The organism is Streptomyces sp. Root1310 (assembly GCF_001426425.1).
GTDB lineage: Bacteria > Actinomycetota > Actinomycetes > Streptomycetales > Streptomycetaceae > Streptomyces.
Map to the genome: position 1 here is coordinate 1 of NZ_LMEQ01000007.1, position 225,710 is coordinate 225,710.

A 225,710-nucleotide genomic window follows, 5' to 3' on the forward strand; every position below is an offset into this window, starting at 1 on the left:
ATCGGCTCGCACTTCGCCAACTACCGCGAGGCCTGGGAGGCCAACCGGCTGATCGCGAAGGGCAAGATCCACCCGACGCTGTCGAAGGTGTACTCCCTCGAGGACACCGGGCAGGCCGCCTACGACGTGCACCGCAACCTCCACCAGGGCAAGGTCGGCGTCCTCGCGCTGGCCCCCCAGGAGGGGCTGGGCGTGCGCGACGAGGACAAGCGCGCCCAGCACATCGACGCCATCAACCGCTTCCGCGCAACGGCGGCCGCCCCTCGGCCGCGAAGGGGGGCACCGCAGTCATGACGCAGCAGACGCCCGTGATCGGGGTCATCGGTCTGGGGACGATCGGATCCGCGCTGCTCACGCTGTTGCGGGACGCGTCTCGCGAGGTGATCGGCGTGGACCACGACCCGTCCGTCCTGGCGCGGTTGAGCGGTCGGCTCGAAGCCGCCGACGCCGAAAGCGTGACCCTCACCGGGGATCTCGGCCGGTTGAGCCGCGCCGACCTGGTCGTCGAGGCGGTCGGCGAGGACGAGGCGGTCAAGACCGAGGTCCTGCGCCGCCTCCGTACCGTCTGCCGCGAGGAGACGGTGGTGGTCAGCACTACGGCCTCCGTGCCGCTGATCCGGCTCGCCGCCCTCTCCGGGCGCCCCGGGAACACCATGGGCCTGCGTTTCCTCACCCCGCCCCGCCCCGGCGGACCGGTGGAGGCGGTCCGCACGACGTTGACCTCACAGCACACCGCGACCGTCGTGGACAGGCTGGTGGGCGAGCTCGGTCTGACGCCGGTCAAGGTGGACACCCGCTGCGCCGCCGACGCCACCGCCCTGGTCCACGCCTACCTCAACCGAGCGGCTGCCCTGTACGAGCGTGGCGGCGCGAGCAGGGACGGCATCGACACCGCCATGCGCCTGGGCTGCGGCCTCCCCTTCGGACCGCTGGAACTGCTGGACCGCATCGGCATCGACTCGGCCCTGGCCACGCTCACCGACCTGCACCGGCGCACCGGCGACGCGTCCTTCCTGCCCGCCGGAATGCTGGGCAAGCTGGTCGGGCAGGGGCACCTGGGACGCAAGAGCGGCCGCGGTTTCTACGCGTACGACGACTCCGGACGGCCCGTGGACGCGGAGGAGTCCGTCGCCGTACCGGGCACGGCGGCCGGTGTGGACCGGGTCGCCGTCGTGGGGTCGGGGACGATGGCCCGGGGCATCGCGGAGATCACCTCGGTCGCGGGCATCCCGACGGTCCTGGTGGCGCGGAGCCAGGAGAAGGCGGCCCGGTCCCTGGCGAAGATCGGCGAGTCGTTGTCCCGCGGTGTCCTGCGGGGCCGGGTCACTCCCGCGACGAGGGCCGCGGCGCTGGATCTGCTCGACGGCAGCGACGACATCCGCGCGGTGAGCGACTGCGACCTGGTGATCGAGGCTGTGGTGGAGGACCTCGACGTCAAGCGGGCGCTCTTCGCCCGGCTCGGCGCGGCGTGCAAGCCCGGCGCGCTGCTCGCGACCACGACCTCCAGCCTGTCGGTCACCGCGTGCTCCGAGCCGGCCGGGCATGCCTCGGGGGTGGTCGGGATGCACTTCTTCAACCCGGCGCCGGTGATGCGGCTGGTCGAACTCGTACGCACCGACGACACCACCGACGAGGCGCTGGCCACCGCGCAGGCGGTCTGCGAGCGGCTGGGCAAGACGACGGTGCACTGCCGGGACCGGGTCGGATTCATCGTGAACTACCTCCTGTTCCCCTACCTGGGGCGGGCGCTGACACTGCTGGACCGGGACGGGGCCAGCGTCGAGGGCATCGACACCGCCGTCGAGCAGGGCTTCGGTCACCCGATGGGTCCGTTCGCCCTGCTCGACGCCATCGGCCTGGACGTCTCACTCGCCATCCAGCGTGAGCTGCACGCCGAGTTCGGCGAGCCGGACTTCGCGCCGTCGCCGCTCCTGGAACTGCTCGTGAGCGGCGGCTGGCTCGGCCGCAAGAACCGCAGGGGGCTGCGGACGGCGGGGTGAGCGCGGCGCGCGTCCTTGCGGTCCTCGCCTTTCACTGATTACAGTCATGACTGAAATTTGCAGTCATCAGCATGGGCTGTAGGAGGCGAGCATCATGATGTCGTCCGACGGCGGCGACCAGGCCGATCAGGCCGATCAGGACACCGACGCCGCGCGGGTCCGGAAATGGGTCGAGCAGGTCGGCACCTGGTTCATGCAGCAGTCCGGCTGGCCTCCGATCATGGGACGGACGCTGGCCTGGCTGATGGTCAGCGACCCGCCGGAGCAGAATCCCGCCCAGATCGCCGCCGCCGTACAGGCGAGCCGGGCCTCGCTCACCAGCACACTGCGGCTGCTGACCGAGGCCCGGATGATCCAGGCCGTCACCCGCAGCGGGGACCGTTCCACGTACTATCGCGTCGCGCCTGACGCCTGGTCCGCCATGCTCCGCCGACGGCTGGAGAGCATCGCCTCCTTCTCCGACATCACGGACGAGGGGCTGGGCCTGTTCCCGCAGGGCGCGCACCGGGCGGAACGCCTGCGCGAAGCGCACCGGGTCTTCGAGTGGCTCAACGTCGAGGCGGAACCGCTGCTCAAGCGCTGGGACGACGTACGCGACACCTTCACCCCCGATGACACGGCGACCGGCGCCGGTCCTGCGCCGGCGACGCCGCCCGCAGACCACCCCCCACGGAAAGAAGGACACCGTGACTAACGAGGACTCCCGCCGCTGGTGGGCCCTGGCGGCGATCGGCTTAAGTCTCCTGACCGTCAGTGTGGATGCCACGATCCTCAACGTCGCACTGCCGACGGTCAGTACGGAACTCGGCGCGTCGACCAGTGACCTGCAGTGGTTCGTCGACGCGTTCACCCTGGCCATGGCCGCCCTGCTGCTTCCGGCAGGTCTGCTCGGAGACCGGCTGGGCCGCAAGACCATGCTGATGGCCTCGCTGTTCCTCTTCGGCCTTGCCTCGCTGTGGTGCGCCTACTCCGGGTCCGCGGGCATGCTCATCGCGGCCCGGACGGTGCTCGGCATCAGCGCGGCGTTCCTCGTGCCGCTGTGCACCTCCGTGCTCCTCGACATCTTCGAGGGCGAGCACGAACGGGCGAAGGCCATCGGTGTCATCGCCGTAACCCAGTCACTGGGCCTCCCGCTCGGTCCGATCATCGGCGGCGCCCTGCTCAACCACTTCTGGTGGGGTTCGGTCTTCCTCATCAACGTGCCGCTCGTCGCCGTGGGCCTGCTCGCCGTGGCCCGCCTGGTGCCGTCCTCACGGGGTTCACAGCACGGCGCCATCGACCTCCTCGGCGTACTGCTCTCCAGTGTCGGCCTGGTCGCCCTCGTCTACGGTGCGATCGAGGCCGGCGAGAGGGGCTGGAGCGACCCTCAGTCCCTGCTGCCGCTGATCGGTGGCCTGGCACTGCTGGTCGTCTTCGTCCTGTGGGAGGTCCGGGTCGCGGTCTCCCGGGATCCCCTGCTGGACCTGTCCCTGTTCCGCAGCGCCGGATTCGTGTGGGGCTCGATCCTCGGCACCGTCGTCAGCTTCGCGATGTTCGGGCTCATCTTCGCCCTGCCCCAGTACTTCCAGGCGGTCGACGGGACGGACGCGCTGGGCACGGGCCTGCGGCTGCTGCCGCTGATCGGTGGGGTACTGGTCAGCGCCGCCGTCATCCGCAGCTCCCCCGAGGCCGCCCCCCGCGCGGTGCCCACGGCCGGTTTCGTCCTCGTCGCGATCGGCCTGTTCATGGGCACCAGGACCTCGCTCTCCACCGACTACGGGTTCGTGGCCCTCTGGCTCGTGATCACGGGGCTGGGTCTCGGTCTCGCCATGACCCGGACGATGGCGGCGGCGGTCAACTCCCTGTCCAAGGAACGCTCCGGCGTCGGCTCCGCGGTCGTCTCGGCACTGCGTCAGGTGGGCGGCGCGGTGGGTGTGGCGGTGCTCGGCACGATCGCCAACGCGAGCTACCGGTCGCATCTGACGCTCCCCGGCCTGCCCGATGACGCGAAGGAGGCCGCCCGGCGCAGCGTCGGAGCCGGGGTGGCGGTGGGCGAGCAGTTGGGAAGCCCCGCCGTCGTGCGCTCCGTGCAGGACGCCTTCGTCCACGCGATGCAGTCCCTTCTCGCGGTGTGCGGCGGTATCGCCGTGGTCGCCGCGGTGCTGGCCCTGCTGTTCATGCCGAAGCGGGCGGCCGGTACAGAGCCGCACAGCGAGGGCGACGAGCAGGGGTCCTCGGCGCTCCGGAAAGCCGCCTGAGGCGCTGTCCGGCGGCCTCCTGAGCCTCTGCCGACCGGCGGGGCGGGAGGCAGCCGACGGCCGGAGGGGCTGGAGCGCCCGTGTGGCCCGGCCCCTCCCCTCGTCCCTCCTCCCAGGCGTGCGCCCGGGTTCCGGTCACATCGGCGGGTTGCCGTGCTTGCGCAGCGGAAGGTCGGCGTGCTTGTGCCGGAGCATGGCGAACGAGTCGATCAGGACCCGGCGGGTGTCGGCAGGGTCGATCACCTCGTCCACCAGCCCACGCTCGGCGGCGTAGTAGGGGTGCATCAGTTCCGACCGGTACTCCTTGATCAGACCGGCGCGCACGGCCTCCGGGTCCTCCGCCTGCGCGATCTCCTTGCGGAAGATCACGTCGGCCGCGCCTTCGGCGCCCATCACGGCGATCTCGTTGGTGGGCCAGGCGAAGGTCAGGTCGGCGCCGATGGACTGGGAGTCCATGACGATGTACGCGCCCCCGTAGGCCTTGCGCAGCACCACGGAGACGCGGGGGACGGTGGCGTTGCAGTAGGCGTACAGCAGTTGGGCGCCGTGCCGGATGATGCCGCCGTGCTCCTGGCCCGTGCCCGGCAGGAAGCCGGGCACGTCCAGCAGCGTCAGCAGGGGGATGCTGAAGGCGTCGCAGAGCTGAACGAAGCGTGCGGCCTTCTCGGACGCGGTGATGTCCAGGGCGCCGGCCAGGTGCTGCGGCTGGTTGGCGACGATGCCCGTCACATGGCCGTCCAGCCGGGCGAGGGCGCAGACGATGTTCGGTGCCCAGCGCTCGTGGACCTCCAGGAATTCCCCGTCGTCGACGAGTTCCCGGACGACCTCCCGCATGTCGTACGCGCGCGTGCCGTCGGCCGGCACCAGGTCCGCCAGCGCGTCGGTGCGGCGGTCGGGCCGATCGTCGCCCGCCGCGTACGGCGGGGTCTCCCGGTTGTTCTGCGGGAGCAGCGAGAGCAGATAGCGGACGTCGTCGAGGCAGGTCTCCTCGTCGTCGTGGGCGAAGTGGCACACGCCCGAGGTCTCGGCGTGCACGTCCGCGCCGCCCAGCCCGTTGTGCGTGACCTTCTCGCCGGTGACGGCCTGGACCACGTCGGGTCCGGTGATGAACATCTGCGAGGTCCCGCGGACCATGAAGACGAAGTCCGTCAGCGCCGGGGAGTAGGCGGCGCCGCCCGCGCAGGGCCCGAGCATCACGCTGATCTGCGGGATGACGCCGGAGGCCGCGGTGTTGCGCCGGAAGATGCCGCCGTATCCGGCGAGCGCGGTGACGCCTTCCTGGATCCTGGCTCCGGCGCCGTCGTTGAGGCTGACCAGCGGGGCTCCGACCGCTCTGGCCCGGTCCATCACCTTGTGGATCTTCTCGGCGTGCGCCTCGCCGAGCGCACCGCCGAAGATGCGGAAGTCGTGGGCATAGACGAAGACGGTGCGGCCGTGGACCGTGCCCCAGCCGGTGAGCACGCCGTCGGTGTACGGCTTGTTCACCTCCAGCCCGAAGCCGGTGGCCCGGTGCCGGCGCAGGGGTTCCAGCTCGACGAACGTTCCCTCGTCCAGCAGCAGTTCGATGCGCTGACGGGCCGTCAGTTTTCCTTTGGCGTGCTGCGCGGCAGTCGCCCGTTCGCCCGGACCGCTCCGGACGGTCTCCCGCAGTGCGTGCAGGGCGGCGACCCGGCCGCGCGCGTGCCGTGCGTCCCCCAGGCCAGGGCCCGCGCTCTCCTCGGGCATCCCGGGCCCCTACTCGGACGAGCCGTCGATCAGGCCGGTGATCTCCCGCATCACCGCCTGGGCATGGGAGTTGAGGAAGAAGTGCCCGCCGGGGAAGACCCTGAGCCGGAAGGGGCCCGTGGTGTGCTCCCGCCATGCCTCGGCCTCGTCGAGGGTGACGTGCGGGTCGCGGTCGCCGGTGAGGGCGGTGACGGGGCAGCTCAACGCGGGTCCCGGCCGGTAGCGGTAGCTCTCCGCGGCCCGGTAGTCGCTGCGTACGGCGGGCAGGATCATCCTGACGATCTCCTCGTCCTCGAAGACCCGGGACTCGGTGCCCTCCAGCCGTTTGATCTCGCTGATCAGGCGTTCGTCGGAGGCGAGGTGGACCTGTTCGTCGCGGTGCCGCGAGGGCGCGCGCCGACCGGACGCGAACAGCCCCAGCGCGGTGTGTCCGCTGCGCTCCAGCCGGAGGGCGACCTCGAAGGCCAGCGTGGCGCCCATGCTGTGGCCGAACAGGGTGAAGGGCCGGTCGAGCCAGGGTCGCAATTCCTCGCTGACGAGGTCGGCGAGGGTGTCCATGTCGTCGATGCAGGGTTCGACGCGCCGGTCCTGGCGGCCGGGGTACTGGATGGCGAGTACGTCCACGGCGGGCGACAGGGCCTGGGCGACCGGGAAGTAGAACGTGGCCGAACCACCTGCGTGCGGAAAGCAGATCACCTGCGTCGCAGCTTCCGGCTCCGGGTGGAAGCGCCGGACCCAGGCGCTGGTCGGGGTGGACGGTGCCGCCATGTCGTTCGGTGTCCTTTCGTCGCGGGCAGACGCGCGTTCTGCGGGTACCCGTCACCGAATCCTCGGGCTCCCGGATCACTCTCGAGTGAAGCCACGAAACCCCCCACTCACCAGAGGGGACCCACCCCTAAAAGCCGCCTCTCAGCCCCTAATACCGCGACGCCGCCACCGCGGCCGCGCGCGCCTCCCGACCCGGCGACGCCGTCCGAAACCGGAAGCGGGTGGGCGTCCCGCATCCTGTGGCGCGCGTGGTGCGTCTACTCCCGCGCGAGCCACAGGCGGCCCAGGCTCCTGGCCGCGCGCAGGGCGACGACACACGCGCCGAGATAGGCGGCGACGACTGCCGCGAAGGCCAGATGCCAGGTGAAACCGGCCCCCGCCGAGTAGTCCCCCGTCCCCATCCACGCGAAGCAGCCCAGGATGGTCTCGAACACCACCAGGACGGCGATCGACAGACCCCACGGCATGGCCGGGATGCCGATCAGGAAGGCCAGGAAACCCAGGTTGGGACTCCCGCGGTGGACGGCCGCGATCAGCACCACGGCCAACGCCGCGATGAGATAGCCCTTCGTGAAGGCGTTCCACTGCAGCCAGTCCACGAGCGATGCGGCGTCCCGCGTCTGCAGTTCCAGGAAGTCGTGCCCGGACTTCTGGTAGGCGAAGGCGATCAGATTGCCGATGACGAGCACACCGGTCAGCCAGCCGCACAGCACCAGCGCGAGCAGAAGCGAGAGCCCCACGGCCGCGGTGATCTGCGTCGCGGACATCTCGACCAGCCGGACATGGGCGTCATGAGCCACCCCGCCCAACCGGCGGACCAGCGTCACGGTCGACCTGATGGTGCCCAGCCAGGCGGTGACCAGGACGTACAGCAGGTACACGGTGACGGCGACGCCCGGCCCGAAGACGCCGTGGACGGCGAACGCCCACAGGTCCTCGGGTTGGGGAATGCCCTGCAAGAACGCGTCCACGAGCTCGACTCCTCGCCCCCCGCCCCCATCGGACAGGGCGCACTGCACCGATGCTGACACGATGGGACCGCGAGCGAGGCAACCTGGCTCAACTGCCCTTCCGTTGGATGACTTTCTCTAGGATGCGGCAATGCACACCACCACGAGAGAGGCGCTTCGCGTCTCGGGGGTTCTCGTTGCGCTCGCCGTTGTGACCAGCGGCTGCAGCCAGGACACGCACACCGGCACCGGGGACGGGTCCCCGGCGGAGCACGCCTCCCCGTCCGCGTCCAGACGCGGACTGGGCGACATTCTCGTCGGCGGGAAAGCCGCCACCGGCTCGCAGCCCACGAACCTCCCGAAGGCCCCCTACCAGCGCACCTATACCGACGGTCGCCTCTATGCGCCCGTCACGGGCTACCGGTCGATGGCTTACGGCCGCGCGGGCCTCGAGGCCCTGTACGACGACTCGCTGAGCGCCGGGGCGCAGGGTGACGTCGCGACGACCATCGAACCCGCCGTCCAGAAAGCCGCGTTCGACGCGCTGGGTGACCGGCAGGGCGCCGCGGTGGCTCTCGACGCGGAGTCCGGGAGGCTTCTCGCCCTGGTGAGTACGCCTTCCTACGACCCGGGGCAGTTCAGCGGCCGCGGAGTGAAGGACGCCCAGGCGTGGAGGTCAGCCACCGCCGACAGCCGATCGCCGATGCTCAACCGGGCGCTGAAACAGGCCGATGCGCCGGGCGCGACCTTCAGCGTCGTCGTCGCGGCCGCCGCCCTGGACGAAGGCCTCTACGCGACGGTGGACGACGCCACCGTCAGCCCGCTCACCTATGTGCTGCCCCTCTCGACGACGCGCGTGACCGGCGCGTCGTCGCAGTGCGAGAACGCCGCCATCGGACTGGCGTTGCACCGCTCCTGCGCCAACGTGTTCACCAAGCTGGCCGCCGAGCTCGGTCAGGACCGACTCCGCGCCGCGGCACGGAAGTTCGGCTTCGACGACGACACGCTCAAGGTGCCCTTGACGGTCGCCGAGAGCAGCTACCCCGGTGACGGCACGACGGCACCCGAAGCGGCCCTCACGGGGATGGGAGCCGGGGACGTCCGGGCAACTCCGCTACAGATGGCGCGAGTCGCGGCCGCGGTCGCCAACGGCGGGCGGCTGGTGTCCCCCCGGCTGGTGGAGGGGGTGACGAAGGCCGACGGCACGACGCAGCTGCCCGAGGCCGCCGACGCTGGTTCTGCCGGGCAGGCGATGTCCCGGGGCACGGCTGAGGCGTTGCGGGCGGCACTCGGTTCCGGCGGACAGGCGGGGTGGGTCCCCAGCGGTGACGGCGACCTGGCCGCCTCGTGGTTCATCGGCTCCGCGCCGTCGGGCGACGGACGGCGCGTTGCCGTGGCGGTCCGGGTCGAGGGCCTGCCGTCGACGGCCGGCGCCGAGGAGTCCGCCGGCGGACGGGCAGCGGCCGAGGCGGCGGAGAAGATTCTCGCGAGCGTCTCCTGACCGGGGCCACCTGCGCCACGGCGCCGCACCTCCGGCACCGAGCGGACGCCCGGCCCGCACCGGGCCGATGCCGAACGAGACGGTCCTGCTCACGCACCCTCGGTGTCCAGCCGCTCCGCGGACCGGATCAGGTACTCGGGCAGTTTTGAACTGGCCGCCAGCACCTCGATGCCGATGAGGCGGCCCTGGTCGTCGAAGTCGAGGTTGATCATGCCGTCGACGTCCACCGGATCGCAGGGGTACATGTGCGCGGACTTCACGCGGGCCTGCGGTTCGGTGAGGTATATGTACGCTGCGTTCACGGTCTTGTCGTAGGTGACTCTGACGTCTGTCACGGTGAGCGGTCTCCCCTTGCTGTCGTTGACGGTGGCGCTGTCCTTGTCCGTGCCTCCGGCCACAGCGACCTCAGGTTGCCCTGGCAGGACGCGGGACAAGGACGGCCTCGACGATGTCGGGGATGTGGGCAGTGCCGCAACGGAGTTTGCGCAGGAGCCGTCGCAGTTCGGAGCCCGGAGCCTGCCTCGGCGGAGTCGTCCGACGCGGCAGCCGGGTGATGAGCGTGGGTGACGCCGTATCAGGAGCGGCTGCCACGCGGGCAACCGTCGGTGCATGCGTGTCCGGACGTCGCCCTGACGCGGTTGGCAGGTCCGACCCTGCCGAGTGCGACACCCAGAGCATCGGCGGCCACCGCCGTCCGGCGCAACCGCTGCCGCCGCGTTGGCCACGATGGAACCATCCCAGCCCACCTGACGTGCAGGTATGCGAGTGCCTGGGATACGGGATCGCATACGGGCGAGGCGCGACGGGCGACAGGCGACAGGCGACGGTGTCGACCACTTACGGCCGCCGTCTCTGCCGCCGACCGCCGACCACCGGCCACCGGCCGCGGACCGGGCGAGTCTCCCCGGAGGGCGGTGAGAGCGGCCGCGAGCCGTGCGGGGCGGGTCTGGCACATCGCGGCCGCCTCCTCGTCCCTGGCCCGGTCCGCCTGCCGGCCCTACCGCCCTCGGGCCTGTTCAAGGTTCGACCGGTGGGGGCCGAGGAGCCAGTCCGCGTGCGGTCCCAGACGCGCGTCGACCGGTTCCGCTCCCCGCCGGAGCGCGTCGACGTAGGCACGATCGGCGGCGAGACGCGCCGCCACCTCGGGGCCTTCGGCAACGGCTCCGTGGCCGGGGACCACTACATCGACGTGACCGACCGCCTCATCCAGCCGGTCGAGTGCGGCCTCGTAGGCTCCCACCTGATCGTCTTGGCGGAAGTCGAAGAGCGGGATCAGGACGTCGGAGAGCATGTCGCCGGCGAGCAGGACGCCACGGTCCGCGAGGAGGACCGCGGCGTGGCCGACAGCGTGCGCCCGGTGCTCGATGATCTCGCCCGGCATCCGTCCGCCGTCCGCGGGCAGCGGGGTGACCAGCGCGACCAGGTCGAGGGGGATGCCGGACGCGCTCTCCGCCGCCATCGCCCGCGCCCGCTCTCGGGCCTGACCGGCAAGGTGGGCGGCGGAGGGGGTGGCGTAGCGCGGAACGTCGCCGAACCGGGGATGCCAGAGCAGGTGGTCCCAGTGGGGATGAGTGCAGAACCCGGCGACCACCGGAATGCCGAGCCGGTCCACGTCATCGGCGAGCAGGTTCAACTCGGAGCCGTCGATGCCGGGATCGATGAGGATCAGCCCGTCCTCTCCGCGCACCACGATGGAATTGGTCCACACCCACTCGCTCTGACGGACCCAGACTCCGTCGGCCACCTGATTCAGCTCGCCCATCTTCACTCCCATCGGTTGGTCACCGTGCTGAGACTGCGATCCTCTGCCGAATTCATCGATCTCAGCGTCTTCTGGGCGCGATGTCGTGGTGGAGGTCGGAAAAGGCTGTCGCCGACGTTCGGGTCATCCGCTGATCAGCCGTCCGCAGGGTGCGTCGCCCGGATCCTGACTACGGGGAGGACGAGCGCCCCGCGCCCCCGGCGCCCCCCCCCCCCCCCCCCCCCCCCCCCCCCCCCCCCCCCCCGGGGCCGTACGCCCACTTGGCCGATGGTAGGAGTGCTCCGGCGTTCACCTCGTCGGCCTCCCTGCACCGCCGGCTTCAGAGAGCGGCTAGGGCCGCCCTCCGTACGGCGGCGATGCCGGGTTCGTCGCGCCGCTGGGCGAGCCAGGCCAGGGCGGCACTGCAGGGGGTGAGATCGGTGACGTCGATGTAGCGGATGCCGGGGCGGGGGAACAAGTCGCGTGCGGCCGCCGGGAGGAAGCACATCGCCTCGCCGCCGGCCACGGCGTGCAGCAGGGACTCCATGTCGGTCACCACCGGTCCGTACCGCACGGGGCTGCCGTCGGGCCGCGGGTCCACCGCCCAGAAGTCCCACCACACCCGCGGCACCTTCTCGGGCATGGCGACGACGGGCCGGCCGGCGAACTGCGCCAGGGTGGCGCTGGGCAGAGCGGCCAGCGGATCGTCGGCGGGAAGGCAGGCCACGCGGGGCTCGGCGGCGAGTTGACGCACCTCGATGCCGTCCGGAACGGGCGGTCGCAGGAACATCACGTCGACCTCCTGCCGGACGAGAGCGGCGAAGTGGTCCGCGAAGTTGAGGCTGACGACCTGCACGGTCATCCCAGGGTGCCGGTCCAGCAGGGTGCGCAGGACGGCGCGGGTGTGCGGCATCGCGGCCTCGGCCCCGATGGTCCCCACGACGAGCCGGCCCGAGATCTGGCGTGCCTGGGCGTCGGCGATCCTGCGCACCCGGGCGATGGCGTCGACGGCCGCTCGCGCCTCGGGGACCAGGGCCCGCCCGGCGACGGTGAGAGCGACCGCACGGCTGTTGCGCTCGAACAGCCGTAACCCCAGGCGTTGTTCCAGGTCCCGGATCTGCTGGCTGAGCGCGGACTGCGTGATGAACAGACGGGTGGCGGCGCGCCCGAAATGGAGTTCCTCGCTGAGTACCACGAACAGGCGCAGCTGATGGACGCTCGGTTCCGCAGGCCTCTCGGATCCCGTGGCGGCTATGGCAGTTGCCCTCTTTCCTCGTTCATGAGGATTACCTTATCGACGCGATGGGATTCCGCATGCCTGCATCCCATGACAACGCGGGTGCTGCCGTGTGAGTGTTCTGAGCGCTGCCCCGGTCGCAGGACTGACCCTCCTGGCTCGGTGCCGGGCGCTGCCGCACCCGCTCGTAGCAGGGAATCAGACGGGGGACCGACCTTGAACGCGACCAGTACACCGCCGCAGTACCACCGCCGATCCGCAGGCTCGATCCCCACCCGGAGGGACGCGCGGCGGACACCGCGCGCGGGCACGGTCTGAGGACTGCTCCGCCCCGCACCACGAGTTCCGCACCCATGACCGCCCCCGTACGTGCCGGACGCCCGGCCGGACCGGACCGCCCTCCCCCGGGCCGATGCGGCACGCCCCCGGCCGCCTGCGGTACACGCCGACGGCATGCGCCGCATACCTCCCCAACGGCCTTTCACGAGAGCCGAGTTCACCCCTCGAACCCGACTCCGCCGAGAGCGCCCACGGCCGGGAACCGGTACGGCTGCCATCGCCTCTTAGGAACCGGAACGGGCGGAGCCTTCGACCGTCCCGCAACGTCGATCAAGCGGCTACCGCGTTCCGTTCGCATCCGAGCCCCGCGCCCGGCCGGGCCGAACCCCCACAGCTCGCGCACACCGTCCGGACGGGGACGGTGCGCCAGGATTCCGAGGAGGAGAAGGAGACCATGAGCGGCGTACTGGTTCACCTGCCGTCGGACGGGAGTACGAAGATCCCGCCCGCGTCGGAGCCGGTGAGTCTTCGGCTCGGGCCGGGGGACGTCGCCCGCTTCGGGCGCGGCTCCGCGTCCGTCCCCGTCGATCTGCGGATGGCGAATCCAGCCGTGTCCCGGCTCGCCGGAGAGATCCGGGTGACGGAGGACCACTGGCAGTTGAGCAACCTCAGTACGAACCAGACCTATCTGGTGGAGAACCCTGAAGGGGCTGGGGAGTATTTCAGGGTCCCGCCCCGCAGGGCCGGAGCACCCGTGCCCTTCGAGTTCGCACGTGTCCTGCTGCCCGCCCGGGGTGCCGCCGTGAGTTTCCAGGTGTTCGCCCCCGATCACGTGTACCTCGGCGCGAGCGGCACGGCGGGCCTGACGGGCCTGACGGGCCTGACGGGCACCGGAACGCTCGCCGGCTTCTCCCTGGACGAGACCTCCACGTACTTCCTCGTCCTGGTCGCGCTCTGCGAGCCGCGGCTGCGCGACGAGTCCACTGTGGCGGTGGCGACCACCCCCCAGATCGTGGAGCGGCTGCGGGACCAGCCGGGCTGCGAGCGGCTGACCAACCGGGCGGTCAGCTCCCACATCGACTATCTGGCGGACGAGAAGCTGCGGATCACCGCCCCGGCGATGCCCGGACCGGCTCAAGGCGGGCGGCACAACGGCAAGCGCGAGGCGGTGGCAGGGCTCGCCCTGCGCTTCGGGCTCGTGCGCGAGGAGCACTTGGCGCTCCTGCCGTCGAGGAGATCGTCGCTCCACCGGACGGGGGTGGCCGGAGGGTGAGCAGCGGATCCGTGGAGGTGGTTCCACACGGCTACCGGGTCGGTGAGTGGGAGGTCACCGGACTGATCGGGGCGGGTGGATGGGGGACGGTGTACGCGGCCAGGCGCGTCGGCGATCCGGACGGCGGCGGTGACGGCGGGCACGGCGGCGACGGCGTCGACGCCGGGTCGGCCGCGCACGGGGAGACGGCCCCGTCGGAGGTCGCCCTCAAGTTCCTGCCCACGGCCGGGCTCGCGCCGCGACAGGCACGCGGGCTGGTGGAGACCGCCCGGCGCGAGACCGAGCTCAGTCGGCGCACCCGGCATCCCCGGCTGATCAGGCTCTTCGACTCCCTCACGCTCGACGAGTCCGCCGGTTCGGCCTTCGACGGGGCCGTGGTGCTCGTCATGGAGCGGGCCGAGCGAAGCCTGCGCGAACGCCTGGAGGCTTCGTCCCCCTCCGCCCCCTCCGGTCGGGGCGGCCCCTCGTCGCCCGCTGCGCGGACCTCCACCCCGTCGGGCGAGACACCGCTGTCGGAGCGAGAGGGAGCCCGGCTGCTCACCGAGATCTGTGAGGGGCTGGCGCACCTGCACGAACTGGGCTGGGTGCACGGGGACCTCAAGCCCGACAACGTCCTGATCATGGCGGACGGGTCGGCGCGGCTGGCGGACTTCGGTCTCTCGGTGGAGCTGACCGGCACCCACGCCTACATCCCGCCCCTGGGCACCCCCGACTACCTGCCGCCGGAACGCTGGCAGGCGTCGCTGGGCGAACGGGGCGTACAAGTGCGGCAGAGCACCGACATCTGGGCACTCGGCGTGATGATCCACCAGGTCTTCACCGGAGGCGCCTCGCCGTTCCCCGGGGCCACGCCCGCGGCCCGCGGAGCCGCCGCCCAGGAGTACGCCGACGGACGCGCACCGCTGCGCATGGACCTGCGCGTGCCGCCCTTCTGGCGCGATCTGGCCGCCGACTGCCTCAGTCCGGCACACACCGACCGTGCCGCGCACACCGTCGCGAGTCTGCTGGACCGCATCCGGGCCGAGCGGCAGCGGTCAGCGGCGCCTCCCGGGGCCCGCAACAGACACACGATCCTGGCCACCGCCGCGCTGCTCGTGGCGGCCGGCGGCGTGGGCACCGTCGGGTGGCTCCAGTACGACGACGACCAGCGGTCACCGGGCAGCGGCTCCGGGGCCGGGCGAGGCGCTGCGACGGCGAGCATCGTGCCGAACGCGCGCGTCAAGGTGTACAACGCCGAGCGGTCGTGCCACCGGCCCGGCGAGCGGGACAACCTGTGCAGCCTCGGCCTCGCGATCGACCCCCTGCTGCCGTACGACATCGACAACGTCGTGCTGACGAGGGTGTGGGACGGTGACGTCCTGACCGCCGACTGCCGGCTCCCCCAGGGGATGCCGGTCGCCGACGAGGCGGGAACGCGCTCGGTGCAGTGGTACAGGGTGCGCCTCACGGCGGAGAAGGGCCGGACCACGGCCTGGCTGCCGGCGGTGCGGACGAAGGATCGTCCGGCACTGGCGGAGTGCCCCGCCCGGCCCTCTGCGGGCTGACCCCGTTCAGCACAGCCGGATGTCGCGCCCCTCGTTGTCCTTCGCCTCGTCGTTGCCCCAGCGCTGGAGGTAGTACGCGGAGATGTACGCGCGGCCCGAGCCGCCCGGCACCACCTGGTCGAGGTCGGTGAGCAGCCACCAGTGGTTGTAGGAGTTCCCCACGCGCACCTCGTCGCCCGCCTTCTTGCACAGCACGTAGTTGGTGCCCTTGAGCAGCTTGCCCTGCACCGCACATCGGGGGCTGGTGTCACCGACGCAGTCGACCGCCGCGTAGCCGGGGGCGTCGGCGAAGGTGTCCACCCAGAACCGCTCCGGAGCGGGGTTGCCGCCGCAGGCGTTGGTGCTGGTGACTCGGGGGAAAGGCCCGGCGGGGGAAAGCCGGTACTCGGTGCCCTGGAGCACCGGGTGCACCATCTCGTCCGTCTCGCCGTTGTTGTCGCCGTTGGTGTCGTACTGCTGCTCGTAGTGCAGGTGCGCCGAGGTGGTCCCGACCAGTCCGAGCCTGCCGAGCTGCGCGCCGGAGGAAACCTGCTGGCCAAGACGTACATCGATGCGGTCCATGTGGAGATACACGGAGAACCAGCCGCCTCCGTGATTGATCTCCAGGCCTCCGGGTTCGAAGAACTCGGTGACCGTTCCGGCGGCCGAGGCGACGACCGAAGCGCCGAGGGTCTGCCCCCCGACGCGGTACATGTCGAGCTTCTTGTCGTCGGGAGCGTGTCCCTCGTACGTCTGCAACTGCCAGGTCTCGCCGCAGGCGAAGGGCAGCCGGAAGTCGGGCCGGGCGGCCGCGGTCGTCTGCGTCGCCGACGTCGCCTGCGTCGGTGTGGCGGCCGCCGGTGTCGCCCCGGAAGCCGCCCACCACCCGAACACGGCGAGGACGGCGGCGACGACGAGGACGAACGGCTTGGGCAGCGGCGACCCGAAGGCGCGCGTGCCGCGGGCGCGTCTGGTGGGGGGTGTGCGCATGGAATCCCCTTCTTGCCGCCCGGCTCGGTGCCGAGCGGTCGTTTCGTACTGTGCTCGTGATCCGGGGCGGGCCGGGGCGGACGAGGGATGCCACCCCCGGACGGAGGACGTCAGCACTGGCCCCCGGGCGGAGGACGCCGGCACTGGCCCCCGGACGGGGGACGCTGGCACTGGTGGGTGACGGGTGACGCCTCCGGTCGTGACGCCCTTGAGGCGGATGCCGCTGCCGGAGCCGACCCGCCCGCGCAGACACTCCGTGCCGATGGCGCGAGGTGGCCGCGGCCGAGACCGGCCCCACCGGGGCGTGCGTCCCGGTGGGGCCGACGGGTGCCGTGTCAGCAGCGCCGCAGGCCATACCTGCTCGGGTCGGCGTCGAACCAGCTGGGAGTGAACACCCAGTCGGCCGGCACATAGCCCTCCCGCCCGTCACTGCTCCAGTCGGGCACCGTGCGGTACCAGGTCGTGTTGCCACCGCCGTGCAGTCCGCCCGGCGACCAGCAGGTGAAGTAGCTGAACGTCGACTGGAGCAGGCCGGTGATGGGACTCTCGTGGAACGGCTCCGCGCGGGTCGGTGCCTGACCGCTGTTCCCGCACCACAGCCGGTTGTCGTGAGCGCGCACGCCGCACTCGGCGGCCGCTGCTGCCGCTGGTGCGGACGTCGCGGCCTGGGCCGAGGGAGCGGCCAGAATCCCGACCAGCGCGGCGGCGACCGTGACGGATGCCGCGGTCGCCTTGATGTGTTTCACGATCATGGTTTCTCCTTCGTCGTCCACGGGCGCCTTCCGGGGCAGGGCTGTGGCTGGGCAGGTTCCGGCCACGTGCGCGCCACGAGATCGCCGTCACCGGCTCCCCGCCACGGCGGCTGGACCGGTGCCCGGAACGTATCCGTGGCAACGCGGGGAGCGGCATCCGGAAGATTCCGGAGTGACACGGCTGCGGTGACAGGCCATCAGCCCCTCCCCCACGCAGCGGCGGACCCGTCGCCGTACCTCTGCGACGCGGGGAGCGCCGAGCCGCCCGAAGATCCTGGGGACGCCTGCCGGGCACGCCCTGACTCACACCGACGGAGTGGCCAACCCCACTTGGGCATCAGCCGGTTGCATCCGATCTGGAACCGCCCGTCCTCATCGGTGTCATGGCCGTGCGTCTCTCCGTACTCGCGCACCGAATGGGTCGTGTTGCCGATGATGGCCCGAGGTCAGTGGAGGTCCACCTGGAAGGGGTGGCGGTGGTCGTCGGGGCAGGTGAAGACGCGGAGGTCTCCCCACCGGCCGACGACAACTCCTGTCTCGTCGTCGCTGGCCACGGTGAACAGGAGGGTCATGGCCGCACCGCAGTCATCACAGGCGATGGCCGTGGGGTGCGTCAGGTGCCAGGTGGGCCAGCCGCCGAGTTTCCAGCCGGCGAGGCGCGTGATGACGTCACCGCCGTCGCCGGTGTCACGGACCAGTTCCTCCAGCCGCGGACGGAGCTCCGCGGGCAGTTCCTCACGGAAGGGGAAGTCGGTCACGTGCTCGGCGGAGATGGCGCACGTCCGGGGCAGGTAGCCGTCCACGTCGTACCGCGAGGGCGAGGGCGGGATCGTCAGCCGGCTGGTCACGTCAGCGGCTCGACGCCATCGAACCTCGATCACAGGGCTGACGTCCGCCTGCTGGGCTGGAGGATCCCAGTGTTCGTTGGGACACCAGAGAATCTGCAGGACGTCGATGCCGTCGGGCCACCAGGGTCCCGGCGCGTCGCGCCGGAAGACCTGCGCGACCGGCACCATGGCCGTGGCAGGCGCGCCGTCAGGGCTGTCCTCGTCGGGCAAGGAGCACTCGGGCCACGGTTCGCCGGCCGGCCACAGCAGTGGTCCGCCGATCGAACTCTGCCGGCAATCCGGCTCAGCCCGCTCGGGGTGGAGCACGACCGCTTCGCGCGCGTAGGGGGCGAGTTCGGGGAGCACGGCGAGTATCGCTTCGGTCGATGGTCTGGGGGCGCGCGTCATCGTGTCTTCCGGTCAGCTGGTCGTGGATCGCTCGCAGCGTATAGGCCACCTGTGACAGCGCGGGGGTTCCCCCTCACGGATCATGAGGGGGCCACAGCCGAATCGGCCCAGCCGTGGCATCGCCGTGAAAGGCGTACGTCCAAGACCGTGAACTGGCTGGCCGCCCGGGGCCGAGACGGCGATCGTACGGCCGGTTGAAGCGGCAAGGCCTCGTAGAGGCTGCGTTCGGGAGGCGGTCTTCCTCCACGTGAGGCTTCGTCAGGGTGAAGGGCTCGCCGAGCTCATGGAGGTGATCGAGCGGTTCACCCCGCTCGCCCGGTCGTTGGCGCCGTCGGCGGCCGTTGCCCAGGTGGGCAGGCTCTGCGGCTGGTCGGCGTCGGCCCGGTCGGTCTGGCGCAGCGGCTGCGGCTTCAGGCGGCCGCTCTGTACGGACCGGGTGGACGTCGAAGCCTTGCTGATCCGGCCCGACGGCTGTGTCGCCTGGGCCTTGCCTACCGGGCAGGACCTCGACGCCACCACGCTGGTGCGTGCGCTGGGCACATGGTTCGGCCAACCGGCCTGAGCACCGTATTAACAGTCGCCTCAGGTTCGCTCGGTACGAAGTAGGCATCCAGATAAGCGATGTAACCCGTATGCAGGAGGCTAGTGATGGCAGTCAACGCAGCGCCGTCCGGGGAAGCGCCGACCGGTCGGTTGGCAGGCCGGTGGGTGCCGTGGTTGGTGATTGGCTTGTGGCTGGTGCTGGCGGCGGGCATGGTGCCGCTGAGCGGAAAGTTGAGCTCGGTCACCACCGACAGCGCCGTAGACACCCTGCCGGCCAGTGCCGAGTCCACCAAGGTGGCGGCGCTGGACGACAGTCTTCCCGGCGGTGACAACAACACGTTCGTCTTCGTGTACCACCGCGTCGGCGGCATGACCGACGCGGACCGCGCGACGGTCAAGCGCCACTACAACACCCTTGCCAAGCAGTACACGCCTAAGGCGAAGGCGGCGGCCGACGAGGACGACGAGGGCTCACCGACGAGCCCCTCCACCGACCGCAAGGCGATGATGTTCACCCTCGATGTGAGCACGACCTACGGCGCACCGGAGGACCTCGTCGGCCCGTTGCGTGACGCCGCGAAGGACCGCCCCTCCGGCCTGGAACTCGACGTGACCGGCCCGGGCGCGATCGACGGCGACATGGATGCCGTCTTCGACGGCATCGACGTGCAGGTCCTCCTCACCACCATCGTCGTCGTCACGCTCCTGCTCATCCTCACCTACCGCAGCCCGGTGTTGTGGATCATCCCGCTGGTGGCCGTTGGCGCGGCCGCACTGACCTCGATGGCGACCGTCTACCTGCTCGTCAAGGGCTTCGGCATCGTGGTCAACGACCAGAACTCGGCGCTGCTGACGATCCTGGTATTCGGCGTCGGCACGGACTACGCGCTGTTGCTCATCGCTCGATATCGGGAGGCACTGCACCACCATGAGAACGTCCGGGTCGCGATGGTCCACGCGCTACGCGGCGCGGCGCCGGCCATCGTCGCGTCCGCGGCCACCGTGGTCGCCGGCCTGCTCTGCCTGCTCGTCGCGGACCTGAACAGCACCAGCGGGTTGGGCCCGATCGGTGCGGCCGGCATCCTGTGCGCGCTGGTGGCCATGCTGACGCTGTTCCCTGCGGTGCTCGTGGTCCTCGGCAGGCGGATCTTCTGGCCGGCCATCCCGAGGCTCAGCATGGCCGTGGAGGAGAGGCCGGGGCTGTGGGGACGGCTCGGCACCGCCATCAGCCGCCGCCGGTGGGTGGCGACGCTCGGCTCGTTCGGAGTCCTCGGCGTGCTCGCCCTCGGGCTGGCGGGCAACACCGGCGCCCTGCGGGAGCAGGACCAGTTCCTGTCCGCGCCGGAGTCGGTCACCGGCTTCACCGTTCTCCGCGAGCACTTCCCGGAGCTCGGCGGCCAGCCGATGACGATCTTCACGCGGCCGGCGCACCAGGATCGGGTGCTCGACATCGTCAAGCGCACTCGCGGTGTGGCCCAGGCCATCCCGGAGCAGACCAGCGGTGGCTGGGCCAACATCTCCGTGTTCCCGAAGGACGCGCCGGACACCGCCGCGGAGTACGACACGATTCTGCGGGTGCGCACCGCCGTGCACGCGGTGAGCGGGGCGGAGGCGATCGTCGGCGGGCCCAGTGCGGAGAACCTCGACACCGAGGTGACCACCAAGCGCGACGAGAAGCTGGTGATCCCGCTGGTGCTCGCCGTCGTCCTGATCGTCCTCGGGCTGCTGCTGCGCGCGATCCTGGCCCCGCTGGTCCTGATGGCCACCGTGATCGTCTCATTCGCCGCAGCCTTCGGCGGCAGCGTGTTCGTCTTCGACACGATCCTCGGGTTCAAGGGGGTCGACTATTCGGTGCCGCTGCTGGCATTCCTGTTCCTGGTGGCACTCGGCGTCGACTACAACATCTTCCTGACCAGCCGGGCCCGGGAGGAGACCGTGCGTCTCGGCACCAGAGAGGGCATGCTCAAAGCCCTCTCGGCCACCGGCGGCGTCATCACCTCGGCAGGCCTGGTCCTGGCTGCCACGTTCGCGGTCCTCGCCACACTTCCGCTGGTGATGCTGATCGAGGTCGGGTTCCTGGTCGCCTTCGGCGTGCTGCTCGACGCCCTGCTGGTGCGGTCGGTCCTGGTGCCCGCCCTCACCTTGCTGATCGGCCGGCGGATGTGGTGGCCTAGCCGGCTGTCCCGTCCAGCGGCGGAGCTGCCGGACGGTCAACAGCCGCTCGCCGACGACGAGGAGCCCGCGCTGCAACGGTGAGCGCGGCGGCACGGACGAGATCCGGGACGGGGCCCCAGGCCCGTCCCGGATCTTTTTCATGGGCCCGACGGTCGCCGCCCTTTGGTCCTGCGCCACGCGCCGGGCTGGGGTCGGCGCATCGCGGTGTCCTGCCCCGTGGTGGGCCGCATTGTCCTACGCCGTGCGGCCGGGGCTGAGGTCGGCGCTCCATGTCCTGCCCGGTGGTGGGCCGCGCGGGCCATTGCCCGACGGTCGCCACCCTTTGCTCCTGCGCCGTGCGGCCGGGGCTGAGGTCGGCGCATCGCGGTGTCCTGCCCCGACGGTGAGCCGCGNCCATTGCCCGACGGTCGCCACCCTTTGCTCCTGCGCCGTGCGGCCGGGGCTGAGGTCGGCGCATCGCGGTGTCCTGCCCCGACGGTGAGCCGCGCGGGTCCATGCCCGACGGTCACCGCCCTTTGGTCCTGCGGCGTGCGGCCGGGGCTGAGGTCGGCGCACCGCGCACCATGTCCTGCCCCGACGGTGAGCCGCGCGGACCATTGCCCGACGGTCGCCACCCTTTGCTCCTGCGCCGTGCGGCCGGGGCTGAGGTCGGCGCATCGCGGTGTCCTGCCCCGACGGTGAGCCGCGCGGGNCGGGCCATTGCCCGACGGTCGCCACCCTTTGCTCCTGCGCCGTGCGGCCGGGGCTGAGGTCGGCGCATCGCGGTGTCCTGCCCCGACGGTGAGCCGCGCGGGTCCATGCCCGAGGGCCGCCGCCCCTTGTCCTGCGCCGCGCCGCCGGGGCGGGTCAGCGCACCGCGGTGTCCTCCCCGGCGGTGAGCCGCGCGATAGGGGCGGGCGGGGCGGCGGCCGGAAGGTCGACCCGAAGCAGCGCGCCACCGCGGGCGGAGCGGGCGACGGCGGCTCGGCCGCCGTGGGCGTCGACGACCCGCTGCACGATCGACAGCCCCAGACCGGATCCCGGCAACGCCCGGGCGCTGTCGGCACGGTAGAACCGGTCGAACACCCGCGGTACGTCGGCGGCGTCGATGCCCGGCCCGGCGTCGTCGACCTCGAGCACCGCCGACGCGCCCTCGGCACGGAGCCGGACCTGGACCGGCTGGTCCGCGGGGGACCACTTGCCGGCGTTGTCGATGAGGTTGAGCACCGCCCGCTCGAGCGCAGCGGGGCGCCCGCTCACCCACACAGAGGTCACGTCGAGCGCGACCTCGATGTCGGGCACGCGGGAACCCGCCCGGGTCGCGGCGGCCACCACCACGTCGGCGAAGTCGAGCACCTCGGTGCTCTCGTCGCTGACGTCACCGCGCGCCAGGTCGGTCAGCTCGGCGACAAGGGTGCTCAACTCGGCCACCTGGGCGCCGAGATCATTGAGCAGCCGGGTCCGGCTCTCCGCCGGCAGTGCGCTGTCCAGGGTGCCACGCCGATCGAGCCGGATCAGCAGCTCGACGTTGAGGCGCAGGCTGGTGAGCGGGGTCTTGAGCTCGTGAGCGGCGTCCTCGGCGAGCAGCCGCTGGGCCCGCCGGGAGTCCCGGAGCGCGGCGAGCATGTCGTTGATCGACTGGATCAGCCGCCGGATCTCCCCGCCGCCCTCGTCCGGGATGTCGGCATCGAGATCCCGGGTGCGCGCGACACGTACCGCGGCGGCGGTCAGCCGGTCGATCGGTGCCAGGCCGGTCCGGGCCACGGTCCGCCCGACAAGGGCGCCACCGACCACGCAGAACAGCCCGATCAGCAGCATGCCCAACCCGAACCGGTTGATCGGGCTGTCGTCGACGACGCGGGCCACCTGGACCGCGCCGTCGCCCGCCCGCAGCGTGTAGATGACGTAGCCGTCCTCGTCGCTGTCGTTCGACTCCATCAGGTCGGCCGACGCGCCCTGCGCCACGCGCCCGGCGTCCTCGCTGACCGGGGGCAGCGCGGGTTGGCCGGCCGGCGTCCGGATCGAGCCGTCGGGCAGGATGACCCGCACCAGCCGACCGGATCCGGGATACGGCGGTAGCTGGACCTGCGCCAGACCGGCGCGCTCCGCGTTCGTCGCCAGGACACGGGAGTCGGCGCGCAGCTGACTCTCGGCGGTGTCCTTCAGCTCCCAGTCCAGCAGCTGGCTGGCCACCTGGAAGGCCACGAACACGCTGACCGCGATGGCCGTCGCCGCGATCACCGTCAGCCTGGCCCGCAGGGACCACCGGCGCCACCATCGGGTCAGCCGGCGCGGTTCCCGGCCGGCGTACCTGCTCACGGAGGAGTCTCCCGCAACGTGTAGCCCAGGCCGCGCAGCGTGTAGATCAATCGCGGCTCACCCTCGGCCTCCATCTTGCGGCGCAGGTAGCTCACGTATACCTGGAGGTTGTTGGCGGTGGAGCTCATGCCGAAGCCCCAGATCGCCTCGAACAGCGCGTCGCGGGTCACGACGCGGGTCGCGTTGCTCACGAGGACCTGCAGGAGGGAGAACTCGGTCCGGGTCAGGCGCAGCGGCCGCGTGCCCCGCCACGCCTCGAACCTGTCGGGATCGAGCCGGACATCGGCGAACGACAGGATCTGCGACTCCTCGTCGGTCGACGTGCGCCGGCGCAGCAGGGCCCGCACCCGGGCCAGCAACTCCTCGGTGGCGAACGGCTTGGGCAGGTAGTCGTCGGCGCCCGCGTCCAGCCCCGCGACCCGGTCGGAGACCTGGTCACGGGCGGTCAGCATCAGCACCGGCAGATCCCGGCCCGCGGCCCGCAACCGCCGGCAGGTCTCCAGCCCGCCGAGGCGGGGCATCATCACGTCGAGGAGCAGCAGATCCGGCGCGTCGCCACCGACCCCGTCGAGCACGGCGAAACCGTTGGCGACGGTGCTGGTGTCGTAACCCTCGACCTGGAGCACCCGCTCCAGCGACTCACGGATGGCCGCCTCGTCATCCGCGATCATGATCCGCACGCCGGCCCGCCCCCTCCAGTCGATCATTTTGCCGCTCATTGTCCCCGATCAACCTGAGGCCAACATTAGAGCGTCGCCGCTTGTGGTGCCCGCGGGCCGTGCTCTTACGGATGCCCAAGATCGTGTCCTGCGTGGTGAGGCGGACGAGGCGCTTGTAGCAGCAGACGGCGGCGGCAAGTCCGAGAAATGCCAGGTAGTTGCGGGGCCGGCGCTCGTAGCGGGGACTGAGTCTGCGGTAACCGGACAGCCATGACATCGCGCACTCGATCACCCACCTCCGACGCCCTCATCGCTCGCTGGATTCGATGCCTTTCCGGGCGATGCGAACTCCGATGCGTTTCCATCGGAGCCATCTGCGCAGGTCGGCGCGGTCGTAGGCTTTGTCTGCGTGCAGGCGCTGGGGCTTGAAGTTGTATGGAGAACGCCTTGTGGGACCGGCTGTCCGCGGCCGGAGAGGGCAGGAGCCTGCGATGGCACCGAGCCTGCTTGGCTTTCTCGCCAGGCGTGGTGTCGGCGTGCAGGCAGTGCATTACCTCTGTACCTCTGTCGACACCAACAGCCTCGGCGCCGATCCCCGGCCCGGTCGTCATCGCCTGTCACGACCAGCGCGTCAATTCCGTACGCTCAGCCTCGCTGAGTACCAGTTCTGACTTGTGGCGGCCCGGCCGCGACTCGTCCGCCAGTCCCACCATCCGCCGGTCCGCGAACAGTGAGCGTACTTGCGTACCGTCTCCGTGGATACCCTGAAGTTCGCCGGCACACGCGTGTTTGATGCGCCTTCCGCGCGGGCCGCAACGATCCGGGCCCGCTCCGCCACACGAGCTGGGACGTGCCACACAAGGCCGCCGTACCTCATGCGTGATGAACTGTGGCCCGGCTTCGAGACGTTGATCTCGTCTCGAACGAGAGAGTGGGAGGGACCGTGGACCTTGGTGGGGGGACGTGGCAGCGACTGACCGCCGTGGTGCTCGTCATGGCGGTGGCGGCCGGGTGTACGGGGCAGGGCGAAGGCGCGGGCGGCGGAAACGAAGAAGACCTGCTGCGGAACCACGACTGGACGCAGATGCCGGGCACCACTGCGCGGAACGACATCCTGCGGGTCAGCGCAACGGATCGGCACATCGTGGAGCAGGACTCCTCCGGCGGCCAGCCCAACCCCCCGCTGAACCTGGCCGGCCCGCATCTCAGGTCCGAAGGCGACTTCACCGTCACCGCGCGCATGTCCGGTGTGGGTGACGGTGACGGCGGCTCATGGCTGCGGCTGTACGGACGGGTACCGGTCATCTACGACGAGTGGCGGCAGGAGCGGCCCTCACTCCGCGTCGGCGTGACCGCCGACGGACAAGTGAAGGTACAGATATGGGACGGCGAGGGCGATGAGCCGGCCACCTCCAAGGACTTCGACTGCGGCTGCTCCGGGACGGTGACGCTCGCCGTGTCGAGCATCGGTGACACATTTCGCATAAAAGCCGACGGGCGGCGGCTGGGAACCGTGCAGGACCCGGGGGTGTTCGCCGAGGGCACTGTCTGGTTCGGTCTGGAGGCGGACGCGGGCGAAGACGAGCGCCGCGAGGGATGGCGCCTGACGCAGCTGATCGCGCGGGCAGAGAGCGGTGACTCGCTCCGCGTGATCAAGGCTCCGCAGCTACGCCAGGAGCAGTCCGACGACTCGCTGCGTGCGCGGGCCGCAGACGTGGGGCGGCCGTTCGACGTCGGCGCCGCCCTGGCCGAGAACCCGCTGCTCACCGACTCACGCTACCGGGCGCTCGCGGGGAGCCAGTTCTCCATGCTCACTCCGGAGAACGCGTTCAAGCCACAGTTCCTCCACCCACGTCGGGGCGTCTACGACTTCCGCGACGCGGACCTACTCGTACGCTTCGCCCGCGCGAACGACATGAAGGTGCACGCGCACACCCTCGTCTGGCACGAGGCTCTGCCCAACTGGATGCGGGAGAACGACGACCCCGAGGAGGTGCGCCGGACCATGCTCCGGCACATCGCCATGGTCGCCGGGCACTTCAAGGGAAAAGTCGCGGAATGGGATGTGGTCAACGAGCCCATGTCCGACGACGAGAAGAGCTACACCAACGGGGATCTCGGTCTGCGCTCCGAGCAGAGCCCGTGGTTCGAGGCCATGGGCGAGGAGTACATCGACGAGGCGTTCAGGGCCGCCCACCGGGCCGATCCGAAGGCACGGCTGTTCCTCAACGAGTACGGGGTCGAGGAGGAAGGCGAGCGGTGGGACGCCCTTTACGATCTGGTCAAGCGGCTCAAGGAACGCGGCGTACCGATCGACGGCGTGGGTTTCCAGAACCATGAGTACGCACCCGGCGACCGCATCGACCCGGAAACCTTCCGCAGCCATGTGCGGGATCTGGCGGAGCTCGGGGTTCAGGCGCGGGTGTCGGAGATGGACGTCCCCATAGGTGAGGACGAGGAGGACGGGCGGCAGACCCAGGCTGATGAGATGGCGGGCAAGCTGCGGGTCTGCCTGGAGGAGCCGAACTGCACATCGTTCTCCACATGGGGATTCACCGACCGGTACGGTTCCGCCGCCGACACCAAGATCTATCCTCCGCGCACGGCCGATTCCCTGCCGTGGGACGCGGCCCTGCGGCCGAAGCCGGCGTACGAGCGCCTGCTCGAGGCCTTTGACGAGGCGTGAGAAATCAAGGTGCGATCTCTCGGTTTGGTGTCGATGGTAGTGAGAGCCAAAGAGCGTCTTGTTCCGCCAGGGGCGCTTGACAAGGCAGCGAAGTAGGTCACGGTCGCTCGAGAGGGTGGCACGTGGGATTCAATGCAGGTATGGAGAACGCCTTGTGGGACCGGCTGTCCGCGGAGGTCCGCCGGAAGGTGGACAGCCTCGTTTCGGCCGGTCGAAACGTGCACGCCATGGCCCTGATGCGTGAGCATGCCGGCCTACCAACGCCGCATCTGCATGTTGTGTCGATGCAGTGGGCCAGCGATTCAGCGTAATTGCGGCATAGGCCGACGAGCTCGTGACAGTGCTTTACACCGTGGTCACGCGTGGCGCCAGTTCGGGGTCGATTCGCGAGTGAGCCTACGGCTCATGAGGTCGATCATGGCGAGGTGGACCATGGCTTCGGAGCGGTGAGGGAGGGCCTCGTAGTCGCGGGCCAGGCGGCGGCGGTGCATGAGCCAGCCGAAGGTCCGCTCGACAGTCGACCAGGCGGCCCTGGTCGGCCCAGACCTTCCGGACCCGGGGGTGGCCGAGCCTCGTCCACAGCAGCGGCCGCTTCGCGCCGTCGCGGTCCTGGATGCTCGCCGCGACGACGTGAACGGCCAGGAACATGCCCAGGGTGTCGGTGACGATGAACCTCTTGCGGCCCTTGACCTTCTTGCCCGCGTCGAAGCCCCTGGTGGCGGCGGGGACGGTATCCGCGGTGCGGACGGACTGGGAGTCGATCAGGCCCGCGCTCGGCTCCGCGCCGCGGCCGTCGGCTTCACGGACCTTGCTGCGCAGGGCGTCATGGATGCGCTCGACGGCGCCGTCGTCGTGCCACCAAGTGAAGTATTAGTACACCGTCGGCCACGGCGCGAAGTCCTTCGGCAGCTGCCGCCAGGAACACCCGGTCCGCACCACGTAGAAGATCGCGTCGAGGATCCGCCGCCGCGGGTGCTTCTCCCGTCGACCACCTTTCGGACCCACCCGCGCTGGTGGGAGCAACAGCTCCACCAGTGCCCACTGGTCATCCGTCAGGTCCGACGGATACCCACCCCCGACACTGCTCGCCGCGAGCTCAACGAGCGCCTCAGCAACGAGAAACGGCAGATCTCAAACACGGTCTGAGCACCGCATTAACGCTCGTCTCAGGTTCGCTTAGTAGGAAGTAGGCATCCAGATAAGCGAGGTAGCCCGTCGTGTCTTGCAGACGGATGCCGCATGGATACCCGCACCACACAAACACCTGAGGAGAAACTGACATGAGGTCCAACGCAAACCCTCTGAAGCACCTCACGACGGGACGCCGCGGCTTTCTGGCCGGCTCGGCAGCACTTGGCATTGGTGCCGGCTTGTCCACGCATGCCATTGCCTCCCGCGCGACAGCGAACGAGACTACGGATTTTTCACTGCGAGACCAGGACCTGCCCTTCATCGGCACGGAGGAGACCTTTTCCACCCATGAGTTGATGGTGCTGAACGACAGGCTGTTCCTCGAGGATACCGGCCTTGCCGAGCTCGGCCCGCGCCGCATCGGCGCAATGGATGAGGCGGGGCTCGACGTTCAAATCCTCTCCGCACATACGCCAGGTGTGCAGAATGTCAAAGGTCAGAAGGGCATCGATTTTGCGTATCGTCTCAACAAGCTGCTCGTCGATGGACCGATGGCCACCCATCCGGGGCGGTTCAAGGCATTTGCAACCTTGCCTCTGCAGAATCCGGAGGCCTCGGCAGACGAACTGGAACGCACAGTTCGGGAAGATGGCTTCCTGGGATGCTTGACCAATGGAATCATCGGGAAGAAATTTCTCGACCATCCCGACTTTGAGCCCCTGCTGGCGCGCGCCGAAGCCCTTGATGTACCGATATACATCCATCCGGGCCTGCCGCCTGACGAGGTTTTCGAAATCTACTACAGCAATATGCGGCCGGAATATCAGAAGGAGTTCCAGGACCAGGTTCTCAGCATCTCTGCATATGGATGGCACCAGGAAGTCGTTACTCAGTGCCTCCGAATGATCACCTCAGGAGTATTCGACAGGCATCCCAAGCTCCAGATTATCATCGGCCACATGGGAGAGGGCCTTCCGTTCTTCTATGAACGCGTCGTGGAGAAGATGAGCGAAGTGACCAAGAAGAGCCTGGACAAGCCATTCGAGCAGTATTTCCATGACAATTTCTGGTTCACCACCAGCGCATTCCCCCAGACTGAACTGCTCGATCTCCTACTGAAGTACATAAGCGTGGATCGAGTGATGTTTGCAACCGACTACCCGTTTGCAAATATGAAAACCCAAACCGACTGGTTCCGGGGAGTCGCTTTGCCACGCGAAGCCAAGGAAAAAATTGCGTTCCGAAATGCGGAAAAACTGTTCGGAATTAAAGTCTGACACGTCCCCACGGGCAGAATGATGCGCGTGAGGTGACGCGCCATCGTCGGCACAAGTGGAGAATGCTTTGGATCGAAGTGTCGCACTAGTTCGCTGTAGGCAAGCAAGACGAGCGTAGTAGCAACTCTCTTGAGATCCTCAGCGCGCTGACCCGCCTTGTGATTAACGGCGCGGTTCGCAAGGGTCTGCTGCGGGGCCCAGTAGCAGACCCTTGGCAGCGTGACGCGCCAACGACTGGGATGGGCCAACGCCGGACATTGGCTATCAGCTCGGTCCCCGCTTCCGGCTGAAACCCCCAATCGACACCGCCGTCGCCCCGGGCGACACCGGAGACATGCCGGCCCAGCTTCCTCTCGAGGGCTGCAGTCCAGGGCACGAGTTGGAAGCCGAGCCCGTCGTCGATCATGGCGAACCTGCCTGTGCTCGCCGAAGCCCGGACGTTTCAAGACCGCCGGGGCATGGTCGGCATGCAGCCGCCTCAACTCGGGCACCGCCCGACTCTACCCAGCCGGTGTGCTGAGGCCACCTGAGTTTCCATCAGCGGCAGACGGTCGCAGACGGCCCCAGGGGCCGGAGCACATGACGATCCAGGGCTGGAGCAATCAGTGGTCGCCTTGGCTGATGCGCGTTCCCGTGCCGCTGACGTGGACGCGCCGGTCACCCGCGCGCAGCGTCACCGTGAGCTCGCCGGGGCGGCCCAGGTCCTCACCCTGGTGGAGGGTGAGGACTACGTCCTCGGGGACCAGGCCGAGCTCGCGGGCGTACGCACCGAACGCGGCGGCCGCGGCGCCGGTCGCCGGATCCTCGACGACGCCGCCGACGGGGAACGGGTCACGGACGTGGAAAACGGTGGCCGACTCCCGCCAGACCAACTGGACCGTGGTCAGTTCCAGGCGGTGCATCAGGGCTTCGAGGCGCGCGAAGTCGTAGGCGAGATCTGCAAGGCGTGCGCGCGTCGCCGCCGCGAGAACGAGATGACGAGCGCCGGCGAACGCGATACGGGGTGGGAAGGCCGGGTCGAGATCGGCGGCCGGCCAGCCGAGCGCGGCGAGCGCTTCCCCGAGGTCGGCGTCGGCGATCTCCTCGATGTGCGGCTCGACGCTGCTGAGCGTGACCCTGACCGTGCCCTCCTCCTCGGCCACCTCCACCGGCACGGTGCCGACGGGGGTCGCGAACAGCAGCTCCCCAGGGCCGATCCGGTCGGCGAGCGCGACGGCGGTGGCTACGGTGGCGTGCCCGCAGAACGGCACCTCGGCCTTGGGGCTGAAGTAGCGGATGCTGTACGCCCGTCCCTCCCGACCGGCGAGGCCTTCGGGGGGCGCCGTCAGGAATGCGGATTCCGAGTATCCGAGGTCGGCGGCGATGGCCAGCATGTCGCTGTCATCCAGGGCAGCGGCGTCCAGAACGACGCCGGCGGGGTTTCCGCCGTCGGGGGTGCTGGAGAAGGCGGTGTATCGCAGTACCTCGGGTTTCGGCGCATTCGTCGTCATGTTCGTGGCAACAGGCGGCGGGCCTGCGGCTATTCCGCAACGCGGAGGGAAGCGAAGTCGGGCCCCTGTGCGGCGGTCCCCCGCCGGGGCGGCAGGGGCACCACCCCATAGCTCCCGCCCTCTAGTCCGCGGCCCCCAGCTCACGGCCCCGGCCCCGGCCCCGGCCCCGGCCCCCAGCTCACGGCTCACGGCTCACGGCTCACGGCTCACGTGCTTCTCCGGCTCCGCGGGAGATGCGTGAGCCGAGCCGAGCCGAGTCGTCCGGCCCTACTCACTCCTCCAGCCGTCAGCGCAGTCCGGGCGCCCGGGGTCGGCCACACCGGGGCTGTTCGGCGGCCGCCAGGGCACCCGTCGGCGGGGAGACGGGCACGCGGGGGCCGCCCATGGCGGCTGCGCCGTTCGGTGCGCGTGGCCTGCCGCGCACCGTGCGCGGCCTGCCGCGCAACGGCCCGCGCTATACGACGCCCTGGGCCGTCATGGCTTCCGCCACCCGCAGGAAGCCCGCGATGTTGGCGCCCAGGACGTAGTCGTCGGGGGTGCCTCCGTACAACTCGGCGGTGGTGCGGCACTGGTCGTGGACACCACGCATGACAGCCGCCAGACGGGTCTCGGTCTGCTCGAAGGTCCACACGTCGCGGGAGGCGTTCTGCTGCATCTCCAGCGCGGAGGTGGCCACGCCGCCCGCGTTGGCGGCCTTGCCGGGACCGAACAGGACGCCCGCCTCACGGAAGATCTCGATCGCCTCCGGGGTGCACGGCATGTTGGCGCCCTCGGCGACGGCCAGGACGCCGTTCTTCACCAGCACCCCCGCTTCCTGTCCGCCCAGTTCGTTCTGGGTGGCACACGGCAGCGCGATGTCGCAGGGCACCTCGAAGACCGATCCCCGGTCGGAGAACCGGGCAGTGGGCTTGGCCTCCGCGTAGGCCGACAGGCGCGCCCGCCGTACCTCCTTGACCGCCTTGAGCAGCTCCAGGTCGATGCCGTCCGCGTCGACCAGATAGCCGGAGGAGTCCGAACAGGCCACCACGGATCCGCCGAGCGCGTGCACCTTTTCGATCGCGTAGACCGCCACGTTCCCCGACCCGGAGACCACGGCCTTGCGGCCGTCGAGACTCTGACCGCGCGTGGCCAGCATCTCCTGCGCGAAGTACACCGCGCCGTAGCCGGTGGCCTCGGTCCGAGCCTGCGAGCCGCCCCAGGTGACGCCCTTGCCGGTCAGGACTCCCGCCTCGAAGCGGTTGGTGATCCGCTTGTACTGGCCGAAGAGGTAGCCGATCTCGCGCCCGCCCACCCCGATGTCCCCGGCGGGGACGTCGGTGTGCTCGCCCAGGTGCCGGTACAGCTCGGTCATGAACGCCTGGCAGAAGCGCATGACCTCGTGGTCGCTGCGACCCTTGGGATCGAAGTCCGAGCCGCCCTTGCCGCCGCCGATCGCCAGTCCGGTCAGCGCGTTCTTGAAAATCTGCTCGAAGCCCAGGAATTTCACGATGCCGAGGTTGACGCTCGGGTGGAAGCGCAGACCGCCCTTGTAGGGGCCGAGCGCACTGCTGAACTCCACCCGGATGCCGCGGTTGACCTGTACCCGCCCCGCGTCGTCCACCCACGGCACCCGGAAGATCAGCTGCCGCTCGGGCTCGCACAGCCGCTCGGGGATCAACGCGTCGACGTACTCGGGATGCGCCTGCAAGGCCGGCGCCAGCGTGTGCAGCACCTCTCCCACCGCCTGGTGAAACTCGGTCTCACCCGCGTTGCGCCGGCAGACCTGTGCGTAGACGGCCTCGATGTGAGCACTGGGGTTCATGCGCGCCTGCTCTCCTGTGATCCGCCAGGCACTCACCTTCGTCCTGCGTGCCTGGCCGCTGTCCTGTCAACGAATACGGACGGCAGGAGTCTCTGTGTCAGCGAAGAAGGTCACCGATATGTGTTCCGGCGGCCGCGTTTCTCGCCGCGGGCTGAAGTCCGCAGGCCGTGAAGGACCTGCGGGACAGCGACAGGCCCGCCCCGCGCATCGTCCTGAGCGCCCTCGCCCTGTCGGACGGCACACCGCACTCCGTCTCTCTCTTGGAAGTGCAGCCGCCGTGACCGCCCCGGCGCCGATGCCGGCCGGCGAGGCGGGCGCGTCACGGGCAGAGGACCAACGGCTGCTGCCGCGGTCCGCGAACGCATGACCCCCCGGGATGTTGTTGCCAGGCAACCCTGACATGGTCACAACTCACACCACTCGCCCAGTTCTCCAGGTGCCCCGGACCGGAGGAAGCTGCGTACGAGGACCCACGCGCGATCGACGGTCAGGACGAAGCCGCCACTGAACGCGACCAGTTCGTCCATGACCGGGATGTAGACCACGGCATCCGCCATCGCGGTGCCGTCACCGACGAGCAGAGACGACCTCTCCGGATGGTCGAACAGATGGATGACTGCTCGATCGCCGTGAAAGCCCACACTCAGCCAGGGGAACTCACCACCCGGCAACCGGACTTCGAGGTATCCCTGGCCCTGAAGACGCAGTGCGACGAAGTGGTCTTCCAGTAGCCCGATGTCCGAATCCTTCTCCACGGCGGAGTAGCGCCCCGACTCCGGCGCCGTCGCCGCCCATGTCACCCTCATCGCCGCACGTCCGACGCGACCTCGCTACCTGGCCCATTCATGAGGCCGAAGTATGGCGTGCCGGTCGGAATCTCGGGTGGCGGTTGCGCCGCGACTGCCACCCGGGCAGCCGACTGGCGGGAGGAAGCGGCCGCACATCCAGTTCCGGCCGCGATCTATGCCAGTGGCTGGTTTGTGGTGCATGGTGAGGAGCGGGTTCCGCCTCCCCCGGGGCAAGGATCCCCTTGCCGGGCCGTGCCGTCCCGCTGCGGATGACAGGGCCCGCCGCGCCTCCCGGCTCCCCACGGGAGGCATGCGGCTGCCCTGGCCCGGATGCGGAGGGCCTCCGGTCGGCTACTACCGGGAGCCGCGACCGGCACGAAGGCCGGCGCGAAGGCCGGCGGCCTCCCGCCACCACGCCGTCAGCGGTACCGACTCGGTCTCCGGCGGCGTGCCGGCCGAAAGGCATAGACCGGGCGGGTCTCAGGTGATGGGCCAGTTACGCAGGGCGGCGTCGGCCATCTCCTGAAGTTCGTCGCGGCAGACACCGCTCGCGGCTTGCACGGCGAGACCGTAGCCGAAGGTGGTGAGGTAGCGGGCCAGTAGCCCCGGATCGGTCTGCGGAGGCAGGTCTCCCTCGTCGACGGCGCGCTGGAACCGCTCCCGGATGCAGGAGTAGCCGTTGGCGCGCCAGGCGACAAGGAGGTCACGGACCTCCTGCCCGGAGTCGCTGGTGGTCAGGGCGCTCTGGACGCCCAGGCATCCGTGCGGCTGGGCCGGGCGGGTGGTGGTTCGGACGGTGCCGGCCAGGAGGGCGGTGGCGACGCCGAGAGCGGTCGGCTCCTCCAAGGCTCGGGCCAGGTATGCGCTCGGGCCTTCGGTGTAACGCTCCAGGGCCTTGCGGAACAGCTTCTCCTTGTTGCCGAAGGCCGCGTACATGCTGGTGGTGGAGATGCCCATCGCGTTGGTCAGGGCGGCCGTGCTGGCCCCCTCGTAGCCGTGCTTCCAGAAGACCAGCATGGCGCGCTCGAGAGCTTCGTCGGCGTCGAATCCTCGCGGCCGGCCGACAGGGCCGCTCTGTTTCGTCTCCACGTCCGCAGCCTACCTTTCTGCAGCGATCGATGCAGAAGTGCTACCGTTCGACTTCCGCAGCGATCGCTACAGAACTCGGAGGGGCCACTCACGTGGGATTACTTGAGGGAAAGGCCGCTCTCGCCACCGGGGGCAGCGCCGGAATCGGCCAGGGCGGTGCCGTGTTCGCGCATGCCTCCGTCGCCTCGCTCGCGCCACTGGAGCAGATCACCGAGGAGCGCTTCGACGCCCCCTTCGGTCTGTCGGGGCTCACCCCCGCCCCGGAGCGATTCAAGGGGCAATCGCCTTACTCCCTCCCCCGCGGCCCCGATCCGGAGCTGCCCACTGAAGGGTCGTCTTCCTGTGTCCGACACCGACCTGCGCGCGTTCTACCTGCGCTATATCGAGGCGCTCAACGCCCACAAGTTCGACGGTATGGACGAGTTCATCGACGACCGGACCACCCTCAACGGTGAGCCTGCCACCCGGGACGACCTCCTCGCCGTCCAGAAGCATGACGTGGACGCGGTCCCGGATCTCCACTGGGAACTCAGGGAACTGCTCTTCGACGGTGACCGTCTGGCGGCGCGCCTGGTCAACACGGGTACGCCGGTGAAGACATGGCTCGGCGTGGCTCCCACCGGCGCCTCGTTCGAGATCGTCGAGTACGCCATCTACCGGGTTCGCGACGGGCGGTTCGTGCACATGACCGCCCTGCACGACGCCGGGGAACTGCTCCGGCAGCTGACCGGCTGACCTACGGGTTCGTCGTCGGCAGGTCAAGGAGCAGTCCGAGCATCACCAACTACCCACTCGAACCACATGACTCGTGAGGATACGCATGCCCATCACACTGATCACCGGGGCCAACAAGGGCATCGGCTACGAGACAGCCAGACAGCTTCTGGCCTTGGGACACGTTGTCTACGTCGGCGCGCGTGATGTCGAGCGGGGCGAGAAGGCAGCGGCGGCGCTCGGCGCACGCTTCGTGCAGCTCGACGTGACCGACGACGCGTCGGTCAGCAGCGCGCTGGCGACGATCGGCTCGGCCGAGGGCCGGCTCGACGTACTGGTGAACAACGCGGGCATCTTGGGACACGGGGCAACGGACGGCCCCACGGCACTCCGGGCCTTCGACACCAACGCGGTGGGAATCGTGCGCGTCACGGAGGCCGCGCTTCCCCTGCTGCGCAAGTCCTCGAACCCCACCGTGGTCACGGTTTCCAGCAGTGCCGGATCCTTCTGGGCGGTGACCAATCCGGACCGGCCGGAGTTCAACCTGCCGTTGGCGCTCTACTCCGCGTCCAAGGCCGCGGCCACCATGCTCACGGTCCAGTACGCCAAGTCCCAACCAGGCATCAAGTTCAACGCGGTCGAGCCCGGCACTACCGCGACCGACCTGACCGCGGCATTCGGCATCGGAAGGACGCCGGAGGAGAGCGCCAGGGTCGTCGTGCGTCTCGCCACACTCGACGCGGACGGTCCGACCGGAACGTTCCAGGACGAACACGGGGAAGTTCCCTGGTAGCCGCGCGGGAGCGGTCGAGGCGGCCCGAGATCACTCGTCGCCGGTACGGCGTCGGCTCTACGTACACGAAGCGCTGACACATTCCCCCGCACCACATCGCGGCGGCGGCCCCAGGGCCGTCGCCGCCGTGCTGCCGTCGCCACCCGTGCTGCCGTCACCGCCCGGTGCTGCTCCCCCGCCGCGCCCGTCGATCGGGTACGTACTGAGCGTTCGCTAAAAAATCGAGTGCGATGCTGGTCGGTCAACTTGCCTCGTGGCTATAGTTTTTATGGGTTCGAACCTGGAGTGTCCCAGCAGATCGGACGCCGGATGTCAGGTATTCCTGATCGACCGCTAAGCAGTCGGAAGGGCAACGGTCCGGGCGGCCTCCCAGCCATCCCGCCCCACCGGCCCCACCGGCCCAACCCGCCCAACCCGCCCAACCCGCCCAACCCGCCCAACCCGCAACGGCAGCATCCCGAATCTTCACCTGGTTCAGCACCGACGAGAGGACATCCGTATGGACATGCTCGAGGCCCGCGCCCGGTTCCAGGAACTCCGGAAGAAGGACGGCTCGGTCACCGCCGTTGAACTCGACGAGATCTGGGCGGCGTTGCCCACGACTCGCCCCGAGGACATTCTCGGTGCGTGGAAGGGCGGCGAGTTCCGCACCGGTCACCCCCTCGAAGGGATGCTGGCGGAGGCCGACTGGTACGGGAAGACGTTCGCCTCCGTGGACGACGCCAAGCCGCTGATGTGCCGGAACGCGGCGGGCGAGCTGTACTCCAACCGCGAACTCGGCCAGGGCGAGGCCAGCCTGTGGACCGTCGAGTTCCGCGGCGAGCCGACGGCCACCATGGTCTACGACGGTCGGCCGGTCTTCGACCACTTCAAATGGGTCGACGACACCACACTGATGGGGATCATGAACGGCAAGGGGGTCCCCGCCGAGGGCCCCTTCTATTACTTCTTCCTCGAGCGCGCCCCCGAGCCCCCGCACGAGAGCCCGCGTGCCGGAGAGGGGGCGTGAGGCACGTCCGCGCCGCGGTCACCGAGGCACCGGGCGCCCCGTTCACCCTCCGGGACGCCGACCTCGAGGACCCGCGGCCCCGCGAGGTGCTGGTGAGGATGACCGCGGTCGGCATCTGTCACACCGACCTGGGAATGCGGGACACCTGGCCCCGGCAGCTCACCCCGATGGTCTTCGGTCATGAGGGCGTCGGCCGCGTCGAGGCGGTGGGCGCGGAGGTGACCGGCCTCGCGCCGGGGGACCAGGTCTGCCTCACGTTCGCCAGTTGCGGCGCCTGCGAGCAGTGCGCGGCGGGCCACCCCGCCTACTGCCACGCCGCGCGGGCCCTGAACCTCTCCGGGGGACGCGACGACGGCACCACTCCGCTCTCGCTCGACGGCGCGCCGCTCCACGCCGGCTTCTTCGGTCAGTCCAGCTTCGCCACGCACGCCGTCGTCCACGAACGCGGCGTGGTCAAGGTGCCGTCCGACGTGCCGGCTGCGGTCGTCGCGCCGCTGGGCTGCAGCGGACAGACCGGCGCGGGCACCGTACTGAACCGGCTGCGCCCCGAACCGGGTTCCTCACTGGTCGTCCTGGGCGCGGGCGGGGTCGGCCTCAGCGCGCTGATGGCCGCGGTGGCCGTGGGATGCGACCCGATCGTGGCCGTCGACCCGGTCGCCTCCCGCCGCGCCCTGGCCACCGAACTCGGCGCCAAGGCGGCCCTGGCCCCCGGGGACGGTCTGGTGCCGGCGCTGCGCGACCTCACCGGCGGAGGCGCGCACTACGTCGTCGAGTCCACGGGCCGTCCGGAGATGGCCCGCCGGGCCGTCGGAGCGCTGCGCCCGCGCGGAGAACTCGCCCTGCTCGGCATCGGCGGTCAGGTGACGTTCGATGTGATGGGTCTGCTCGCCAAGGGCGTCCGCGTCCACGGGGTGATCGAGGGAGACTCCGACCCCGGCCGGTTCGTCCCCGAGCTGATCGGCCTGCACAGGCGTGGCCTCTTCCCGCTCGACCGGCTGGTCACCACGTTCCCGTTCGAGGACATCGGAGCGGCCGTGGCCGCCATGGGGGACGGCAGCGTCATCAAACCGGTGCTCACCTTCATCTGATCGTCGGCTCCGGCTCCGGCACCGGGAACCGCGGCGGCGGACGACGTGTCCCCGGCGAGATGCCGACAGCAGACAGCCGCCATCCGCTTGCCGCGTCGACGGCGGACCGCGGACCGCCGAGCACCGAGCACCGAGCACCGAGCACCGAGCACCGAGCACCGAGCACCGAGCACCGAGCACCGAGCGGAGCCTTCGCGTCACGGGACGGGAAACACTTGGAAAGTGAACCGGTAGTCACGTCCTGTGCGGTTCACGCCGAGGGAGCCCGGCCTCCTGACGGCGTGTGATTGACTCATGCGCATGGCCTCCGCCTCCCCACCTGCCCGTTCGGCCTCGACCGCCGATCCGACCGCGGCCGCCAGGCCGCGCAACCGCAAGCAGCTCATCGTCGAGGCGGCCGGGCGGGCCTTCAGCGAGCGCGGCTACCACACGGCGTCGATGGAGGAAGTCGCCGCCGGAGTGGGGATCTCCGCGGCCGCTCTGTATCGGCACTTCCCGAACAAGTACGCGCTGTTCGCCGAGTGCGCCGATGTCATGGTGGACGGACTGGTCGCCGCGCTCGACGAGGTGCCGTCCGGGGCGACCTTGAGGGATGTGCTCACCGCCGTCACCCGTATCACCGTCGCTCATCGCGCGTCGGGCGGCGTGTATCGATGGGAGGCCCGGTACCTCAACCGCGAGGACCGCCGGCGTCTCGGGGCGAAGTTCGGCCGCCTCGTCGAGCGGGTCGACGAGGCGGTACAGCGCGAGCACCCATTGCCTGACGAGCGTCTGCGGGCCATGGCGGCCCTCGGCGCGATCGGGTCCATCACGATGCATCACACCTCCATCGCCGGGCGCCGGGCCGAGGAGCTGCTGCTGGCGTCCGCGCTGGGCGTGGCCGCGACTGATCCCGCGGCGCGCCGTCCGGGCGCGCACCCCGTCGAACTGCCCGCCCGGCCCGTGCCGCGCACCCGGCGCGCGGAGATCCTCGCGGCCTCGGTCCCGCTGTTCGCCCGGGACGGATTCGCCAGCGTCACGAACGGACAGATCGCGGAGGCGGTCGGGCTGACCCCGTCCGCGCTCTACCGTCATTACCCCGGCAAGATCGACATTCTGGCGGCGGCATGCCTCCAGGCAGCGGGACTGCTGGCCCAGGGTGTGGAACAGAGTCTGCACGAGGTGGGCGGCCCGCACGAGGCCATCGTCGCGCTGGCGGCAACGTATGCGGCCTACAGTTTTGAATACACCGAGCTCAACAGCGTTGCCGAGGCCGAGCTAGCCGGACTCCCGGACGGCCTGCGGCGCCCTGTGGTCCTCGCGCAGCGGGAGCACATCGCCGTCTGGGAGCAGCAGTTGCGGCTGGCCCGTCCGGAGTTGGACCCGCGCCAGGCCCGGGTGCTGGTGCACGCGGGGTTCGGCGTGGTGGTCGAGGCGGGACGCAGACTGCGGTGGCAGGACAGCCCTGACCATCGTGAGGCCGTGACCGCTCTGGTTCTGGGCGCCCTGGGTCTCTGAACGGCCGTGGGAACCCGGCGGCTACGAGGTACCGCCTCGCGAAATGCACTTCGTGAAGCACGTCGTGAAGCGCCTCGCGAAGCACCTCGTGTGGGAGTCACCCTGATGCCCGCCCTTCGGCCCTTCTGCCGCGGGGCGGGCAGGTGAGATCGGATCGACGGCTCAGCCCGCCCTGTTTCCGGTGGGGATCGTGATGGGGGTGGTGGTTCCGGACGAGCCCTTGTTGAGGAACAGCATGCCCAGGGCGCGTACGAACTGGTCGAACATGTAGAAGGTGCCGGGCATGACGGGCGACAGCCCCTCACGGAAGAGGATGAACGCCGGCCACGCGGTGCGGACCAGGGCCGCCGACGCGTAGTCGCGCTTCAGTCCCAGCCAGTCGCCGACCTCGTCGCTGAGGACGTAGCGCACGAACTCGTTCAGGAACCCGCGCGTGACGCCGAGATCGATCTGTGCGGTCAGGCCGAGCAGGTCCTCGGCCAGTGCGATGCCCTCGGTCGACGGGGTGAGGATCGGTGTGAGCACCTGCGCCGACTGCTTTTCGGCGGCCGCCCAGGTCTGGGGGATGTGCTCGTCCGGCACTCCGAGGAGGTGGACGGCGACCTGCCACGAGTGCAGGAACGCCTCCTGGTCCGCGGCCGGGAACGGGATCTTCCAGTCGAGCAGCTTCCGGTACACGTAGGTGCCCAGACTGTGGAAGGTGACCAGGATGTCGGCGGCGCTGATCGGGACGGTCTCGTCGGCGACCGCCCGCCAGTGCGGCGACTGCGGCAGCAGGTGGCGGACCGCGGCGTGCACCACGCGCGTCTTGTTGGCGGTGACGACGAACTGTCCCGTCGGCTCGAAGGCTCCCAGCTGGGACAGGTCGTAGCCGAACGTGAACGTCTTGGCCGCGCGGTCCTGCATGTCGGCGCCGCCCGCGGACCAGTAGACGCTCTTGGCCTCACGCGGAATGACGGTGCTCATGATGCCGCTGCCGAGGCCGTACAGCATGAAGAGATAGGTGTCCCTGCGGCGGTTGAAGTCGGCGGCGCGGGCGAGCTTGGCGGGGTCGGCCCAGGAGGGCAGCCGGTTGACCTGCCGCAGGTAGGCGGCGAAATCGGCCGGCAGACCGCCGGGCAGTGGGTCGTTGTTGTTCACCCACGACGCCCATGCCGCGTTGATCGTGGGCACGTGACCGTTGTCGAGCATCGAGGTCATCAAGGGGTCGGCCGCTTCGTCCCAGATCCATTCCGGACCGGTCCCCGTGGCGGCTCCTGCCACCGGGCCCGTCGACGCCCCTGCCTGGGCGGGGTTGGCCACGCCCACGAGGCCGAGTGCGACGCCGAGCGACAGGATCTTTCGCCTGCTGAGATTCTCCATTTACTTGCCTGCTTCCCTGAGGGGGCCAGATGGTTCCAGCTGCTTCGCAGGTGTGCCTGTTGCGCGACACATGCGTGGTACGCCGCGTAGCACGCATGTGATTTTCGATTAACATAGCGAGGTGTGTTGCCGTCGGCAATGGTGGTGACCGAGGGCCGTCGCCCCCGCAGGTCCGAGGCCGGTCAGTTCCTCTCGGCAGGACCTACGGCAGCGTCCCGGTGTCCGCGGGCCCGAGCGCCGGGAACGGAATGGCTCGGGGCAGCCCTCGACGGGCCGTCACGTCCCGCGCTCACGTCCCGCGCGCGGCCGGGAAGCGGCGAAGCGTTCGGCAGCGAACCAGCACGAGGACCCGGCCGGTCCCGTCCGCGGGCGGGACCCCATCCGGAAACCTGCCTCGGCGTCGGCCAGGGCGCCGTGTCGCCCGGCCCGGCCGCGCCGTCGTCCTACGGCCCCTGCGCTCCTACCGTGTGCCCGGTGCTTTGCGGGCCACGTAGACGGTGTTGGTCGAGGTGCCGCCCTGCAGGGGGTTGTCGAAGTCGACGACATGGGCCGCCGCTTGCGTGAAGACCTCCGTGAGCGTGGACGTGAACTGCTCGTCCGGCGGATCGTTGGACCACAGGGCGAACACCCCTCCGGGGTGGAGGTGTCCGGCGAGGGCACGGAGCCCGGGGGGTTGATAGAGGGCCGCGTGGCGCGGGTGGAGCACATGGCGTGGCGAGTGGTCGACGTCCAGCAGAACGGCGTGAAAGCGGCGGCCCGGAGCCTCGGGATCCAGGCCGCCGGGTTCGGCGGCCAGCGCGAAGAAGTCGCCGTGCGCCAGGCGGCAGCGGGGGTCCGAGGTCAGCCGGGCCCCGAGGGGTACCAGGTGCTGCCGGTGCCAGTCGATGACCTCGGCGAGCGCGTCGATCACCGTCAGCGAGCGCACCCGGGGGTCGTCGAGGGCCGTCCGGGCGGTGTAGCCGAGGCCGAGGCCGCCGACGACCACGTCCAGTTCGGGCCGTTCGGTGTGCGGCAGCTCGGCCAGTCCGAGTTCCGTGAGCGCGATCTCGCCGGCGGTGAAGAGGCTGGACATCAGGAACTCGTCGCCCAGCTTCACCTCGTACACGTCCTCCCCCGAGACCGGGTCGCGGCGGCGCCGCAGACTGATCTCGCCGATCGGCGTCGGCTGCCAGTCGATCTCCTCGAAGCGCAGGCCCATGCGTTCACCTTTCTGACGTTCGTGGACGCATGGGCGCCGTTGCGCGTGCGTGGCGACGGAGACCGCCCTGGCGTGGGAGCGGAGAGCGGGCAGCCGGGGCGGCGGGCCCGGTCAGGCGTCGATGATGACCGGGATGATCAGCGGCTTTCGGCGGTGCGTACGGAAGGCCCAGTTGGCCACGGCTCGGGCCACGAGCTGTTCCAGCTGGTGAGCGTCGCCGACGCCTTCCTGGGCGGCGTTGGCCAGGGTCTTCTCGATGACGGGGATGACCGGCTCGAAGGTCGTGTCGTCGTGGACGAAGCCGCGGGCCAGGAAGTCGGGAGCCTCGGCGAGGGCCCCGGTGTCGGCGTCGACGATGGCCACGACCGTGATGACGCCCTCCTGGGCGAGGGTGACCCGGTCCTTGAGGGACGCCTCGGTCGCGCCGCCGACCTCCATGCCGTCCACGTAGACGTTCCCGGCGGGCACCTTGCCGGTGATGGTGGCGCGGCCGTCGACGAGGTCGACGACGACACCGTCCTCCGCGATGACGACCCGGTCGGGGTCGACGCCGGTGCGGATGGCCAGGTCGGCGTTGGCCCGCAGGTGGCGGAACTCGCCGTGGACGGGCATGACGTTGCGGGGCCGGACGATGTTGTAGCAGTAGACGAGTTCACCGGCGCTGGCGTGACCGGAGACGTGCACCTTGGCGTTGCCCTTGTGGACGACGTTGGCACCCCACCGGGTCAGGCCGTTGATCACCCGGTAGATCGCGTTCTCGTTGCCGGGGATGAGGGAGCTGGCGAGCAGGACGGTGTCGCCCTTGCCGATGCGGATCGCGTGGTCGCGGTTGGCCATCCGCGACAGTGCGGCCATCGGCTCGCCCTGGGAGCCCGTGCACACCAGGGTGATCCGGTGGTCCGGCAGCTTCTCCAGTTCCTTGGCGTTCACGACCAGGCCTGACGGGACCTTGAGATAGCCGAGGTCGCGGGCGATGCCCATGTTGCGGACCATCGAGCGCCCCACGAAGGCGACCTTGCGGCCGTGCTGGTGGGCGGCGTCCAGGACCTGCTGGATGCGGTGCACATGGCTGGCGAAGCTGGAGACGATGACCCGGCGCGGCGCGGTACGGATCACCTGTTCGATCGCGGGGTTCAGCTCGCGTTCGGAGGTGGTGAAGCCGGGGACCTCGGCGTTGGTGGAGTCGGTGAGGAACAGGTCCACGCCCTCCTCGCCGAGGCGGGCGAAGGCACGCAGGTCGGTGATCCGGTCGTCCAGGGGGAACTGGTCCATCTTGAAGTCGCCGGTGTGCAGCACCAGGCCGGCCGCCGTCCGCAGAGCCACCGCGAGCCCGTCGGGGATGGAGTGGTTGACGGCGATGAACTCGCAGTCGAACGGGCCGAAGCCGCGCCGGTCGCCCTCGCGCACGCGCACCGTGCGGGGCCTGATGCCGTGCTCCTTGAGCTTGGCCTCCAGGAACGCGAGGGTGAGCTTCGAGCCCACGACCGGGATGTCCGACCGCTCCCTCAGCAGATAGGGCACGCCCCCGATGTGGTCCTCGTGACCGTGGGTGAGCACGACGGCCACGATGTCGTCCAGGCGATCCCGGATCGAGGTGAAGTCGGGCAGGATCACGTCGACCCCGGGCTGGTTCTCCTCGGGGAACAGCACACCGCAGTCCACGATCAACAGCTTGCCGGCATGTTCGAAGACGGTCATGTTGCGACCGATTTCGCCCAAGCCGCCCAAGGCGGTCACCCTCAGCCCGCCTCCGGGCAGTGGCGGGGCGGCTTTGAGTTCTGGGTGCGGATGGCTCATGACCTCACGTTACCGAAAAGAATGCCGGTGTGATCCACCACCCCGCTGCGGCGGGACGAGACGCGCCGCGACACCCGGGCGCCGGCGGAGGGCCGGGGTGCGGGCGGCGCCTTCCTCGCGCCGTCGGCGTACTGGTGTGCTCACACATGCGACTGCCGCTCGCAGTGCCGGTCGGGGACGCGCAGGGCCAGGAGAACAGGAGCCGACCACGGCCCGCGTACGGGATCCAGCCGGCGAGCCGCGGCACTGGTGCCGGCACCGGCACCGGCAAGGCCCACGGCAGGAGCGGGCGGTGACGGCAAAGGCTCCCGGAGGCGGTGCGGGCGCAGCGAGCTCCGCGCCGACCCCTTCCCGCATGACCACAAGAGAGGGCGAACCGGGATCAACAGCTGCGGCGGGTAAGGCTCTCGCCGAAGTCAAGTCACCCATCGGTTGGTCTGCGCGCGGACATCGGGGGCAGACGGCGGTGCATCGGCCCGATGCCTCTGGCCGACACCGCCGTATCGCGCCGACCCGTGGGAGACCTGATGCCGACCGCCGCACCGCACAGACCGGCCGACCTGCCCGGAGGGAGACCGGCAGCCGCCCGGACCGGCCGCTCGTTCGCGCTGCCCCGAGGCACCGGCCGGACCGCCGCGCGTATCGCGGCGCTGACGGTCTGCCAGGGCGCGCTGATGGTGGGACTCGGGCTGCTGATCACCGGACCCGCCCGCGGGCTGTGGCCGATGACCGTCGAGGACGACGTCAACGAGGGCTTCGAACACGCCCGGACCGGCACCCTGACCACCCTGTCGTTGTTCGGGTCGGAGGCAGGGAACACCCTCACGGTGATCGCCGTCACCGTCCTGGCATGTGCGGGTCTGCTCCTGATCCCCCGTCTGCCGATGTGGCGGCAGGCGGCCTTCCTGTCCGTCGCGGTGTCACTCCAAGCGCTGGTCTTCCTGGTCATCACCGAGTCGGTGGACCGCCAACGCCCCGACGTGCACCGCCTCGACGCCTCCCCGCCCACCTCCAGCTACACCTCCGGCCACACCGGGGCGGCCACCGCGCTCTACGGCGGACTGGCGGTGCTCGCGCTGTCCAGGCTCCGCGGGCCGTGGCGGCGGATCGTGGGCGCTCTGCTGCTTCTCGTGCCGGTGGCGGTGGCCGTCGCCCGCCTCTACCGCGGCATGCACCACCCCACGGACGTCGTGGGCGGGCTGGTCAACGGCAGCCTGTCCCTGATGATCGTCGGCCGTGCACTGTTCACCGACGGGAGCGTGACCGCTCCGGCCGGGGCGAGCCCCACGCCGTCCTTCGCGAGCGCGGAGGACGGGCCGGGCGCACCCGGCCCGGGCCGGACCGTGGTGATCTTCAACCCCACGGTGACCGGCGAAGCCGACCGCGAGGCGCTGCGGAGGGTCCTGGAACGGCACGGTCACCGCGCACCGGTGTTCACCGAGACCACGGCGGAGGACCCGGGGACCGGGCAGGCGGCCGACGCGGTCCGGGACGGCGCACGGCTGGTCGTGGTCTGCGGTGGTGACGGAACCCTGCGGGCGGCCGCGGACGCCCTGGCCGGCAGCGGTGTGCCGCTGGCCGTCGTGCCCTGCGGCACGGGCAATCTGCTGGCCCGCAACCTCGGCCTGCCGCTGTCCCCCACCGGCGCGCTCGACGCCGCCCTGTCGGGCACCCCGCACCGCCTCGACCTCGGCCGCATCGAGGGTGACGGTCTCACCGCCACCCACTTCGCCGCCATGGCCGGGGCCGGACTCGACGCCGAGATCATGGAGCACACCGACGACCGCGCCAAGTCCGTCCTGGGCTGGCCCGCCTATGTGCTGGCCGGAATCGGCACCCTGCGCACACCGCGGATGCGTCTGACCGTCCGGCTCGACGACGCGCCCGCCGTGCGCCGCACGGCCCGTATGGTGCTCATCGGCAACGTCGGGACCGTGCAGGGCGGGACGACGCTTCTGCCGGCCGCCCGCCCCGACGACGGTCGGCTCGACCTGCTGCTCCTCGACCCGCGCGGCGTCAGCGGCTGGATACGTGCGCTGGCGACGCTGGTGCGCGGCGGTGGACGTCCGTCCCGGCCGTCGACCGAGGAGACCGTCGTGGCGCGGGACGACGACGGCAGCGGCGTCCCGGTGGAGTTCTTCACGTTCCGCCGGGCCGAACTGACCTTCGACTCCACGCAGTCCAGAGAGCTCGACGGTGATCCGGTGGCACCGGGCCGCCGGCTCACCGCCGAGGTCAGGCCGGGCGCGCTGACGGTGCTGCTGCCCGCTGGAGGTGCGTGACATGGGTACCGCGACCAAGGTCCCCGAGACCCGTGACATGACCGGCGACGAACTGTCCGCGGACGAGGCGCTGGCGTCGCTGCGCCGCTACGGCCGCTGGGCCCTGCTGCGCGACTCCTTCGTCCGTTTCCGGTACGCCGACGGCTTCACCCATTCCCGCGCGCTCGCCCTGCAGACGGTCCTGTCGGTCATCCCGCTGACCATCGCGTTCGTCGGGCTCTCCACCACGCTGCACACCGAGAACATCGGCCGGATCGCCGAACTGACGATCCACCGGATCGCCGAGGGTCCCAGTGCCGACGTGGTCGACGACGCGCTCGACCGCAGCCGCCGCACGGCGGGCGACGGCGCGCAGCTCGCGCTCTGGTTCGGTCTGCTCTTCTCCCTGGTCAACACCACCACCGCGATGTGCCAGGTCGAGCGTGGTGCCAACCGGATCTACGGCAACGAGCGCGACCGCCCCTTCGGCCAGAAGTACCTGCGCGGTCTGGTGATGTCCGTCGGTGCCGGACTGCCGCTCGGGCTCGGGTTCATCGTCATGGTGGCCGGCGGTGACCTGGCCTCCGCGGCGGTGACCGTCTACCGGCTCGACGGCGGCGCCCAGAGCGCCTGGGAGATACTGCGCTGGCCGTTCGGGCTGCTGCTCGCGCTCATCTCGGCCAGCGTGATCTTCCGCCGGTCGCCCCGGCGCAGACAACCCGGCTACACCTGGCTGGCCTTCGGCGCCGCCGTGTACCTGGTGCTGTGGACGGCGCTGACCTGGCTGCTGAGCCTCTATCTGGGGATCAGCGGCTCCTTCGACACGGTCTACGGCCCGCTCAGCGCCTTCATGTCACTGCTGCTGTGGGCCTATCTGACCTCCATCGCCCTTTTCCTCGGGCTGGCTTTCGCCGCGCAACTGGAGGCGGCGCGGGCCCTGCAGGCCGGTCCGATCGAACCTGATCCTGGAGTCTGAATGGTTGTGCGAGCCGCGGTCCAGAACCTGCGAGACCGTCGCCGCCGGGCGGCCGACCGCCACTTCGGCGTCCGGCTGTTCGCGGCGGCAGCCGTCGCCGCCGTCGCCGCCGTGCCCTTCGCGCTGCTGCTCGTGCTCGTCGAGGGCCAGTGGCAGCCGCTGCGCCGCCTGGACGCGGGCGCCGCTCAGCGACTGCACCACACGGCGGTGACCCACCCCGCGTGGACCGGCTTCCTGCGCTTCCTGTCCGACTGGGTCTGGGACCCGGCCGTCCTGCGGACGGTCGTCGCGCTGCTGACCCTCTGGCTGGCGTACCGCAGGGCCTGGCGGCTGGCCGCCTGGTCCGCCGTGACGGCCGTGGCCGGCGGGCTGATCGGACTGCTGGTCAAGACGGTGGTCGAGCGGGCCAGGCCGTCTTTGGAGGATCCGGTGGCGCACGCTCCGGGGTTCTCCTTCCCGTCGGGTCACGCGATGACGGCCACCACGTCGTTCGCCGTCCTGCTGCTGGTCCTGCTGCCGTTGGTGCCACGCGCCTGGCGGCCCCTGTGCTGGTGCGCCGCCGTGCTGTCGGTGCTCGGCGTCGGCTTCACCCGGGTCGCGCTCGGCGTGCACTGGTTCAGCGACGTGGTGGGCGGCTGGCTGCTCGGCCTGGCCGTCGTCGCCCTCACCGCCTGGGCCTTCGAGGCCTGGCGCGCCGAGGTCGGCCGGACCCACGCCGACGTGAGCGACGGGCTGGAGCCCGAACTCGTGGAGGCCCACCCCGAGCGGTGACCGCCGGCGACCGGCGGGAGGATCGGGCGGGAGGGGGCTTTCCCCTCCCCCCGCCGTCGGCCTCACCCTGCGACGGAGATCGTCACCCTGGCCGACGTCGGCCAGGGCACCGGTTTCTGCGGCCCCGCGCACACGAGAGTGGTGGCGGTCGAGCCTCACCCGTGACCGATGCCCTTGCGGCCCGCACGGAGGTGCGGCGAGGGGCGCCCCCGACGCCGAGACGCGCTGGACGGCCCTCCCCGACCGACAGCACCCACCGCCGGCGCGAGACGCCGGTGCCCGGGACAGGTCCGGTCCGGTCCGGCCGTACCGGCGGGACGCTCCTGACCCCCTGCCGGGCCCTCACGGCAGACTGCCCGTTTCCGAACCGTGACGATCGGCGTCCGTGCCGCCCTCACCTGCACTGTCGTACACCCCGCCCTCGCCTAAACACTCGATGTATACATACCGCGTATACACAGAGTGTAGAGTCGGGATCATGTCCATCGGTCATACCCTTTTGGGTCTCCTGGAGGTCGGGCCGCGCCACGGCTACGACCTCAAGCGGGCCTTCGACGAGAAGTTCGGTCACGACCGGCCCCTGCATTACGGCCAGGTCTACTCGACGATGTCCCGGCTGCTGAAGAACGGTCTCGTCGAGGTCGACGGGATCGAGGCCGGCGGCGGTCCCGAGCGCAAGCGCTACGCGATCACCGACGCCGGCATCACCGACGTAGAGCGGTGGCTCGCGACCCCGGAGAAGCCGGAGGCCTACCTCCAGTCGACCCTCTACTCCAAGGTCGTCCTCGCCCTGCTCACCCGGCGCGACGCCGCCGAGATCCTCGACACCCAGCGCTCCGAGCATCTGCGCAGCATGCGGATCCTCACCGACCGCAAGCGCCAGGGCGACCTGGCGGATCAGCTGATCTGCGACCACGCCCTGTTCCACCTGGAAGCCGACCTGCGCTGGCTGGAACTGACCGCCGCCCGACTCGACAGACTCCGTGAGGCCGTGACCCCATGACGACTTCTCCCGCCGGTCCCCTGCTCACCGCCCACGACCTGCGCAAGGCGTACGGGCCGACCCACGCGCTGGACGGCGCCGAGTTCTCCGTACGCCCCGGCGAGGTCGTCGCCGTCATGGGTCCCTCCGGGTCCGGCAAGTCCACGCTGCTGCACTGCCTCGCCGGGATCGTGCAGCCCGACTCCGGGTCGATCACCTACCGGGGGCGCGAACTGACGACGATGAGCGATGCCCGGCGCAGCGCGCTGCGCCGCTCCGAGTTCGGGTTCGTGTTCCAGTTCGGTCAGCTGGTGCCCGAGCTGACCTGCGTGGAGAACGTCGCCCTGCCGCTGCGGCTGAACGGCTCCTCCCGCAAGGCCGCGGAGCGGACCGCGCTCGGCTGGATGGAGCGCCTGGAGGTCGACGACCTCAGGTCCAAGCGTCCCGGCGAGGTCTCAGGCGGCCAGGGCCAGCGCGTTGCCGTGGCCCGCGCGCTGGTCACCGGGCCGAGCCTGCTGTTCGCCGACGAACCCACCGGCGCGCTCGACTCCCTCAACGGCGAACGCGTGATGGAACTGCTGACCGGCGCGGCGCGCTCGACCGACGCCGCCGTCGTCCTCGTCACCCACGAGACACGTGTGGCCGCCTGGTCCGACCGCGAGATCGTCGTCCGCGACGGCAAGTCCCGCGACATGGAGCGTGCCGTATGAGTCCTCGCCAGTGGGCCGTGGACCTGGCCATGGGGGCCCGCTTCGCCGTCACCGGCGGACGCGAGAGCTGGGTTCGGATGACGCTCACCGCCGTCGGCGTCGGCCTCGGCGTGGCACTGCTCCTGCTGTGCACCGCCCTGCCCAACGTGTTCGCCGCCCGCCACGAGGTGGAGGCCGCCCGCTTCGACTACACGTACTCCGACAAGCCTCTGCCGAAGGCCGACGACACCTTCCTGATCGCCGCCACCGACACCGTCTGGCACGACGACGACGTCCGCGGCCGGCTCGTCGAGCCCGAGGGCGGGCGGGCGCCGCTGCCCCCGGGGGTCGACAGCTTCCCGGGCAAGGGCGAGATGGTGGTCTCCCCCGCGCTCAAGGACCTGCTCGCCTCGGACGGCGCCGAGCTGCTGCGGGAGCGGCTGCCGTACAGGATCACCGGCACGATCGGCGAGAGCGGACTCATCGGCTCGCACGAACTGGCTTACTACGCGGGCGCCTCGGGGCTGAAACTCACGGACTTCTCCCCGGTGTACCGGCTGTCGGAGTACGGCAACCCGGACGCGACACCCGAGAAGACCGACCCCGTGCTGCTGCTCATGGTCCTGGTCGTGTTCGTGGTGCTGCTGACCCCGGTCGCCGTGTTCATCGCCGCCGCCGTCCGCTTCGGCGGCGAGCGCCGCGACCGGCGGCTGGCCGCGCTGCGCCTGGTCGGTTCGGACCGCCACATGACGCGGCGGATCGCGGCGGGCGAAGCACTCGCCGGAGCCCTGCTCGGCCTGGTCGTCGGCACCGGCTTCTTCCTGCTCGGCCGTCGGACGCTGGGCTCCACCGAGGTGCTGGGCGTGAGCGTCTGGCCCAGCTACCTCGATCCCTCCCCCGTGCTCGCCGCGCTGGTCGCGGTGGCGATCCCGGTCGCCGCCGTGCTCGTCACGCTGCTCGCGATGCGCGGCGTGGTGGTGGAGCCGCTCGGCGTCGTCCGCTCGGCCAAGCAGCGCCCCCGCCGGCTGTGGTGGCGGCTGCTGCCGCCGCCGGCCGGTCTCGCGATGCTCTACCCGATGATCGGCAAGGGCCGCGAGAACGGCGACTTCAACCAGTACCTCGTCACCGGCGGCGTGCTGCTGCTGCTGATCGGCATCACCGCGCTGCTCCCCTGGGTCGTGGAGGCGGTCGTCGTCCGCCTCGGCAAGGGCGCGCTGTCCTGGCAGCTCGCGGTACGGCGGCTGCAGCTGAGCAGCGGAACCGCCGCACGCATGGTCAACGGCATCGCCGTCGCCGTGGCCGGAGCCATCGCCCTGCAGATGCTGTTCACGGGAACGCAGAGCCAGTACACCAAGGCCACCGGCAAGGATCCCGGCCGGGTCCAGATGCAGGTCGACTTCAGCGACCGCAAGCCGCTGTCCGGTGTCGAGCGTGAATTCAGCGGCACCGAGGGGGTACGGGCCGCGGTGGCCCTGGCCGTCTCGCAGTACGGGGACGCGCGTCGCGACCCGAAGAACAGCAACGGCCTGACCGTGGGCAACTGCACCGCCCTGCGCGAACTCGCCACGCTTCCGTCTTGCAAGGACGGCGACGTGTTCGTCACGCGAACGAGAAGCCACTACGCCTCCCCCGGCAACGCCGACGAGATCGCCGTGGTGAAGCCCGGTCGGCAGCTCTACGTCGACCCGTCGTACGAGGACGCCACCGAACGCGGCATCGAAGTGCCCTGGACCGTTCCGGCGAACGTACGGGTGGTGGACCCGCGCAAGGACTCACTGCAGGACGCCAACAGCCTGCTGGTCACTCCCGGCGCACTGCCCGCCGAGGCCGCGCCGGCGTTGTTCTCGGACGGGGTCTATCTGCGTCTGGACCCGTCGGTGCCGGACTCACGGGAGTACATACGCAATGTCGTCGCCCGCATCGACCCCCTGGCGCGCACCTACAGCTGGTCGGCGACCCAGGAGGACGCCAAGTACGCCTCCCTGCGCACCGGCCTGTTCGTCGGCTCCGCCTTCGTGCTGGCACTGATCGGCGCGAGTCTGCTGGTCTCCCAGCTGGAGCAGCTGCGCGAGCGCCGGAAGCTGCTCTCCGCGCTGGTCGCCTTCGGCACCCGGCGCCGCACGCTGAGCCTGTCGGTGCTGTGGCAGACGGCCCTCCCGGTGGGACTCGGCCTCGTGCTGGCGACGACGGTGGGCATCGCCCTCGGCTCGGTGCTGCTGAAGATGACCCGTACACCGGTGACCATGGACTGGGCGAGCGTCCTGACCATGACCGGCGTGGGTGCGGCGGTGGTCGGGGTGGTCACGCTGCTCAGTCTGCCGCCGCTGCTGCGGATGATGCGCCCGGAAGGCCTGCGCACGGAATGACCCCTCACACGTCCCCCGAAGTGGGCCCCTCCTGCCGGGGGGCCCACCCGTGCGGTCAGGCGAGTCGGTCCTGCGGTTGACCGACGTCTTCGCGGGGCCCGAGCCGTCACAGGCCGCCCTCGGCACGTGCGATCAGGTCGGCGATACGGGCTTACATCCGCGGCGGGTTGGAGTACATCGGGAAGTGGGCGCAGTGCTCGATCTCGGCGAGTTCGACGCCGCCTTCGGCCAGGGCGGGGATCGAGTGCGGCCTCGGCGTCACCGTCGTACCCGCCGCGGCCTCCGCGTCCCACCCCGCCGTTCGGTTCAGACCCCTCCACACGACGACGCCCATCGAACTCACCGCCATGACCCGCTCCGCCCCCGGCGCCCTCGCCGAACGCCTCACCTCCCTCGCGACCGGGCTGACCACAACGCAGGCACCACCGCCGCACGGCTGATGCTCCCCCGCGCCGCGTACGCCGCATTTCGGGAGAGCGGCGCCGTCCTGGATTGCCCGCCGTCACGACATCCCGGTTTGTTAACCTGCTGCGATGAAAGAGGTGTTGGACGAGGGGCCGTTCTTTCACGGCACAAAGGCCGAACTGCGGGTCGGAGATCACCTCACCGCCGGGTTCCGTTCCAACTACCGGCCGGAAATCGTGATGAACCACATCTACTTCACCGCGTTGCGCGACGGCGCGGGACTCGCCGCCGAACTCGCCGTCGGCGACGGGGCCCCACGGGTCTATGTCGTCGAGCCGACCGGGGAGTTCGAGAACGACCCGAACGTCACCGACAAGAAGTTCCCCGGCAATCCCACCCGCTCCTTTCGCAGCAGGGAACCGCTCCGGATCGTCGGCGAGGTCACCGACTGGACGCGACAGACACCCGAAGCCCTCCGGATGTGGCAAGACCGGCTGGCCGCAATGCGGCTGGACGGCCGCGCCGAAATCATCAACTGAGGCCTGTTCCGCGGCTGCTGGAGCACGAACCAGCCATGCGGAGCGAAGGGATCCGCCTGGCCTTCGGCGCCGACGGCCCCTCGTAGGCTGCCGCTGGTGCGGGCAGACATCCGCCGGTCGACGGGAGTTCAGGCGTAGGCGTCCTCGACGGCGACGCGTCGCACGGTGCGCAGCGTCGACCGGAGACTGTCCGGATCGGTCGAGCCCAGAGCGAGGCGGATCGCTTGCGGTGTGTGCGTCGAGGTGGTGAACGGCTCGGCCGTGGACACCGAGATGTGCTGCCGCGCGAGGGTGGCGGTGAGGCGATCGGCGCGTGCTTCGTCCGGCAGCGGCAGCCAGGTGAAGTAGGACGAGGGATGGCTGATGAGGGGCAGGCCGGCCAGCTCTCGTCGGGCGAGTGCTTGGCGGGCTTTGGCGTCGTCGCGTTTCTGCGCTTCCAGGTGGTCCACCGTGCCGTCCTCCAGCCAGCGGCAGACGATCGCCGTGGTGAGGGCCGGGGTGTTCCAGGTGGTCGCCCGGATCGCGCGTTCGAGCGAGGGCACCAGGGCGGGCGGGGCAACGACGAAGCCGACCCGGAGGCCGGTGGCGACGCTCTTGGACAGTCCCGAGACGTAGACGGTGATGTCCGGCGCGGTTGCGGCCAGGGGCGGTGGCGGATCCTCCACCAGGTACGCGTACGAGGCGTCTTCGACGATGAGCGGACCGTACTGTCGAGCGATCTTGATGAGGCGGGTCCGGTCAGGTGCCGGCATGACCCAGCCCAGAGGGTTGTGCAAGGTGGGCATGGTGTAGATCGCGCGAACGGGGCGCGTCGCGCACAGCTTCTCGAGGGCATCGAGATTCGGCCCGTCGGCTGTTGCGGGTATCGGTTCCAGGTCGAGATGAAAGGCATGGGCGAGCACCTTGAATCCCGGGTAGGTGAGTGCGTCGACCGCGACGACGTCGCCGGCGTTCAGCGCGGCCATGACGGTGATGGCCAGGCCGTGCTGCGCGCCGTTGGCGACGAGGATCCGATCCCCGCCGGTGGTGATACCTCGGCGCCTCAGGTGCCGGGCGATCGCGGCTCTGTCCTGGGGACGGCCTCGATGTGGCTGGTAGCGCAGCAGGGAGTCGAGATCACCGGAGGTGGCCACCTCTCGCAGCGCCTGCCGGAGGAGATCGGCTTGGCCCGGAAGCGACGGATAGTTGAAGTTGAGGTCCACCGCATCCGTGGCGACGACCTGTTGATCGATGCCGTGACCGGCGGGAACCGCGATATCCCGGACGAAGGTGCCGCGGCCCTGTTCCCGGCTCACCAGGCCCATCAACTCCAGCTCGGCGTACACCCGCGTCGCGGTCACGACGGCGATGCCCTCACGAGCGGCGAGCCCCCGGTGTGTCGGCAGGCGCTCGCCCGAGGCGAGGCGCCCGCCCCGGATGTCGGATGCGAGCGCGTCGACCAGCGCTTTGTACCGCGAGGCTGCCATGCACCGCATTGTATGCATGACAATTCTTTGACTGTCCTGTTCGTGGGTCCTTACGGTCAAGGCCCCTACCGGGAGGACAATCGCCGTGCACATCGCCATCCTCACCTTCGAGGGCTACAACGAGCTCGACTCCCTGATCGCGCTCGGTGTGCTCAACCGCATCAAGACCGACGACTGGCGCGTCACCATCGCCACCCCAAGCCCCACTGTGACGTCGATGAACGGAGTGACCATCCAACAGATGTCCACTCTCGAGGAGGCGTGCACCGCTGACGCCGTCATCGTCGGCAGCGGCATCGCCACCCGCGAGGTCGTCGAAGACCCGGCGATCATGAGCATCCTGCGTCGCCTGGACCCCTCGCGCCAGCTCATCGCGGCCCAGTGCTCCGGAGCGCTCGTGCTGGCCAAGCTCGGCCTGCTCGACAACATCCCCGCCTGCACCGACCTGATCACCAAACCCTGGGTCGTCGCCGCCGGCGTCGAGGTGCTCAACCAGCCTTTCTACGCCAAGGACAACATCGCCACAGCCGGCGGCTGCCTTGCCTCGCACTACCTCGCCGCCTGGATCATCGCCCGCCTGGAGGGCAACGACGCCGCCGAAAGCGCGCTGCACTACGTCGCCCCGGTCGGCGAGAAGGAGGAATACATCGAGCGCGCCTGGCGCAACATCACCCCCTACCTGCCCGCTGCGACACCGGCGCTCGCCTGAACGACCGGCCGCGGACAGCCATCCGTTACCGTCTGGCCATGACGGTCGAACAGTTGGGGGGCGGCTTCGTCGCCGTGGTGACGGGCGTCCTGTGCGTGGTTTTCGCGTTCGAGGCTCTGCGTCGCTGCCTCCTGAGGCTGCGCGGTGTCAGCACTACTGCCGAGTTGGTCAGGTTCCGCACCACAGTGGCGGAGGACGGCGACCTGCTGTATTACCCGGTGGTCGCCTTCACGTTGCCGAACGGCGTGGAAATCGAGGCGGAGGGTGAAGGCGTGTCCCGTCCGCCCCACGGCACGCAGGAGGGCGACCGCACCGAGGTCGTCTACGACCCAGCGGTACCGAGCAGCATCGTCCTTGAGCGTGACCGTTGTCGGGTCCCGCAGGATCAAGTGCACCTCATCGTCGACCAGCCGGACTCCATCTTGCGCGCGGCGGCCGCCTCCGGGTTCGCGTCGGTGGTCGTCTCCGGATCCATTTCGTCGATGTGTTCGAGCTGCGCCCGCGCCAGCGGTCGCCGACCTTGTCGCCGCAGGCGACTGCCCGCAGGCGACTGCCCGCAGGAGCATCGCGTACACGGTCGGTTCGGCGGCCGGGCCGGCCGAGGCAGGGAAGACGTCGAAGTCCTGCGGAACTCGTCCCCCTGCCTCCCAGCCGTCGCCTGAGCCTGCCGAGTTCCGTCTGGAGACTCTTCGGACTCAGCCGCCGCTCTTGCGACGGAACGACCGCTGGCTCGCGGCCGGGCCGTGCGCGCCGTGGATCTTCGACGTGTCGGTGTTCGTAGCGAGGTCGGCGGCGTCCGCCTGCTTACCCCGCTTGCGCGCCAGGGCCTCCCGGAACTTGCGCTTCAAGTCGTACTGACCGTCGTCGTCGGGCGAGAGGGCACGGCTCTCGCCGTCAACCGGCTCCGAGCCTTCGGGCAATGGAGACTCTGCGGCCATGGTGACCTCCTGGGACTGGACAGTGGAAAGCACAGCTTGTCATGGCGAGCACCGCCCAAGGCACCAACCCGTCCCGCACTCGCCAACCGCCGGGGGCGGATGATTGGCGCTGAACGTGCATGAGGACCCTCCCCGCCACCGCTCTGCGCACAACGGTGAGGTCGACGCCGTACAAGTCCTGAGTGCGGCGCTCAGCACTGACGACGACACGTGAGTCGTTCCGTCGGCTCGACACCGGAGGACGAGGCCATGTTCGACAACATCGCCGGACTACGCCCCGAGGAAGCCGCGCGCTGGGCCACGCTGGTCGAGGAGTCCCGACCGATCCTCGAACATGACGGGATGGAGGCTGTCCAGGCCTTCCTGGCCGAGCACGGAACGAGCACCGTCCAGGCGATCGCTATCACACGGGCTCTCCTGGGACAGGCGGAAACACCGCTTCAAGTCGCCATCGAGATCGTGACCACGAGTACGGTTCGGCAATAGCTGGGCGAGATCGAAGGGCCCACTCGGCATCTGCCGCCATTTTGTCCAGGTCGACAGGTATCAGGTTCTCGGTCGGCTTGCGGGGCATCCGTCCGGGGACATGAAGGGCGACGAGCACCCTCCGGCGTCTATCGGCACGTCCTCGGGAGACATCACCCGCACACACCACCTGCACTGCAGCTCAGCTCGAGCGCCCGCGGCGGTAAGGCGCCTCACCGCTTCCGTCGCGGCCTCGAACCATGTCCGGGCGACAACCGTCGTCGGGGCGGCTTCGAGCAACTGCTTGCTTCGCCATGCGCTCAGTCCGGTCACCGTCCGAACCGCTCGGACAAGGTCGATCCCCCGATCGCCTCCAGAAGACAGCAGCACGTCGAAATCAGGCTCCTCCACCAGCACCTCCATCGAACGCAGCCGTATTCCCTGGTGGCCAGACGGCCCCGACGGCCCCAACGGCCCCAACGGCACTCAGACCATGCTGCTTGCCTCCGCTCTCGGACTCCAGCGGGCAGACCGGCCGCACCCACGGGCTCAGCAACATGCGGAAGGGGCCCGGCAGACGCCGGGCCCCTTCCATTCGTAGCGGGGACAGGATTTGAACCTGCGACCTCTGGGTTATGAGCCCAGCGAGCTACCGAGCTGCTCCACCCCGCGTCGGTAATGCCACCCTACACGTGATCCACGCGGTGCTGCGCCGGGCGGCCGTCCCAGCCGTGAGCGATGCTCTCGGCCTGCGGCTTCTTCTGCGAAAGAGGCGGGCCCGCCTCTTTCGCGAGCGGTGCCGGGGGCCGGCGCCATCCGGTCTCAGCCCGCGGGGACGCCGCCTTCGGTGCGGGAGGCGCTCTCGGTCGCCGCCATGTCCTGTGTGCCGATGACGCCGAGCAGCTCAAGCTTTGCGGCGCCCTCGGTGCCGGGCGGGGCCGTGAACCACAGGAGGCGCTGGCGGCCGTCCTCGCTGAACAGACTGTGGCAGTCCAACTCGATGACGCCCAGCGTGGGGTGCACGATGCGCTTGTGATCGGTGCGGCGCAGGCCGACGTCGTGGGTGTCCCACAGGGCGGCGAACTCCGCGCTCCGCCGTCGCAGGGCGGCCGTCACGCCGATGACCTCGGTGTCTCGGCTCCGGCGGGCGGCGACCGCCTGAAGGTCGGCGACGAAGACCCGTGAGTGGTGCCGATGGTCCTCGGGCGGGTAGATCCCGCGGGCAGCCGGATCGGTGAACCAGCGGTACGCGAACCCGGTCGCGGGGCCACGCGGTTCCGGAGCCCGGCCGAGCAGCGCCACGGCCAGATCATTCTGGACGAGGGTCTCGTGCAGGTCGGTGATGACCTGGGCCGGGGTGGTGGCCAGCCGGTCCAGCAACCCGAGCAGGGCGGGCTGGACGTGCCGCGTGCTCGCGCCGTGCGCCGACGCGGGCAGCGGCCGGTCGGCGAGATGGAACAGGTGGTCACGCTGGTCGCCGTCCAGCCGCAGCGCCCTGGCGAGGGCGGCCAGTGTCTGGGACGAGGGCTGAGCGCCGCGTCCGCGCTCCAGTTCGGTGTAGTAGTCGGCCGACAGACCCGCCAGTTGCGCCACCTCCTCGCGCCGCAGGCCGGGCACCCGGCGCCTGGGCCCGGCGGGCAGGCCGACGTCGGCCGGCCGGATCCGATCACGCCGGGACCGGAGGAACGCCGCAAGCTCGGGAAGGTTCACGCGTTCATCGTCGCCTCTCCGACGGGGTCGGAGCCAGGGGCTGATGACCCCTGGGTGGGCTCAGCCCTGGCCGGAGCCTGCGACCCGGACGGATGGTTGCCCCATCCAGGGTCCGCCTCCTGCTCGTGGTGAGCAGCTCAGGCTCCCCTGCACGAAGAGAGAGCAGCACCATGCCATTCGCGAACTTCAAGGTCCCCGCCGGCGCCCTCACCGCAGAGCAGAAGGAGCAGATCATCACGCGCACCACCGACCTGTACGCCGAGATCTTCGGCGACCGCGCCCGCGCCACCACCCTCGTACTGGTCGAAGAGGTCGCCGACGCCGGCTGGGGCATCGGCGGTGGTGTCCTGACGCTTGCCAAGATCCGGCAGACTCCGCAGGAGTGACGGTCCGGCCGGCCGGTCGCCGCCCCCGCGGCGCGGCGGCATGCGCCGCCCCGTGCCGGGACGCGGCACTGCGCCGTGGCTGTGGCCGTGGCTGCCTTGGCCGTGGCCACGTGTCCCGTCCCGGCACGAGTGCCTCCCCCCTCCCTCCCCCGCCGAGCTGCATCCCCGGGCGTCGTAGGCGCAGTCGACCGACGCGATGAAAGCCGGGAAGCCGGACCATTCCACGTCCGGGGGAAGCCGGGGATGGCCTCCGTACTGTCCGACGACGGGAGCATCGGAGTCGTCCGTCGACCGCAGTTCCCAGCGCGGACGGGCGAGCCGCAGAGACCTGTCGAGAAGACGCTCGGGCACGTCTCGCTTGTGAGCCGCCGCGCGATATTCGTCAAGTGCGTTCATGGGCCGACAGTCTGCCTCGGCGGTCCGACACACCCCGCTTGTCGTCGACCCGCCTCGAGCACCGAAGCTCGCAAGCAGGCACTGCCGGTGTCCCCCGCCTCGTTCTCGGCACCCTGGACGTCGTCATCGGTGTCCGTCGGTTCGCGCTGGTCGGCGTCGCCACGGCTGCCTGAAGGTACTGCCTCGGGTACCGGGCGGGGCGGGTTCAGGGGGTGGTGTCGGCGGCCGGGGAGCGGCCGACGAGGTAGATGCGGTTGCGGAGTTCGCCCTCCGCCCAGTCCAGGTCGGCGCGCAGGTCGAGCCAGACCTGGTCCTTGCGCTCGCCGGGCCGGTCGAGTCCGACGGCGACCCAGGAGAACGCGCCCTGGAGGATCTCCCGTCTGCGTCCGGGGCTGGTCACGGAGAGCGCGAAAGCCAGGGCGATACCGGCCCGGGTGACGGTCATCTTCGTCTCGTCGTCGGGTCGCGGACGGCCTCCGGTGAGGTAGCGCGGAGCGTCGAGGACCTTGATCCACTCCAGGACCGCTCCAGGGACCTGTTCGTCGAGGATCCCCGCGACGGAGTCACGTACGGCGACGGCGGGCTGCTGACCGAGCCAGTCCAGCCAGTGCGTGGAATCCGTGAGCTCGGCGAAGTCGTCCTTGGGCGGGCCGTAGTTCGGATTCTCCACGAACTCGCCCGTCAGTTTCCCGTCCTGGCCGACCCGCCAGACACCTTGGACGGCTTCCCCCGGGACGTATGCGTTCGGGTCACCGATGAGGTCGGGGTCGATCACCGCAACCGATCCGCCCGGGTTCGCGGCCGCCTCCGCGACGAGCTCGGGCGGAGGCGACTGCAGGATGCGACGCCGCTCGGCCGACATGTCCCCCACGTGAGCACTCCTTCGACTGGTTCGTACGGGGCGTCAGCACCGCCCCGCCCGAGGCATGTTTCCACGAGCGCCGCTGGCCGGGGTCTCAGGGGGTGGGTCGTGGCCGGCCCTCACGGCCGGGGTCGGGCGCCGCCCTTGAGCCCGCCGTGCAGTCAGTGCCGCCGTGCGGGCGTGGCCTGCTTGACCTGCCTGGCCGCCGCCTGCAAAGTCGGGATGCGGCACCACAGCAACACCGCCTCACCCTGCCGACCGGGCCGCCCGTCCACAGGTGGCAGGCGGCCCAGACACCCAGGAGCGGCTGATCCGATGGTCCTCGACCTGGTTGTCATCGGTACCGCCATCAGCCTGGGGCCTCTGCACAACAGCGCCTTCATTCTGCTGCTCTCCTCGCGGCGTGGCGTTCGCCAGGGTCTGGCGTTCCTGTTGTCGTGGCTGGCCAACCTGGTGGTGGTGATCGCCTGCGTGGTGCTGCTGACCGGTGGTCAGCCCCCTGCCCGTCACAGCGTGCCCTCCACCGCCGTGCTCGCTGTGAAGCTCGCGATCGGCGTGGCCCTGGTGCTGTACGGCGCGTACCGGCACCGCCGACCGCCCCCTCCGCACGGCCCGCCGCGGTGGACCGCCCGGATCGACGACGCCTCCCCGGTCACGGCGGCCGGTCTGGCGTGGCTGTTGCAGCCCTGGGCACTGGTCGGCGCCGGCGCGGCGACCGCCGTCGACGCGAACCTCTCGACCCTCGGCGACTGGCTCGCGCTGACCGGCTACTGCCTGCTGGCCACGCTCTCCCTCATCGTCATGGAGTTGTACGTGGTCTGGGCGCCCGTCGTGGCGAACGCCCGGTTGAACGCCTTGCGGACCTGGATGGAGCAGCACCAGGAACAGCTGATCGTCACGCTCTCCCTGCTCTTCGGTCTGTGGCTGACCGCCCGGAGCATCGCCGAACTGGTCAACTGACCCGCGCTCCGCACGCGTCGCCGGGAGGGCTATGGGGGGCGAGTGGTCAGCGTCGCTCCAACGGCTCCGTCCGGGCCACCACCCGCCCCGACTGCCCCACCGGATGCCTCGGCGTCCAGGGTTCCCTCGCCGCCGGTGACCCGGGAAGCAGTGCCCGCGACGCTCTCATCGCCTGGCGCAACGAGCACACCTCCCATCTCCGCGACCGGTTCCGGCAAGCCGTCGACGAAGGAGACCTGCCCCCCGGCAGCGATCCCGAGCTACTCGCCCGCTACCTCATGGCCGTGGCGAACGGCATCGCCGTCCAAGCCGCGAGCGGCGCCAGCCGCGAGCAACTCCAGCAGGTGGCCGACATGGCCCTGCGGAGCTGGTCACCCGCCTGACGGATCCTGCGGCCGAAGGCTTCGGCAGGGGGTGGGGGGCGACCCGCCGGCCCCGTGGCTTCAGCCTCGAGGATCGGGGGGCGCTCCCCAGCACCGCGGCAGGGCCGAGGCCTGGGTTGGGCGCCTCACTGCTCGTCCAGTGAGGACTGCCGGGCAAGGAACTCCTCGAACGCCGCCTTCTGCTTCGGATCCATGAAGCCCTGGCGGACGGTACGGGCCTGCTCCTGGAGCCAGTGCGCCTCACCGGGGCCCAACAGCTCGGCGACCACCGCTCCTCCGCGAGCGACCGCCGTGCGTCCCCCCGCGCGACGACGAAAGAGCGTGAACGCGCCGAACTCCCTTGGGTGGGACGGTTCCGGCGCCTCCGCCTCGGCCCGGTTCTCGCCCCCGGCGCCTCCCGGCGGGTAGGCGGTGGGAGCCCAGTGCTCCCAGAGCGCCAGCGTCGCCGCGGGCACCAGCACGGCGCATTCCGCCTCTTCGACTCCCTCCCACATGAACGTGACTGAGACGGGCTCACCGACCGCCTCGGCCAGCCCGAGCACCCTCTCCACCTCATCGTCGACCGGGAACCCCGCCACCACGTCGATCTGAATACCCATGGCGCCCGAGGCTAACGGCCACCCCTGACACGCCGACACCATCGAGTCGGTAAACCCGGCCGCTTCCGTTGCCGGGCGGCAGACCCGAGGCCGGTGGGGCGTCACCGGACCAAGAGTCCCTGTACGTCCAACCCTTGTACGTCCGGCCCCTGGCCGCCCTGACCGTAGCGCTCCCGTTTCGGGCTCACGACGAAGTCGGCCCCAGCGCCGGGGGACGACGTGGCCGGTGAGCCGCGCCTCTGTCTCCGGGTGGCGGCGCCGACATACTGCACGGCGGCCTCAGGAACCGACGCCAGGTCGGGTAGTCCGACCCGGCCTCAGGAGCCGAGGCCGGGTCGGACTACCCGACCTCGACCGTGGAGTCCTCCGGGTGGCCGCGTGGGGCCGGTGTCATGGTGCGGGCCGGTTCCGCCGGTTCCTGCGTGTCGGAGGCCGGTTCCTCGTCGGCCGCCGGGCGCAGGCATTCGATGAGGTAGTCGCCGGTGTCGGGGTCGAGGGTCACGCCGTGGGTCTCGCTGCGGAATCCGGGAAAGCGGCGATCGAAGGATTCCAGGGCCGAGAGGTACCGCAGCAGCGGGCCGTCGGGGGCGCCGATGTTCTCGCCGGGCATCAGGACGGGAATGCCCGGCGGAGTGACGGTGACCATCGCGGCGGCCACCTGGCCCGGCGCCTCCGTCAACCGCAGGCGGTGGGTGCCGCCGCGGATCAGGCGCTGGTAGCAGAGCTGCGGTGGAGCGACCGGTTCCGGCAGCTGCTGGAAGGCGGTGTCCAGCAGCTCGACGAGACGGGCGGAGCGCAGGTGGTCGTGCATGTCCTGGCACAGCTCGCGCAGGGTTCGCCCGGCGTAGCGCCTGGGGTGCTCGGCGACCAGTGCGGGCAGGGCCCGGTCGAGGGGGGCGTCCTGGTCGTAGAGGGCCTTGAAGTCCATCAGGGCGTCGAGGAGGGTGCCCCATTTGCCCTTGGTGATGCCCATGGAGAACAGGACGAGCGTCGTATAGCTGTCGGTCTTCTCCACGACGATGTGCCGGGTGGCCAGATACGCGGTGAGCACGCGTGCCGGGATGCCCCACTCGCCGGTCGTGCCGGTCGCGTCGATGCCCGGGCAGGTCAGGGTGACCTTGATCGGGTCGAGCATGCAGTAGCCGTCGGTCAGCCCCGGGAAACCGTGCCAGGCGGCTCCGGGTTCGAGATGCCAGCAGGCCGGCTCCGTGCGCAGCAGGTCGGCCGGGGCCTCGTCGAAGGGCAGCCGGGTGCCGGTGCCCGGGTCGGTGACCGTCTCGGGCTGCCATACGCCGAAGAACCACGGGGGCCGGTCCCCGGCCGCCTCGATACGGCGCCCGATGCGGACCATCTCCTGGCGGAATCGGACCGCCTCGGTCACGGCCTCGTCGATCAGCCAGCGGCCCTGCGGCCCGTCCATCATCGCTGTCGCCACGTCGAGCGAGGCGATCATCGGATAGAGCGGGGAGGTGGTGCCGTGCATCATCAGCGCCTCGTTGAACCGGTCGTGCTCGACGGGCGCCCTGGGGGCGGGCCTGACGTGGATCATGGCGCTCTGCGAGAGCGCGGCCAGCAGTTTGTGCGTGGACTGGGTCGCGAAGACCGTCGGGCGGTCCGAACCGGGGAAGGTGCCCTCGTCGACCGACATGCCGTACCGGCCCGCGTAGAGCGGGTGGAAGCGGGCGTACGCGAACCACGCCTCGTCGAAGTGCAGCCGGGGCGTACTCGCGGCGAGCGCCTGTGCCGCCGCCGGAGCGTCGTAGCAGAGGCCGTCGTACGTGGAGTTGGTGAAGACGGCGTACCGGGGGTGCGGCGAGGCCGCGTCCCGGGTCAGCGGGTTCGCGGCGATCCGGGCCGCGACGGAGTCCGCCGCGAGTTCCGCCGGGGGCAGCGGGCCCGCCAGGCCGTAACCGTTGCGGGTGGGAATCAGGTAGACGGGACGGGCGCCGGAGACGACCAGCCCGTGCAGCACCGACTTGTGGCAGTTGCGGTCCACCAGTGCGATCTCGTCGCGGGTGACGCTGAAGTGGCCGACCACGCGGTTGCAGGTGGAATCGCCGTGCAGCACGAAGTACGTGAGGCCGGCGCCGAAGACCCGGGAGGCGTTGCGCTCCGCCTCGCCGATCGGGCCGGTGTGCTCGAACAGCGAGCCGAGCTCTCCCACGGAGATCGACAGGTCGCTGCGCAACAGGCGTTCCCCGAAGTAGTCGTGGAAGGCCCGGCCCGCGGGAGACTTCAGCAACGCGACACCGCCCGAGTGGGCCGGGGTGTGCCAGGAGTACTCGTGAGCGTCGTCGAAGCGGCGCAGTGCCCGGAAGAACGGCGGCAGGACGGCGTCCTGGTAGGTGCGCGCGGCGGTGGTGATCCGGCCCGCGATGAACCCGGGAGTGTCCTCCAGGGGCCACACGTAGCCGACGACCGACTCCGACACCCACAGCGGCAGGTCCCGTACGCCGTCGTCGGTCATGACCAGGAAGACCGGAAGGTCCTGGAAGCGCTGCCCGATGGAGCGCAGCACGGCGGCGCCGCCGGGTTCGCCGTCCGCGCTGCCTCCGCCCGGCAGTTCCCAGGCGACGAGTGCGGCGGTCAGTCCCGCCTCCGTCCGCAGCACCGCCTCGGCGTCCGTGACATCCGCCGCCCATCGGATGTCGAATCCCCGCGACTCGACGGCCTCGGCGATGCGCGCCAACTGCTCGGCGCCGGCGCCTTCGTCGTGTGGACGTTCCCGTACCGCGACCAAGATCCTGCTGTCCGCCATGAGACCCCTTCCGGCGGCCGGCGCCGCGTTCCGGCCCAGTTTCCGAGCGGACCCGCCGAGCCCGCAGCCGCCCAGCCGTAAACCGCCCCCAGGACGGAACCGGTGGGCTTGGGCTTTACCCCCGGCCGTCGGTCGCCTCCCGTGCGTACGGCAGAAGGCGATTGCCCGGACAGTAAGCGCTATCTAAGCTGAGGTGCGTGGATCAAGAAGGCGGCGTCGAGGACTCCCATTTCGACTACTGTCCTTGGGACTTCGCGCCCAGGGCCTCATCCGCGCAGCGAGCGGCTCAGGTCGCGCACCAGGAGACCTTGGCCGAAACCGGGGCCGTTATCGGGCCGCGCTGCTATGTCTCCACGGCAGCCGCCGTGTTCGCCGATGTCCTGTGTCTGGGCGCCGATTCCTACATCGCGGGCTACGCCTACGTCACGGGCGAGGTGCGCGCCGGGCGGGACTGTTCCGTCAACCCGTATGCGACGGTGCGGGGGCGCGTGACGCTCGGGGACGGAGTGCGTATCGGCGCGCACGCTTCCCTGCTCGGCTTCAATCACGGTTTCGCGCCGGACCGGCCCGTGCACCGGCAGCCGCTGACGAGCAAGGGTGTCGTCATCGGGGACGACGTGTGGATCGGCTCGCACGTCGTCGTCCTGGACGGGGTGACGATCGGCGACCACTGTGTGGTGGGGGCGGGGGCCGTCGTCACCAAGGATCTGGCGCCGTGGACGATCGCCGCCGGCAACCCGGCCCGCCCGCTGCGCGATCGCCGCGGGCACGGCGGATCGGGGGCCGGCAAGCCGAATGCAGGCCTGGGCGATGCCGTGGCCGGTTTCGCCGAACGGGCCCGGGCGCAGGCCGTCGGCGTCCTGGCCCGTTGCTGGAACGACGGCACCGGCCGCTACGGCGACCGGCCGGGCGTTGCGGCGACGGTACGCGCGCACTGTGACGCCGTGGAGATCGCCGATCTGCTGCTGGGCGCGGCCCCTGGGCAGATGTCCGCGGACGAACACGCCGAGCGGCTGCGTGAGCTGCAGGATCCGGTGAGCGGGCTGGTACCCGAGCTCGCTCCCGGAGGCGGGCCCGGCGTGCTTCCCGCGCCGGCCCCCGACGGGTGGATCGAGGACGGCGCCGCCGAGTACCACGTGCTGTCGGTGGGCGCGGCGCTGGAGTTGCTGGGCTCCCGGTTCCCCCACCCGGTACATGTCGTGGACCGCATGACGGCCGGTCAACTGGTGGCCCGGCTGGACGCGTTGCCGTGGCGGACTCACGCCTGGTCGGCGGGTGCGTGCGTGGACTGCTGGGCGACCGGCGCCCGTCGCAGCCGTGAGTCGCGGGGCGAGGCGCGCGGCGAACCGGGCGCGCTGGAGGCGCTGTTCGGCTGGCTGGTGACGCGGGTGGATCCGTGGACGGGAATGTGGGGCGCGGCACCGTCGCCGGCCGACGGCAGGCTCCAACTGGTCAACGGCTACTACCGGCTGACCCGTGGCTCGTTCGCCCAGTTCGGGCTTCCAGTGCCGTACGCGGAGCGGGTGGTGGACACGGTGCTGGCCCATGCGCGCGATCCGCGCTGGTTCGCGGCAGGCCGCCAGAACGCGTGCAATGTCTTGGACGTGGCGCATCCTCTGTGGCTCGCGGGACGGCAGACCCGTCATCGGGAGGATGAGGTGCGGGCGTGGGCCGAGGAGCAGTTGGTGCAGGCGCTGGGCCGCTGGCATGACGGGGCGGGATTCGGCTTCGGTCCGGCGGGTGAGGGCGGCTCGGGTCCGGGCCGGGAGCCGGGGCTGCAAGGCACCGAGATGTGGTTGGCCATCATCTGGCTGCTGGCCGATCTGGTGGGAGTGGCGGATCGACTGGGGTACCGGCCCCGGGGTGTGCACCGCCCCGAGCCGGTCGGCTCCCCCATGTTCACGATGCCCCACCTTGGTCCGTCGTGACGGTCCCCCGTTCCACCCGTACACGCTGCAACTGGCTTTACCCGGCCCTGGCTGTACCCGGCCCTCCTGGCCGTACCCGGCCCTACTCGCTGTACCAGGCCCTTCGGGCTGTACGGAGCCGTACGGACAGCCCGCGGTCTTCGCCCGAACGTCACGCCGGGCGGCATCGGCCGCAGCACGTGACGGCGCGACTCGCTCGGAAACGGTCGGTTCCCACAGGCGCGGGCCGTGGGCAGCCGGGTCGGCGCGCAGGGGTCAGCGCGTGACGTGGAACTCGTTTCCGCCGGCGTCGGGGAACTCGCCGGGCTCCCCGTCACGTCGGGTGACCTCCAGGCGCAGCCGGTTGCGCCCCGTCTTGGGCGCCGCGGGTGGCCCCATGACCAGCGAGACCGTGCTGGTGGGCCTTCGGCGCAGCCGGACGGCCGAGGTGGCGGACTCGACCGCGTGCCAGTCCGCCCGCGACTCCCAGAAGACCGACTGCGCGCGGCGGTCCTCCTCGGCGACGTCGAGGCAGATCGCGACGAGGCCGGAGTCGGCGAGCACTCCGGGGTGACCGGGACGCAGCACGCAGAACTCGTTGCCCTCCGGATCGGCCAGCACGTCCCACGGGACGTCCCCCTGCCCGATGTCGACCCGCGTCGCACCCAGCGTGAGCAGGCGCGCCACCTCGGCCTCCCAGTCCGGCCCCCCGGCCAGGTCGAGATGGAGTCGGTTCTTCCGCGCGGCCTTCGGCTTCGCGGTCGGCACGAACCGCAGCCGCAGGCCGCCGGTCCGCCCCTGCGTCGCGTCCCGCCAGAAGCCCTCCATGCACACGACATCCAGCGCGTCGATCACGATCCCGGTCAGCATGCCGCTCCCCCAAGTCGTCGAACCCGTCGCTGCTCATTGTCGTCGCTCACGGCGTCGGCGCCGGGGCCCCAGGTCGGAACCGACGATCAGACTCGCCAGGTCACCCGCTGACCGGTGAGCGGTCGCTCGTCGGCCGCCCTGCGGGGGCACCGTGACGGTCTTCCGGTCCCCAGCCCCCGGTCCCCGGGCCCCGGCCTTCCGGTCCCGGTCCCCCATCGCGACGCATGGCGCTCCCGGCAGACGGGCCGACGTGCGGTCAGCCGCCGGCGGTGCACTGCGGGGCCGGTGTGCCTGCCGTGCCGTTCGCGGTGAAGCCGAACGAGGTGCTGGCGCCGGGGAGCAGGGAGCCGTTGAAGGCGGCGTTGCGCACGGTGGCCCGGTCCTGGGCGGTGCTCAGCACGCCGTTCCACAGGCTGGTGACGGTCGAGCCCGCCGGATCCCAGGCCACCGACCAGCCCGTCAGAGCGGCAGAGCCGGTGTTCCTGACCGTGACCTCCGCCTGGTAGCCGCCCTGCCAGGCGGAAACCGTACGGAACTGCGCGGTGCACGCGCCCTGCGTAGGAGTCGGCGTGGGATCGGGATCCGGGTCCGGCTCCGGGTCCGGGTCGGGGTCGGGGTCCGGAGCGGTGGAGTCGTACGTCAGCCCGTACCCGTACGGGAAGAGAGCGGCCTTGCCGTCGCCCTCGTTGATCGGCTGCTGCGAGGCGCTCTTCATCCAGGTCACCGGCAGCTTGCCGGTGGGGGCGTAGTCGCCGAAGAGGACGTCGGCCACTCCGGCGCCCTCGGTGCCGGGCAGCCAGGAGGCGAGAAGCGCCTTCCAGTCGGGCAACTGGGCGGAGATGTCGAGCGGCCGACCGGAGACGAGTACCACCACGACCGGCACCCCGCTCGCCTTCAGCCGGGCGAGGGTCTGCAGATCCTCCTGGTCCAAGCCCATGCCGTTCGGCCGGTCACCCTTGCCTTCGGCGTACGGTGTCTCGCCGACGACGGCGACAGCGGCGCCGTAGCTCGCGTCGATGCCGTTGCCATGGCGGTCGTAGGTGACCCGGGACGCGTCGGTGACGGCGGCACGGATGCCCCGGAGGACGGTGGTGCCGTCGGTGACAGGGCCGCTGCCGCCCTGCCAGCCCACGGTCCAGCCGCCGCTCTGGTTGCCGATGTCGTCGGCGGACTTGCCGGCGACGAAGAGCTTCGCGGACTTGGCCAGCGGCAGGATCCCGCCGTCGTTCTTCACCAGCACCTGGGACTCGCGCACCGCCTGCCGGGCCAGGTCCCGGTGCGCGCCCGACCCGACCGCCGGGGTGTACGACCGGTCGGTGAACGGCCTTTCGAACAAGCCGAGTTGGAACTTCTTCGTCAGGATGCGGCGGTTGGCGTCGTCGATCCGGGACTGCGGGACGCGGCCCGCGCTGACCTCGCCGCGCAGCAGAGTGAGGAACTTCCTGTAGTCGTGCGGCACCATCACCATGTCGACGCCCGCGTTGACGGCCGTGCCGATCTCGGCGCCGGTGAAGCCGCTCTGCCCGTCCAACTGGTCGACGGCCGCCCAGTCGGAGACGACGAACCCGGTGAATCCCAGCTCGCCCTTGAGAACGTCGGTCACCAGGTACCTGTTCGCATGGGACCGGACGCCGTTCCAGCTGCTGTACGACAGCATCACCGACCCCACGCCGCGGCGCACGGCCTCCTTGAACGGCGGCAGGTGGATGGCCCGCAGCTCGGTCTCGGACAGTTCGGTGTTGCCCTGGTCCACGCCGCCGGTGGTGCCACCGTCGCCGAGATAGTGCTTGGCGGTGGCGAGCACGGAGGCGGGTCCGGCGCCCAGGGTGTCACCCTGGAGTCCGCTGACGAACGTCGTCATGGCGGAGGGCAGTTCCGGTGTCTCGCCGTACGACTCGTAGGTGCGGCCCCATCGGTCGTTGCGGGCCACGCACAGGCAGGGGGCGAAGTCCCAGTCGATGCCGGTGCCGGACATCTCCTCGGCGACCGCCCGTCCGACGCGCTGGACGAGGGCGGGGTCACGCGTGGCGCCCAGTCCGATGTCGTGCGGGAAGAGGGTGGCGCCGCGTACCGCGTTGTGGCCGTGCACGGCGTCGATACCGTAGATCATCGGAATGCCCAGCGGGGTGGTCAGAGCGGTGCGCTGAATACCGTCGTACGTGTCGGCCCAGGTCTGCGCGTTGTTGGGGCTGACCGTCGAGTCGCCTCCGGACAGCACGGACCCGATGCGGTAGGTGGCGAGGTCGGACTGCGGGACGAGGGCGTCCTTCTCGATCTGCGTCATCTGGCCGAGCTTGTCGTCCAGCGTCATACGGGACATCAGGTCGTCGACGCGGTCGGCGACCGGTAAGGAGGCGTCCTGGTACGGAAGACCGGCGGCGGACGAGCGGGGCGCGGGCTCCGACACGGCGGCGGCCGGTCCGACGAGGGTCAGAGCGGCGACGCAGAGGGCCAGAGCGGCCGTCGCCGGACCGCGGCAGTCGGTCAGAAGGCGCATGGGCGGGGCCTTTCCGGTGGGGGCCGGGAGCCGGGAGGGGCCTGAAGGGTGGGGCGGCGCGGTGCGTGGGCCGGGACCCGCCGGCCCGCTCCACGGGGAGGGCGGGCGGATCCCGGAATGAGCCGAGCTGTCAGGCAGTGGTGCAGGAGGTGCCGTTGAGGCTGAAGCCCGCAGGCTTGGCGAAGGAACCGGCGTAGCTGCCCTGGAAACCGAACGACACCTGACCACCGGGCGCGATCTGGGCGTTGTAGGCAAGGCTGCTTGCCGTGACCGCTCCGGACGACGAGGAGACGCCGGCGCTCCAGCTGCTGGTGATCTGCTGTCCGGGCGGCAGGGTGAACCCGAGCTTCCAGCCGTTGACCGGAGAGGTGCCGGTGTTGGCGACGGTGACGTCGGCGGTGAAACCGCCCTGCCAGACGTTCGTCGCGTAGGTCACCTTGCAGGCGGTGGAGCCGCCGGGGGTGCCGGGGTCACCGGGGTTGCCGCCGCCCTTGTTGACCGTGGAGGAGAACGAGGTCACGGCGAGTCCGGCGCCGTTCTGCCAGGGCTCGAAGCCCGCCTGGACGCTGGTCAGGTACCAGTTGTTCTGGGCCAGTCCGCGGGAGACGGCCTGCCGGGCGAAGTCCATGACGTCGAAGTTCCAGCTGCTGATCGCCGACGGTGCGACGAAGGACAGCACGTCGTTGGAGCCGTTGTTGCCCGACCACACCTGCCACTGTCGCCCGGCCACGGTGGCCGTACCGACAGCGGATCCCACGGGCTGGACGGATCCGACCTTGTCGAACCAGATCATGATCTCGGTCCGGTTGACGCCGTCGGTACGGGGCGTGGGGTCGAGCCAGATGTCGTAGGCGGCGTCGTACACCGCGTTGCCGACGTAGCTGTAGGAGATGCCGGTGGGCGCGCTGGAGATGGTGCTGAGCTGGGCGGGAAGGTTCGTTCCGGGCGAACAGTTGGTGTAGTGGCAGCCGTTGTAGACGGACGGGTAGGACTTCGGGGCGCCGTTCGTGGGGACCGAGCCGTCGGCCTGGGTGATCCGGAATCCCGAGTCGGAGACGCTGATGCACTGCGTCTCATTGGTGCCCCAGCGGTTGTTCTGGACGACGTAGCGGCCCTGGATCGTGGTCGATCCGAACTGCTCGCACAGGGTGGTGTCGGCCTGCGCCAGCGAGGCGGTGGTCAGCAGCGCGGCCAGCGAGACGAGCGAGGTGAGCAGGGCGCCGAACAGGCCACGCGCCCTGCGGGCATGGTGCGGTGACGGTCGCATGCGGATCCTCTCCGAAGGGAGTGGGGGAAGTAGGTGCGGGGAGCGCTCCCACGACTGCAGCAATGGGAGCGCTCCCATTCCCTCGGTTCGGCAGGGACTCTAGGGAGGCTCCATGTTCCTGACAAGACTGTCGGCAGGAACCCGTCGCAAGTATTCGACGGTGTCAGAGCGGAGTTCCCGAAGATGCCAGGTCGGAGGGAGCGTGCAGTGGTTCTTCACGTGCCGCTTGGGAGCGCTCCCGGGTTTTCCGCTCGCCCGGCGGCGGCCGGGACGGCGACCGACGATGATCGGGACGACGATCGGATGACGGCCGGATGACGGCCGGGGGCAGTCGGGACGATCGGCCGGCAGTGGCCGGGACGACGGCGGGGCATCCGGGACGACCGGCCGAGGGCGGTCAGGACGATCGACCGGCGGCGGTCCGGAGACCGAACGGCAGTGGTCAGGACGACCGCAGGGGCATCCGGGACGACCGGCCGGGGGCGGTCAGGAGGACTCGCGGACCACCAGTTCCGTGCGGAGGATGACGTGGCGCCAGGCGACGGCGGGCTCCTCCATCTCCTCCAGGAGCAGGCGGATCATGGCCCGCCCGATCTCCTCCAGCGGCTGACGGACCGTGGTCAACCGCGGCTCGGTCCGCTCGGCCAGCGGAAAGTCGTCGAAACCGATCACGGCGACGTCCTCGGGCACTCGCCGTCCCGCCGCGCGCAGCGCCTGCAGAGCACCCACCGCCGTGGTGTCCGAGGCGGCGAGGACCCCGTCGATCTCCGGGTGGCGTTCGAGGAGTTCGGCCATGGCACGGCGCCCGCTCTCCTGCGTGAAGTCGCTCTCGGCCACCCAGGAGCGCTCGCCGCCCCGGCCCGCCGCGGCCAAAGCCTCCCGGTAGCCGCGCAATCGGCACTGGGCGACGTACATGTCGAGCGGCCCGGTGATGGTGGCGATCTCTCGCCGGCCCCGTTTCAGCAGGTGGGCGACGGCGCTGCGGGCACCGCCGACATTGTCCGCGTCGACGTAGCTGACGTGCTCGTCGCCCGAACGGCGTCCCAGCATCACCGTCGGCAACCGCGCCTCGGCGAGCATGTCCGGCAGCGGGTCCCCGGCATGCACGGACACCAGCAGCGCCCCGTCGACCCGGCCGCCCCGCGCGTACTCCAGGAAACGCTGCCGCTCCGTGTCCGAACGGACCAGAGTCAGCAGCAACTGCATCCCGGTGTCCGCCAGCGCATCCCCCAGCGAGCGGACGATCTCGGAGAAGAACGGCTCCGCGAACTGCCTCCAGTCCGGCTCCGTCAGGACCAGGGCAACGGCATCGGCCCGTCGCCCTGCCAGAGACCTCGCGGCGAGATTGGGCACATACCCGAGCTCCTCGACAGCACGCTGCACAGCCCGGCGCGTGGACGCCTTCACACCGGCCGCGTTGTTGATGACGCGAGAGACCGTGCCCCGCCCCACCCCCGCGCGGACGGCCACCTCCTCCAGCGTCGGCCCCCCAGGACGTCGTCTGCCCATGACCACCTCCCCCACGAGATCACCAAATCCTACGGCCCGACCCCACGCGGCACACAGACTTCCCCGGCGGCATGGCCGAACGACCGGGCAACCGGATGCGGCGAGGTGTGGCGGACCACGGAACGAGCGGGGAACCGTGCACGGCTCGCTCGGTGTCCTCGGTGACCTCTCGGCGGTCCGGCACGGTGCGCGAGTCGAGACGCGGGGTCGCAGCCCGGCTGGTCCGAGGCCTGTGGCGCCGTGCGCGTCCGTCGTCGGCGGCCTTCGAGCGCAACGTCCGCCCGGGGCACGGTCGTTGCGTGGAGTGCCGCGCGGTGCCGGCGAGGCGTGGCGGCCGGTGCCGAGCGCGTCCGCGCCGGCGTTGGCCGGGACCGGCCGAGGGGGCGTCGCCCGGAAGCCGACCGGGGGGTGGAGGTGTGGGTGGGGAAGGACTCTCTGGTGATCCGGTGACGAGACGCGTGCCACCGGCCCGGCGTTCGCGGCCGAGGAGGGATTGTCAGTGCGTGGAAACGGACGACCCACCGGGGCCTGTCCTGCCGGTCGTTCGGCAGGGACCGGCCCCGGCGGGTCCACTCATTCCGACCACGCGGCTACGACAGGGGCGGGTAGGCGTTCTGCATCAGCTGCTGGAACTGGGCGGAGAACCAGTGCCCGGCCAGCGGCGAGTTCGACAGAGCACCGGTGGGGTTGTTGCCGTTACGGGCGTTGCCTCCGTAGGTCGGGTCGCACATCCGGTCGAAGCCCTTGCCCTCGTCGTTGGAGACGGCAGAGCTGGACCCGTCCGACTCCCCCGGGGGCTTCACCCACACGTAGGCGTCGATTCCGGCGGCCGGGGCCGCGGTGGGCCGTTCGCCGATTCCGGCTCCGCTCTGGTTGCACCAGTTTCCGGCGTGGATGCGCCGGTCGATGCGGCTGCTGTCGACGTAGCCGTCGACGGAGGTCTGCGCACCGGGCCCGGCGGGCCGGGCCGAGCCGCCCCAGCCGTTGCGGGAGGTGTCGATCAGCATGCCGATGCCGGACTTGAATCCGGCCGCGACCAGCTTGTCGCGCAGCGCCTGGGCGTAGGACTGCTCGTCCGCGTACTGGTTCCAGTCCAGCCACTTGGACTGGCGCACCGTCTGCCCGTTGACGCTGTCGGTGACCTTCAGGTACGGCTCCTTGACGGGGCTGTAGTTGGCGGTGTTGACGATGAAGCCGGCCACGTCGTCCACGCTCGCGCCGTTGGTGGTGGCGACCTTGACGAACTGCTGCGCGGCCGGGCCGAGGTTGCTGTCCCAGCCGAGCCAGCCGTGGTGGGCGGCGTCGATGTAGTTGTAGACGTTCGGGACGGCGCCGAGCTTGTCCAGGGCGTAGCTGACGCCCTTCTCGTAGTTGCCGTTGCTCTTCATGGTCACGCAGGCGTCGGTGCTGGTGTTGGTGCCGCCGGCGTTGGTGACCAGGTTGGGCAGCGAGTCGGGCTCGATGACGGTGGCGATCCTGAGGCCCGCGTACTTCGCCTCGGAGAGGATCGAGGCGATCGGGTCGATGTACTGGGACTTGTACTTGTCGAGGTCGTTCGGGCCGAGTTCGCCGTTGGAGGCGAGGGCGGAACAGTCACGGCCGGGCAGGTCGTAGATGACCAGCTGGACGACGAGCTCTCCGGAGCCCTTCTGCTTCAGTGCCTCGTCCAGGTGGGCGCGCAGACCCATGCCGCCGCTCACGCCGTTGATGGCGGCGATCCGGTCGAGCCAGACGGCGGTGGGCTGGCCGGCGATGCGGCTGCCTCCCGGTTCGGCGGCGGCTTTCGCCGACCACTCCGGGTTCACATACGCCTTGGCGCCGACGTACGGGTTCTCTACCCGGCTGCCGTTGCCCCCACCGTTGTCACCGCCACCGCCGTCGCCGCCACCGCTGCCGCCGTCGACGTTGCAGGTGACGCCGTCGAGGGTGAACGTGGCGGGTATGGCGTTGGTGCCGCTGTAGGAGGCGTTGAAGCCGAAGCTCACGGAACCGCCCGTCGCCAGCGCGCCGTTGTAGCTCTCATTGGCGGCGGTGACCGCCGTACCGCTCTGACTGATCTTCGCGCTCCAGCCGTTGGTGATCTGCTGGTTGCCGGCATACGACCACTTCACCGACCAACTCGACTTCGCAGCGGCGTTGTTGGTGATGGTCACGGCGGCTGTGAAGCCGGTGTCCCAGTGGCTCTGCACCTTGTAGTCGACGGTGCAGGGGGTGGCCGTGACCGCGGCACCGGCCGAGGGGATGGCGAGGGCCGTTCCGGAGGCCCCGGCGACCAGCGCCAGGGCGGCGAGCATCGACGTTCGAGTGCGACTCATCTGTGTGGGTTTCCTTTGTTTCCGTGGGGTTTACGGGGTGACGGCGCGCCGGTGGTCGCGCAGCCCACCGCCGTACGTGGTGGGTGTCCCGTCGTAGGCGGAGGTCGGCGCGCCGTTCGGAGAACCGGAGAACCGGAGAAGCGGAGAAGCGGAGAAGCGGTCGGGGGCGGACCGGCGGCGGAGTCGGCTCCGCGTCGACGTCGCGGGCCGTCCTGTGGTGCCCGTCGTGCCCGCCGGCCAGCCGTGGTCGACGACGGTCGGTGCGGGGCGAGTGTCCGGCCCGGGAAGCGGGCGATCAGGTACTGACGCTCGGGCCGGAACCGTGCCCGCCGTTCCCGCTCCCGTCGGCGGCGGTCACGGTGACACCGGCCCCGGAGCACCGGGTGTCCCGGTCCCGGGTGACCTCCTGATCGCCGGGCAGACCGAAGTACAGCTCCCACCTGACGAGTGACGCCTGGCTGTTGCGATCCTCGGCCGCGGAACCTCGGCGACCGGTGTCCGACCGGCCGGGGACCGGGCACTCCACCGTGCAGGCCGGAGGCGCTCCCTGGGCCGTCACCGCGGGCACGGTCACCCCGGCGGGAAGGCGCGACGGCGCAGGCGACGCTACGTGTGCTGAACATGGGGGGTGTCGCATGAGCGACTCCTTGCAGCTGGGCGCGCCGTGACAGGCGCGTCGACTGAATGGAACCGCTCCCACTGGTGGGAAGGAACATAGCGGCAACTCGCCTCAATGCCCAGTCCCACGTCAGGACTTGAACTCAAAGGCACTCACAAACTACTTCGCGCGTTCAAACACCTTGACCGCTCACAGGATCGCCCCCATTAATGGGAGCGCTCCCACTGGTTCTGGAACTGACTTCTCCCCGAGCTGCACGCCGCAAGGAGGAACCAGCACATGGATCCCGGACGCAAACGCGGAGCCGGTCGACGGTTATGGACCGCCGCCCTGGCCGCGCTCGCCCTGCCCCTGTCGATGCTCGCCACCGGCCCCACCGCCGCGCACGCGGCCTCCGTTCGGTGCAGCGTCGACTACAAGACCAACGACTGGGGTTCCGGCTTCACCGCCGACCTCACCCTCACGAACCGCGGCACGGATGCGATCGACGGCTGGACCCTGACCTACGGCTACACGGGCGACCAGAAGCTGTCGAACGGCTGGAACGGCACCTGGTCCCAGTCCGGTCGGACCATCACCGTGAAGAACGCCTCGTACAACGGCACGATCGCCGCGGGCGCCGCGGTCACCACCGGCGCGCAGTTCACCTACAGCGGCGCCAACACCGCCCCCGCCGCCTTCGCCGTCAACGGCACCAGTTGCACCGGCGCCCACCAGCCGCCGGTCACGGTACTGACCAGCCCGACCGCGGGCGCGGTCTACACGCAGGGGGACCCCGTCCCGCTCGCGGCGACCGCGGCGGCGGCCGACAACGCCACGATCAGCAAGGTGGAGTTCTACGACGACACCACGCTTCTGGGAACGGACTCGAGCGCGCCGTACACGCTGTCGGCCTCGAGCCTGACCGCGGGCAGCCATTCCCTGGTGGCCAAGGCGTACGACAGCGTGGGCGCCTCCGCGGATTCGGCCCCGGTCGGCATCACGGTCGCGTCCGGCCCCGCCGTCGTCGCGGCCCCTGCCCAACTCGGCGTGCAGCAGGGCAAGTCGGGAACGTTCTCGGTGAAGCTGTCCAAGCAGCCGAGCGCGAACGTGACGGTCACCGTGGCCCGCACGGAGGGCAACACCGGACTGACCGTGTCCGGTGGCTCGTCGCTGACCTTCACGCCGGCCGACTGGAACACCGCTCAGCCGGTGACCATCTCGGCCGACTCCTCCGGCACGGGCAGCGCGACCTTCACCGCCTCGGCCGCCGGACACGCCAAGGCGACGGTCACCGCGACCGAGCTGCCCGCGTCGAAGACGTACGACGCCCGCTTCCTCGATCTCTACGGCAAGATCACCAACCCGGCAAACGGTTACTTCTCCCCCGAGGGCATCCCGTACCACTCGGTCGAGACACTGATCGTCGAGGCCCCGGACCAGGGGCACGAGACNATCACCAACCCGGCAAACGGTTACTTCTCCCCCGAGGGCATCCCGTACCACTCGGTCGAGACACTGATCGTCGAGGCCCCGGACCAGGGGCACGAGACCACCTCCGAGGCCTACAGCTACCTTCTGTGGCTGCAGGCGATGTACGGGAAGATCACCGGCGACTGGACCAAGTTCAACGGCGCCTGGGACATCATGGAGAAGTACATGATCCCCACCCACGCCGACCAGCCGACCAACTCGTTCTACAACGCCTCCAAGCCGGCGACGTACGCACCCGAGNCGGTACGGGCGCTACCGCGGTCCGTTCACAAACGGCGCCTGGGACATCATGGAGAAGTACATGATCCCCACCCACGCCGACCAGCCGACCAACTCGTTCTACAACGCCTCCAAGCCGGCGACGTACGCACCCGAGGAGGACACGCCGAACGAGTACCCGGCGAAGCTGGACGCGTCGGTCTCGGTGGGATCCGATCCGATCGCCGGTGAGCTGAAGTCGGCGTACGGCACGTCGGACGTCTACGGCATGCACTGGATCCAGGACGTGGACAACGTCTACGGCTTCGGCAACACCCCGGGCGGCACCTGCGAGGGCGGCCCGACGGAGACCGGCCCGTCGTACATCAACACCTTCCAGCGCGGCTCGCAGGAGTCGGTGTGGGAGACGGTGCCGCAGCCGACCTGCGACGCCTTCAAGTACGGCGGCACCGGCCCGTCGTACATCAACACCTTCCAGCGCGGCTCGCAGGAGTCGGTGTGGGAGACGGTGCCGCAGCCGACCTGCGACGCCTTCAAGTACGGCGGAAAGAACGGCTACCTGGACCTGTTCACCGGCGACGCCTCCTACGCCAAGCAGTGGAAGTTCACCAACGCCCCGGACGCCGACGCGCGGGCCGTGCAGGCCGCCTACTGGGCCGATGTGTGGGCGAAGGCCCAGGGCAAGGGCAGCGACGTCTCGACGACGGTCGGCAAGGCCGCCAAGATGGGCGACTACCTGCGGTACGCCATGTACGACAAGTACTTCAAGAAGATCGGCAACTGCGCAGGGCCCTCGACCTGCCCGGCGGGCACCGGCAAGGACGCCTCGCACTACCTGCTCTCCTGGTACTACGCCTGGGGCGGCTCGAACGACACCGGTGGCGGCTGGGCCTGGCGCATCGGCTCCAGCCACACCCACGGCGGCTACCAGAACCCGCTGGCCGCCTATGCCCTGAACTCCAACGCCGACCTGAAGCCCAAGTCGGCCACGGGCACTTCGGACTGGGGCAAGTCGCTGCAGCGGCAGATGGAGTTCTACCAGTGGCTGCAGTCCAGTGAAGGCGCGATCGCGGGCGGGGCGACGAACAGCTGGGCGGGCCGCTACGCGACTCCCCCGACCGGTACGTCGACCTTCTACGGCATGTACTACGACCACCGCCGTCCAACCAGTGGTTCGGCTTCCAGGCGTGGTCCATGGAACGGGTCGCCGAGTACTACCACCAGTCCGGGAACGCGCAGGCGAAGGCGGTCCTCGACAAGTGGGTCAAGTGGGCACTGTCCAAGACCACGATCAACCCGGACGGCACCTACCGGATCCCGTCCACGCTCCAGTGGTCGGGCCGGCCCGACACCTGGAACGCCTCAAGTCCCGGCGCCAACACGGGACTTCACGTCACCGTCGCCGATTACACCAACGACGTCGGCGTGGCCGCCGCCTACGCCAAGACCCTGACGTACTACGCCGCCAAGTCCGGTGACACGACCGCCAGGTCGACGGCGAAGGCGCTGCTGGACGGCATGTGGAACAACTACCAGGACGCCCTGGGCGTCGCCGTCCCCGAAACCCGCAGTGACTACAGCCGGTTCGACGACGGCGTGTACGTCCCGAGCGGCTTCAGCGGCAAGATGCCGAACGGCGACGCGATCAGCTCCTCCTCGACCTTCGCCTCGCTGCGGTCCTTCTACAAGAACGACCCGGCCTGGTCGAAGATCGAGAGCTATCTCGCGGGCGGAGCCGCGCCCGTGTTCACGTACCACCGCTTCTGGGCCCAGGCGGACATCGCCCTGGCCATGGGCTCGTACGCGGAGCTTCTCGAATAGGCACCTGACGTCGGGACCGACCTGCCGGGCGGCCCCACCGGTACTCGGGGCCGCCCGGTCCTCCCGTACGTCACCCGACATCGACGGCCCGACGAGGCGACCCAGCAAGGTGCAACCTTTCAGTTGCACTTCAAGGGTCGATGTGCAACCCTGGAGTTGCATCAGACGGTGACGACGAAGGAGTTCCTCATGAGCGAGGACCGGATCGAACGCGAAACCCTGATCGAAGCACCCCTGGAGCGGGTCTGGTCGCTGGTGGCCCAGCCCGGTTTCTGGGTGGCCGACAAGGCGAGTCTGCCCGGCACCGTGGCCAGGGAGGGCGAGACGATGGTGGCGAAGAACCCCGAGCACGGCGACTTCCCGGTGCGTGTGGAGAAGGTCCGGCCGCCGACCTACCTGTCGTATCGCTGGACCAGCGCCTTCCCCGGGGAGGAACTGCGCGAGGACAACAGCACCCTCGTGGAGTTCACGTTGACCCAGGAGGGTGAGCGGACACGACTCCGCGTCGTCGAGAGCGGGTTCTCGGCACTCGCGGGTTCTGAGGAACTGCGCAGTCAGAACCTCAAGGACCACAGCGCGGGCTGGCCTCTGGAGCTCGACGCGCTCAAGGCACGCGCCGAACAGTCCGGCACGTGACGGAAGACCGTCCCGGAGCCGCCGAGGTCGTCGACAGCGTCCTCGGCGCGCTGGCCGACCCGACCCGGCGCCGACTGCTCGACCTCCTGGCCGCCCAGGGCGAGGCCAGTGCCACGACCCTCGCCGAACGACTGCCCGTCTCGCGGCAGGCAGTGGTCAAACACCTCGCCGTCCTGGACGCCGCCGGGCTGGTTTCCGGCGGCCGGGTGGGACGCGAGGTCCGCTACGCGGTGCGGCCCGCGGCACTGGACACGACGGCTCGGTGGATGGCCTCGCTCGCGGCCGACTGGGACCGGCGGTTGGCGAACATCAAACGCGTCGCCGAGGCGGCGGAACGGGATCCGGGTTCGGCACACCCCGACTGAACCGAAGGGAAGCCGACCGAACCGAAGGGGAGCACCCCATGTGCACGCCAGGACTGCGCGGCGCCCGGGAGCGACTGCTCGGAGTCCGCCGCCGGGTCATGGGTGCCGAACCGGTCCACCTCGCCGTCGACCCACCGGCCCGGCACGCCCTGCCGTTGCCGGAGCCTGCCGGAGAACCGGTCTGCCTGCCACGGCGAAGCGGATCCGCTCCTGTGTGGCGCGAGCCCGCGCGTCACGGCGTTGCGCCCACTCCGGGAGCCCGCCCCCGGTCTACCCTCGGCCCGTGGGGCAGCCCGAGCAGCGCGCCGAGGGCGCAGGACCGTTCACCACCCGGCTCACCTGGCGCCTTCCCGGCGGCGGCACCGCGGTGTGGGATTCACGGCTCGCGCGGCGGCGCGGACTGCTCGCCGTGCGTCCTCCGGGCGAGGCGACCGCCCGGCACACCCGTGCGGACGCCGTGGGCATGGCCAGGCTGCGCAGACTCAACGCCGTCGCGGCGGTCGCCTTCGTCATCGGCGGAGCACTCTTCGCGACCGGTGCCGCCTTCGCGCAGTTCGGCTCCGGCAACGCCACGCAGTGCGCCTCGATCTACTTCGCGGGCGGCCTCTTCTTCAACACCGGGGGCTACGTCTCCCTGCTCCAGGTGATCAATGCGCCGCGCCACGTCGTCGGCGGCGAGGGCGGCGAAGGTCCGCTGGTCACCCACCCCTGGCGGTGGTGGAGCTACGAGCCGATGCGCGTGGACTGGCTGAGCGCCTTCGTCCTCTTCGCGGGCACGCTCGTCTTCGCCGTCGACCTGCTGGACTCCTTCCTCCAGGGCCTGAACGTCCACCAGGTCAACCGGCTGATCTGGGCGCCCGACGTGATCGGCTGCATGCTCTTCCTGGTCTCCGGACATCTGGGCTTCGTCGAGATCTGCCACGGACGGCCCTGCGTGCGCCCGCGCGATCTCGGCTGGTGGATCGTCGCCGTGAACCAGCTCGGCTCCGTCCTGTTCATGGTCTCGGCGCTCGCCGCCTACACCCGCCCCGCCACGGGCAGCCTGGTCAACGCCGACATCGCCAACGGGGGCACCCTCGCCGGCGCCCTGTGCTTCTCCGTCGCCGGACTCCTGCAACTCCGCGAACACCCGTAGGGCTGCGCGCACCGCATCTGCTCTGCCCGGTCACGGCGAAGAAGGAGCAAGAGGCCGGCCAGGGTGTCGTCCGGGCGGGCCTGCAGAGGTGGCCTCACCCACTCCGGGAGGCGTCATGCACCATCCGACCGATCCGACGAACGGTTGCCGCTCCGTGCGGGAACCCGAAGTGCTGCGACGCACGCTGTCCATCCGGGTGCTCCTCAGCGCCGACGAGGCCGTTCAGCTCAGGGTCCGTTTCGTCCACGACCCCGCCGATCCGCTCGCCGTCCGCATGGACTTCCCCGGCTCGCCCGACGACATCGCGCCCTGGATCTTCTCGCGAGATCTGCTGTACGCCGGTCTGCGCGTGCCGTCCGGCGAGGGTGACGTCCGGGTCTGGCCGCCCTGTCCGTGCCATGGTCTGGGCGCAGTCCGGATCCTGCTGCGGAGCAGTTTCGCCGCTGCGGTGCTCTTCGTGCCGGCCGACGAGCTTCGTGAGTGGCTGGACGAGACGTTCGCGTCGGTGCCCGCGGGGGAGGAATCCGCCCACATGAGCTGGGAGGGTCCCCTGGAGCGTCTGCTGCGTCCCGGGTGACGGCGTGCGGCCGGCCCCGGGGCCCTGGAAACGGCGTGCATCCGTCGGGCGTGCGACCACGGAAACAGACGGAAACAGAACGTGACGCGACCGGTCGGCGCCACCGGTGCAGCGAGCGGCGCCACCGGTCCAGCGAGCGAAGAGAGGCAGCCGTGGTCGAAGTCGAGCGTGTCATGACCGTCCGCCATCCCTTGGACGAGGTCGTGCGGTACCTCGCGGACTTCTCGCACACCGAGATGTGGGACCCGGGCACCGTCACCTGTGAACGGCTGGGCGGCGGCGCGGTGTCCGTGGGGGCGGAGTGGCGGAACGTGTCGGAGTTCCGAGGGCGTCGCACCGAGCTGCGGTACCGGCTCGTCCGGTGGGATCCGGAGCGCCTCACCTTCGTGGGGCGGAACAAGACGGCGACCTCCACCGACGACATGCGCTTCGAGGAACACGCCGGAGTCACGCGGCTGACCTATCGGGCGCGGATCGATTTCCACGGGCTGGCCCGGCTGGCCGGTCCCCTGCTGAAGCGCGAGTTCGAACGGCTCGGCGACCAGGTGTCCGAGCGTCTGCCGCGGGCGGTCGACCGCGCCCTGGGCGCTCCGCGGCCGCAGGGCGACCGGCCCGGCTGAGCCTCGCCCGCGACCCGGCTCGCAAAGGTCTGGAAGGCAGGGTCGGGACCGGGTCGGTGAGGCCGGCGATCTGCTCGCGGCCCCACCGCCCGCTGCCCGTCATGCGCCGAGCTGCCGCCGCCACCGCCGGTCACCGGCGCCGCGGCCCACCCGCGCGGCACCGGCCCGCAGGCCACCCGAGCGGCACCCGGCCCGCAGCCCGCCTGAGCGGCACCGGCCCGCAGGCCATCCGAGCGGCACTCGGCCTGCGGCCCGGTGGAACACGGTTCAGATGAGTTCGGGCTGTGGTTCCGGTTGCCGGGCTGGTGCGGTCTTGGGGTCCCACAGCGCGGTGGTCCGCGCGTAGCCGTAGATCACCGAGGTCATCGCCAGCAGCAGGAGCGGTCCGGACGCCCAGGGGTGCTCCGCCATCTGCAGCGGCAGGTAGCGGTAGGACAACAGGAGCGCGACGAAGACCGTGACACCGTAGGCGACCAGCCGGATTCCCGATCGGTCCCACCCGCGGTCGAGCGAGCGCAGCCCCGCCTCGATCGTGCAAGCGAACACCACACCGGCGATGAGATCCACTCCGTAGTGGTAGCCGAATCCCAGCGTCGCGGTGAGCGTGGCAATCAGCCAGAACGTACCGGCGAATCGCAAGAATCGCGGGCCCTTACGGGAATGGATGAAGATCGCGGTGGCCCACGCCGTGTGCAGGCTGGGCATGCAGTTGCGTGGGGTGGTCTCGTCGAACGGCATGTGGCGCGGGCTGCCGATCGGCGAGGGGGTCACCGGCCACAGGTCGGCCACCGCCCACTGCTCGCTGGACGGCGTGTGCGACCACAGGCTGACCGATGCCCAGTGCTCGGCTCCGGTGCCGTAGGCGAAGACCGGGCCGACGACCGGGAAGATCATGTAGATGGCCGGTCCGAGGAGGCCGATCACCAGAAAGGTGCGCACCAGGTGGTGCCCCGGGAAGCGACGCTCGACCGCCACGTTGCGCAGTTGGTACAGCGCGACGACGACCGCGGCCACCGCGAGCTGGCCGTAGACGATGTCGAGGAGGTTGAAGCCGATCGAGCCGGTGGCGGTGATGATCCGGCCGGCCAGCCACGACGGTTCGCCCAGCGCGTGGTCCGCGGTCGCCACGTACTGGTCGAGCACCATGGGCCGGGTCTTCGAGGTGATGATCAGCCAGATGTCGCCGGTCTTCCGGCCGGCCAGCAGCAGCAGGCCCAGCCCGACGCCCTTCAGCAGCAGGGCACGTTCCGCGCCGGTGCGGCGCGTCACCGCGACGACCGCACAGCCCAGCAGCACCCACAACGCGCCGTTGCCGAAGGGGTGGCCTTCGGTCACCTTGGCGTCGACCGCCCGCCGGACCAGGAAGAAGACGGCGTCGATGCCGATCGCGGCACCGAGCGCGATGAACCGCTGCCGCCAGGTGAGAACCACCATCATCAACGCCAGACTGGCGTACAGCAGGAAACCCGATCTGGGCGGGAATATCAGCTCCCCCGCCTGGTTGCTGATCGGCCCCGGCAGACCGTAGCGACGTGCCGCGACTTCCAGCGCGATGAGGAATCCGAGGGCGACCCCGCCGACCGCGGCCCACAGTATCGCCCGGGGATGACGCCCCACGAAGCGGACAGTTCTTCCTTTTATTCGCGAAAACGCCCGCAATGATATGTATGTCAATTACTTAACCAATGTGTTTGATTGTGACGGACCACGTTGCTCGGCACGCCGAATGGCGCGCTTTCCCGGCGAAGGACGGGCATGGGGGCGTTCATCGCGAGCTCGAACATGTTAACGGAGCGGTGCGGGTGGGTTACGTCGAAATGTGCACCGGCAAAGACCGGTCACAGGAAGTGAGCAGGACCTGCCGGATCACCAGGCCACGCCCGCCGTCGCTTCGGCCGACGTGACGTCACGGGCGGGGCCTGGGGAGGGCTCTCTCGCGTTCAGTCGGTGGAGCGGGAGTGCACGCTGACGGCGTAGCCGCCGTCCGGGATGTAGGGGTCACCGTCCCAGGTGGCGAAGCGCTGCCGCAGGGTCAGTCCGGCCTGCGCGCACCAGTGGTCGAACTCCGGCAGTGTCACGGTCGGTTCCGGCAGCGGAAGGTGTTCCGCGTCCAGCCCCATGCCCGTGACCAGCAGTCCGCCGACGTGCAGTACGGCGGCCAGTTGCCGGACAACAGCAGCTCCGGTGCCGGGGGCGAGCAAGGGGATGACGTTTCCGGCGGCGAGCGCCAGGTCGAAGCCGGGTTCCAGACCGAGGCCGTCCAAGCGGGCCAGGTCACCGTGGAGCCATGCCAGGTCGGGAGCGGTGCGGCGCGCGACGGCCAGCATGGAGCGGTCGAGGTCCACGCCCGTGCAACGGTGACCCAGCGCGGCGAGCCGGATCGCGATCCGCCCGGTGCCGCAGCCGGCGTCGAGGACCCGCCCGCCGGGTTCCAGCAGCGCGTCGCAGAAGGCGGCCTCGCCGTGGACGTCGTGGCCCGCCTCCGCCAGCCGCTCGAACCGCAGGGCGTACTCCTCGCCGGCCTGTCCGCCTGTCAGTTCCGCCCAGCGGTCGCGTTCGCTGCTCATGGTCTGCGTTTCTCCCGGAGGTCAGGGGCGAGGACCGGTGCCGTCGCGCGTTTCCCATCGTAGGTACGGGCCTCGCGGCCGCTCCGCGACGGGAGGGCGTCCGCCCGGCTGCCACCGGGTCCGTCACGGGCTCCGCCACCGGGTCCGTCACGGGCTCGGCGCCGGTGGCCTCCCCGTTCCCCCGGCCAAGGCTGCCCACCCGCCACGCATCCTCGTTCAGGGCGAATCGGACGGGGACGGAGACGGGGCCGGAGATGGGGCCGGGGTCGGTTCCGGGACGGGTTCTCCCGCGGGTCCCGGAACGCCTCCGGTGGAGATGCGCGCCTTCCGCCATGGCAGGAGGAGCGCGCTCGCCATGCACAGCGCACCGGCGATGAGCAGCGTGCCGCGGACGCCCGCCGCGTCGGCGAGGAGGCCGCCGACGATCATGAAGACCGCCTGACACGTCTTCGAGCTGACCGACCAGGAAACGCCGACGCGGGACATGAACGCGTCCTGTGTGGCCTCCATGCGGTAGGTGGTGAAAGACGGGTTGAAGACGCCGGCGGCGAAGAGCAGGCCGAAGTCGACGAACACGATGATGAACACGCCGAGGGCACCGGCAGGCGCCAGCGGCAGCAGGATCGTCCAGAGTGTGCGGGCGACTCCGGACAGCAACAGGATCCGGCGCTGCCCGAACCGCCGGGTCAGCGGCGGGGCCAGGCGAGAGCCCAGCACTCCGCCCAGACACGGCAGCCCCAGCGCGAGGCCGTACTGCCACGGCGCGAGGCCGAGGTCGCGCAGCATCAGGACGGCCATCAGCGGCGACGCCATCATGATGGAGCCGCCGAAGAGCAGGGAGTTGTAGAACAGTGGGCGCAGTCCCGGATGCCGCAGGAGGTAGCGCCAGCCGGCGACCATGTCGTGGCCCGGCCGGGCAGCGGCGCCGGGTGCCGGTGGCGCGGGTTCGGGCCGCCGGATACGGCGGACGCCAAGGGCGGATCCGACGAACGACGCGGCGTCGACCGCCATCGTGGCGGTGGGGCCCAGGACACCGACCAGGAGCCCGCCGACCGGTGGTCCGGCACTGACGCTGATCCAGTTGGTGGTCTCGAACAGGCTGTTGGCGCGGAGCCGGTGCTCGGGCAGGACCAGGGCCTTCAGATGCGCGCCGCTCGCCGCGTCGAACGCGACGGACGCTGCCGTCTGGAGGATGCCCACGACACACAGCTGGGCGAAGGTCAGCACATCGAAAGCCGCCGCGACCGGCACGCTCATCAGCACCGCGCAGCGGGCCAGATCCGCGGTGATCATGACGGGCCGCTTGTACCGGTGCTCGATACGGACACCGAGCGGCAGGGCGATCACCGCACTGGCCACGGCGGACAGAGCGGCAAGCAGCGCGACCTGGAACGCCGAGGAGCGCAGCACCAGGAGGGCGACCAGCGGCAGTGCCCCCATGGCGACGGCACTGCCCGCAGCACTGACCCCGTAGGCGCCCCACAACCGCCGGAAGTCCTCCCCGAGTGGGATCTGCCGCCCCAATGAACCCTCCCCCGCGTCAAGGGATTCAGCGTAGTGGTCCGGACCGCCGCTGCCCGCTCGGCCCCGACGGAGCCTCGGCGCGCATCGCGCGGCAACGGGCCGCGGCGGCCGCCGCGTCAGACCGCGGGCGGCGGGGCCGCTGCAAGGGGGTCGAGCAGGGTGATGCGGGCCGTGATGCGTTTGCCGACCGGCCTCTGCTCGACGACGAGGGCCTCGGCGACGGCCTTGACGATCTCCAGGCCGTGCTGGCCGATCCGGCCGGGATCGGCGGGCCGGGCCGTGGGAACGACGGGGTCGCTGTCCCACACGACGACGTCGACGGCGCGGGTGGTGATGCGCAGTTCCATCAGGACGGGCCCGGGGGCGTATTTCCGGGCGTTGGTGACCAGCTCGCTTACCACCAGCTGGGTCAGGTCCCGGACCCGTGCGGACACGGGCAGGCGATGGTCGGCGCCGGCTCGGTCGAGGAAGGCGGCGGCGTGGTGACGGGCGTCGGCGATGCAGCCGTCGTCTCCGCCCAGTGCGTGGCCGACACGCATCAAAGGTTCATCCGGCGCCGTACAACCGTCACCATCGGCATGGGATCCCACTGGCCTCGCCCTCATTCCCCGTTTTACGCGCGCTACCCCCGATTCCGTCATACATGTCAGAGGCATGTTGTTCGGCACAGCCGCCCGAGTGTATTTGGCCCGGGCGGTGGGGCAGAATCGTCCGTGCACGCCCCGAACAGGGGCAAGGCCAAGCACAGTCGAGGAGACGGTGACCGACATCGAACAAGCGGGCCGGCCGGGCAGGCTGTCCGTCGAGCATCGCATGGTGGACGACGTCCGAATCGTCACGGTTCAGGGCGAGATCGACCATGACGTCAAGAACGTCCTCGGTAATGCCCTGCTGATCGGGGACGGCACGACACGGCCGTCGCGCATCGTGGTGGACCTCAGCGGCGTGACCTTCATGGACTCCAGCGGCATCAACGTCTTCGTCGCCGCCCACCAGGCAGTCAGCGCCACCGAGGGGTGGCTGCGTATCGCCGCCGCGCAGGAACCCGTGCTGCACGTCCTGCGACTGGTCGGCATCGACGCGCTCATCCCCTGTCACCCGACCGTCGAGCAGGCCATGAACTCCTGACCGCCCCCCATGAGGCTGGTCCGGAGCATCCTCCTGGGGCGAGCGGCACGGCCCGGCTGACTGGCGGGTGGTCGTCATCGCCGGTTCTCCATGCAGCGGCATGTCTCCTGCACGGCTGTCCCGGACGGGACCGGGCCGGGCCGGACCGGCAGGGCAACCCTGGGCCGAGCGAAAGCGCTGCGCGAAGATCACGTAGAGCGTGGGGAAACTCTTCGCCGCCATGGTCGGCGAAGAGCCCGAGAGGCTGTCTCCCCAACCCCTCTCCTGCCGAGTCGCCCTCATATCCACACTCACACCCGTTCCGGCCGATCCGCCGGCTGAGGAAGTACGGTCTTCCGCGACGACGACGCCCTCGATACCGGTGATCCCGCCACCCCGGCGGGCTCGCCGACCGAGAGCACGAGGGCGCTCAGGCCGCCGTTGAACGGGCGGGTGGTCTCCCGCACGCCCCACCGCCGGCCTCCCGGAAAGCGACTGCCCATGGATGCGTCGCGCTTCGGGTGGTGCCGTGGCTGCGGGAACTGCCGCCGACCGACCGGCTGTACTACCCGTTGTACGCGGCCTGCGTGCCACGCTCTGCAGGCGCCGTGAACGGACCCTCGGCCGTGGGACCTGGTGGTCCAGCGGCCTGTCCCGGGACCGTCGACCCCGGGACCGTCACCTTTCGCGCCGGAGCGTCGGGGGCTAGGGTGCGGGTGCGACGAGTGAGCCACGAGGAGCGAAGACATGATCGGTCGTCAGAGCGCGCGTTGACGCTGTGGCCGTGATCGGCCTGTCATCGCGTGCTGCCCTTGATGTTGCGGCACAGCGAGCCTTTCCCGCCCGGACCGTCAGCGCGCCTGTTGCGCGCCAGGGGGCGGGCCTCGTCGTCGGCGATCCCAAGGGACTCCTGTGCCGCCCGCTTCCTCCTCTTCCGCTCCTTCCCCTTCCGCGGCCTCCTCCGCTGTGTCCGAGTCCGGTCGGTCGGTTTCGTCGGGTCTGTGGCGGGACGACGACTTCCGCGGACTCTGGGTGGGTCAGACGGCCTCCCAATTCGGCGAGCACGCGAGTCTGGTGGTTCTGCCGCTCCTCGCCGTCCTGACGCTCGACGCCGGTGCCGGGCAGCTCGGCGTGCTGCGCGCGGTGGGGCAGGTTCCGATCCTGTTGCTCTCGCTCTTCGTCGGCGCGTGGGTGGACAGGTGGCGGACCCGCACGGTGATGGTGCTGACCGATGCCGGCCGGACCCTGGCCCTGGGCGCCGCCGCCGTGGCCGGTCTCCTCGGTGGGCTCGGCCTGTCGGGACTGCTCGTGGTCGCCTTCGTCGTCGGCGGTCTGTCCGTGTTCTTCGACGTGGCCTACCAGGTGTCCGTCGTAAGGCTGGTGACGCCTGATCAGTTGGTCCGGGGCAACAGCGCGCTCGAGGGCAGCCGGTCCGCGGCGCAGATCGGCGGTCCCGCTCTCGGTGGCGCATTGGTGTCACTGCTGTCGGCACCGGTCGCCGCCGCCTCCGGCGCGCTGTTCTTCGCGCTGTCGTTCCTGTCGATACGGCGGATCCGTCGGGTCGAGTCGATCCCGGAGCGCTCGGATCGACCCCCTCGGGTGTTCCGGCGGATCCATGAGGGCCTCCGCTTCGTCGTCGGCGAAACCTCGCTGCGCACCGTGTGTCTCGCCTCGGCCGCCTTCCAGTTCTCCTTCGCCGCCATGATGACCGCCTATCTGCTCTTCCTCCCACGGGAACTGCACCTGTCGGGCACCGCCGTCGGGCTGGCGATCGCCGCCATGGGGCCCGGCGCTCTCCTCGGCTCTGTGCTGGCCGCCCGTCTGCCGAGCCGGTTCGGCCATGGCGTGGTGCTCATGTCCGCGGCGGCTCTCGGCGACGGCGCGTTCCTGTGTGTGCCCGCCCTGCACGGCTCGGCCGCGGTCACGCTTCCCGTGCTTCTGACGGTCAACTTCGTGTTCGGCGCGGGCGGCCAGTTGGTGAACGTCACCGTCATGGCCGTCCGGCAGGCCGTCACTCCGGCCGGACTGCAAGGCCGCGCGGCCGCGACGATCACCTTTGTCGGCATGGGGCTGACCCCGCTCGGCTCTCTGCTCGGCGGATGGCTCGCAGCGGAGTGGGGGCCGCGCACCAGCCTCCTGGTGACGGCCGCAGGCATGATGTCGTCCCCCGTGCTGATGGCGCTGTCCCCGCTGGCCCGTCTGGGACGGGAGCTTCCCGTCCCCGGATGTTCCCGCGGTCCCGTCGAAGACCGCCCGGCATCCGGTCCGGTTCGTACGGAGCCGGACCGCGTCGACGCTCCGGGGGCTCGCCATCGTCCGTCTCCCGGGTCTTCCGACGCCCGGTGATGCCGACGCGGTGAGCCGCCGCCGTCGGCAAGGGCGGGCGTTCCACGCCGGCGCGTCCGCCGAAGTCGACCGCAGGGCCTCGGTCAACACGCGCATTCCCACCGGGAAATGGGCGGCCGAGTCCCCCTGCTAGGGTGCGCCGATGTCATCGATCAAGCAGTTCCAGGTCACCTTCGACTGCGCGGAACCTGAGCGCGTAGCCCGTTTCTGGTGCGAGGTGCTGGGGTACGTCATGCCGCCGCCACCGCAGGGGTTCGCGACGTGGGCCGATTTCGACCGCTCCCTGCCTCCCGAGGAGCGGGGTGAGTGGTCCGCCTGCGTGGACCCCTCGGGTGTGGGGCCGCGACTGTACTTCCAGCGCGTTCCGGAGGGCCGGGTCGTCAAGAACCGGGTGCATCTCGACGTGCGGGTCGGCACCGGACTCGTGGGTGAGGAGCGCCTGGCCACGCTCGAGGCCGAATGCGCTCGACTGGTCGCGCTCGGCGCGGTGCGCGTGCAACTGCTGCTTGCCGACGACAAGAACGAGTCGTGCATCGCGATGCAGGACATCGAGGGCAACGAGTTCTGTCTCGACTGAGCGTCCTCCCGGACGGGAGAGGCGATATCCGTGTCGGACGTTCGATCCGCTTCCGCCGATGAGGAGTTCCGGAACCGACGTTCATCCGCTCCCACCGGCGGGAAGTTCCAGCTCGGCCCAGATGATCTTGCCGTCGTCGGTCTGGCGGGTGCCCCAGCCCTGGGTGAGCTGGGCGACCAGGAGCAGCCCGCGGCCCCCCTCGTCGAAGGTGCGAGCCCGACGCAGGTGGGGGGCCGTGCTGCTGCCGTCGGAGACTTCGCAGACAAGCGTGCGGTCGTGGATCAGTCTGAGCTCGATGGGGGGTCGGGCATGCCGGATGGCGTTGGTGACCAGTTCGCTGACGACCAGCTCGATGACGAACGCGGCCTCCTCCAGACCCCACTCGGACAGCTGTCGGGAGGCCTTCTTCCGCGCGTCGGCAACCATGGCGGGGTCGGGCGGCACCTGCCAGGTGGCCACGTGGGAGGCGTCGAGGGCATGGGTGCGGGCCACGAGCAGTGCGACGTCGTCGGAAGGGTGGTCCGTGAGCATGGTCCGCAGCAGGGCGTCGCAGGTCGCCTCCAGGTCCTCGGTCGGCCCGCGCAGCACTTCCCTGAGCGCGTCGACGCCCTCGTCGGTGTCGCGACCACGGGCCTCGATGAGCCCGTTCGTGTAGAGGACGAGCAGGCTGCCCGCCGCCAACTCCAGCTCGGTCGACTCGAAGGGCAGACCGCCGAGGCCCAGCGGAGGGCCCGCCGGAACATCCAGGAACTCGACGCCGCCGCCCGGCGTCACGAGGGCGGGCACGGGGTGGCCAGCGCGGGCGAGCGTGCAGTGCCGGGAGACGGGGTCGTAGACGGCGTACAGACAGGTGGCCCCGATGTCACCGGCGGTCACGGCCGCGCTGTCGGCGCCGGCGGCGAGCCGGTTGACCAGGTCGTCGAGGTGGGTCAGCAACTCGTCGGGCGGCAGGTCGACGTCGGCGAGGGTGCGTACGGCGGTGCGGAGCCGTCCCATGGTGGCCGACGCCTGGACGCCGTGGCCGACGACGTCTCCGACGACCAGTGCCACCCGGGCGCCGGACAGCGGAATGACATCGAACCAGTCTCCGCCCACTCCCGCCCTGCTGTCGGCGGGCAGATAGCGGGAGGCGACGTCCAGGGCTGCCTGCTCGGGCAGTTCCTGGGGCAGCAGGCTGCTCTGCAGCGTGAGGGAGATGGCGCGCTCGCGGGTGTAGCGGCGGGCGTTGTCGATACAGACGGCGGCGCGGGCGGTGATCTCCTCCCCCAGCAGCAGATCGTCCTGTTCGAAGAGCTTGGGCTGCCGGTGACGCGAGAACGTGGCCACGCCGAGGGTGAGCCCACGGGCCCGCATCGGCACCGCGAGCACCGAGTGGAATCCGAATCTCCGCATGCGTTCGGCGCGCTGCGGGGTGTGCCGCTCCACCTCGGCCAGGGCTTCGGGTGTCACGTGCTCGATGAGCGGCCGGCCCGCGGCCAGGCACTCGGCGGCGGTCGACCCGGCCGGATACGCGGCCACTGCCCCACGCCGCACCACGGCCTCGGGGCAGCCGTCCAGGACCGACTGACAGGCCACCCGGCGCAGCATCACCGGGCCGTGCGGCGGCCCCTGCGGCGGATCCTCACCGCCCTCGATCGCCGGCAGGAGATCGACGGTGACGAAGTCCGCGAACCACGGGACCGCGACATCGGCCAGTTCCTGAGCCGTACGTGCCAGGTCCAGGGTGCTGCCGATGCGCACGCTGGCGTCGTTCACCAGCGCCAACCTCCGCCGCGCCACGTGCTGTTCCGTCACATCGTGCGCCGTGAGCAGGACCCCCTCCATCCGCCCCACGGCGTCCCGCACGGGGGCGAGGGACATCGACCACACGCTCTGGCGCTCCTGGCCGACGAGGTGCAGCGCGGCCGCGAGCTCCTGGCGCCGACCGGTCTCCAGTACCCGCCTCATCCCCGCTTCGGTCCGTTCACTCTCCGGATCGCGGACGAGCTCCGTCACCCGCAGCCCGCGCATCACCTCCTCGGACAGGCCCATCACACGCTCCATGTCCGCGTTCGCCCGGCGCAGCCGCAGTCCGGTGTCGTAAAGGGCCATGGTGCAGGGGGCCTGGGTGAAACTGCGCCGGACGAACGCGTCGTCCTCGGCCAGGGGCGCCGGGCGGTTCACCGGTGACACCAGGAGCCAGCCGTCGCCGTCGCCGTCGCCGTCCCGGCGGTGAGCCAGCAGGCCGACCGTGAGCGGACGGCCGTCACGGTGCAGCAGCGTCACCGTCCCGCTCCACCTGCGCAGTCCCGTCACGGACCGTGGCAGCTCGGTGGGAGACGCGTCGGGGAGGAGCGCGGCCACGCTCCGGCCGACGACCTCGGCGGCCCGGTGGCCGAGCAGCAGTCGTGCGCCCTCGTTCCAGGCGGTGACGATGCCGTGCCCGTCCACGGTGACCCTCGCCGTGGACGCCTCGTCGACGATCTCCTGCGACGAAGCACCGCGGTCCTCGTCCCCGGCGGGCGGGGTTCCGGTCATGACGTCATCTCGCCTCCCGCACACCTGGGGGCCGGCCGCCCGGGATAGATCCGGGGCCCAGGTGCGCCACACCTGCATTTATCACGACACTAGACAACAACAGTGACAGATGCCCGTGAATCGGTCTTCGCGGCAGCACGGCAACACCGACCCCGGACGGAGGACGGCATCCATGGCTGTCATCGGCGAGGAGACGTGGCCGGCTCCGGCCGACTGGTCCGGGAAGATCTACAGCGAGGGCTGGCGCGACTCCGAGGGCGGTACACGGCAGGTGATCGAACCGGCCACGGGCCGCCCGCTGGCCGAGGTGGGTCTGGCAGGCCCCGCGGACGTCGCGCGGGCCGGTGCGCGGGCAGCGCACGCGGCCGGGGACTGGGCCGCGACGACGCCTTCCCGACGGATCGAGATCCTGCTGCGCGCCTCCGCCGCCCTGCGGAGGCACAGCGCGACGGTCCGCGACTGGATCGTCCGCGAATCGGCCGGCGTCCCGGCCAAGGGTGACTACGAGATCGCCGCCGCCCTCGCCCAGCTGACGCACGCCGTCGCCCTCGCGTCCCTGCCCCAGGGGGAGGTACTGACGCCGCGGGTCTCCGGCGGCGGGAGTCTGGCGTGGCGGGTGCCGCTGGGGGTCGTCGGCGTGATCACCCCGTGGAACGCTCCCCTGCTCTTCGCGATGCGCGCGCTGGCGCCCGCCCTCGCGCTGGGCAATGCCGTACTGCTCAAGCCCGACCCGCTCACACCCGTCTCCGGAGGCATCCTCGTCGCACGGCTGTTCGAGGAGGCCGGGCTGCCGGACGGGGTGCTGCACGTGCTGCCCGGAGGTGCCGAGGCGGGGCAGGCGGTCGCGGCCGATCCGCACATCGCCATGGTCTCCTTCACCGGCTCCACCGAGGCCGGCCGCGCGGTGGCCCGCGTGGCGGGCGAAGCGCTGAAGCGGGTCTCCCTGGAGCTCGGTGGCAAGAACTCGATCATCGTGCTCGAGGACGCGGACGTCGAGGCCGCCGCCATGGCCGGAGCGGCGAGCTCGTTCGGCTACCAGGGTCAGGCCTGCGTCGCCGCAGGCCGCCATCTGGTCCACGCCGACCTGGTCGAGGCCTACACCGTCGCACTCGTCGGACACGCGAAGGCCATGCGCCTCGGCGACCCCCGTACGGAGGGCGTCACGATCGGCCCCGTCATCAGCGAGCGGCAGGCCGCCCGGATCGAGCGCATCGTCGACGAGAGCGTGGCCGCCGGGGCACGGCTGCTCACCGGCGGGCGACGCGACGGGCTCTTCTACCCGCCCACCGTGCTGGACCGCGTGAACCGCACCGCACCGGCCTTCACCGAGGAGATCTTCGGGCCGGTGGCGCCGGTCGTCCCCTTCCGCAGCGAGGCGGAAGCGATCGAACTCGCCAATGACACCGCCTACGGCCTGACGGCCGCGGTGCACTCCCACTCCGTACCCCGAGCGACCGCCGTCGCCGAGCAACTGCGCACCGGCATGGCCCATATCAACGACGTCACGGCCAAGGACGCCGCGAACGCTCCCTTCGGAGGGATGGGCATCTCCGGCAACGGTTCCCGCATCGGCGGCACGGCAAGCCTCGAACTCTTCACCCAGTGGCGCTGGATGACCATGCCCGGACGGATCTGATCCGTTTTTCGGTGAAGCCGCGCCCGGGAGGCCGGGCGAGCAGCCGCAGCGCCCGGTGGCGCAAAGCGTTCGCTGGTGGTCATCGATCGATGGATCAAGTCCCAAAGCTTGAACACAAATTGCACACACCCTCTCTTCTTACCGGGCCGGATGGTCTAGATTGACCGTGCTTCAGCGGTTCGGACATGAGGCGACCCGTAATCATCTATTGGTCCAGCGCTATGCAGAGCCGGCACTCGCGGCTCCGGCGCCGGACGTGGGGGTGATCGATTCGTGGAGCCCGAGAGGGCCTTGGGTGCGGGGATCACCCGAGGTTTCGACGGGCCTGCGGGCACCCCGAGAGTCCGGCAGGACACGCAAGTCCGTTTCCGCCAGGGCGAGTTGTTCAAGCACCTCTGAGACAGCCGGAATGTCATGCGCGGGGGCGGGGGCCTCCGGAGGGGAGGAACGGCGCGGGAGGCGGGGGCCTCCCGGGGGGAGCAGCAGTGCGGGAGGCGGGGGCCTCCCCAGGGGAGGACAGTACGGGGGGCGGGGGCCTCCCGGGGGGAGGAACAGTGTTAGGCGAACACGTCGAACCACTGGGGACCTTGGGGGGTTCTGTGCGGCAAGGGGGACTGGTCAGCCCGTTTCCGTCGACGCGTGAGCGTCTGCCGAACGGCGCGACAAGACAGCCCGCGATCGCCTGGGAGCAGCGGTACCGCCGCTCCGTGATCACCAGCGACACCGTGGCCACCGCCTTCGTGGTGGCGGCGATCGGCAACTTCTTCGGGGCCCGGGACGCGGCCAACTGGCATGAGAAGTGGGGCATTCTCGCCTTCGGCACCGAGCTGCTGGTGCTGGGGTCGCTCGCGGTGACCCGGTCGTGGGCGCCGGCCGTGCTCGGCCAGGGCGCCGAGGAATTCCGCCGGCTAGGACGCTCGCTGTTCACGGCGACCGTCGTACTGGCCCTCGGCGGGATCGCTCTGACCTCGCGCAACATCAAACTCTGGATCTTCGTCGCGATCCCCGCGATCGCGCTCGTCACCATGACCGCGCGGTATCTGCTGCGCCTCTGGCTGCACAAACAGCGCAAGGAAGGCCAGTGCCTGCGACCGGTGCTCGCAGCCGGCAGCCCGGCCACCGTGCGCGACCTGATCAGCCGAACCCGCAAGTTCCCGCACCTCGGCTGGCGGGTGGACGGGGTATGCACGACGGACGCTCTCGGGCTCGACGGCGACGAAATCGACGGGGTGCCGGTCGTCGGCCGGCTGTCGGACGTAGCGGGCCACGTCCACCGCGACGGCTACCGCGTCGTCGCGGTCACACCGGACCCGCACTGGTCACCTGACCGGCTGCAGCGGCTGGCCTGGAACCTCGAAGGCAGTGACGCCGAGATGGTCGTGGCTCCCGTGCTGATGGAGGTGGCAGGCCCGCGGCTGCACATCGACGCGGTGCTCGGGATCCCCCTGCTGCGGGTCAGCATGCCGACCTTCACCGGGGGCCGCCGGGCGGTGAAAGGAGTCGTCGATCGAATAGGCGCAACGATTCTGCTGGTGCTTTTCGCGCCGCTGATGCTGTGCGTCGCGCTGCTCGTGCTGCTGGACAGCCGGGGTGGGGTGGTCTACCGCCAGCGCAGGGTCGGCAAGGACGGCCGCGAGTTCACCATTCTCAAGTTCCGCACCATGGTCGCCGGGGCCGACAGGGCACGTGCCGAACTGGCCGCCCTCAACGAGGGTGCCGGCCTGCTGTTCAAGCTCCGCCGGGATCCGCGGGTGACCCGGGTGGGAGCGGTGCTGCGCCGGTACTCGCTCGACGAGCTCCCGCAGCTCTTCAACGTGCTCACCGGATCGATGTCGCTCGTCGGTCCACGGCCTCCGCTGCCGGAGGAGTCCGCCGCGTACGGCCCGGACATCCGACGGCGGCTGCTGGTCAAGCCCGGACTCACCGGCCTGTGGCAGATCAGCGGACGCAGCGACCTGTCGTGGGAGGAGGCGGTCCGGCTGGACCTGCGGTACGTGGAGGACTGGTCGCTCGCCCTGGACACCGTGATCTTGTGGAAGACGCTGCGTGCGGTGCTCTACGGGCAGGGGGCCTACTGATGCGCGGGAGGCCGCCACACGACGGGCCCGCCGGCGCGCGGACCGCAGGCCGCAAGGGCCTGCCTGGGGGGAGGAACGGGAGATGAAGGTCAGCGTTTTCGGGCTCGGCTATGTCGGCTGTGTATCGGCCGCGTGCCTGGCCAGCATGGGACACGAAGTCATCGGGGTGGACGTGAACCAGGTGAAGGTCGACCTGGTCAACGACGGCAAGGCCCCGGTGGTCGAGGAGCGGATCGGCGAGCTCATCGCCGACGTCGTGCGGACCGGAGCATTACGCGCCACCGACGACGTCCGCGAGGCGATCATGGACAGCGAGGTGTCGCTGGTCTGCGTGGGCACCCCGTCGGAGCCCAACGGCAGCCTGTGCACCACGTACTTGGAGCGGGTCACCGAGCAGATCGGCGCCGCGCTGGCCGAGCGGGGCGGGCGGCACACCGTCGTGTTCCGCAGCACCATGCTCCCGGGCACCTGCCTGAACCTGCTGGTCCCGATCCTGGAGAAGTCCGTCGGCGGCACGGCCGGGGTGGACGTCGGGGTCGCGGTCAACCCGGAGTTCCTGCGCGAGGGCACGAGCGTGCGGGACTTCTTCGACCCGCCCAAGACCGTCATCGGCGAACTCGACCAGGCAAGCGGCGACGCGGTGCTGGCGCTGTACGGCGGACTGCCCGGCGAGGTGTTCCGGGTGCCGGTCCCGACGGCCGAGGCGATCAAGTACGCGGACAACGCGTTCCACGGCCTCAAGATCGGCTTCGCGAACGAGCTGGGCGCGGTGTACCGGGCGCTCGGGGTCGACTCGCACCAGGTCATGGACGTGTTCCTGGCCGACCGCAAACTGAACATCAGCCCCGCGTATCTGCGGCCCGGCTTCGCCTTCGGCGGCTCCTGCCTGCCCAAGGACCTGCGCAGCCTGGTGCACGCGGCGCAGCGGGCCGACGTCTCGGTGCCCATCCTCTCCCATGTGCTGCCCTCCAACTCCGACCATCTGCAGCGCGCGGTGGAGCTGGTCGAGCGCACCGGCAAACGCCGGGCGGGCCTGTTCGGGCTGTCCTTCAAACCCGGCACCGACGACCTTCGCGAGAGCCCGCTCGTCGAGCTGGCGGAGAGACTCTTCGGCAAGGGGTACGACCTGAAGATCTACGACGCCAACGTGAGTCTCTCCCGGCTGCTCGGCGCCAACCGCGAGTACATCGAGACCCGGCTGCCGCACCTCGCGCAGCTGCTCGCGGATTCCGTCGAGGAGGTGCTCGAGCACGCCGACGTGTGCCTGGTCGGGACCAGGGATCCGGCCGTGCTGGCGGCGCTGCCCCATGGCGACGGCACGGTGATCGTCGATCTCATCCACCTTCCCGACGCCGAAGCGCGGCGGGCCGAACCGGGGTACGTGGGCCTTGCTTGGTGACAGATCGTTCGGTGACGGAGCCGGCGCCGACCGGCCGGACCGGAGCGCGCTGATCCTGGTGGAGAACCTGTCGGTGCCGTTCGACCGGCGGGTGTGGCAGGAGTGCACGACGCTGCGCGACGCGGGCTGGAAGGTGCACGTCATCTGTCCCCAGGGCAGCAAGCGGGACACGGAGCCGGAGGCGGAGATCGACGGGGTGCGGATCCATCGCTACCCGTTGCGCGCGGCCACCGGTGGGCCCGCCGGCTACCTGCGGGAGTACGGATCGGCCCTGTGGCACACGGTCCGGCTGGCCCGCAAGGTCGGCCCGGTCGACGTGGTCCACGCCTGCAACCCGCCCGACCTGCTGTTCCTGCCGGCCCTGTGGCTGAAGCGGCGCGGCGCAAGGTTCGTCTTCGACCAGCACGACCTGGTACCCGAGCTGTACCTCTCCCGGTTCGACCGCGGCGAGGATCTGCTGTACCGCGCCGTGTGCGCGCTGGAACGGCTGACCTACCGGGCCGCGGACATCGTGCTCGCCACCAACGAGAGCTACCGGGACGTCGCGGTGCGCCGTGGCGGTCGACGGCCCGCTGACGTGTTCGTGGTGCGCAGCGCGCCGCAGACCGACCGGTTCCAACCCGTGCCGCCCGAGCCCGAGTTGAAGCGCGGCAAGCCTCATCTGCTGTGCTATCTGGGCGTCATGGGCCCGCAGGACGGGGTCGACTACGCCTTGCGGGCCCTGGCCAGGCTGCGCGACGAACTCGGACGGACGGACTGGCATGCGGTGTTCGTCGGTGCGGGCGACGCCTTCGACGCGATGGTGGAGTTGTCCCGGCGGCTCGGGCTCTCCGAGCAGGTGGAGTTCACCGGGCGCATTCCGGACGCCGACCTGGTGCGCTACCTGTCCACCGCGGACGTGTGCCTCTCCCCCGACCCGCGCAATCCGCTCAATGACGTGTCGACCATGAACAAGGTCCTGGAGTACATGGCGATGGGCCGTCCGATCGTCTCGTTCGACCTGCGGGAGGCGCGCGTCTCCGCCGGTGAGGCCGCCGTCTACGCGCCCGCCAACGACGAGTCCGAGTTCGCCAGGCTCATCACGCTGCTGCTGGACGACCCGGAGACGCGGGCCCGGATGGGCAAGATCGGCCAGGAGCGGATCAGCGGGCCGCTCTCCTGGCGGAACTCCCAGCGATCGCTGCTGGACGCCTACGCCGCCGCCTGCCGTGACCACGCTCCGCTGCCGGCGGGCGAACCGCACCGTGCTGGGAAGAGGCCGCGCCGTTGAGCGATGACACCATACGCCTGGTCACGATCGGGCGGATCGTCCGTCGGCGCCGACGGCTGCTCACCCTCCTCGTGGTGGTGGGCGCGCTCGTCGGCTACGGCACCTCCCTGCTGTTTCCGCCGCGCTACACGACGTCGGCATCGGTACTGCTGCCGGGGGCGTGGGAGGAACGCGAGCTGGTGACCCAGGCGGAGATCGCGACCAGTTCGGTGGTGGTCGACCGCGCGGCTGCCAAGCTCGACTGGGCCGGGGTCGACGGCACCGAGCTGCGGGACCGGGTGAGCGCCAAGGCCGCCGACGGGAACATCATCAAGATCTCGGGCACGGCCGACACCCCCGAGCGCGCACAGCAGCTCTCCGACCAGGTGGCCCAGCAGTTCGTCACCTTCGCCGCGCAGATCGCGGGCGACAGCACCGACCCCGAGGCGGCGGCGCCCGAGGCGCTGCGGCAGATGGTGGTGCAGACCAGCCGCCGCATCACCGAGCTGGCCGACGAGGCCGGTCCGGGGCAGACCGTGGAGAGCGTGCAGACCCGCACCGAACTCTCGAAGCTGCGTACCGCTCTGCAGGAAGCCATCAACAAGCTGGACCAGACCGACCCGGCCGCCACCCAGGCCAACATGGTTGTCATGGGGTCGGCGGCCCGGCCGACCGGTGAGGCCCCGCCGACGAGGATCCAGCTCGTCGTCGGAGGGGCGCTGCTGTTCTTCCTGCTCGCGGTCATCGGCCATCTCACCGCCGCCCGGATGAGTCGCCGGCTGCGCACCGAACCGGAGATCGCCGCGGCGCTGGGCTCGACGCTGCTGGGTACCGTCGACGTACCTGGTGAACGCCCCGCGCACCGGCCGCGGAGCCATGGCGCGCGGGCCCGGATCCGCCGGCTGCTGGGCGTCGACGTCCGGTGGGACGTACCCGCCCCCCAGGCGTCCGGCGACGAGGCCGGCAGACAGCTCCGCTACCGGCGGGTGTGCGCCCGTGTCCGGGACCGGCTGCCCTCTCCCCGGCGGCTGCTGGTGGTCGTCCCGGACGGCGACGAGATCGCCCGCCGGGCCGCCGGACAGCTCGTCGCCGAGGCCGAGAGCGATCCGCTGCTGCGGGTGGTGGAGGTCTCGGTGTCCCAGCCGATGGTGCCGGACCGCGACAACGAGTCCGGTGCCCTGGTCGTGCTCAGCGCGGGCAGCTGGACGGCCGGCGAACTCGCCGGCATCGCCGAGGCGTGTGCGGACGCCAAGCACGAGGTCGTCGGCATCGTCCTCGCCGGCACGGTCTGGGCCCGTCCGACGCGGTCCGTCGGCCGTCCTCGCCGTGCCGCCACGCCGGCACCCGCGCTCGCGGTCGGCGACGACGCGACAGGAGGTGCACAGTGACGACGCATACGACTTCGGAGTCGTCGGCCGCCGCTCCGCTGCTGGACCTTCAGGCGCTGGTGGTGTCGGTGCGCAGGCGCCGGCGCTTCTGGTGCTCCCTGGCGCTGCTGGGGCTGCTCGCCGGGGTGGCGGTCGCGGTGCTGATGCCGCCGCCGCCGACCGCCGTGACCAAGGTGCTGGTCGCGCATCAGGAGGACCAGCCGAACGACCCCGGGACGCTGATCCGCACCGACGTGGCGCTGCTGCAGACCACGCGCATCGCCGGTAGTGCCCTGCGGTCCCTCGAGTCCCCGGAGAAGCCGGAGGACTTCATGCGGGACTACGGGGGGATCGGCCTGACCAACAACCTGCTGCAGATCACGGTGACGGGTGACAGCGACGCGGAAGCGGTGGCCCGCGCCAAGGCGCTGGCCGACGCGTTCATCTCGGACCATGTGAGGCGGATCCAGCAGGCCGCGAGCGCCGAGGCCAAGGCCCTGGCCGACCAGCGTGACCGCCTACGGGACGAACTCGCCCAGGTCAACAAGGAGATCGGCGAGGCATCACCGGACAGCGGACCGAAGGCGGCCGCGAACCTGGAGTCGCTGTTCGCCCGCCGGGCCGAACTCACCTCGCGGATCTCCGACTTCGACCAGCGCGCCGCGGAGGCGCGCATCGGCACCCCCCAGCTCATCGCCGGCACCCAGATCGTGGACGCCCCCCGCGCGGTGCGGCACTCGCTGCCCAGGAACGCCGCCACCAACGGCGCCGTCGGGCTCGTCCTCGGACTCGCCCTCGGGCTCGCGGTGGCCGCGGTCCGCACGGTGGTGGCGGACCGCCCCGTGCTGCGCCGGGACATCGCGGCGAACCTCGGCGCCTCGGTCATCGCGGAACTGCCCCACCGGTCGGCCGGGCTGTGGCGGCGCCGTCGGGTCCGGGAGGCACGCGCGCGGCTCACCGCGTCCCTGGCCCGCACCGTGCGCGGCTCGGCGGAACCGGTGTCGCTGCTGGAACTGGGCTGTGCGCGCGGCACCGGCGTGCTGGCCCTGGACCTCGCCGGGGCACTGGCGGCGGAGGGGCCCGTGGTCGTCGTCGACGGCCTGCCGGGCCTGCGGCTCGCGGGCCGCCGCCCGAAGCCGGGAGACCCGACCGTGGTCAGCGGCGAGCCGATCGTGGTCAGCGGCGAGCGGGCCACGGAGCCGGCGCATCAGGAGCGCCGGATCGGGGTCGGCTCGGTGGCGCCCGGCACGGCCTGGACCGACCTCCGGTACCTCGGCACCCGGACCGTACTCGTCGTGCGTGCCGGGCACGGCAGCGCCGCATGGCTGCACACCGTGGCGCGGCAGCTCGCGGACCAGCGCATCGCGGTGATCGGGGTGGTGCTGATCGACCCCGATCCGCGGGACCGGACCGACGGCACCCTGTGGGACGGGCCGCACACCGCGCTGCGCGGCCAGAACGAGCTGCAGGCCCGACAGAACGGGACGGGCCAGCGGCGGACGGAGCGACTGCCGATGTGGGCGGCACGCGTCCCGGACAACGACCAGGAGGCGCGGTAGACATGTGTGGCATCGCAGGCACTTACCGATGGCCGGACGGAAAGATCGTGACCGACCGGCTCACCGAAACCCTCGCCCACCGCGGTCCGGACGGAGCGGGCCGGTACAGCCACCCCGCCGGTGACGGCGAAGTGCACCTCGGGCACCGGCGGCTGTCCATCATCGACCTGTCCGAGACCGGCGCCCAGCCGATGGTCTCGGGCGGCCTCGTCCTGACGTACAACGGCGAGCTGTACAACGCCCCCGAGCTGCGGGCCGAACTGGCGGCGGCCGGGGTGCGCTTTCGCGGTACCTCCGACACCGAGGTGCTGCTGGAGGCCTGGCGGCGCTGGGGCACGGACTGCCTGCCCCGGCTGCGCGGCATGTTCGCGTTCGGGATCTTCGACGAGCGAACGGGTGAGCTGGTGCTCGCCCGCGACCAGCTCGGCATCAAGCCGCTGTTCCTGCTCCGGCGCGGCGGGGGTCTGATGTTCGCCTCCGAGCTGAAGGCGCTCGCCGCCGCGACCGGCGGCTCGCTGGAGGTGGACCACGCGGCGCTGGTGGCCTCGCTGCTCTACTACTGGGTGCCGGACTCGCGGTGCGCGTTCCGCGAGGCGGAGAAGCTGCCGCCGGGGAGCTGGCTGCGGTTCCGGCCCGACGGCCGGGTGGACCGCGGCCGGTTCTGGCATCTCAAGGACGTCGCCGCCGAGGGGCAGGAGCGGGCCCGGAGCGGCGAACAGCCGGATCTGGCCGCCGTGGTCGAGGAGTCGACCCGGCGCCACCTGCTCTCCGACGTACCCGTGGCGACCTTCCTGTCCGGCGGGCTGGACTCCAGCTATCTGACGGCGCTCGCGGCCCGCGACCGGCCCGGGATCTCCGCCTACACGATCGGGTTCCGTGCCGAGGACGCCAGGTTCGAGGCGATGCCGGACGACCTGCGGTACGCCCGGCAGGTGGCCGAACGGTTCGGTGTCGACCTGCACGAGATCGAGATCGCTCCCAACGTGCTCGACCTGCTGCCGCAGATGACGTACCACCTCGACGAGCCGATCGGCGACCCCGCCGCGATCAACACGTACCTGATCTGCCGGGCCGCCCGGGAGTCCGGGGTCAAGGTGATGCTCTCGGGGATGGGGGCCGACGAGTTGTTCGCCGGCTACCGCAAGCACCTGGCCAACCTGCTCGCGCTGCGCTACCAGCGCGTCCCGCGGCCCCTGCGGCGCGGCCTGTCCCGGGCCGTGGACCGGCTGCCGGTCGCCACGGCCCGCCGGGGCTACCGGTCGGTGCGCTTCGCGAAGCGGTTCCTGTCCTTCGCCGACCTGCCGGAGGAGACCGCGTTCCGGCGCAGCTACACCATGTACGACCAGGACGAGCTGCTCGCCCTGGTCGATCCCGACCTGGCCGGGACGGTCGACGACGTGCTGACCGAGCATGCGGACGTCTACCAGGACAACGAGCTCGACGACTTCGTCAACCGCATGTGCCTGGGCGACGCCCGGATGTTCCTGCCGGGCCTGAACCTCGCCTACACCGACCGGTCGAGCATGGCCGCGTCGACCGAGGTGCGGGTGCCCTACGTGGACGTGGAGGTGGTCAAGGCGGCGTTCGCCTTCCCCGGCGATCGCAAGATCGTCGGACGGCAGGGCAAGGCCGTCCTCAAGGAGGCGGCCGCCTCGGTCCTGCCCCGGGAGATCGTGTACCGGCCCAAGGGCCTGTTCAGCGCCCCGCTGCGCGCCTGGATGAGCCGGGATCTGGCGCCGCTGGTGCGCGAGGTGGTGCACGACGGTGTGCTGGTGCGTTCCGGGCTCCTGCGCCGCGACGCGCTGGCGCGGATGGTCGCCGAGGACGCCGCCGGGCAGCGGGACTTCTCCAAGCATCTGTGGCACGTGCTGACCCTTGAGTACTGGTATCGCGACGCGACCTCACGGGCCGGCCAGAACTCTCACTGACGGCGTAGAGACAGTAGAGACAGAGGACTTCGGGTGAAACAGGTTGTTCAGAACTACAAAAGCGGCGAGCTTGCGGTGCTCGACGTGCCGGTGCCGGGATGCAAGCCGGGCGGGGTGCTGGTCCGCAGCGCCTACTCGCTGATATCCACCGGGACCGAGCTCATGAAGGTGTCCGAGGCCGGCATGTCGATGCTGGGCAAGGCCCGCTCCCGGCCGGACCAGGTGGCCAAGGTCATGCAGAGCGTGGCCACCAACGGGCTGCCCGCCACCTACCGCAAGGTGATGGGCAAACTGGACTCCTACACGCCGCTGGGCTACTCGCTGTGCGGGGTGGTCGAGCAGGTCGGCACCGGGATCGACGATGTGAAGGTCGGCGACCTCGTGGCCTGCGCCGGCAACGAGCACGCGCTGCACGCCGAGCTGAACTGGGTGCCGAAGAACCTCTACGCCCGGGTGCCGGACGGCCTCGCGCCGCGCCACGCGGCCTTCGGCACCGTCGGGTCGATCGCGATGCAGGGCGTCCGCCAGGGCGAGCCGCAGCTCGGGGAGGTGGCGCTGGTCATCGGCCTCGGGCTGATCGGGCAGCTGGTGGTGCAGCTGCTGGCCGCCTCGGGGGTCCGCGTCGTCGGAGCAGACCCCGACCCGGTGCGCTGCGAGCTGGCCGAACGCCTGGGCGCCGCGGCCTGCGGCGATCCCGCGTCCGCGGCCGTGGAGACGGCCGTCGCCGAACTCACCGACGGCCACGGCGTGGACCAGGTGTACCTGGCGGCCGGCGGCGGCAGCAACCAACCCGTCGAGCTGGCGGCCAGGTTGAGCCGGGACCGCGGCCGGGTCGTCGACATCGGCAAGTGCCGCCTGGACCTGCCGTGGAACGCGTACTACGAGAAGGAACTCGACGTCCGGTTCTCCCGCAGTTACGGCCCCGGGCGCTACGAGCCGGAGTACGAACTCGAGGGGCGGGACTACCCGATCGGCTACATCCGCTGGACCGAGCGCCGCAACCTGGCGTGCTTCCTCGATCTCCTGGCCCGCGGCAGCGTCGACGTGGAGCCGCTGGTCTCCCACATCGCCGACTTCGACGACGCCGTCGAGACGTACCAGCGTCTGAAGGACGGTGAACTGAAGGCCGTGGCCGTGCTGTTCCGCTACCCGGAGCAGCACGAGGAAGCGGGCGAAGCTCAGGCCCCGGCGGTGACCGTGCCCGAGGTGCCGCGCAGCGGCAGAGCGTCCGCCCCGGCCCGGCCCGCCAAGGCGCCGGTGCGGCTGGCGTTCGTCGGTGCGGGGAACTACGCGACGTCGATGCTGCTGCCGCACCTGGCACAGCGCGAAGGCGTCGCGTTGTCGACCGTCGTCACCACGACCGCGCTGTCCGCGGCCAACGCCAAGCGCAAGTTCGGCTTCGCCGAGGCGACCACCGATCTCGACGCCGTGCTCGGCGACAAGTCCATCGACGCGGTGTTCGTGGTCACCCGGCACAGCTCGCACGCCGAACTGACCCGAAGGGCACTGCTGGCGGGCAAGGCGGTGTTCGTCGAGAAGCCGCTGGCCCTCACCCAGGACGAGCTGGCCGGCGTGCTCGCGGCGGTGGAGGAGTCCGGCAACGACCGGCTGCAGGTGGGCTTCAACCGCCGGTTCGCGCCGCTGCTGCAGGAGGCCGGGAAGCGGTTCGGCGTCCGGACCGGCCCGGCGAGCCTGCGCTATCTGGTCAACGCGGGCCGGCTGCAGCACGGCAGCTGGTACCTCCAGCAGGGCACCGAGGGCTCGCGGTTCGCCGGTGAGGGCGGACACTTCATCGACACGGCGAGCTGGCTGCTTCAGGCCGACCCCGTCTCGGTGTACGCCGTCGCCGCCGGCGGCAACGAGGACCTGCAGGTCGTGCTGCGCTACCCGGACGGGTCCACCGCCACCATCAGCTACGTCACCACCGGCTCCCCCGGCTTCCCCAAGGAGACGCTGGACCTGGTCGCGGACGGCAAGGTGCTGCGGCTCGACGACTTCGTCCGTGCCGCTGTCTACGACGCCGGCCGCAAGCGGTGGGTCAGCTCTCGGCTGCCCAAGGCCCGGGACAAGGGCCAGTCCGCCGAGCTGGCCGCGTTCGTCAGGGCCGTGCGGACCGGCGGGCCGATGCCGGTGCCGCTGGAGTCGCTGGTGGCCACCACGGCGGCCACCCTCGCCGTGCAGGCCGCGCTGGTCGGCGGCGCCCCGGTGACGTTGGCGAGAACGCGATGACGGTGAACTCGGGCAGTCCGGGCTGGTATCTGCGGCGGCTGTCCCGGATGGGGCCGCGGGAGATCGGCGGCCGGGCGGGCGACGCGGTGCGCAGGCGCCGGTGGCGGTCGGCGCGGCCGGACAGCCCGACCGTGACCGGCGCGCGGTTCACCGCGGTACTGCCCGCGGGGACGATCGCCGCGGTGTCACCGGACGCCGCGAAACGTCTCGTCGCCGAGGCGGACCGGCTGATGGCCGGGCACGCCGAGTTCTTCGGGGTGGAACGCGACGACCTGGTGGACCCGGACTGGTGGTACGACCCGAAGACCGGGCGCCGGGCCCCGTGGGGCTACGCCTTCGACGTGCCCTACCGCAACGAGGAGGCGACCGGGGACATCAAGCAGATCTGGGAGTTGTCCCGGCATCAGTACCTCACCGTGCTCGCCGCCGCCTACGCGGTCACCGGCAACGAGCGGTACGCCGAGCGGGTCGCCGAGCACCTGCGGTCGTGGTGGGCGGGCAACGCGCCGCTGCGCGGGGTGCACTGGACCAGCGGCATCGAGCTGGGCATCCGGCTGCTGTCCTGGGTGTGGATCCGCCGGCTGCTCGACGGCTGGCCGGGCGTGGCCGCTCTGTTCGAGGACAACCCGGTGGCGCTGCGCCAGATCTGGCACCACCAGCACTGGCTGGCCTCCTTCCCCAGCCGGGGGTCTTCGGCGAACAACCACGTCGTCGCCGAGGCCGCCGGGCAGTTCGCCGCGGCCTGCGCGTTCGGGTGGTTCCCCGCCTCGGCGCGTTGGCGGGCCGACGCTCTGCGCTCGCTGGAGCTGCAGCTGCGCCGCAACACCTTCACCTCCGGTCTCAACCGCGAGCTGGCCACCGAGTACCACGGACTGGTGCTGGAGCTCGGCCTGGCCGCGCTGGCCGAGGCGGATGCCGCAGATGTGCAGGTCCCCGCGTCGATCCGGCTGGTGCTGCTGCGGATGACCGACGCGCTCGCCGCCATCGTCGACAGCAGGCTGCGGCCACCGCGCCAGGGGGACGCGGACGACGGGCACGGTCTGGTCGTGGACGGCGAGGGCACCGACCGCTGGGCCTCGCTGCTGGCCACCGGGGACGCCGTGTTCGGCCGGCTCGCCTGGTGGCCGGCGGTGACCGGTACGGACGTGCGCACCGCGCTGCTGGCCGCGCTCGTGCGGCCGTACGCGCACGGAACGGCACCGGCCGTGTCCCGCCCGGCGAGCCGGCCGGCCCACTTCGCCGACGCGGGTATGACCATCCTGCGGGGCCCGGGGGAGATCTGGTGCCGCTGCGACGGAGGTCCGCACGGATTCCTGTCCATCGCCGCGCACGCGCACGCGGACGCGCTGTCCGTGGAGGTCCGGCACGACGGGGTCGACGTGCTCGCCGACCCGGGGACGTACTGCTACCACGGGCAGCCCGAGTGGCGGCAGTACTTCCGGTCGACCCTCGGCCACAACACCCTGCAACTGGACGGCGGTGACCAGTCCGTCTCCGGCGGCCCGTTCCTGTGGACCCGGCATGCCCGCAGCCGCGTCCTGGCCGTGGACACCTCCGACGCCTCCGGCGGGGGGACGGCCCGCTGGTGCGCCGAGCACGACGGATACCAGCGCTCCGTGCACCGGCGCCGGGTGGAACTGACGGCCGAGAGCCAGGAGCTGAGAGTGGTCGACGAGGTGCGGGGCGGCCCGCGCCGCACCGTGCGGCTGGCGTTCCACCTCGGCCCGGCGATCGCCGCCGACCTGGTGGGGAACCGGGCACAGCTGACCTGGACCCGGGACGGCGAGGACCGCTCCGCGGCGCTCGAGCTGCCCGGGGAGTTGAACTGGCGGGCGCATCGCGGCGAGAGTGACCCGCCGCTGGGCTGGTACTCCCCCGGCTTCGGGCGCAGGGAACCCGCCACGACGCTGGTCGGCACCGGCTTCGCCGACGGCGCGGCGGGGTTCACCACCGTGCTCAGGTTCCGCGGCTAGGGGGGCGCGTGGGGATCAAGAGGCGGCACTGGGCGTTGGCGGCGGCACCGCTGGCGCTGGCCCTGCTGGCGGCGACCGGCTGTGAGAGCCCGTCGGGCGCGCGGCCGAAGCCGACCTCTGCGCCGGCCACGTCCGTGGCCCGGGTGTGTGCAGAGCCCGCGGCGGGGCCGGCCAAGGCACCGGCGGGCGCGGTGACGGTCGACCCCGCGGTGGCCGGTGACCTGGCCGCGAAGACCAAGAGCAGTCCCCCGAACACGACGTTCTGGCTTCGACCGGGCAAGCACCGGCTCGACCCGGACCGCTACGCCCAGGTCATCCCCAAGAAGGGGGACAGCTACCTCGGCGCGCCGGGCGCGGTGCTCGACGGCCGGAAGACCAACCAGTACGCGTTCGGGGGCACCGCCCCCGACGTCACCATCCGCCACCTGACCGTGCAGGGTTTCGTCGCGCCGCACGACGAGGGCGTGGTCAACCACGACTCGGCCGACGGGTGGGTGATCGAGCACGCGACGATCCAGAACAACTCCGGCGCCGGGCTGATGGCCGGCGCCCGCCAGCGGGTCAGCGCGAGCTGCCTGCGCGGCAACGGTCAGTACGGCATGAACGCGTACAAGGCCGCCGGCCGTATCAGCGGCCTGGTGCTCGAGGGCAACGAGATCGTGGGCAACAACAGGGACGACTGGGAGCGGCGGCGGCCGGGCTGCGGCTGCACCGGAGGCGTCAAGTTCTGGGCCGTGGACGGTGCCGACATACGCGGTAACTGGGTGCACGACAACCGGGGAGCCGGGTTATGGGCGGACACGAACAACAACGACTTCCGCATCGAGGACAACGTGCTCGAGGCCAACGACGGTGCCGCGCTGATCTACGAGACCAGCTACAACGCGGTCATCCGGAAGAACACGATCCGGCGGAACAACTGGGTCGAGGGCCGCAGGTACGCCGACCGCGGCGACAACTTCCCGTTCGCGACGATCTACCTGTCCGAGTCCGGCGGCGAACCACGGATCCGGGCCCGCACGGACAAGATCGAGATCTACCGGAACGTGCTGGAGAACAACTGGTCCGGGATCACCCTGTGGGAAAACGCCGACCGGTTCTGCAACAGCCCGGCCAACACCTCCTCCGGTGACTGCACGTTGCTGGTGAAGAGCACCGGCCGCTGCGCGCAGCCGGCGATCGCCGCCGCCCCGCTGTACGCCGACTGCCGGTGGAAGACCCAGCGGGTGGACATCCACGGCAACCGCTTCGTGCTGGACAAGTCCGTCGTCGACTGCACGGTGAAGTGCGACCGCATGGCTGTGCTGGCCAACTACGGCACCTATCCGGACTGGTCGCCGTACCAGGGCGAGCGGGTGGCCGAGGCGATCACCCGTGAGCAGCACAACCGCTGGCACGACAACGTCTACCTCGGACCGTGGAAGTTCGTCGCCCACGACCCGAGCCGGATACTCGACTCCGTCCAGTGGCAGGGCACGCCGTACCAGCAGGACATGGGCAGCACCTTCCGCGCGCGGGCGGGTGGTTGAGATGGGCACGGACCACACGTCGAAGATCGTCGGGACGGTCTGGGGGCTGCTGATCCTCAACACGCTCGGCTCCGCCGGGGCGAAGACCATCGTCCCGCTGCCCCGCTCGCTCATCCAGATGGTCACCATGGGCGCGCTGGTCGCCGCGTTCACGCTGGCGCTCGCGGTCAATCTCCGGCTGCGTATCCGGGCCAGCGCCTTCGGGTTCCTGCTCACCCTGCTGCTGGTACCGAGCGTGATCTCCAGCGCGGACCTGGAGTCCGGGTTCGGCGCGCTGTTCCGCTGCGCCCGGCTGGCGCTCTTCGTCGGCACGCTGTGGCTGCTCAGCCGCTGGTGGGACGGCGGCCTGACGTTCGTCCGGCACCACATCAGGATGTACTTCGTGGTCCTCGCGTCGGTGGCCGCCGGTGCGGTCATCTCACCGGGCGCCGCCCTGCCCGAGCTCTACGGCGGCCGGCTGGTGGGCGCGTTGTGGCCGCTCACCCCGCCGCAGATCGGACAGTACGCCGCGGTGATCATCGGGCTCAGCGTGCTGCTCGTCCTGGGGCGCCGTACCGACCGGGCCAGCGCGGCCGTGGTCATCGTGCCGGCCCTCGTCCTGCTCGCGCTGACCCACACCCGGACGGCCACGCTCGGTCTGCTCATCGGGCTGGCGCTGGCGATCAGCTCGCTCGTCCTGACCAGCGCCGCCGCCCGCCGGTTCTTCGCCTGGGCGGTGCTGTGCGGCGCCGTGGCCGCGGTGGGGTTCGGCTCGGCGCTGCAGGCGTGGTTCCTGCGCGGACAGAGCCAGGAGAACTTCACCAGCCTCACCGGCCGGGCCAAGGTCTGGCACGCCCTGCTGGCGGCACCCCGCACGACGTCGGAGTACCTGTTCGGCGCGGGCCTGGGCGACAAGTCGTTCGGCGGGCTGCCGATCGACAACAGCTGGCTGGCCGTCTACCACGAGCAGGGCATGACCGGCGTCGCCCTGGTCGCGGCGATCATCATCGTGCTGGGGGGTGTCGCGTTGCTGCGGCCGCCGTCGTTGTCGAGGGCCTGCGCCATCTTCCTGATCAGCTACTGCGCGATCGCGTCGTACACGGAGGCCGGGCTGGGCGACGCCTCGCCGTATCTGCTGCATCTGGCCGTGGCCGCCTCGCTGCTGGCGGCGCCTGCCGGGGCCGCTCCCCTCTCGACGCCCGAAGTCCCCGAACGACGCACCCCGCAACGGGCCGTGAGATCGGAGGTGACCTGAGCATGCACGTACTCGTGGTGCACAACCGCTACGCCTCGGCGCAGCCGAGCGGGGAGAACAAGGTCGTCGACCAGGAGGTGGCGCTGCTGCGCGAGGCCGGCCACCGGGTCGAGGTGTTCGAGCGGCGCAGCGACGACATCGCCGCCCGGTCCCTGCCGGGCAAGGCCGCGATACCGCTGCTCGTGCCGTGGAACCCGGCGGTCCGCGCGGAGCTCGCCGCCCGGCTGCGCACCGAGCGGCCGGACGTGGTGCACGTCCACAACGTCTTCCCGCTCCTGTCGCCGGCGGTGCTGGCCGCCTGCGCCGACGCGGGCGTGCCCGCCGTCGCGACGCTGCACAACTACACCCAGGTCTGCCCGCCCGGCACGCTGCAGCGGGACGGCCGGCCGTGCACCGAGTGCGTCGGGTCCTCCCCGCTGCCCGCCGTCCGGCACGGCTGCTACCGCGGCTCCCGGCTGGCGACGGTGCCGCTCGCGGTCAGCCTGTCGGTCAACCGGCGGCGCTGGTGGTCCGGCGTGGAGCGGTTCTTCTGCATCTCCGCCGCCCAGCGCGACGTCCTGGTGCGGTCCGGGATGCCGGCCGGGCGGCTGGCGGTGAAGCACAACTTCGTGCCCGACCCGGACGCCCGCCGGACGGGCCCCGGCGAGCATGTGCTCTATCTCGGCAGGCTCGCCGAGGCCAAGGGCGTACGGCTGCTGATGGCCGCGTGGGACGAACTCGCCGCCGACGGCGGGGTGGGCGTCCCGCTCGTGATCGCCGGTACGGGCCCGCTGGAGCCGGAGGTGACCGCCTGGGCGGCGGGCCGGGACGACGTCCGGTACGTCGGCCTCTGTGACACGGCGGAGTGCCAGAAGGCCATCGCGCGGTCGGTCGCCGTGGTGGCTCCCTCGACGTGGCTGGAGGCGTTCGGCCTGGTGGTCGTGGAGGCGATGGCGGCCGGGGTCCCGGTCGTCGCGGCCGGTCACGGCGCCTTCGTCGAACTGGTCGAGGACGGGGTGACCGGACTGCTGCACCGGCCGGGCGACTCCGCGTCGCTCGCGTCCCGCATACGCCGGATCGCGGCCGGAGAGGACCGCAACCAAGAGATGGGCCGGGCGGCCCGGCGCCGTTACGAGCAGGGTTTCAGCCCGGCCGTCGGCCTCGAGCGCCTGGTGGAGGGGTACCGCTCCGCGATCGCGGGTCGGTCCGGCGGCGGGGACAGCCCGCCGCCGACAGGGGACAGGATCACTGGCTCGCGGTGGGGTCACCCGCGCGGGCGGGATGGGGGCAGTAGATGACACGATGCCGACTCTGCGGCTCGGCGGCGCTGGAGAGCGTCGTCGATCTCGGGGCGACTCCGCCGTGCGAGAGCTTTCTCGCCGCGGACCAACTGGACCGGCCGGAGCCGGCGTACCCGCTGCACCTGCGGGTCTGCACCGACTGCTGGCTCGCGCAGATACCTCCGCTGATCACACCGGAGGAGACGTTCAGCGAGTACGCGTACTTCTCCTCCTACTCGACCTCCTGGGTGGAGCACGCGCGCACGTTCGTCGACGACACCGTGCGGCGGCTGGGTCTGGGCGCCGACGCCTTCGTGGTCGAGGTCGCGAGCAACGACGGGTACCTGCTGAGGCATGTGGTGGACCGCGGGATCCGCTGCCTCGGCGTCGAGCCCTCGGTGAACGTCGGCGCGGCGGCGCGGGAGGCGGGTGTGCCCACACGCACGGACTTCCTGGACCCGGCCACCGGCGCCGACGTCCGCGCCGAGCACGGCCCGGCGGACCTGGTCGTGGCCAACAACGTGTACGCGCACATCCCCGACGTCGTCGGGTTCACCCAGGGACTGCGCGCCCTGGTCGCCGACGACGGCTGGGTCTCCATCGAGGTGCAGCACCTGCTGACCCTGATCGAGGAGAACCAGTACGACACGATCTACCACGAGCACTTCCAGTACTACACGGTCGCCTCCGCGACCCGGGCGCTGGCGAGCGGCGGACTCACCCTCGTGGACGTCGAGTTGCTGCCCACCCACGGCGGCTCCATCCGGCTGTGGGCCCGGCCGGCCGAGGTGGCCGGCGAGCCGACCGGGCGGGTGGCCGACGTGCTGGCCCGCGAGAAGGCCGCCGGGCTGCAGGAGCTGTCCGGGTACACCGAGTTCTCCGCGCGGGTGGCCAAGGTGCGCCGGGATCTGCTGCGGTTCCTGATCGAGGCGGCCGAGCGCGGCGAGACGGTCGTGGGCTACGGCGCCCCGGGCAAGGGCAACACCCTGCTCAACCACTGCGGCATCCGGCCCGACCTGCTCCCGTACACGGTCGACCGCAACCCCTACAAGCACGGCAGGTTCACCCCTGGCACCCGCATCCCGATCCTGTCGCCCGAGCAGATAGCCGCCGACGAACCGGACTACGTCCTGGTCCTGCCGTGGAACCTGCGGGCCGAGCTGGTCGAGCAGCTGTCCTTCGTGCACACCTGGGGCGGCCGACTCGTCTTTCCCATACCGGAACTGAGCATTGTCGAGGTCAAGGCATGAAGGTCGTACTGTTCTGCGGCGGCTACGGGCTGCGGATGCGCAACGGAGCCTCCGACGACATGCCCAAGCCGATGGCGATGGTCGGTCCGCGGCCGCTGATCTGGCACGTCATGCGCTACTACGCGTACTTCGGGCACACGGAGTTCATCCTGTGCCTGGGGTACGGGGCTCACCACATCAAGAACTTCTTCCTCAACTACGACGAGACGACGTCAAACGACTTCGTGCTGCGGGGCGGGCGGCCCGAGCTGCTGTCCACCGACATCGCCGACTGGACGATCACCTTCGCGCAGACCGGCATCGAGTCACCCATCGGGGAGCGGCTACGCCGGGTGCGGCACCACCTGGAGGGCGACGAGATGTTCCTCGCCAACTACGCCGACGTGCTCACCGACGCCCCGCTGCCGGAGATGATCGACCGGTTCGCCCGGCGCGACGCCGGTGCGTCGATGATGGTGGTGCCGCCGCAGTCGTCGTTCCACTGTGTGGATCTGGGTGAGGACGGGCTGGTGGGGGGCATCACCGCGGTGAGCGAGCTGCCGCTGTGGGAGAACGGCGGCTACTTCGTGCTCCGCCAGGAGGTCTTCGACCACATACCCGAGGGCGGGGACCTGGTCGCCGACGGATGCGCCCAACTGGCCAAGCGGGGACGGCTGGTGGCGCATCAGCACCGCGGCTTCTGGAAGCCGACCGACACCGTGAAGGAGCGGGCCGCGCTCGACGACGCCTACACCCGGGGCGACCGCCCCTGGGCCGTGTGGGAACGGGACGGCGCGGCAGCGAGCGCCGGGGCGGGGACCGCGTGATCCGGCTCGGGGCCGGGCGCCTGAACCGGATCGTCGCGGTGGGCGCGCACTGCGACGACATCGCCATCGGCGCCGGCGGCACGCTGCTGACGCTGTGCCGGGCGCACCCGGGTGTCCGCGTCGACGCGCTGGTGCTCTCCGGCGGCGGCGGTGAGCGCGAGCAGGAGGAGCAGGCCGCGCTCACCGCCTTCTGCCCGGGCGCCGACCTGCGACTGACCGTGCACAAGCTGCCGGACGGCCGGCTGCCCGCGCACTGGGAGGAGGCCAAGGCGGCGGTCGAGGAGCTGCGCGGGCAGACCGAGCCGGATCTCGTGCTGGCCCCGCGCACCGCTGACGCGCACCAGGATCACCGCGGCCTGGCGAAGCTGATACCGACCGCGTTCCGTGACCACCTCGTGCTCGGCTACGAGATCGTCAAGTGGGACGGCGATCTCGGCCGTCCCACGGCGTACCAGCCGCTGTCGCCGGAGATCGCCGAACAGAAGGTGCGGCTGCTGCAGGAGCACTACCCCTCGCAGCGGCACCGGCCCTGGTACGACCGGGAGGCCTTCCTCGGTCTGGCCCGGATCCGCGGCATCGAATGCCACGCGCGCTACGCCGAGGCGTTCGCCGTCACCAAACTCACTCTCGACCTGGGGGAATGAACCTTGCGCGTACTGCTGACCGGACATCAGGGCTACCTGGGCACCGTGATGGCCCCGGTCCTCGCGGCCGCCGGGCACGAGGTCGTCGGTCTTGACGCCGGCCTGTTCGCCGACTGTGTGCTGGGCCCGCGACCCGCCGACCCGCCGGGGCCGCGGGTGGATCTGCGCGACGTCACGGCCGAGCACGTGGCCGGGGTGGACGCCGTGATCCACCTGGCCGCGCTGTCCAACGACCCGCTGGGGTCGCTGGCGCCGGAACTCACCTACGACATCAACCACCACGCGTCCGTACGCCTGGCCCGGCTGGCCCGCGAGGCCGGGGTGCGGCGCTTCCTGTACGCGTCGACGTGCTCGGTCTACGGCGCCGCCGGCGGCGACGACCTGGTGGCCGAGGACGCCCCGCTGCGGCCGGTGACGCCGTACGCGGAGTCCAAGGTGCGGGTGGAGGACGACCTGCACGAGCTGGCCGACGGCGACTTCACCCCGGTGTACATGCGCAACGCCACCGCCTTCGGCTTCTCGCCCAGGCTGCGCGCCGACATCGTGCTGAACAACCTGGTGGGGCACGCCCTCCTGTCCGGCGAGGTGCTCGTGCTCTCCGACGGCACCCCCTGGCGCCCGCTGGTGCACGCCGCCGACATCGCACGGGCCTTCGCGGCCGCGCTGACCGCGCCCAGGGAGGCGGTGCACGACCGGGCCTTCAACATCGGCAGCGAGTTCAACAACGTCACCGTCGCGGAGATCGCCGACCAGGTGGCCGAGGCGGTGTCCGGCGCGAAGGTGGTGATCACCGGGGAGAACGGTGCCGATCCGCGGTCGTACCGGGTGGACTTCTCACGGTTCCGCGCCGCGGTGCCCGGCTTCGACTGCGAGTGGACGGTGAAGCGGGGAGCCCTCGAACTCGCCGACGCCTACCGGGAACACGGGCTGACCCGGGAGAGCTTCGAACAGCGCTTCACCCGGCTCGCCGTGCTGCGCGCCGCGTCCGACGCCGGCACCGTCGACGACACCCTGCGGTGGCGCCGATGACCGCGGCCGGCGAGCAGATGTACGCGCTGGTGGAGCGGTTGTACCCGCTGTGCCGGAGCATCACCGGCGACGGGGTGCGCGCCACGCTGGAGATCGTCGACGAGTACGTCCCGCTGCAGGTGCACGAGGTGCCGACCGGGACGCAGGTGCTCGACTGGACGGTGCCGCAGGAGTGGAACATCCGGGACGCGTACGTCGCCGACTCGGCCGGCCGCCGGGTCGTCGACTTCGCCGCGTCCAGCCTGCATGTGCTCGGCTACAGCGTGCCGGTGTCGGCGACCATGCCGCTGGCCGAACTGCGTGGACACCTGCACACCCTGCCGGATCACCCGGCCTGGGTGCCGTACCGCACCAGCTACTACAAGCCGGACTGGGGGTTCTGCCTGGCCCAGGAGACCCTGGACGCGCTGCCGGACGGCGACTACGAGGTGCGCATCGACTCCACGCTGGCGGACGGCCACCTCACCTACGCCGAGCACGTGGTCCCCGGGCAGGTGTCCGACGAGGTGATCGTGTCCTGCCATGTCTGTCACCCGTCGCTGGCCAACGACAACCTGGCCGGCATCGCGGTGGCGGCCTTCCTGGCCCGTGCGCTGGCCGAGCGGACGCCGTACTACACCTACCGGTTCATCTTCGCGCCCGGCACCATCGGGGCGATCACCTGGCTCGCCCGCAACGCGGAGCGGATCGAACGGGTCAGGCACGGGCTGGTGCTGGCCTGCGCCGGCGACCCGGGCCGGCTGACGTACAAGCAGAGCAGGCGCGGCGACGCGGAGATCGACCGGGTGATGCGACACGTGCTGCCCGCCTCCGAACGCCCGCACCACATCACCGAGTTCACCCCGTACGGCTACGACGAGAGGCAGTTCTGCTCGCCCGGGTTCGATCTCGGCGTGGGCTCGCTCAGCCGGACCCCGTACGCCGGCTACCCCGAGTACCACACCTCGGCGGACAACCTGGAGTTCGTCTCCCCGGAGGCGATGGCGGACACGCTCGCCCTCTGCCGCGAGGCGTTCGCCGTCCTTGACCGCAACCGGCGGTACGTCAACCTCAGCCCCTACGGCGAGCCGCAGCTGGGCCGACGCGGGTTGTACGACGCGCTCGGCGGCCGCAGCGACACCAAGCAGGCCCAGATGGCCATGCTCTGGGTGCTCAACCTCTCCGACGGCGAGCACAGTCTGCTGGACGTCGCCGAGCGGTCCGGGCTGCCGTTCGACACGGTCGCCGTCGCGGCCGACGCCCTGCACGGCGCCGGGCTGATCAAGGCATGACGCCGATGACCACCGAGGGGGAGAACCCGCAGACAACGGCGCCACCGGCCGGATCCGCCAGGCGGGCCCTCGTCGGCCGGCTGTCCTGGGGACTGGCCGACCAGGCGGCCTCCAGCGTGAGCAACTTCGCCGTGGGCATCTACGTGGCCCGCTCGCTGGGGGTGACCGCGTTCGGCGTGTTCAGCCTCGCCTGGGTGACGTACGGCGTGGTGCTCAACGTCTCCCGCGGGCTGGCCACCGATCCGCTCGTGGTCCGCTTCAGCGGCGTGCCGGACGCGTCCTGGCGCGGGGCGGTGGCCCGGTCGACGGGTACGGCACTCGGCGTCGGTGCGGCCATCGGCGCGGTGTGTCTGGTGGCCGGGCTCGGCCTCGGCGGCCGCCTGGGGCCCGCGTTCGCCGCCCTGGGGGTCATGTTGCCGGGGCTGCTGCTCCAGGACGCCTGGCGGTACTCGTTCTTCGCCGCGGGCGCCGGGCGGAAGGCGTTCGTCAACGACGTCGTGTGGGGTGTCGCGCTCGTCCCGGCCCTGGTGGTGGCGGCCCGTGTGGGCAGCGTGGCCGCGTTCGTGCTCGCCTGGGGCGCGTCCGCCACCGTGGCGGCGGGGTACGGCTACGTCCAGTCCGGCATCCGGCCCCGGACGACCGAGGCGCGCGGGTGGCTGCGCGAGCAGCGCGACCTCGGCTACCGGTATCTGGTCGAGAACGTCAGCCTCAGTGGCGCGAGCCAGCTGCGGGCGTACGGGCTCGGCGCGATCGTCGGGGTCGGCGCGGTGGGTGCGGTGCGGGGCGCCGAGCTCCTGCTGGGGCCGTTCCTGGCGGTGCTCATGGGGCTTTCGCTGGTGACCGTCCCCGAGGCGGCACGGGTGCTGCGGCAGGCCCCGCATCGACTGGGCCGATTCTGCCTCCTGCTGGGCGGGGGGCAGGCCGTCGGCGCGCTGCTCTGGGGCGGGGCGCTGCTGCTCATGCCCGGCCGGCTCGGCGAGCTGGTGCTCGGCGGTGTCTGGCACTCGGCCTCGGAGCTCATCGTGCCGATCACCCTCGGTGTCGCGGGCGCGGGCCTCGGCACCGGCGCGGCGGCCGGGCTGCGCGCGCTCGGCGCGGCCCGGCGCAGCCTGCGCTGCCAGTTGTTCGCCTCCGCCTGCTACGTCGGCGGCGGGCTCGGCGGGGCGGTCGCCGCCGGCACGGTCGGCTCGGCCTGGGGCGTCGCCGCGGCGACCGTCAGCAGCTCTGCCGTGTGGTGGCTGCATCTGCGGTCGGCCCTGCGCGAGCACCATCACGATCCACTTCCCGAAGTGAGGACCTCATGACCGCGCAACCCAGGCTGAGCATCGGCCTGCCCGTGTACAACGGCGAGGAGTACCTGGCCGAGTCGCTCGACGCCCTGCTCGGGCAGACCTACGAGGACTTCGAGCTGGTCATCTCCGACAACGCCTCGACCGACGGGACGCAGGAGATCTGCCGCAAGTACGCCGCGCGGGACTCGCGCATCCGCTACATCCGGCTGCCCCGGAACATCGGCGCCACGCCGAACCACAACCATGTGCTGGCCGAATCCCGCGGCGAACTGTTCAAGTGGGCCTCGCACGACGACCTGTACGGCCGGGACCTGCTGCTGCACTGCGTTCAGGCGCTGGACGAGCGGCCGGACATGATCCTCGCGCACACCGGCCAGGCGGTCATCGACGGCGACGGGCGGGTGACGGTCCCCTACGAGTACGGGCTCGCCACCGACTCGCCGCACGCGCCGGAGCGCTTCCGCAGTCTGCTGTTCGAGCCGGGCGGCGACGACTTCTACGGGGTGATGCGGGCGGACATGCTGCGCCGGGTGAAACCGATGGACAGCTACCACCACGCGGACCGCACCTACGTCGCCGAGATCACTCTGCACGGGCCCTTCCACCAGGTGCCGGAGCTGCTGTACTTCCGCCGCGACCACCCCACCCGCGCCGAGCGGGCGAACCCTTCCAAGCGCTCGCGGTGCGTCAACCTGGACCCGCGCCGGGCGGGCCCGCTGCACCCGACGCCCCGGCTGCTCGCCGAGTACGTGTGGGGCTTCGCCTCGGCTATCCGGCGGGCGCCGTTGTCCCCGGCCGACCGGCGCGCGTGCTACCGCCACCTCGCCGCCTGGATGACCAGCCGGGTCCGGCCGGGCGCCGGTGAGCGGATCGAGGACCGCGCCCCGGTCGATCCGGCCCTGCTCACGGTCTCCGTCGACGCGCTCGTCGCCGGCCGTGAGGGGCGGCTGACATGACGGCCGCGGACGGGGCGCCGGTGCGCGTGGGGGTGTTCGGCCTGCTCGGCTCCGGCAACCTCGGCAACGACGGATCGCTCGAAGCCGTGCTCGGGTATCTCCGCGCCGCGCACCCGGAGGCGACCGTCGACGCGCTGTGCGGCGGACCCGAGGCCGTGACGACCCGGTTCGGGATCCCCGCGACGCGGCTGCACTGGTACCGCGGGGAGTACCGCACCGCCTCGCGTGCCGGCGCGATGGCGGCGAAGGGCCTGGGCAAGTTCGTCGACGTCTTCCGCACCGCCGCCTGGGTACGCCGGCACGACGTGGTGATCGTGCCGGGCATGGGCGTCCTGGAGGCGACGCTGCCGCTGCGGCCCTGGGGCTTCCCGTACTCGCTGTTCCTGCTCTGCGCGAGTGGCCGGCTGCTGCGCACGCGGGTGGCGCTGGTCGGCGTCGGCGCCGCGACGATCCGCGACCGGCCGACCCGTGCTCTGGTGCGCTGGTCGGCGCGGCTGGCCGCGTACCGGTCGTACCGGGACGCGCAGTCCCGCGACGCGATGCGGGCGATGGGCGTGGACACCGCGCGCGACGAGGTCCACCCGGACCTCGCGTTCGCCCTGCCGACGCCACGGGCGAGCGCGCCCCCGGACCCGTCGGCCCCGCCGGGCCCGGTCTGCGTCGGCGTCATGGACTTCCACGGCGGCAACGACGACCGCGCCCGGGCCGAGGAGATATACCGGCGCTACCTCGACGGGACGGTCCGGTTCGTCCGCGCGCTGGTCGAGGAGGGCAGGACTGTCCGGCTGCTCACCGGTGACGAGTGCGACGCGTCGGTGGTCGCCGCGATCCTCGACGCGGTGGACTCCCCGCTGGTCACCGCTGCCGAGCCGTCCTCACTGGCCGACCTGATGAAGGAGATGGCGGCCGCCGACAGCGTGGTGGCGATCCGCTACCACAACCTGATCTGCGCGCTGAAGACCGGTACGCCGGTGCTCGCTCTGTGCTACGCGGCGAAGAGCGACTCGCTCATGGCGGAGATGGGCCTCGGCGCGTACTGCCACCCGGCCCGCGAGGTGGACGCCGACCGGCTGCTCGAGCAGTTCCGCGCGCTGGAGAAGCGTTCGGCCGAGCTGCGGCAGACCCTGGACGAGCGGAACCTGGCCGTCTCCCGGCAACTCGACCGCCAGTTCGACTCCTTGACCGCGGCCCTGTTCCCTGCGGCCGACCACTCCCCCACCTTACGGAAGGCGTCATGAAGGCGACCGAAGTCCCGGAGATCACCGGCGCGTACCTCTTCGAGCCGACGCCGTACGCCGACGAACGCGGCTTCTTCTGCCGCACCTTCGACGCCGACGTGGTCCGCTCGGTGGGCCTCGACCCGGACGCCTTCGTCCAGGACAGCCTGTCCCGCTCGGTCCGGGGCGTGCTGCGCGGTCTGCACCTGCGCTCCGGCGCCGGCGAGGCCAAGCTGGTGCGGTGCTCGTACGGGCGGATCTTCGACGTCGTCGTGGACCTGCGGCCGGACTCACCGACGTACCGCAACCGGGCCTGGTTCGAGCTGTCCGGCGATACGCAGGTGACCCTGTACATCCCGGCGGGGTGCGCACACGGCTTCCAGGCGCTGACCGAGACCACCGACACCTCGTACCGGATCGACCGCCCGCACGATCCGGCCGAGGACGTGACGATCGCCTTCGACGACCCGGAGCTCGCCATCCCCTGGCCGCTGCCGGTCACCTCGATGTCCCGACGGGACCGGGAGGCGCCGAGCCTCGCCGAGGTCCTGAAGCACAGAGAAACGTAAAGAAAGATGAGGTCGGCGTGGACACCCAACACACCGCAGAACTCCTCCTGCCCCGGTCGCGGACGGCGAACGAGCGGCTGCACGCCCTGATCCCGGGGGGCGCGCACACCTACGCCAAGGGCGACGACCAGTACCCCGAGAACCTTGCCCCGGTCATCAGCCACGGCCGCGGCGCCCATGTGTGGGACGTCGACGGCAACCGCTACATCGAGTACGGCTCCGGCCTGCGGTCGGTCAGCCTCGGCCACGCCCACCCCCGCGTCATCGAGGCGGTGCGGCGCGAACTCGACCGCGGCAGCAACTTCGTCCGGCCGTCCATCATGGAGGTCGAAGCCGCGGAGCGCTTCCTGGCCACGGTGCCGACCGCCGAGATGGTGAAGTTCGCGAAGAACGGTTCCGACGCCACCACCGCCGCGGTGCGCCTCGCCCGCGCCGCCACCGGGCGCTCGCGGGTGGCCCTCTGCGCCGACCATCCGTTCTTCTCCGTCGACGACTGGTTCATCGGCACCACGCCGATGTCCGCCGGTATTCCGGCGGCGACCAACGAGCTCACCGTGGCGTTTCCCTACGGGGATCTGGCCGCCACGGAGGAGCTGCTCACCCGGTATCAGGACGAGGTCGCGTGTCTGATCCTCGAACCGGCCACCCACACCGAGCCGCCGCCCGGGTACCTCGCCGGGCTGCGCGAGCTGGCCGACCGGCACGGCTGTGTGCTGATCTTCGATGAGATGATCACCGGCTTCCGCTGGTCCGAGGCGGGCGCCCAGGGCATGTACGGCGTCGTCCCCGACCTCTCCACGTTCGGCAAGGCGCTGGGCAACGGATTCGCCGTCTCCGCGCTGGCCGGGCGCCGCGATCTGATGGAGCTGGGCGGGCTGCGTCACTCCGGTGACCGGGTGTTCCTGCTGTCCACCACGCACGGTGCCGAAACGCACTCGCTGGCAGCCGCGATGGCCGTGCAGACCACCTATGTCGAAGAGGGCGTCACCGCGCGGCTGCACGCCCTCGGCGAGCGGCTCGCCGCCGGTGTCCGCGACGTCGCGGCCGCCATGGGAGTCGGCGACCACATCGTCGTCCGGGGCCGGGCCAGCAACCTGGTCTTCGCCACCCTCGACGAGCACGGGCAGCCGTCGCAGGGGTACCGCACCCTGTTCCTGCGCCGGCTCCTCGCGGGCGGGGTGCTGGCCCCGTCGTTCGTGGTGAGCAGCGCGCTCGACGAGGCGGACATCGATCGCACCGTCGACGTGGTGGCCCAGGCCTGCGCGGTGTACCGGAAGGCACTGGACGCCGCCGACCCCACTCCCTGGCTGGCCGGACGGCCGGTGCGGCCCGTGTTCCGCCGCCTGGCGTGACGCGACGTCAGCGACGCTCCCGACCGGCGTCGGCCATCCGCTCGGCCGGCCGGTCGGCCGGTCCGCCGCTCAGCCGGTCGGCCGTCCGGTCGACCAGCCACGCGGTGGCCGGTGTCACCGCCAGCGCGGTGCACCAGCCCCCGAGGACGTCGGTCGGGTAGTGCGCGCCCAGGGCGACCTGCGCCCAGCCCATGACGGCGCCGGCGACCAGCGCCGCGCCGAGCACGAGCACCGTGCCGGCCGTCCTGCCGAGGCCGAGACGGCCGGTCGTGAGCAACGCCGCCACCAGGGCGAGCGCGGTGAGGAAGGCGGTGTGCCCGCTCGGGTAGGACAGGTTGCCGTCGCCGTGGATGGTGCGTCCCACCAGGGACTTGAGCAGCGTCGCCGTCACCACGGCCATGCCGGCGCCGACGACGACGAGCACCGCGGCGCGTGGACGCCGAAGCAGCAGACAGGCCGTCACGGCGGCCACGACCAGCATCGCCGCTCCGGCGGGCTCCCCCAGGAAGTCCGTCGCCAGAGCGACGCTCCGCCACGGCGGCCGCACGCTGTCCGCCGTCGGTCGGACGATCCACCTGTCCACCCGGCCGGGCTCGCTGTGCCCGGCGTACAGGATCCCGATCGCGGCGACCACCAGCGCGGCGAGGACCCCGGTCAGCCCGAGCCGACCGCGCAGCGACGGGGGCAGCACCGCGGGCGCCGGCCGGCCCATCACGCGGTCACCGCGTCCGGTCGTCCCGCAGCGGCTTCCCGTCTCCCCTGTTCCAGGTCCTTGTCGCGGCCACCTCCGGCCGGGCCGGGCGCGTGCCCCACCCGTCGCACACCGTCGCGGTTCATCCGGCAGATGCGATGCACCTCGCCCTCCCGTCGGGGCCGCCCCCGTGTCACCCGCCGCCGGCGCGACGCCCCGTCCCCGAGCTTCGCCGGCCTGTCCCCCGCCCTGGTCGAGGGCATCGGAATCAGTCTCTGCTCGGCCTCTGCCCGTCACCCTAACCAACGATGTGGTCGCGTCAGGCCGCCGTCGGAGAGACCGTGGGTCAACTCACTTCGGCGGCGCCGCCTCCGGCATGGCGCGGACCCCGCCGTTGAGAGGTGTCGGAGCCCGGCGGGGCGTCATCGCCGAACTCCCCTTTTCTCAGCCGCGGTTGCTCACGGCCGGGTCCACTTCTGGCCGCTCTGTCCGTTGCAGCTCCACAGGACCGACGGGGTTCCGTTGGTGGTGCCGGACCGGTCGACGTCGAGGCACAGCCCGGCGTGGACGTTGCGGATCGACCCGTCGGAGCCGACGGTCCACCTCTGGTTGTCCTGGCCGTTGCAGGGCCAGGTGATGACCCGGGTGCCGTTGACGGTCCCCTGGTCGTAGGCGTCCAGGCACTTGTCGCCGAAGACGCGGATCTCGCCGCCGGACCACGTGGTCCACAGCTGGTTGGCGGCCGTGTGGCAGTCCCAGAGCAGCGCCGTGGCCCCGGCGGCGGTGGAGGCGTTGTCGACGTCCAGGCAGCGGCCGGACGCGTTGCCGCGCAGCCGCGAGGTGGTGGCGGACAGGGGGCTGCCACCGCTCACCCGGAACGCGGCCACGCCGTGCGCGGGGACACTCGCCGAGATCTGCCCGGAGGTGCTCGATGTGCCGCCGGTCCACAGGTCGGTGAGGGTGAACGGCCCGCCGGACAGGCCGGCTTGCCCCGCGGTGGTGGTGACCGTCGCGGTGCTGCCTCCCCGGTTGAACAGGCCCACCGCGACCGAACCGTCGGACAGCTGCTTGACGAACACCTCGGCGTCGCCGTCGTCGCGCACCCTGCGCCCACCCGCGCCCAGCCGGTCCTGGTTCACCTCCAGCAGGCGCGGGTTGCGCAGGATCGCGCTCACGTCGGCGGACATGGTGCGGATGTCGTTGCCGGCCATGAGCGGGGCACCCAGCAGCGCCCAGAGAGCGAAGTGGGAGCGGGATTCGGTGAGTGACAGGCCGGGACGGCCCACGACCAGCATGTCGGGGTCGTTCCAGTGTCCGGGACCCGACTGCGCCGCCAGCGGCGCGGTGACGTCCAGGACGTTGCCGACGCCCATGGGATAGCTGTTGGTGTTGCCGTTCTGCCAGATGTCGAGCAGGTCCTCGGTCGTCCGCCACAGATCGGCGACCTGGCCCCAGTCGTATGTGGCGCCGGTGATGGCGTGGAAGCTGTTGGGGTTGATGCTGTAGACGATCGGCCGCCCGGTGGCGCGCAGGGCGTCGCGCATGAGCGTGAACCGCGCGACCTGCTCGTCGCGGGTGCCGCTGGAGGAACACCAGTCGTACTTGAGGTAGTCGACCCCCCACGAGGCGAACGTGGTGGCGTCCTGGGCCTCGTGCCCCCTGCTGCCCGTCGACCCGGGGTAGGCGCCGCTGGTCTGTGCGCAGGTGCGCTCGCCCGGCACCTGGTAGATCCCGAACTTGAGGCCCTTGCCGTGTATGTAGTCCCCGAGCGCCTTCATCCCGCTCGGGAACTTGGTCGGGTTGGCCCGCAGGTTGCCCGCCGCGTCACGCTGCGGGTCGAACCAGCAGTCGTCCACCACCACATGGCGGTAGCCGGCGTCCCGCATGCCCGAGGACACCATCGCGTCGGCGGCCTGGCGGACCTGTGCCTCCGTGATCCCGCACCCGAAGCTGTTCCAGCTGTTCCAGCCCAGTGGTGGTGTGAGCGCCGGGCTGCCGGGCGCGGCCGAGGCGGTGGAGTGAGCGGAAGCGGTCACGGCCGCGGTGGCCGTCAACGCGGCCGCCGCGAGGAGGTGGAGAAGTCGTCCGCCGGATCGTCTGGGCACGAGGTGCCCCCTTTCCCGGAAGGGCGCCATGGGACGGCGACACGAAGATCGATGTCACGCTCATGACACTACATAGAAGAGAAGGTCGGTTCGAAATTTCGTTGAGCATTCGGAAACTGAGGGCCTCACGGATACTAGGGAGGCGATCGAACATGTCAACCCCATCGTCGAACCACCTCCACGATCAGGCCATACAGGAGCGCGGAGGGTGGCTCATCTGCACCATCCGGGCAATTGGCCTGCGGCAACCTCGCATGCTCCGCTTCGAATGTTTCGAAGCTTCAAACGATTCATGCGCGAGGTATTGACGGGATTCGCCCGCCTCCTATCATCCTGAATGCTCGACAAGCCGATCCTTGTTCGGCATTTCGTATGCAGCGCAACCGCTCCGTACGAACCGAAGCGCAGCCGCTCCGTACGAACCGACAGAGCACCTCCGGGCAACTCCAACCCCCCACGGCTGGGCACAGAAGGAGAACGCCACACGTGCAAATGTCATGGACCCATCACATTCTCTCCCGTCGCCGCGCACTGGCGACCGCCACCGGCCTGACCGCCGGTGCCCTGCTTCCTCCGACGGCGGCCCACGGCACCGCCTCCACCCACGGGCCGACGCTCGCCACCGCGGCGGCGTACACGAACCCGGTGATCTGGCAGGACTTCGCGGACATCGACGTCATCCGCGTCGGCGACACCTTCTACGCCTCGGCCTCGACCATGCACTACGCGCCGGGCGCCCCCGTCCTGCGGTCGTACGACCTGGTCAACTGGGAGATCGCCGGTCACTCGGTGCCCGTGCTCGACTTCGGCGCCAAGTACGACCTGAACGGTGCCCGCGGCTACGTCCGGGGCATCTGGGCGTCGTCGCTGGCCTACCGGCCGAGCAACAGGACGTTCTACTGGCTCGGCCAGATCGACTTCGCCAGGACGTACGTCTACACGGCCACCGCCGCCGAGGGGCCGTGGAGCCGACTCACGACGATCAGCACGCCCTACTACGACGCGGGACTGCTCGTCGACACGGACGACACCCTGTACGTGGCGTACGGGAACACCACGATCAGCGTGGCCCAGCTCTCGCCCGACGGCCGCAACCAGGTCCGTACGCAGCAGGTGTTCACCACCCCGTCGAGCGTCGGCACCCTCGAGGGCTCCCGCTTCTACAAGATCAACGGGCAGTACTACATCTTCCTGACCCGCCCCGCGAACGGCCAGTACATCCTCAAATCGTCGAGCGGTCCCTTCGGTCCCTACACGATGCGGCAGGTCCTCCTCGACCTGCCCGGACCGATCGCCGGCGGTGGAGTGCCCCACCAGGGCGGGCTGGTGCAGACGCAGAGCGGCGCCTGGTACTACCTGGCCTTCGTCGACGCGTACCCCGGTGGCCGGATGCCCGCCCTGGCACCGGTCACCTGGACCGCGGACGGCTGGCCGGTCGTGCAACTCGTCAACGGCGCATGGGGCACCTCGTACCCCGGCCCGGCCGTGCCCCCTCCGCCCCGTCCGGTCACCCCCATGACCGGCGTCGACACCTTCGACGGCACGGCCCTCAAGCCGAGATGGGAGTGGAACCACAACCCGGACAACACCAGATGGTCGGTGAACAACGGCCTGACCCTGCGGACCGCGACCGTCACCAACGACCTCTACTGGGCCCGCAACACACTCACGCACCGCATCCAGGGCCCCGCCTCCACCGCCACGGTCCAGCTCGACCACACCGAGATGCGCAACGGCGACCGGGCCGGACTCGCGCTGCTGCGGGACTCCTCCGCATGGATCGGCCTGAAGCGCGACGCCGCCGGAACGCGGGTGTGCATGGTCAACGGGCTGACCATGGACACCAACTGGAACACCACCGGCACCGGCACCGAGGCCGCGAGCGCGGCCCTCTCGGGCAGCCGCGTCTGGCTGCGCGCGAGCGCGGACATCCGTCCCGGCACCGGACGCCTCGGCACCTTCTCCTACAGCACCGACGGCACCACCTTCACCCGCCTCGGACCCGCCTTCGTCCTGGGCAACGACTGGCGGTTCTTCATGGGCTACCGCTTCGCCCTCTTCCACCACGCCACGCAGGCACTCGGCGGCGCGGTCCGCTGCGCACGGTTCGAGCTGACCACGCCCTGACGAGGTCCACCGATCGCACCACACAACCCCGAACGCACCACACAACCCCCCACCCACCCCACGAGGAGAACCATGAACCCGCTGAAACGGATCGGCTGTCGCCGGGCCTCGGTCCTGGGCCTGCTGGCCGCGACCGTCCTGGCGACACCCGGGACGGCGTCGGGCGCGGCCGACACGCCCGACGCCGTTCGGGCCTCGACCCTGGGCGCCCAGGCGGCCCAGTCCGGACGGTACTTCGGAACCGCCGTGGCCGCCGGCCGGCTCGGCGACGGTACATACACCGGCATCCTGGACCGTGAGTTCAACTCGGTCACACCCGAGAACGAGATGAAGTGGGACACGACCGAGCCGTCCCGGGGCTCGTTCAACTTCGGCCCCGGCGACCAGATCGTCAACCGCGCGACGTCCCACGGTCAGCGCATGCGTGGCCACACCCTGGTCTGGCACTCCCAACTGCCCGGCTGGGTCGGCTCCATCAGGGACGCCACCACTCTGCGCGGCGTGATGAACAACCACATCACCACCGTGATGAACCACTACAAGGGCCGGATCCACTCCTGGGACGTGGTCAACGAGGCCTTCGCCGACGGCTCCGGCGGACAGCTCCGCAGCTCGGTCTTCCGGGACGTGCTCGGCGACGGCTTCCTGGAGCAGGCGTTCCGCACGGCGCGTACGGCCGACCCGGCGGCCAAGCTCTGCTACAACGACTACAACATCGAAGACTGGAACGCCGCCAAGACGCAGGGCGTCTACCGCATGGTGCGCGACTTCAAGGCACGCGGCGTGCCCATCGACTGCGTCGGCCTCCAGGCCCACTTCGGCGCGGGCGGTCCCCCCGGCAGCTTCCAGACGACGCTGTCGAGTTTCGCCGCCCTCGGCGTGGACGTCCAGATCACCGAACTGGACATCGCGCAGGCCTCACCGACCGCGTACGCGAACACCGTCAGGGCCTGCATGAACGTCGCGCGCTGCACCGGCATCACGGTCTGGGGCATCCGCGACAGCGACTCCTGGCGCAGCAGCGAGAACCCGTTGCTGTTCGACCGCAACGGAAACAAGAAGTCGGCGTACAACCCGGCGCTGACCGCGCTGGGCGGCACGCCCGCCACCACCGCGCCCGCCGCCACCACGCGCGGCACCCCCGACACGCGTGCCCTGCCCGGCAGTTACTCGTGGAGCTCCAGCGGACAGCTGATCGCGCCCAAGTCCGACTCGACCCACAACATCGCCGGCATCAAGGACCCGACGGTCGTCCACTACAACGGCAAGTACCACGTGTTCGCCAGCACCGCGAGCTCCTCCGGCTACAACCTGGTCTACCTGAACTTCGCCGACTGGTCCCAGGCCGGCTCGGCCACCCATCACTACCTCGACCGCACGGCCATCGGCGCCGGTTACCGTGCCGCGCCGCAGGTCTTCTACAACGCGCCCCAGCGCCTGTGGTACCTCGTCTACCAGACCGGCAACGCGTCGTACTCCACCAACCCCGACATCAGCAACCCCAACGGGTGGAGCGCCCCGCGCAACTTCTACCCGTCGATGCCGGACATCATCCGGCAGAACATCGGCAACGGCTACTGGGTCGACATGTGGGTGATCTGCGACAGCGCCAACTGCTATCTGTTCTCCTCCGACGACAACGGACACCTGTACCGCTCGCAGACGACGGTCGGCCAGTTCCCGAACGGCTTCACCAACACGGTCATCGCACTGCAGGACTCGAAGAACGCGCTGTTCGAAGCGAGCAACGTGTACAAGGTGCAAGGCAGCAACCAGTACCTGCTGCTGGTCGAGGCCATCGGTTCCGACGGGCGGCGCTACTTCCGTTCCTGGACGTCCGCCGGTCTCGCCGGCTCCTGGACGCAGCTCGCCGCCTCCGAGGGCAATCCCTTCGCCCGGGCGAACAACGTCGGCTTCCCCGCCGGCGCCTGGACCCGGGACATCAGCCACGGCGAGATGATCCGCGCGGGCTACGACCAGACACTCACCATTCCCGCGTGCCGGCTCCAGTACCTCTACCAGGGCCTGAATCCCAACGCGGGCGGTGACTACAACCTCCTCCCTTGGCGGCTCGGCCTCCTGACCCAGACCAACTCGACCTGCTGACCGGACCGACACGTGGGGAGCGCTCCCGAGCGAGCGCTCCCCACGCTCACCGCCGACCATCGGACACATCCCCGTCAGAGAACCGAGGTACCGTCGTGCGCCGCACACTGCTCGCCCTGGCATCAGCGCTCTTCTCGCTGCCGCTGGCGCTCGCCACCGCCCCGTCCGCCCAGGCGGCGGACCCGACGACCATGACCAACGGGTTCTACGTCGACCCCGACTCCAGCGCGAAGCGGTGGGTCACCGCCAACCCCGGCGACGGCCGGGCGCCCGCGATCGACGCCTCGATCGCCAAGACCCCCACGGCCCGCTGGTTCGGCTCCTGGAGCGGCACCATCGGCACCGCCACCGGCGCGTACGTGGGCGCCGCCGACGCCCGGGACAAGTTGCCCGTCCTGGTCGCCTACAACATCTACAACCGCGACTACTGCGGCGGGCACTCCGCGGGCGGGGCCTCCTCGCCGTCCGCCTACACCAACTGGATCGCCCAGTTCGCGGGCGGGATCGGGAACCGCCCGGCCGTCGTCGTCCTGGAACCGGACTCCCTCGGGGACTACGGCTGCATGAACCAGGCCCAGATCGACGAACGCGAGGCCATGCTCACCGGCGCGCTCACCGAGTTCAACCGCCAGGCTCCACACACCTGGGTGTACCTCGACTCCGGCAACCCGGCCTGGGAGAGCGCCGCGACCATGGCCCGGCGCCTCCACGAGGCAGGCCTCCGGCAGGCCCACGGCTTCTCGCTCAACGTCTCCAACTACCTGACCACGGCCGAGAACACCGCGTACGGCAACGCCGTCAACAGTGAACTCAACGCCCGGTACGGCTACACCAAGCCGTTCGTCGTGGACACCAGCCGTAACGGCAACGGCTCGAACGGCCAGTGGTGCAACCCTTCGGGCCGCCGTATCGGCACCCCCACCCGGCTGGGGGGAGGCGCCGAGATGCTCCTGTGGATCAAGGTCCCGGGTGAGTCCGACGGCAACTGCGGAGTGGGAAGCGGCTCCTCGGCCGGACAGTTCCTCCCCGAGGTCGCCTACAAGATGATCTACGGCTACTGATCCGACCGCTCGGGCGCGATTTCGCTCAGGCCGCTCCGTCCTTCTGTCCGGAACAGGCGTCCGCGGAGTGGAGCCAGGATGGTCCTGGCTCCACTCCGCGGTGCGCTGTCACCGGAACTGTGCGAAGAACCTCCAGATCTCTGCTTTGGTCCAGGTGGCGACGCCGCTTTCGGCGGTGGAGCCGTCGACCGGACCGGGGATGTGGCCTCCGTCGAACGCGGCCCATTGGACGGGGTATCCGGCACGGCAGCCCGCGTAGGTGGTGGTGATGTGCGTGCGGCTGCCCGACGCGGGCTCACGCGGGCTCTGAGGGGTGCAGCCGTTGTTGCTGACGAATCTGTCGCGCAGGGATCGTCCTTGCGCGATGCCGAGGACGGAGTCGCCGACGCCGTGGATTCCGAAGTAGGCGATGGGCTGGGTGCCGCCTCCGCACCCGCTGATCTCGGCGCCGGACATGACCGCGACGGCCCTGAAGACGTTCGCCCGGCTGCATGCGAGTGCGTAGCTCATTCCGCCGCCCCAGCTGAATCCCGTGGCGAAACGCTGTGCCGGGTTGACACAGAGGCCGCCCTCGATGCGCCGGATCATGTCGTCGACGAAGGTGATGTCCTCACCGCCCGAATTCGCCCAGCCGTTGCCGAGGCCCTGGGGGGCGACGAGGATCGCGCCGTTGTTCGACTGTTCCTGTTGGCCGTAGTACGACCAGGCGCTGCCGCTCGTGCCGCCCGAGGCTACGTCGCCGGCGGTTCCGCCCCGCCAGTGGAACGCGAAGATGAGCCGGTAGGGGTGGCTGTTGTCGTAGTTGGCGGGAACCCTGAGGATGAAGCTGCGGCTCTTGCCACCGCTCGTCATCGTGTGCGTACCGCTCGCCAGAGTCGGGGCGCTGCCGCATCCGCCACCGCCGCCACCGGACGACAGCTTGGTCATCTGCCATTGCTGATTGGCGCCGCCCCAGTCGGTGTACTGGACGACGCTGCCGCCGTCGGCGGTGGAGGCACCCTGCACCTCCACCGCCTTGCCGCTGGCGCGGCTGATCAGCCGGACATGGCCCCCGTCGGAGTCGGCCAGGCGGAACTGCTGGTTGGCCCCGTTGTGGTCGGCCCACTGCTGGATCACGGCACCGTCTGCGGCCGAGGCGCCGGCCACGTCGAGAACCTTGTCCGAATGCCGGGCCTTGAGGCAGTAGGAGCCGTCGCCGGCGTCCACGAACTGCCACTGCTGGTTGGCTCCGTCGCTGCGCGTCCGCTGGGCGACGCGCGCTCCGTCGGCGGTGGACGCGCCAGAGACGTCCAGCGCCTTGCCGCTGTTGCGATTGACCAGGACGTACCAGGCGTTGGTGTCCACCGTGGCCGCCTCCGCGGGCACCGGATCCACCGCGGCGAGCATGCCGATCGCGAGGGCCACCGCCACCACGGCGGCGACGCGGGACCACCAGCGATGCCTTCGTGGAGGGGCGGGGGACGCCGCACCGTGCGTCTTCATCGAGTCACCCTTTCGTTCGCGGCAGGTCCCATCAGGTGCGGGTCCAGCGTTGGTTGGCGCCGTTCGAGCAGGAGTAGAGCTGGATCAGGGTGCCGTTGGCGGTGCCGCCCGAGACGGCGTCGAGGCAGAGGCCGGACTGGACGCCGACGATGGATCCGTCGGAGTTGAGGCGCCACTTCTGGTTGTCGCCGCCCCAGCAGCCGTAGATCTGGACTTTGGTGCCGTTGCCGGTGCCGCCGGCGTCCAGGCACTTGTTGCCGTAGACCCTGAGCTCACCGGCGGCGGTGTAGGTCCACTGCTGGTTGGTGGCGTTGTTGCAGTCCCACAGCTGAAGCTGGGTGCCGTCGGTGGTACTGGCTCCGGGCACGTCCAGGCATCGGCCCGAACCGACGCCCTTGATCTGTCCGGCATCCGAAGGGGGCGTGGTGGAGCCGCCGTTGAGTGCGTTGAGGACGGCGGTGTAGGCGGGCTTCTTGCTGCCGTCGCCGTTGAACAGCAGCGGCGTGTCCTGCGATCGCCAGGAGTCGGTGTCGCGCACACCCCAGACGGTGATGCCGAGGCAGCGCGGGACGGCCAGGCAGTCGTTGGTCACGTTGGCGTAGGTCGTGGCCGCGGCGCCCTGGATGTCGAGTTCGGTGACGGCCACGTCGACGCCGAGGGCGGCGAAGTTCTGCAGGGTGGTGCGGAAGTTGCTGTTGTAGGGGCTGCCGCTGTTGAAGTGCGACTGGAATCCGACGCAGTCGATCGGCACGCCGCGCTGCTTGAAGTCCCGGACCATGGCGTACATGGCCTGGGTCTTGGCCCAGGTCCAGTTCTCGACGTTGTAGTCGTTGTAGCAGAGCTTGGCGGCCGGGTCGGCGGCGCGCGCGGTGCGGAAGGCGACCTCGATCCAGTCGTTGCCGGTGCGCTGCAGGTTGGAGTCGCGCCGGGCTCCCGAACTGCCGTCGGCGAAGGCCTCGTTCACGACGTCCCACTGGGCGATCTTGCCCTTGTAGTGGGCCATCACGCCGTTGATGTGGTCGATCATCGCCTGGCGCAGGGTGCTGCCGCCGAGGCTCTGCATCCAGCCGGGCTGCTGGGAGTGCCAGGCCAGGGTGTGGCCGCGCACCTGCTTGCCGTTCTGCACCGCCCAGTTGTAGACGCGGTCACCGGCGGTGAAGTTGAACTGGCCCCGCTGCGGTTCGGTGGCGTCGATCTTCATCTCGTTCTCGGCGGTCACCGAGTTGAACTCACGGCTCGCGATCGTCGTGTAGGCCGAGTCGCCCAGCCTGCCCGAGGCGATGGCGGTGCCGAAGTAGCGGCCGCTCTGCGCCGCCGCGGCGCCGAGCGTGTTCTCCGCGGCGTGTGCGGCCGGCGGCGCGACCAGTGCGGCGACCGTACCGAGAACGCCGACGAACAGCGCCAACAGCAGGTCGCGGATCCTCCGGCGGACAAAGGGTCTGGGAAGGGCGTACGAGCCCATGGCTGTGCCTCCAAGGTAGAAATCACGGAAGGACCGAAGCGCAGGCAAATGCGTCGTCCGCTCCCACTCGGCAGACGGACGGGGCGGGCCGGAACCCGGGCAGCACGGAATCACCGGACACCGTGGTCACGGGACCGGGAGGATCTCGACCGGGACGATCTCGACCGGCACGGACGGCACCCGGTCGGCGGTCGGGTGGCGAACGGCGGGCGGTACCTCACCGGAGGGAAACGAGGTGGCGCGGGTGCTGTGGTGCGCGGATCTGTCGTGCAGCCGTGCGTGGAGCTGCCGTGCGGCTCAGATTGACCAGGGTTATTGTTCGATATTCCGAACTGCGGCCGGTTCCTCAGACAGGGATGATTGAGGTATTGACGATGGATCGTCAATACTCCCCGCCGAAGAAGTTTCGGTTCCCCCTTCGAAACTTTCCGGAATCCGGACGAGCCCGACGCCGCCTCACAGGCCTCTCTCCTCCGCGCGATCACCTTGGGCCGGGCGCGCCGTATCCGCAGACTCCGGAGTGGTTCCGCTCGACGAGGCAGCTCTTCAAGCCCAAGAGGGGAGGCGCTGTTTGTGGACAGATCGGCGACAGGCCTTGACCGGAGGGCCCCACATTCCTAGCTTGTGGCGTCACAGCATCCGGGAATTCTTCGAAACATTCGAAGTTCTCCCCGTCTTCGGGCACGTCCGCCCGGCACGTCCGCTCCGCGGTTCATCGGGGTCACCTCACCCCCCACGCCCCCAGAAGGAGGCCCTCTGATGTGGTTTCGCCACCACCCGCCCCCGGTCCGTCTGAGACGCTTACTCGCCGTCCTGGCACCCCTGCTGCTCGTGGCCACCTTCCTCGGCGCCCAGCCCGCCGGCGCGGCGACCGTGGACCCCAACGCCTCGTACGTGCTGGTCAACCGCAACAGCGGCAAGGCCCTGGATGTCTACAACATGGCGACCAACGACGGCGCCCGCATCACCCAGTGGACCAGGAACGATCAGAGCCAGCAGCAGTGGCAGTTCGTCGATTCGGGGGGCGGCTACTACCGCATCAAGTCCCGTCACTCGGGCAAGGTGCTGGACGTCTACAACTGGTCCACCGCGAACGGCGGCTCGATCGTCCAGTGGGCCGACCTCAACGCCACCAACCAGCAGTGGCGGCTGGCCGACAGCTCGGACGGCTACGTGAGGTTCATCTCGCGCCACAGCAACAAGGCCCTCGAGATACAGGGTGCCTCCACCGCCGACAACGCGAACACCGTCCAGTACGACGACTGGGGCGGCACCAACCAGCAGTGGCAGCTCGTCAAGGTGGGCGGCGACAGCTCCGGCCCGTGCGATCTTCCGTCGACGTACCGCTGGTCGTCATCGGGCGCGCTGGCGCAGCCCAAGGCGGGGTGGGTCTCGCTCAAGGACTTCACCGTCGTCCCCTACAACGGCAGGCAACTCGTCTATGCGACGACGCACGACACGGGGACGAGTTGGGGTTCGATGAACTTCGGCCTGTTCACCAATTGGTCGGAGATGGCCTCGGCCGGCCAGAACACCATGTCGGCTTCCACCGTCGCGCCCACGCTCTTCTACTTCGCGCCGAAGAACATCTGGGTGCTCGCCTACCAGTGGGGCGGCACCGCCTTCTCCTACCGGACGTCGAGCGACCCCACCAACCCGAATGGCTGGTCGTCCCCGCAGGTGCTGTTCTCCGGAAGCATCTCCGGCTCCGGAACCGGACCCATCGACCAGACGCTCATCGGTGACGGGACGAACATGTACCTGTTCTTCGCCGGTGACAACGGCAAGATCTACCGGGCCAGTATGCCGATCGGGAACTTCCCGGGCAGCTTCGGCACGACCTCGACCGTGGTCATGAGCGACACGACGAACAACCTGTTCGAAGCCCCGCAGGTCTACAAGCTGCAAGGCCAGAACCGCTACCTCATGATCGTCGAAGCGATCGGCTCGCAGGGCCGCTACTTCCGCTCGTTCACGGCCACCAGCCTGAACGGCTCATGGACACCCCAGGCCGCGACCGAGAGCAATCCCTTCGCGGGCAAGGCCAACAGCGGCGCCACCTGGACCAACGACATCAGCCACGGCGAACTGATCCGCACCGGGCCCGATCAGACCATGACCGTCGATCCCTGCGGTCTGCAGTTGCTCTACCAGGGGCGCAGCCCCAGCTCCGGCGGCGACTACGGCCTCCTGCCCTACCGTCCGGGTCTGCTGACACTCCAGCGCTGACAACGCGACACGAGCCCCGCTCCGCCAGGGAGCGGGCACAGCGGGCACGGCGTGATCGGCGGGCTCGGGCGAGGACCGAGCCCGCCGATAACGCATTTCCCTACGGCGCACACGGTCGGGTGACCGGGTGCGCCGCGAAGGTTTGTGGACGGGAAAGAGCCACATCACGCGCGGTTTCCGCAGGGCGCTGACAGCGGAGGTCGGGCCTGCCATGATCACCCGCGCCCGCCACGTCGGGAGCGCGCGCGGCTCCACCAGGTTCACTAGGCTTACGAGTATCGGCAGGTCAGCCAGCGGTGGAGATGCGGATGACGGAGCTCAGCGCAAGCCACGACGATCCGTTCGCCCCGCGCCGCGCCGCCCTTGCGGTGCTCGACGACCGGGGTGCCGTGGTCGGATGGAACCGGCGGGCGGAGGAACTGCTCGGTCATCCGGGGGCAGACGTGATCGGCCGTCCGGCCGTGGAGGTCCTCGTCGATCCGCGCGATCTGCCGGCTGTCAGGGAGGGCGCGGCGAGTTGCCGGAGAGACGGCGGCTGGTTCGGGGTGCTCAAGGTGCGGCACCGCGACGGACGGTTCGTGGAGATGGGGCTCAGGGCCCAGACGTTCTCCCGCGACGACCGGGGCCGTGAGTGGCTTGTCGCCGGGGCACTCGCGGCCGACGTCCTGGACTGGCAAAGGGACCGCGCGATTCTGGACGGGTTGTACCGCCAGTGTCCGATCGGCCTGGTCGTCCATGGCCCCGACCTCAGGGTTCTCCGCGTCAACCGGGCCGTCGAACGCTTCACCGGCGTCCCGGCGGCAGATTTTCGAGGTCTGCCGACCGGCTACATGCTCCTTCCCGACGACGCGCGCAGGGCCGCGGACCGTGTACGCCAGGTGTTGGAGACCGGCCGAGCGTTGATCTACTCCGAGCAGTTCGCCCGCCTCGAGGCGGATCCGGCACGAGAGCGGGTCGCGTTGGTCTCGGCCTTCCGGATGGAGGATCCCTCCGGCCGCGTCCTGGGCGTGGCCGAGATGGTCGAGGACATCACCGGACGCCACCGGGCCCAGCGTCGGCTGGCGCTCCTCGACCAGGCCGGCAGTCGTATCGGAACCACGCTCGACGTGGCAGAGACCGCCCGGGAACTCGCCGAGGTGATGGTGCCGCAACTCGCCGACCATGCGTCAGTGGACCTGCTTCAGCCGGTCATACGTGGTGAGGAACCGGCGCGGGCACTGGCGGGACCTGTGGTACGAGTCGGGGTCTGCGGCGTCGGCGCTCAGCAACCCGGCCCACCGCACCCCCAGGGCGCGCCGGTGGAGTTCGCACCCGACACACCTCAGGCAAGATGCCTGACCGAAGGGCGGCCCGTCCTGGAACCGGTCCTGCCGTCCGACTCGTTCTCGGCCGAAGGCCGCCTGGGGGCCCACGCCCCGGATCTGGGCGCCCACTCGCTGATCGTGGTACCTCTTGCCGCACGTGGCCTGGTGCTGGGCGTGCTGACCCTGTGGCGTTCGCGCCGCCCCGATGCCTTCGAGGCGGACGATCTCACCCTCGCCCAGGAACTCGGCTCGCGCGCCGCCCTCGCCATCGACAACGCCCGGCGGTTCACCCAGCAGCAGCAGGCCGCCTTCACCCTGCAGAGCAGCCTTCTGCCCCGGGCCGTTCCGGACCAGTCGGCCGTCGAGGTGGCCCTGCGGTACCTCCCGGCCAGCGCGGCCCCGGGCCTGGGTGGCGACTGGTTCGACGTCATTCCACTGTCCGGGGCTCGGGTCGCCCTCGTCGTCGGCGACGTGGTGGGACGCGGCATCCACGCCGCTGCCACGATGGGCCGGCTGCGTACCGCCGTCCACACGCTCGCCAGCCTCGACCTGGAACCGGACGAGGTCCTCTCCCGCCTGGACGACCTGGTCACCCTGCTGGCGGCCGAACAGGAAGCGTTCGGCGAACAGCCCGTGGGCGAGCAGGTCGTCGGCGCCACCTGCCTGTACGCCGTGTACGACCCTGTCTCCCGGCGGTGCTCCGTGGCCCGCGCCGGCCACCCGCCGCCGGTGGTGACCGCTCCTGATGGACAGGTGGCGCTGCTCGACCTGCCCGCGGGGCCACCGCTCGGCCTGGGCGGCCTGCCGTTCGAGGCCCGGGAGATCGACCTGGCCGAGGGAAGCCTGCTGTGCCTGTACACCAACGGGATCATCGGCGAACGCCACATCGATGCCGACGTCGGCCTGAGCAAGCTGTGCGCAGCGCTCACCCGCCCTGCGGACGAGCTGGAACAGACATGCCAAGCCGTGGTCGACTCGCTCGTGCCTGCGCGCCCCAGCGACGACATCGCGTTGCTGATCGCCCGCACCCGCATGCTGCCACCGGAGGACGTCGCCTCCTGGCAGCTGCCGCTGGAGCCTGCCATCGCTGCCCGGGCTCGGGCGTTGACCTCGGCCAAGCTGGCCGAATGGCGTCTGGAACACCTGGCGTTCAGCACCGAGTTGATCGCCAGCGAACTGGCCACCAACGCCTACCGGTACGCCACCGGCCCTGCGACCCTGCGGCTGATCCGTGAACGCTTTCTGGTGTGCGAGGTCAGCGACACCAGCCACACCTCCCCCCATCTGCGCCGCGCCCGCACCACCGACGAGGGCGGGCGCGGCCTGTTCCTGGTGGCACAGATGGCCGAACGCTGGGGCACCCGCTACACCCGCGAAGGCAAAACGGTGTGGACCGAACAATCCCTGGCCGACACGCTCACCTGATCGTCGCCGGCCATGCGGCGGCCGACCCACACATCGGCGTGCGTGTCGGCATCCGGCCGCCGTACCGCCCCCGCCGGAGGCTTGGGGCGCTTGGGCGGACTGCGGCGGCGGCCCCGAGGCCGCCTGCCCGGCCCGCCCCCGCCACCTGGGTCATTCGGCTGCGGCGAGCAGACGTGCCTCACTCTCCTCGTACAACTGTCGGCTCTCCCTGCTGTCAGCGGCGCGGCGCCGGTGGTCCAGGCGGCTGCCCAGCCAGCCCACCAGGTAGCCGAACGGGATGGAGACCAGTCCGGTGGACTGCAGGGGGAACCAGTGGAAGTCGGCGTTCGGGAAGACGGCGGACGGCGTGCCCGAAACGGCCTTGGAAAAGACCATCAGCACCAGCGCGCAGGCCGCGCCGCCATAAAGGGTGGCGAGCAGGCCGGTGCGCGTGAACCCCCTCCAGAACAGGGAGTAGGTCAGCGCGGGAGCCACCGCGGACGCCCCGATGCAGACGGCCAGCGTGGTCAGCACGCCGACGTCCCAGTTCTGGACCAGGGCGGCGATCCCGATGGCCACGGTTCCCACGGCCACGCTCGTCCACGCCGCCACCGTCATCTCCGTCCGCGGCTCCGCCCGTCCCCGCCGCGCCGCATGGGCGAACAGGTCGTGGGCGAGCGACGAGGCCGCGGCCAAGGTCATCCCCGCGACCGAGGACAGCAGGGTGATGAACACCATTCCCGCCACGGCCGAGTAGAGAATCGTCGCGCCCGCGGAGGCGGGGGCCCCGCCCAGCACCTGCGACAGCATGAGCACGGACGTCCTGCCGTGCGGGTCGGCCGCGATGATGGACCGCGATCCCACCAGGGCCGCCGCGCCCGTACCCACGATGATCACGAGCAGGCAGAAGGTGGTGACCGTGCCGACGGCCCACGACATGGAGCGACGCACGGCCGGCACGTCCTGCGAGGAGAACAGGCGCATGGTGATGTGGGGCAGGCAGGCCACACCGAGGACCACGGTGATCTGGAGACCGACGAAATCCAGCCGGTCGGCGGTCGAGGTGCCCAACTGGAGGCCCTGCTGAAGGAAGGCGGGGCCCGCGCCGCTGCCGTGCTGGGCGGCCCTGAACAGGTCTCCGGGGTTCCAGCCGAAGCGGTTCAGGACCAGGGCGGCGACGACGACGCTGGTGCCCAGCAGGATGACGATCTTGATCATCTGCAGGAGCGCGGTTCCCCTCATACCGCCGAGGGCCGCGTAAATGATCATCAGGCTGCCGACGATGACGATGCACGCCGTCCTGGCGCCCGCCCCGTGCGGCATGTCCAGGATGAAGGTGAGCAGCGACCCGGCCCCGGAGAGCTGGACGACCAGGAAGGGCAGGGTCGCCGCAAGCGTCACGACGCAGGAGGCGATGCGCACGGCCCGCCCGGGCATGGTGCGGGCCAGGACGTCGCCCATGGTGAACCTGCCGGCGTTGCGCAGAGGTTCGGCCAGCAGGAACATCAGCAGCACCAGAGACAACGCGGTGCTGACCGTGAGGACATAGCCGTCGTATCCGGCGAGCGCGATGATGCCGGTGGTGCTCAGCACCGTGGCCGCGGAGATGTAGTCGCCCGCGATGGCCAGGCCGTTCTTGAACGGGGTGAGCGAGAGGTAGCCGGTGTAGAAGTCGGTCAGATCGTCGCGGTCCGGTCCCGTCATCACACACATCATCAGCGTGACGGTGACCAGGGCGGTGAAGAGGACGAGGACGATGGCCTGCGACCCGGAGCCGAAGTCGGTCATCTCACCACCCCCGCGGGCCGGGCGGCCGCCCGATCCCTGACGGCCTGGGCCAACGGGTCCACCGAGCGTCGTGCGCTGCGCCCGTACGAGAAGACCGCCGCGAAGGTGACGACGAGCTGAAGGATCCCCAGGGCCATTCCCAGGCTCAGTTCCCCGGTGATCCTGGCCCCCATCAGCCCACGTGCGTAGCAGGACAGCACCACATACACCACGAAGGAGCCGAGCGCGGTGAACGTCGAGACCCGGCGGAGGACGCGGTAGGCCGAGCGGAGGGCGGCGAGGTCGGCGTTGTGCGGATGCCTTTCGTGCGCGTAAGGCTCCTGCGGGGCGGCTTGCCCGTACCTTTCGTAAGGAGAGTCGTCGTATCCGGACGGGGAGGGCTCCTGCCCCGGATCCCGCCCGTACGAGGCGTACCGAGGGGCGCGGCCGTACGGCTCGGTCCACGGCTGCTGCCATTCCGGCTGCGGGTACCGCCGGTCATCGGGATATGTCATCGCGTGGCCTTTCGGTGCGGCTCGGCTCCGTAGGGGCTGGGGAAGAAGGGTGTGGCGTGGTACCGACTGGTCGGAATGTCGGATGGCCTGCGGAGCATCACGTTGTGGGCTCACCGTGGCATCCGGTGAGCGGCGTCGGTCGACGGCTCGACGGCCTGCGGACCATGGGCGGCTGACGGGCGGAGCGGGCGTGGCACGTATGACGGCGACCGGGCAGCGACTGCCTCTTGCGCAGCCGGCGGCCCGGTCCGGTGCCGCCGTGCCCGGCAGACGTCGGGAGCGGGCACACGGGGTTCCCGGCCCCGGTGACGGGGCGAGGGCGGTCCGCAGGTGTCGGGGCATCGACGCGGACCGCCCCCGCCGGCTCACTTCGCCGCCGGGCCGAACTCCTTGCGGGTGTCGACCGGCTTGCCGAACAACTGCCACCGCTCGCCCTTGAACTGCATCAGCTGCATCGTCTCGAGCGGAAAGGCGTCGCCGCGGCCGGTGGACATGGTGACCCCGGGCAGCAGCATGTTCACCTTCACGTCCTTCAGGCTGCGCACCGCGTCCCGCAGTCCTTCCCTGGTCGGGCACTTCATCGCGTCCAGGGCCTGGTGCAGGCTGGAGGCGACGGCCCAGCCGTAGGCGTTGAACTGGTTGGCCGGGTCGGCGTCGGGTGCGTACTTGTGCAGCGCGTCCTTGTACGCCTTCATCTCCGGGTCGGCGGCCCACTGCGGGTCGGCGGGGTCCTTGAAGTAGGTGGCCGAGACCACGCCTTGGACGTTCTTGAACCCGACCGGCTTGAGCACAGCGGCGGACGAGGCCACGTTGTTCACGATGTGCAGCGGGTTCCACCTGGGGTTCTTGGCGTCGGCGGCGAGGGCCTGGCTGCCGAACTTGGGGGTGGTGACGTCCAGCAGCACATCCGCCTTGGAGCGTGCGAGGCTCGCCATCTGTGCCGACACGGAAGGGTCGGTGACCTCGTAGCTCTCCTCGGCGACCACCGTGACGCCACTGCCGGCGACGGCTTTCTTGAACCCGCCGAGCAAGTCCTTGCCGAAGTCGTCGTTCTGGTAGAGGACCGCGACCTTGGCCTCGGGCTTCGCGTCCTTGAGGTACTTGGCGTACACACGTGCCTCGGCCACGTAGTTGGGCTGCCAGCCGATGGTCCAGGGGTGCTGGTCCCCTATGCCCCATGCGGAGGCGCCCGTGGCGACGAAGGGCTGCGGCACCTTCTGCTTGTTGAGGTAGTCCCACACGGCTGCCGTGGACGGGGTGCCCAGGGTCTGGAACACCGCGAAGACCTTTTCCTGCTCGACGAGTCTGCGGGCCTCCTCGACCGCCTTGGGCGGCTGGTAGCCGTCGTCGCGGACGACGAACTCGACCTTGCGGCCGTCCATGCCGCCCTTGTCGTTGACATAACTGAAGTAGGCGGCCGCGCCCTTGCTGATCGTGCCGTAAGCGGAGGCAGGTCCCGACAGCGGGTAGATCCCGCCCAGCTTGATGGTCTTGTCGGTGATGCCGGTGGTCTGCTGGCCCTTGCACGCGCCGTCGGCGGCGGTCTCCTGGGCATCCTGCCCTCGCCGGCCGCTGCAGGCGGTCGCGGTGAGCAGGGCGGCGGTCACTGCCGCGGCCGCCCGCAGAGCGGTTGTCTTGCGCATGTGGTTCATTCCTTTTCTGTACGGGGCGGTGCACCCACGGGTTCGGCGTCGGCAACTGCGGGGTCCGCAGGGGTGTGGGTCGCGGTGTGGGGCGCGGACGGTCCGGACAGGGCCTGGGATTTCGGCTCCGCATCGGGCACGGATCGGGCCGGTGACGTCCGGTCGAGGGCAGCGGTGGTGCGGGGCAGGCGACGGGCGACTGCGCCGAGGACACGGCCGGGCAGACCGGCCAGTCCCGTCGGGGCCACGAACATCACCGTGATGATCAGCAGGCCGAACACCAAGCCCGGTGCCGCCTCGCTGACGTCCTAGGACACGCTCGGCACGTACATCACGAACGCCGCACCCAGCAGGGGTCCGTACAGCGAGCCGAGACCCCCGACCACCAGGCCGGCCAGCAGGGTGATGGACAGGACGAAGCTGAAGGAGTCGGGCGAGACGAAGCCGATCACCCAGGTGTACAGACAGCCGGCGACACCCGCGAACATCGCGCTCCACGCGAAGGCGAGGGTCTTGTGCAGCGCCAGCCGCACGCCCATGACCTCGGCGGCGCTCTCGTTGTCCCGCACGGCCAGCAGCGCCCGGCCGACCCGGGACCGCAGCAGGTTGCGGGCGAGCAGCAGCGCCACCGCGGTGACGGCGAGGACGACGAAGTACATCCACTGGTCCTCGGCCAGCCCGCTCCACGCGGGCGGCTGCAGTTTGTTCACGGTCAGGCCCATGGAGCCGCCAGTCACCGGCTCGAGCCGCTTGAGCAGGGGCGGCAGGAACACTGCGAACGAGAGGGTGACCAGGGCCAGATACAGCCCGCGCAGTCGCAGCGCGGGCACTCCGAACCCGAGGCCCAGCAGGAAGCATCCGGCGGCCGCGGCCGGCAGCGTGGCCAGGTGGCCGGTGTCGTACCGGTCGAGCATGACCGCCGCCGTGTAGGCGCCCGCCGCGAAGAACGCGCCGTGTCCGAGCGAGATCTGCCCGCCGAAGCCGGTCAGCAGGTTCAGGCCGGACAGCGCCACGGCGTACACGAGCACCATGGTCAGCTGGAAGACCTGGAAGGGGGCGAAGCAGAAGGGTGCGCCGAGGGCGACCGCCGCCGCGACGAGGACGGTGAGCGTGGGCCGCAGCCACCGGACCCGGTCGGTGCCGGGTGACGCTGTGATGGTGCTCATGCGCGTTCCACCGCCGCCCGTCCGAAGAGGCCCTGTGGTCGCACCAGCAGCACCGCCAGAATGATCGCCAAGGGGACGCCCACCTTCAGATCGGCGCCGATCACGTCCACGTACGCCCCGGTCAGCGTCTCGGCGACGCCCACGAACAGGCCGCCGACGACCGCACCGACCGGGCTGTCGAAGCCCCCGAGGGTGGCTGCGGCGAACGCGTAGATCAGCACCCCGCCCATCATGTTGGGCTCCAGGAACAGCACCGGGGCGACGAGGACGCCCGACACCGCGCCGACCGTCGCGGCCAGGCCCCAGCCGAGCATCAGCACCCGGCCCACCCGGATGCCCGACAGCCGGGCGGAGGCCGGATTGCAGGCGACCGCCCGCATCACCAGACCGATGGAGGTGTGCTGGAACAGCAGATACAGCAGGCCCATCACGACGGCCACCACACCGATGATCCCGAGTGTCGACCAGTCCATACGCACACCGGTCAGGTCGAGTCCTCCGTCGGGGAAGGGCTGCGGGAAGTCCTTCACGGTGAACGACCAGATCAGGCCGGCCAGCGCGTTCACGAAGATGAACAGGCCGACCGTGACGATGACCACCGTCAGCTCGGGCGCGCCCTGAACAGGGCGGATGACCATCCGCTCGAGCAGCATGCCGCCGGCGAAGGACACCGCGAGAGTGACCGGCAGCGCCAGCCAGTACGGCATCCCGGACGCCACCAGCTGCCAGGCGACGTACGTCGAGAGCATGGCCAGCTCGCCCTGTGCGAAGTTGACGATCCCGGTGAACCGGTGGATCAGCACCAGGGCCAGCGCCAGGCTGGCGTACACAGCGCCGGAGCCCAGGCCCTCCACCACTTGTTGGAGCAGCTCGGTCACGGCGCTCACCCGGCCTTCCGGGAGTGGACGGAGACACCGAGGTACACCTCGGCGACCTGCCCGTCCTCGCGGATCTGCGCGGCCGGCCCGGACAGCACCAGGCGGCCGGCCTCCAGTACGTGAGCCCGGTGCGCGATGTCCAGCGCGAGCTGGGCGTTCTGCTCGACGACGACCACGGTGGTGCGTTCCTCCTCGTTGACGGCACGGACGATCTCGAACAGCTCGCGGGTGACCAGCGGTGCGAGCCCCAGGGACGGCTCGTCCAAAAGCAGCAGAGAGGGCCGCAGCATCAGCGCCCTGCCGATCGCGAGCATCTGCTGCTCCCCACCGCTGAGGCTGCCGGCGGCCTGACTCGACCGCTGGCGCAGTTTGGGGAAGTAGTCGTGGATCCGTTCCAGGTCGGCCGCCACGGCCGCACGCTCGGCGCGGCCCCGCCGCCGGGGGCCGGTGCGCAGATGGGCGCCGATGCGCAGGTTCTCCTCGACGGTCAGGTCGTTGAAGGTGCCCCGGCCCTCGGGTACATGCGCCACGCCGAGCCTGGCGGCCTGCTCGGGCGAGCGGCCCAGCAGTTCGGTGCCGTCCAAGGTGACCGAGCCTCGGCCGCGGACCATGCCGCACAGCGCCCGCAGCGTCGTGGTCTTACCCGCGCCGTTGGGTCCGAGGATCGCGCACACCTCGCCGCGCGCGACGGAGAAGTCGAGGCCCTGGAGCACGCGGGCCTGGCCGTATCCGGCGTGCAGGTCGGCAACCTCCAGGAAGTTCCGCTCCGCACCCGCCGCGGCCTCGGTGCTGTCGGTGGTGGGCTCGCTCATGCGGCCACCCCCAGGTAGGCCTCGACGACCGCCGGGTCGCGCTGGATCTCCTCCGGCGTGCCCTCGGCGATCTTGCGGCCGAAGTCGAGGCAGACCATCTTGTCGCACAGGCCCATCACGAAGGCCATGTGGTGTTCGACCACCACGAGCGTGAGGTCGAACTCCTGGCGCACCGAGCGGACCAGATCCGCGAATTGGTCCACCTCGCCGTGGCTGAGCCCGTTGACGGGTTCGTCGAGCAACAGCAGCCGGGGCCGTACCGCGAGCGCCCGGGCGAGTTCGACGCGTTTGAGCGTGCCGAACGGCAGTCCGGAGGCGGGATGGTCGGCGACGTCCGCCAGGCCGAGCCGCCGTAGCAAGTCGTCCGCCTGGTCACGCAGTGCCCTCTCCTCCCGCCGGACGCGGGGCAGCCGGAGCGCCGCGGCGAGGTGTCCGGTGCGCCCCCGGCTGTGGGCGCCGACCATGACGTTCTCCCGGACCGTGAGCTGCGGGAACAGGCCCAGGTTCTGGAAGGTGCGGGCGATGCCGCGCCCGGCCACGGCGTGCGGGGGGAGGGCGAGCAGGTCCTCGTCCTCGAACCGCACGTCTCCTCCGTCGGGAGCACAGCGCCTGGTGAGGCAGTTGAACAAGGTGGTCTTGCCGGCTCCGTTCGGCCCGATGAGCCCTACGGCGGTGCCCGGCTCGACGGTGAAAGCGACACCGTCCAATGCCGTGATCCCGCCGAAGCGCACGGTGATGTCTTCGACCGCGAGCATGAGTGACGCCCTTTCCGACGTGCTGGGGGGTGGGCGAGCGTCACAGTAGGTGGGGGCGTCGCGGGCGCACATTGGGTGTGAGCACCCAACTTCTCGGTGGCCGAACTGTGCGCCGCGCACAGGTGCCGGGAGATGTCTCACGTGGAACCTGTTGACGAAGCACGAGGAGGGCGGCGACGATCGGCCCCATGCCGCGCGGTCCCGCACTGGGCGATCCCCGACTCTCCGAACCGCTCCACCGCGAGCGGCGGCGGATCCTGCACGCCGTCCACGACCGGGTCGAGGAGGTCGCGGAGACCGCCGTCGAGGTGATGCGTACGGAGATCCCGTCGTACGCACTGCAGGACGAACGGTTCTTCGGCGACGTACGGGACCAGGTGCTCGAGCACTACCGGATGCAGCTCGCGGCGCTGGCCGGCGATCGCGACATGGCCCCCGAGGACCTGGTCTTCAGCCGCGCGGCAGCGATGCGCCGAGCACGCGCGGGGTTCGCCCTGGAGGACTGGATCAGTGCCTTCCGGGTCGGCCGGCAGGTGCTGTGGGACGCGCTGCTGGACTGCGCGGGCACGTCCGCCGAGGCCCAGCAGGCCGCGCTGTCCCTCGTCACCCCGCTGATGCGGTACGTCGACTACGCCAGCACCCATGCCGCGCAGGCCTACGTCGAGTACCAGCAGCACGTGGTGGCGGACGCGGACCGGGAGCGGCGGGATCTCCTGGACCAGCTTCTGGCCGGGGTGGCACCCACGCGCGGTCCGCTGATGGCCGCGGCTCAGGCGTACGGCGTCGGACCGCGCTCGCCGATGATGGCGGTCGTGGCGGTGTGCGTCGGCGACACCCGCACCGGCGACCCGACCTCGGCCGAGAACGGGTATGCCGCCAGCGCGTCGATCAGCGTCGCCGGGCCCTGGGCCGGCAGAACGCTGGTCGTCGTGCGCCACGGCGAGGTGGTGGCCGTTCCCGTGGTCCGGGCCGGCATGGACGCAGAGGACATCTGCGCCCACTTCGAGACCGTGCAGCGGCGGCTCGCGCGGGCCGGGACCATGCTCTCCATGGGGATCAGCACGGTCGCCCGGGGCGCAGGTGAACTTCCGCGTGCCTACCAGGAGGCGCGGGCCGCCCTCGACCTGGTGCCGAGCGGGGGCGGGGTGGCAGCACTGCCCCGGCTGTCCCCGTTCGACTACCTGGCGCTGCGCGCCGACGACCTCGCGCGCCAGCTGGTCGATCCCCGGGTGCGGTCGATGCTGGAGGAGGACCGCAGACGTGGCGACACGCTGGCCGCCACCATACGGGCCTTCGCGGAGGCGGACCTCAACCTGCGGCTGGCAGCCGACCGCTTGCAAGTGCACCACAACACGGCGCACTACCGGTTGCGCCGGATCGAGGAACGCACCGGCCGCAATCCACGCCGGATCGCCGACCTCCTGGAACTACTGGTCGCCCTCGCCATCCGCGACGGGGCCGATGAAGGCGGGGAATGCGAGTGAGCGGCATGGTGGAGTCTGCCGGGGCCGGGGCAACACGTCAGAGGCCGGGCGGGCAGGGGAGCGTGGGCCTGCCTGAGGAACAGGCCGGGCAGGACGGAAACCTGCGGCGCACTCTGCTTGACGCCGCGCTGGGGGTGTTCACCGAGCGCGGTTACGCCGACGCCGGTCTCACCGAGATCGCCACGCGCTGCGGCATCCCGGTGGGCAGCCTCTTTCAGCACTACGGCGGAAAGCGAGGGCTGTACCTCGCCCTGTGGGAGGAGTTCCGGGAGGAGCAGGAGCGTCGGACCGCGACCACGCTGACCGCCGAGCGCAACCGTGGTGTGGACGACCCCGTCGCCCTCTTCGTGGCGGGAGCCAGGGCCTACCTGGAGGGTGCCTGGGACCACCGGAGGCTCGGCAGACTCCTCGTGGAAGACGATGGCCCCGCGGGTTTCGACGCGCTGCGGCGTCAGTGGGACCGCGCGTGGGTGCGGCGCAATGCCCGGCTCCTGGAGATCGACGAGCGGCGACGCGCCGGCCGGGTCCGGGTGAGCGTGCTGACCACCGTCATCGGAGGGGCGGCGCGCGAGCTGGGCGACTGCGGGGACGAGACGGAAGCCCGGGAGATCGTGGACGAGGTGTGCGGCATCCTGATCCATCTGTCGGCGGCGCCGGGCTGACACGCCCGGCACCCCTCTGGTCCCGGCATGCATCCGGTCGGCCCCGCCCGGTTGTCAGCCCCGGCTGTCGGGGGCGCCCCGCTGTCGCGGCGCCCGGCTGACACGCCCGGCGTCGGGCTGGGACGACATGATCGGCCACAGCCCGACGACGCCTCGCTCCCCGGAGACCCCGCTCCGCCTGCTGCCTCAGGGCGACAGCGCCCACCTGGTGTACACCTCGGCATCGATTGCGGCGTAATCCCCTCTACGCACCGGCGCCGGCTTCCTGCCGGAACGGCAGCGGGTCCCCGAGGAGCTGGCCGCCGTCGATCACCATCGTCTCGCCGGTGATCCAACTCGCGGCGTCCGAGACGAGAAAGGCGACCGCCGAGGCGATGTCGGTCGGCTCCCCGATACGCCCGAGTGCCGTCGCGGCGGACAGGGTCTCCTCATGGTCCTTCCACAGCGCCTCGGCCAGCTTCGTGCGTACCACGCCCGGCGCCACCGCGTTGACGCGGACCTTGGGCGAGAGTTCCAGGGCCAGTTGCTTCGTGAGGTGGATCAGTGCGCCCTTCGACGCGTTGTACAACCCGATGTTCGCCTCGAAGGTCATGCCGCCGACCGACGCGGTGTTCACGACGGCGCCGCCGTGCTCGCCCATCCAGGCCCGGGTGGCCAGCCCTGTCCACAGGAGGGGAGCCCACAGGTTCACGTCGAAGGTCTTGGCGAACCGGGCGTGGTCCTGGTCGATGACGGGCCCGAAGGCCGGGTTGGTCCCCGCGTTGTTGACGAGGATGTCGAGGCTACCGAAGCGCTCGCGCGTCAGATCGACACAGCGCCGGGCCGCTTCTTCGTCGACCGCATGCGCACCGACGCCGATCGCCGTGCCGCCGACCTGGGCCGCGGCGGCGTCCGCCGCCTCCTGAGACCGGGAGGTGAGGACGACGTTCGCGCCGGCGGCTGCGATGGCCTGGGCGATCGCCAACCCGATGCCGCGGGAGGCGCCCGTGACGACGGCGGTGCGACCGGTGAGATCCAGCCCCGCCATGTCAGTTCACCCCCGCCTCGTGGCCGCCGGGGGCATTGGTGCCGCTCGCCGCCGTGGCGGCCCCGTCGCGGTACCGGCGCAGTTCGTGCCTGGCGATGGCCCGCTTGTGTACCTCGTCGGGACCGTCCGCCAGCCGCAGCGTCCGCAGCTGCGCGTACATCATCGCCAACGGGAAGTCCTCGGTCACTCCCGCCGCTCCATGCACCTGGATCGCACGGTCGATGATCTTCAGCGCGATGTTCGGGGCGGCCACCTTGATGGCCGCGATCTCGGTGCGCGCTTCCTTGTTCCCGACCGTGTCCATCAGATACGCGGCCTTGAGGGTGAGCAGCCGGATCATCTCGATGTCGATGCGCGCTTCCGCGATCCAGTCCTGGATGTTGGACCGTTCGGCAACCGGGCTGCCGAAGGTCAGCCGTGACTGCGCACGCCGGCACATCAGCTCCAGCGCCCGCTCGGCCGCGCCGATGGCCCGCATGCAGTGGTGGATGCGACCGGGCCCGAGCCGGGCCTGGCTGATCGCGAACCCCTCGCCCTCGCCCTTGAGGACGTCCTTGGCCGGCACCCGTACGTCGGTGAAGTCGATTTCGGCGTGCCCCTCACGGTCCTGGTAGCCGAACACCGGCAGGCCGCGCATCACCGTGATCCCAGGGGCGTCGATGGGGACGACCATCATCGACTGCTGCCGATGCGGAGCAGCGCTGGGGTCCGTCTTCCCCATGACGATGAGCACCTTGCAGTTGCGGTGCAGGGCGTTGGAGGCGAACCACTTGCGGCCGTTGAGCACGTACGCGTCGCCGTCGCGCTCCATCCGCAACTCGATGTTGGTGGCGTCGGAGCTGGCGACACGCGGCTCGGTCATCGCGAAGGCCGAGGCCATCGTCCCGTCGAGCAGGGGCTTGAGGTACTTCTCCTTGTGCTCGTCACTGCCGAACAGCGTGAGCACCTCCATGTTGCCGGTGTCGGGAGCGTTGCAGTTACACGCTTCGGGGGCGATGTGACTGCGCCCCATGATCTCCGCCAGCGGCGCGTACTCGAGGTTCGTCAGCCCGGGGCCCCACTCCGGGTGGGGGTGAAACAGGTTCCACAGTCCGCGCTTGCGCGCTTCCGCCTTGAGTTCCTCGATGATCGGCGGGTGGAAGTGCGGGTCGCCCGACGCGCGCATCTGCTCGTGGTACACGGCCTCTGCGGGGTAGACATGTGCATCCATGAATTCGAGCAGGTCCGCCTGGTACTTCTTGGCGCGATCCCGCATCTCGAACAGGGACATCCGAACTCCTGACGGTTAGGAAGGGAACGTTGCGCCGACGGCGCTTCCCGGACGGTCGGCGTGGACTCTGCTTCAGACCGTGCCCTCGCCGAACTGTATAATTGAATCTGGCGTCAGGTTCAAGAGTGAGCCACACGGCACCGCACGAGGAACGCAGCGCGGCCCCCACGCGGAGGCGACGGCCCAGGAGGAGACGAGAAAAAAGAAACACCCGACGGTGCCGGGTGTGATGAGGCAGGCGGTCCGGGCTGCCGGGTCAGCAGTGGCCGGGGAACCTCAGGGCGTTCGCCCAGAGCCGGGTGACCGTGGACACGAGCTCCTCGAAGTCCACCGGGGCGCCTTCTTCTTGCCGTTCGCCCAGCACGAAGGCGTTGTAGGCCATGACGCTGACCATGCCCGACAGGGCGCGGGAGGCCATCATCGGATCGACCTCCTGGTCGGCGACGCCCCGCGCCTGCAGGTCGGCGATCCCGCGGGCGTTGCGGCGGATGAACGCGTCACCGCGCCGGCTGCGGAACTCACGGAATTCCGGCTCCACTTGCGCTACCTGCTCAAGCAGGGCCATCAGCTTCGCGTTCCGCTTGTACGCCTCGAGGTACGCGCGGTTGCTCGCCTCGAGGACCGCGAAGGGATCATCGGTATCCTGCACCCGGCCCATGCCGGGGTGCAGCATGTCCTCCTGCGCCTCCAGGAGGACGGCGGCGAGCACCTCCTCCTTGTTGGCGAAGTAGGTGTAGAAGGATCCCGCCGCGCATCGCGCTTCTTTGGTGATGTCCGTCAGGCGAGTGTCGAGGTAGCCGTCCCGCTCGAACACCTTCCGCGCGGCCGTCACCAGGGCGGCCCGCGTCCGCGCTCCGCGCTTCGTCGCGGGCGGCTCGCGAAGGGGGGCGAGGGGCGCCATGGGAGGCACCTTCTCGCCGTCGATCTCCCCGGCCGCTCTGCTGTCCATCCGCGAGACCCTACTTGAATCCGACGCCACAGTCACAACCTGCGAGGCGGTGGGCGACGCCTTCCGGGGAGGCGGGCGGTCAGGCGGTGATCCCGAAACGTTCGGCGAGTCGGCGGCGGGTGTCGGCGGCGCTGGTGTGCAGTACGCCCCCGATTCCGATCCGTGCCGCCCCGTCGAGGTTCTGCTGCAGATCGTCGATCATGACCGCCTCCCCGGGATCGACGCCCAGGCGTTCACATGCGATCGCGTAGATCCGCCGGGAGGGCTTGCGGATCCCTACCTCGGCGGAGATGACGACCGCATCGGCGACGGCGGCGAGGTCGACGCCGTCGTAGGTTCCGGTGCCGAACGCATTGGACACCAGCGCAACGGGTCGGCCGGCGGCTCGAAGATCACCGAGCAGGGCGAGCATGTCCTGATCGATCGACATGCCCGCCTGCATCCGGGCCGTGAGCCCCTCGGCCTGTACGTCCGCGCCGTGGACGCGGAGCCGTTCGGCGAATCCTCGCTCGAAGTCCTCGGCGCCGATACGGCCGCACTCGTGGTCGGCCAGAAGGGCGCGTGATGGCTGGTCCCGGCCGAGGAGGTCCAGCGGCAGACGCGGGTCGCCGCCGAGCGAGGCGCCGAAGTCAGTGAAAGCCTGCAGCACACTGGAGGTGATGACCCCTCCGAAGTCCACCAGGACCGCGGTTCGGGCCCTGTCCACTTCCCTCGACACGATATCCACGCCTCTCTCACGGTCGGCCCGCTGCCGCGCGATGCGACGGCAGCCACGTTGTCCAGCAGGGAGCGGGACCTCAGACGACCTCGAACAGTCCGGCCGCACCCATGCCGCCGCCGACGCACATCGAGATCACCACGTAGCGGACGCCTCGGCGCTTCCCCTCGACGAGGGCATGTCCCACCAGCCGGGCGCCGGTCATTCCGTACGGATGTCCGACCGAGATGGCCCCGCCGTCGACGTTGAACCGCTCCGGATCGATGTGCAGTTCGTCCCGGCAGTACAACGCCTGGGAGGCGAAGGCCTCGTTGAGCTCCCACAGGCCGATATCGTCGATGGTGAGGTCGTGCTGCTTCAGCAGTTTCGGAATGGCGAACACCGGACCGATGCCCATCTCGTCCGGCCCGCATCCGGCAACGGCCATACCCCGGTAGACACCCAGCGGTTCCAGTCCGCGGCGCTCGGCCTCCCTCGCCTCCATCAGCACCGACGCCGAAGCCCCGTCCGACAACTGCGAGGAGTTGCCCGCCGTCACGCTGGAACGCGCGCTCACCTGACCGTCGGGCAGCACCGGCGCCAGCCCGGCCAGGCCGTCGAGAGTCGTCGACGCACGGTTGCCCTCGTCCCGGGCCAGGGTGACCTCCTCGTCCCGCAACTCCCCGGACTCCTTGTCGAGAACCTTCTTGGTGCTGGTGAGCGCGACGATCTCCCGGTCGAACCGGCCGGCCTCCTGCGCCGCCGCGGTGCGCTGCTGTGACACCAGCGCGAACTCGTCCTGCCGTTCCCGGCTCACGCCGTAGCGTTCGGCGACGATCTCTGCCGTCTGCAACATCGGCATGTAGATGCCCGGCTGGTGCTCGACCAGCCAGGGATCCGCCATGCGATGGGTGTTCATGTGGTCGTTCTGCACCAGGGAGATCGACTCGACACCGCCGCCGACAGCGACCTGCATGCCGTCCGTGACGATCTGCTTCGCGGCCGTCGCGATGGCCATCAGGCCCGACGAGCACTGCCGGTCGATCGTCATCCCCGACACGAGGTCCGGCAGCCCGGCACGCAGAGCGGCCTGACGCGCGACGTTGAAACCCGAGGACCCCTGCTGCACGGCACAGCCGAAGACCACGTCCTCGACCTCGCCTCCCTCGAGCCCGGCGCGCTGCACCGCGTGCGACAGGGCGTGGGCGGCAAGCTCCTGCGCCTGGGTGTCGTTGAACGCGCCGCGGTAAGCCTTGCCGATCGGCGTCCGCGCCGTCGAAACGATGACTGCTTCCCTCATGTCGCCTCACTGTTTCCTGTTGACCCGGTTGGTCCGGGAGTCTCGGGGCCGGGATTCCGAGCGCCGCGAGCCGGGCTCGATGGCCGACAGCGGGCGCCGAACGCCAACTGTGGCGTGGAGAGGGCTCGTGACCGCCTCCTCGATCGAGCGATGACGTGCGTCCGCAGCGGTGACAGGGAGTCGACCTTCCGATCGTTATAGTTGAATTCGGCGTCATGTTCAACCGCGGGCAGGCCTTGACAGTCGAACTACCACCTGAAGGGTACCGACCCGTCGGTATGAAGGGGGGAGCGTGACCCAGCTGAGCCTCTCCACGGGTGGGCGTGTGCGACGCGGTCACGGCGGGTCCGCCCCAAGACCGCCCGGTGCTGCTGCACGGCTTCCCGCAGACGGGGCTGGTGCGGCAACGCCAGGTCGCCGCCATGGCCGCGCACGGCCACCGGTGGTGGCGCCTGACCAGCGTGACCACTCCCCCGGCGCCCGCCCCCAGCGGCCCGAGGACTATCGCATCAGCCTTCTCGTCGACGACGCGGTCGCGGTCACCGAAGAACGGGGCTTGGCCACGTTCGGCCTGGTCGGCCATGGCTGGGGAGGCGCGGTGGCCTGGTGGACCGCTCACACCTACCCCGGCCGCGTCGCACCCTGACGGCTGTCTCGCCCCCGCGCCCCGGACGCTCCGGCCACCACCCCGCGCACCAACCAGGATCAGCGCGAACGCTCGCACGACATCGACTGGCGCGAATCACCCGCGGCCGAAGAGCGCATGCTCGCCCACGAGGCCCAAGTGCTTCGCGATCTGGAGGAAGCGCGTTCCGCCCGGCCACCGCACAGGAGACCGGGCGGCGGGGTCAACGGGCCGTACCGGCTTCTGGAGACGCCTGGCGCGCTGGGCGGCACTTGGGACTTGTTCCGCTACGCGGGCCGCCCGGGCTTCGCATGAGGCGTGGGTTACATACCGGCCGCGAGATGAAGACAAAGCCGCGCGGCCTACGTATTGCCTCCCGGAGAAGAAGCGGGGGAACCGCCGGCGTGGCGCCCTGCGCAGAGGCCCTCGCAGTGATCAGTACCCGGCGCCTGGTCCCTGACCGCCGCTGACGAAAGAAACGGCCCGTCAGAACAAGAGAAGCTGAGGAGGACACGTGGATCGCAACGACGCCAGTCCTGAGCGGACTCCCGCCTCAGACCCTGACATCGCGCATGAGCTCAGGGACTCCTTCCGAGCCGTGCTGGACGCTTTGGACGCCGCACGCGCCGACCTCCTGCGCGAACAGCAGCAGGAACGCGCCGAGGGCGCGTCTCGACCCCAGAGCCGGCCGCGTCCGCCGACCGGGGATGCCCGCTCGCCCCAGCCGGCTCCGACGTCGCCCTCGTCCTCGACCCCGGCTTCCTCCGCGTCCCGCCGGGCACTGCCGGTCAGACGTGTGCCGTCAGGCGCGCGGCCTGAGCGTCCCGGGCCCCACCGGCCGACTGCCGCCGAACGGCCGTCGGCCGCCGGCCCGCGCCAGGCCGGCACCCCCCACCCTGTCGTGGCGGAGACACCGGGGTTGCCCAGAGGGCTGGAGGCCGTCCCTCCGCCGCCGGTGGGGAGGCCGCCCTCGGCCAGTGGACCGGGCCCGCAGGTTGTCGCACCGCCCTTGGCTTTTCCCACTCCGGCTCCCTGGCAGGAGAGCGGGCGGAGCAGAAGCCCCCGTTCGGGCACCGATTGGTCGGACGTCCCCGACCATCCGGCTGTCCCGCTCGCCACCCCACCCTCCGGGGGATATCCGCCATCTGTCGGCCCGCGCGGACGCACGACCAGTGGCAGACGGCGGCGAGCCACCAGCTCCAGGAACCTGCGCGTCATCGGAATCTACGGGCTGGGCGCGGCCAGCGGATTGCTCCTCGCCTCTTTGCTGCTGATCGACCACAACGCCGAGACTTCGCGCTCCGCTTCGTCTCCCGGGCACATGGAAACCCCACTGCCGCTGACTCCCGCGCCGGAGGACCCCTCGCCCCGGGCTCCAGGGCGGCCGGACCCCTCGCAGCCCGGCACACCGGACCCGCGGCTCCCCGAAATTCCGGGCACGGGCGTCCTACGCCAGGGCGACAGCGGCCATGGGGTCTATGAGTTGCAGGTTCGTCTCCTGCAGATACCGGACATCTATAGCGGGGGCCCGATCGACGGCCGCTACGACACGAGGCTCCGAGCGGCGGTGACTCTGTTTCAGGAGCAGTACGGGATCCGCGGCGATGAGAGCGGGGTCTACGGCGACAACACGCGTTTCGCCCTCATGCTGCGGACCAAATAGCCGGCGGCGGAAGGTAGGGGCCCCGGGATCCCGCCACCCGGCTGCGAAGCCGAGCAGGCGCCGCACGCCACGGGCTGCGTGCCGGAGCGGCCCGTCACGTCAGGCTCGACGGGACGATCCCGTAGCGACGCATCTTGCGGTACATCGTGGCGCGGGAGATCCCGAGGTCCTGCGCGGTGCGCTGGACGTTGGAGTCGCGGTTCACCAACCCACGCATGATGGCATCACGTTCCAGCGCCTCGATGGTGGTGAGGACCTTGTTCGACGACACCCGGCATTCCGGCGGCAAGTCCTCCACATGGATCATCCGGCCCGAAGGCCGCCGCGCCAGGCCCCGGATCACCGACTCCAGCTGCCGGACGTTCTCCGGCCAGGGGCATCGCTGCAGCACGGTCAGCGCATCCGGGGAGAGTCTGCTCTCGCCGCTCGGCCGGTATTTGCGCAGGAAGAACCGCGCCAGGTGCTCGGTGTCCCCATAGCGATGACGCAGGGGAGGCACCTCCACCGAGGCGCCACAGCGCTGATCGAGCTGGTCGTCGGCGCCGACCAGCGACGGCTGGCCGGTCACGACCAGTTGCCCGGGCGCGCTGCCGTCCAGCCGCACCAGCAGGTTCGCCAGCCGCTGCCGCAGCCGGTCGCCGAGCAGGTGGACGTCGCTCAGGACGAGCACGTTGGACGGCACGCCAAGCAGCTCTCCGATGTCGTGCAGCCAGCGCTCGGTGACGGCCGGTGCATCCGACAGCGGCGCTTGCGTCAGCTCCAGCCGACGTCCGGCGCCGTGGGCCCGGTGCAGGGCCTCGACCAGCGTCCTCTTGCCGACGCCGGCTTCGCCCAGGAGATTGAGCCATGTCCCGGCGACGAACGCTGTTTCGCTGTCGGCGACCGCCCGCAGCCATTGCGGGGACGAGCCCACCAGTCCCAGGTCGGGGCGGGCGGGCGCGGCGGAAACCGCATGTGTGGGCTGGGACCGTCCGATCAGCCGGACTCGCAAGACGGCGCCCGCGTCACGGTCTTCGCGCCGGCAGCGACTGACCCTGAGTTCGGCGACCCGTCCCGACGGCAGGGCGATGCTACGGGTCCCCTCCAGCCGGGGATGGTCGGCGATCTCACGGGCGTGGTCGAGCAGCGCATGGTGATCCGGCCCGGCCACGGCGGCACTGAGCTGCTCGTTCATCATGACGACATCACGGTTGAGGGCCAGCACGGGTCCCGGTCGCGCCGAGGAGCACGCCTCCATGTAGTCGTGGAAAAGAGCCCGCTCGCGCCGCGAGGTGATCGCCGCGATTTCGGCCTCGATCTGAGCCGCGACCGAGCGTGCGAAGGCCATCAGCATGCCGTCGGAGCCCTGACGGATGGTGGTGAGGTTGAAGGCTCCCAGCAGGGTGCGCCGGGTGGGATGCAGGATCGGTACGGCCGCACAGCGGAAGTCCCGCAGCGCCTCGACGTAGTGCTCCGTTCCGGCGATCATGACCGGGCGGCCGCTGGCCAGCGCGGTCCCGATGCCGTTGGTGCCCACGTAACGCTCGGCGAACACATGGCCCGGTGCCAGGTGTACGCGGTTGAGGTTCGTCGTCAGCCCCTCGTGGGAGACCTTTCGGGAGAGGACCACGCCGTTGCGGTCTGTGACCATCGTGGAGACGGGGTCGTCGGCGAGTTGCTCGTGCAGCCTGTCCAGGATCGGCAGCGCCGCCCTGGCGAGGTGGCTGTCCAGATTGGGGTTGTCCAGGTACGGAGCGTCGAGGCTGCCCGGCATCACCTCGTATTCCATCGAGCGATGCCATGAGGCCACCACGAGCGGCCGGGCGCTTGGATCCTTGGTGACTTCCAGGTAGAGCTCTTTGGCTGCTCTCAGTGAGCGTCCGGGTTGTTGGCGGGGCATTAACACTCCCGTACTGCGCGCGTCACAATCCCTCGGTGCAGTGATTGGACCAGTTCGACGGTGTGACACCTACGGCGTGTATCACATTGAGACATTCGCGGACGGATTCTGAGACATCGACCTGCGAGCGGCGGCCTGTGTAATCGGCGCACCACCCACCCGCCGACTCGCAGGGAGCCGCCATGAAAGCCGTGCAGGTCATCGAGTACGACGAGCCGCCCGTGCTCGTGGACGTGCCGGACCCGCAGATCACCGGTCCGCTGGATGTGATCGTGAAGATCGGGGGCGCCGGAGTCTGCCGGACCGATCTGCACATCCTCGAAGGCCAGTGGAAGGAGAAGAGCGGGGTCGCCCTTCCCTACACGATCGGTCACGAGAACGCCGGCTGGGTCGCTGAGGTCGGGCAGGCTGTCACCAATGTCAAGGTCGGTGACCCGGTCATCCTGCACCCGCTGGTGACCTGCGGTCTGTGCCGCGCCTGCCGGGACGGCGACGATGTGCACTGCATGAACTCGGCCTTCCCCGGCATCGACGCCGACGGAGGCTACGCCGAGTACCTCAAGACCAGCGCCCGCTCTGTCGTGCCCCTCGCCCCGTCCCTGGAGCCGGCTTCGGTGGCGGCCCTGGCCGACGCCGGGCTCACGGCGTACCACGCCGTCGCCAAGGCGGCCCGGGTGCTGCGGCCCGGGGACAAGGCCGTGGTCATCGGCGCCGGCGGACTCGGACATATCGGCATTCAGGTGCTGCGGGCCCTGTCGCCGGTGGAGATGATCGTCATCGATCGCAGCCCGGAGGCCCTGGCCCTGGCCGAGGTACTGGGTGCAGACCACACCCTCGTCGCGGACGGAAGCGAAACCGACCGCGTACGGGACCTCACCGGCGGTCACGGGGCGGAGGCCGTCCTGGACTTCGTCGGCGAGGGGGGCGCTGTCGAGACGGGCGTGGCCTGCCTACGCCGCAACGGCAACTACTACGTCATCGGCTACGGCGGCCACCTCCACGTGCCGACGATCGACGTCATCTCCACGGAGATCAACTTCATCGGCAACCTCGTGGGGTCCTACAACGACCTCTCCGAGCTGATGGTCCTGGCGGCCCGGGACAAGGTCACCCTGCACACCCAGCGATACCCCCTCGCCTCCTTCCGGCAGGCCCTCGACGACCTGGACACCGGGGCCGTACGCGGCCGAGCGATCTTGATCCCCTGACACCGCAGGAGAAGCCCCATGCGCAGCAGACCGTACAAGGCCCTGGTCGCCGTCGCCGCCGTCGCGGCCCTGACCGCCACCGCGTGCACCGCCCAGGACGAGGCACAGCAAAAGCCCAAGGAGAAGACCGGGCTCTTCAAGCCCGGTTCGGAGATCAGCTACCAGAAGTACGGCAAGGACTACCCCGATACGAAGGTCAGGGACGTCCCCGGACCCTGCAGCTACGACTCGATCAGCCGCAAGGACTACTCCGGACAGACACTGAAGATCATCAGCCACGCCGTTCCCGTCATCGGCGAGCCGACCCAGCTGCACGCGAAGCAGTTCGAGGACATCACCGGCGGGAAGGTCCAGGTGGTCAACGTCCCCTTCGGCGAGCTCCATCAGAAGATCCTCACACCCCTCCAGGCGGGCCAGCCGGCGTACGACGTCATGTTCTACCCGTCCCTGTGGATCGGCGACATGGCCCCGTATCTGGCCCCGGTACCGAAGACGTACCTGGACAGCCCCGGCATGAAGGACGTCACCACGGCCTACATGGACGTGGCGACCTGGAACGGCAAGGTCGTGCAGTACCCGGTGGACGGTGACCGCCACTACCTCAAGGTCCGCACCGATGTACTGAAGGACCCCGAGCGGCAGGCGGAGTACAAGAAGGCCACGGGTAAGGAACTGCAGGTCCCGAGGACGTGGGCCGAGTACCAGGAGATCGCCGAGTTCTTCAGCGGCAAGGACCTCGACGGCGACGACAAGGCCAACTACGGCAGTGCCGAGGTGACCAAGCGCGACGACCTGACCTTCTCCGCGTTCATCAGCCGTGCGGCACCGTACGTGAAGAACCCTGACGTCAAGGGCGGCGTCTTCTTCGACCTCAAGACCATGAAGCCGCTGATCAACACGCCGGGCTTCGTCCGCGCGCTGGACGACATGGTGAGCGCCAGGTCGACCTGGGCGCCCGGCGGCGCCAACTTCGGCCTGGGAGACGAGATCTTCTCCTTCGGAGGCGGCCAGACGCTGATGTCCTACTCATGGGACGACGCCTTCATCCAGGCCCAGCAGTCGGACAGCAGGATCCGCAACAAGGTCCAGGCGGCGCCGCTGCCGGGCTCCACGGAGGTCTACAACCGCACGACGAAGTCGTGGGACAAGAAGACGAACCAGGCTCCGTACTTCACCTGGGGATGGACCTCAGCGGTGGCCGAGGCCTCGCGCCACCAGCAGATGGCCTTCGACTACCTCTGCTTCTTCAGCAACGAGGCCAACACCGCCCTCGACCTGACCATCGGCCGATTCGGTGTCAACCCCTACCGCTATGCCCACTTCGACGCGGAGTTCTGGGAGAAGCAGGGCTGGGACAAGGACGTCGCCGAGTCGTACGTGCGCACGCTCGCCGGCATGGAGAAGAGCACCAACCGCGTCTTCGACCTGCGCGTTCCCGGTGTCAACCAGTACATGTCCGCGCTGGCCAACGGTGTCGCCGCGGCTCTGGCGGGACAGAGCTCCCCGCAGCAGGCACTGGACGACGTGGCCGAGGAATGGTCGAAGATCACCGATCAGATCGGCAAGGACAAGGTCCAAAGCGCCTATCGCAACGTGGTCGCGCTCGAGGACTACTCCTGATCCGACCGCAGGACGCCCCGGGTGGCCGGACCGGACCGGCCGGTCACCCGGGGGCGCCCGCCCCCTTCCGCAAGGAGAACCATGGACGGCCTGCGCCGGCACAAGAGCATGTTCCTGCTGCCGGGACTGCTCACGCTCTTTCTGATCATCATTTTCCCGCTTCTGTTCACCATCCGCGTCAGCTTCTCCGGCTGGAACGTCAGCAATCCTGCGATGGACTTCATCGGAGGCGCCAACTACACGGCGATGCTGCACGACAGCCGCTTCTGGGCCTCCGTCAACCGGCTGATCCTGCTGGCGGGCGGCACGGTCCTGATCCAGTACGTCATCGGTTTCGGTATGGCACTGCTGGTCTGGCGCGAGGCACGCGGCCGCAGATTCTGGCGGGTGCTCTTTCTCGTCCCCATGATGACCACGCCCGTGGTCATGGCCGCCATCTGGCAGACGATCTTCCATGAGTCACTGGGACCGGCGAACGACCTGCTGGGGATGCTGAACCTGCCGAGAATCCCCTGGCTCACCGAGTCCGGTCCGGCGCTGGTCGCGCTGATGACCGTCGAGGTCTGGCAGTGGACCCCCTTCATGTTCCTGTTGCTCCTGGCCGGCCTGCTCAGCCTTCCCAAGGAACCGTTCATGGCCGCCGCGATCGACGGCGCCGGCACCTGGCGCACCTTCTGGAAGGTGACCTTCCCGCTGATGGCGCCCGTCTCGGTCGCGGCGGTCATCATCCGGCTGGTCGAGGCGTCCAAGCTGTCCGACAGCGTCTACGTGCTGACGTCCGGCGGGCCGGGGTCCTCCACGGAGACCCCGGGTTACTACCTCTACATCCAGGGGCTGCGCGATCAGCAGACCGGCTACGGCGGGGCGATGTCCCTGACCTACCTCGTCCTGATGATCGTCACGCTCACGGTCGTCGCCGCCCTGCTCACCAGGGCCTTCAAGCTGAAGGGGGACTCATGAGGTCACGCCTCTACCCCGTTTTCAAGTACACCGTGATCGCCTTGTGGGCCTGCTTCGTCGCGGGACCGTTCTTCTGGGCGATGACGACCAGCTTCAAGAACGCCAACGCCGTCCAGGGCGGTCCCACCTACCTTCCCTGGGTGCAGTACAAGCCCACTCTCACCGGCTGGCGCAACATCTTCGGCGGAGCCGGCGGCATCGATGTGATCGATCCCTTCATCAACAGCGCGATCATCACCGTCGCCGCGTCCGCCATCAGCCTGGCCCTGGGATCCCTGGCCGCCTACGCGCTTTCCCGGTACCGGTTCAGGCTGGGCTTCATCAAGAACAGCGACATCGTCTTCTTCTTCGTCTCCCAACGGATCATGCCGCCCGTCGTCCTGGTGATCCCCTTCTTCTACCTCCTGCAGTGGGGTGGCCTCCTGGACAGCATCCCGGGCCTGGTCATCGTGACGGTCGCACTGCTGCTGCCGATCGCGGTCTGGGTGATGGTGGACTTCTTCAACGGCATCCCCCGGGAGATCGACGAGATGGCGATGCTGGACGGCTGTCCCCCGTTCCAGACCTTCGTACGGGCGATCCTGCCGAACTCCCTGCCCGGGCTGACCGTGGCGGCGATGTTCTGCGCCGTGTTCGGCTGGAACGACTTCTTCTTCGCCTTCCGGCTGACCTTCACCGAGGTCCAGACCCTGCCCCAGGCGGTCGTCGCCCTCAACTCCTCCATTCCACCGTGGTGGACGCTGTCCGCCGCCGCGCTCTTCGGCGTGGCACCGCTGATCCTGCTCGCCCTCTGGGTGGAGCGCCTACTGTCCAAGGGGAACCTGTCGGGAGCGGTCCGATGAATTTCAGCGCCACTGATCTGTGTCTGACCGTCGACGGCGTCGACCACCTCAAGAACGTGACCGCCACCTTCCAGCCGGGACGGCTCCACACCGTCATCGGCCGGACGATGGCCGGGAAGACGACGCTTCTGCGGGCCCTGGCCGGCCTGCAGAAGGTGGACTCCGGCTCGCTGACCCGGGCGGGAGCCGACTTCCTGAGGACGCCGGTGTGGCGGCGCGACACCGCCATGGTCTACCAGCAGTTCATCAACTACCCGCATCTCAACGTGTTCGACAACGTGGCCTTCCCGTTGAAGCGGGCCGGGCTGTCACGGAACGAGGTCCAGCGACGGGTCCGGCAGAGCCTGGCGAGCGTGGGGCTTGCGGACTTCGAGAAGCGCAAACCCTCCCAACTCTCGGGCGGGCAGCAGCAGCGCGTCGCGATGGCTCGCGCCCTGGCCCGCGGTACCGGCATCCTCCTGCTCGACGAACCGTTGGCGAACCTGGACTACAAGTTGCGCGAACAGCTGCGCGACGAGTTCAAGGCCCTCTTCTCGGACCAGGGCGACACGATCGTCATCTACACGACCACCGAACCCGCCGAGGCCATGATGCTCGGGGACGTGGTCCTGGTCATGCACGAGGGGCGGATCCTCCAGACCGGCACACCGCAGGAGGTCTTCGAACATCCGGCGACCACCGCGGTGGCGTCCATCATCAACGATCCGCCCATGAACATCTTCGCGGGCCGGACCGAGGGAGGCCAGGTCATGGTGACCGGCTTCCAGGCCACGCACGTCTCCGCGCACCTGGCCGACCTGCCCGACGGTGCCTACCAGTTCGGCCTGCGCGCCACCGACGTCAGCCTGGCTTCCGGTGGGGTCGAGGCCGAGGTCACCTTCGTCGAGATCTCCGGCTCCGAGACCTTCGTCCATGTGGTCGTCGGCGAGACCCCCTTCGTCGTACGGATCGAGGGCATCCACGACGTCGCCCTCGGTGACCTGGTCAGACTTCGACTCCGTCCCGACCGGCTGTTCGCCTTCGACGAGCAGGGGACGCTCGTGCGAACACCTTCGTACGATCTCGCTTCAGTGGAAGGGCGCTGATATGGCGCAGTTGGACATCGTCGACGTCGGGCACGCGTACACGCCGGGTGCCGAGGAGGAGCAGTGGGCTCTCAAGCCGCTGAAACTGACCTTCGAGTCCGGCAAGACCTATGCGCTGGTCGGACCCTCGGGCTGCGGCAAGACGACGCTGCTGAACATCCTGTCCGGCCTGGTCAGACCATCCCGGGGACAGGTGCTGTTCGACGGCCTCGACGTCACCGCCCTGCCCACCAAGGCGCGCAACATCGCCCAGGTCTTCCAGTTCCCCGTCATCTACAAGTCGATGACGGTCTACGAGAACCTCGCCTTCCCGCTGCAGTGCCGGCGTTGGGACAAGGCGAGGATCGCCGCCAAGGTGCAGCAGGTCGCCGAGGCCCTGGACCTGCACGATCGGCTGCGCCAACCCGCCCGCGGCCTCACCGCCGACGACAAGCAGCTGATCTCGCTCGGCCGCGGCCTGGTCCGTGACGACGTGGCGGCCGTCCTGATGGACGAGCCGCTGACCGTCATCGACCCGCAGCTGAAGCACTCGCTGCGGCGCAAGATCCGTGAGATCACCGAACAGTTCCAGCCCACGGTGATCTACGTGACCCACGACCAGTACGAGGCGATGAGCTTCGCGCAGGAATTGCTGGTCATGAAGGATGGCCGCGCCGTGCAGCAGGGCACCCCGGAGCAGCTCTTCGAGGCGCCCTCCTCCACCTACGTCGGCTACTTCATCGGCTCACCGGCGATGAACTTCCTTGCCCTCGACCGTAACGACGGGCCCTTCGAGCTGGGCGGCCGGACGCTGTCCGTCGCCTGGGACATCCCCCACAGCACGACCGACGTCCAGGTCGGCGTCCGGCCCGAATACGTCAGGGTCGTCACGACCCCCGGCCTCAACACCTTCCCCGGCCGACTGCGGGGGGTCAGCGACCACGGCGCACAGCGCGTGCTCGAGGTGGAGGTCGCCGGGCAACTCGTCAGGGCCAAGACGCCGCGGGAGGAGGGAGTTCCGGTCGGCGAGGAGGTTCTCGTGCACCTGCCGCGCGCCAAGGTCCTTCCGTACGTGGACGGTCGGTTGGCACTCCGGTCGTGACGACCGTCGGGCATGCCCGCGCCCCTGCCCGCCCGACCACAGCGCGTTGGGGGCCGCGGGCCGTGCGACGGAACGCCGCGACACTCAGGTGTCCGGGGGTCCGTAATCCGGCGACGGCAAGCCGCAGCGGTTACGCGAAGGTGACAAGCCGCCGACCGTCACACACCGGCAGTGACCGAGCGTCGGAGCGCACTCACCTACCAGCGATCCGTAGCCCGAGCAGCTGGGCTGGACGGGACCCGTCTTCGCCCGCCCCGACTTCCCGCCCGCATGAACCACGGGGCACCACACAACGGTGGTCGACGAGTACCGGCGGGCGGCGCCCGCTCCCCTCTCGGCGTCATGAGCACGGCCCCGCCCGTCGCGGCATGGCTCACGGCCGGCGGTGACCGTGCGATCCGCTGGTGGGCGAAGCGACCTCCGGTGTTATTCAATGAGGTGTGCGGTCAGGGATCTCGGGGCCCGGTCGCACGGGTCCGAGTACAGCCCCGGCGCTGTGCCGGGGATTGCCGAGAGAGCCGCATGGACTCCACGCCGTCGCCCTCGTCCTCATCGCCGTTCGACCTGGTCAGCAGTGCCCTGGGGCGCTACGGTTCGCGCGGCGGAGCGGCAGCGGCCGCCGGTCCTGACAACGCGGCGGGCGAGCACACCACCGGCCGACGCGCAGCCGACAGCCCGGCGGCCGACCGGCACGACCAGATTCTCGGCGTGGTGAACCTGGACCGGGATCTGAGGATCACCCGCTGCAACCTGGACGCCGCCGTGTTCGCGGGTCTGGACGCCGCGCCCGGGAGCCTCTTCGCCGATCTCCTGCCCCCCGGGGACGTACCGACGGTCACACGGCGATTGCGGCAGGTCCTGGAGATCGGTGAGGCGCACGTCGCCCGGATCCAGCGCCTGCGGCGCTCCGACGGGTCGGAGCTGGTGGTCTCGCTGAGCATCCTGCCCGCCGCTGCGCCTCAGGAGGGTCTGACCGTCTCCCTGATCGCCATGGCCAGGAGGCTGCACCTGTACGCCGCCGAGACCGCGATCGGCACCTCACTGGACATCGGCGAGACCGCCCAGTCACTGGCGGAGTCGCTGCTGGCCTGGGGAGACGTGGCCGCCGTCGACCTCGACTTCGCCGTGTGGACGGGCGAGGGTGTCACCGATCAGGCGCAGGGCCGCATCCGGCTGCGGCGGGCAGCCCTGGTACCGGACCGGGCGTGGCCCGAGGGTTACGTGACCCCGGGCGGCGATCTTCCGAGTGACGCCAGTCGCCTGCTGGCACAGGCGGTACTGCGGGACGACGCCCCGCAGGCCATCGTCATACCCGACCGCAAGGCGGTCGAGCGGCTGCTCGGCAGTCCGCGCGTGATCCGCGCGCTGGTACCCGGTGACCGGTCGGCGGGTGTGGCGTGCATGCCACTGGTCCTGGACAGCGTGCCACCCGTCGTACTGGGTGTCGCGGAGGTCTGGCGACGGGCGGACCGCCCCTTCCGCGACGGCGAGCTGTTCGACCTCCAGGAACTGGTGGCCAGGACCGCCCATCACGTCGACCTGGCCCGTCAGCACCAGCGCGAGCACACGCAGGTGCTGGCGTTGCAGCGCCGGCTGCTGCCCCGCACGGGCGGCCACACCCTGGAGATCGCCAGCATCTACCAGCCCGCCACCCCCGACAGCGCGGGCGTCGGCGGCGACTGGGTGAACAGTTTTCCCCTGCCGGACGGCCGTACCGCGCTGGTGGTCGGCGACGTCGTCGGGCACGGCCTGGGAGCCGCGGCGACCATGGGCCAGCTGAGCATGGAGGCCCGCGCGCTGCTGTCCGCGGGGCTGGCACCGGACGAGGTGCTCGAACATCTGGACGATACCGTGACGCTGCTGGACGACGCGGAGTCCGGGCTGACGGCCGGCTACAGCGCCCTCGGCTCCACCTGCTGCATCGCCCTCTACGACCCGGTCGGCCACCATGTGACGCTCGCCAGCGCCGGTCACCTCCCGCCGGTCCTCGTCCTTCCCGACGGTCGCGCGGCCCCGCTCGCGGTCCGCCCCCATCCCGGCCTGGGCGTCGAGTTCGCGCTGCGGGAGCCGTTCGACGTGCACACGTTCGACGCGCCTCCGGGTTCCCTGCTCGCCCTCTACACCGACGGCCTGGTGGAGGACCCGGCCCTGTCGATCGACGAGGGCATCGCCAGGCTGGCGGACACCGTGGCCACGGTGCATCCCTGGGACACCCTCCAGCAGGCCGCCCGGCATGTGGTGTCCACGCTGGCGCCGGTGCGTCAGCGCGACGACGTGACCCTGCTGCTCGCGCGCATGATCGGCTACCGCAAGGAGGACACCGCGACCTGGCGGCTGCCCGCCCGTGCGGACGCGCCCGCCCGTGCCCGCGCGCACGTCTCCGCGCTGCTGCGGCGGTGGGACAGCAGGAGCGACACCCGGGACGACGTGACGCTGCTGGTCAGCGAACTGGTCACGAACGCGGTGCGCTTCGCCGCCGGCCCCGTCACGGTACGGCTGATCAGGGCGGGTCACGTCCTGCTGTGCGAGGTGGGCGACACCGGCAACGGCAGACCGCGGCTGGGCCGGGGCGACCTCCTCGACGACGCCGGGCGCGGGCTGCACATCGTGCACAGGCTCACCACCCGGTGGGGTGTGCGGTGGACGGACACCGGCAAGGTGGTGTGGGCGGAGGTCGCCGGATGACGCAGCCGCGGATGGGCGCGGCCCGGATGCGCTCGCGCGAGCGCGGCGCGACCTCGCGCTACAGCCATTCCCCCTCCAGGGCGGTGGCGGTGAGGCCCGGTGCCGCCGCGTACAGGACGGCGCGGCTGCCCGGCTTCTGCCCGGCGTCGTGCGCCCGCCTCAGGATGTCGAACACGGCGGCGCCGCCGCGGTTGCCGCTGGTGTAGCTGTCCCGGCTGTAGTCCAGCAGCCCCGACGGCCACGCGTCGGGCATCGTCTGCTCCATGTACTCCAGCACCCGGGTCCCGCCGGGGTGCGCCAGCAGCACATCGGGGTGCCAGGCGTCGGGGTCGTCCTGGTAACGCAGGCGCAGCCACTCCCACATCGCGGTGACCGTCTCCTGGACGGCGCGCGGCCCGCGCCGGTCCATCACGAAGTGGGTGCCGTCCGCCCGCGTCTCCAGACGGTGCAGGTCCTGGGTGCCGGGCAGGGTGTGGTTCCAGGAGGCGTCCAGCCGCAGCACCGACTCGCTCCTCGGGCGGCCCGTGACCACCGCGGCGACGGCGGTGTCCGCGAACAGCAACCGGACGATGAGCGACTCGATGGTGTCGTCGGCGGGCTGGTAGGTCGTGCTCAGCGCCTCCGCGATCACGACCAGGACCACCCGGTCGGGGTCCGCGGCCACGAGATCGGCCGCCAGGGCCAGGGAGCGGGTCCCCGCGATACAGGCCCACTGCGTGGCCGGCAGCAACATCACGTCGTCGCGGAGCGCGAGCTTGTCGGCCAGGGCGATGTCCAGACCCGGCAGCGCCGGGGTGGTGGAGTGACTGGTGATCAGGCAGTCGACGTCCGAGGCGTCCAGCCCGGCGATCTGCAGGGCACCGCGCGCCGCACGCTCCCCGTAGGACTGCACGGCCTCCCAGGCCGGCGCGGTGCGCTCCTGGACGGTCTGCGGCGCGGGTATCGCTTCGAGGGCGGCGATCACGCGGCCCACGTCCTGTCCGCTGAACCCTTCGCGCGCCAGCGCCTCTTGAGCGGGTCCGTTGCCGACATCACGCAGGCCGCTGCCCTTCCCGGGCGCGACGGCGGTCTCCAGCGGCAGCATCCACCCGCGGGTCTCGATGCCCGTACTGGCCGCGATGCCGTCGATCCGCGGTGCCCACGCCGCGTGCGGATGCCGGTCGCGCACCTCCGCCACGATCTGGCTGGTCTCCACGGCGTGCTCGCCGTGTATCACGGCAGGGGGACAGAGGTATGCGGCCATGATGGGCACCTTTCCGAGGAAACGAGGAGGAACGTCACGAAGGCTGCGCCATGGGCCACTTTGGAACCTCGCGCCCATGCCGGCGGGCTCCCGTCCGGGAGTCGCTGTCGCCATCGAGCATGGACGCCAAATGGACATTTCCGCTGTGACTCAGACAACTTGGACGGCTTCTTGTGGCGTGATACGGCACACACCCCCATGCCGGTCCCCCACCGTCCCGCCTACGTGACGCTCAACTGTCGGACCGTCAACTTCCCTTTCGGCGGGCTGGCGGCCCTCACCTCCGGCCCCGGCAGACCATTGGATGCGCCCTGTTCACCGTGGTCTTCCTCGTTCGGGCCATCGGCAACGGCACCCTCCGGCATCGGCGCCTCCGCGCCATGCAAGCGTCCCTCGACGGCGAGAGCGTCCCAGCTCGCGCTCCCCCCACCGCACACCCGAAGGGGGACGACGCCTGACACCGCCTGACACTCCCTGACAAGCGTCGGCGACCGCCGTCAGCGCGCTGTCCGCGGACTGTCAGCGACTCCCGGCATCGTCATGGTCATCGAGAACGACGAGGATCTGACGAGGAGTTGTTGAACATGACGTACGCGATCCGGGCCGAGGGGCTGGTCAAGAAGTACGGCGATTTCACCGCCCTGGACGGCGTCGACCTGGAGGTCCCGGCCGGCAAGGTCGTCGGCGTCCTGGGCCCCAACGGCGCCGGCAAGACCACCACCGTGCGCATCCTGGCCACGCTGATGCGCCCCGACGGCGGACACGCCACCGTCGGCGGCCACGACATCGTCAAGGACCCGGTCAAGGTCCGGCAGCTGATCGGGTTGACCGGTCAGTACGCCTCCGTGGACGAGAGCCTGTCCGGCGCCGAGAACCTGGTGCTCATCGGCCGGCTGCTCGGCCTGTCCCGGCGCGATGCGAAGGCGAGGGCCGCCACGCTCCTGGAGGACTTCTCCCTCGCCGAGGCGGCCCGCAAGCCGATCGCCACCTTCTCCGGCGGGATGCGACGCCGTCTGGACCTGGCCGCCTCCCTGGTGGGCCGGCCCCAGGTGCTCTACCTGGACGAGCCCACCACCGGTCTGGACCCGCACGCCCGGCAGGAAGTCTGGGAGGTCGTACGGCAGCTGGTGGCCGACGGCTCCACCGTGCTGCTCACCACCCAGTACCTGGAGGAGGCCGATCAACTCGCCGACTCCATCACCGTTTTCGACAAGGGGCGCAAGGTCGCCGAGGGCCGCCCCGGTGAGCTCAAGCGTCGCGTGGGCGGCCAGATCCTCCAGGTCCGGCCCACCGTGGCCGCCGATGTGCCGCAGGTCGCCGCGATGCTCACCGAGCTCACCGGACACGCCCCCGCCCGGGACTCCGGCGTCCTCACCGTGCCGGCCGACGACCCGATGATCGTCGCGGCGGTCGCGCGCCGCCTGGACGGCGTCGGCATCACCGCCGACGAACTCGGCCTGCGACTGCCCAGCTTGGACGAGGTCTTCCTCGCCCTGACCGGACACGCGCCCGCTGTCACCGGCGACCAGCCCGTCGCCGTCTGACTTCGCGGCCGCCCAAGACCGCCCCCAGCTCCGTCGACTCCCCCAGCCGCCCCGATTCCCCTGGTTCCCCTGACTCCCCTGACTCCGTGCAGACTTTCCCGAGAGGACCCGCCATGAGCGCCCAGCCCCTCATCGCAAACGCCGAGCTTCCCGGCCGCATCGGCCTCGCGCAGACCGCGCGGCACAGCCTCGCCCTGGCCGGCCGCGGCGTCACCAAGTTCATGAAGTCGCCGATCCAGCTGGTCGACGTGATCCTCACCCCGATCATCAGTCTGCTGATGTTCATCTACCTCTTCGGGGAGGCCATGTCCGGCGGCGACACCGACGGCTATCTGCAGCTCGTCACGCCCGGCGTCATGGTCATGGCCGTCTTCCAGGCCAGCGTCGGCATCGGTGCCTCGCTCTGCGCGGACGCCAGTACCGGGATCTTCGACCGGTTCCGCAGCATGCCGATCGCCCGCTCGAGCCCGCTGATCGGCGCCGTCCTCGCCGACATCGTCCGCTATGTCGTCTGTCTGGGCACCCTGGTCGTCCTCGCCCTGATCATGGGCTACCGCGTCGAGGCCGGCCCGGTCGCCTCGCTCACCGCGCTCGCCCTGCTCGTGGGCTTCGCCCTCAGCTTCTCCTGGATCTCGGTGTACCTCGGGATGCTCATCAAGAACCCCGCCTCCGTACAGGGCCTCATGACCATCCTGATCCTGCCGCTCACCTTCGCCAGCAACGTCTTCGTCCCCCGGGACGACATGGCCGGCTGGCTCCGGGCCTGGTCCGACGTCAACCCCGTCTCCCTGGTGGCCGACACGGTCCGCGGTCTGCTCAACGGTGGCCCGGTGGCCGGTTCCCTGGCCGGCACCTTCGCCTGGATGGCCGGCGTGATCGCCGTCTTCTTCCCGCTGGCCATGCACGCCTACCGCAAGAACGCCGGATGATCCTCCGGTGACCGACCCGGCCGGGCGAGGTCCGCACCCCGTGTGCGGACCTCGCCCGGCCGTCCGCATGGCCGCGCACCTCGTCAGAGCCCCGGTACCGTCCGCAAGGTCTCTGCCTCCAGCCACCGCAGCGCGTCCTCACGGGAGTACGCGGCCCCGTCCTCGAACGCCTTCCTGAAGCCCTCCTCGCCCAGCGTCGCCACGATGCGGTCGACGAGCTCGCGCCACTCCGGCTCGCCCCAGTCGAAGGCCCCGCGCATCACCTGGCTCATGCCGAGCGACCTGGCGCCTTCTTCGGGGGCGCCCTCCAATGCCCTCAGTCCGCCGAGCAGTTCGGCCACCCAGGCGAGCGCCGCGCCCGCTCCCTGGCCGAACAGGGCGCCGGCCGCCTCGGGCAGCAGAGCCCTGGCCCGCGCCGCGTCCCCCTCGGCGAGACGATTCTCGACGCGGGTGCTGACGATCAGGTCGCGAGCCAGTTCCCTGAGGGAGGGGCGCCGAGCGCTCAGCGCCTCGAGACGGTCGAGGGTCGCGTCGGCCTGCGCCAGGTCACCGGACCTGCGGTACACGTTGGCCAGGCCCACGAGGATGTTGGCCTCCAGGCGCAGCTGTCCCTGCTCGCGGGCCTGCCGGTGGGCGGCGTGCAGATCGCGGAAGGCGCCTGCCAGGTCGCCGCTGCGCCGCCGCTCGCGGGCGAGCCTGGCCTTGCTGAGGTAGAGGTAGTCCTCGGTGCCGAGCTCGGAGCTGAGTGCCACGGTTCGTTCGAAGGTGGCGATGGCCTGCGGATACTCGCCGCGCAGCGAGTGGTCGCGGCCGATCGGGAGCAGGCTCATCACGAGCCCCCAGCGGTCGCCCACCTCCTCGAAGCCGCGCAGCGCCTCGATCCGGGACTCGGCGCCGGTGACCAGATCACCCTGTTCGGTGAGGGCGAAGTCCCGCGCCAGGTGGGCGCTGGCGCGCACCCAGGGATCGGGCGAGTCGAGCGCGCTCCGCTCCGCGGCTTCGCCCGACCCCGGCGCGCCCGCGGGGAAGGAGACCCGGGACATCCGCAGGAGCAGTACGGCCGGGTGGAACTCCCGTGCGGTCGCAGATTCGCCCTCGACGGCCGGACGTTCGCCGCCCCCTGCCCGTACGGCGCTTCGTGCCCGTACGGAATGCCGTTCCAGTACGGCATGGCGTACCGGTACGGAATCCTGTACCCGTACGGGTTCCGGTGCCGGTACGCCTTCCCCTGCCTCTGCGGTGTCCGACCCGGCGACCTCCGCCAGATACGTGTCGAGCCGGGTACCCATCCCCCTGATCCCCCAGTACCAGAACATCGCCTCGGCGAATCGAGCGGCCAGGCTCGCGTCCCGGGCGTCGACGACCAGGCGCAGCGCGAGGACGAGGTTGTCGTGTTCGGCGTCGAAGACCTCGATCGCCCGCAGCTGTTCGCCGGTACGAAGACGGGGTTCGTGTTCTTCCGCGAGGGCCAGGAAGTAGGCGGCGTAGCGCTTGGTGAGGGCGTCCCCGGACTCGGCGTCGGCAAGCTTTCTCGCCGCGTACGCGCGTACCGTCTCGAGCATCCGGTAGCGCGGCTCGCCCGCGCCGTCGTCGGCATGGTCGACCAGCGACTTCTCTACCAGGGCGTCCAGGACGTACGGGATGTCGGCGGCCGGGAGCGACGGGTCCGCGCACACGGCTTCGAGCGCGGGGACGGTCGCCCCGCCCGGGAACACCGACAGCCTGCGGGCGAGGATCCGCTCGGGTTCGTCGAGCAGGTCCCAGCTCCACTCGACGAGCGCGAGCAGCGTGCGCTGGCGAGGCAGGGCGGTGCGGCTGCCCGAGGCGAGGAGCCGGAAGCGGTCGTCGAGGCGACGCGCGATCTGCTCGACGCTCATCGAGCGGAGCTTCGCCGCGGCCAGCTCGAGGGCCAGCGGCATGCCGTCGAGCCGTCGGCAGATCTCGACCACGGCGTCGAGGGTCATGTCGTCGAGCGTGAAGTCCGGCCGGACTCCGGCGGCCCGCTCGACGAAGAGGCGGACGGCGGGCGATTGCGCGGCCTCGGCGGGCTCCGGCGATCCCGTCGGTACGTCGAGGGGGCCGAGGTGGCACAGGGACTCACCGGTGATGGCGAGAGCCTCGCGGCTGGTGGCGAGGATCCGCAACTCCGGCATCTGGTGCAGGAGTTCGGCGGCAAGCTCCGCGGCCGCGTCGACGAGGTGCTCACAGTTGTCGAGCAGCAGCAGGGCGTCGCCGCTGCCGAAGAGCCCGGCCATGCGCTCGACCGGGCCGGCCGGCCGCCCCCGGCCGGCATCGTAGAGGCGGCCGTCGGTCGAGCTGAGGGCGCCGAGCACCGCGTCGGCCAGCCGGTCCGGTGCGCTCACCCCGGCGAGCGGCACGAACCAGACCCGGCCGCGCGCGTGGGCCCGGTCCCGGGTGGCCGCTTCGAAGGAGAGGCGGGTCTTGCCCGCCCCACCGGGGCCGACGATGGTGACGAGCCGGCTGTGGGCCATTTGCCTGCCGAGCCGGCTCAGTTCGTCGTCGCGGCCGACGAAGCTGGTCAGTCTCGCCGGGAGGCGGCTCGCGGCGGCCTCGGCCCGCCCGGCGGGTGTCTCCAACTCGCCTCGCAGCAGGGCCAGATGGACCTCGCGCAGCTCGGTCGAGGGGACGACGCCGAGCTCGTCGTCGAGCCGCTCACGTATCGCCTCGTACACCGCGAGGGCATCGGACTGCCGTCCGGCCGCGGAGAGCGCCCGCATCCGCAGCCCGGCGACCCGCTCGCTCAACGGCCTTTCGGCACCGGCCGCTTCGAGGTCCGTCAGCACTTCTCCGTACCGTCCGAGCCGTAGCTCGGCATCGCAGCGGTCCTCGGCCGCCGCGGTCCGCAGGCCGTCGAGCCGGGTCGCCACGGGGCCGGCGAAAGGAGCGTCCAGGACATCGGCGAGCGCGGATCCCTGCCAGAGGCCGAGGGCCGTTCCGAGCAGCGAGGCGGCCTGGCCGGCCCGTCCGGCCGCGAGTTCCCGGCGGCCCCGAGCGGTCAGATCCTCGAAGCGGTGAACGTCCACGTCCTCGGCCCGCACCGCGAGCCGGTAGCCGCCGGGCGCGGACTCCACCGCCGCGGACCCGCTCAACGCCCTGCGCAGCCGGGACACCAGCGCCTGGAGCGCGTTGGCCGCGTCGTTGGGCGGCTGTTCGCCCCACAGGCCGTCGACGAGGGAGTCGACGGACACCGTCCGGCCCGCTTCGAGGGCGAGCCTGGCGAGGAGCATCCGCAGCCGGGCGCCACCCACCCCGACCGGCGTCACATCGTCGGCGTACACCCGAATCGGTCCCAGCAGCACTACGCGCACCACGGCGGTCTCCCCCTCCGGACCGACCCGTCCCTGGCGTGTCGATCATCCCTTCAACGCCGGGTCAGCATCACCCAACTGACGTCTCCAGTAAAGCGAAGGCGCACCGTACGGCGGCGCGGACGGGCCGCGTCCGTCGTGCCGCGTTCGTCGTGCCGCGTCGGGGCGACGGTCTCCGTGCCCGCGGCCACCCGCTCCCGGGAACGCGGCGACAGCAGCGCGACCAGCCACCGGCGCGGCGTCGGACACGTGGTGCGGTGTCGCCGACCGATCGCCCGAGGTCACCGGCTCGCAGGGGCGCGCGCGGCCTGGTGGAGCAGCCTGGCGCTCTCGGCGTTCAGCGTGTACGCACGCGGTCTGGCTGTCACCGGAGGGTTCCGGACGCCCGCGCTCTCGACGGCCGTCGGTTTCAGGCGACGGCGCGGGGCCGCCCGGCGGGCGTGGGAGGCTCGCCGAGGCGTTCGAGCAGCAGTCCCTCACGGGTGGACCAGGGGCAGATCTCGACATTCCTGACTCCGCAGGCCTCCATGAGGGCCTGTGCGATCAGGGCTCCGGCCAGGGACTGTTCGGCGCGGTGCCGGGAGATGCCCGGCAGCTTGGCGCGACGGGACGGTCCCGCGTCGGCCAGCAGGGAGACCGATGTGCGCAGTTGGGGCAGCGCCAGCAGCCGTGCGCCTCGGGGTGACTTGCTCTGGGCGGCGGCGAGCCGGGCGAGCTGTTCGAAGGTCTTGGAGCAGGCCAGCACTCGCCCGCCCGGTTCGGCCTGCGGCAGGCCGGGGACACCCTCCAGGGACCGGCGCAGGTGCTGCCGGATCTCGGCCAGACGGCGCGGGGACGGCGCGATGCCGCCGGGAAGCCAGTCCCGGGTGATCCTGCGGGCGCCCAGCGGCAGCGAGTGCACGACGCCGGGCTGCTCTGCGCTGCCGGAGGCGATCTCCACGGTGCCGCCCCCGATGTCCAGGACCAGCAGCCGGCCGGCCGTCGGGCCCGCCCAACGGCGGGCGGCCACGTAGGCCAGCCGCGCCTCCTCCTCGCCGGCCAGGACGCGCAGCCGGGTGCCCGTGGTGCGTGCCACCCTCGCGATGATCTCGTCGCAGTTGGGCGCGTCCCGGATGACGGAGGTGGCGAACGCGAACACGTCCTGCCCGCGCAGCCGCGGGTCGGCGTCGACGGCCTCGGCCACGGCCCGCTCGACGCTCCTCACTCCTGCCTTGTCCAGCCGCCCCTTGCGGTCGAGGGTCTCGTGCAGGCTCAGGCGTACCTTGCGGGAGAACACCGGCTCCAGGTCGGCGCCCGGGCGCCGCCGCACCACCGTCAGCAGAGCACTGTGGCACCCGACATCGAGCACACTCGCCTGCCGCATCCCATCGCCTCCTTCTGGCCCCGCGCCCGGCCGGACCGGCCTTCTCCGATCCTCCGCCGGCGCCTCGGACGGCGCGACGGGTTTTCCGGCCCACCGCGTGAGCATACCGTCACCACCCGTGCACCCTCCGCCCCAGGCCGCGCGCGACGACGGGGTCCGGTCCGACCGACTGCTCGTCGGGACCTCGGCCACCTCCCCCGAGGACCGCGGGGGCGAGCGTGCGGGAGCGAGGTCCGGGCGCCGGGGATCCGCGTCGCCGCGCACGGTCCCGGCATGCTTATTGGATTGCAGCGGACCGGTCCGGCCGGATAGGAAACCTGCATGCTCAAAGGCGACAAGGTCGGGCTCAGGGCCCGGCACGAGGACGACATCCCGATCCTGCGGACCGAGCTCTACGACGACGTGGTCAACTCCTCGCGGGCGGAAGGCGGGCCGTGGCGGCCGATCACGCCCGGCTCGAAGGATCCACGGCTCGTGGTGGACGACAAGGAGCAGGGCAGCGTCAAGTTCTCCGTGGTGGAGCTGGAGGGCGGCACCCTGGTCGGAACCGCGACGCTGTGGGGCATCGACAACCACAACCGGGCCGCGCACATCGGCCTCGGACTGCTGCCCTCCTCCCGCGGCAAGGGTTACGGCACCGATGTGGTCGCGGTGCTGTGCCAGTACGGTTTCGTCGTGCGCGGCCTGCAGCGACTGCAGATCGAGACGCTGTCGGACAACGCCGCGATGCTGCGCTCGGCCGAGCGCAACGGCTTCGTCCGCGAGGGCGTGCTGCGCTCCTCGGCCTGGGTGATGGGCGAGTTCCTCGACGAGGTGCTGCTCGGACTCCTCGTAGAGGACTGGAAGCAGGACTCGAAGGTCTAGATCGCCGTCCGGCCGCCGGCTGCGGGCCGGGGACCGTCGGCTGCGGGCCGGGGACCGTCGGCTGCGGGCCGGGGGTCCCGCAGGGTCGGCCCGAGGCCCGCCCCACACCCCGCTCCGTCGCTCGGCCGGGTGGGGCGCCGGGCCACCCGTGCGCCGGACGTCCGTCCCGTCGTCAGGGGCCGGTGACGGCTCCCGTCCCGGCTCGGGGGGTCACGGGACGGGAGCGCGTCACCCGGTTCTTCCTCGCGTCACGGCCGTACGGATGCACGGGTGTGGGAGGGGCGCTCGTGAACTCCTCAGGCGGTCGGGGAGGTGAGCCGTACGGGGAGTTCGAAGAGGTCGTTCTGGGTCACCACCGGCTTGTTGCGCAGGGCCGACGGGGCCACCGCCAGGTCCAGCCCGGGGAAGCGGGCGTACAGCGCGGGCAGCGCGACGCCCGCTTCCAGGCGGGACAGTGCGGCGCCCGGGCAGACGTGCGGGCCGTGGCCGAAGGATATGTGGCGGGTGCGGGTCTCGCGGGTGATGTCGAAGTCGCCGGCCGAGGGGCCGTGTGCCTCCTCGTCGCGGCCTATCGCGCCGTAGGACACGATGAGCGCGTCGCCCGCCGGGATGACCCGGTCGCCGACCGGGACGTCCTCGGTGGCGAACCGGATCAGCACGTGCGACGTCGGCGTCGACCAGCGGAGGGTCTCCTCGATCACCGCGGACCAGTCCACCGCCCCCGACAGGACCAGTGCCCGCTGGTCGGGGTGGGCGGAGAGGTTGACGACGGCGTTCACGATCAGGGAGATGGTGGTCTCGTGGCCGGCGGCGACCATCAGCTGGAGCGTGGAGACGATCTCCTCGTCGGTGAGCCGGTCACCGTCCTCCGAGGCCAGGACGAGCGCGCTGGTCAGGTCGTCACCGGGCTCGGCACGCTTGGCGGCGACGGTCTCGGCCATGATCCCGGCCAGTTCGACGAGGGTCGCGACGACCTCCGCGGGCGGGGTCTGGGTGGAGAAGAACTTCTCGAACAGCACCTTCAGCCGGGGCAGCCGGCTCTCCTCGATGCCCATGAGGTCGGCGACGACGTACATCGGCAGCGGGTAGGCGAACTCCGCCTTGAGGTCGACGACTTCGGCGTCGGCGGGCAGCCGGTCCAGCAGCCGTCCGGTGAGTTCGGTGATCCGCTCCCGCATCGCCTCCACCCGGCGCGGGGTGAGGGCCTGGGCGACGAGGCCGCGCATCCTGCGGTGGTCGGCACCGTCCACGGTCAGCATGGAACGGCCGGGGTTGACCAGGCCGATCAGCGGCCAGTCGGGCGGGATCTCGCCGCGCTGCCAGGCGCCCCACACGTTGATGTCCTTGACGAGCCGGGGGTCCGTCAGCAGCGCCTTGGCCTCGGCGTGCCGGGTGACCGCCCACACCGGCACCCCGCCGGGCAGCTCGACCGCGGCCAGCGGTCCCGCCGCCCGCAGCTTGGCGCTCTCCCCGTCCAGGTCGGTGACGAACGGATCCAGGGGAATCCGCAGCTCTTCGGTTCCGGACGTCATGATCAGTTGCCTCCCAGGGCAGGGGTGGGGGTGAACCGCACGGGCAGTTCCGTCAGGCCGCGCAGCCAGGGCGAGGGGCGACGGGTCAGGGACTCGGCCGGGACGTCGAGATCGATGTCGGGCAGCCGGTCCAGGACGACCTCGATCCCCGTCCGGGCGATGACCTCGGCGACCTCCTGGGCCGGGAACGGGCAGCGGTGCTCGCCGTGGCCGAAGGAGAAGTGGGCGTTGTTGCCGCCGGTGAGTTCGTTTCCGACGGGACGCACCTGGGGGTCGGAGTTGGCTGCCTGGAGACCGAGGATGAGCAGGTCTCCGGCCCGGATGTGCTGCCCGCCGAGGTGGGTGTCCCGCGACGCCCAGCGCCCGGCGACGTTCTGGCTGGGCGTGTCCTCCCAGAGCACCTCGTTCATCGCCTCCGCGACACTGTTGCGGCCACCGAAGAGCGAAGCGGCGAAACGGCCGTCGGTGAGCATCAGCCGCAGCGAGTTGCCGATCCAGTCGGCGGTGGGCTGGTGCCCGGCCGCCATCATCACCATGAGGTCCTGGGCGACCTCCTCGTCGGTGAAGCCACCGGGGTCGGCCAGCATGCGCGAGACGACGTCGTCGGCGGGCGCGGCCCGGCGCGCGGCGAGCAACTCGCCCATGGAGGAGGCCAGATGACTCTGTCCGGCGAGAGCGCGTTCCCGGCCGTCGATCATGTCGTTGAGCGCGGTGACCAGGCCCGGTCCGTCCTCGTCGGAGAAGCCGTACAGCCGCGCCAGGACGCGTACGGGCAGCAGCATGGCGTACTGGCCGATGAGATCGGCCGTTCCCTCGGCGCACAGGGCGTCGATCAGCTCGTCGGCGAACCGCTCGGCGTGGCGGCGCAGCCGGGTCGGGTCGCTCGCCTCCAGCGCGTTGCTGATCATGGCGGCCCGCTCGCGGTGCCGCTCGCCGACCGTGTAGAGGATCGACGGCTGCTTGCGGCCGATCATCGGCAGCAGGGGCCAGTCACCGGGGATCGTGTCCCACTGGTTCCACAGCTCCGAGTCGCGGCTGAACAGCACGGGATCGCCCGTGACCTGGTGCAGTTCGCGGTAGCCGAGGACGAGCCAGGCCGGGACCCCGCCGTCCAGCAGGACGGGGGTGACGGCGCCGTGCTGCGCGCGCATCTCCCGGTACAGCCGGGCGGGTTCGGTCTGGAAGCGCGGACCGCTGAGCGGAACGGCGTCGGTGCTCACACGAACTCCCGTGGTGAAGCGGCGGTGTGGGCCCTCTGCCCGGCGTACCGGCTCTGGATGTGCTGGACGAGCGTGATGAGGACCTGCTTGCTGGACTCCCGGGTACGGGCGTCGCAGTCGATCAGGGGCACCTGCGGATCGAGGTCGAGCGCCTCGCGGACATCGCTGTGCGCGTGGCGGGCGCCGCCGAAGTCGTTGCAGGCCACGATGAACGGCGTACCGTGGCGCTCCAGACGGTCGATGGCGTACCAGGAGTCGTCGATGCGCCGGGTGTCGACCAGGACGACCGCGCCGAGGGTGCCGGAGAACAGCCGGTCCCACAGGAACCAGAAGCGTTCCTGGCCGGGCGCGCCGAAGAGGTACAGCACGTTGCGCTCGTCGAGGGTGATCCGGCCGAAGTCGAAGGCCACGGTGGTCGCGGTCTTTCCGCGGATCTCGCTGATGTCGTCGACCGTCTCGCCGGCCCTCGTCATCGTCTCCTCGGTGTTGAGGGGACGGATCTCGCTGACCGAACGGACCATGGTCGTCTTTCCGACGCCGAAGCCGCCCACGACGACGATCTTCAGACCGTTGTCGGCGGTGGCACCCAGGGGGGTGCGCACGTCAGAGGTTGCGGAGTCCAACGAGCACCTGCTCCAAGACGTCGGGATCGGGAAGGGCGGAGTTGCGGGGGTGGCGTGCGCTGACCCGTCCGGCGGCGAGCAGGTCGGACAGCAGGATCTTGGTGATGCTCACGGGAAGCCCCAGTTCGGCGGCGACCTCCACCACGGCGGTGGGCGCCCGCGCCAGTCTGAGGACCGCCGCGTGCTCGGACTGCATGCCGACGGTGGGGTCGCTCTCGGCCACCACCAGCGTCACCAGGTCGAAGGGGCTGTCGGGCCCCGAGCGGCTGCGCCCCCCGGTGAGGGTGTAGAGCCGGTCGGGGGCGTCGTCCCTGCCGGGGCGCTTCACGCCGTGCGAGGCGGGGCCGTCAGGTGCTCTCCGAGCTGTTCCACCAGCTCGCTCATGTTGTGCCCGACGAGTCCGGGTTCGGCCTCCTCGGTGGTGACCACGGCCAGGTGCGCGCCTTCACCCGCCTCCACGATGAACAGTGTTCCGCCGTAGAACTCGGTCATCGAGGAGCGCACGCCTCCGCTGCCGTCGCCGAACTCGACCGAGGCGCCGTGCGACAGCGACTGGATGCCGGCGGCGATGGCGGCGAGCTGGTCGGCCTGGTCGACCGTCAGTTCCGGGGTACGGCACAGCTTCAGCCCGTCGCGCGAGAGCACGAGGGCGTGCCGGGCGCCCGGGGTGCGCTCAAGGAGTCCTTCTATGAGCCAGGTGAGCTTCTCGTCGGCGGTGGTCGTGCCGGTCATGAGGTGGTGTCGCCTTCCGGGTGCGAGGGGGTGGAACTGCCGGGCGCCGTCTCGGTCTGCGGGGACGGCGTGGTGTGCGAGTCGTCGGGGGCGGCCGGCAGCGGGTGCCCGCCTGTGCGTTCCGCCGGACCGGCGGCGCGCACCGCCTGGCGGAAGGCACCGAAGCGGTTGGCACGGACGCGGATGTCCTCGGGCGGGTCCGTGCGGCGCTCGGCGCTCTGGGCGGCGGCGCGCGCGCTCTCCGCGGCGGCCAGGGTGCGGCCGCGCCGGCGCTTGGGCAGCCCGTCGCCCGTCTGCGGGGCGGCGTCGGCGCCGGCCTCCTGCGGCGGGACCTCCTCGGGAGCCGTGGCGACTTCGGCGGGGGCGGGCGCCCCGAGGTCCGGCAGCGGGGCGCGCGCCGGGGCGTTGCGCGCGGGCGGGTCCGCCGGGCGCCGCACGGGGGACGGCGCCGCCGTGAGGATGTCCTGGGGGATGAGCATGAGCACACCGGTGCCGCCCCGCGCGGAGGGCCGGAAGGACACCTTCATTCCGTGCTTGCGGGAGAGGCGTCCCACCACGGCGAGGCCGAGCCGGGTGCCGGTGAGTCCGCCGAGTCCGCCCGCGTCGCCGGAGACTGCCTGTTCGGCGCGGCGCAGCTGGACGTCGCTCATGACGAGCCCGCTGTCCTCCACCGACACGATGGCGCCGGCCGGCACCTCCTCGACGTAGACGTGCACCTCGGCGTTGGGAGGCGAGAAGTTGGCCGCGTTGTCGAGCACTTCGGCGAGCGCGTGCATCACGCCCTCGGCCGCGTGCCCGGCCACCGCGGTGTCGCTGACGGAGTGCAGGCGGATGCGCTGGTAGCCGCTGATCCGGCCCATGGCGCCGCGCAGCACGGACTCCATGGAGATGGGGCGCGCCCAACGGCGTCCCGATCGCGCGCCGGTGAGGACGGCGACGGAGTCGGCGAGACGGCCGGCCTGGGCGGTGCGGTGGTCGAGGTGCAGCAGGTCGGCGAGGACGTCCTCGTCGCTGTGCCGTTCCTCCATGGCGCGCAGGTCGGCCAGGGTGCCGGTGGCCAGTGCCTGCATCCGGGCCGCGGCGTTGGCGGTCGCGGCGATCGCGGTGTCGCGGTCGCCGAGGGCTTGGTCGAGCTGCCCGGAGAGCCTGCGGACCTCGGCCGCGAGCCGGGCCCGTTCGGCCTCGGCCTCCTGGGCGCGTACGGCGCGTTCCCTGGTGAACTCCTCGGCGAGCCGGGCTCGTTCGTGTGCGGTGGCGTCGGTGTGCCGTTGGTGTTCGCGGCGCCATCGTTCCGCCTGGAGGTCGCGCTCCTGGGCGGCCCGCTCGGCCTCGGCGGTCGCGGTCCGCAGCGCGGCACGTACGGAGCGCGTGGTGCGGCGCGCGTGTACGGCGACGGTGACGGCCACACACAGCAGAACCGCGGCGATGGCGCCGCCGCAGCCCACGAGCGCCTGCGCCGACTCGGGTACGGACGTGACGGCCCCTACGACGGCGAGGGCGGACAGGGCGGCGGTCAACAGGGGTAGGGGCAGCAGCGAACGGATGGTGGATCGGTCGCCGGAAGGGGCGGGCGCGGTCATCGCTCAGGTCCTCGGGTGGCCGCTCGGGAACGCGACCCTTGTGTTGTCCTAAGGGGCAGATAGTGCACAGAAGTCTGTAGTCGGTGATCAACCGGGCGTCACTATACGAGAGTTTCGATCACCCCGAACAGTGTTCGACCAGCACAGTTCGCGAACTCGCCGTCCTGGGGCACCTGATGCCGGCACCTGACGACCCGACTCGACGGCTTCCTCCCCCCGGCTGACCAGAGATTCTTTGTGCGGGCTGTGCGAGTTGAGCGGCCGGGCGGCCCGACCGGAAGCCTCGCCGACTCGGCCCGGATGTCCGCATGTGGAGTCCGCGGCCGGGTGGCTGCGGCTCGGCGTCGACGGCTGCGCGGTCCTCGAACTTCTGCCGCTCGGCGCGGTACGTCGGGGAAGGGACGGCAGTCAGTCCCGCACACGACAGGAGCCCGACACGCGTGTCCCCCGTCGCCGACCGGGCATACGCAGCCGAGGCCGTCGGCATCGGCATCGGCATCGTCCGGAGTGGCGAGCCGATCGCCCTGCCGCCAGGCTGGCGGTGACGGCAGAGGTACCGGCACGCGGGACGGACGGACAGACGCGCAAAGGGACTGGTTGCACATGCAGATCGATCTGGCGGGACGCACCGCCCTGGTCACGGGCTCCACGCAGGGCATCGGCGCGGCGATCGCCGCCGGGCTCGCACGTTCCGGCGCCCGCGTAGGGGTGAACGGCCGAGACGAGCAGCGGGTCGCCGAGAGCGTGGCGCGGCTGGCGACGGAGGTGCCCGGAGCCTCCTTCGTGCCCGTGGCCGCCGACGTGGCGAACGAGGAGGGCGCGCAGCGAGTCCTGGAGGCGCTGCCCGAGGTGGACATCCTCGTCAACAACCTCGGCATCTTCGGCTCCGCCGACCCGCTGAAGATCAGCGATGACGAGTGGCGGCGCTACTTCGAGGTGAACGTGCTGGCTGCCGTACGGCTGACCCGGCTGTACCTCCCGGGCATGACGGAGCGTGGCTGGGGCCGGATCCAGTACATCGCGAGCGACTCGGCGGTCGTCATCCCGGCCGAGATGATCCACTACGGGATGTCCAAGACCGCGCTCCTCGCCGTCGGCCGCGGCTTCGCGAAACAGGCGGCGGGCACGGGGGTGACCGTCAACTCGGTCATCGCCGGCCCCACCCACACCGGCGGGATCGAGGACTTCGTCTACGAACTCGTCGACCGCGACCTGCCCTGGGACGAGGCCCAGCGCGCGTTCATGCGGAAGCACCGGCCGCAGTCGCTCCTGCAACGGCTGATCGAGCCCGAGGAGATCGCCCACATGGTCGTCTACCTCAGCTCCGACCAGGCTTCGGCCACGACGGGCGGGGCACTGCGGGTCGACGGCGGATACGTCGACTCGATCCTGCCCTGACGACGCGGGCCCTGCGGTCGGCACCCGTCGCCGGGAAGAGACACAGCGACGGTCCGCCGGCCCTGGTCGTCCTGCGCGACTCAGGGATGCAGGGTCGGCCGGTAGACGAGTTCCTGGGTGTGGCCGTCGAGCGTCCGGTGCTCGATCAGTTCGAGGTCGAAGTCGGCCGAACCCTGGAAGATCGGGTCCAGCCCGGTCCGACCGGTGATCACGGGGAAGAGCGTCACCTGGACGCGGTCGACCAGACCGGCGGCCATCAGCGCCCGGTTCATCGACAGGCTGCCGTGCGAGCGCAACGGCACCGCGGACTCCTCCTTGAGCCGGGCGACGACGTCGACGGCATCGCCGCTCAGGAGCTTCGCGTCCGGCCAGTCGAGAGGTTCCTCCAGCGTGGTCGACACCACCGTCGCCGGCAGGCTCCTCATCCGCGTGACCCATGGGTCACGCACCTCGGACTCCTCGGCGCTCGAGGCCAGCATCCGTGCGAACGCCCGGTAGGTGTTGGCCCCGAAGACCATCCGCTGCTCCTCGGCGTACAGGCCGAGTCGGTGGTCGAGCAGTTCGGGGCCCTGCTTGCCCCAGTAGCCGGTCCAGTCGCCACTGGCGGCTCCGAAGCCGTCGAGGCTCGAAAAGACGTCGAAGGTGTAGGTGGCGGTCATGATGGTCTCCTGGATCGAGTGCGGTTGATCGCGTCCTGGGAATGCAGACCGACGACCGCGGCGAGACTCATCGTCCTTCTCGCTTCGCCTTTTGCGGCCGTCACATCCACAGCACGCCGTCGTCCTCGTGCTCGCGCACGCGGAACGCGATGATCCGGCGCAGCAGGGCGCTGGGCACGGGCTCGCCGTAGGGGAGCTTGACCGAGCCCTTGCCGGTGGCGAAGCCGGCGAGGTCGGCGTCGAACGCCTCGCGGGTGCTGGGGGTGAACACGACGTTCGCGTGCTTCGCGTGGCCGCTGGCCATGAACAGGATCGTGCCGGACGGGTGGACCCAGGCGGGATGGCCCCACTTGATCGCCTCGCTCGCCGCGGGGACCGCCTCGAGAGCCAGCGCCCGTACCTGTTCGAGCACCTCGCGGCCCTGCCCCGCGAAGCCCTCGATGTACTCGTCGACCGTCTGCGGCTTCCCCATGGCGCCAGTCTGGCACCGCGCCCCCTTCGACACCCTTCAGCCGTTCGCCGCCGGGCCCGTACGGACGACGGCCTGGTCGCCGTGCGGGCCGAACAGGTGCAGGATTTCCACCGCTTCGGCGTCGGCGGGGCCGAACCAGTGGGGTTCGCCGGTGTCGAACTCGGCCACCTCGCCCGGCCGGAGGGTGATCTCGCGCTCCCCCAGGATGAGCCGGAGCCGGCCGGCGAGCACGTAGAGCCATTCGTAGCCGGAGTGGGTGACCAGTCGCGGTTCGCGGTGTGAGAGCACCTGCTTGAAGACCTGGACCCGGCCCGGGTACTGCGTCAGCGGGACGAGGACGCTTCCACGCTCCCGGCTGCGGGGCTTGAGATGGACTCGCGGATCACCGGTGGCCGGAGCCGTCACCAGTTGGTCCAGCGCCACGCGGTGGGCTCGGGCCAGCGGGATGAGGAGATCGAGCGTGGGGCGCCGTCGGCCCGACTCCAGACGCGACAGCGTGCTCACGGAGATTCCGGTGTCCTCCGACAGGGCTTCGAGGGTGAGACCGCGGTCGCGCCGCAGGGCACGCAACCGGGGCCCGATGCTGTCGAGGAGTTCCGCGAGGTCGGCGTCCATACGGCCATTTTTGCAGTCTTCGCAAAGTTCCTGGGCCGGGAGCCTCCCCCGGTCCGAGCCTGGGCGCAGCCGATCCCGCCCGACCGACCCGACCGGCAGACCCGCAGACCCGCAGACCCGCAGACCCGCAGACCCGTAGACCCGTAGAAGGGGTAACTCTCGTGCTCACGACATCCCTGGCCGCTCCGCCCTCCCCGCTCAGCGCGCGCAGACGCTGGACGGTCCTGGCCGTCTGCGCGCTCAGTATGTTCCTGGTGGGTGTGGACACCACCATCGTCAACGTGGGCCTGCCCGAGATCGGGCACGGCCTCGGCGTCGGCACCCACGGTCTGGAGTGGGTCGTCAACGCGTACACCGTGGTCCTGGCCAGCCTCCTCATCGTCTCCGGCGCGCTCGCGGACCGCTTCGGACGCCGCCGGGTCTTCCAGTGCGGCCTGCTCGTGTTCGGCCTGGCCTCCCTCATCTGCGCCCTCGCCCCGTCCCTCGGCGTGCTGGTTGCCGCCCGGGCCGTTCAGGGGATCGGGGCCTCCATGCTGAGCCCGGTGGCCCTGGCGATCGTGGTGAACGCGATGCCCGACCCAAGGGAACGCGCCCGGGCGATCGGCGTGTGGGCGTCGGTGTTCGGGCTCAGCATGGCGGCGGGCCCGGTCACCGGCGGGGCGCTCATCGCCGCGTTCGGCTGGCGTTCGGTGTTCTGGATCAACGCGCCGGTCGTCGTCGCCGCCCTGGTCCTGGTCGCCGTGTTCGTGCCGGAGTCCCGCGCCGAGCGCGCGCGGCGCCTCGACCTGCCCGGACAGGCGCTCCTCACCGTGGTCCTGGGCCTGTTCGTCGGCGTCCTCGTCGAAGGCCCCGGTATCGGCTGGGCCTCGCCCGTGGCGCTCACCGGCTACGCGCTGATCGCCGCGACGACGGCGGGGTTCGTCCTGGTCGAGCTGCGCCGCGCTGAACCCCTGATGGACCTCGGCCTCTTCCGCCGGCCGCCGTTCGCCACGGCGGTGCTGGGCGCCATGGCGGTGTTCGCCGCACTGAACGTGAGCATGCTGCTCAACACCCTCTACCTCCAGCACACCCGTGGCTGGACACCGCTCGCGAGCGGCGCCGCGACCCTGCCCATGGCACTCGGGGCCACCCTGTGCGCACCCTGGTCCGGCGCCCTCGTAGGGCGCCTCGGACCGCGGCGTCCACTGATCCTCGCGGGCACCTTCACCACGGCGGGCGGTCTGTGCCTGACGAACCTGGACCAGGACACGAGCGTGCCGCTGATTCTCCTCGCCCACCTGCTGATCGGCATCGGGTTCGGCTTCGCCAACGCCCCCCTCACCAACACCGCGGTCAGCGGTCTGCCGCGCTCCCGGGCCGGCGTGGCAGGGGCGATCACCTCCACCGCGCGCCAGGTCGGCGCGGCGGTCGGTATCGCCCTCGCCGGGGGCCTGGTCGCGGACGCCGGCCCCACCGGCCTCGCCGCCGCGTCACATCCGGGATGGCTGCTCGTGGCGGCCTGCGGGCTGCTCCTCTTCGTCGTGGCCCGCGCCTCGCAGCCCGCGGCCGTCCAGGCTCGCTGACCCCACGGGCGGGACCCACGGCGGCGCGGCCCTCCGGAGGCCCTTCAGGTGTCGTACGGCGACGACGCCTTCAAGAGTCGGGCGGCGGCGAACGACGCCTTCATAGGTCAGGCGCCGGCGAGGGAGAGCTTCACCGCGAACCCGAGGAACAGCACGCCGGCCGCCGAGGTGGCGCCCGCCGTAAGGCGCTTGCGGCGTCGGAAGGCGCCGGCCAGCCGGGTCCCGCCGAAGATCAGTGCGGTGAGGTACAGCACGCTGGCGAGCTGGGCCAAGACGCCGAGGACGACGAAGGAGAGCGCCGGGTAGGCGTACCCCGGGTCGACGAACTGCACGAAGAAGGCGACAAAGAACAGGATCGCCTTGGGGTTGAACAGGCTGACGACCAGCGCCCGCCGGAAGGGCCGCTCGACGGAGACCTCGGCGGGGCCGTCCTCGGCGGGCACCCGCTCACGGCGCGTCCGCCACATCCTCCAGGCGGCCCGCAGCATCCCGACCGCCAGCCAGGTCAGATAGCCGGCGCCCGCGTACCGCACGATCGCGAACAGTACGGCGTTGGCCTGGAGCAGCGAGGCCACCCCGGCCGCGGACAGAGTCATCAACACGGTGTCCCCGCACCACACGCCGGTCGCGGCCGTGTACCCGGCCCGTACCCCGCGCCGCGCGGCGACGGACAGGACGTAAAGAGAGTTGGGCCCTGGAAGGAGGACTATCAGGACGAGTCCTGCCAGGTAGGTGGGAAGGTCGACGACTCCGAACATGTGCAGCAGTGTCGCATGCGCATACGACACCTGGCAGGGGCCGCCCACCTCACGGAAGCCGCCACGGCGATGATCACGTCGAACATGAAGGGTGCGCCTTCGCCGCCGGGGGCCGGCGACCGGAGAACCCCGGGGACGTCGCCCGCGGTGAAGTCGCGCTCGGCCGTGTCGTTCGGCGACGGCTCGGCGGTGAACTGCGAAGAGTTCATGGGTGTTGCCTTTCGGGAGTGCCTTGTGGTCAAGGCACTCCCGGCGACGCCTGTGTCAGTCGCCGGCCGTGACGGGAAGGGGGAGCGCCCACGTCGATACAGCGTTCATGGGTCTCACCTCCTCGGGCGGTGTCGCGGTCCACTGCAGGCGTGAGGCTGTCGCGTCCGCGTCGTCCGCGCGCACCGGTACAGCCGACGTGCGGCCGACGTGCGGCAGACGTGCGTGGAGAAGTCGAGGGAGTGGGGGCAACCCTGCCCCCGCCTCATGAGTCACACACGCGCCATCTGATTCTCATTGGTCCGGAAAGGGCCCCACCCTCTGTGATGACTCGTACCCGGCTGACCGCGCTCGCCGCGACGGCCGCCCTCGCCGCCACCGGCGATCTGATGATCGCCGCCCCGGCCTCCGCGGCCGTCACCTGCGCCTCTCCCGTCTGGAGAGCGCAGTACTTCGGCAACACCACCTTCAGCGGCACGCCGAAACTGACCGCCTGCGACGCCGCCGTCAACGAGAACTACGGGTACGGCGACCCGACGGGCGTCACGCTGCCCAAGGACAACTTCTCCGTCCGCTGGTCCCTCACCCGGGACTTCGGCTCCGGCGGCCCCTTCCGGCTCTCCGCCGCCACACAGGACGGCATGCGCGTCTACGTCGACGGCGTGCGGAAGATCAGCCTGTGGCAGAACGTCTCCACCACCGCCCGCAAGACCGTCGACCTGACCATCCCGGCCGGAAAGCACACGATCCGCGTGGACTACGTCGCCTGGACGGGGCTCGCCCACGCCGCGTTCACGTACGCCCCGCGCACGGAGGCGGCCGTCGACACGGTCAAGCCGCTCGCCCCGACGGGTCTCACCGCCGCGTACAACCGGGACACCGCGAAGACCACCCTGCGCTGGGCCGCGAACAAGGAGATGGACCTCGCCGGTTACCGCGTCTACCGCAGGCTGGGCACCACCCAGTGGGCGAGAGCCGGCGGCTCGTCGCTGCTCACCTCCCCGTCCTTCGTGGACGCGACGCCCGCCACGGGCCAGACCTTCCTGTACGAGGTCCGCGCCGTCGACAAGGCGGGCCGCGAGTCCGTCGGCAGCCTCGACGCCACCGCGGTGACCGTGGACCGCACGGGCCCGGCGGCGCCGACCGGTCTCACGGTCACGGGCGACGCCTGGTGGGCCACCCTGGCCTGGCAGGGGGCCGCCGACGCCGCGACGTACGAGGTGTACGCCGCCTCCGCGGCCGGCGGCCCGTTCGAGCTGCTGGGCACGACGGCCACGACGTCGTACCGCACCGACGCTCCCGTGAACACCGCCCGGTTCTACCGGGTCCGGGCTCTCGACGCGCTCGGCAACCCGTCGCCATACGCCGCCGTCACCGGCGACGGCGTCGACCGTACGCCGCCGAAGTCCCCGACCTCCCTCGGCTCCGTCGTCCGCGTCGGCTACACCGATGTGTACTGGAAGCAGCCCGACGGCTTCTACGAGGACTTCGACAACGGCGGGACGTACCGCGTCTACCGCTCGCCCGGCAAGACCCTCGACCCGGCCGCGCTCACCCCGGTGACCTGCGCCGAGGGGAGCGACGAGACCAGCACCGGCGGCCTCTGCCACGACCTGGACATGCCGGCGGGCACGTACGTGACGTACGCGGTCGCGGCGGTGGACCCGGCAGGCAACGAGTCGGCGCTGTCCGCCCCGCTCGTCGTCCGCACCGGCGACCGCGTCGCACCCGGTCCGGTCACCGGCGTGACGGCCACCCCGCGCGCCGACGGCATCCTCATGCGCTGGTCGGCCTCGACCGAGGACGACGTCGAGCGCTACGCGGTCTGGACCGGCGTCCGACAGGCCGACGGCACGGTCAAGTGGCTCACCACCGCCTCCTGCCGGGAGGGCACGAGCGACCCGCTGGCGGTCCTCTGCGGCGATCTGCCGGACGGCGAGACGTATGTGTACGCGGTCGTCGCCAGGGACCTCTGGGGCAACGCGCTGCCCCCGAGCGACCCGAAGGTCACGGTCGTCGAGGCCACCGAGCTGGATGTCCGGCCGTCCGTCACGGTCGCCCGGGACTGGGACCTCGGCAGCCTGGGCCACGGCACCGTGATCGGCGGGCCCGACGAGGACGGGCCGTCGATCAGCTGGCGGTGCGACAGGACGGCCGAGTGCGACACGGTCGCGGGCTACCGGGTCAGCAGGTGGAACGCGGCCACGCAGGCGTACGAGCCGCTGCACGTCGGGCTCCTGCCGGCACAGACCCGCGACTACACGGACACGACGGCCGCGCGGGGGGCCGCGCACTTCTACACGCTGCAGGCGGTGCGCGCCGACGGCAGTGTCGCGGGCACCTACGTGTGGAGCTGCGTCTTCCAGGACCGCGTCTAGCCAGGACCGCGTCCAGCCAGAGCCGGTCGGGTCCGGCCGGTCGAGTCCGGCCAATCCGGTACGGCCGGTCCGGTCCGGCCAATCCGGTACGGCCAATCCGGTCCGGCCGGTCGCGTCCCCGTCGGCCCGGTGAGGTCGCCGTCCCCGCTCCCGGCGGGACGGTCCGTGCTGTCCCGAACAACTCCCACGGGCGCGGGGTCGGCCTCCTCGGCCGTCGCCCCGAACGGGTCGCGGCGCTCCGGACGTGGGGGCCCTGCTGTTCCCCTGATCAGCGCGGTCTGGCTGTTCCCCTGATCAACGCGGTCTGCCTCGCGCGGGTCGGAGACGCCAGGCTGAGGGGAGGCCGTCGGCCGCGCCCGTGCGAACGGCGTGTGGACGGGAGTCCAGTTCGGCACCAGCCGGTGCTCCGGGTCCGGCCGACCGCCCCGAGAACCTGGAACGAAGCGGTTCAGGACGGCTTGCCCGTCCCCGCGGCGGCCACCAGGCCCGGTTGGAGGCGGCGGGCGGCGTCGAGGTGGTCGGCGGTCCAGATCATGCGGACGGCGGTGTCCGTGGCCTGCCCGTGCTCGTCGCTCAGTTCGCGGCGGAGGGATTCGACCAGCTCCGCCTCGGCCACGGGATTACGCGGCAGCGGGGCCCGGACGGGGGTGTCCTGGCCCAGGACGGCGGCCAGGTCCCGGTACCAGCCGGCGACGCGGCCCACGGCGCCCAGGAGGACGAGCCGGGCTGCGGTGCGGTCCGGTGCGGGCCGCGGCGTGCCGGCCCGCTGCCAGAGTCCCAGCACGGCGTCCGCCGCCAGGCGCAGCCCCACGATGCCGGTGACCAGGGTGGTCATCTCCGCCAGGGGTACCGGTTTCGGGCCGCGTTCGGCCAGGTAGCTGCGGAAGGCGTCGTCGAGCCTTCGCGCGGCCGCCGCGGCTTCGAGGCGTTCCCGCAGAGCGGCATCGGCGGAGACGGCCTCGGCCCCACAGCGTCCGACGGCGTACTCCACCGCGCCCGCCAGGTACCGGGCGCTCTCCCGGTAGGCCTCGGCCAGCGCACGGTCGACCGCAGCCGTCGCGCCACGCGGCCAGAAGAAGAGCCCCACCAGCAGACTCACCGCACAGCCGATCGCGATGTCCTGGATCCGCAGGAGCACGATGTGCCAGTCGGGGTCCTGGCCGATGTTGAACAAGATGACCAGCGTGATGGTGAAGGACGCCTGACCGGCGGCGAAGGAGATGGCGGCGGGGGCGATGCCGGCGAGGAACACCGCCACGGGCAGCAGGAACCAGAGAACCGTGCCGTGGTCGCCGATGAGCTGCAACAGCAGGGTGCCGATGATCGAGCCCGCGACGGTGCCGCCCAGGGCGCGCACCGCGTTCTGCCCGGTGTTCAGGGCGTTGGAGCGCAGCACCGACAGGGTGCCCAGGAGCACCCAGAACGAGTGCTGGACGCCCGTCACGTTCGCGAGGGCTACGGCTATCCCGAGACCGACCGCTCCGCGCAGGCTGTTGTGCAGCCAGACGGACTGCGGCTGAAGGTGCGCGGCCGCCCGCTCACGCGCCGCGGCCAGCGGCGCGGCCCCCGCACCGGGCTCACCGCCGAGCAGACGTTCGTACCAGCTCCGGCGTTCGGCCGCCGCGGCCAGGTCCACGTTGTCGGCGATCTGAAGGGTCGCGAACCCCAGCTCCTGCGCCCGGAACGACAGGTCCAGGGCGCCGATGACCGGATGCGCCCGCGACGGCGTGCCCGCTCCGCCCCGGTGCACGGGAAGCCGGGTGGTGGCGTTGCGCTCCATGCCGGCCATGGCCGTCCGCAGCTTCTCCGCGGCGGAGTGCAGCCCGTCCGGGGCACCGTCGGGGGCGTCGAGCAGGGTGGCCGCCTCGTCGAGCAGATCCGCGGCGGCGCGCCGCACGGACCGGGCGTCGGCGTCGCATTCCGGGTGGCCGTCGGGAGACGGCGCGCTGTCGGCCAGGATGCCGCTGAGCCAGGTCAGTTCGTCGACGAGACGGACCGTGGCGCGTGAGCTGGTGGACAGGCCGGTGGGGCGATAAGGGGTGGCGTCGAACACGGTGCGCAGGTCGGCTGCCGCGGCGCACGCCTCGTCGGCCGTGGCACGGCACTGTCCGCTGCTCGGCGCGCCCGGACCGCCGGCCAGGAGGGAGGCGTCGGTGCGCAGTTGCTCGGCGGCGGCACGGCAGACCTGGGCGGCGGGCGCGCTGAGCGGGTCCGCGGCGGGGCGGGGCCGCAGCAAGGTGATCGCGAGCAGGGAGGCGGCCGCCGCGAGGCCCGCCCCCGCGAGCCGGTCGGGCAGCTCGGAGAACGGTGCGGGTGAGGTCACCGGGAGGATGAAGGCCAGCAGCAGCGCGGTGGAGGCACCCGCGAGGACGGAGCTGACCACGCCGGAGAACAGCACCAGGAAGCCGATGACGACCATGACGGCGACGGCGAGCCAGGTCTCGTCGGCCACGGCCGTGCCCAGGCAGATCAGGGCGGCCCAGGCCATGGCCAGCCCGAGGTGTGCCCGCAGTCGCTGCACCATCGGCCCGGTGAAGTCCACCAGCAGCAGCATCGAGAACGAACCGAACGCGGCGAAGGTCGCCATCGTCGGCGAGCCGATGACCTGGCTGCACAGGGCGAACAGGGCAGGCATGACGAGGGCGGTCCGCCCGGCCCGCCGCGTTGCCGCCAGCTCGGGATCGTGGTCACGCAACCACGTGGGGACCGCCCCGGGCCGAAAGCGGCTGAATGTCTGCACGGAACCGGGTACCTCCTGTGGCCTTGACGTCCGGCCCGACCGGTGTGACGTCTCCTCCAGGGCGACGGCTCTTCCAGGGTGACGGCTCTTCCGGCGTCCCGTCACGCGGACGTCGGTGCCGCGTTCGCCCAGCATGGCGGACCTCGGCTCGCGCGACCCGTTCGGACGCAGCGCGGTGCGCGCGCGGGTGACCGATCTCCGTGGTCGGCCACGCGCGTTCGTCCGCCGTCGGGAGGGCTCGCCCGGCACGGTCGCCGGGGTGGCGGACCCGCCGCGGACCGCCGCACTTCTCCTGAACCTTCGCCGCGAGCCGTACCGCTCGGGCACCCCGAGGGCGGTGGCATACCCGAGGCCGGTTGCACACCCGAGGCCGGATGAAGCGGGGCGGCTCCGTTCCGCTACCGCGTCACCGCTCTCCGCCTGCGCTCCTTGGCCAGTTCCCTCAGATACGCCTGCGCGTCCACCTGGATGGTGTGGCGGGTCGAGGCGACATAACGCCGGGCCGTCCGGGCGCGGTACGTGCGGACCTCGTCGAGCATCTCCTCCCGCCCGGGCAGCGCGCACCGCCCCTCCAGGAGGTCGGCGACCCAGTGCGACTGGGCCTCGGCGAGCGGCATGACGGCACCGAGCGGCTGGACCAGACCGATGAAGAACAGCCCGGGCCGGTCGGGCGCGACGACCCGGTGGTAAAGCCCCGGATCGTTGTCCGTGGCGTCGAGCAGCTCGTCGTCGAGGAAGGGGAACGCGATGTCGTACCCCGTGCAGTAGATGATCGTGTCGATCTCCTCGACGCTTCCGTCGTCGAAGAACACATGGTCGGCGTCGGCGTTTCGCGGTGCGGGTTTCACGGTGATGTCGCCGTGGCCGAGCCGGGACAGCAGGTCGTCGGAGATCGTCGGATGGGCGGCCAGGACTCGGTGGGCGGGGGTGGGCAGCCCGTAGTCCGCCAGGCGGCCACGGCTCAGACGCAGCAGGAGCTGCAGCCCGCGGTCCTGAACGGCGAGGGGCGCCTTGGCCAGCCATGAGTGGGTCAGATGGTCGGTGGGCGTGCCGAACAGGTACTTGGGCAGAATGTGCGCGCCCCGGCGCATGGCGAGGAACGTCCGCCGCGAGACACGCGAGGTCTCCACGGCGATGTCGCAGGCCGAGTTGCCGATGCCCAGTACGAGGACGCGCCGGCCGGCGAACGGCTCGGGTACGCGGTAGTCGTGCGAGTGGATCTGCGTGCCCTCGAACTCCTGGGCCCCCGCGATGCCGGGTCGCGGCCAACGCGGCTTCCAGTGGTGGCCGTTGGCGACGAGGACGGCGTCGTACGTTCCGGTCTCGAGGTCGTCCGTGCCGCGGGGACGAGAGGTCACCGCCCACTTGTCCCCCGCCGGGGCGACCTCGACCACCTCGGTGCGGAACCTGATCGACGGGCGCAGTCCGAAGTGGTCCACGAACGCGTCGAAGTAGCGCGCTATGTGGGCGTGGCCCGGATAGACCGGATACTCGTCCGACATGGGAAAACTGGCGTATTCCATGATCTGGCGGGACGTGTTGATGTGGAGCGAGCGATACGCCGACGACCGCCCGTTGTCGTTCAGGTAGCGCCAGTTGCCGCCCACGTCGGAACCCAGCTCGAAGCAGTCGTAGGCGATGCCCCGTTCGGCGAGAACCTGACAGGCGGCGATCCCGGACGAACCGGCCCCGATCACACACACCTTCTGCATGCCGACCTCCTTGTGACCAGCCGGTCATATCACTGGCCGACCACAGGCTGGACGGCCCGGCACTCCCTGTCAATGGGCACGTGAACACCCCAACAGCCATGCCTGTCAGAGTCGTTGACATCCGGTGACCGGCGCCTCCACCATGACCGGGCGGTCACATGACCGCCCGGTCACACGGAGGAGCGCCCATGCCCACGCCCACCTGGACCCGGCTGTCGCCGGCCCGCCGCGAGCGGGTACTGGTCGCGGCGATGGACGAGTTCGGCTCGCACGGCTACTCGACGGGCAGCCTGAACGTCATCGCCCGCGAGGCCGGGGTCGCCAAGGGATCACTCTTCCAGTACTTCTCGGGCAAGCTCGATCTCTTCACCTACGTCGCCGAACAGACCTCGCTCCGGATCTACGGGCACATGCAGCCGTGGCTCGACGACTACGACGGGACCAGGGACTTCTCCGCCCATCTCGTCGACGCGCTGGAGGCCTGGCTCGACTACTTCGCCGGGCAGCCGCTCGAGCGCGGGGTGACCGCCGCCACCAACATGGAGATGAACCCCGCCGTAAGGGACGCGGTCCGGGTGCCCGTGAACGCCATATACCTGGCCGGTCTGCGCCCCCTCCTGGAACGAGCCGTCGCCGCCGGCGGCCTGCGCAAGGACGCCGACCTGGACGCGCTGCTGTCGCTCCTGCTCGTACTCCTCCCCCACCTGGCGCTCCTCCCGCACGTCCCCGGACTCGACAGCCCCCTTCCGCTCACCGCGGTCCATCCCCAGGTGCGGCGCGAGAACCTCGAACGTCTCGTCACCCCGCTGCTGGCCGACTTCAGAGCGGGAGACGACGCATGAACGCCTTCGACTACGACGTCCTCGTCGTCGGGTCGGGGTTCGGCGGCAGCGTCAGCGCGCTGCGCCTCACCGAGAAGGGCTACCGGGTCGGCGTCCTGGAAGCCGGCCGGCGCTTCGCCGACACCGACTTCCCCCGGACGTCCTGGCACGTGCGGAACTACCTGTTCGCGCCCCGCCTCGGATGCACGGGCATCCTCCGCGCGTCCCTGCTCGGGGACATCCTCGTACTGAGCGGCGCCGGGGTCGGCGGCGGATCCCTCGGCTACGCCAACACGCTCTACGAACCACCGGCCGCCTTCTACGAGGGCTCGCACTGGGCCTCCCTCGCCGACTGGCGCCGTGAACTGGCCCCCTTCTTCGCACAAGCCCGCCGCATGCTCGGTGTCACACCGAACCCGGTGTTCACCGAAGCCGACCTGCTGCTGCGCGACACCGCACGTGCACTCGGCTGCGGCGACACCTTCCGCCCCACCCCGGTAGGAGTCCATTTCGGGCCGGCCGACGCCGCGCCCGGCACGCCGGTGCCCGACCCGTACTTCGGCGGCGCCGGGCCCGCGCGCAACGCCTGCGTCAACTGCGGCGCCTGCATGACAGGTTGCCGGCACAACGCGAAGAACACCTTGCCCAAGAACTATCTCGGCCTGGCCGAACGGGCAGGCGCGCGAGTCATGGAGCGCCGCACCGTCACGGGTGTCACCCGCGCCGGCGACGGCTGGGCCGTCACCTCGGTCCGCACCGGGGCTCTCCCGCGCAGGCGGCGGACGCTCACGGCACGCCACGTGATCTTCGCGGCCGGCGCGCTGGGCACCCAGCGTCTGCTGCACACCCTCAAGGACGACGGCTCACTAGGCGACATCTCGCCCCGGCTGGGTCGGCTGACCCGCACCAACTCGGAGGCCGTCCTCGCAGTCCGCGCCCGGGCGCGCGACGCGGACTACTCCCGCGGCGTGGCCATCACCTCCTCCGTCCGGCTGGACGACACCACCCACGTCGAGCCGGTCCGCTACGGCCGCGGCAGCAACCTACTCGGGCTGCTCGGCGCGATGCTCGTCGACCCGGTGCCGGGGCGGTCCCGCCTCCTCGTGGGGCTCGCCGCCATGGCACGCGACGCCCGCCGCCTACCCGCGCTCCACAACCCTCGCCGCTGGTCCCAGCAGTCCGTGGTTCTGCTGGTCATGCAGTCGGTCGACAACTCGGTGACCACCTACCTGCGGCGCACCCGCACCGGCCGGCGCCGCCTCGGCAGCCGGCCCGGCGAAGGCGCACCCAACCCGACCTGGATCCCCGCGGGACACCGAGCCGCCCGCACGGCCGCCGAGCGGATCGGCGGGCAGGCCTGCGGCACCTGGGCAGACCTCTTCGACATCCCCACCACCGGTCACCTGATCGGCGGATGCACCGTCGGCAACAGCGCCGACACCGGCGTCATCGACCCCTACCACCGCCTCCACGGCTATACAGGACTGCACGTCATCGACGGCTCCACGCTCTCCGCCAACCTCGGCGTCAACCCTTCGCTCACCATCACCGCCCTCGCCGAGCGGGCGACCGCCCTGTGGCCCAACCAAGGAGAGTCCGACCCCCGACCCGGCCCCGGCCTCCCGTACCGCCAGGTCACACCCGTCCCCCCGCACCGGCCGGCCGTCCCGGCCACCGCCCCGGGTGCCTGGCGCCTCCACCCTCCCCACGGAACGGACGCGGAATGACCCCCTACCCGGATGAGCCCTGGCACCTGGCAGGTCAGATGTACCTGTCTCTCTGGCTGGTGCGGCGCGCGGAGCTTCCCCCCGTCGCGCCCGGCACCCGCCACCTCACCGTCGCCGGCCGCGGCCTGGTCGGCGCGGCCTGGGTCGTCTACGAGAACGACAGCGTCCTGCACTACAACGAACTGCTGCGGGCGGTCCTGGTGCGGGACGGGGCGCGGCCCCGCGTCTGCATCACCGACATCTGGGTCGACAGCGAGACCTCCCTGGCCGGTGGCCGCGCGCTGTGGGGCATCCCCAAGGAGATCGCGATCTTCGAGGTCCAGCGGTCCGACGGCGTGTCGTGTGCCGCCAAGACCGGCGGAGGCACGCTCGCGGCCGGCCGGTACACCGAGCGGGGAAGCCTGCCCGGCCGCTGGCCACTGGCCTTCAAGCTGGCGCAGACGCTGGACGGCCGGATCAAGACCAGCCGGGTCCGCAGCAGCGCCTCCCTGCGCCCGGCGCGTGCCGAGTGGACGGCACCGGCCGACAGCCGACTCGGCGCGCTCGGCCGCCGCGCCCCCTTGATCAGCATCACGCTGCGCGACTTCGAGCTGCGCTTCGGCGGCTGAGCTTCCACAACTCGTCCCGCGACCCGCGACCCGCGACCCGCAGGTCTGCAGGCCTGCAGCCGGCAAACCGTAAACCGCAGCCCGCGGCCCGCGGCCCGCAGTGCTGCGCCGGCGGATCTGCGGGGATCAGCACGTTCCAGTGAGCGAGACAGCACGGAGAGGCACCACCGGAAATCACTGTTTCCTCCCCCCAGAGAAGGTGATCTCGTGTTCCGTATGCTCCTGCGGTCCATGACCGCGCTGCTGCTGACCGCAACCGCCGCCCTCACCCTCGCACCAGCCGCCCAGGCCTCGGAGGCGGCGACCTCGGTGCGCGCGGCGGACCCCTCCACCACCGGGTCGTTCCCCGTGGCCTACACCGATCTCACGGTCTCGGCCTCGGGCCGTTCGTACAGCGCACGGGTCTGGTATCCCGGCACGACGGCCGGGGCGAACGCGCCGGTCGCCTCCGGCGCCCACCCCGGCATCGCCTTCGGGCACGGCTTCTTCCAGGCGATCACCCAGTACGAGAGCCTTCTCAAGCACTACGCCTCCTGGGGAATCATCACCGTGGCGCCCAAGTCCCAGGGCGGCCTGTTCCCCAGCCATTCGGCGTTCGCCGACGACCTGAACGCGGCACTCACCTGGCTCACCGCCCAGAACGGCACCACCGGCTCACGGTTCGCGGGCGCGGTCAGCACCAGCCGACTCGCCGTCTCGGGGCACTCGATGGGCGGCGGCGCGGCACTGGTCGCCGCCGGCCGGAACCCGGCCGTGAAGTCCGTCTCCACCCTCGCGGCCGCGGAGACCAGCCCATCCGCCGTCAGCGCTTCCGGCACGCTGGGCATCCCCGTCCAGTACGTCGGCGGCAGCGCCGACAGCATCGCCGGTGTCGCCGACAACCAGCGGAAGATGTACGACGCCAAACCGGTCGCCACCCAACTGCGCGTCATCACCGGTGGTTTCCACTGCGGGTTCGAGGACAGCTCGGGCATCGGCTGTGACAGCGGAACCATCACCCGGGCCGCCCAGCTCAAACTGACCTACGGCGTCACGACCGCCTGGCTCCTCTACACACTCGGCGTCGACTCCTCCCTGTACGACCAGGTGTGGGGCTCCGCGGCCCAGAACCTGGCCGGTGTCGTGTACACAGCCAAGCCCTGAGCGCGACGCCGTGCGGGCGGCCACGACGGCTTCACGGCGGCCCGCACGGCCACGCGTCACGCGCCGGTCTCCCGCCCCGGCGACGGGATCGTGGTTCGGCAGCGCCCAACCAGGGGTGATCGCAGAGTGAGCGCCCAACCAGGGGTGATCGCAGAGTGGCGGATCCGTTCGTCACCCACTTCGTCCCGATAAGATCTCAATTGTGATCAGGCCTGTGCAGCTCCGGCGCCGCCACCGTCCCTACGGCGGCCAGCGGAAGGCCGTACTGTTGTCACCGGTGTTCGTCACCGTGCTCATCGCCGTCCTCGCCTTCTCCACTCCGCGAGAGATCGCCTTCAGCCGTCTCCTGCCCGCGGCACCCGCCCTCGCCGCCGCGCTGTGGCCGGTGCTCCCGACGATCCTGCTGGGGGCGTTCTGCCTTCTGATCATGATCGGCATCAGCTTCGTCCACTCCGATCTGGGAACGCCGTACACGGTTGCCGCGATCGCCGCGGTCACCTTGGCGGCCGCCTATGCGAGCCATCTCCGACTCCAGCGCGAGGAGACGCTCTTCCAGGTCCGGCTCGTCGCCGACGCGGCCCAGAAGGTGCTGCTGCGCCCGCTGCCGCACCGTATCCAGGGGATCGAGATCGAGTCCCTGTACCGGGCGGCCCAGGAGCAGGCCCGGATCGGTGGCGACTTCTACGAGGTCGCCGACACGCCGTACGGCGTCCGCCTGCTCATCGGCGACGTGCGCGGCAAGGGCCTGTCAGCGGTGGGGGCGGCCGCGGCAGTGATCAACTGTTTCCGGGAGAACGCGTACGACCAGCCCGACCTGAAGGGGCTGGTCCGTCGCCTGCAGATCACCATGACCCGCTACAGCGACGCGATCCCCGCCGACGATCAGCAGGAGCACTTCGCCACCGCCCTGATCACCGAGATCCCCTCCGGCAGCAGGCACGTCAAGGTCCTCAACTGCGGTCATCCGCCACCGGTGTTCGTACAGAGCGGCGAAATCCACGTTCTCGAGCCCACCCGCCCGTCCACGCCCCTCAATCTCGCGGGGCTCCTCGGAGACCACTACTACGTGGACACCGTGGCCTTCGTCCCCGGCGATCAGATGCTGCTCTACACCGACGGCGTGACCGAGACCCGCGACCGCAGCGGCACGTTCTTCCCGCTGCCGGACTGGATGCTCCGGCACCGCGCGGCCCCTCCCCGTGAGCTGCTGGCCGAGCTGCGCAGAGACCTGCTCCGCTACGCCGGCGGAAGGCTCGACGACGACATCGCGGCCCTCGCCGTGCGCTACCGGAACCTCCCGGCCCCGCAGCACCAGGGTCCGTCTTCCCCCGGACCATCCCCTGAGCGGTAATGACGCGGCATCGACAGCCGCCTCGTACGCAGTGGCTGACCGGGCAGCGTTCGGGGATCACCGTGCTCGCTCGGCAGGACTGTCCAGTGCTTCCGCCGCGCGTTCGAGGGGTGAGCCGCCGACCGGGGCCGGTGCGCGGCGGGACCCGGACCGGGCGGTGCCCCGGGAGGGAGTGCGCGCGGATGCCGCCGTGGCGTCGGCGGCGGGTCAGCAGGATCGCGAAGGGCCGGCCGGACACGGCCGTCGCAGGCGGGCCGCCATATTCGATCGCGTGAACACATCGTGCCGGGCACAATCGCCGGATGCCGATCAACGCGGAGCAACTGCTCTCCGCCCTCGAACCGCTGCCGTTCCCCGCGCGCCTGACCCTGACGGCGCGGACCGCACGCAGCCTCGCGGACGACGGGACGCTCGCCCCGCTGCTGACCGAGCTGGACGGACGCGGGCCGTACGAGCGGCGGCTCGCGGCGTTGGCTGCCCTCGTCGGACGGGACGCTGACTTCCTCGCGGAGCGGCTGGCCGACCCGGACCCGGTCGTCGCCGGGTATGCGCGGCGCGCCGCACGTGACCTGCCCGTACCGGACCGTGCGGTGGAGGCGGCGTACGACGACGCACCGGCCGTGCTGCGGCAGCGGCTGGCCCGGCTGCTCGGCGCGGGAGGCCGTACCGCGCTCGCCGAACGGCTCGTGGCGCGACTGCGCGCGGAGTGGGGCGACGCCGAGGCCGCACGGCTGCTGCCGGCCTGCTCTGCCCCTTTCGTGGCACGGGAGTTGCCGGGGCTGGCACACGCCGTCGACGGCTGGACGCGGCTCGCGTGCCGGCATCCCGACCCGGTGCTGGACCACGCCGAGCAGACCCTGGCCGACCGGGCGGGCGGACAGCAGCGGGACGACTGGTGGCGACTGCACGCCACCACGGTCGCGGCACTTGCGCCGCTGCGCCCCGAGCGGGTGATGACGCTGCTGGAGCGGCACGGCCCCGGCAGTCTGCCGCCCGCGCTGAACAACGGACTCGGCCCCCTCGTCAGCGCCGACGCCGAGCGCGTGATCCGCTGGATCACCTCCCCCGACCGCCGGGAGCAACGCCATGAGCCGATGCCGCCGCCCGGAGTGCTGCGCAGGCTCGTCCGGGCCGAACCCGCGTCGCTGACCGCGCTGGGCCGTCACTGGCTGAACCGCGGCGCCCACTTCACCGCACTGGTGAAGGCCGTCCCACCCGGTCGGCGCCCCGCGTTCGTGGACGCGGTCACCGGTGCGGGGGCGCGGGGGAACCCGGCCCTGAGCGTCCTCGGCCTGCTGCCGCGCGAGCGCCGCTGGGCGGAAGTCCGGCGTGCGGCGGCCGAGTTCGACGGCACCGGCTACTGGTGGGACGACCTGGACACCCTCGCCCACGGCCCGATCGACGAGGCTCGTCCCGCGTTGCTCGCGGCGATCGGACGGTCCGACGCCGACGACCGGGCCGCCGCCTGGCCGCTGTTCGTGGCCTGCGCCGCCCGGGACGGCGGCCGGGAAGCGATCACCGAGCTGCTGACCACTGCGGGCCGCCGGCTGCGCAACGAGCGGGACCCGGTACGGGCCGAGGCACTCGGCGCGCTGGCCGAGACGCACCCGCGACTCTTCGGCGCCGACGACGTCCCGCTGCTGGACGTGATCGCCGCCGGCGCACTCGAGGCACGGGACAGTTCCGCCGACACCCTGACGGCGCTGCGCACCCTCGCGGTACGTCTGCTGGTCGAGCACGCCACGGACGGGGCGTCGGAGCTGCGGCACTGGGCGCTGCGGACCCTGGAGGGGATCACGAGCCGCGTCGGCGTACCCGACTTCGGCCCGCTGCACCGCGTCCTGCGGCGGGGCCAGGAGCACCAGGTGTTCGAGGCCCTGCGCCCCTGGCTCGACGCCGGGGCCGGACGGGCCGACTTCCGGCTGCTGCTGGGCCTGGCGGCCGCACTGGGACCACGCGCCCGGCGGCTGCCCGAGCTCCAGGAGAGGCTGCTCACGGCCCTGGAACGCGGCGACGACGAGACGTTCCGGGCGGCGGCCGAACTGTGGCTGGCCGCACCGGCGACCCGCGGCGAACGGGTCGCCGCGATCGTCGCGCTCGAACCGTCGTCGGTCGTCCTGCCGCCCGTGCGGCGGGTGCTGACCCGGCGGCGCACGGATCTGCTGGACTCCATGCTCGACGCGTCCGCGCCGCACGGGCGCTTCCTGGTGGTCGGGGCCCGGCGCCCGCTGCCGGACCTCGGCGACAGCGACCGCTGGCTGCCCCGCCAGCAGCGGACGGCGGTCCGGCTGGCCGGCGAGGCGGTCGCGGACGATTCCCTTCCGCTCGACGAACGGGCCGCCCTGATCCGGGCCGCGGCCCCGGTGCCCGAGTTCGGGCGCGCGCTGGCGCTCGCGCACAAGGACGACCCGGAGGTGGTCGTCGCCGAGGCCGCGCTCGGCGCCCTGCCCTGGACCGACCGGCCGCACGACACCTTGCCGGCGCTGCTGGACCAGGCGGGCAGCGACCGGGCCCGGGTCGCCGTGTACGCGGCGTCCCGCGCCGCCCGCTGCACCGCCCCGTCCGAACTCGCCCTCTCCCTGGGCGCGTTGCTCACCGGGGAGCGGCCCGCGAAGGTGACCTCCCGCAAGGAGGCCGTACGGCTCGCCGCGCGCTTCCTGCCGCCCCGGCGGGCGGTGTCCCTGCTGGCGAGCGCCTTCCACGCTCCCGACCGCCACCCCGATGTGCGGGCCGCCGTCGTCCGCGCACTGCCGCCGCTGCTCGGCGAGCCGGAGGCCTGGTCCCTGCTCGACGACGTCGCACGCAACGACGCCCGGCCCGTGCACGAAGCCCTTCTGGCCGTCACTCCTTGGGAGTTGGCCGAGACGCACCGCCGCGCCTACGCCGCGGTGGTCGTCGCGGCGTACGACAGGTCGCTCGCCCTCACGGAGGGCTTCGGGGGCGGCTACGCCCTGCTGCACGCCATGGGAGTGTGGTGCCGCTACTCGACCGGGCTGGCCGGCCGCATCGCTCGTACCGTCTGCGACCTCGGCGAGCGTACGCACTGGCAGTTCGCGGGGTGGGTGATGCGCGATCTGGCCGTGTCCGAACTGCCGCACCCCGTGGGCGGTGCCGCGCCGGGCAGCATGTTCCACGGCGCGGTGGCCGAGTTGCTGGCCGCGATGCACACGACGGAGGGCGGCTGCGACGCACTGGCGGGCCGGGACCAGCCGGCCCTGCAGCGGCTGCGGAACCTGACGTCGTTCGGCTACGTCGACGGAGTGCGAACCGAGTTGCTCGAAGCGGTCGCGGAGCAGCTGGCGTCGGAACCCCTGCTGGCCGCCGAACGCGCCCACCTGCTGGCACAGTTGGCCGATCACACCGAGGAGCCGACCGCACTGCTCGAACGGCTGCGGGACCTCGCCGACGCTCTCGAGGGCGCCGGGACGACCGTCGCGGTCCACACGTCCGACCGGCTGCGGCCGTCCTCGGCGTATCGCGCCGTTCCGCAGCGCGCCGAGGCCCTGCTGACGGCCGCCGACCGGTTCACCCGTGACGGCGGCACCGCGACGGGCCTGCTGGCGGTCGGCATCGTGAAGGGGACGGGCGGCTCGCTCGGCTGGCCCGAGGAGTGGCGGTCGCTGCTGCGCCTGCTCCGCGGGCACGGGAACGCGGACGTACGCCATGAGGCATACAGAATCATGACGGAGAACGAATGAGCGCCGGGCGCCGGCCCCGGCGGATCGACTCCGCCGACGCCGTTCCCGCGCATCATCGCCGACGGCGACGTCCTGAAGGCCGTGGGCTCCGGGGTGGCCACATCCGCCGTGCACGGCACACCGGTCGCCGCGTGCCCCGTTCCGGTGCGCTCGCGCGGACTCAGGCCTTGTCGGCGACCTCGACGACGGTGTCGGTGCTGGATGCTTCGTCCCGGGCCATGCCGAGGAAGCGCCGGATCGCTTCGACCGGCATGTCGAGCCCCTCGGACGCGGACTGCTCGTCGCCGAACACCTGCACTGCCTCGGTGACGGCCTGGGCCAGTTCGACCTCTGCCTTGCGGACCTTGGTCTCGGCCTTGTCCACGGTGTCCACCACCGCCAGCTGACGGCGCTGCTTCTCCTGAAGTCTCTGCTTACGGGAGAGGTTCTTGTCAAAGCTCTGCACAGACATGACCAAGATCATAAACAGTCGCGCGCGTACCCATGAAATCGGCAACTCCGGAGCGCCGTACGGGCGGTGCATGGCTGGAGGAACGTCTCCCGCGAGCCCTGGAGACAGCGGCCCCGAGAGACCCGCGCCTTCCCGATCGCCCGGCTGCACCGCCGACCCGGTCCGAGGACGGTCACCACCCCCGGCTGGTCCCAGCCGGCCAGCCGGGGGCTTACTGAGGGGAGGTCTCAGGCGTGTGGCCTAGCCGGCCGGGACGGTGTCCTCGAACGTGGTTCCGGCGGTGCGGTAGGCGCTGACCTTGGCGGTGACCTGGGCGGGAGTCAGAACCTGGTCCTTGACGTGGAGGACGAAGTCGACCTGCTGGTCGTAGGCGCGGGCGGTCGTGGCGGTCTGGCCGGCCAGGTCGATCAGCCACTGGTTGAAGTTGATCGACATGGGGCGCTCGGGCAGGTAGGCGGCGTCATGGACGCCCGCGAAGAGCCGGCCGTCGACGTAGTAGGTGATGCTGCTGTCGTCGATGGTCAGGACGAGGTCGTGCCAGCCGGCGTAGCTCTGGCGGGACTCGGTGTGCTGGTTGACGGCCTGCCACGGATCCGGGTTGTAGGTCTCCCAGGACGTCGTGTAGAGGATGTCCGAGGGCTCTCCCCAGCCGCCGTTGGGCAGGTACTCGAAGTCGTACTCCGCGTAGTCGTCGGCCATCGGGGCGGTGAGGTCGTTGATGGTGAAGAAGGTCTGGACGAGGTGGTCGCCGTCGGGCCCGGAGAGCGGCGCGTCGGAGAACTTCACCCGGGCCGCGTAGGTGCCCTTCTTGAACTTCGTCGCCTTGGTGAGGACTTCGGTCTGCTTGGTGCTGTCCGCCGTCCCCGCGGTCGACGTCCGGAGGTTCATGACGGAGTTGCCGGCCGAGGCGGCGAAGGTGACGTTCTCCGGCGCCCAGGTGGCGCCGGGCACTCCGGGGCCGCCCGCGTTCGAGCGCACGTTCCAGCCGTGCGCGGTGATCCTCGGGTCGCTGGAGGTGGTGTAGTCGAAGTCGTCGAACAGGCTCTGCCCACCGGTGGGCGGGTCGGTGGGTGGGTCGGTCGGCGGGTCGGTCGGGTCGTTGCCTTCGGGGGCGGTGCCCCACACCGTGGCGCCGGCCAGCCGGGCGGTGACGTTCGACCAGTCCGCGTAGGCGGTCTGCGCGGGACCGAACGAGTAGTCGTCGCTCTGCCGGAGGGTCTGCCAGTCCGCGCGGTGGAAGCGCAGTTGCATGTCCCCGGTGTCGGCGCCGGGCGCGAGGGCGCCCGCGCCCGGGGTGAAGCCGATCTCCAGATAGCGGTCGGCGGTCGCCGTGGGGTGGGCCAGTGCACCGAAGGTGCCGGTGATGTTGGCGCAGCCCTTCACGGCCCAGGAACAGGCGAATCGGTAGCCCGCGCCCGCGCTGTCGGCCTTGAAGTAGTACCGGACCTTGACGGTGCTGAGCTGGACGGCCCCGTCACCGGTGTTCCTGACCTTCAGCCAGGGCTCGGCCTGGTCCGCCGTGGCGCCCGTGGCACTGGTGCGGTACTGGACGGCCACGTCGGCGGCCGCGGCGCGGGCGGTGACCGGCAGGGCGGCGAGGCCGGCGGCGCCCAGGGCGACGGCCACGGCCGAGGCCGCGGCGACGCGGAGCCGGCTCGGACGGTATCTCGACTTCATGGTGATCCTTTCCGGGGTCGGGTGCTGTGCTCTGTGCTGGGTCAGGACGGTCCGCGCGCGGCTCACGCATGGCGGCGGACCTCCAGCGCGTCGAGCCGGGCGGTGTGCAGGTCAAGGCGGGAGCGGAAGTCGTCCCACTCGGTGGGGCCGCTCCAGCCGCGGTCGGCCAGGGCGCACAGGCGCGGATAGCTGAGGTATTCGAGGCGCTCGGGAGTTGCGGCGTACTCGGTCCACATCTGGGCCTGCGTGCCCAGCACCCGCGCGGCGACGTCCGGAGCCGCGCCTTCGGGCACCGGGTCGTGGCCGTGCACGTCCCGCAGACCCACGACGGCTCCCGGTTGGCCGGGAGGCTCCTGGGGACCGGCGCTCTGCGGATAGTCGAGATAGGTGGCCCGGTAGTGGGCGTTGATCACGTCATGGCCGCGGCGGGCGGCGGCGAGGGCGTGCGCGGGGTCGCGCCATGCCATCACGGTGAAGCCCGGGGGCAGTTCGGTGCCGTTCTCGGCCCAGCCGACCGGGCGCCGCCCGTTGCGGACGAGGAAGTCCCCGATCCGGCCGAGGAACCAGCCGTGCAGGTCGGCGGGCCCGTCGAGGCCCTCGGCCGCGATACGTGCCCGGGCCCGGGGGCTGCGTTCCCACTCCGTGAGAGGGCATTCGTCCCCGCCGATGTGGAGGTACGGCGACGGGAAGAGCTCCATGACCTCTTCCAGTACGGTGCGGCAGAAGTCGAGCACCTCGTCGTGCACGCCGAGGACGGTGTCGCACACACCCCACCGGGTCCACACCTCCAGGGTCCGGCCGGGATCGTTGCCCAACCGCGGACAGGCGGCCAGGGCGGCGCGGACGTGACCGGGCATCTCTATCTCCGGCATGACCGTGACGCCACGCGCGGAGGCGTACTCCACCAGGCCCGCCAGTTCGGCCCGGGTGTAGGCGCCGCTGTGTGCGATGCCGTCGAATTCGTCGCCCGTCGTCCCGGTCATGGACTGGGCGCGGTGGCCGCCGATCTCGGTCAGTTCGGGGTAGGCCGTGACCGGCATCCGCCACCCCTGGTCGTCGGTGAGGTGCAGATGGAACACGTTGATCTTGTGGAGGGCGAGGAGGTCGACGTAGCGGCGCAGGTACTCCACCGGCTGGAAGTGGCGTGCCACGTCGAGCATGGCCCCGCGCCAGGGATGGCGGGGGACGTCGGTGATCTCGGCGCAGGGCAGCGTCCACCGCACCCCGTGCTGCGGTGTCCGGGCCAGGGCCTGCACGGGCAGGAGCTGCCGGACGGTCTGCACCCCGCGCAGCAGGCCGGTGACCCGCGCGGCGCGCAGCAGCACGGAGTGCGGACCGACCGTGAGGCCGTAGCCCTCGTGGCCGAGGCCCGTCAGGTCCGGGTCCAGGGCGAGGACGACCTCCGCGTCGTCGGCGGGGCGCAGCGGCAGGCCCGTAGCGGGGGCGAGGAGCGTGCGCAGCAGCCGTGCGGCGTCCTCGGCACCTTCGCCGACGCGCAGACAGGTGTCGGTGGTGAACGTGAACTGTCCCGATCTTCCCCGGGCCTTGGTCGGCCGGGGCAGAAGCGTGGCGTCCAGAGGGGGTGCGGGCACGGTTGTCTCCCGGGGGTCACGCGTGCGGGGAAGGCGGGACGGTCAGCCCTTGACGGCTCCGGCCGCGAAGCCGGCGGTCACATGGCGCTGGAGCAGCAGGAACACCGCCAGGGCCGGCAGGGCGAACAGGGTGGAGGCGGCCATGGTGGCGCCCCAGTCCGTGCCGAAGACGTTCTGGAACGAGGAGAGCCAGACCGGCAGGGTGCGGCTGTCCTGGTGCTTGATGATCAGGAAGTTGGCGTAGGTGAACTCGTTCCAGGCCGTGATGTAGCCGAACAGCGAGGTGGCCATCAGGCCGGGGGCGAGCAGCGGGAAGGCGATGTGCCGGAAGGCGCCGGCCCGGGTGCAGCCGTCGACCTGCGCCGCTTCCTCCAGTTCGGAGGGGATGGCGGCGATGAAACCGCGCAGCACCACGATCGTGAACGGCAGCGTCATCATGAAGTAGATCAGCGTGAGCGTGGGCAGCCGGTCGAGCATGCCGGTGTCGCGGGAGATGATGTACACCGGGATGATCAGCGCCTCCCACGGTGCCATCTGCGCGATGAACACCATGAGCATGAACTGGCGTCGGCCGCGCCATCGCATCCGGGCCACGGCGAAGGCGGCTCCGAGCGCCACCGCCAGGGCGAGCAGGACGGCGGCCAGGGTGACCAGGATGCTGTTGCGCCAGAACAGGGTGAACCCGTCGGCGTCGACGGCGGTGCGGAAGTGGTCAAGGGTCCAGGCCCGCGGCAGGAGTCGCGGGCTGTCGGACTGGATGTCCCGGTTGGGTTTGAACGCGGTGACGACCATCCAGTAGACGGGGAAGAGGCAGACGACGATCGTCGTCCCCGCGGCGAGGTGGAGCGGAAGGCGTCGAAGTCGGGGGCGCGGCGGGCTCACAGGGCTTCGCCCTCCTGACGGAACAGCTGGCGGAAGTAGAGGACGAGCACCGCGGCCATCAGCAGCACGGTGACCATGGAGGCCGCCGAGCCGAGGTCGTAGCGCTGGCTCGACAGGGCGGTCTGGACGGCGTACACCGGCAGGATGGTGGTGGCGTCGCCCGGCCCGCCGTTCGTCATCACCCAGATCTGCACGAACGCCTTGAACGTCCAGATGACTTCGAGGGAGAGGACGAGCATGAAGATCGGCCGGATCATCGGGAAGGTGACGGAGCGGAAGATGCGTCCGGCCGGGGCGCCGTCGATGCGAGCCGACTCGTACAGCTCCGACGGCACCGTGGCCAGCGCCGAGTAGAGGGTGATGGCCGCGAACGGCACGGACTGCCAGACGATGAGCAGGACGAGGATCGTGAACGCGGCGGGGCCGTGCGCGAACCAGGGATAGCGGTCGAAGGAGTCGAAGCCGAGCCCGGTCAGCGTGTGGTTGACGATGCCGAACTCCGAGTGGAACAGCCACTGGAAGACGGTGGTGGCGGCGATGACCGGCATGGCCCAGGCGAGCACGAGCGCGCTGAGCACCGCGGTGCGGCCCAGTCGGCCCAGCCGTTCGATCACCAGGGCGACCAGGGTGGCGAGCAGCATGATCAGCACGACGTCGACGGCCATGAACAGGAAGGTGCGGCGCACGACCTGCCAGAAGTGTCCGTCCGTCAGCAGCGTCTCGTAGTTGCGGAGCCCTACGAACCGTGCGTCGCCGCGGATGAGCTGGCGCAGCCCGAAGTCCTGGAACGAGATGAGCACCGTGCGGGCGAGGGGGTACACCAGCAGGTACAGCATCCCCAGCACGGTCGGGGCGACCAGCAGGTACGGCCATGCGCGGCCGGGCCGGAGCCGGCGCCCGCGGTGTCCGTGGCCCGGGCCCGGCGGGTCCGACCGCTGTGACCCCCGCCGTGGCCGCCGGCGTGACGGGCGGCCGAGCGGGAGGCGGGTCGCTGCGCGTTCGCGGATGATCGACACGACGTCGTCTCCTTCCGGTTCTGGGCGCGGGAAGAGGGGAGAGCGGGGAGGCGGGGAGCGGGGAGCGGCTCAGGAGCCCGACCTCATGGCTTCGGTGATCGACTCGGAGGCCTTGGCTGCCTCGGCCCCGGCGTCAGCGCCGGTGAGTACCGCGGTCATGTAGTCCTTGATGGGGTTCTTCGCCTCCACGGCGGCCCACCCGGGGGTGTTCGGCGTCGCCCGGCCGACGGCAGCACCCGCCGCCATGGCCGCGGCGCCGGGATCGGAGGCGACCGCGTCGGCCAGGGTCGTCTTGTTGGGCACGTAGCTCATGGCGACGGCGAGTCTGCGCTGCCAGGCGTCACCGGTCAGTTCCCTGATGAACGTGAACGCGGCGTCCTGCTTGCCGGAGGCCGCCGGGACGACCAGGTCGGAGCCGCCGATGAACACCGACCCGGGCCGGTCCGCCGTCTTTCCGGGGATGGGGAAGAAGCCGAGCCTGCCCTTGAGTTCGGGGTTGCTCTCGATGACCACGTTGGCTCCGCCGGGCGTGGAGATGATCTGTGCGACCTGCCCCTCGGCCATGACCTCAGCCTGGGGCGGCTCCGCCTCGTCGGAGTCCCGCGGTCCCTTGCCCAGGGCCTGGAGCTTCTTGTAGAAGTCCATGCCGCGGAGCGCCTCGGGGGTGTCGAGGGTCCCCTCCCAGGAGTCGCCGGACCGCTTGGCGAGGTCTCCGCCCTCGTCCCAGATGAACCCGGCCAGCGCGTACCAGGTCTGCCCGGGAAGATAGATCCCCTGGGTGCCGCCCGTGTTGAGCTTCTCGGTGGCGGCGATCCACTGGTCGCGGGTCTTGATGGCGGCGGGGTCGACCCCGGCCTTCCGGAACAGGTCGGTGCGGTAGATCACGACCCGGTTGGCCGCGTAGTACGGGATGCCGTACTGCTTTCCCTCGTACGCGCCGGGCTCGGCGAGCCCGCGCAGCCAGTGGCCACCGCCGAGTTCGTCGACCTTGTCGCTGAGGTCGAGCAGTCCGCCGCTCTCCGCGAACCGGGCCACCTGGGTGTTACCCGTCTCGATGACGTCGGGGGCGTCGTTGCTGGCGAGGGCGGCGGTGATCTTCTCGCCGATCCCGTCCCACTCCTGGATCTGCACCTTGACCCCGATGTCCGGGTGAGCGGCCCGGAAGCCCTGGACGAACTCCTTCTGGAACCGGGCCGAGACGCTGTCACGCATCAGCCAGACGTCGATCGTGGTCGTGCCCTCGGCGGAACCTCCGGCCGAATCGGAGCCGCTGCAGGCGCTCAGGCCTGCGGCGATCACCAGCGTGCACACACCTGCAAGCATGCGGAGCTTCACAGTTCACCCCTGGGAGAAAAGCGCCGGGCAACCTGACCACTTGACAACTGGTCAGGTGACCTCTCGTTGGTCGATGAAGGTGGCATAGACCAATCGAAGCGTCAACCCCCCTCGTTCTCCGGGGCTTTGTGCGCATCACGTAAGGAATCACCTGCCCGAGGAGCCCGGAGTGGCTAGACTGCATCTGACCAGTGCCCACCGAGTGGTCAACAATGGGAAGCTGGTCAGGTGACATCGCAGGCAGCACCGTGAGGCAGGGTCGCGGAAGGCAACGGCAGGCGGCGGGCACCGCAGGGCATGGCATGGCGTCACACGCAGTCGGGCAGGAGCGGCACATGAGCGCTGGCGGGTCAGGGGCGGTTCTCAAGCGGGAACGCGTCCGCGACTACATCCTCGAACTCATCGAGTCGCTGAGCCCCGGCGACGCCATCGCCTCCGAGCGGTCCCTGTGCACCGACCTGGGTGTCTCACGGCCGACGCTGCGAGCGGCGGTGGACGAACTCGTCGCCGCGGGCCTCCTCGTGCGCGAGCACGGCCGCGGCATGTTCGTCGCGCCCGAGAAGATCACCCAGGAACTCGTCTCCGACCAGCGGACCATGGCCCTCCCGCGGGCCTCCGGCACCTGGTCGAGCCGCCTGCTGGAGTTCACCACCATCGCCGCCGGCGCCCGCGTCGGGCGCAAGCTGCGTCTGTCGCCGGCCGCCGACGTCGTCTACGCGGCCAGGCTGCGCCTCGTCGACGGCGCCCCCATGGCCATCGAACACCTGCACATCCGCGCCGACCTGGTCCCCGCCCTCACCGCTCGGGAACTGGAGGCCGGCGACCTGTACGACCATCTCCGCGACGGGCACGGCATCCAGGTCAGCGAAGCCGTGCAGACCATCGAACCCACCGTCGTCAGTCAGGCGGAGGCCAAGCTCCTCGGGGTGCCCCACCTGTCCCCCGCACTCCTGTTCGAGCGCCTCACCAGCGACACCGGCGGCCGGCCCGTCGAATACGTCCACTCCGTCTACCGGGGCGACCGCTATCGCATCGTCTCCCGCCTCACCCTGGGCCCCGCGGCCACCCGCGAGCCCGCCGCGGCGGCGGGACACCTCCCGGGCATCCCGCCGGGCGCCTTCGCCCACCAGGACTCCGTCGCCCTGACCACCCAGGGCGACATCCAGCCCGCCCGCTGACGCCCGCCCCCTCGATCCGGCGAACGGCCACCCGGCCGCCTCAGGCGGTCCGGCGTGAGCGACCCCAGCGGGGGCGCCGCGTCCACCACCGTCGCCCCGACCGGCTGTCCGCGATGCGGTCGTGGAGGTACGTGTGCGGCAGCTCGGCGGTCCGGCAGGCGAGTTCCTCCATGGCCGACAGGTAGGAGCCGTCCCTGCCCCGCAGTTCGCGTTCGCGTTCCACGTAGGGCCTCGCCGCCTCCCAGACGCCGAGGATCCGGTGCCGCAGGAGCGGGAGGAACACTTCCTCGTCGACGATCCTGAAGACGGTCAGGTTGGCCAGGGTCTGGTAGTAGTACACGACGTTGCAGAAGGCCGCTTTGGCGTCGTGCGGAAGCCCGCGCACCCCGCCGTCCGGGGCGTGCTCCTGCGGGAGTCGGGAGCACACGTAGTCGTGCTGGTCGTGGAACGCGGCCGACCGGAACTCGGCGAGCAGATCGATCATGGGCTGAATGTTGTTCGCATGTCGGCTGATGCGGGTCTGCCGCATGCCGAGCCAGGTGGGAATGGCGATGGCGGTCACCGCGATGACCACCGGGAGGACGTTGACCAGAAAGGCTTTGAGCATCCGGTCGACGTTAGGCGGGAGCCGCCGCCGACAGGCCGGATGGGCGCTTTCGGAGTCTTTTGTTCGCGCTGTGCCGGACTTCGCCGCCCCGGAGATCACCTCGAGTCCGGGCGCGTTCGGCATGCCGTGATTGCTGCCGGACCCGTGTCGGGCCCGTGACACCGCCGTGGACCGGCCGGACAGACCTGTCCGGTACGCCTTCCGCGGGCATGCCGCCGGCTCGTACCAGGGGATCCGCCGACTGTCGACACCTTCGACTACGGGCCACTCACGGACGGTGAGCGGCCCGTAGTCGAAGGTGTCGCGGCAGCGGCGACGGGGAGGTGCGGAAAGCAATGAAACGACACATTTGTGCGCTTGGTCCATGATCGCCTTATGCTGTTGTCCGGGAGAGCTCGAGCAGTCGACGTGCCGGCTCAGCGCCGGCGGGAAGCGGGCTTCCATGGCTGAGCGATTCAAAAGGTTGGGATTGGTCGGCGAAATGTCGGCCGAGTTCCTCGGCACCATGATTCTCATTCTCTTCGGCTGTGGTGTGGTGGCCCAGGTGGTCGCCGGTGGAGCGCTCACCACGCCGCCGGGAGGACTCGGAAACCACGACAGCATCGCCTGGGCCTGGGGCCTCGGCGTCACCCTGGGTGTCTACGTGGCGGCGCGACTGAGCGGCGCCCATCTCAATCCGGCGGTGACGGTCGCCCTGGCCACGTTCAAGGGCTTCCCGTGGAGCAAGGTGGCGCCCTACGCGCTGGCCCAGACCGCCGGCGCCTTCGTGGCGGCCCTCATCGTGCGGTGGAACTACACCGAAGCACTGGCGAAGGCCGACCCCGGGCACACCATCAAGACACAGGGCGTGTTCTCCACGCTCCCCGCCAACGGCAATCCGAATCTGCCGGTCCACGAGTGGGGGGCGTTCCGTGACCAGATCATCGGCACGGCCATCCTGCTCCTGCTGATCCTGGCGGTCACGGACCTGCTGAACACGCCACCGGGTGCCAATCTGGCCCCGTTCATCGTCGGCCTGATCGTCGTGGCCATCGGTATGGCGTGGGGGACCAACGCGGGCTACGCGATCAACCCCGCACGTGACTTCGGACCCCGATTGGCGAGCTTCTTCACGGGCTACGGCACAGCATGGCGAGATCAGTACGGGAATCTCTACTTCTGGGTGCCGATCGTCGGTCCCCTGATCGGCGGCCTGCTCGGTGCGGGCATCTACAAGGCTTTCATCGGTCGGTTCCTGCCGACGGCGGAGCCCGAGCCCCCCGGCCGGGTTCCGGCCCCCGAGGAATGACACCCACAGCAGAGGCGGCAACCCATGGCTGACTTCGTGGGCGCGGTGGACCAAGGCACCACCAGCACCCGATTCATGATCTTCGACCACGCCGGCAACGAGGTGGCGAAGCACCAGCTGGAGCACGCCCAGATCCTTCCGCGCTCCGGGTGGGTCGAGCACGACCCGGTGGAGATCTGGGAACGCACCAACTCGGTGATGCAGAACGCGCTCCGACACGGCAACCTCTCCCCCGAGGATCTGGCCGCGATCGGCATCACCAACCAGCGGGAGACCACCGTGGTGTGGGACCCGCGCAACGGACGTCCCTACTACAACGCCATCGTCTGGCAGGACACCCGCACCGACTCCATCGCGGCGGCCCTGGAACGCTCGGGCCAGGGCGACGTCATCCGCCGCAAGGCGGGGCTGCCGCCGGCGACCTACTTCTCCGGCGGCAAGATCCAGTGGATCCTGGAGAACGTCGACGGCGTCCGCCAGGCGGCGGAACAGGGCCACGCCCTCTTCGGCAACACGGACGCCTGGGTGCTGTGGAACCTGACCGGCGGTCCCGACGGCGGCGTCCACGCCACCGACGTGACCAACGCCAGCCGCACCATGCTGATGGACCTGGAGACCCTCGACTGGGACGACGAGCTGCTGGGCTTCTTCGACATCCCCCGGCAGATGCTGCCCACCATCAGCCCGTCCTCCCACCGCGAGGCGTTCGGCGTGACCCGCTCCTCCAGGCCGCTGCGCGCCGCCATCCCCATCACCGGGGTGCTCGGCGACCAGCAGGCGGCCACGGTCGGCCAGGTCTGCTACGCGCCGGGCGAGGCCAAGAACACCTACGGCACGGGCAACTTCCTGGTCCTCAACACCGGTACGGAGCTGGTCCGTTCACAGCACGGTCTGCTGACCACCGTGGCGTACCAGTTCGGCGACAGCCCGGCCATCTACGCCCTGGAGGGCTCCATCGCCGTCACCGGGTCGGCGGTGCAGTGGCTGCGCGACCAAATGAAGATCATCAACGATGCGGCGGCGAGCGAGACACTGGCGCGCACCGTCGAGGACAACGGCGGAATGTACTTCGTGCCCGCGTTCTCGGGCCTGTTCGCTCCGTACTGGCGCTCCGACGCCCGCGGCGCGATCGTCGGTCTGGCCCGCTACAACGACAACGGCCACCTGGCCCGGGCGACCCTCGAGTCCATCTGCTACCAGAGCCGCGACGTGGTCGAGGCCATGGAACAGGACTCCGGAGTCCACCTCGACGTGCTCAAGGTCGACGGCGGCGTCACGGCCAACGACCTGTGCATGCAGATCCAGGCCGACGTCCTCGGCGTACCGGTCAGCCGTCCGGTGGTGGCCGAGACCACCGCGCTCGGCGCCGCCTACGCAGCGGGTCTGGCCACCGGCTTCTGGCGCGACACCGACGAGCTGCGCACCCACTGGCAGGAGTCCAAGCGCTGGGAGCCCCAGTGGTCCGAAGACCAGCGCGCGGAGGGCTACGCGGGCTGGAAGAAGGCGGTGGAACGCACGCTCGACTGGGCCAAGGTCGAGTAGCCCGACGCAGAGGGGAATGGGGCGGACCCGAGGGTCCGCCCCATTCGCCGTTCTCTGCCGCCGGTCGTGCGGTCAGGCCTCGCGCCGCCGCCGTGCGGATGCCGAAGCCGAAGCCGATGCCGATGCCGCGATCGTCCTGAACTCGTCCCACTGCACCCGAGGCCGTTGCAGGCCACGCTGTTCCAGGTAGCGGCGGGTGGTGCGCTTCGTGCGGCGAAGGAGCCGCACCGCGTCGATCGGACGTCCCGAACCCATCGGCTCCACCACCCTGGTGGGAACCAGCAGCCGTCCGTCGCCATCGGCCCGCAGCTCGCCGCGGACGAGCGCGTTGTCCATGTGGTTGAGCCGGTCGTCGTGCCGGTGCACCAGCAGGGACGCGGGGCCCGGCACGGCGGCGCAGTCGGACGGCAGGTCCACCACGAAGCCTTCGTCCGTCGGCACCGGCCGGGTCCGGGCGAGTACGGGCCCTCCGAAGGCGTCGCGGGCGGCCAGGACCGCGCTCGGGAAGCCGGCGAGCCGGTCGGCTCCCGGAAGCGGATTCCGCCCGCGCGGGCCGGGCCGCTCGGACGGGGGAGGCGGTGGGAGCGGTGGGAGCGGTGGCCGTACGATCACCTGCTCGGGAGTCACCGTGATCAGCAGGCGCAGGTAGTACCAGTCCATCAGCCGCCGCATCGCAGCGGTCACGTACGCGCGGCTGTGCGGCTGCCGCTCGAAGAGCGTCCGCCAGTAGTCCTCGGCGCCCTGAGGTCCCGTCATGACCTGGTCGGGACAGTCGGCCCGTCCGGCGACGAAGATCTGCGGGGCGTGGTCGAGGCCGCTGCCGGTGGGATCGGAGAAGAGAAGGGCGACACGTCCGTCCCGGCGTATGTTCAGCGCCTTCTGCGCGAAGGCCAGGGACGTGGTGAGCAGGAGCGTCCCGTCCTCGCGGCGGCGGACGGCCGTGGGCCAGGCCAGCGGCGTGCCGTCCCGCCCGAGCGTGACGAACTCGCAGGTGCGGTAGGCGTCGAGGACGTCGTGCGGGGCGGAGTCGAGTACGGTCACCGTCCCGCTCCCCCGTCCAGGGGCGCACGCAGGGCGCGGCAGGCGGTGGCGTACTGGCGCCGGCCGACTGTCTTCCACAGCAGCCGACCGACCAGCGGGGCCCTGCCGAGGAAGTAGGCGCGCTCCGCCGGCGTGGCCTCCTCGAGGAGCGCGCCGAGGGCGAGCAGCAGCTTGTCCTTGGGGACCCGCTCCAGTCCGCGCCGGCCGACCAGGTCCCATTCTGCGACCGTCAGGTGTTCGGCGATCAGCGGGAGGACCAGCCGCTCCTCGTCGTCGAGGTGTTCGAGCAGCGCGGTGCGGTGCTCGTCCAGCGCGAGCGCCAGTTCCTCACCCGCGATGTGGTCGGCCGCTCGTTCCCACGCGGGCATCCAGTCGGTGACGGCCACCAGGGTCTCGTCGATTCGCCGGTGCTGCTCCTCCATGCGGGCGACGAGTGCGTCGTCCGGGGCGCGCTCACGCAGGAGCGGCCAGACGAGCTCGTCCTCCAGGGAGTGGTGGCTGTGCAGACCTTCGAGGTACTCGCGCAGATGGTGCGCGACCTTCGTCGCGCGTGCCGCCCCGCCGTCGGGCACGGCGCGCACCAGCCGAGGAAGGAGCGCCGACTCTCGGCGGAAGATCCGGTGGACCACGATCATCTCGTGGGTGTAGGGACGCGCTGTTGTGGATGGTTCGTCAATGGTGCTGTCGGGGGACACGCTTGCCGGCTCCAGCGATCGGTTTTCGGTAACGGCCTCCCAGGGTCCGCCTCCTTCTTGGCGTCTGCTTGGAGTGCCACTTGGAGCCGGTCAGCCTCGCGTTTATCGTCTGTTGACGGGCCGGTCCGGCCACTCGGGTAGATTCGCGCGCCGTGCTACGCATTCGAGTCCTGGGTCCGCTGGGCGCCGATGTCGGGGGTAGGCCGGTCGAACTGGGTACTCCGCGGCAACGGGCTGTCCTGGCGCTGCTGACAGCCGCTCGTGGCAGCGTCGTGGCGGTCGACCGGATGGCGGAGGAACTGTGGCGGGGAGCGCCGCCCGCCAAGGCCACGGTGTCCCTGCACACTTATGTGTCGAACCTGCGCCGTTCGCTGGAGCCGGGGCGGCCCGCGCGCGCCCCGGCCACCGTGCTGGTCACCGCTCCGCCGGGATACGCGCTGCGGCTGCCCCGGCACGCCGTGGACGCCTGGCATTTCGAGGACCGGGTGAAGCGCGCGCGCCACGCGTCGGCCGAGGAGGTCCGGGGGTTGCTCGCCGAGGCGCTCGGGTGGTGGCGGGGCCCGGCCTTCGCGGAGCACGCGGACGAGGGGTGGGCGGCGTCGGAGGTGGCCTTCCTCACCGAGTTGCGTACCGAGGCCCGCGAACTCGCCGTAGCGGCCGATCTTCGCACGGGGCGGGCGGCCGAGGCGGCTCTGGCGGCCGAACTCCTCGTCGGGGAGAACCCGTTGCGGGAAGAGGGGTGGCGGCTGCTCGTCCTCGCCCACTGGGCCTGCGGCCGGCAGGCCGACGCGCTCTCCGCGCTGCGCCGGGCCGCGGGCGCGCTGCGTGAGGAACTCGGCTGCGATCCCGGTCCGATGCTGACGGAGCTGGAGCACGCGGTGCTCGCCCAGCGGCTCGACGTGCTGCGCGCCTCCGTGTCCGGTCCCCTGCTCGCGCGTCCCGCGCCCGCTCCCGCCCCTGAGCCGGCCGTGACCGAGCCGGGCCTCGCCGCCGCCGGAACACCACGGCCCGGGCAGCACCTGTTCGTCGGCAGGAGCGGTGAACTGCGCGCCGTGGACGCCGCCGCGCGGGCCGCGCGGCGCCATGGCGGGGTGGTGCTGGTCACCGGCGAGGCCGGGGCGGGAAAGTCCGCCCTGCTCGGCCGGCTCGAAGGCCGTCTGCGGTCCGATGGCTGGCGGGTGGTGGTCGGGCACTGCCCGGAGTACGAGGGTGCGCCGCCCGCCTGGGCGTGGGTGGAGGCGCTCGGCACGCTCGCCCGCGAAGTGCCGCCGGCCCGGCCCGAGGAACTGGCGGCCCTGCTGCGCAACCCGGAGAATGTGGCCGCCACGAGCCCGGACGAGGCGACCGCCGGACGCTTCCGGATGCACCGCGCGCTCGCCGCCTGGCTGCGGGCCGCGGCCGCCGGGTCTCCGCTGGCCGTCCTCCTGGAGGATCTGCACCGCGCGGACGGCGAGACGCTCGCCCTGCTGGAAGCGGCGGCCGCGGTCACCGACGTGCCCCTGCTCACCGTCGCCAGCTACCGTCCGGCGGAGGTGGGCGAGCACCTGGTCAAGACGCTCGCCCACCTCGCCCCCGGCGTGCCGCACCGGATCGCGCTCCGCGGCCTGCCGCCGCGGGACGTCGCCACCATGGTGGACACCGTGTGCGGCGCACCCGTGGACGCGGCGACGGTGACGGCGCTCGCCGAACGCACCGGCGGCAATCCGTTCTACGTCCTGGAGAGCGCCCGTCTGCTGGCGAGCGAGGGGGCGCTGGTCGCGATCTCCGAAGTTCCCCAGGGCGTCCGCGACGTCCTGCGCAGACGCCTGGCCCTGCTGCCCGCGGCGGCCAGGTCCGCGGTGCGACTGGCCGCCGCGGTGGGGCTGGAGGCCGATGTGTCGCTCCTGCTCGACGCGGCGGACACGGGCGAGGACGAGATGCTGGAGGGGCTCGACGCCGCCCTGGCCGCGGAGCTGCTGACCGCGCCGGGACCCGGCCGCGTCCGGTTCGTGCACGCGCTGGTCCGCGACACCGTGTACACCGACCTGTCCGGCGTGCGGCGTTCACGTCTGCACGCGCGCATCGCCCGGGTGCTGTGCCGCCACCGCCCCGACGACTTCGCCGCCCTGGCACACCACTTCACGCATGCGGGCAGCCCCGCGGACGCGCCCCTGGCCGTCCGCTACGCGCTGCGGGCGGCCGAGGTCGCCGAGCGGCGCTACGCCCACGACATCGCCGTGGGGCTGATCCACCAGGCGATCGAGGTGCACACCACCGCTTCGGGTGGCCTCGACGCGCAACCGGACCGCGCGGTCGGCCTGTTGGTGCGGCTGCTCGGCGCGCAGGTACGGGCCGGCTCGACGGACGCGGCCCGGCGCACCCGGCGGCGGGCGGTCGAACTGGCCGAGCAGGCGGACCGGGGCGACCTGGTCGCGGCGGTCTTCGGGGCCTGGATCGAACCCTCCCCGTGGCACAGCAGGCTGGGAGGCTCCTACGACCCCGCCCTGCTGGCCCGTCTGGAGGAGCTGGCGTCCGATCCGGGCCTGGACGATCCCGCCCGCGCGGGTGTGCTCCAGGCTCTCGTCGACGCGGTGGCCGCCGACGACTCACCCCGGGCTCTGGAGGCGGCCCGCACACAACTGCGCCTCGCCCGCGCGAACGGCGAACCCCGGCTGCTGGCCGCCGCGTTGATGACGTCCGCCAAGCTGCTCCCCCACGAGGCACCGGGTGACGCACGGCCGCCTCTGGTCGCCGAACTGCGCGAGCTCGCCCGTGCGCACGATCTCCCCGCCTACCGCTGGGTGTGCCAGAACCTCGACGCCATGACCGCCGCCACCCTCAACGATCCGGCCGCGGTACGGCGGCACAACGCGCAGGGCCTGGTGCTCGCGCACCGCTACCGGATGGTGTGGGCGCAGGGCGTCAACGCCGCCACCTCGGCCATGCTGGCGGGCGTCGCGGGCCGCTTCGAGGAGGCGGAGTCGTGGTATGCCGAGGCCGACGTCCTGTTGCAGCGCGTCGGGGCACACCACGCCCAGGGTCTGCGCACCCTGGGACTGACCACCATCCGGCTCGCCCAGGGCCGTACGGCCGAGATCGAGCCGGTGATGCGCGCGGTGTACGACTCCGTGGGTGCCCCGGTCGGGGTGGCGCTCGCTCTCGTCCTGGCCCGCCTCGGCCGGCTCGACGAGGCGCGGGACGTGAGCTTTCCCGCGGAACCCGTCACCGATCACCTCTACGGCATGGAACTCGACTTCCGCTCCCAGCTCGCCGTCCTGCACCGCGACCAGGACACCGCCTCCGCGCTGGTCGAGCACCTGCTGCCCCTCCGGCACCAGCTGGCCGGCGCGGCCGGCGCGGTCTACGCGACCCGTCCTCTCGCCCACGCCCTCGCCGACCTGTACCGGCTCCTCGGCGAGGAAGGAGCGGCGGCCGAGAACTACGCGCTGGCCGAACGCACGGCGCTCGCGTGGGGCTCACCCCATCTCGCCGGGAGTGCCCGCCGGGCCGCCGCGGAGCTGTCCGCGGCACGCGCACGGCGACGGACCCTCGCCACATAGGCCGCTCCCGGCCGTGCCGCGCCGGCCGCGGAGCGAACAAACCTTGATCGGAATCGGCGATGCATCCGGATCCGCCGACCTGGCGGAATAGATTTGTCGGAGCTCCAGGGCGGACAGGCGCGTCGTAGTGGCAAAAGGATCAGCAGCGGACACCGGTACGACTTCGGTGCGGCTCGGGTGCGGCTTGCGAACCGATCACGGACGAGAAGCGGGTATCAGGTGGCGTACGCGGACAGAGGTGTGAATGATCCGGGCAGTGCCGACTGGACGGAGGCCTTCGCCGCCGATCCGGACATCGGCGACGACCTCGCCACCGTCGACTGGGCGGCCACCTCCCTCGGACCGCCGACCGACTGGTCCCAGAGCCTGCTGACGGCGGTACGCATCCTGCTGTCGTCGCGCTTCTCCATGTGGATGGCGTGGGGGCCGGATCTCACGTTCCTCTGCAACGCCGCCTACCGACGCAACACGCTGGGGCGCAAGTACCCGTGGGCGCTGGGCCGACCGGCCCGCGAGGTCTGGTCGGAGATCTGGTCCGATGTCGGCCCCCGTATCGACCACGTCCTCGCCTCGGGCGAAGCGACGTGGGACGAGGCGCTGCTGCTGTTCCTGGAGCGGTCCGGGTACCGGGAGGAGACCTATCACACGTTCTCCTACAGCCCGCTGCGAGACGACGCCGGCGCCGTGGTGGGCATGCTGTGTGTCGTCAGCGAGGAGACCCAGCGCGTCGTGGGCGCACGCCGGATGGCGACCCTGCGCGACCTGGGCTCCGATCCCAGTGTCGTGCGCACGGAGGCGGAGACGCTCGCCTTCCTCGGCCGTCAGCTCGAACGCAACCTGGCGGACCTGCCGTTCACCCTCACCTACCTCCTGCACGAGGACGGCGCGCGTCTGGCCTGTACGACGGGATGGCCGGCGGGCCGGCCGGCGGCTCCGGAACGGCTGTCGAAGGACTCGGGCCCATGGCCCGTGGCAGCCCTCGCGGACGGCGCCTCCGTGTGCGTGCGGCTGGACGCCGACCCCTTCGGCGACCTGCCCGCCGGCGCCTGGCCCGATCCGCCCGAACAGGCCCTGGCCGTACCGCTGGTGGAACCGGGCGGCACACCCTACGGCTTCCTCGTCGCCGCGCTGAACAGATACCGTGCCCTCGACGAGGAGTACCGGGGGTTCGTCGAACTCGTCGCCGGACACCTCGCCGCGGGGATCGCCTCCTCCCGCAGCTACCGCGCGCAGCAACGGCGAGCGGAGGAACTGGCCGAACTCGACCGTGCCAAGACCACGTTCTTCTCCAACATCAGCCACGAGTTCCGCACCCCCCTGGCGCTGATCTCCGGGCCGGTCGAGGAGTTGCAGAGGCACCTCGCGGACGCCGACGTGGACGTCCGGCGGGAACTGGACGCGATCCACCGCAACGCGCTGCGCCTGGGGAAACTGGTCAACACCCTCCTGGACTTCTCCCGCATCGAAGCCGGCCGGGTCCAGGCCTGCTACGAACCGGTGGATCTGGCCGCGCTGACCGCCGAACTCACCAGCGTCTTCCGGTCCGCCGTCGACAGGGCCGGCCTCGGCCTCGTCGTCGACTGCCCCCCGCTGGACCGGCCGGTCCACGTCGACCGGGACATGTGGGAGAAGGTGATGCTGAACCTGCTGAGCAACGCGCTCAAGTTCACCTTCGACGGTTCCCTCGGCGTCACGGTCCGCGCGCAGGACGACCGGGCGGTGGTGACGGTCTCCGACACCGGTGTCGGCATCGCGGCGCACGAGATGCCGCACCTCTTCGAACGCTTCCACCGCATCAGCGGCGTCCGGGCCCGCTCCCACGAGGGCAGCGGTATCGGCCTGGCCCTCGTCCGGGAACTGGTCCTGCTGCACGGCGGCACCATCACGGCGGACAGTACTCCGGACCGGGGTACGCGTTTCACCGTCCGGCTGCCGTTCGGGTCCGCGCACCTGCCCGCTGACTCCGTCCACGAGTCGTCCCGGACCCGCTCCGCGTCGGCCGTGGCCGTCCCCTACGTGCAGGAGGCTCTGCGCTGGCTCCCGGCCGGCAGCGGCAAGGATGTGCGGGACAGGGCCACGCACGACACCTCGTCCCCTTCCGCCGTCTCCGGACCGGACGTGCGCGCACGCGTCCTGGTCGTCGACGACAACGCCGACATGCGCGAGTACCTGGTCCGCATCCTCACCGGCGCCGGCTACCGGGCCGACGCGGTGAGCGACGGGCTGGCGGCCCTGACCGCCGCCCGGGCCGCGGCTCCGGACCTGATAGTCAGCGATGTGATGATGCCGCTGATGGACGGTCTCACCCTGGTCGGCGCCCTGCGATCGGACACCCGGACCGCCTCGGTCCCCGTGCTGCTGCTCTCCGCCCGGGCAGGGCAGGAGGCGTCCATCGAGGGACTGTCGGCGGGCGCGGACGACTACCTCGTCAAACCCTTCGCCGCGGCCGAACTGCTGGCCCGGGTACGTGCCAACGTGGAACTGGCACGGCTGCGCACCCACCATGTGCGCTGGCGCGCCGCCCTGGTGGACTCGCTCCAGGAGGCCCTGCTCGTCATGGACGACACCGGGACCGTCCTCGAGGTCAACGCCGCGTTCGCCACCATGCTCGGCCACGGGCCCGACGGAGTGCCCTACGCGCCGGACCATCCCTGGTGGCCGGATGCCACGACCGATCCCGCGGCCCACCGCACGGTGGCCGACGCCTTCGCCCACCTGCTCACCCACGGCCACGGCAACCACACCCTTCCCCTCACCCATCGGGACGGACACCGGCTGTACGTCAGAGCCGCCTTCAACGACGCCCGCGATCCCGACAGCGGACGTCGGATGATCGTGGGAACGTTCCGCGACGTCACGGCCGAACTGCATGCCGTGCAGCGCGAGAGCGCCCTCGCCTCCCTCAGCACCAGCCTGGCCGAGACCGTCGGCCTCCCCCAGGCGCTCGCGGCGGCCCTGGACCGGCTCGGGGAGCTGTGGCACGCCGAGCACGTCCTGTCGGCGGTCTTCACCGGGGACGGCCACCCGCACGTGACCGCCACCCGCCCCATGGTCTGGCAGGACATCCCGGCCGAGCGCCGACGGGCCATCAGTGAACTGCAGAACCATCCCCTGCTCACTCCTGTCCTCGGCGAGAACGGGGCCGGGATCCTCCTCGAACACCCCGCGGGCCCGATGGCCCTGTGGATCGAGCTGGAGCCGGCGCGCCGCTTCGGCCGTGAGGACGAACTGCTGCTGGCGCTGCTCGGCGGGCATCTGGCCTCGGCGCTCACCCGTGCCCACCAGATCGATCAGCAGCGCGAGACCGCGCTGGCCCTCCAGCGCGCCATCCTCGGTCCCTCCCTGCTGCCCGAGGGCTTCGCGGCGCGGTACGAGCCGGCCACCCCACCGCTGGAGATCGGCGGCGACTGGTACGACGTCATCGCGCTGCCGGGCGACCGGATCGGCATCGTGGTCGGTGACTGCGTCGGACGCGGCCTGCAGGCAGCCACCGTGATGGGCCAGCTGCGCAGTGCCTGCCGTGCCCTGTTCCTCCAGGATCTCGGGCCCTCCGGCACCCTCATGGCTCTCGACCACTTCGCCAAGGGCATCCCCGGCGCCATGTGCACGACCGTGTTCTGCGGTGTTCTCGACCCGCGGACGGGCAGCCTGACCTATTCGAGCGCCGGCCACCCGCCGAGCGTCCTCGCTCTCCCGGACGGCGGCACCCGCCTGCTCGAAGGCGGACACGCGCTGCCGCTGGGGATCCGCCCCTCCCACGAACGCCCCGAGCACGTCTGTTCGCTCCCCGCCCGCTCCTCGCTCCTGGTCTACACCGACGGTCTCGTCGAGCGTCGGCGGCAGTCACTGGACGTGGGTATCGACCGGGCCGGCGAGGTGCTGCGGGACGGCCGCGACCTCGGCGCCCGTGAACTGGCCGACCTTCTCATGTCCGAGCTGGCTCCCGCAGGCGGCTACGACGACGACGTCGCCCTGCTGCTCTACCGGCATCCGGGCCCGCTGCGGTTCTCCTTTCCGGCGGAGTCCGGCCAGCTCGCCGTCGCGCGTCACGCCCTGCGCGACTGGCTCACCCGGTGCGACCTGCCCCGGCGCACCGCACAGGACGTGCTGATCGCCGCCGGTGAGGCCTGTGCCAATGCCGTGGAACACGGCCACCGCGCCTCCCCCGACGGGACCGTCCGCCTGCACGCCGACGCCTTCTCCGACACCGTCCGGGTGATCGTGGCGGACAGCGGAGTCTGGAAGCCCGGCGATCCGGCCGGCTCGCCCCACCGCGGCCGGGGCATCGGCATCATGAAGGCCCTGTCACACCATGTCACCATCACACCCGGCCCCCTGGGCACCACCGTCGAGATGCACACGAGGATCCTGTGATGCCCACTCAGCTGACTCTCACGCAGGGCGGACACTCCGACGGCGGCACGCTGCTGACCGTCGCGGGCGAGATCGACATGAGCAACAGCGGCACCCTCGCCGCCGCGATCGACGGCGTACCGGGGCCGGTCGTCGTCGATCTGACGGATGTGGAATACCTCGACAGCGCCGGTCTCAACGTCCTGTTCGCCCACGCCGACCGCATCGAGCTCATCGCCGGCCCGCTGCTCGAACGGGTCCTGTCGGTGTCGGGCCTCACCCGTCTCGTCACGGTCCGGCCCCCGCGGTCGGACGGCCCCGCCTCCGCGTGAGGGCGACGGCGGAGGCAGACGGCCGACGTGAGCGGTACCGGGCTTCGGCGTCAGGCGATGCCCSCCAGCCGTAGCAGCAGCGGCTTGACCTCCGTGGCGGCGAGGGAGCCGGTGACCTCACCGGGGCGTGAACACAGCAGGACGGGACCCTCCTCGGCCCGCTGCGGCAGCCTGCCGTGGCTGCCGCGCACCGGGGAGGGATCCAGCGGGACCACCGCCATGCGGTAGCGCAGGCCGAGCTTCTTGCGGGCGAGCGCACCCGCCGCCTTGACCTTCACGTAGGGATCCAGGGGATCCATGAACAGCTCT

General features: G+C 70.9%; 169 protein-coding genes, 1 tRNA gene and 8 pseudogenes. 97 read left to right on the forward strand and 81 right to left on the reverse strand.

Annotation, left to right across the window (positions count from 1 at the left end; all coding sequences use genetic code 11):
• The 4 genes and pseudogenes from ASD48_RS15390 to ASD48_RS15405 form a co-directional block, all read left to right on the forward strand.
• Window positions 1-294: pseudogene (locus ASD48_RS15390) on the forward strand (crotonyl-CoA carboxylase/reductase); the annotation flags it as partial.
• Window positions 291-2,000, forward strand: coding sequence for a 3-hydroxyacyl-CoA dehydrogenase family protein (locus tag ASD48_RS15395; RefSeq protein ID WP_063887447.1), 1,710 nt, complete (start codon window positions 291-293; stop codon window positions 1,998-2,000). The pseudogene ASD48_RS15390 and the gene ASD48_RS15395, both read left to right, overlap by 4 nt.
• A 94-nt stretch (window positions 2,001-2,094) precedes the next feature.
• Window positions 2,095-2,694 (forward strand): hypothetical protein, encoded by a 600-nt coding sequence (locus ASD48_RS15400; RefSeq protein ID WP_057602171.1) that lies wholly within the window; start codon window positions 2,095-2,097, stop codon window positions 2,692-2,694.
• Window positions 2,687-4,237 carry a DHA2 family efflux MFS transporter permease subunit gene (locus ASD48_RS15405; protein ID WP_199875802.1) on the forward strand — a complete coding sequence of 517 codons (1,551 nt, stop codon included), beginning with the start codon at window positions 2,687-2,689 and terminating at the stop codon, window positions 4,235-4,237. The genes ASD48_RS15400 and ASD48_RS15405 overlap by 8 nt, the downstream gene beginning before the upstream one ends.
• Before the next feature lie 135 nt (window positions 4,238-4,372).
• On the opposite strand, the gene ASD48_RS15410 is transcribed toward ASD48_RS15405, so the two are convergent.
• The 3 genes from ASD48_RS15410 to ASD48_RS15420 all read right to left on the reverse strand — a co-directional run bounded on the left by ASD48_RS15410 (window position 4,373) and on the right by ASD48_RS15420 (window position 7,701).
• Window positions 4,373-5,962 carry an acyl-CoA carboxylase subunit beta gene (locus tag ASD48_RS15410; protein WP_057602172.1) on the reverse strand — a complete coding sequence of 530 codons (1,590 nt, stop codon included), beginning with the start codon at window positions 5,960-5,962 and terminating at the stop codon, window positions 4,373-4,375.
• A 9-nt stretch (window positions 5,963-5,971) separates the two neighbouring features.
• A complete protein-coding gene (locus ASD48_RS15415; RefSeq protein WP_057602173.1) occupies window positions 5,972-6,730 on the reverse strand; it encodes an alpha/beta fold hydrolase in 759 nt (252 codons plus the stop codon).
• Window positions 6,731-6,987: 257 nt separating this feature from the next.
• Window positions 6,988-7,701, reverse strand: coding sequence for a hypothetical protein (locus tag ASD48_RS15420; RefSeq protein WP_057602174.1), 714 nt, complete (start codon window positions 7,699-7,701; stop codon window positions 6,988-6,990).
• 130 nt (window positions 7,702-7,831) lie between these two features.
• Between ASD48_RS15420 and ASD48_RS15425 the strand changes: the two genes are divergently transcribed.
• Complete coding sequence (locus ASD48_RS15425) at window positions 7,832-9,181, forward strand: penicillin-binding transpeptidase domain-containing protein (RefSeq protein ID WP_057602175.1); 1,350 nt, start codon at window positions 7,832-7,834, stop codon at window positions 9,179-9,181.
• 89 nt (window positions 9,182-9,270) lie between these two features.
• Here ASD48_RS15425 and ASD48_RS15430 read toward each other — a convergent pair whose 3' ends face one another.
• The 3 genes from ASD48_RS15430 to ASD48_RS15440 all read right to left on the reverse strand — a co-directional run bounded on the left by ASD48_RS15430 (window position 9,271) and on the right by ASD48_RS15440 (window position 12,177).
• On the reverse strand, window positions 9,271-9,516 hold the full coding sequence (locus ASD48_RS15430; RefSeq protein ID WP_057602350.1) for a DUF2283 domain-containing protein: 246 nt from the start codon (window positions 9,514-9,516) through the stop codon (window positions 9,271-9,273).
• A gap of 662 nt (window positions 9,517-10,178) precedes the next feature.
• Window positions 10,179-10,943, reverse strand: coding sequence for an MBL fold metallo-hydrolase (locus ASD48_RS15435; protein ID WP_057602351.1), 765 nt, complete (start codon window positions 10,941-10,943; stop codon window positions 10,179-10,181).
• Between the two features lie 319 nt (window positions 10,944-11,262).
• Entirely contained in the window at window positions 11,263-12,177 is a 915-nt protein-coding gene (locus tag ASD48_RS15440) for a LysR substrate-binding domain-containing protein (RefSeq protein WP_057602176.1), read from the reverse strand.
• Window positions 12,178-12,892: 715 nt separating this feature from the next.
• Between ASD48_RS15440 and ASD48_RS15445 the strand changes: the two genes are divergently transcribed.
• Together ASD48_RS15445 and ASD48_RS15450 are read left to right on the forward strand one after the other, a co-directional pair.
• Window positions 12,893-13,711, forward strand: coding sequence for an FHA domain-containing protein (locus ASD48_RS15445; RefSeq protein ID WP_199875804.1), 819 nt, complete (start codon window positions 12,893-12,895; stop codon window positions 13,709-13,711).
• The gene (locus ASD48_RS15450) at window positions 13,708-15,255 is read left to right on the forward strand and encodes a serine/threonine-protein kinase (protein ID WP_057602177.1); all 1,548 of its coding nucleotides are present in this window, start codon (window positions 13,708-13,710) and stop codon (window positions 15,253-15,255) included. The genes ASD48_RS15445 and ASD48_RS15450 overlap by 4 nt, the downstream gene beginning before the upstream one ends.
• Before the next feature lie 6 nt (window positions 15,256-15,261).
• Here ASD48_RS15450 and ASD48_RS15455 read toward each other — a convergent pair whose 3' ends face one another.
• The 3 genes from ASD48_RS15455 to ASD48_RS15465 all read right to left on the reverse strand — a co-directional run bounded on the left by ASD48_RS15455 (window position 15,262) and on the right by ASD48_RS15465 (window position 18,211).
• A complete protein-coding gene (locus ASD48_RS15455) occupies window positions 15,262-16,224 on the reverse strand; it encodes a M23 family metallopeptidase (RefSeq protein ID WP_057602184.1) in 963 nt (320 codons plus the stop codon).
• A gap of 335 nt (window positions 16,225-16,559) precedes the next feature.
• The gene (locus ASD48_RS15460) at window positions 16,560-16,976 is read right to left on the reverse strand and encodes a hypothetical protein (RefSeq protein ID WP_057602186.1); all 417 of its coding nucleotides are present in this window, start codon (window positions 16,974-16,976) and stop codon (window positions 16,560-16,562) included.
• A gap of 446 nt (window positions 16,977-17,422) precedes the next feature.
• Entirely contained in the window at window positions 17,423-18,211 is a 789-nt protein-coding gene (locus tag ASD48_RS15465) for a hypothetical protein (RefSeq protein WP_057602188.1), read from the reverse strand.
• A gap of 247 nt (window positions 18,212-18,458) precedes the next feature.
• Here ASD48_RS15465 and ASD48_RS15470 point away from each other — a divergent pair, with 247 nt between their 5' ends.
• Together ASD48_RS15470 and ASD48_RS15475 are read left to right on the forward strand one after the other, a co-directional pair.
• A complete protein-coding gene (locus ASD48_RS15470) occupies window positions 18,459-18,773 on the forward strand; it encodes a hypothetical protein (RefSeq protein WP_057602189.1) in 315 nt (104 codons plus the stop codon).
• Window positions 18,774-18,859: 86 nt separating this feature from the next.
• On the forward strand, window positions 18,860-21,010 hold the full coding sequence (locus ASD48_RS15475; protein WP_057602191.1) for an MMPL family transporter: 2,151 nt from the start codon (window positions 18,860-18,862) through the stop codon (window positions 21,008-21,010).
• Window positions 21,011-21,775: 765 nt separating this feature from the next.
• On the opposite strand, the gene ASD48_RS15480 is transcribed toward ASD48_RS15475, so the two are convergent.
• The 3 genes and pseudogenes from ASD48_RS15480 to ASD48_RS45140 all read right to left on the reverse strand — a co-directional run.
• Window positions 21,776-23,227 (reverse strand): HAMP domain-containing sensor histidine kinase, encoded by a 1,452-nt coding sequence (locus ASD48_RS15480; RefSeq protein WP_057602192.1) that lies wholly within the window; start codon window positions 23,225-23,227, stop codon window positions 21,776-21,778.
• Window positions 23,224-23,907 carry a response regulator transcription factor gene (locus tag ASD48_RS15485; RefSeq protein ID WP_057602353.1) on the reverse strand — a complete coding sequence of 228 codons (684 nt, stop codon included), beginning with the start codon at window positions 23,905-23,907 and terminating at the stop codon, window positions 23,224-23,226. The genes ASD48_RS15480 and ASD48_RS15485 overlap by 4 nt, the downstream gene beginning before the upstream one ends.
• Before the next feature lie 181 nt (window positions 23,908-24,088).
• Window positions 24,089-24,187: pseudogene (locus ASD48_RS45140) on the reverse strand (IS5/IS1182 family transposase); the annotation flags it as partial.
• Window positions 24,188-24,829: 642 nt separating this feature from the next.
• Here ASD48_RS45140 and ASD48_RS15490 point away from each other — a divergent pair.
• Complete coding sequence (locus ASD48_RS15490; protein ID WP_057602193.1) at window positions 24,830-26,572, forward strand: endo-1,4-beta-xylanase; 1,743 nt, start codon at window positions 24,830-24,832, stop codon at window positions 26,570-26,572.
• A gap of 356 nt (window positions 26,573-26,928) precedes the next feature.
• Here the strand turns inward: ASD48_RS15490 and ASD48_RS15495 are convergent.
• Window positions 26,929-27,700: pseudogene (locus ASD48_RS15495) on the reverse strand (IS5 family transposase).
• A gap of 152 nt (window positions 27,701-27,852) precedes the next feature.
• On the opposite strand from ASD48_RS15495, the gene ASD48_RS15500 reads away from it, so the two are divergent.
• The gene (locus ASD48_RS15500) at window positions 27,853-28,980 is read left to right on the forward strand and encodes an amidohydrolase family protein (RefSeq protein ID WP_057602194.1); all 1,128 of its coding nucleotides are present in this window, start codon (window positions 27,853-27,855) and stop codon (window positions 28,978-28,980) included.
• A gap of 85 nt (window positions 28,981-29,065) precedes the next feature.
• On the opposite strand, the pseudogene ASD48_RS46155 reads toward ASD48_RS15500, so the two are convergent.
• The 5 genes and pseudogenes from ASD48_RS46155 to ASD48_RS15520 all read right to left on the reverse strand — a co-directional run.
• A pseudogene (locus ASD48_RS46155) lies at window positions 29,066-29,395 on the reverse strand (DUF3363 domain-containing protein); the annotation flags it as partial.
• A gap of 187 nt (window positions 29,396-29,582) precedes the next feature.
• Window positions 29,583-30,470: a PhzF family phenazine biosynthesis isomerase gene (locus tag ASD48_RS15505; RefSeq protein WP_057602196.1), complete on the reverse strand. Its 888-nt coding sequence runs from the start codon at window positions 30,468-30,470 to the stop codon at window positions 29,583-29,585.
• Between the two features lie 454 nt (window positions 30,471-30,924).
• Window positions 30,925-32,271, reverse strand: coding sequence for an NADP-specific glutamate dehydrogenase (gdhA, locus tag ASD48_RS15510; protein ID WP_057602198.1), 1,347 nt, complete (start codon window positions 32,269-32,271; stop codon window positions 30,925-30,927).
• A 404-nt stretch (window positions 32,272-32,675) separates the two neighbouring features.
• Window positions 32,676-33,026, reverse strand: coding sequence for a hypothetical protein (locus ASD48_RS15515; RefSeq protein ID WP_063887451.1), 351 nt, complete (start codon window positions 33,024-33,026; stop codon window positions 32,676-32,678).
• A 513-nt stretch (window positions 33,027-33,539) separates the two neighbouring features.
• Window positions 33,540-34,148, reverse strand: coding sequence for a TetR/AcrR family transcriptional regulator (locus tag ASD48_RS15520; RefSeq protein WP_057602201.1), 609 nt, complete (start codon window positions 34,146-34,148; stop codon window positions 33,540-33,542).
• 342 nt (window positions 34,149-34,490) lie between these two features.
• Between ASD48_RS15520 and ASD48_RS15525 the strand changes: the two genes are divergently transcribed.
• The 5 genes from ASD48_RS15525 (at window position 34,491) to ASD48_RS15545 (ending at window position 39,249) form a co-directional block, all read left to right on the forward strand.
• On the forward strand, window positions 34,491-34,883 hold the full coding sequence (locus tag ASD48_RS15525; protein WP_057602202.1) for an ester cyclase: 393 nt from the start codon (window positions 34,491-34,493) through the stop codon (window positions 34,881-34,883).
• Between the two features lie 85 nt (window positions 34,884-34,968).
• Window positions 34,969-35,655 carry an SDR family NAD(P)-dependent oxidoreductase gene (locus ASD48_RS15530; protein WP_057602203.1) on the forward strand — a complete coding sequence of 229 codons (687 nt, stop codon included), beginning with the start codon at window positions 34,969-34,971 and terminating at the stop codon, window positions 35,653-35,655.
• Between the two features lie 499 nt (window positions 35,656-36,154).
• The gene (locus ASD48_RS15535) at window positions 36,155-36,664 is read left to right on the forward strand and encodes a DUF4334 domain-containing protein (RefSeq protein WP_057602204.1); all 510 of its coding nucleotides are present in this window, start codon (window positions 36,155-36,157) and stop codon (window positions 36,662-36,664) included.
• Complete coding sequence (locus ASD48_RS15540; protein WP_057602205.1) at window positions 36,661-37,752, forward strand: NAD(P)-dependent alcohol dehydrogenase; 1,092 nt, start codon at window positions 36,661-36,663, stop codon at window positions 37,750-37,752. The genes ASD48_RS15535 and ASD48_RS15540 overlap by 4 nt, the downstream gene beginning before the upstream one ends.
• 300 nt (window positions 37,753-38,052) lie before the next feature.
• Window positions 38,053-39,249, forward strand: coding sequence for a TetR/AcrR family transcriptional regulator (locus ASD48_RS15545; protein ID WP_057602354.1), 1,197 nt, complete (start codon window positions 38,053-38,055; stop codon window positions 39,247-39,249).
• Window positions 39,250-39,411: 162 nt separating this feature from the next.
• On the opposite strand, the gene ASD48_RS15550 is transcribed toward ASD48_RS15545, so the two are convergent.
• The 3 genes from ASD48_RS15550 to ASD48_RS15560 all read right to left on the reverse strand — a co-directional run bounded on the left by ASD48_RS15550 (window position 39,412) and on the right by ASD48_RS15560 (window position 43,606).
• Window positions 39,412-40,611: an oxygenase MpaB family protein gene (locus ASD48_RS15550; protein WP_057602206.1), complete on the reverse strand. Its 1,200-nt coding sequence runs from the start codon at window positions 40,609-40,611 to the stop codon at window positions 39,412-39,414.
• A 460-nt stretch (window positions 40,612-41,071) separates the two neighbouring features.
• Window positions 41,072-41,809 carry a spermidine synthase gene (locus ASD48_RS15555; RefSeq protein ID WP_057602207.1) on the reverse strand — a complete coding sequence of 246 codons (738 nt, stop codon included), beginning with the start codon at window positions 41,807-41,809 and terminating at the stop codon, window positions 41,072-41,074.
• A 111-nt stretch (window positions 41,810-41,920) separates the two neighbouring features.
• Entirely contained in the window at window positions 41,921-43,606 is a 1,686-nt protein-coding gene (locus ASD48_RS15560; RefSeq protein WP_057602208.1) for a ribonuclease J, read from the reverse strand.
• 527 nt (window positions 43,607-44,133) lie between these two features.
• Between ASD48_RS15560 and ASD48_RS15565 the strand changes: the two genes are divergently transcribed.
• The 6 genes from ASD48_RS15565 (at window position 44,134) to ASD48_RS15590 (ending at window position 51,651) form a co-directional block, all read left to right on the forward strand.
• Window positions 44,134-45,888: a diacylglycerol kinase family protein gene (locus ASD48_RS15565; RefSeq protein WP_057602355.1), complete on the forward strand. Its 1,755-nt coding sequence runs from the start codon at window positions 44,134-44,136 to the stop codon at window positions 45,886-45,888.
• A 1-nt stretch (window position 45,889) separates the two neighbouring features.
• Window positions 45,890-46,843, forward strand: a complete 954-nt coding sequence (locus ASD48_RS15570; protein ID WP_057602209.1) for a YihY/virulence factor BrkB family protein — start codon at window positions 45,890-45,892, stop codon at window positions 46,841-46,843.
• Window positions 46,844-47,614, forward strand: coding sequence for a phosphatase PAP2 family protein (locus tag ASD48_RS15575; protein ID WP_057602210.1), 771 nt, complete (start codon window positions 46,844-46,846; stop codon window positions 47,612-47,614).
• Window positions 47,615-48,092: 478 nt separating this feature from the next.
• The gene (locus ASD48_RS15580) at window positions 48,093-48,617 is read left to right on the forward strand and encodes a PadR family transcriptional regulator (protein WP_057602211.1); all 525 of its coding nucleotides are present in this window, start codon (window positions 48,093-48,095) and stop codon (window positions 48,615-48,617) included.
• Complete coding sequence (locus tag ASD48_RS15585) at window positions 48,614-49,306, forward strand: ABC transporter ATP-binding protein (RefSeq protein ID WP_057602212.1); 693 nt, start codon at window positions 48,614-48,616, stop codon at window positions 49,304-49,306. The genes ASD48_RS15580 and ASD48_RS15585 overlap by 4 nt, the downstream gene beginning before the upstream one ends.
• Window positions 49,303-51,651: an FtsX-like permease family protein gene (locus tag ASD48_RS15590; protein ID WP_057602213.1), complete on the forward strand. Its 2,349-nt coding sequence runs from the start codon at window positions 49,303-49,305 to the stop codon at window positions 51,649-51,651. The genes ASD48_RS15585 and ASD48_RS15590 overlap by 4 nt, the downstream gene beginning before the upstream one ends.
• Before the next feature lie 151 nt (window positions 51,652-51,802).
• Here ASD48_RS15590 and ASD48_RS44730 read toward each other — a convergent pair whose 3' ends face one another.
• Entirely contained in the window at window positions 51,803-52,000 is a 198-nt protein-coding gene (locus ASD48_RS44730; RefSeq protein WP_057602214.1) for a hypothetical protein, read from the reverse strand.
• Between the two features lie 184 nt (window positions 52,001-52,184).
• On the opposite strand from ASD48_RS44730, the gene arr reads away from it, so the two are divergent.
• Window positions 52,185-52,595 carry an NAD(+)--rifampin ADP-ribosyltransferase gene (gene arr / locus ASD48_RS15600; RefSeq protein WP_057602215.1) on the forward strand — a complete coding sequence of 137 codons (411 nt, stop codon included), beginning with the start codon at window positions 52,185-52,187 and terminating at the stop codon, window positions 52,593-52,595.
• A gap of 128 nt (window positions 52,596-52,723) precedes the next feature.
• Here the strand turns inward: arr and ASD48_RS15605 are convergent, their stop codons facing one another.
• Complete coding sequence (locus ASD48_RS15605; protein WP_242432596.1) at window positions 52,724-54,160, reverse strand: PLP-dependent aminotransferase family protein; 1,437 nt, start codon at window positions 54,158-54,160, stop codon at window positions 52,724-52,726.
• On the opposite strand from ASD48_RS15605, the gene ASD48_RS15610 reads away from it, so the two are divergent.
• Window positions 54,147-54,770: a DJ-1/PfpI family protein gene (locus ASD48_RS15610; RefSeq protein WP_057602217.1), complete on the forward strand. Its 624-nt coding sequence runs from the start codon at window positions 54,147-54,149 to the stop codon at window positions 54,768-54,770. The genes ASD48_RS15605 and ASD48_RS15610 overlap by 14 nt on opposite strands.
• A 38-nt stretch (window positions 54,771-54,808) precedes the next feature.
• Complete coding sequence (locus tag ASD48_RS44185; protein ID WP_057602218.1) at window positions 54,809-55,432, forward strand: DUF3592 domain-containing protein; 624 nt, start codon at window positions 54,809-54,811, stop codon at window positions 55,430-55,432.
• Window positions 55,433-55,465: 33 nt separating this feature from the next.
• Here ASD48_RS44185 and ASD48_RS15620 read toward each other — a convergent pair whose 3' ends face one another.
• On the reverse strand, window positions 55,466-55,708 hold the full coding sequence (locus ASD48_RS15620) for a DUF5302 domain-containing protein (RefSeq protein WP_057602356.1): 243 nt from the start codon (window positions 55,706-55,708) through the stop codon (window positions 55,466-55,468).
• A 249-nt stretch (window positions 55,709-55,957) separates the two neighbouring features.
• On the opposite strand from ASD48_RS15620, the gene ASD48_RS15625 reads away from it, so the two are divergent.
• Complete coding sequence (locus ASD48_RS15625) at window positions 55,958-56,194, forward strand: hypothetical protein (protein WP_057602219.1); 237 nt, start codon at window positions 55,958-55,960, stop codon at window positions 56,192-56,194.
• 577 nt (window positions 56,195-56,771) lie between these two features.
• Here the strand turns inward: ASD48_RS15625 and ASD48_RS15630 are convergent.
• A tRNA-Met gene (locus tag ASD48_RS15630) sits at window positions 56,772-56,845 on the reverse strand.
• A gap of 150 nt (window positions 56,846-56,995) precedes the next feature.
• Window positions 56,996-57,883, reverse strand: coding sequence for a helix-turn-helix transcriptional regulator (locus ASD48_RS15635; protein WP_057602220.1), 888 nt, complete (start codon window positions 57,881-57,883; stop codon window positions 56,996-56,998).
• A gap of 170 nt (window positions 57,884-58,053) precedes the next feature.
• Here ASD48_RS15635 and ASD48_RS15640 point away from each other — a divergent pair, with 170 nt between their 5' ends.
• Window positions 58,054-58,269 carry a 4-oxalocrotonate tautomerase family protein gene (locus tag ASD48_RS15640; protein ID WP_057602221.1) on the forward strand — a complete coding sequence of 72 codons (216 nt, stop codon included), beginning with the start codon at window positions 58,054-58,056 and terminating at the stop codon, window positions 58,267-58,269.
• 601 nt (window positions 58,270-58,870) lie between these two features.
• On the opposite strand, the gene ASD48_RS15645 is transcribed toward ASD48_RS15640, so the two are convergent.
• Window positions 58,871-59,527: a hypothetical protein gene (locus ASD48_RS15645; protein WP_057602357.1), complete on the reverse strand. Its 657-nt coding sequence runs from the start codon at window positions 59,525-59,527 to the stop codon at window positions 58,871-58,873.
• Between the two features lie 315 nt (window positions 59,528-59,842).
• On the opposite strand from ASD48_RS15645, the gene ASD48_RS15650 reads away from it, so the two are divergent.
• Both ASD48_RS15650 and ASD48_RS41860 read left to right on the forward strand, forming a co-directional pair.
• Window positions 59,843-60,487 (forward strand): GAP family protein, encoded by a 645-nt coding sequence (locus tag ASD48_RS15650; protein ID WP_057602222.1) that lies wholly within the window; start codon window positions 59,843-59,845, stop codon window positions 60,485-60,487.
• Window positions 60,488-60,549: 62 nt separating this feature from the next.
• Window positions 60,550-60,870: pseudogene (locus tag ASD48_RS41860) on the forward strand (TetR family transcriptional regulator C-terminal domain-containing protein); the annotation flags it as partial.
• A gap of 125 nt (window positions 60,871-60,995) precedes the next feature.
• Here the strand turns inward: ASD48_RS41860 and ASD48_RS15660 are convergent.
• Together ASD48_RS15660 and ASD48_RS15665 are read right to left on the reverse strand one after the other, a co-directional pair.
• Window positions 60,996-61,469, reverse strand: coding sequence for a hypothetical protein (locus ASD48_RS15660; protein ID WP_057602358.1), 474 nt, complete (start codon window positions 61,467-61,469; stop codon window positions 60,996-60,998).
• A gap of 340 nt (window positions 61,470-61,809) precedes the next feature.
• Window positions 61,810-64,227, reverse strand: a complete 2,418-nt coding sequence (locus tag ASD48_RS15665; RefSeq protein WP_057602224.1) for an Orn/Lys/Arg decarboxylase N-terminal domain-containing protein — start codon at window positions 64,225-64,227, stop codon at window positions 61,810-61,812.
• A 197-nt stretch (window positions 64,228-64,424) separates the two neighbouring features.
• Between ASD48_RS15665 and ASD48_RS15670 the strand changes: the two genes are divergently transcribed.
• A complete protein-coding gene (locus tag ASD48_RS15670; protein WP_199875808.1) occupies window positions 64,425-66,155 on the forward strand; it encodes an acyltransferase in 1,731 nt (576 codons plus the stop codon).
• A gap of 255 nt (window positions 66,156-66,410) precedes the next feature.
• Here the strand turns inward: ASD48_RS15670 and ASD48_RS15675 are convergent, their stop codons facing one another.
• From ASD48_RS15675 to ASD48_RS15695, 5 genes are all read right to left on the reverse strand, one after another.
• Window positions 66,411-67,004 carry a VOC family protein gene (locus ASD48_RS15675; protein ID WP_057602226.1) on the reverse strand — a complete coding sequence of 198 codons (594 nt, stop codon included), beginning with the start codon at window positions 67,002-67,004 and terminating at the stop codon, window positions 66,411-66,413.
• Window positions 67,005-67,260: 256 nt separating this feature from the next.
• Complete coding sequence (locus tag ASD48_RS15680; RefSeq protein WP_057602227.1) at window positions 67,261-69,501, reverse strand: glycoside hydrolase family 3 N-terminal domain-containing protein; 2,241 nt, start codon at window positions 69,499-69,501, stop codon at window positions 67,261-67,263.
• Between the two features lie 130 nt (window positions 69,502-69,631).
• Window positions 69,632-70,768: a cellulose binding domain-containing protein gene (locus ASD48_RS15685; protein ID WP_057602228.1), complete on the reverse strand. Its 1,137-nt coding sequence runs from the start codon at window positions 70,766-70,768 to the stop codon at window positions 69,632-69,634.
• Between the two features lie 486 nt (window positions 70,769-71,254).
• Window positions 71,255-72,277 (reverse strand): LacI family DNA-binding transcriptional regulator, encoded by a 1,023-nt coding sequence (locus ASD48_RS15690; RefSeq protein WP_057602229.1) that lies wholly within the window; start codon window positions 72,275-72,277, stop codon window positions 71,255-71,257.
• Window positions 72,278-72,867: 590 nt separating this feature from the next.
• Window positions 72,868-74,592 (reverse strand): glycoside hydrolase family 6 protein, encoded by a 1,725-nt coding sequence (locus tag ASD48_RS15695; protein WP_057602231.1) that lies wholly within the window; start codon window positions 74,590-74,592, stop codon window positions 72,868-72,870.
• Window positions 74,593-75,490: 898 nt separating this feature from the next.
• Here ASD48_RS15695 and ASD48_RS44190 point away from each other — a divergent pair.
• The 8 genes and pseudogenes from ASD48_RS44190 to ASD48_RS15735 all read left to right on the forward strand — a co-directional run.
• Window positions 75,491-76,644, forward strand: a 1,154-nt coding sequence (locus ASD48_RS44190) for a cellulose binding domain-containing protein (RefSeq protein WP_282438188.1), incomplete at its 3' end; no start/stop codon positions are given.
• A gap of 1 nt (window position 76,645) precedes the next feature.
• A pseudogene (locus ASD48_RS45145) lies at window positions 76,646-76,924 on the forward strand (glycoside hydrolase family 48 protein); the annotation flags it as partial.
• 1 nt (window position 76,925) lies between these two features.
• Window positions 76,926-78,724 (forward strand): annotated as a pseudogene (locus ASD48_RS15710) (glycoside hydrolase family 48 protein); the annotation flags it as partial.
• 189 nt (window positions 78,725-78,913) lie between these two features.
• Window positions 78,914-79,360 (forward strand): SRPBCC domain-containing protein, encoded by a 447-nt coding sequence (locus tag ASD48_RS15715; RefSeq protein WP_057602234.1) that lies wholly within the window; start codon window positions 78,914-78,916, stop codon window positions 79,358-79,360.
• Entirely contained in the window at window positions 79,357-79,725 is a 369-nt protein-coding gene (locus ASD48_RS15720) for a metalloregulator ArsR/SmtB family transcription factor (protein WP_057602237.1), read from the forward strand. The genes ASD48_RS15715 and ASD48_RS15720 overlap by 4 nt, the downstream gene beginning before the upstream one ends.
• A 283-nt stretch (window positions 79,726-80,008) precedes the next feature.
• Window positions 80,009-80,860 carry a hypothetical protein gene (locus tag ASD48_RS15725; protein WP_057602239.1) on the forward strand — a complete coding sequence of 284 codons (852 nt, stop codon included), beginning with the start codon at window positions 80,009-80,011 and terminating at the stop codon, window positions 80,858-80,860.
• Between the two features lie 115 nt (window positions 80,861-80,975).
• Window positions 80,976-81,437 carry an SsgA family sporulation/cell division regulator gene (locus ASD48_RS15730; protein ID WP_057602241.1) on the forward strand — a complete coding sequence of 154 codons (462 nt, stop codon included), beginning with the start codon at window positions 80,976-80,978 and terminating at the stop codon, window positions 81,435-81,437.
• Window positions 81,438-81,589: 152 nt separating this feature from the next.
• Complete coding sequence (locus ASD48_RS15735; RefSeq protein ID WP_057602242.1) at window positions 81,590-82,057, forward strand: SRPBCC family protein; 468 nt, start codon at window positions 81,590-81,592, stop codon at window positions 82,055-82,057.
• A 267-nt stretch (window positions 82,058-82,324) separates the two neighbouring features.
• Here the strand turns inward: ASD48_RS15735 and ASD48_RS15740 are convergent, their stop codons facing one another.
• The 4 genes from ASD48_RS15740 to ASD48_RS15755 all read right to left on the reverse strand — a co-directional run bounded on the left by ASD48_RS15740 (window position 82,325) and on the right by ASD48_RS15755 (window position 86,687).
• The gene (locus ASD48_RS15740; RefSeq protein ID WP_079073778.1) at window positions 82,325-83,674 is read right to left on the reverse strand and encodes a phosphatase PAP2 family protein; all 1,350 of its coding nucleotides are present in this window, start codon (window positions 83,672-83,674) and stop codon (window positions 82,325-82,327) included.
• 323 nt (window positions 83,675-83,997) lie between these two features.
• Window positions 83,998-84,624, reverse strand: coding sequence for a class I SAM-dependent methyltransferase (locus ASD48_RS15745; protein ID WP_057602244.1), 627 nt, complete (start codon window positions 84,622-84,624; stop codon window positions 83,998-84,000).
• 216 nt (window positions 84,625-84,840) lie between these two features.
• Window positions 84,841-86,148 (reverse strand): MFS transporter, encoded by a 1,308-nt coding sequence (locus ASD48_RS15750; protein ID WP_057602246.1) that lies wholly within the window; start codon window positions 86,146-86,148, stop codon window positions 84,841-84,843.
• Between the two features lie 116 nt (window positions 86,149-86,264).
• Entirely contained in the window at window positions 86,265-86,687 is a 423-nt protein-coding gene (locus ASD48_RS15755; RefSeq protein ID WP_107104325.1) for an ATP-binding protein, read from the reverse strand.
• A gap of 220 nt (window positions 86,688-86,907) precedes the next feature.
• Here ASD48_RS15755 and ASD48_RS15760 point away from each other — a divergent pair, with 220 nt between their 5' ends.
• The 3 genes from ASD48_RS15760 (at window position 86,908) to ASD48_RS15770 (ending at window position 90,178) form a co-directional block, all read left to right on the forward strand.
• Window positions 86,908-87,276 (forward strand): STAS domain-containing protein, encoded by a 369-nt coding sequence (locus ASD48_RS15760; protein WP_057602250.1) that lies wholly within the window; start codon window positions 86,908-86,910, stop codon window positions 87,274-87,276.
• A 978-nt stretch (window positions 87,277-88,254) separates the two neighbouring features.
• On the forward strand, window positions 88,255-89,601 hold the full coding sequence (locus ASD48_RS15765) for an MFS transporter (RefSeq protein WP_242432604.1): 1,347 nt from the start codon (window positions 88,255-88,257) through the stop codon (window positions 89,599-89,601).
• Window positions 89,602-89,743: 142 nt separating this feature from the next.
• Window positions 89,744-90,178, forward strand: a complete 435-nt coding sequence (locus ASD48_RS15770) for a VOC family protein (RefSeq protein ID WP_057602252.1) — start codon at window positions 89,744-89,746, stop codon at window positions 90,176-90,178.
• 81 nt (window positions 90,179-90,259) lie between these two features.
• On the opposite strand, the gene ASD48_RS15775 is transcribed toward ASD48_RS15770, so the two are convergent.
• Window positions 90,260-92,695: a SpoIIE family protein phosphatase gene (locus ASD48_RS15775; RefSeq protein WP_057602254.1), complete on the reverse strand. Its 2,436-nt coding sequence runs from the start codon at window positions 92,693-92,695 to the stop codon at window positions 90,260-90,262.
• 172 nt (window positions 92,696-92,867) lie between these two features.
• Between ASD48_RS15775 and ASD48_RS15780 the strand changes: the two genes are divergently transcribed.
• From ASD48_RS15780 to ASD48_RS15885, 22 genes are all read left to right on the forward strand, one after another.
• A complete protein-coding gene (locus ASD48_RS15780) occupies window positions 92,868-94,331 on the forward strand; it encodes an aldehyde dehydrogenase family protein (protein WP_057602256.1) in 1,464 nt (487 codons plus the stop codon).
• A 614-nt stretch (window positions 94,332-94,945) separates the two neighbouring features.
• Window positions 94,946-96,409 (forward strand): sugar transferase, encoded by a 1,464-nt coding sequence (locus tag ASD48_RS15785; RefSeq protein ID WP_348983214.1) that lies wholly within the window; start codon window positions 94,946-94,948, stop codon window positions 96,407-96,409.
• An 82-nt stretch (window positions 96,410-96,491) separates the two neighbouring features.
• Window positions 96,492-97,808 carry a nucleotide sugar dehydrogenase gene (locus ASD48_RS15790; protein WP_057602260.1) on the forward strand — a complete coding sequence of 439 codons (1,317 nt, stop codon included), beginning with the start codon at window positions 96,492-96,494 and terminating at the stop codon, window positions 97,806-97,808.
• On the forward strand, window positions 97,798-99,078 hold the full coding sequence (locus ASD48_RS15795) for a glycosyltransferase family 4 protein (protein ID WP_057602262.1): 1,281 nt from the start codon (window positions 97,798-97,800) through the stop codon (window positions 99,076-99,078). The genes ASD48_RS15790 and ASD48_RS15795 overlap by 11 nt, the downstream gene beginning before the upstream one ends.
• Window positions 99,075-100,445: a Wzz/FepE/Etk N-terminal domain-containing protein gene (locus ASD48_RS15800; protein WP_057602264.1), complete on the forward strand. Its 1,371-nt coding sequence runs from the start codon at window positions 99,075-99,077 to the stop codon at window positions 100,443-100,445. Before ASD48_RS15795 ends, ASD48_RS15800 begins: the two co-directional genes overlap by 4 nt.
• Complete coding sequence (locus ASD48_RS15805; RefSeq protein ID WP_057602266.1) at window positions 100,442-101,983, forward strand: Wzz/FepE/Etk N-terminal domain-containing protein; 1,542 nt, start codon at window positions 100,442-100,444, stop codon at window positions 101,981-101,983. Before ASD48_RS15800 ends, ASD48_RS15805 begins: the two co-directional genes overlap by 4 nt.
• A gap of 2 nt (window positions 101,984-101,985) precedes the next feature.
• The gene (gene asnB / locus ASD48_RS15810) at window positions 101,986-103,911 is read left to right on the forward strand and encodes an asparagine synthase (glutamine-hydrolyzing) (protein WP_057602268.1); all 1,926 of its coding nucleotides are present in this window, start codon (window positions 101,986-101,988) and stop codon (window positions 103,909-103,911) included.
• A 33-nt stretch (window positions 103,912-103,944) separates the two neighbouring features.
• A complete protein-coding gene (locus tag ASD48_RS15815; protein WP_057602270.1) occupies window positions 103,945-106,140 on the forward strand; it encodes a bi-domain-containing oxidoreductase in 2,196 nt (731 codons plus the stop codon).
• Complete coding sequence (locus ASD48_RS15820; RefSeq protein ID WP_057602272.1) at window positions 106,137-108,113, forward strand: alginate lyase family protein; 1,977 nt, start codon at window positions 106,137-106,139, stop codon at window positions 108,111-108,113. The genes ASD48_RS15815 and ASD48_RS15820 overlap by 4 nt, the downstream gene beginning before the upstream one ends.
• 8 nt (window positions 108,114-108,121) lie before the next feature.
• The gene (locus tag ASD48_RS15825; protein ID WP_057602273.1) at window positions 108,122-109,642 is read left to right on the forward strand and encodes a right-handed parallel beta-helix repeat-containing protein; all 1,521 of its coding nucleotides are present in this window, start codon (window positions 108,122-108,124) and stop codon (window positions 109,640-109,642) included.
• A 1-nt stretch (window position 109,643) separates the two neighbouring features.
• Window positions 109,644-110,876: a hypothetical protein gene (locus ASD48_RS15830; protein ID WP_057602274.1), complete on the forward strand. Its 1,233-nt coding sequence runs from the start codon at window positions 109,644-109,646 to the stop codon at window positions 110,874-110,876.
• 2 nt (window positions 110,877-110,878) lie between these two features.
• A complete protein-coding gene (locus tag ASD48_RS15835) occupies window positions 110,879-112,153 on the forward strand; it encodes a glycosyltransferase (RefSeq protein ID WP_057602275.1) in 1,275 nt (424 codons plus the stop codon).
• Window positions 112,150-113,385: a class I SAM-dependent methyltransferase gene (locus ASD48_RS15840; protein WP_057602276.1), complete on the forward strand. Its 1,236-nt coding sequence runs from the start codon at window positions 112,150-112,152 to the stop codon at window positions 113,383-113,385. Before ASD48_RS15835 ends, ASD48_RS15840 begins: the two co-directional genes overlap by 4 nt.
• Complete coding sequence (locus tag ASD48_RS15845; protein ID WP_057602277.1) at window positions 113,382-114,191, forward strand: hypothetical protein; 810 nt, start codon at window positions 113,382-113,384, stop codon at window positions 114,189-114,191. Before ASD48_RS15840 ends, ASD48_RS15845 begins: the two co-directional genes overlap by 4 nt.
• A complete protein-coding gene (locus ASD48_RS15850; RefSeq protein WP_057602360.1) occupies window positions 114,188-114,835 on the forward strand; it encodes a PIG-L family deacetylase in 648 nt (215 codons plus the stop codon). The genes ASD48_RS15845 and ASD48_RS15850 overlap by 4 nt, the downstream gene beginning before the upstream one ends.
• Before the next feature lie 3 nt (window positions 114,836-114,838).
• On the forward strand, window positions 114,839-115,864 hold the full coding sequence (locus tag ASD48_RS15855) for an SDR family oxidoreductase (protein ID WP_057602278.1): 1,026 nt from the start codon (window positions 114,839-114,841) through the stop codon (window positions 115,862-115,864).
• Window positions 115,852-117,135, forward strand: a complete 1,284-nt coding sequence (locus ASD48_RS15860; RefSeq protein ID WP_057602279.1) for a DUF4910 domain-containing protein — start codon at window positions 115,852-115,854, stop codon at window positions 117,133-117,135. The genes ASD48_RS15855 and ASD48_RS15860 overlap by 13 nt, the downstream gene beginning before the upstream one ends.
• Window positions 117,132-118,439: a hypothetical protein gene (locus ASD48_RS15865; protein ID WP_079073781.1), complete on the forward strand. Its 1,308-nt coding sequence runs from the start codon at window positions 117,132-117,134 to the stop codon at window positions 118,437-118,439. The genes ASD48_RS15860 and ASD48_RS15865 overlap by 4 nt, the downstream gene beginning before the upstream one ends.
• The gene (locus ASD48_RS15870; protein ID WP_057602281.1) at window positions 118,436-119,383 is read left to right on the forward strand and encodes a glycosyltransferase family 2 protein; all 948 of its coding nucleotides are present in this window, start codon (window positions 118,436-118,438) and stop codon (window positions 119,381-119,383) included. Before ASD48_RS15865 ends, ASD48_RS15870 begins: the two co-directional genes overlap by 4 nt.
• Window positions 119,380-120,621, forward strand: coding sequence for a polysaccharide pyruvyl transferase family protein (locus ASD48_RS15875; protein ID WP_057602282.1), 1,242 nt, complete (start codon window positions 119,380-119,382; stop codon window positions 120,619-120,621). The genes ASD48_RS15870 and ASD48_RS15875 overlap by 4 nt, the downstream gene beginning before the upstream one ends.
• A complete protein-coding gene (gene rfbC, locus ASD48_RS15880; protein ID WP_054237673.1) occupies window positions 120,618-121,169 on the forward strand; it encodes a dTDP-4-dehydrorhamnose 3,5-epimerase in 552 nt (183 codons plus the stop codon). The genes ASD48_RS15875 and rfbC overlap by 4 nt, the downstream gene beginning before the upstream one ends.
• A gap of 17 nt (window positions 121,170-121,186) precedes the next feature.
• Entirely contained in the window at window positions 121,187-122,521 is a 1,335-nt protein-coding gene (locus ASD48_RS15885; protein WP_057602283.1) for a glutamate-1-semialdehyde 2,1-aminomutase, read from the forward strand.
• A 7-nt stretch (window positions 122,522-122,528) separates the two neighbouring features.
• Here the strand turns inward: ASD48_RS15885 and ASD48_RS15890 are convergent, their stop codons facing one another.
• Window positions 122,529-123,236: a phosphatase PAP2 family protein gene (locus ASD48_RS15890; protein WP_107104326.1), complete on the reverse strand. Its 708-nt coding sequence runs from the start codon at window positions 123,234-123,236 to the stop codon at window positions 122,529-122,531.
• A 434-nt stretch (window positions 123,237-123,670) separates the two neighbouring features.
• Window positions 123,671-125,317 (reverse strand): RICIN domain-containing protein, encoded by a 1,647-nt coding sequence (locus ASD48_RS15895; RefSeq protein ID WP_057602361.1) that lies wholly within the window; start codon window positions 125,315-125,317, stop codon window positions 123,671-123,673.
• Window positions 125,318-125,809: 492 nt separating this feature from the next.
• On the opposite strand from ASD48_RS15895, the gene ASD48_RS15900 reads away from it, so the two are divergent.
• From ASD48_RS15900 to ASD48_RS15910, 3 genes are all read left to right on the forward strand, one after another.
• Complete coding sequence (locus tag ASD48_RS15900) at window positions 125,810-127,444, forward strand: glycoside hydrolase 43 family protein (RefSeq protein WP_199875818.1); 1,635 nt, start codon at window positions 125,810-125,812, stop codon at window positions 127,442-127,444.
• A gap of 72 nt (window positions 127,445-127,516) precedes the next feature.
• Window positions 127,517-129,550 carry a non-reducing end alpha-L-arabinofuranosidase family hydrolase gene (locus tag ASD48_RS15905; RefSeq protein WP_057602286.1) on the forward strand — a complete coding sequence of 678 codons (2,034 nt, stop codon included), beginning with the start codon at window positions 127,517-127,519 and terminating at the stop codon, window positions 129,548-129,550.
• A gap of 95 nt (window positions 129,551-129,645) precedes the next feature.
• Window positions 129,646-130,611, forward strand: coding sequence for a glycoside hydrolase family 6 protein (locus ASD48_RS15910; protein ID WP_057602287.1), 966 nt, complete (start codon window positions 129,646-129,648; stop codon window positions 130,609-130,611).
• A gap of 108 nt (window positions 130,612-130,719) precedes the next feature.
• Here the strand turns inward: ASD48_RS15910 and ASD48_RS15915 are convergent, their stop codons facing one another.
• Complete coding sequence (locus tag ASD48_RS15915; protein ID WP_057602288.1) at window positions 130,720-132,024, reverse strand: RICIN domain-containing protein; 1,305 nt, start codon at window positions 132,022-132,024, stop codon at window positions 130,720-130,722.
• 100 nt (window positions 132,025-132,124) lie between these two features.
• Window positions 132,125-133,555: an endo-1,4-beta-xylanase gene (locus ASD48_RS15920; RefSeq protein ID WP_057602289.1), complete on the reverse strand. Its 1,431-nt coding sequence runs from the start codon at window positions 133,553-133,555 to the stop codon at window positions 132,125-132,127.
• Between the two features lie 759 nt (window positions 133,556-134,314).
• On the opposite strand from ASD48_RS15920, the gene ASD48_RS15925 reads away from it, so the two are divergent.
• The gene (locus ASD48_RS15925; RefSeq protein ID WP_057602290.1) at window positions 134,315-135,784 is read left to right on the forward strand and encodes a non-reducing end alpha-L-arabinofuranosidase family hydrolase; all 1,470 of its coding nucleotides are present in this window, start codon (window positions 134,315-134,317) and stop codon (window positions 135,782-135,784) included.
• 308 nt (window positions 135,785-136,092) lie between these two features.
• Window positions 136,093-138,513 (forward strand): SpoIIE family protein phosphatase, encoded by a 2,421-nt coding sequence (locus ASD48_RS15930; protein WP_079073782.1) that lies wholly within the window; start codon window positions 136,093-136,095, stop codon window positions 138,511-138,513.
• Window positions 138,514-138,663: 150 nt separating this feature from the next.
• Here the strand turns inward: ASD48_RS15930 and ASD48_RS15935 are convergent, their stop codons facing one another.
• The 7 genes from ASD48_RS15935 to ASD48_RS15965 all read right to left on the reverse strand — a co-directional run bounded on the left by ASD48_RS15935 (window position 138,664) and on the right by ASD48_RS15965 (window position 146,028).
• Entirely contained in the window at window positions 138,664-140,280 is a 1,617-nt protein-coding gene (locus tag ASD48_RS15935) for a cation acetate symporter (RefSeq protein ID WP_057602291.1), read from the reverse strand.
• Window positions 140,277-140,774 (reverse strand): DUF485 domain-containing protein, encoded by a 498-nt coding sequence (locus ASD48_RS15940; protein ID WP_057602292.1) that lies wholly within the window; start codon window positions 140,772-140,774, stop codon window positions 140,277-140,279. Before ASD48_RS15940 ends, ASD48_RS15935 begins: the two co-directional genes overlap by 4 nt.
• A gap of 365 nt (window positions 140,775-141,139) precedes the next feature.
• Window positions 141,140-142,417 (reverse strand): ABC transporter substrate-binding protein, encoded by a 1,278-nt coding sequence (locus tag ASD48_RS15945; RefSeq protein WP_057602293.1) that lies wholly within the window; start codon window positions 142,415-142,417, stop codon window positions 141,140-141,142.
• 308 nt (window positions 142,418-142,725) lie between these two features.
• On the reverse strand, window positions 142,726-143,583 hold the full coding sequence (locus tag ASD48_RS15950) for a branched-chain amino acid ABC transporter permease (RefSeq protein ID WP_199875810.1): 858 nt from the start codon (window positions 143,581-143,583) through the stop codon (window positions 142,726-142,728).
• Complete coding sequence (locus tag ASD48_RS15955) at window positions 143,580-144,470, reverse strand: branched-chain amino acid ABC transporter permease (RefSeq protein WP_242432597.1); 891 nt, start codon at window positions 144,468-144,470, stop codon at window positions 143,580-143,582. Before ASD48_RS15955 ends, ASD48_RS15950 begins: the two co-directional genes overlap by 4 nt.
• Window positions 144,467-145,273, reverse strand: a complete 807-nt coding sequence (locus tag ASD48_RS15960) for an ABC transporter ATP-binding protein (RefSeq protein ID WP_057602294.1) — start codon at window positions 145,271-145,273, stop codon at window positions 144,467-144,469. Before ASD48_RS15960 ends, ASD48_RS15955 begins: the two co-directional genes overlap by 4 nt.
• Entirely contained in the window at window positions 145,270-146,028 is a 759-nt protein-coding gene (locus tag ASD48_RS15965; protein ID WP_057602295.1) for an ABC transporter ATP-binding protein, read from the reverse strand. Before ASD48_RS15965 ends, ASD48_RS15960 begins: the two co-directional genes overlap by 4 nt.
• A 188-nt stretch (window positions 146,029-146,216) precedes the next feature.
• Between ASD48_RS15965 and ASD48_RS15970 the strand changes: the two genes are divergently transcribed.
• Both ASD48_RS15970 and ASD48_RS15975 read left to right on the forward strand, forming a co-directional pair.
• Window positions 146,217-147,512, forward strand: coding sequence for a helix-turn-helix domain-containing protein (locus ASD48_RS15970; RefSeq protein ID WP_057602296.1), 1,296 nt, complete (start codon window positions 146,217-146,219; stop codon window positions 147,510-147,512).
• 62 nt (window positions 147,513-147,574) lie between these two features.
• Entirely contained in the window at window positions 147,575-148,174 is a 600-nt protein-coding gene (locus tag ASD48_RS15975) for a TetR/AcrR family transcriptional regulator (RefSeq protein ID WP_057602297.1), read from the forward strand.
• Window positions 148,175-148,418: 244 nt separating this feature from the next.
• Here ASD48_RS15975 and ASD48_RS15980 read toward each other — a convergent pair whose 3' ends face one another.
• The 5 genes from ASD48_RS15980 to ASD48_RS16000 all read right to left on the reverse strand — a co-directional run bounded on the left by ASD48_RS15980 (window position 148,419) and on the right by ASD48_RS16000 (window position 153,417).
• A complete protein-coding gene (locus ASD48_RS15980) occupies window positions 148,419-149,201 on the reverse strand; it encodes an SDR family oxidoreductase (protein ID WP_057602298.1) in 783 nt (260 codons plus the stop codon).
• 1 nt (window position 149,202) lies between these two features.
• Window positions 149,203-150,471, reverse strand: a complete 1,269-nt coding sequence (locus ASD48_RS15985; RefSeq protein ID WP_057602299.1) for an acyl-CoA dehydrogenase family protein — start codon at window positions 150,469-150,471, stop codon at window positions 149,203-149,205.
• Window positions 150,472-150,727: 256 nt separating this feature from the next.
• Window positions 150,728-151,420, reverse strand: coding sequence for a TetR/AcrR family transcriptional regulator (locus ASD48_RS15990; RefSeq protein ID WP_057602300.1), 693 nt, complete (start codon window positions 151,418-151,420; stop codon window positions 150,728-150,730).
• A 79-nt stretch (window positions 151,421-151,499) separates the two neighbouring features.
• Window positions 151,500-152,126 (reverse strand): HAD family phosphatase, encoded by a 627-nt coding sequence (locus ASD48_RS15995; protein ID WP_057602301.1) that lies wholly within the window; start codon window positions 152,124-152,126, stop codon window positions 151,500-151,502.
• A gap of 91 nt (window positions 152,127-152,217) precedes the next feature.
• A complete protein-coding gene (locus tag ASD48_RS16000) occupies window positions 152,218-153,417 on the reverse strand; it encodes an acetyl-CoA C-acyltransferase (RefSeq protein WP_057602302.1) in 1,200 nt (399 codons plus the stop codon).
• 445 nt (window positions 153,418-153,862) lie between these two features.
• Here ASD48_RS16000 and ASD48_RS41295 point away from each other — a divergent pair, with 445 nt between their 5' ends.
• Both ASD48_RS41295 and ASD48_RS16010 read left to right on the forward strand, forming a co-directional pair.
• Window positions 153,863-154,063 (forward strand): alpha/beta fold hydrolase, encoded by a 201-nt coding sequence (locus ASD48_RS41295; RefSeq protein ID WP_157880627.1) that lies wholly within the window; start codon window positions 153,863-153,865, stop codon window positions 154,061-154,063.
• A gap of 1,300 nt (window positions 154,064-155,363) precedes the next feature.
• A complete protein-coding gene (locus tag ASD48_RS16010; protein ID WP_057602364.1) occupies window positions 155,364-155,705 on the forward strand; it encodes a peptidoglycan-binding domain-containing protein in 342 nt (113 codons plus the stop codon).
• A gap of 94 nt (window positions 155,706-155,799) precedes the next feature.
• Here the strand turns inward: ASD48_RS16010 and ASD48_RS16015 are convergent, their stop codons facing one another.
• On the reverse strand, window positions 155,800-157,584 hold the full coding sequence (locus ASD48_RS16015) for a GAF domain-containing protein (protein ID WP_057602303.1): 1,785 nt from the start codon (window positions 157,582-157,584) through the stop codon (window positions 155,800-155,802).
• Between the two features lie 182 nt (window positions 157,585-157,766).
• On the opposite strand from ASD48_RS16015, the gene ASD48_RS16020 reads away from it, so the two are divergent.
• The 7 genes from ASD48_RS16020 (at window position 157,767) to ASD48_RS16050 (ending at window position 167,065) form a co-directional block, all read left to right on the forward strand.
• The gene (locus ASD48_RS16020) at window positions 157,767-158,792 is read left to right on the forward strand and encodes an NAD(P)-dependent alcohol dehydrogenase (protein ID WP_057602304.1); all 1,026 of its coding nucleotides are present in this window, start codon (window positions 157,767-157,769) and stop codon (window positions 158,790-158,792) included.
• 18 nt (window positions 158,793-158,810) lie between these two features.
• Entirely contained in the window at window positions 158,811-160,412 is a 1,602-nt protein-coding gene (locus ASD48_RS16025) for an extracellular solute-binding protein (protein ID WP_057602305.1), read from the forward strand.
• 81 nt (window positions 160,413-160,493) lie between these two features.
• A complete protein-coding gene (locus ASD48_RS16030; protein WP_057602306.1) occupies window positions 160,494-161,372 on the forward strand; it encodes a sugar ABC transporter permease in 879 nt (292 codons plus the stop codon).
• Window positions 161,369-162,214 carry a carbohydrate ABC transporter permease gene (locus ASD48_RS16035; protein ID WP_057602307.1) on the forward strand — a complete coding sequence of 282 codons (846 nt, stop codon included), beginning with the start codon at window positions 161,369-161,371 and terminating at the stop codon, window positions 162,212-162,214. The genes ASD48_RS16030 and ASD48_RS16035 overlap by 4 nt, the downstream gene beginning before the upstream one ends.
• Complete coding sequence (locus ASD48_RS16040; protein WP_057602308.1) at window positions 162,211-163,299, forward strand: ABC transporter ATP-binding protein; 1,089 nt, start codon at window positions 162,211-162,213, stop codon at window positions 163,297-163,299. The genes ASD48_RS16035 and ASD48_RS16040 overlap by 4 nt, the downstream gene beginning before the upstream one ends.
• Window position 163,300: 1 nt before the next feature.
• Entirely contained in the window at window positions 163,301-164,380 is a 1,080-nt protein-coding gene (locus ASD48_RS16045; RefSeq protein WP_057602309.1) for an ABC transporter ATP-binding protein, read from the forward strand.
• 522 nt (window positions 164,381-164,902) lie between these two features.
• On the forward strand, window positions 164,903-167,065 hold the full coding sequence (locus ASD48_RS16050) for a SpoIIE family protein phosphatase (RefSeq protein WP_057602310.1): 2,163 nt from the start codon (window positions 164,903-164,905) through the stop codon (window positions 167,063-167,065).
• A 58-nt stretch (window positions 167,066-167,123) separates the two neighbouring features.
• Here ASD48_RS16050 and ASD48_RS16055 read toward each other — a convergent pair whose 3' ends face one another.
• The gene (locus tag ASD48_RS16055; protein WP_057602311.1) at window positions 167,124-168,308 is read right to left on the reverse strand and encodes a polyketide synthase; all 1,185 of its coding nucleotides are present in this window, start codon (window positions 168,306-168,308) and stop codon (window positions 167,124-167,126) included.
• Between the two features lie 584 nt (window positions 168,309-168,892).
• Here ASD48_RS16055 and ASD48_RS16060 point away from each other — a divergent pair.
• Together ASD48_RS16060 and ASD48_RS16065 are read left to right on the forward strand one after the other, a co-directional pair.
• Window positions 168,893-169,852 (forward strand): ATP-binding cassette domain-containing protein, encoded by a 960-nt coding sequence (locus tag ASD48_RS16060; protein ID WP_057602312.1) that lies wholly within the window; start codon window positions 168,893-168,895, stop codon window positions 169,850-169,852.
• 113 nt (window positions 169,853-169,965) lie between these two features.
• Window positions 169,966-170,781 (forward strand): ABC transporter permease, encoded by an 816-nt coding sequence (locus ASD48_RS16065; RefSeq protein WP_057602313.1) that lies wholly within the window; start codon window positions 169,966-169,968, stop codon window positions 170,779-170,781.
• 83 nt (window positions 170,782-170,864) lie between these two features.
• Here the strand turns inward: ASD48_RS16065 and ASD48_RS16070 are convergent, their stop codons facing one another.
• Together ASD48_RS16070 and ASD48_RS16075 are read right to left on the reverse strand one after the other, a co-directional pair.
• Window positions 170,865-174,113, reverse strand: a complete 3,249-nt coding sequence (locus ASD48_RS16070; RefSeq protein ID WP_242432598.1) for a BTAD domain-containing putative transcriptional regulator — start codon at window positions 174,111-174,113, stop codon at window positions 170,865-170,867.
• 406 nt (window positions 174,114-174,519) lie between these two features.
• Window positions 174,520-175,473: a hypothetical protein gene (locus ASD48_RS16075; protein WP_057602314.1), complete on the reverse strand. Its 954-nt coding sequence runs from the start codon at window positions 175,471-175,473 to the stop codon at window positions 174,520-174,522.
• A gap of 321 nt (window positions 175,474-175,794) precedes the next feature.
• On the opposite strand from ASD48_RS16075, the gene ASD48_RS16080 reads away from it, so the two are divergent.
• A complete protein-coding gene (locus tag ASD48_RS16080) occupies window positions 175,795-176,337 on the forward strand; it encodes a GNAT family protein (protein ID WP_057602315.1) in 543 nt (180 codons plus the stop codon).
• Between the two features lie 296 nt (window positions 176,338-176,633).
• Here ASD48_RS16080 and ASD48_RS16085 read toward each other — a convergent pair whose 3' ends face one another.
• From ASD48_RS16085 to ASD48_RS16110, 6 genes are read right to left on the reverse strand one after another with little or no spacing between them, the layout of a single operon-like run.
• A complete protein-coding gene (locus ASD48_RS16085) occupies window positions 176,634-177,869 on the reverse strand; it encodes a cytochrome P450 (protein ID WP_057602316.1) in 1,236 nt (411 codons plus the stop codon).
• A 2-nt stretch (window positions 177,870-177,871) separates the two neighbouring features.
• Window positions 177,872-179,089, reverse strand: a complete 1,218-nt coding sequence (locus ASD48_RS16090) for a cytochrome P450 (protein ID WP_057602317.1) — start codon at window positions 179,087-179,089, stop codon at window positions 177,872-177,874.
• Window positions 179,086-179,679, reverse strand: a complete 594-nt coding sequence (locus ASD48_RS16095) for an ATP/GTP-binding protein (RefSeq protein ID WP_057602366.1) — start codon at window positions 179,677-179,679, stop codon at window positions 179,086-179,088. The genes ASD48_RS16090 and ASD48_RS16095 overlap by 4 nt, the downstream gene beginning before the upstream one ends.
• A gap of 13 nt (window positions 179,680-179,692) precedes the next feature.
• A complete protein-coding gene (locus ASD48_RS16100) occupies window positions 179,693-180,040 on the reverse strand; it encodes a DUF742 domain-containing protein (protein WP_057602318.1) in 348 nt (115 codons plus the stop codon).
• On the reverse strand, window positions 180,037-180,444 hold the full coding sequence (locus tag ASD48_RS16105) for a roadblock/LC7 domain-containing protein (RefSeq protein WP_020126464.1): 408 nt from the start codon (window positions 180,442-180,444) through the stop codon (window positions 180,037-180,039). The genes ASD48_RS16100 and ASD48_RS16105 overlap by 4 nt, the downstream gene beginning before the upstream one ends.
• A complete protein-coding gene (locus tag ASD48_RS16110) occupies window positions 180,441-182,024 on the reverse strand; it encodes an ATP-binding protein (protein ID WP_057602319.1) in 1,584 nt (527 codons plus the stop codon). The genes ASD48_RS16105 and ASD48_RS16110 overlap by 4 nt, the downstream gene beginning before the upstream one ends.
• Before the next feature lie 603 nt (window positions 182,025-182,627).
• Here ASD48_RS16110 and ASD48_RS16115 point away from each other — a divergent pair.
• Window positions 182,628-183,422 (forward strand): SDR family oxidoreductase, encoded by a 795-nt coding sequence (locus ASD48_RS16115; protein WP_057602320.1) that lies wholly within the window; start codon window positions 182,628-182,630, stop codon window positions 183,420-183,422.
• Window positions 183,423-183,502: 80 nt separating this feature from the next.
• Here ASD48_RS16115 and ASD48_RS16120 read toward each other — a convergent pair whose 3' ends face one another.
• The 3 genes from ASD48_RS16120 to ASD48_RS16130 form a co-directional block, all read right to left on the reverse strand.
• Window positions 183,503-184,081: a dihydrofolate reductase family protein gene (locus ASD48_RS16120; protein ID WP_057602321.1), complete on the reverse strand. Its 579-nt coding sequence runs from the start codon at window positions 184,079-184,081 to the stop codon at window positions 183,503-183,505.
• Between the two features lie 100 nt (window positions 184,082-184,181).
• Window positions 184,182-184,553, reverse strand: a complete 372-nt coding sequence (locus ASD48_RS16125) for a DUF1801 domain-containing protein (protein ID WP_057602322.1) — start codon at window positions 184,551-184,553, stop codon at window positions 184,182-184,184.
• 36 nt (window positions 184,554-184,589) lie between these two features.
• Window positions 184,590-185,168 (reverse strand): helix-turn-helix domain-containing protein, encoded by a 579-nt coding sequence (locus ASD48_RS16130; RefSeq protein ID WP_057602323.1) that lies wholly within the window; start codon window positions 185,166-185,168, stop codon window positions 184,590-184,592.
• Between the two features lie 161 nt (window positions 185,169-185,329).
• Between ASD48_RS16130 and ASD48_RS16135 the strand changes: the two genes are divergently transcribed.
• Complete coding sequence (locus ASD48_RS16135) at window positions 185,330-186,730, forward strand: MFS transporter (protein WP_057602324.1); 1,401 nt, start codon at window positions 185,330-185,332, stop codon at window positions 186,728-186,730.
• Window positions 186,731-186,837: 107 nt separating this feature from the next.
• Here the strand turns inward: ASD48_RS16135 and leuE are convergent, their stop codons facing one another.
• Window positions 186,838-187,488 (reverse strand): leucine efflux protein LeuE, encoded by a 651-nt coding sequence (leuE, locus tag ASD48_RS16140; RefSeq protein WP_057602325.1) that lies wholly within the window; start codon window positions 187,486-187,488, stop codon window positions 186,838-186,840.
• 533 nt (window positions 187,489-188,021) lie between these two features.
• Here leuE and ASD48_RS16145 point away from each other — a divergent pair.
• On the forward strand, window positions 188,022-190,073 hold the full coding sequence (locus tag ASD48_RS16145) for a PA14 domain-containing protein (RefSeq protein ID WP_057602326.1): 2,052 nt from the start codon (window positions 188,022-188,024) through the stop codon (window positions 190,071-190,073).
• 448 nt (window positions 190,074-190,521) lie between these two features.
• On the opposite strand, the gene ASD48_RS16150 is transcribed toward ASD48_RS16145, so the two are convergent.
• Window positions 190,522-192,708, reverse strand: coding sequence for an FUSC family protein (locus tag ASD48_RS16150; RefSeq protein WP_242432599.1), 2,187 nt, complete (start codon window positions 192,706-192,708; stop codon window positions 190,522-190,524).
• Window positions 192,709-193,211: 503 nt separating this feature from the next.
• A complete protein-coding gene (locus ASD48_RS16155) occupies window positions 193,212-194,525 on the reverse strand; it encodes an NAD(P)-binding domain-containing protein (RefSeq protein ID WP_057602328.1) in 1,314 nt (437 codons plus the stop codon).
• 188 nt (window positions 194,526-194,713) lie between these two features.
• On the opposite strand from ASD48_RS16155, the gene ASD48_RS16160 reads away from it, so the two are divergent.
• The 6 genes from ASD48_RS16160 to ASD48_RS16185 all read left to right on the forward strand — a co-directional run bounded on the left by ASD48_RS16160 (window position 194,714) and on the right by ASD48_RS16185 (window position 203,873).
• A complete protein-coding gene (locus tag ASD48_RS16160; RefSeq protein WP_057602329.1) occupies window positions 194,714-195,367 on the forward strand; it encodes a TetR/AcrR family transcriptional regulator in 654 nt (217 codons plus the stop codon).
• On the forward strand, window positions 195,364-197,073 hold the full coding sequence (locus ASD48_RS16165) for a GMC family oxidoreductase (protein ID WP_057602330.1): 1,710 nt from the start codon (window positions 195,364-195,366) through the stop codon (window positions 197,071-197,073). The genes ASD48_RS16160 and ASD48_RS16165 overlap by 4 nt, the downstream gene beginning before the upstream one ends.
• Window positions 197,074-197,111: 38 nt before the next feature.
• Complete coding sequence (locus ASD48_RS16170) at window positions 197,112-197,681, forward strand: acetoacetate decarboxylase family protein (RefSeq protein WP_157880628.1); 570 nt, start codon at window positions 197,112-197,114, stop codon at window positions 197,679-197,681.
• 216 nt (window positions 197,682-197,897) lie between these two features.
• Window positions 197,898-198,824, forward strand: a complete 927-nt coding sequence (locus ASD48_RS16175) for an alpha/beta hydrolase (RefSeq protein ID WP_242432605.1) — start codon at window positions 197,898-197,900, stop codon at window positions 198,822-198,824.
• A gap of 202 nt (window positions 198,825-199,026) precedes the next feature.
• Complete coding sequence (locus ASD48_RS16180; protein ID WP_242432600.1) at window positions 199,027-200,175, forward strand: PP2C family protein-serine/threonine phosphatase; 1,149 nt, start codon at window positions 199,027-199,029, stop codon at window positions 200,173-200,175.
• Between the two features lie 302 nt (window positions 200,176-200,477).
• Window positions 200,478-203,873, forward strand: a complete 3,396-nt coding sequence (locus ASD48_RS16185) for a hypothetical protein (protein WP_057602334.1) — start codon at window positions 200,478-200,480, stop codon at window positions 203,871-203,873.
• A gap of 160 nt (window positions 203,874-204,033) precedes the next feature.
• Here the strand turns inward: ASD48_RS16185 and ASD48_RS16190 are convergent, their stop codons facing one another.
• From ASD48_RS16190 to ASD48_RS16215, 6 genes are all read right to left on the reverse strand, one after another.
• Window positions 204,034-204,324: a hypothetical protein gene (locus ASD48_RS16190; RefSeq protein ID WP_242432601.1), complete on the reverse strand. Its 291-nt coding sequence runs from the start codon at window positions 204,322-204,324 to the stop codon at window positions 204,034-204,036.
• Window positions 204,325-204,564: 240 nt separating this feature from the next.
• Window positions 204,565-206,001, reverse strand: a complete 1,437-nt coding sequence (locus tag ASD48_RS16195; RefSeq protein ID WP_057602336.1) for a cellulose binding domain-containing protein — start codon at window positions 205,999-206,001, stop codon at window positions 204,565-204,567.
• Window positions 206,002-206,063: 62 nt separating this feature from the next.
• Window positions 206,064-207,593, reverse strand: a complete 1,530-nt coding sequence (locus ASD48_RS16200; RefSeq protein WP_057602337.1) for a beta-N-acetylhexosaminidase — start codon at window positions 207,591-207,593, stop codon at window positions 206,064-206,066.
• 42 nt (window positions 207,594-207,635) lie between these two features.
• A complete protein-coding gene (locus ASD48_RS16205; protein WP_057602338.1) occupies window positions 207,636-208,475 on the reverse strand; it encodes a carbohydrate ABC transporter permease in 840 nt (279 codons plus the stop codon).
• A complete protein-coding gene (locus ASD48_RS16210) occupies window positions 208,472-209,491 on the reverse strand; it encodes a sugar ABC transporter permease (RefSeq protein ID WP_057602339.1) in 1,020 nt (339 codons plus the stop codon). Before ASD48_RS16210 ends, ASD48_RS16205 begins: the two co-directional genes overlap by 4 nt.
• A gap of 69 nt (window positions 209,492-209,560) precedes the next feature.
• Entirely contained in the window at window positions 209,561-210,814 is a 1,254-nt protein-coding gene (locus ASD48_RS16215; RefSeq protein ID WP_242432602.1) for an extracellular solute-binding protein, read from the reverse strand.
• Window positions 210,815-211,161: 347 nt separating this feature from the next.
• On the opposite strand from ASD48_RS16215, the gene ASD48_RS16220 reads away from it, so the two are divergent.
• Entirely contained in the window at window positions 211,162-212,004 is an 843-nt protein-coding gene (locus tag ASD48_RS16220; protein WP_057602341.1) for a GntR family transcriptional regulator, read from the forward strand.
• Window positions 212,005-212,044: 40 nt separating this feature from the next.
• Here the strand turns inward: ASD48_RS16220 and ASD48_RS16225 are convergent, their stop codons facing one another.
• Window positions 212,045-212,611: a hypothetical protein gene (locus ASD48_RS16225; protein ID WP_242432603.1), complete on the reverse strand. Its 567-nt coding sequence runs from the start codon at window positions 212,609-212,611 to the stop codon at window positions 212,045-212,047.
• 442 nt (window positions 212,612-213,053) lie between these two features.
• Here ASD48_RS16225 and ASD48_RS16230 point away from each other — a divergent pair, with 442 nt between their 5' ends.
• Both ASD48_RS16230 and glpK read left to right on the forward strand, forming a co-directional pair.
• On the forward strand, window positions 213,054-213,899 hold the full coding sequence (locus ASD48_RS16230; protein ID WP_057602342.1) for an MIP/aquaporin family protein: 846 nt from the start codon (window positions 213,054-213,056) through the stop codon (window positions 213,897-213,899).
• A gap of 24 nt (window positions 213,900-213,923) precedes the next feature.
• Window positions 213,924-215,441: a glycerol kinase GlpK gene (glpK, locus tag ASD48_RS16235; RefSeq protein WP_057602343.1), complete on the forward strand. Its 1,518-nt coding sequence runs from the start codon at window positions 213,924-213,926 to the stop codon at window positions 215,439-215,441.
• A gap of 72 nt (window positions 215,442-215,513) precedes the next feature.
• Here the strand turns inward: glpK and ASD48_RS16240 are convergent, their stop codons facing one another.
• Window positions 215,514-216,482: a pyridoxamine 5'-phosphate oxidase family protein gene (locus ASD48_RS16240; protein WP_057602344.1), complete on the reverse strand. Its 969-nt coding sequence runs from the start codon at window positions 216,480-216,482 to the stop codon at window positions 215,514-215,516.
• The gene (locus ASD48_RS16245; RefSeq protein ID WP_063887449.1) at window positions 216,479-217,117 is read right to left on the reverse strand and encodes a hemerythrin domain-containing protein; all 639 of its coding nucleotides are present in this window, start codon (window positions 217,115-217,117) and stop codon (window positions 216,479-216,481) included. The genes ASD48_RS16240 and ASD48_RS16245 overlap by 4 nt, the downstream gene beginning before the upstream one ends.
• A 212-nt stretch (window positions 217,118-217,329) precedes the next feature.
• Here ASD48_RS16245 and ASD48_RS16250 point away from each other — a divergent pair, with 212 nt between their 5' ends.
• The 3 genes from ASD48_RS16250 (at window position 217,330) to ASD48_RS16260 (ending at window position 225,401) form a co-directional block, all read left to right on the forward strand.
• Window positions 217,330-220,716, forward strand: coding sequence for a BTAD domain-containing putative transcriptional regulator (locus ASD48_RS16250; RefSeq protein WP_063887450.1), 3,387 nt, complete (start codon window positions 217,330-217,332; stop codon window positions 220,714-220,716).
• A 408-nt stretch (window positions 220,717-221,124) separates the two neighbouring features.
• Complete coding sequence (locus tag ASD48_RS16255; RefSeq protein WP_242432606.1) at window positions 221,125-225,090, forward strand: SpoIIE family protein phosphatase; 3,966 nt, start codon at window positions 221,125-221,127, stop codon at window positions 225,088-225,090.
• Window positions 225,090-225,401, forward strand: coding sequence for an STAS domain-containing protein (locus ASD48_RS16260; RefSeq protein ID WP_057602347.1), 312 nt, complete (start codon window positions 225,090-225,092; stop codon window positions 225,399-225,401). The genes ASD48_RS16255 and ASD48_RS16260 overlap by 1 nt, the downstream gene beginning before the upstream one ends.
• Before the next feature lie 50 nt (window positions 225,402-225,451).
• On the opposite strand, the pseudogene ASD48_RS16265 reads toward ASD48_RS16260, so the two are convergent.
• Window positions 225,452-225,710 (reverse strand): annotated as a pseudogene (locus ASD48_RS16265) (alkaline phosphatase family protein); the annotation flags it as partial.

Coding starts and splice junctions, on each gene's coding strand:
- ASD48_RS15395 (WP_063887447.1), top strand. CDS start 291: ATGACGCAGCAGACGCCCGTGATCGGGGTCATCGGTCTGGGGACGATC.
- ASD48_RS15400 (WP_057602171.1), top strand. CDS start 2,095: ATGATGTCGTCCGACGGCGGCGACCAGGCCGATCAGGCCGATCAGGAC.
- ASD48_RS15410 (WP_057602172.1), bottom strand. CDS start 5,962: ATGCCCGAGGAGAGCGCGGGCCCTGGCCTGGGGGACGCACGGCACGCG.
- ASD48_RS15415 (WP_057602173.1), bottom strand. CDS start 6,730: ATGGCGGCACCGTCCACCCCGACCAGCGCCTGGGTCCGGCGCTTCCAC.
- ASD48_RS15425 (WP_057602175.1), top strand. CDS start 7,832: ATGCACACCACCACGAGAGAGGCGCTTCGCGTCTCGGGGGTTCTCGTT.
- ASD48_RS15435 (WP_057602351.1), bottom strand. CDS start 10,943: ATGGGCGAGCTGAATCAGGTGGCCGACGGAGTCTGGGTCCGTCAGAGC.
- ASD48_RS15445 (WP_199875804.1), top strand. CDS start 12,893: ATGAGCGGCGTACTGGTTCACCTGCCGTCGGACGGGAGTACGAAGATC.
- ASD48_RS15455 (WP_057602184.1), bottom strand. CDS start 16,224: ATGCGCACACCCCCCACCAGACGCGCCCGCGGCACGCGCGCCTTCGGG.
- ASD48_RS15460 (WP_057602186.1), bottom strand. CDS start 16,976: ATGATCGTGAAACACATCAAGGCGACCGCGGCATCCGTCACGGTCGCC.
- ASD48_RS15465 (WP_057602188.1), bottom strand. CDS start 18,211: ATGACGCGCGCCCCCAGACCATCGACCGAAGCGATACTCGCCGTGCTC.
- ASD48_RS15475 (WP_057602191.1), top strand. CDS start 18,860: ATGGCAGTCAACGCAGCGCCGTCCGGGGAAGCGCCGACCGGTCGGTTG.
- ASD48_RS15500 (WP_057602194.1), top strand. CDS start 27,853: ATGAGGTCCAACGCAAACCCTCTGAAGCACCTCACGACGGGACGCCGC.
- ASD48_RS15505 (WP_057602196.1), bottom strand. CDS start 30,470: ATGACGACGAATGCGCCGAAACCCGAGGTACTGCGATACACCGCCTTC.
- gdhA (WP_057602198.1), bottom strand. CDS start 32,271: ATGAACCCCAGTGCTCACATCGAGGCCGTCTACGCACAGGTCTGCCGG.
- ASD48_RS15530 (WP_057602203.1), top strand. CDS start 34,969: ATGCCCATCACACTGATCACCGGGGCCAACAAGGGCATCGGCTACGAG.
- ASD48_RS15535 (WP_057602204.1), top strand. CDS start 36,155: ATGGACATGCTCGAGGCCCGCGCCCGGTTCCAGGAACTCCGGAAGAAG.
- ASD48_RS15545 (WP_057602354.1), top strand. CDS start 38,053: ATGGCCTCCGCCTCCCCACCTGCCCGTTCGGCCTCGACCGCCGATCCG.
- ASD48_RS15550 (WP_057602206.1), bottom strand. CDS start 40,611: ATGGAGAATCTCAGCAGGCGAAAGATCCTGTCGCTCGGCGTCGCACTC.
- ASD48_RS15555 (WP_057602207.1), bottom strand. CDS start 41,809: ATGGGCCTGCGCTTCGAGGAGATCGACTGGCAGCCGACGCCGATCGGC.
- ASD48_RS15560 (WP_057602208.1), bottom strand. CDS start 43,606: ATGAGCCATCCGCACCCAGAACTCAAAGCCGCCCCGCCACTGCCCGGA.
- ASD48_RS15565 (WP_057602355.1), top strand. CDS start 44,134: ATGCCGACCGCCGCACCGCACAGACCGGCCGACCTGCCCGGAGGGAGA.
- ASD48_RS15570 (WP_057602209.1), top strand. CDS start 45,890: ATGGGTACCGCGACCAAGGTCCCCGAGACCCGTGACATGACCGGCGAC.
- ASD48_RS15575 (WP_057602210.1), top strand. CDS start 46,844: ATGGTTGTGCGAGCCGCGGTCCAGAACCTGCGAGACCGTCGCCGCCGG.
- ASD48_RS15580 (WP_057602211.1), top strand. CDS start 48,093: ATGTCCATCGGTCATACCCTTTTGGGTCTCCTGGAGGTCGGGCCGCGC.
- ASD48_RS15585 (WP_057602212.1), top strand. CDS start 48,614: ATGACGACTTCTCCCGCCGGTCCCCTGCTCACCGCCCACGACCTGCGC.
- ASD48_RS15590 (WP_057602213.1), top strand. CDS start 49,303: ATGAGTCCTCGCCAGTGGGCCGTGGACCTGGCCATGGGGGCCCGCTTC.
- ASD48_RS44730 (WP_057602214.1), bottom strand. CDS start 52,000: ATGGCGGTGAGTTCGATGGGCGTCGTCGTGTGGAGGGGTCTGAACCGA.
- arr (WP_057602215.1), top strand. CDS start 52,185: ATGAAAGAGGTGTTGGACGAGGGGCCGTTCTTTCACGGCACAAAGGCC.
- ASD48_RS15605 (WP_242432596.1), bottom strand. CDS start 54,160: ATGGCGATGTGCACGGCGATTGTCCTCCCGGTAGGGGCCTTGACCGTA.
- ASD48_RS44185 (WP_057602218.1), top strand. CDS start 54,809: ATGACGGTCGAACAGTTGGGGGGCGGCTTCGTCGCCGTGGTGACGGGC.
- ASD48_RS15620 (WP_057602356.1), bottom strand. CDS start 55,708: ATGGCCGCAGAGTCTCCATTGCCCGAAGGCTCGGAGCCGGTTGACGGC.
- ASD48_RS15625 (WP_057602219.1), top strand. CDS start 55,958: ATGTTCGACAACATCGCCGGACTACGCCCCGAGGAAGCCGCGCGCTGG.
- ASD48_RS15640 (WP_057602221.1), top strand. CDS start 58,054: ATGCCATTCGCGAACTTCAAGGTCCCCGCCGGCGCCCTCACCGCAGAG.
- ASD48_RS15645 (WP_057602357.1), bottom strand. CDS start 59,527: ATGTCGGCCGAGCGGCGTCGCATCCTGCAGTCGCCTCCGCCCGAGCTC.
- ASD48_RS15650 (WP_057602222.1), top strand. CDS start 59,843: ATGGTCCTCGACCTGGTTGTCATCGGTACCGCCATCAGCCTGGGGCCT.
- ASD48_RS15660 (WP_057602358.1), bottom strand. CDS start 61,469: ATGGGTATTCAGATCGACGTGGTGGCGGGGTTCCCGGTCGACGATGAG.
- ASD48_RS15665 (WP_057602224.1), bottom strand. CDS start 64,227: ATGGCGGACAGCAGGATCTTGGTCGCGGTACGGGAACGTCCACACGAC.
- ASD48_RS15675 (WP_057602226.1), bottom strand. CDS start 67,004: ATGCTGACCGGGATCGTGATCGACGCGCTGGATGTCGTGTGCATGGAG.
- ASD48_RS15680 (WP_057602227.1), bottom strand. CDS start 69,501: ATGCGCCTTCTGACCGACTGCCGCGGTCCGGCGACGGCCGCTCTGGCC.
- ASD48_RS15685 (WP_057602228.1), bottom strand. CDS start 70,768: ATGCGACCGTCACCGCACCATGCCCGCAGGGCGCGTGGCCTGTTCGGC.
- ASD48_RS15690 (WP_057602229.1), bottom strand. CDS start 72,277: ATGGGCAGACGACGTCCTGGGGGGCCGACGCTGGAGGAGGTGGCCGTC.
- ASD48_RS15695 (WP_057602231.1), bottom strand. CDS start 74,592: ATGAGTCGCACTCGAACGTCGATGCTCGCCGCCCTGGCGCTGGTCGCC.
- ASD48_RS15715 (WP_057602234.1), top strand. CDS start 78,914: ATGAGCGAGGACCGGATCGAACGCGAAACCCTGATCGAAGCACCCCTG.
- ASD48_RS15730 (WP_057602241.1), top strand. CDS start 80,976: ATGCACCATCCGACCGATCCGACGAACGGTTGCCGCTCCGTGCGGGAA.
- ASD48_RS15745 (WP_057602244.1), bottom strand. CDS start 84,624: ATGAGCAGCGAACGCGACCGCTGGGCGGAACTGACAGGCGGACAGGCC.
- ASD48_RS15755 (WP_107104325.1), bottom strand. CDS start 86,687: ATGCGTGTCGGCCACGCACTGGGCGGAGACGACGGCTGCATCGCCGAC.
- ASD48_RS15770 (WP_057602252.1), top strand. CDS start 89,744: ATGTCATCGATCAAGCAGTTCCAGGTCACCTTCGACTGCGCGGAACCT.
- ASD48_RS15775 (WP_057602254.1), bottom strand. CDS start 92,695: ATGACCGGAACCCCGCCCGCCGGGGACGAGGACCGCGGTGCTTCGTCG.
- ASD48_RS15780 (WP_057602256.1), top strand. CDS start 92,868: ATGGCTGTCATCGGCGAGGAGACGTGGCCGGCTCCGGCCGACTGGTCC.
- ASD48_RS15790 (WP_057602260.1), top strand. CDS start 96,492: ATGAAGGTCAGCGTTTTCGGGCTCGGCTATGTCGGCTGTGTATCGGCC.
- asnB (WP_057602268.1), top strand. CDS start 101,986: ATGTGTGGCATCGCAGGCACTTACCGATGGCCGGACGGAAAGATCGTG.
- ASD48_RS15820 (WP_057602272.1), top strand. CDS start 106,137: ATGACGGTGAACTCGGGCAGTCCGGGCTGGTATCTGCGGCGGCTGTCC.
- ASD48_RS15830 (WP_057602274.1), top strand. CDS start 109,644: ATGGGCACGGACCACACGTCGAAGATCGTCGGGACGGTCTGGGGGCTG.
- ASD48_RS15835 (WP_057602275.1), top strand. CDS start 110,879: ATGCACGTACTCGTGGTGCACAACCGCTACGCCTCGGCGCAGCCGAGC.
- ASD48_RS15840 (WP_057602276.1), top strand. CDS start 112,150: ATGACACGATGCCGACTCTGCGGCTCGGCGGCGCTGGAGAGCGTCGTC.
- ASD48_RS15845 (WP_057602277.1), top strand. CDS start 113,382: ATGAAGGTCGTACTGTTCTGCGGCGGCTACGGGCTGCGGATGCGCAAC.
- ASD48_RS15865 (WP_079073781.1), top strand. CDS start 117,132: ATGACGCCGATGACCACCGAGGGGGAGAACCCGCAGACAACGGCGCCA.
- ASD48_RS15870 (WP_057602281.1), top strand. CDS start 118,436: ATGACCGCGCAACCCAGGCTGAGCATCGGCCTGCCCGTGTACAACGGC.
- ASD48_RS15875 (WP_057602282.1), top strand. CDS start 119,380: ATGACGGCCGCGGACGGGGCGCCGGTGCGCGTGGGGGTGTTCGGCCTG.
- rfbC (WP_054237673.1), top strand. CDS start 120,618: ATGAAGGCGACCGAAGTCCCGGAGATCACCGGCGCGTACCTCTTCGAG.
- ASD48_RS15900 (WP_199875818.1), top strand. CDS start 125,810: ATGTCATGGACCCATCACATTCTCTCCCGTCGCCGCGCACTGGCGACC.
- ASD48_RS15905 (WP_057602286.1), top strand. CDS start 127,517: ATGAACCCGCTGAAACGGATCGGCTGTCGCCGGGCCTCGGTCCTGGGC.
- ASD48_RS15920 (WP_057602289.1), bottom strand. CDS start 133,555: ATGGGCTCGTACGCCCTTCCCAGACCCTTTGTCCGCCGGAGGATCCGC.
- ASD48_RS15925 (WP_057602290.1), top strand. CDS start 134,315: ATGTGGTTTCGCCACCACCCGCCCCCGGTCCGTCTGAGACGCTTACTC.
- ASD48_RS15930 (WP_079073782.1), top strand. CDS start 136,093: ATGACGGAGCTCAGCGCAAGCCACGACGATCCGTTCGCCCCGCGCCGC.
- ASD48_RS15935 (WP_057602291.1), bottom strand. CDS start 140,280: ATGACCGACTTCGGCTCCGGGTCGCAGGCCATCGTCCTCGTCCTCTTC.
- ASD48_RS15940 (WP_057602292.1), bottom strand. CDS start 140,774: ATGACATATCCCGATGACCGGCGGTACCCGCAGCCGGAATGGCAGCAG.
- ASD48_RS15945 (WP_057602293.1), bottom strand. CDS start 142,417: ATGCGCAAGACAACCGCTCTGCGGGCGGCCGCGGCAGTGACCGCCGCC.
- ASD48_RS15950 (WP_199875810.1), bottom strand. CDS start 143,583: ATGAGCACCATCACAGCGTCACCCGGCACCGACCGGGTCCGGTGGCTG.
- ASD48_RS15960 (WP_057602294.1), bottom strand. CDS start 145,273: ATGAGCGAGCCCACCACCGACAGCACCGAGGCCGCGGCGGGTGCGGAG.
- ASD48_RS15965 (WP_057602295.1), bottom strand. CDS start 146,028: ATGCTCGCGGTCGAAGACATCACCGTGCGCTTCGGCGGGATCACGGCA.
- ASD48_RS15970 (WP_057602296.1), top strand. CDS start 146,217: ATGCCGCGCGGTCCCGCACTGGGCGATCCCCGACTCTCCGAACCGCTC.
- ASD48_RS15980 (WP_057602298.1), bottom strand. CDS start 149,201: ATGGCGGGGCTGGATCTCACCGGTCGCACCGCCGTCGTCACGGGCGCC.
- ASD48_RS15985 (WP_057602299.1), bottom strand. CDS start 150,471: ATGTCCCTGTTCGAGATGCGGGATCGCGCCAAGAAGTACCAGGCGGAC.
- ASD48_RS15990 (WP_057602300.1), bottom strand. CDS start 151,420: ATGGACAGCAGAGCGGCCGGGGAGATCGACGGCGAGAAGGTGCCTCCC.
- ASD48_RS16000 (WP_057602302.1), bottom strand. CDS start 153,417: ATGAGGGAAGCAGTCATCGTTTCGACGGCGCGGACGCCGATCGGCAAG.
- ASD48_RS16010 (WP_057602364.1), top strand. CDS start 155,364: ATGGAAACCCCACTGCCGCTGACTCCCGCGCCGGAGGACCCCTCGCCC.
- ASD48_RS16015 (WP_057602303.1), bottom strand. CDS start 157,584: ATGCCCCGCCAACAACCCGGACGCTCACTGAGAGCAGCCAAAGAGCTC.
- ASD48_RS16020 (WP_057602304.1), top strand. CDS start 157,767: ATGAAAGCCGTGCAGGTCATCGAGTACGACGAGCCGCCCGTGCTCGTG.
- ASD48_RS16025 (WP_057602305.1), top strand. CDS start 158,811: ATGCGCAGCAGACCGTACAAGGCCCTGGTCGCCGTCGCCGCCGTCGCG.
- ASD48_RS16030 (WP_057602306.1), top strand. CDS start 160,494: ATGGACGGCCTGCGCCGGCACAAGAGCATGTTCCTGCTGCCGGGACTG.
- ASD48_RS16035 (WP_057602307.1), top strand. CDS start 161,369: ATGAGGTCACGCCTCTACCCCGTTTTCAAGTACACCGTGATCGCCTTG.
- ASD48_RS16040 (WP_057602308.1), top strand. CDS start 162,211: ATGAATTTCAGCGCCACTGATCTGTGTCTGACCGTCGACGGCGTCGAC.
- ASD48_RS16045 (WP_057602309.1), top strand. CDS start 163,301: ATGGCGCAGTTGGACATCGTCGACGTCGGGCACGCGTACACGCCGGGT.
- ASD48_RS16050 (WP_057602310.1), top strand. CDS start 164,903: ATGGACTCCACGCCGTCGCCCTCGTCCTCATCGCCGTTCGACCTGGTC.
- ASD48_RS16055 (WP_057602311.1), bottom strand. CDS start 168,308: ATGGCCGCATACCTCTGTCCCCCTGCCGTGATACACGGCGAGCACGCC.
- ASD48_RS16060 (WP_057602312.1), top strand. CDS start 168,893: ATGACGTACGCGATCCGGGCCGAGGGGCTGGTCAAGAAGTACGGCGAT.
- ASD48_RS16065 (WP_057602313.1), top strand. CDS start 169,966: ATGAGCGCCCAGCCCCTCATCGCAAACGCCGAGCTTCCCGGCCGCATC.
- ASD48_RS16075 (WP_057602314.1), bottom strand. CDS start 175,473: ATGCGGCAGGCGAGTGTGCTCGATGTCGGGTGCCACAGTGCTCTGCTG.
- ASD48_RS16080 (WP_057602315.1), top strand. CDS start 175,795: ATGCTCAAAGGCGACAAGGTCGGGCTCAGGGCCCGGCACGAGGACGAC.
- ASD48_RS16085 (WP_057602316.1), bottom strand. CDS start 177,869: ATGACGTCCGGAACCGAAGAGCTGCGGATTCCCCTGGATCCGTTCGTC.
- ASD48_RS16105 (WP_020126464.1), bottom strand. CDS start 180,444: ATGACCGGCACGACCACCGCCGACGAGAAGCTCACCTGGCTCATAGAA.
- ASD48_RS16110 (WP_057602319.1), bottom strand. CDS start 182,024: ATGACCGCGCCCGCCCCTTCCGGCGACCGATCCACCATCCGTTCGCTG.
- ASD48_RS16115 (WP_057602320.1), top strand. CDS start 182,628: ATGCAGATCGATCTGGCGGGACGCACCGCCCTGGTCACGGGCTCCACG.
- ASD48_RS16120 (WP_057602321.1), bottom strand. CDS start 184,081: ATGACCGCCACCTACACCTTCGACGTCTTTTCGAGCCTCGACGGCTTC.
- ASD48_RS16125 (WP_057602322.1), bottom strand. CDS start 184,553: ATGGGGAAGCCGCAGACGGTCGACGAGTACATCGAGGGCTTCGCGGGG.
- ASD48_RS16130 (WP_057602323.1), bottom strand. CDS start 185,168: ATGGACGCCGACCTCGCGGAACTCCTCGACAGCATCGGGCCCCGGTTG.
- leuE (WP_057602325.1), bottom strand. CDS start 187,488: ATGTTCGGAGTCGTCGACCTTCCCACCTACCTGGCAGGACTCGTCCTG.
- ASD48_RS16145 (WP_057602326.1), top strand. CDS start 188,022: ATGACTCGTACCCGGCTGACCGCGCTCGCCGCGACGGCCGCCCTCGCC.
- ASD48_RS16150 (WP_242432599.1), bottom strand. CDS start 192,708: ATGCCTGCCCTGTTCGCCCTGTGCAGCCAGGTCATCGGCTCGCCGACG.
- ASD48_RS16155 (WP_057602328.1), bottom strand. CDS start 194,525: ATGCAGAAGGTGTGTGTGATCGGGGCCGGTTCGTCCGGGATCGCCGCC.
- ASD48_RS16160 (WP_057602329.1), top strand. CDS start 194,714: ATGCCCACGCCCACCTGGACCCGGCTGTCGCCGGCCCGCCGCGAGCGG.
- ASD48_RS16165 (WP_057602330.1), top strand. CDS start 195,364: ATGAACGCCTTCGACTACGACGTCCTCGTCGTCGGGTCGGGGTTCGGC.
- ASD48_RS16170 (WP_157880628.1), top strand. CDS start 197,112: ATGTACCTGTCTCTCTGGCTGGTGCGGCGCGCGGAGCTTCCCCCCGTC.
- ASD48_RS16175 (WP_242432605.1), top strand. CDS start 197,898: ATGCTCCTGCGGTCCATGACCGCGCTGCTGCTGACCGCAACCGCCGCC.
- ASD48_RS16185 (WP_057602334.1), top strand. CDS start 200,478: ATGCCGATCAACGCGGAGCAACTGCTCTCCGCCCTCGAACCGCTGCCG.
- ASD48_RS16190 (WP_242432601.1), bottom strand. CDS start 204,324: ATGTCTGTGCAGAGCTTTGACAAGAACCTCTCCCGTAAGCAGAGACTT.
- ASD48_RS16195 (WP_057602336.1), bottom strand. CDS start 206,001: ATGAAGTCGAGATACCGTCCGAGCCGGCTCCGCGTCGCCGCGGCCTCG.
- ASD48_RS16215 (WP_242432602.1), bottom strand. CDS start 210,814: ATGCTTGCAGGTGTGTGCACGCTGGTGATCGCCGCAGGCCTGAGCGCC.
- ASD48_RS16220 (WP_057602341.1), top strand. CDS start 211,162: ATGAGCGCTGGCGGGTCAGGGGCGGTTCTCAAGCGGGAACGCGTCCGC.
- ASD48_RS16225 (WP_242432603.1), bottom strand. CDS start 212,611: ATGCTCAAAGCCTTTCTGGTCAACGTCCTCCCGGTGGTCATCGCGGTG.
- ASD48_RS16230 (WP_057602342.1), top strand. CDS start 213,054: ATGGCTGAGCGATTCAAAAGGTTGGGATTGGTCGGCGAAATGTCGGCC.
- glpK (WP_057602343.1), top strand. CDS start 213,924: ATGGCTGACTTCGTGGGCGCGGTGGACCAAGGCACCACCAGCACCCGA.
- ASD48_RS16245 (WP_063887449.1), bottom strand. CDS start 217,117: ATGATCGTGGTCCACCGGATCTTCCGCCGAGAGTCGGCGCTCCTTCCT.
- ASD48_RS16255 (WP_242432606.1), top strand. CDS start 221,125: ATGTGGATGGCGTGGGGGCCGGATCTCACGTTCCTCTGCAACGCCGCC.
- ASD48_RS16260 (WP_057602347.1), top strand. CDS start 225,090: ATGCCCACTCAGCTGACTCTCACGCAGGGCGGACACTCCGACGGCGGC.